The 226,626-nt window shown below is 70.3% G+C and carries 211 protein-coding genes, 4 tRNA genes and 3 pseudogenes (1 of these 218 only partly in view); 73 read left to right on the top strand and 145 right to left on the bottom strand.

What is annotated here, in order from left to right; translation table 11 throughout:
• The 3 genes in view from ACQPXB_RS01090 to ACQPXB_RS01080 are tightly spaced (at most 54 nt apart) and all read right to left on the bottom strand, a layout consistent with a single transcriptional unit that may run on beyond the window.
• Positions 1-47, bottom strand: partial view of a glycosyltransferase family 4 protein gene (locus ACQPXB_RS01090; RefSeq protein WP_432849146.1) — the 5' end (the start) only. Its footprint begins 1,150 nt before the window's first position; only the first 47 of its 1,197 coding nucleotides appear in the window; the start codon lies at positions 45-47; its stop codon lies off the left edge, out of view.
• Positions 48-79: 32 nt separating this feature from the next.
• Positions 80-1,009 (bottom strand): NAD-dependent epimerase/dehydratase family protein, encoded by a 930-nt coding sequence (locus ACQPXB_RS01085; RefSeq protein ID WP_366577163.1) that lies wholly within the window; start codon positions 1,007-1,009, stop codon positions 80-82.
• 54 nt (positions 1,010-1,063) lie between these two features.
• Entirely contained in the window at positions 1,064-2,209 is a 1,146-nt protein-coding gene (locus ACQPXB_RS01080) for a DegT/DnrJ/EryC1/StrS family aminotransferase (protein ID WP_432849145.1), read from the bottom strand.
• Between the two features lie 134 nt (positions 2,210-2,343).
• Between ACQPXB_RS01080 and ACQPXB_RS01075 the strand changes: the two genes are divergently transcribed.
• The 4 genes from ACQPXB_RS01075 (at position 2,344) to ACQPXB_RS01060 (ending at position 10,227) form a co-directional block, all read left to right on the top strand.
• Entirely contained in the window at positions 2,344-5,457 is a 3,114-nt protein-coding gene (locus ACQPXB_RS01075) for a BTAD domain-containing putative transcriptional regulator (protein WP_432849144.1), read from the top strand.
• 103 nt (positions 5,458-5,560) lie between these two features.
• Complete coding sequence (locus tag ACQPXB_RS01070; RefSeq protein ID WP_432849143.1) at positions 5,561-7,087, top strand: MFS transporter; 1,527 nt, start codon at positions 5,561-5,563, stop codon at positions 7,085-7,087.
• Between the two features lie 93 nt (positions 7,088-7,180).
• Positions 7,181-8,410, top strand: coding sequence for an L-2-hydroxyglutarate oxidase (gene lhgO, locus ACQPXB_RS01065; RefSeq protein WP_432849142.1), 1,230 nt, complete (start codon positions 7,181-7,183; stop codon positions 8,408-8,410).
• A 110-nt stretch (positions 8,411-8,520) separates the two neighbouring features.
• Complete coding sequence (locus ACQPXB_RS01060; RefSeq protein WP_432849141.1) at positions 8,521-10,227, top strand: hypothetical protein; 1,707 nt, start codon at positions 8,521-8,523, stop codon at positions 10,225-10,227.
• A gap of 22 nt (positions 10,228-10,249) precedes the next feature.
• Here the strand turns inward: ACQPXB_RS01060 and ACQPXB_RS01055 are convergent, their stop codons facing one another.
• Both ACQPXB_RS01055 and serS read right to left on the bottom strand, forming a co-directional pair.
• Complete coding sequence (locus ACQPXB_RS01055) at positions 10,250-11,257, bottom strand: DUF3558 family protein (RefSeq protein WP_432849140.1); 1,008 nt, start codon at positions 11,255-11,257, stop codon at positions 10,250-10,252.
• A gap of 115 nt (positions 11,258-11,372) precedes the next feature.
• Positions 11,373-12,644, bottom strand: a complete 1,272-nt coding sequence (gene serS / locus ACQPXB_RS01050) for a serine--tRNA ligase (RefSeq protein WP_366577151.1) — start codon at positions 12,642-12,644, stop codon at positions 11,373-11,375.
• 166 nt (positions 12,645-12,810) lie between these two features.
• Between serS and ACQPXB_RS01045 the strand changes: the two genes are divergently transcribed.
• Entirely contained in the window at positions 12,811-14,103 is a 1,293-nt protein-coding gene (locus ACQPXB_RS01045) for an aspartate aminotransferase family protein (protein ID WP_432849139.1), read from the top strand.
• A 96-nt stretch (positions 14,104-14,199) separates the two neighbouring features.
• On the opposite strand, the gene ACQPXB_RS01040 is transcribed toward ACQPXB_RS01045, so the two are convergent.
• The 4 genes from ACQPXB_RS01040 to ACQPXB_RS01025 are packed head-to-tail and all read right to left on the bottom strand — an operon-like array spanning position 14,200 to position 17,379.
• Positions 14,200-15,105 (bottom strand): haloalkane dehalogenase, encoded by a 906-nt coding sequence (locus ACQPXB_RS01040; RefSeq protein WP_432849138.1) that lies wholly within the window; start codon positions 15,103-15,105, stop codon positions 14,200-14,202.
• Positions 15,106-15,143: 38 nt separating this feature from the next.
• Positions 15,144-15,596 (bottom strand): DUF350 domain-containing protein, encoded by a 453-nt coding sequence (locus ACQPXB_RS01035; protein WP_364043855.1) that lies wholly within the window; start codon positions 15,594-15,596, stop codon positions 15,144-15,146.
• 55 nt (positions 15,597-15,651) lie between these two features.
• The gene (locus tag ACQPXB_RS01030) at positions 15,652-16,818 is read right to left on the bottom strand and encodes a glutathionylspermidine synthase family protein (RefSeq protein ID WP_364043852.1); all 1,167 of its coding nucleotides are present in this window, start codon (positions 16,816-16,818) and stop codon (positions 15,652-15,654) included.
• Positions 16,819-17,379 carry a hypothetical protein gene (locus tag ACQPXB_RS01025; RefSeq protein ID WP_366577145.1) on the bottom strand — a complete coding sequence of 187 codons (561 nt, stop codon included), beginning with the start codon at positions 17,377-17,379 and terminating at the stop codon, positions 16,819-16,821. It abuts the gene before it with no gap.
• A 167-nt stretch (positions 17,380-17,546) separates the two neighbouring features.
• On the opposite strand from ACQPXB_RS01025, the gene ACQPXB_RS01020 reads away from it, so the two are divergent.
• The 3 genes from ACQPXB_RS01020 (at position 17,547) to ACQPXB_RS01010 (ending at position 19,900) form a co-directional block, all read left to right on the top strand.
• Entirely contained in the window at positions 17,547-18,551 is a 1,005-nt protein-coding gene (locus ACQPXB_RS01020; protein WP_432849137.1) for a septum formation family protein, read from the top strand.
• A gap of 1 nt (position 18,552) precedes the next feature.
• Positions 18,553-18,903, top strand: coding sequence for a metallopeptidase family protein (locus ACQPXB_RS01015; protein WP_432849136.1), 351 nt, complete (start codon positions 18,553-18,555; stop codon positions 18,901-18,903).
• 502 nt (positions 18,904-19,405) lie between these two features.
• Complete coding sequence (locus ACQPXB_RS01010) at positions 19,406-19,900, top strand: hypothetical protein (RefSeq protein ID WP_432849135.1); 495 nt, start codon at positions 19,406-19,408, stop codon at positions 19,898-19,900.
• Between the two features lie 4 nt (positions 19,901-19,904).
• Here ACQPXB_RS01010 and ACQPXB_RS01005 read toward each other — a convergent pair whose 3' ends face one another.
• Positions 19,905-20,555, bottom strand: coding sequence for a DUF4232 domain-containing protein (locus ACQPXB_RS01005; protein WP_386943644.1), 651 nt, complete (start codon positions 20,553-20,555; stop codon positions 19,905-19,907).
• A 103-nt stretch (positions 20,556-20,658) separates the two neighbouring features.
• Here ACQPXB_RS01005 and tenA point away from each other — a divergent pair, with 103 nt between their 5' ends.
• A complete protein-coding gene (gene tenA, locus ACQPXB_RS01000; protein WP_387082952.1) occupies positions 20,659-21,339 on the top strand; it encodes a thiaminase II in 681 nt (226 codons plus the stop codon).
• Positions 21,340-21,390: 51 nt separating this feature from the next.
• On the opposite strand, the gene ACQPXB_RS00995 is transcribed toward tenA, so the two are convergent.
• Together ACQPXB_RS00995 and pheA are read right to left on the bottom strand one after the other, a co-directional pair.
• Positions 21,391-22,005, bottom strand: coding sequence for a histidine phosphatase family protein (locus tag ACQPXB_RS00995; protein WP_432849134.1), 615 nt, complete (start codon positions 22,003-22,005; stop codon positions 21,391-21,393).
• Complete coding sequence (pheA, locus tag ACQPXB_RS00990; RefSeq protein ID WP_366577131.1) at positions 22,002-22,907, bottom strand: prephenate dehydratase; 906 nt, start codon at positions 22,905-22,907, stop codon at positions 22,002-22,004. The genes ACQPXB_RS00995 and pheA overlap by 4 nt, the downstream gene beginning before the upstream one ends.
• A gap of 98 nt (positions 22,908-23,005) precedes the next feature.
• Here pheA and ACQPXB_RS00985 point away from each other — a divergent pair, with 98 nt between their 5' ends.
• The 3 genes from ACQPXB_RS00985 to ACQPXB_RS00975 all read left to right on the top strand — a co-directional run bounded on the left by ACQPXB_RS00985 (position 23,006) and on the right by ACQPXB_RS00975 (position 25,088).
• Positions 23,006-23,638 carry a macro domain-containing protein gene (locus ACQPXB_RS00985; protein WP_432849133.1) on the top strand — a complete coding sequence of 211 codons (633 nt, stop codon included), beginning with the start codon at positions 23,006-23,008 and terminating at the stop codon, positions 23,636-23,638.
• Positions 23,639-23,777: 139 nt separating this feature from the next.
• A complete protein-coding gene (gene coaA, locus ACQPXB_RS00980; RefSeq protein WP_366577128.1) occupies positions 23,778-24,710 on the top strand; it encodes a type I pantothenate kinase in 933 nt (310 codons plus the stop codon).
• 195 nt (positions 24,711-24,905) lie between these two features.
• Positions 24,906-25,088 (top strand): hypothetical protein, encoded by a 183-nt coding sequence (locus tag ACQPXB_RS00975; protein WP_366577126.1) that lies wholly within the window; start codon positions 24,906-24,908, stop codon positions 25,086-25,088.
• 260 nt (positions 25,089-25,348) lie between these two features.
• Here ACQPXB_RS00975 and ACQPXB_RS00970 read toward each other — a convergent pair whose 3' ends face one another.
• The 3 genes from ACQPXB_RS00970 to ACQPXB_RS00960 form a co-directional block, all read right to left on the bottom strand.
• Positions 25,349-26,920, bottom strand: a complete 1,572-nt coding sequence (locus ACQPXB_RS00970) for a hypothetical protein (RefSeq protein WP_432849132.1) — start codon at positions 26,918-26,920, stop codon at positions 25,349-25,351.
• Between the two features lie 150 nt (positions 26,921-27,070).
• Positions 27,071-28,411 (bottom strand): hypothetical protein, encoded by a 1,341-nt coding sequence (locus ACQPXB_RS00965; RefSeq protein WP_432849131.1) that lies wholly within the window; start codon positions 28,409-28,411, stop codon positions 27,071-27,073.
• A gap of 313 nt (positions 28,412-28,724) precedes the next feature.
• Entirely contained in the window at positions 28,725-29,294 is a 570-nt protein-coding gene (locus tag ACQPXB_RS00960) for a nitrate- and nitrite sensing domain-containing protein (protein WP_432849130.1), read from the bottom strand.
• A gap of 123 nt (positions 29,295-29,417) precedes the next feature.
• On the opposite strand from ACQPXB_RS00960, the gene ACQPXB_RS00955 reads away from it, so the two are divergent.
• On the top strand, positions 29,418-29,738 hold the full coding sequence (locus tag ACQPXB_RS00955; protein WP_432849129.1) for a nucleotide pyrophosphohydrolase: 321 nt from the start codon (positions 29,418-29,420) through the stop codon (positions 29,736-29,738).
• On the opposite strand, the gene ACQPXB_RS00950 is transcribed toward ACQPXB_RS00955, so the two are convergent.
• Positions 29,739-31,304 (bottom strand): 3'-5' exonuclease, encoded by a 1,566-nt coding sequence (locus ACQPXB_RS00950; RefSeq protein WP_432849128.1) that lies wholly within the window; start codon positions 31,302-31,304, stop codon positions 29,739-29,741. It abuts the gene before it with no gap.
• A 220-nt stretch (positions 31,305-31,524) separates the two neighbouring features.
• Here ACQPXB_RS00950 and ACQPXB_RS00945 point away from each other — a divergent pair, with 220 nt between their 5' ends.
• Positions 31,525-32,328, top strand: a complete 804-nt coding sequence (locus ACQPXB_RS00945) for a thermonuclease family protein (RefSeq protein ID WP_432849127.1) — start codon at positions 31,525-31,527, stop codon at positions 32,326-32,328.
• A gap of 53 nt (positions 32,329-32,381) precedes the next feature.
• Here the strand turns inward: ACQPXB_RS00945 and ACQPXB_RS00940 are convergent, their stop codons facing one another.
• The 4 genes from ACQPXB_RS00940 to ACQPXB_RS00925 form a co-directional block, all read right to left on the bottom strand.
• Positions 32,382-33,236: a hypothetical protein gene (locus ACQPXB_RS00940; RefSeq protein ID WP_432849126.1), complete on the bottom strand. Its 855-nt coding sequence runs from the start codon at positions 33,234-33,236 to the stop codon at positions 32,382-32,384.
• On the bottom strand, positions 33,236-37,270 hold the full coding sequence (locus tag ACQPXB_RS00935; RefSeq protein WP_432849125.1) for an AAA domain-containing protein: 4,035 nt from the start codon (positions 37,268-37,270) through the stop codon (positions 33,236-33,238). The genes ACQPXB_RS00940 and ACQPXB_RS00935 overlap by 1 nt, the downstream gene beginning before the upstream one ends.
• Before the next feature lie 247 nt (positions 37,271-37,517).
• Positions 37,518-37,658, bottom strand: coding sequence for a hypothetical protein (locus ACQPXB_RS00930; RefSeq protein WP_432849124.1), 141 nt, complete (start codon positions 37,656-37,658; stop codon positions 37,518-37,520).
• Positions 37,658-37,879: a hypothetical protein gene (locus ACQPXB_RS00925; RefSeq protein ID WP_432849123.1), complete on the bottom strand. Its 222-nt coding sequence runs from the start codon at positions 37,877-37,879 to the stop codon at positions 37,658-37,660. Before ACQPXB_RS00925 ends, ACQPXB_RS00930 begins: the two co-directional genes overlap by 1 nt.
• A gap of 217 nt (positions 37,880-38,096) precedes the next feature.
• Here ACQPXB_RS00925 and ACQPXB_RS00920 point away from each other — a divergent pair, with 217 nt between their 5' ends.
• A complete protein-coding gene (locus ACQPXB_RS00920) occupies positions 38,097-38,723 on the top strand; it encodes a response regulator (RefSeq protein ID WP_285971182.1) in 627 nt (208 codons plus the stop codon).
• Positions 38,724-38,825: 102 nt separating this feature from the next.
• Positions 38,826-40,325 (top strand): hypothetical protein, encoded by a 1,500-nt coding sequence (locus ACQPXB_RS00915; RefSeq protein WP_432849122.1) that lies wholly within the window; start codon positions 38,826-38,828, stop codon positions 40,323-40,325.
• On the opposite strand, the gene ACQPXB_RS00910 is transcribed toward ACQPXB_RS00915, so the two are convergent.
• The 6 genes from ACQPXB_RS00910 to cutA form a co-directional block, all read right to left on the bottom strand.
• Complete coding sequence (locus ACQPXB_RS00910) at positions 40,288-42,486, bottom strand: hypothetical protein (RefSeq protein ID WP_432849121.1); 2,199 nt, start codon at positions 42,484-42,486, stop codon at positions 40,288-40,290. The genes ACQPXB_RS00915 and ACQPXB_RS00910 overlap by 38 nt on opposite strands.
• A 408-nt stretch (positions 42,487-42,894) precedes the next feature.
• Complete coding sequence (locus ACQPXB_RS00905; protein WP_366577102.1) at positions 42,895-44,037, bottom strand: GAF domain-containing sensor histidine kinase; 1,143 nt, start codon at positions 44,035-44,037, stop codon at positions 42,895-42,897.
• Between the two features lie 53 nt (positions 44,038-44,090).
• A complete protein-coding gene (cydC, locus tag ACQPXB_RS00900; RefSeq protein WP_432857208.1) occupies positions 44,091-47,855 on the bottom strand; it encodes a thiol reductant ABC exporter subunit CydC in 3,765 nt (1,254 codons plus the stop codon).
• A 44-nt stretch (positions 47,856-47,899) separates the two neighbouring features.
• Positions 47,900-48,910, bottom strand: a complete 1,011-nt coding sequence (cydB, locus tag ACQPXB_RS00895) for a cytochrome d ubiquinol oxidase subunit II (protein ID WP_366577100.1) — start codon at positions 48,908-48,910, stop codon at positions 47,900-47,902.
• 141 nt (positions 48,911-49,051) lie between these two features.
• Positions 49,052-50,548: a cytochrome ubiquinol oxidase subunit I gene (locus ACQPXB_RS00890; RefSeq protein ID WP_432849120.1), complete on the bottom strand. Its 1,497-nt coding sequence runs from the start codon at positions 50,546-50,548 to the stop codon at positions 49,052-49,054.
• Positions 50,549-50,686: 138 nt separating this feature from the next.
• On the bottom strand, positions 50,687-51,007 hold the full coding sequence (cutA, locus tag ACQPXB_RS00885; RefSeq protein ID WP_366577097.1) for a divalent-cation tolerance protein CutA: 321 nt from the start codon (positions 51,005-51,007) through the stop codon (positions 50,687-50,689).
• Between the two features lie 173 nt (positions 51,008-51,180).
• On the opposite strand from cutA, the gene ACQPXB_RS00880 reads away from it, so the two are divergent.
• Together ACQPXB_RS00880 and ACQPXB_RS00875 are read left to right on the top strand one after the other, a co-directional pair.
• A complete protein-coding gene (locus ACQPXB_RS00880; protein WP_432849119.1) occupies positions 51,181-51,780 on the top strand; it encodes a TMEM165/GDT1 family protein in 600 nt (199 codons plus the stop codon).
• Positions 51,781-51,908: 128 nt separating this feature from the next.
• On the top strand, positions 51,909-52,568 hold the full coding sequence (locus ACQPXB_RS00875) for a DUF998 domain-containing protein (protein WP_432849118.1): 660 nt from the start codon (positions 51,909-51,911) through the stop codon (positions 52,566-52,568).
• On the opposite strand, the gene ACQPXB_RS00870 is transcribed toward ACQPXB_RS00875, so the two are convergent.
• From ACQPXB_RS00870 to ACQPXB_RS00860, 3 genes are all read right to left on the bottom strand, one after another.
• The gene (locus tag ACQPXB_RS00870) at positions 52,565-52,945 is read right to left on the bottom strand and encodes a DUF6188 family protein (RefSeq protein ID WP_366577091.1); all 381 of its coding nucleotides are present in this window, start codon (positions 52,943-52,945) and stop codon (positions 52,565-52,567) included. The genes ACQPXB_RS00875 and ACQPXB_RS00870 overlap by 4 nt on opposite strands.
• A 78-nt stretch (positions 52,946-53,023) precedes the next feature.
• Positions 53,024-53,662 (bottom strand): IclR family transcriptional regulator, encoded by a 639-nt coding sequence (locus ACQPXB_RS00865; RefSeq protein WP_366577090.1) that lies wholly within the window; start codon positions 53,660-53,662, stop codon positions 53,024-53,026.
• Positions 53,659-54,513, bottom strand: a complete 855-nt coding sequence (locus tag ACQPXB_RS00860; protein WP_366577885.1) for a hypothetical protein — start codon at positions 54,511-54,513, stop codon at positions 53,659-53,661. Before ACQPXB_RS00860 ends, ACQPXB_RS00865 begins: the two co-directional genes overlap by 4 nt.
• Positions 54,514-54,598: 85 nt before the next feature.
• Here ACQPXB_RS00860 and ACQPXB_RS00855 point away from each other — a divergent pair, with 85 nt between their 5' ends.
• On the top strand, positions 54,599-55,774 hold the full coding sequence (locus tag ACQPXB_RS00855; protein ID WP_432849117.1) for a homogentisate 1,2-dioxygenase: 1,176 nt from the start codon (positions 54,599-54,601) through the stop codon (positions 55,772-55,774).
• Positions 55,775-56,738: 964 nt separating this feature from the next.
• Here ACQPXB_RS00855 and ACQPXB_RS00850 read toward each other — a convergent pair.
• Together ACQPXB_RS00850 and ACQPXB_RS00845 are read right to left on the bottom strand one after the other, a co-directional pair.
• On the bottom strand, positions 56,739-57,734 hold the full coding sequence (locus tag ACQPXB_RS00850; protein WP_432849116.1) for a hypothetical protein: 996 nt from the start codon (positions 57,732-57,734) through the stop codon (positions 56,739-56,741).
• A 31-nt stretch (positions 57,735-57,765) separates the two neighbouring features.
• Positions 57,766-58,881: a hypothetical protein gene (locus ACQPXB_RS00845; protein ID WP_432849115.1), complete on the bottom strand. Its 1,116-nt coding sequence runs from the start codon at positions 58,879-58,881 to the stop codon at positions 57,766-57,768.
• 121 nt (positions 58,882-59,002) lie between these two features.
• Between ACQPXB_RS00845 and ACQPXB_RS00840 the strand changes: the two genes are divergently transcribed.
• Positions 59,003-59,803, top strand: a complete 801-nt coding sequence (locus ACQPXB_RS00840) for a DUF2470 domain-containing protein (RefSeq protein ID WP_432849114.1) — start codon at positions 59,003-59,005, stop codon at positions 59,801-59,803.
• 665 nt (positions 59,804-60,468) lie between these two features.
• Here ACQPXB_RS00840 and ACQPXB_RS00835 read toward each other — a convergent pair.
• Positions 60,469-60,936, bottom strand: coding sequence for a PPOX class F420-dependent oxidoreductase (locus tag ACQPXB_RS00835; protein ID WP_366577081.1), 468 nt, complete (start codon positions 60,934-60,936; stop codon positions 60,469-60,471).
• Positions 60,937-60,958: 22 nt separating this feature from the next.
• Here ACQPXB_RS00835 and ACQPXB_RS00830 point away from each other — a divergent pair, with 22 nt between their 5' ends.
• From ACQPXB_RS00830 to ACQPXB_RS00820, 3 genes are all read left to right on the top strand, one after another.
• On the top strand, positions 60,959-61,783 hold the full coding sequence (locus tag ACQPXB_RS00830) for a CPBP family intramembrane glutamic endopeptidase (RefSeq protein WP_366577079.1): 825 nt from the start codon (positions 60,959-60,961) through the stop codon (positions 61,781-61,783).
• 51 nt (positions 61,784-61,834) lie between these two features.
• The gene (locus ACQPXB_RS00825; RefSeq protein WP_432857205.1) at positions 61,835-63,019 is read left to right on the top strand and encodes an arginine deiminase; all 1,185 of its coding nucleotides are present in this window, start codon (positions 61,835-61,837) and stop codon (positions 63,017-63,019) included.
• A gap of 150 nt (positions 63,020-63,169) precedes the next feature.
• The gene (locus ACQPXB_RS00820; protein WP_366577078.1) at positions 63,170-63,721 is read left to right on the top strand and encodes a ferritin; all 552 of its coding nucleotides are present in this window, start codon (positions 63,170-63,172) and stop codon (positions 63,719-63,721) included.
• A gap of 864 nt (positions 63,722-64,585) precedes the next feature.
• Here the strand turns inward: ACQPXB_RS00820 and ACQPXB_RS00815 are convergent.
• The 4 genes from ACQPXB_RS00815 to ACQPXB_RS00800 form a co-directional block, all read right to left on the bottom strand.
• Positions 64,586-65,413, bottom strand: a complete 828-nt coding sequence (locus ACQPXB_RS00815) for a hypothetical protein (RefSeq protein WP_432849113.1) — start codon at positions 65,411-65,413, stop codon at positions 64,586-64,588.
• Positions 65,410-65,979: a SigE family RNA polymerase sigma factor gene (locus ACQPXB_RS00810; RefSeq protein WP_386943688.1), complete on the bottom strand. Its 570-nt coding sequence runs from the start codon at positions 65,977-65,979 to the stop codon at positions 65,410-65,412. Before ACQPXB_RS00810 ends, ACQPXB_RS00815 begins: the two co-directional genes overlap by 4 nt.
• A gap of 122 nt (positions 65,980-66,101) precedes the next feature.
• Entirely contained in the window at positions 66,102-66,455 is a 354-nt protein-coding gene (locus ACQPXB_RS00805) for a DUF952 domain-containing protein (protein WP_366577073.1), read from the bottom strand.
• 125 nt (positions 66,456-66,580) lie between these two features.
• Positions 66,581-67,456 (bottom strand): DUF5926 family protein, encoded by an 876-nt coding sequence (locus ACQPXB_RS00800; protein WP_366577071.1) that lies wholly within the window; start codon positions 67,454-67,456, stop codon positions 66,581-66,583.
• A gap of 178 nt (positions 67,457-67,634) precedes the next feature.
• On the opposite strand from ACQPXB_RS00800, the gene ACQPXB_RS00795 reads away from it, so the two are divergent.
• Positions 67,635-68,789, top strand: a complete 1,155-nt coding sequence (locus ACQPXB_RS00795) for a cytochrome P450 (protein ID WP_432849112.1) — start codon at positions 67,635-67,637, stop codon at positions 68,787-68,789.
• Between the two features lie 333 nt (positions 68,790-69,122).
• Here ACQPXB_RS00795 and mca read toward each other — a convergent pair whose 3' ends face one another.
• Positions 69,123-69,920: a mycothiol conjugate amidase Mca gene (gene mca, locus ACQPXB_RS00790; protein ID WP_432849111.1), complete on the bottom strand. Its 798-nt coding sequence runs from the start codon at positions 69,918-69,920 to the stop codon at positions 69,123-69,125.
• A gap of 99 nt (positions 69,921-70,019) precedes the next feature.
• Here mca and ACQPXB_RS00785 point away from each other — a divergent pair, with 99 nt between their 5' ends.
• Positions 70,020-70,604, top strand: coding sequence for a TetR/AcrR family transcriptional regulator (locus ACQPXB_RS00785; RefSeq protein ID WP_432849110.1), 585 nt, complete (start codon positions 70,020-70,022; stop codon positions 70,602-70,604).
• Between the two features lie 74 nt (positions 70,605-70,678).
• Here the strand turns inward: ACQPXB_RS00785 and ACQPXB_RS00780 are convergent, their stop codons facing one another.
• The 11 genes from ACQPXB_RS00780 to ACQPXB_RS00730 all read right to left on the bottom strand — a co-directional run bounded on the left by ACQPXB_RS00780 (position 70,679) and on the right by ACQPXB_RS00730 (position 82,170).
• On the bottom strand, positions 70,679-71,656 hold the full coding sequence (locus tag ACQPXB_RS00780; protein ID WP_432849109.1) for a DUF4328 domain-containing protein: 978 nt from the start codon (positions 71,654-71,656) through the stop codon (positions 70,679-70,681).
• An 855-nt stretch (positions 71,657-72,511) separates the two neighbouring features.
• Positions 72,512-72,862: a rhodanese-like domain-containing protein gene (locus ACQPXB_RS00775; RefSeq protein ID WP_366577063.1), complete on the bottom strand. Its 351-nt coding sequence runs from the start codon at positions 72,860-72,862 to the stop codon at positions 72,512-72,514.
• A gap of 50 nt (positions 72,863-72,912) precedes the next feature.
• Positions 72,913-73,230 carry a DUF485 domain-containing protein gene (locus tag ACQPXB_RS00770; RefSeq protein WP_364043731.1) on the bottom strand — a complete coding sequence of 106 codons (318 nt, stop codon included), beginning with the start codon at positions 73,228-73,230 and terminating at the stop codon, positions 72,913-72,915.
• A 121-nt stretch (positions 73,231-73,351) separates the two neighbouring features.
• Complete coding sequence (locus ACQPXB_RS00765; RefSeq protein WP_432849108.1) at positions 73,352-75,139, bottom strand: cation acetate symporter; 1,788 nt, start codon at positions 75,137-75,139, stop codon at positions 73,352-73,354.
• Between the two features lie 69 nt (positions 75,140-75,208).
• On the bottom strand, positions 75,209-75,715 hold the full coding sequence (locus tag ACQPXB_RS00760; protein WP_364043725.1) for a hypothetical protein: 507 nt from the start codon (positions 75,713-75,715) through the stop codon (positions 75,209-75,211).
• 4 nt (positions 75,716-75,719) lie between these two features.
• Positions 75,720-76,553, bottom strand: a complete 834-nt coding sequence (locus tag ACQPXB_RS00755; protein WP_366577059.1) for a LytR/AlgR family response regulator transcription factor — start codon at positions 76,551-76,553, stop codon at positions 75,720-75,722.
• A gap of 163 nt (positions 76,554-76,716) precedes the next feature.
• On the bottom strand, positions 76,717-77,562 hold the full coding sequence (locus ACQPXB_RS00750; protein ID WP_432849107.1) for a S49 family peptidase: 846 nt from the start codon (positions 77,560-77,562) through the stop codon (positions 76,717-76,719).
• An 18-nt stretch (positions 77,563-77,580) separates the two neighbouring features.
• The gene (locus tag ACQPXB_RS00745; protein ID WP_366577055.1) at positions 77,581-78,882 is read right to left on the bottom strand and encodes a sensor histidine kinase; all 1,302 of its coding nucleotides are present in this window, start codon (positions 78,880-78,882) and stop codon (positions 77,581-77,583) included.
• Positions 78,883-79,096: 214 nt separating this feature from the next.
• A complete protein-coding gene (locus ACQPXB_RS00740) occupies positions 79,097-79,957 on the bottom strand; it encodes an Fpg/Nei family DNA glycosylase (RefSeq protein ID WP_366577053.1) in 861 nt (286 codons plus the stop codon).
• A gap of 68 nt (positions 79,958-80,025) precedes the next feature.
• Complete coding sequence (locus ACQPXB_RS00735; protein ID WP_360598683.1) at positions 80,026-80,466, bottom strand: DUF983 domain-containing protein; 441 nt, start codon at positions 80,464-80,466, stop codon at positions 80,026-80,028.
• Between the two features lie 108 nt (positions 80,467-80,574).
• On the bottom strand, positions 80,575-82,170 hold the full coding sequence (locus tag ACQPXB_RS00730) for a sigma-70 family RNA polymerase sigma factor (RefSeq protein ID WP_432849106.1): 1,596 nt from the start codon (positions 82,168-82,170) through the stop codon (positions 80,575-80,577).
• Between the two features lie 219 nt (positions 82,171-82,389).
• Here ACQPXB_RS00730 and ACQPXB_RS00725 point away from each other — a divergent pair.
• Positions 82,390-82,462 (top strand) — tRNA-Gly (locus ACQPXB_RS00725).
• A gap of 1,330 nt (positions 82,463-83,792) precedes the next feature.
• Positions 83,793-84,971, top strand: a pseudogene (locus ACQPXB_RS00720) (alkaline phosphatase family protein); the annotation flags it as partial.
• Between the two features lie 400 nt (positions 84,972-85,371).
• Here the strand turns inward: ACQPXB_RS00720 and ACQPXB_RS00715 are convergent.
• The 4 genes from ACQPXB_RS00715 to ACQPXB_RS00700 form a co-directional block, all read right to left on the bottom strand.
• Positions 85,372-85,773, bottom strand: coding sequence for an immunity 7 family protein (locus ACQPXB_RS00715; RefSeq protein ID WP_366577047.1), 402 nt, complete (start codon positions 85,771-85,773; stop codon positions 85,372-85,374).
• 85 nt (positions 85,774-85,858) lie between these two features.
• Positions 85,859-86,368, bottom strand: a complete 510-nt coding sequence (locus tag ACQPXB_RS00710; protein WP_366577046.1) for a DUF2716 domain-containing protein — start codon at positions 86,366-86,368, stop codon at positions 85,859-85,861.
• Positions 86,369-86,582: 214 nt separating this feature from the next.
• Positions 86,583-87,188 (bottom strand): hypothetical protein, encoded by a 606-nt coding sequence (locus tag ACQPXB_RS00705; RefSeq protein ID WP_386943709.1) that lies wholly within the window; start codon positions 87,186-87,188, stop codon positions 86,583-86,585.
• A gap of 130 nt (positions 87,189-87,318) precedes the next feature.
• A complete protein-coding gene (locus ACQPXB_RS00700) occupies positions 87,319-87,807 on the bottom strand; it encodes a hypothetical protein (RefSeq protein ID WP_432849105.1) in 489 nt (162 codons plus the stop codon).
• Positions 87,808-87,960: 153 nt separating this feature from the next.
• Here ACQPXB_RS00700 and ACQPXB_RS00695 point away from each other — a divergent pair, with 153 nt between their 5' ends.
• The 4 genes from ACQPXB_RS00695 (at position 87,961) to ACQPXB_RS00680 (ending at position 95,931) form a co-directional block, all read left to right on the top strand.
• Positions 87,961-89,256: a hypothetical protein gene (locus ACQPXB_RS00695; protein WP_432849104.1), complete on the top strand. Its 1,296-nt coding sequence runs from the start codon at positions 87,961-87,963 to the stop codon at positions 89,254-89,256.
• Between the two features lie 135 nt (positions 89,257-89,391).
• Entirely contained in the window at positions 89,392-90,585 is a 1,194-nt protein-coding gene (locus tag ACQPXB_RS00690; protein ID WP_432849103.1) for a hypothetical protein, read from the top strand.
• Positions 90,578-94,291, top strand: a complete 3,714-nt coding sequence (locus tag ACQPXB_RS00685) for an FkbM family methyltransferase (RefSeq protein WP_432849102.1) — start codon at positions 90,578-90,580, stop codon at positions 94,289-94,291. The genes ACQPXB_RS00690 and ACQPXB_RS00685 overlap by 8 nt, the downstream gene beginning before the upstream one ends.
• Before the next feature lie 83 nt (positions 94,292-94,374).
• Positions 94,375-95,931, top strand: a complete 1,557-nt coding sequence (locus tag ACQPXB_RS00680) for an acyltransferase family protein (protein WP_366577035.1) — start codon at positions 94,375-94,377, stop codon at positions 95,929-95,931.
• Positions 95,932-96,008: 77 nt separating this feature from the next.
• On the opposite strand, the gene ACQPXB_RS00675 is transcribed toward ACQPXB_RS00680, so the two are convergent.
• Together ACQPXB_RS00675 and ACQPXB_RS00670 are read right to left on the bottom strand one after the other, a co-directional pair.
• Entirely contained in the window at positions 96,009-96,677 is a 669-nt protein-coding gene (locus ACQPXB_RS00675; protein ID WP_432849101.1) for a response regulator, read from the bottom strand.
• Positions 96,674-97,804, bottom strand: a complete 1,131-nt coding sequence (locus ACQPXB_RS00670) for a sensor histidine kinase (protein WP_432849100.1) — start codon at positions 97,802-97,804, stop codon at positions 96,674-96,676. The genes ACQPXB_RS00675 and ACQPXB_RS00670 overlap by 4 nt, the downstream gene beginning before the upstream one ends.
• Positions 97,805-97,900: 96 nt before the next feature.
• Between ACQPXB_RS00670 and ACQPXB_RS00665 the strand changes: the two genes are divergently transcribed.
• On the top strand, positions 97,901-98,152 hold the full coding sequence (locus tag ACQPXB_RS00665; protein WP_366577030.1) for a Smr/MutS family protein: 252 nt from the start codon (positions 97,901-97,903) through the stop codon (positions 98,150-98,152).
• Here the strand turns inward: ACQPXB_RS00665 and ACQPXB_RS00660 are convergent.
• Positions 98,149-98,982, bottom strand: a complete 834-nt coding sequence (locus ACQPXB_RS00660) for a helix-turn-helix transcriptional regulator (RefSeq protein ID WP_432849099.1) — start codon at positions 98,980-98,982, stop codon at positions 98,149-98,151. The two genes, ACQPXB_RS00665 and ACQPXB_RS00660, sit on opposite strands and share 4 nt — an antisense overlap.
• Positions 98,983-99,084: 102 nt before the next feature.
• Here ACQPXB_RS00660 and ACQPXB_RS00655 point away from each other — a divergent pair, with 102 nt between their 5' ends.
• Positions 99,085-100,512, top strand: coding sequence for an MFS transporter (locus tag ACQPXB_RS00655; RefSeq protein ID WP_432849098.1), 1,428 nt, complete (start codon positions 99,085-99,087; stop codon positions 100,510-100,512).
• Between the two features lie 4 nt (positions 100,513-100,516).
• Here ACQPXB_RS00655 and ACQPXB_RS00650 read toward each other — a convergent pair whose 3' ends face one another.
• The 3 genes from ACQPXB_RS00650 to ACQPXB_RS00640 are packed head-to-tail and all read right to left on the bottom strand — an operon-like array spanning position 100,517 to position 102,362.
• Entirely contained in the window at positions 100,517-100,912 is a 396-nt protein-coding gene (locus tag ACQPXB_RS00650; RefSeq protein WP_366577026.1) for a hypothetical protein, read from the bottom strand.
• A 51-nt stretch (positions 100,913-100,963) separates the two neighbouring features.
• On the bottom strand, positions 100,964-101,851 hold the full coding sequence (locus ACQPXB_RS00645) for a VOC family protein (RefSeq protein WP_432849097.1): 888 nt from the start codon (positions 101,849-101,851) through the stop codon (positions 100,964-100,966).
• Entirely contained in the window at positions 101,844-102,362 is a 519-nt protein-coding gene (locus ACQPXB_RS00640; protein ID WP_366577022.1) for an RNA polymerase sigma factor, read from the bottom strand. The genes ACQPXB_RS00645 and ACQPXB_RS00640 overlap by 8 nt, the downstream gene beginning before the upstream one ends.
• Positions 102,363-102,489: 127 nt before the next feature.
• Between ACQPXB_RS00640 and ACQPXB_RS00635 the strand changes: the two genes are divergently transcribed.
• Positions 102,490-103,404: an EamA family transporter gene (locus ACQPXB_RS00635; protein ID WP_432849096.1), complete on the top strand. Its 915-nt coding sequence runs from the start codon at positions 102,490-102,492 to the stop codon at positions 103,402-103,404.
• Here ACQPXB_RS00635 and ACQPXB_RS00630 read toward each other — a convergent pair.
• Both ACQPXB_RS00630 and ACQPXB_RS00625 read right to left on the bottom strand, forming a co-directional pair.
• A pseudogene (locus ACQPXB_RS00630) lies at positions 103,394-103,513 on the bottom strand (VOC family protein); the annotation flags it as partial. The gene ACQPXB_RS00635 and the pseudogene ACQPXB_RS00630 sit on opposite strands and share 11 nt — an antisense overlap.
• A gap of 383 nt (positions 103,514-103,896) precedes the next feature.
• Positions 103,897-105,207, bottom strand: coding sequence for a UDP-glucose dehydrogenase family protein (locus tag ACQPXB_RS00625; RefSeq protein WP_432849095.1), 1,311 nt, complete (start codon positions 105,205-105,207; stop codon positions 103,897-103,899).
• Positions 105,208-105,387: 180 nt separating this feature from the next.
• On the opposite strand from ACQPXB_RS00625, the gene ACQPXB_RS00620 reads away from it, so the two are divergent.
• Positions 105,388-106,146, top strand: coding sequence for an SDR family NAD(P)-dependent oxidoreductase (locus ACQPXB_RS00620; RefSeq protein ID WP_360598662.1), 759 nt, complete (start codon positions 105,388-105,390; stop codon positions 106,144-106,146).
• Positions 106,147-106,194: 48 nt separating this feature from the next.
• On the opposite strand, the gene ACQPXB_RS00615 is transcribed toward ACQPXB_RS00620, so the two are convergent.
• From ACQPXB_RS00615 to ACQPXB_RS00590, 6 genes are all read right to left on the bottom strand, one after another.
• Entirely contained in the window at positions 106,195-106,872 is a 678-nt protein-coding gene (locus ACQPXB_RS00615) for a class I SAM-dependent methyltransferase (RefSeq protein WP_432849094.1), read from the bottom strand.
• Between the two features lie 161 nt (positions 106,873-107,033).
• Positions 107,034-107,672: a helix-turn-helix transcriptional regulator gene (locus tag ACQPXB_RS00610; protein ID WP_432857200.1), complete on the bottom strand. Its 639-nt coding sequence runs from the start codon at positions 107,670-107,672 to the stop codon at positions 107,034-107,036.
• A 70-nt stretch (positions 107,673-107,742) separates the two neighbouring features.
• Complete coding sequence (locus tag ACQPXB_RS00605; protein WP_432849093.1) at positions 107,743-108,873, bottom strand: hypothetical protein; 1,131 nt, start codon at positions 108,871-108,873, stop codon at positions 107,743-107,745.
• Positions 108,870-109,382 (bottom strand): sigma-70 family RNA polymerase sigma factor, encoded by a 513-nt coding sequence (locus tag ACQPXB_RS00600; RefSeq protein ID WP_432849092.1) that lies wholly within the window; start codon positions 109,380-109,382, stop codon positions 108,870-108,872. The genes ACQPXB_RS00605 and ACQPXB_RS00600 overlap by 4 nt, the downstream gene beginning before the upstream one ends.
• Before the next feature lie 86 nt (positions 109,383-109,468).
• Positions 109,469-110,314: a GNAT family N-acetyltransferase gene (locus ACQPXB_RS00595; protein WP_432849091.1), complete on the bottom strand. Its 846-nt coding sequence runs from the start codon at positions 110,312-110,314 to the stop codon at positions 109,469-109,471.
• A gap of 31 nt (positions 110,315-110,345) precedes the next feature.
• Positions 110,346-112,028 carry a TM0106 family RecB-like putative nuclease gene (locus ACQPXB_RS00590; RefSeq protein WP_432849090.1) on the bottom strand — a complete coding sequence of 561 codons (1,683 nt, stop codon included), beginning with the start codon at positions 112,026-112,028 and terminating at the stop codon, positions 110,346-110,348.
• A 115-nt stretch (positions 112,029-112,143) separates the two neighbouring features.
• Here ACQPXB_RS00590 and ACQPXB_RS00585 point away from each other — a divergent pair, with 115 nt between their 5' ends.
• Positions 112,144-112,608 carry a DUF6474 family protein gene (locus ACQPXB_RS00585; protein ID WP_366586099.1) on the top strand — a complete coding sequence of 155 codons (465 nt, stop codon included), beginning with the start codon at positions 112,144-112,146 and terminating at the stop codon, positions 112,606-112,608.
• A gap of 65 nt (positions 112,609-112,673) precedes the next feature.
• On the opposite strand, the gene ACQPXB_RS00580 is transcribed toward ACQPXB_RS00585, so the two are convergent.
• The 6 genes from ACQPXB_RS00580 to ACQPXB_RS00555 all read right to left on the bottom strand — a co-directional run bounded on the left by ACQPXB_RS00580 (position 112,674) and on the right by ACQPXB_RS00555 (position 117,277).
• Positions 112,674-113,009 carry a winged helix-turn-helix transcriptional regulator gene (locus tag ACQPXB_RS00580; protein ID WP_366586097.1) on the bottom strand — a complete coding sequence of 112 codons (336 nt, stop codon included), beginning with the start codon at positions 113,007-113,009 and terminating at the stop codon, positions 112,674-112,676.
• Between the two features lie 10 nt (positions 113,010-113,019).
• On the bottom strand, positions 113,020-113,589 hold the full coding sequence (locus ACQPXB_RS00575) for an NADPH-dependent FMN reductase (protein WP_366586095.1): 570 nt from the start codon (positions 113,587-113,589) through the stop codon (positions 113,020-113,022).
• 98 nt (positions 113,590-113,687) lie between these two features.
• Positions 113,688-114,659, bottom strand: a complete 972-nt coding sequence (locus tag ACQPXB_RS00570; protein WP_386943742.1) for a glycine betaine ABC transporter substrate-binding protein — start codon at positions 114,657-114,659, stop codon at positions 113,688-113,690.
• A complete protein-coding gene (locus tag ACQPXB_RS00565) occupies positions 114,659-115,438 on the bottom strand; it encodes an ABC transporter permease (RefSeq protein WP_386943744.1) in 780 nt (259 codons plus the stop codon). The genes ACQPXB_RS00570 and ACQPXB_RS00565 overlap by 1 nt, the downstream gene beginning before the upstream one ends.
• Positions 115,435-116,637, bottom strand: a complete 1,203-nt coding sequence (locus tag ACQPXB_RS00560; protein ID WP_432849089.1) for an ABC transporter ATP-binding protein — start codon at positions 116,635-116,637, stop codon at positions 115,435-115,437. The genes ACQPXB_RS00565 and ACQPXB_RS00560 overlap by 4 nt, the downstream gene beginning before the upstream one ends.
• The gene (locus tag ACQPXB_RS00555; RefSeq protein WP_220245499.1) at positions 116,630-117,277 is read right to left on the bottom strand and encodes an ABC transporter permease; all 648 of its coding nucleotides are present in this window, start codon (positions 117,275-117,277) and stop codon (positions 116,630-116,632) included. Before ACQPXB_RS00555 ends, ACQPXB_RS00560 begins: the two co-directional genes overlap by 8 nt.
• Positions 117,278-117,623: 346 nt before the next feature.
• Here ACQPXB_RS00555 and ACQPXB_RS00550 point away from each other — a divergent pair, with 346 nt between their 5' ends.
• From ACQPXB_RS00550 to ACQPXB_RS00535, 4 genes are all read left to right on the top strand, one after another.
• Positions 117,624-118,118, top strand: coding sequence for a hypothetical protein (locus tag ACQPXB_RS00550; protein ID WP_432857197.1), 495 nt, complete (start codon positions 117,624-117,626; stop codon positions 118,116-118,118).
• Between the two features lie 76 nt (positions 118,119-118,194).
• Positions 118,195-118,944: a YcnI family copper-binding membrane protein gene (locus tag ACQPXB_RS00545; RefSeq protein ID WP_432849088.1), complete on the top strand. Its 750-nt coding sequence runs from the start codon at positions 118,195-118,197 to the stop codon at positions 118,942-118,944.
• Positions 118,945-119,514 carry a copper resistance CopC family protein gene (locus ACQPXB_RS00540; protein WP_432849087.1) on the top strand — a complete coding sequence of 190 codons (570 nt, stop codon included), beginning with the start codon at positions 118,945-118,947 and terminating at the stop codon, positions 119,512-119,514. It abuts the gene before it with no gap.
• Complete coding sequence (locus ACQPXB_RS00535; protein ID WP_432849086.1) at positions 119,511-120,539, top strand: copper resistance D family protein; 1,029 nt, start codon at positions 119,511-119,513, stop codon at positions 120,537-120,539. The genes ACQPXB_RS00540 and ACQPXB_RS00535 overlap by 4 nt, the downstream gene beginning before the upstream one ends.
• A gap of 239 nt (positions 120,540-120,778) precedes the next feature.
• On the opposite strand, the gene ACQPXB_RS00530 is transcribed toward ACQPXB_RS00535, so the two are convergent.
• Both ACQPXB_RS00530 and ACQPXB_RS00525 read right to left on the bottom strand, forming a co-directional pair.
• Positions 120,779-121,708 carry a phosphotransferase family protein gene (locus tag ACQPXB_RS00530; RefSeq protein ID WP_432849085.1) on the bottom strand — a complete coding sequence of 310 codons (930 nt, stop codon included), beginning with the start codon at positions 121,706-121,708 and terminating at the stop codon, positions 120,779-120,781.
• Positions 121,668-123,065, bottom strand: coding sequence for a helix-turn-helix transcriptional regulator (locus ACQPXB_RS00525; RefSeq protein WP_366586079.1), 1,398 nt, complete (start codon positions 123,063-123,065; stop codon positions 121,668-121,670). Before ACQPXB_RS00525 ends, ACQPXB_RS00530 begins: the two co-directional genes overlap by 41 nt.
• A gap of 319 nt (positions 123,066-123,384) precedes the next feature.
• Here ACQPXB_RS00525 and ACQPXB_RS00520 point away from each other — a divergent pair, with 319 nt between their 5' ends.
• On the top strand, positions 123,385-123,729 hold the full coding sequence (locus ACQPXB_RS00520) for a hypothetical protein (protein ID WP_366586077.1): 345 nt from the start codon (positions 123,385-123,387) through the stop codon (positions 123,727-123,729).
• Between the two features lie 13 nt (positions 123,730-123,742).
• Positions 123,743-124,147 carry a hypothetical protein gene (locus tag ACQPXB_RS00515; RefSeq protein WP_360598643.1) on the top strand — a complete coding sequence of 135 codons (405 nt, stop codon included), beginning with the start codon at positions 123,743-123,745 and terminating at the stop codon, positions 124,145-124,147.
• A 348-nt stretch (positions 124,148-124,495) separates the two neighbouring features.
• Here ACQPXB_RS00515 and ACQPXB_RS00510 read toward each other — a convergent pair whose 3' ends face one another.
• Positions 124,496-125,761 (bottom strand): MFS transporter, encoded by a 1,266-nt coding sequence (locus tag ACQPXB_RS00510; protein ID WP_432849084.1) that lies wholly within the window; start codon positions 125,759-125,761, stop codon positions 124,496-124,498.
• Positions 125,754-127,076, bottom strand: a complete 1,323-nt coding sequence (locus ACQPXB_RS00505) for a GH1 family beta-glucosidase (protein WP_432849083.1) — start codon at positions 127,074-127,076, stop codon at positions 125,754-125,756. Before ACQPXB_RS00505 ends, ACQPXB_RS00510 begins: the two co-directional genes overlap by 8 nt.
• Positions 127,077-127,252: 176 nt before the next feature.
• Here ACQPXB_RS00505 and ACQPXB_RS00500 point away from each other — a divergent pair, with 176 nt between their 5' ends.
• Entirely contained in the window at positions 127,253-127,879 is a 627-nt protein-coding gene (locus tag ACQPXB_RS00500) for a TetR/AcrR family transcriptional regulator (RefSeq protein ID WP_220245489.1), read from the top strand.
• On the opposite strand, the gene ACQPXB_RS00495 is transcribed toward ACQPXB_RS00500, so the two are convergent.
• Positions 127,852-128,721, bottom strand: coding sequence for a MerR family transcriptional regulator (locus ACQPXB_RS00495; RefSeq protein ID WP_432849082.1), 870 nt, complete (start codon positions 128,719-128,721; stop codon positions 127,852-127,854). The genes ACQPXB_RS00500 and ACQPXB_RS00495 overlap by 28 nt on opposite strands.
• A 691-nt stretch (positions 128,722-129,412) precedes the next feature.
• Complete coding sequence (locus ACQPXB_RS00490) at positions 129,413-130,642, bottom strand: amino acid deaminase/aldolase (RefSeq protein ID WP_432849081.1); 1,230 nt, start codon at positions 130,640-130,642, stop codon at positions 129,413-129,415.
• Positions 130,643-130,703: 61 nt separating this feature from the next.
• Here ACQPXB_RS00490 and ACQPXB_RS00485 point away from each other — a divergent pair, with 61 nt between their 5' ends.
• On the top strand, positions 130,704-132,008 hold the full coding sequence (locus ACQPXB_RS00485; RefSeq protein WP_432849080.1) for a D-arabinono-1,4-lactone oxidase: 1,305 nt from the start codon (positions 130,704-130,706) through the stop codon (positions 132,006-132,008).
• Here ACQPXB_RS00485 and ACQPXB_RS00480 read toward each other — a convergent pair.
• The 3 genes from ACQPXB_RS00480 to ACQPXB_RS00470 are packed head-to-tail and all read right to left on the bottom strand — an operon-like array spanning position 132,005 to position 134,349.
• A complete protein-coding gene (locus tag ACQPXB_RS00480; protein WP_366586064.1) occupies positions 132,005-132,949 on the bottom strand; it encodes a ribose-phosphate diphosphokinase in 945 nt (314 codons plus the stop codon). The genes ACQPXB_RS00485 and ACQPXB_RS00480 overlap by 4 nt on opposite strands.
• A 58-nt stretch (positions 132,950-133,007) precedes the next feature.
• Positions 133,008-133,658 carry an NAD(P)H-binding protein gene (locus ACQPXB_RS00475; protein WP_432849079.1) on the bottom strand — a complete coding sequence of 217 codons (651 nt, stop codon included), beginning with the start codon at positions 133,656-133,658 and terminating at the stop codon, positions 133,008-133,010.
• A gap of 37 nt (positions 133,659-133,695) precedes the next feature.
• The gene (locus tag ACQPXB_RS00470; RefSeq protein WP_366586060.1) at positions 133,696-134,349 is read right to left on the bottom strand and encodes a hypothetical protein; all 654 of its coding nucleotides are present in this window, start codon (positions 134,347-134,349) and stop codon (positions 133,696-133,698) included.
• 434 nt (positions 134,350-134,783) lie between these two features.
• Between ACQPXB_RS00470 and ACQPXB_RS00465 the strand changes: the two genes are divergently transcribed.
• Positions 134,784-135,641, top strand: a complete 858-nt coding sequence (locus tag ACQPXB_RS00465; protein ID WP_432849078.1) for an HpcH/HpaI aldolase/citrate lyase family protein — start codon at positions 134,784-134,786, stop codon at positions 135,639-135,641.
• A 22-nt stretch (positions 135,642-135,663) separates the two neighbouring features.
• Here ACQPXB_RS00465 and ACQPXB_RS00460 read toward each other — a convergent pair whose 3' ends face one another.
• Genes ACQPXB_RS00460 through ACQPXB_RS00425 form a run of 8 tightly spaced genes read right to left on the bottom strand, consistent with a single transcriptional unit; the run spans position 135,664 to position 144,078 of the window.
• Positions 135,664-137,046 carry an amidase gene (locus ACQPXB_RS00460; RefSeq protein ID WP_432849077.1) on the bottom strand — a complete coding sequence of 461 codons (1,383 nt, stop codon included), beginning with the start codon at positions 137,044-137,046 and terminating at the stop codon, positions 135,664-135,666.
• 13 nt (positions 137,047-137,059) lie between these two features.
• Positions 137,060-137,818, bottom strand: a complete 759-nt coding sequence (locus ACQPXB_RS00455; protein WP_366586054.1) for an SDR family NAD(P)-dependent oxidoreductase — start codon at positions 137,816-137,818, stop codon at positions 137,060-137,062.
• A complete protein-coding gene (locus ACQPXB_RS00450) occupies positions 137,815-139,239 on the bottom strand; it encodes an aldehyde dehydrogenase family protein (protein WP_432849076.1) in 1,425 nt (474 codons plus the stop codon). Before ACQPXB_RS00450 ends, ACQPXB_RS00455 begins: the two co-directional genes overlap by 4 nt.
• Positions 139,232-140,023, bottom strand: a complete 792-nt coding sequence (locus ACQPXB_RS00445; RefSeq protein ID WP_366586050.1) for an ABC transporter ATP-binding protein — start codon at positions 140,021-140,023, stop codon at positions 139,232-139,234. The genes ACQPXB_RS00450 and ACQPXB_RS00445 overlap by 8 nt, the downstream gene beginning before the upstream one ends.
• Complete coding sequence (locus ACQPXB_RS00440) at positions 140,020-140,820, bottom strand: ATP-binding cassette domain-containing protein (RefSeq protein ID WP_432849075.1); 801 nt, start codon at positions 140,818-140,820, stop codon at positions 140,020-140,022. Before ACQPXB_RS00440 ends, ACQPXB_RS00445 begins: the two co-directional genes overlap by 4 nt.
• Positions 140,817-141,647 carry an ABC transporter permease gene (locus ACQPXB_RS00435; RefSeq protein WP_386943774.1) on the bottom strand — a complete coding sequence of 277 codons (831 nt, stop codon included), beginning with the start codon at positions 141,645-141,647 and terminating at the stop codon, positions 140,817-140,819. Before ACQPXB_RS00435 ends, ACQPXB_RS00440 begins: the two co-directional genes overlap by 4 nt.
• Complete coding sequence (locus tag ACQPXB_RS00430) at positions 141,647-142,591, bottom strand: ABC transporter permease (protein WP_432849074.1); 945 nt, start codon at positions 142,589-142,591, stop codon at positions 141,647-141,649. Before ACQPXB_RS00430 ends, ACQPXB_RS00435 begins: the two co-directional genes overlap by 1 nt.
• Positions 142,588-144,078 (bottom strand): ABC transporter substrate-binding protein, encoded by a 1,491-nt coding sequence (locus ACQPXB_RS00425; protein ID WP_432849073.1) that lies wholly within the window; start codon positions 144,076-144,078, stop codon positions 142,588-142,590. Before ACQPXB_RS00425 ends, ACQPXB_RS00430 begins: the two co-directional genes overlap by 4 nt.
• Before the next feature lie 98 nt (positions 144,079-144,176).
• On the opposite strand from ACQPXB_RS00425, the gene ACQPXB_RS00420 reads away from it, so the two are divergent.
• Positions 144,177-144,917, top strand: coding sequence for a FadR/GntR family transcriptional regulator (locus tag ACQPXB_RS00420; RefSeq protein WP_432849072.1), 741 nt, complete (start codon positions 144,177-144,179; stop codon positions 144,915-144,917).
• A 4-nt stretch (positions 144,918-144,921) separates the two neighbouring features.
• Here the strand turns inward: ACQPXB_RS00420 and ACQPXB_RS00415 are convergent, their stop codons facing one another.
• Positions 144,922-145,821, bottom strand: coding sequence for a LysR family transcriptional regulator (locus ACQPXB_RS00415; protein ID WP_432849071.1), 900 nt, complete (start codon positions 145,819-145,821; stop codon positions 144,922-144,924).
• A 92-nt stretch (positions 145,822-145,913) separates the two neighbouring features.
• Here ACQPXB_RS00415 and ACQPXB_RS00410 point away from each other — a divergent pair, with 92 nt between their 5' ends.
• Positions 145,914-147,011, top strand: a complete 1,098-nt coding sequence (locus ACQPXB_RS00410) for an alcohol dehydrogenase catalytic domain-containing protein (RefSeq protein WP_432849070.1) — start codon at positions 145,914-145,916, stop codon at positions 147,009-147,011.
• Between the two features lie 46 nt (positions 147,012-147,057).
• Positions 147,058-147,453: a hypothetical protein gene (locus ACQPXB_RS00405; RefSeq protein ID WP_432849069.1), complete on the top strand. Its 396-nt coding sequence runs from the start codon at positions 147,058-147,060 to the stop codon at positions 147,451-147,453.
• A 16-nt stretch (positions 147,454-147,469) separates the two neighbouring features.
• On the opposite strand, the gene ACQPXB_RS00400 is transcribed toward ACQPXB_RS00405, so the two are convergent.
• From ACQPXB_RS00400 to ACQPXB_RS00385, 4 genes are all read right to left on the bottom strand, one after another.
• Positions 147,470-148,066: a class F sortase gene (locus tag ACQPXB_RS00400; RefSeq protein ID WP_432849068.1), complete on the bottom strand. Its 597-nt coding sequence runs from the start codon at positions 148,064-148,066 to the stop codon at positions 147,470-147,472.
• Positions 148,066-148,806 (bottom strand): hypothetical protein, encoded by a 741-nt coding sequence (locus ACQPXB_RS00395; RefSeq protein WP_366586032.1) that lies wholly within the window; start codon positions 148,804-148,806, stop codon positions 148,066-148,068. Before ACQPXB_RS00395 ends, ACQPXB_RS00400 begins: the two co-directional genes overlap by 1 nt.
• A gap of 248 nt (positions 148,807-149,054) precedes the next feature.
• Complete coding sequence (locus ACQPXB_RS00390) at positions 149,055-150,083, bottom strand: trans-sulfuration enzyme family protein (RefSeq protein WP_432849067.1); 1,029 nt, start codon at positions 150,081-150,083, stop codon at positions 149,055-149,057.
• 187 nt (positions 150,084-150,270) lie between these two features.
• The gene (locus tag ACQPXB_RS00385) at positions 150,271-153,492 is read right to left on the bottom strand and encodes a penicillin acylase family protein (RefSeq protein ID WP_432849066.1); all 3,222 of its coding nucleotides are present in this window, start codon (positions 153,490-153,492) and stop codon (positions 150,271-150,273) included.
• 149 nt (positions 153,493-153,641) lie between these two features.
• Between ACQPXB_RS00385 and ACQPXB_RS00380 the strand changes: the two genes are divergently transcribed.
• The 3 genes from ACQPXB_RS00380 (at position 153,642) to ACQPXB_RS00370 (ending at position 155,797) form a co-directional block, all read left to right on the top strand.
• On the top strand, positions 153,642-154,016 hold the full coding sequence (locus ACQPXB_RS00380; protein ID WP_364043517.1) for an FKBP-type peptidyl-prolyl cis-trans isomerase: 375 nt from the start codon (positions 153,642-153,644) through the stop codon (positions 154,014-154,016).
• Positions 154,017-154,147: 131 nt separating this feature from the next.
• Entirely contained in the window at positions 154,148-154,903 is a 756-nt protein-coding gene (locus ACQPXB_RS00375; RefSeq protein ID WP_386943788.1) for a S1 family peptidase, read from the top strand.
• A 147-nt stretch (positions 154,904-155,050) separates the two neighbouring features.
• Positions 155,051-155,797, top strand: coding sequence for a S1 family peptidase (locus ACQPXB_RS00370; protein ID WP_366586023.1), 747 nt, complete (start codon positions 155,051-155,053; stop codon positions 155,795-155,797).
• Between the two features lie 166 nt (positions 155,798-155,963).
• On the opposite strand, the gene ACQPXB_RS00365 is transcribed toward ACQPXB_RS00370, so the two are convergent.
• The 20 genes from ACQPXB_RS00365 to ACQPXB_RS00270 form a co-directional block, all read right to left on the bottom strand.
• On the bottom strand, positions 155,964-156,131 hold the full coding sequence (locus tag ACQPXB_RS00365) for a hypothetical protein (RefSeq protein ID WP_220245467.1): 168 nt from the start codon (positions 156,129-156,131) through the stop codon (positions 155,964-155,966).
• A gap of 39 nt (positions 156,132-156,170) precedes the next feature.
• Positions 156,171-156,974 (bottom strand): thiopeptide-type bacteriocin biosynthesis protein, encoded by an 804-nt coding sequence (locus tag ACQPXB_RS00360; RefSeq protein WP_366586021.1) that lies wholly within the window; start codon positions 156,972-156,974, stop codon positions 156,171-156,173.
• On the bottom strand, positions 156,967-159,204 hold the full coding sequence (locus ACQPXB_RS00355) for a hypothetical protein (RefSeq protein ID WP_432849065.1): 2,238 nt from the start codon (positions 159,202-159,204) through the stop codon (positions 156,967-156,969). The genes ACQPXB_RS00360 and ACQPXB_RS00355 overlap by 8 nt, the downstream gene beginning before the upstream one ends.
• A 4-nt stretch (positions 159,205-159,208) precedes the next feature.
• Entirely contained in the window at positions 159,209-160,693 is a 1,485-nt protein-coding gene (locus ACQPXB_RS00350; protein ID WP_432849064.1) for a SagB family peptide dehydrogenase, read from the bottom strand.
• A complete protein-coding gene (locus ACQPXB_RS00345; protein WP_432849063.1) occupies positions 160,690-163,023 on the bottom strand; it encodes a TOMM precursor leader peptide-binding protein in 2,334 nt (777 codons plus the stop codon). The genes ACQPXB_RS00350 and ACQPXB_RS00345 overlap by 4 nt, the downstream gene beginning before the upstream one ends.
• A 10-nt stretch (positions 163,024-163,033) precedes the next feature.
• Positions 163,034-164,929, bottom strand: coding sequence for an ATP-binding cassette domain-containing protein (locus ACQPXB_RS00340; protein ID WP_432849062.1), 1,896 nt, complete (start codon positions 164,927-164,929; stop codon positions 163,034-163,036).
• Positions 164,926-167,049 carry an ATP-binding cassette domain-containing protein gene (locus ACQPXB_RS00335; RefSeq protein WP_432849061.1) on the bottom strand — a complete coding sequence of 708 codons (2,124 nt, stop codon included), beginning with the start codon at positions 167,047-167,049 and terminating at the stop codon, positions 164,926-164,928. Before ACQPXB_RS00335 ends, ACQPXB_RS00340 begins: the two co-directional genes overlap by 4 nt.
• A complete protein-coding gene (locus tag ACQPXB_RS00330; protein WP_432849060.1) occupies positions 167,046-168,287 on the bottom strand; it encodes a cytochrome P450 in 1,242 nt (413 codons plus the stop codon). The genes ACQPXB_RS00335 and ACQPXB_RS00330 overlap by 4 nt, the downstream gene beginning before the upstream one ends.
• 127 nt (positions 168,288-168,414) lie before the next feature.
• Complete coding sequence (locus ACQPXB_RS00325; protein ID WP_158688140.1) at positions 168,415-168,558, bottom strand: hypothetical protein; 144 nt, start codon at positions 168,556-168,558, stop codon at positions 168,415-168,417.
• A 50-nt stretch (positions 168,559-168,608) separates the two neighbouring features.
• Positions 168,609-168,758, bottom strand: coding sequence for a thiocillin family RiPP (locus ACQPXB_RS00320; protein WP_220245459.1), 150 nt, complete (start codon positions 168,756-168,758; stop codon positions 168,609-168,611).
• A 45-nt stretch (positions 168,759-168,803) separates the two neighbouring features.
• Positions 168,804-168,953, bottom strand: coding sequence for a thiocillin family RiPP (locus ACQPXB_RS00315; RefSeq protein WP_220245458.1), 150 nt, complete (start codon positions 168,951-168,953; stop codon positions 168,804-168,806).
• 13 nt (positions 168,954-168,966) lie between these two features.
• Complete coding sequence (locus tag ACQPXB_RS00310; protein WP_285971290.1) at positions 168,967-169,125, bottom strand: RiPP peptide; 159 nt, start codon at positions 169,123-169,125, stop codon at positions 168,967-168,969.
• A 41-nt stretch (positions 169,126-169,166) separates the two neighbouring features.
• A complete protein-coding gene (locus tag ACQPXB_RS00305; protein ID WP_220245456.1) occupies positions 169,167-169,310 on the bottom strand; it encodes a thiocillin family RiPP in 144 nt (47 codons plus the stop codon).
• A gap of 40 nt (positions 169,311-169,350) precedes the next feature.
• Positions 169,351-169,491 carry a hypothetical protein gene (locus ACQPXB_RS00300; protein ID WP_366586005.1) on the bottom strand — a complete coding sequence of 47 codons (141 nt, stop codon included), beginning with the start codon at positions 169,489-169,491 and terminating at the stop codon, positions 169,351-169,353.
• Between the two features lie 296 nt (positions 169,492-169,787).
• On the bottom strand, positions 169,788-170,939 hold the full coding sequence (locus tag ACQPXB_RS00295) for an amidohydrolase (RefSeq protein WP_432849059.1): 1,152 nt from the start codon (positions 170,937-170,939) through the stop codon (positions 169,788-169,790).
• Entirely contained in the window at positions 170,936-171,544 is a 609-nt protein-coding gene (locus ACQPXB_RS00290; protein ID WP_285971294.1) for a response regulator transcription factor, read from the bottom strand. The genes ACQPXB_RS00295 and ACQPXB_RS00290 overlap by 4 nt, the downstream gene beginning before the upstream one ends.
• Positions 171,541-172,662, bottom strand: coding sequence for a sensor histidine kinase (locus ACQPXB_RS00285; RefSeq protein WP_432849058.1), 1,122 nt, complete (start codon positions 172,660-172,662; stop codon positions 171,541-171,543). Before ACQPXB_RS00285 ends, ACQPXB_RS00290 begins: the two co-directional genes overlap by 4 nt.
• 12 nt (positions 172,663-172,674) lie before the next feature.
• Positions 172,675-173,532 carry an ABC transporter permease gene (locus ACQPXB_RS00280; protein ID WP_366585999.1) on the bottom strand — a complete coding sequence of 286 codons (858 nt, stop codon included), beginning with the start codon at positions 173,530-173,532 and terminating at the stop codon, positions 172,675-172,677.
• A complete protein-coding gene (locus ACQPXB_RS00275) occupies positions 173,532-174,449 on the bottom strand; it encodes an ATP-binding cassette domain-containing protein (protein WP_432849057.1) in 918 nt (305 codons plus the stop codon). The genes ACQPXB_RS00280 and ACQPXB_RS00275 overlap by 1 nt, the downstream gene beginning before the upstream one ends.
• Before the next feature lie 250 nt (positions 174,450-174,699).
• Positions 174,700-174,782: transfer RNA gene (locus ACQPXB_RS00270), tRNA-Leu, on the bottom strand.
• A 130-nt stretch (positions 174,783-174,912) separates the two neighbouring features.
• Between ACQPXB_RS00270 and ACQPXB_RS00265 the strand changes: the two genes are divergently transcribed.
• From ACQPXB_RS00265 to pknB, 7 genes are all read left to right on the top strand, one after another.
• Entirely contained in the window at positions 174,913-176,157 is a 1,245-nt protein-coding gene (locus tag ACQPXB_RS00265; protein WP_366585995.1) for a DUF3662 and FHA domain-containing protein, read from the top strand.
• Between the two features lie 101 nt (positions 176,158-176,258).
• Positions 176,259-176,720 carry an FHA domain-containing protein FhaB/FipA gene (locus tag ACQPXB_RS00260; RefSeq protein WP_037718919.1) on the top strand — a complete coding sequence of 154 codons (462 nt, stop codon included), beginning with the start codon at positions 176,259-176,261 and terminating at the stop codon, positions 176,718-176,720.
• Entirely contained in the window at positions 176,717-178,120 is a 1,404-nt protein-coding gene (locus ACQPXB_RS00255; RefSeq protein ID WP_432849056.1) for a PP2C family protein-serine/threonine phosphatase, read from the top strand. The genes ACQPXB_RS00260 and ACQPXB_RS00255 overlap by 4 nt, the downstream gene beginning before the upstream one ends.
• On the top strand, positions 178,120-179,613 hold the full coding sequence (locus tag ACQPXB_RS00250; protein ID WP_364043449.1) for an FtsW/RodA/SpoVE family cell cycle protein: 1,494 nt from the start codon (positions 178,120-178,122) through the stop codon (positions 179,611-179,613). Before ACQPXB_RS00255 ends, ACQPXB_RS00250 begins: the two co-directional genes overlap by 1 nt.
• The gene (locus tag ACQPXB_RS00245; RefSeq protein ID WP_366585992.1) at positions 179,610-181,073 is read left to right on the top strand and encodes a peptidoglycan D,D-transpeptidase FtsI family protein; all 1,464 of its coding nucleotides are present in this window, start codon (positions 179,610-179,612) and stop codon (positions 181,071-181,073) included. Before ACQPXB_RS00250 ends, ACQPXB_RS00245 begins: the two co-directional genes overlap by 4 nt.
• 3 nt (positions 181,074-181,076) lie before the next feature.
• Complete coding sequence (locus ACQPXB_RS00240) at positions 181,077-182,387, top strand: serine/threonine-protein kinase (RefSeq protein ID WP_432849055.1); 1,311 nt, start codon at positions 181,077-181,079, stop codon at positions 182,385-182,387.
• Positions 182,384-184,393, top strand: a complete 2,010-nt coding sequence (pknB, locus tag ACQPXB_RS00235) for a Stk1 family PASTA domain-containing Ser/Thr kinase (RefSeq protein WP_432849054.1) — start codon at positions 182,384-182,386, stop codon at positions 184,391-184,393. The genes ACQPXB_RS00240 and pknB overlap by 4 nt, the downstream gene beginning before the upstream one ends.
• 95 nt (positions 184,394-184,488) lie before the next feature.
• Here the strand turns inward: pknB and ACQPXB_RS00230 are convergent, their stop codons facing one another.
• From ACQPXB_RS00230 to ACQPXB_RS00215, 4 genes are all read right to left on the bottom strand, one after another.
• Positions 184,489-184,839, bottom strand: coding sequence for an effector-associated constant component EACC1 (locus tag ACQPXB_RS00230; RefSeq protein WP_366585986.1), 351 nt, complete (start codon positions 184,837-184,839; stop codon positions 184,489-184,491).
• A gap of 379 nt (positions 184,840-185,218) precedes the next feature.
• Positions 185,219-185,863 carry a hypothetical protein gene (locus ACQPXB_RS00225; protein ID WP_432849053.1) on the bottom strand — a complete coding sequence of 215 codons (645 nt, stop codon included), beginning with the start codon at positions 185,861-185,863 and terminating at the stop codon, positions 185,219-185,221.
• On the bottom strand, positions 185,851-186,654 hold the full coding sequence (locus ACQPXB_RS00220; RefSeq protein WP_432857194.1) for an ATP-binding cassette domain-containing protein: 804 nt from the start codon (positions 186,652-186,654) through the stop codon (positions 185,851-185,853). The genes ACQPXB_RS00225 and ACQPXB_RS00220 overlap by 13 nt, the downstream gene beginning before the upstream one ends.
• Positions 186,655-186,662: 8 nt before the next feature.
• The gene (locus tag ACQPXB_RS00215; RefSeq protein ID WP_432849052.1) at positions 186,663-187,307 is read right to left on the bottom strand and encodes an aminodeoxychorismate/anthranilate synthase component II; all 645 of its coding nucleotides are present in this window, start codon (positions 187,305-187,307) and stop codon (positions 186,663-186,665) included.
• Positions 187,308-187,522: 215 nt separating this feature from the next.
• Between ACQPXB_RS00215 and ACQPXB_RS00210 the strand changes: the two genes are divergently transcribed.
• On the top strand, positions 187,523-188,842 hold the full coding sequence (locus tag ACQPXB_RS00210) for an FAD-dependent oxidoreductase (RefSeq protein WP_432857191.1): 1,320 nt from the start codon (positions 187,523-187,525) through the stop codon (positions 188,840-188,842).
• A gap of 12 nt (positions 188,843-188,854) precedes the next feature.
• Here ACQPXB_RS00210 and ACQPXB_RS00205 read toward each other — a convergent pair whose 3' ends face one another.
• Together ACQPXB_RS00205 and ACQPXB_RS00200 are read right to left on the bottom strand one after the other, a co-directional pair.
• Entirely contained in the window at positions 188,855-189,454 is a 600-nt protein-coding gene (locus tag ACQPXB_RS00205; RefSeq protein ID WP_386944821.1) for a LuxR C-terminal-related transcriptional regulator, read from the bottom strand.
• Complete coding sequence (locus ACQPXB_RS00200) at positions 189,451-191,313, bottom strand: histidine kinase (protein WP_432849051.1); 1,863 nt, start codon at positions 191,311-191,313, stop codon at positions 189,451-189,453. The genes ACQPXB_RS00205 and ACQPXB_RS00200 overlap by 4 nt, the downstream gene beginning before the upstream one ends.
• 169 nt (positions 191,314-191,482) lie before the next feature.
• On the opposite strand from ACQPXB_RS00200, the gene ACQPXB_RS00195 reads away from it, so the two are divergent.
• The 3 genes from ACQPXB_RS00195 to ACQPXB_RS00185 all read left to right on the top strand — a co-directional run bounded on the left by ACQPXB_RS00195 (position 191,483) and on the right by ACQPXB_RS00185 (position 193,416).
• Positions 191,483-192,193 carry an ABC transporter ATP-binding protein gene (locus ACQPXB_RS00195; protein WP_432849050.1) on the top strand — a complete coding sequence of 237 codons (711 nt, stop codon included), beginning with the start codon at positions 191,483-191,485 and terminating at the stop codon, positions 192,191-192,193.
• Between the two features lie 2 nt (positions 192,194-192,195).
• Positions 192,196-192,930, top strand: a complete 735-nt coding sequence (locus ACQPXB_RS00190; protein WP_432849049.1) for an ABC transporter permease — start codon at positions 192,196-192,198, stop codon at positions 192,928-192,930.
• A 93-nt stretch (positions 192,931-193,023) separates the two neighbouring features.
• Entirely contained in the window at positions 193,024-193,416 is a 393-nt protein-coding gene (locus ACQPXB_RS00185; RefSeq protein ID WP_360598601.1) for an SCO5389 family protein, read from the top strand.
• On the opposite strand, the gene ACQPXB_RS00180 is transcribed toward ACQPXB_RS00185, so the two are convergent.
• The 3 genes from ACQPXB_RS00180 to ACQPXB_RS00170 all read right to left on the bottom strand — a co-directional run bounded on the left by ACQPXB_RS00180 (position 193,413) and on the right by ACQPXB_RS00170 (position 195,552).
• Positions 193,413-194,348 carry an LLM class flavin-dependent oxidoreductase gene (locus tag ACQPXB_RS00180; RefSeq protein ID WP_432849048.1) on the bottom strand — a complete coding sequence of 312 codons (936 nt, stop codon included), beginning with the start codon at positions 194,346-194,348 and terminating at the stop codon, positions 193,413-193,415. The two genes, ACQPXB_RS00185 and ACQPXB_RS00180, sit on opposite strands and share 4 nt — an antisense overlap.
• Before the next feature lie 62 nt (positions 194,349-194,410).
• Positions 194,411-194,569 carry a hypothetical protein gene (locus ACQPXB_RS00175; RefSeq protein ID WP_432849047.1) on the bottom strand — a complete coding sequence of 53 codons (159 nt, stop codon included), beginning with the start codon at positions 194,567-194,569 and terminating at the stop codon, positions 194,411-194,413.
• A complete protein-coding gene (locus tag ACQPXB_RS00170) occupies positions 194,569-195,552 on the bottom strand; it encodes a class E sortase (RefSeq protein WP_386944823.1) in 984 nt (327 codons plus the stop codon). Before ACQPXB_RS00170 ends, ACQPXB_RS00175 begins: the two co-directional genes overlap by 1 nt.
• Positions 195,553-196,351: 799 nt before the next feature.
• Between ACQPXB_RS00170 and crgA the strand changes: the two genes are divergently transcribed.
• The gene (crgA, locus tag ACQPXB_RS00165; RefSeq protein ID WP_220245435.1) at positions 196,352-196,618 is read left to right on the top strand and encodes a cell division protein CrgA; all 267 of its coding nucleotides are present in this window, start codon (positions 196,352-196,354) and stop codon (positions 196,616-196,618) included.
• Positions 196,619-196,736: 118 nt separating this feature from the next.
• On the top strand, positions 196,737-197,108 hold the full coding sequence (locus ACQPXB_RS00160) for a PH domain-containing protein (protein ID WP_366585968.1): 372 nt from the start codon (positions 196,737-196,739) through the stop codon (positions 197,106-197,108).
• Here the strand turns inward: ACQPXB_RS00160 and ACQPXB_RS00155 are convergent.
• A complete protein-coding gene (locus ACQPXB_RS00155; RefSeq protein ID WP_432849046.1) occupies positions 197,105-197,857 on the bottom strand; it encodes a rhomboid family intramembrane serine protease in 753 nt (250 codons plus the stop codon). The genes ACQPXB_RS00160 and ACQPXB_RS00155 overlap by 4 nt on opposite strands.
• A 202-nt stretch (positions 197,858-198,059) precedes the next feature.
• Entirely contained in the window at positions 198,060-198,584 is a 525-nt protein-coding gene (locus ACQPXB_RS00150; RefSeq protein ID WP_285971318.1) for a peptidylprolyl isomerase, read from the bottom strand.
• Between the two features lie 206 nt (positions 198,585-198,790).
• Between ACQPXB_RS00150 and ACQPXB_RS00145 the strand changes: the two genes are divergently transcribed.
• A complete protein-coding gene (locus ACQPXB_RS00145) occupies positions 198,791-199,414 on the top strand; it encodes a hypothetical protein (protein ID WP_366585964.1) in 624 nt (207 codons plus the stop codon).
• A 65-nt stretch (positions 199,415-199,479) separates the two neighbouring features.
• Here the strand turns inward: ACQPXB_RS00145 and ACQPXB_RS00140 are convergent, their stop codons facing one another.
• On the bottom strand, positions 199,480-199,932 hold the full coding sequence (locus ACQPXB_RS00140) for a DUF6918 family protein (protein ID WP_366585962.1): 453 nt from the start codon (positions 199,930-199,932) through the stop codon (positions 199,480-199,482).
• 139 nt (positions 199,933-200,071) lie between these two features.
• The gene (locus ACQPXB_RS00135; protein WP_386943825.1) at positions 200,072-200,608 is read right to left on the bottom strand and encodes a DUF2020 domain-containing protein; all 537 of its coding nucleotides are present in this window, start codon (positions 200,606-200,608) and stop codon (positions 200,072-200,074) included.
• A 159-nt stretch (positions 200,609-200,767) separates the two neighbouring features.
• Between ACQPXB_RS00135 and ACQPXB_RS00130 the strand changes: the two genes are divergently transcribed.
• From ACQPXB_RS00130 to ACQPXB_RS00120, 3 genes are all read left to right on the top strand, one after another.
• Positions 200,768-201,178 (top strand): DoxX family protein, encoded by a 411-nt coding sequence (locus tag ACQPXB_RS00130; protein WP_366585958.1) that lies wholly within the window; start codon positions 200,768-200,770, stop codon positions 201,176-201,178.
• A 66-nt stretch (positions 201,179-201,244) separates the two neighbouring features.
• Positions 201,245-202,186, top strand: a complete 942-nt coding sequence (locus ACQPXB_RS00125; protein WP_432849045.1) for a hypothetical protein — start codon at positions 201,245-201,247, stop codon at positions 202,184-202,186.
• 1 nt (position 202,187) lies between these two features.
• On the top strand, positions 202,188-202,826 hold the full coding sequence (locus tag ACQPXB_RS00120) for a pyridoxine/pyridoxamine 5'-phosphate oxidase (RefSeq protein WP_432849044.1): 639 nt from the start codon (positions 202,188-202,190) through the stop codon (positions 202,824-202,826).
• A gap of 962 nt (positions 202,827-203,788) precedes the next feature.
• Here the strand turns inward: ACQPXB_RS00120 and ACQPXB_RS00115 are convergent.
• Positions 203,789-204,211: a transposase family protein gene (locus ACQPXB_RS00115; RefSeq protein ID WP_432857187.1), complete on the bottom strand. Its 423-nt coding sequence runs from the start codon at positions 204,209-204,211 to the stop codon at positions 203,789-203,791.
• 539 nt (positions 204,212-204,750) lie between these two features.
• Between ACQPXB_RS00115 and ACQPXB_RS00110 the strand changes: the two genes are divergently transcribed.
• Both ACQPXB_RS00110 and ACQPXB_RS00105 read left to right on the top strand, forming a co-directional pair.
• The gene (locus ACQPXB_RS00110) at positions 204,751-205,635 is read left to right on the top strand and encodes a hypothetical protein (protein ID WP_432849043.1); all 885 of its coding nucleotides are present in this window, start codon (positions 204,751-204,753) and stop codon (positions 205,633-205,635) included.
• A 9-nt stretch (positions 205,636-205,644) separates the two neighbouring features.
• A complete protein-coding gene (locus ACQPXB_RS00105) occupies positions 205,645-206,481 on the top strand; it encodes a PHP domain-containing protein (protein ID WP_432849042.1) in 837 nt (278 codons plus the stop codon).
• Here ACQPXB_RS00105 and ACQPXB_RS00100 read toward each other — a convergent pair.
• Complete coding sequence (locus tag ACQPXB_RS00100) at positions 206,478-207,110, bottom strand: TetR/AcrR family transcriptional regulator (protein ID WP_366585948.1); 633 nt, start codon at positions 207,108-207,110, stop codon at positions 206,478-206,480. The genes ACQPXB_RS00105 and ACQPXB_RS00100 overlap by 4 nt on opposite strands.
• A 73-nt stretch (positions 207,111-207,183) precedes the next feature.
• Between ACQPXB_RS00100 and ACQPXB_RS00095 the strand changes: the two genes are divergently transcribed.
• A complete protein-coding gene (locus ACQPXB_RS00095) occupies positions 207,184-208,593 on the top strand; it encodes an FAD-dependent oxidoreductase (RefSeq protein WP_432849041.1) in 1,410 nt (469 codons plus the stop codon).
• Here the strand turns inward: ACQPXB_RS00095 and ACQPXB_RS00090 are convergent.
• Positions 208,572-209,234, bottom strand: coding sequence for a RibD family protein (locus ACQPXB_RS00090; RefSeq protein WP_366585944.1), 663 nt, complete (start codon positions 209,232-209,234; stop codon positions 208,572-208,574). The two genes, ACQPXB_RS00095 and ACQPXB_RS00090, sit on opposite strands and share 22 nt — an antisense overlap.
• 98 nt (positions 209,235-209,332) lie before the next feature.
• Between ACQPXB_RS00090 and ACQPXB_RS00085 the strand changes: the two are divergent.
• Positions 209,333-209,458, top strand: a pseudogene (locus ACQPXB_RS00085) (methyltransferase); the annotation flags it as partial.
• 197 nt (positions 209,459-209,655) lie between these two features.
• Entirely contained in the window at positions 209,656-210,315 is a 660-nt protein-coding gene (locus ACQPXB_RS00080; RefSeq protein WP_432857184.1) for a methyltransferase, read from the top strand.
• 135 nt (positions 210,316-210,450) lie between these two features.
• Here the strand turns inward: ACQPXB_RS00080 and ACQPXB_RS00075 are convergent, their stop codons facing one another.
• From ACQPXB_RS00075 to dnaA, 15 genes are all read right to left on the bottom strand, one after another.
• Positions 210,451-211,041 carry a class I SAM-dependent methyltransferase gene (locus tag ACQPXB_RS00075; RefSeq protein WP_432849040.1) on the bottom strand — a complete coding sequence of 197 codons (591 nt, stop codon included), beginning with the start codon at positions 211,039-211,041 and terminating at the stop codon, positions 210,451-210,453.
• A 318-nt stretch (positions 211,042-211,359) separates the two neighbouring features.
• Positions 211,360-211,432, bottom strand: a tRNA-Ala gene (locus tag ACQPXB_RS00070).
• Between the two features lie 36 nt (positions 211,433-211,468).
• Positions 211,469-211,642, bottom strand: a complete 174-nt coding sequence (locus ACQPXB_RS00065) for a DLW-39 family protein (protein ID WP_386943900.1) — start codon at positions 211,640-211,642, stop codon at positions 211,469-211,471.
• A 283-nt stretch (positions 211,643-211,925) separates the two neighbouring features.
• Entirely contained in the window at positions 211,926-212,693 is a 768-nt protein-coding gene (locus ACQPXB_RS00060; protein ID WP_432849039.1) for a phosphotransferase, read from the bottom strand.
• A gap of 151 nt (positions 212,694-212,844) precedes the next feature.
• Entirely contained in the window at positions 212,845-213,666 is an 822-nt protein-coding gene (locus ACQPXB_RS00055) for a hypothetical protein (protein WP_432849038.1), read from the bottom strand.
• A complete protein-coding gene (locus ACQPXB_RS00050; protein WP_432849037.1) occupies positions 213,606-213,995 on the bottom strand; it encodes a hypothetical protein in 390 nt (129 codons plus the stop codon). The genes ACQPXB_RS00055 and ACQPXB_RS00050 overlap by 61 nt, the downstream gene beginning before the upstream one ends.
• Before the next feature lie 192 nt (positions 213,996-214,187).
• Positions 214,188-214,261 (bottom strand) — tRNA-Ile (locus tag ACQPXB_RS00045).
• A gap of 50 nt (positions 214,262-214,311) precedes the next feature.
• Positions 214,312-214,980: a DUF3566 domain-containing protein gene (locus ACQPXB_RS00040; protein WP_386943907.1), complete on the bottom strand. Its 669-nt coding sequence runs from the start codon at positions 214,978-214,980 to the stop codon at positions 214,312-214,314.
• Between the two features lie 35 nt (positions 214,981-215,015).
• Positions 215,016-217,646 carry a DNA gyrase subunit A gene (gene gyrA / locus ACQPXB_RS00035; RefSeq protein ID WP_432849036.1) on the bottom strand — a complete coding sequence of 877 codons (2,631 nt, stop codon included), beginning with the start codon at positions 217,644-217,646 and terminating at the stop codon, positions 215,016-215,018.
• Between the two features lie 48 nt (positions 217,647-217,694).
• Entirely contained in the window at positions 217,695-219,662 is a 1,968-nt protein-coding gene (gene gyrB / locus ACQPXB_RS00030; RefSeq protein WP_366589861.1) for a DNA topoisomerase (ATP-hydrolyzing) subunit B, read from the bottom strand.
• Between the two features lie 197 nt (positions 219,663-219,859).
• Entirely contained in the window at positions 219,860-220,393 is a 534-nt protein-coding gene (locus ACQPXB_RS00025) for a DciA family protein (protein ID WP_432849035.1), read from the bottom strand.
• 208 nt (positions 220,394-220,601) lie between these two features.
• Entirely contained in the window at positions 220,602-221,756 is a 1,155-nt protein-coding gene (gene recF, locus ACQPXB_RS00020; protein WP_432849034.1) for a DNA replication/repair protein RecF, read from the bottom strand.
• A 12-nt stretch (positions 221,757-221,768) separates the two neighbouring features.
• The gene (gnd, locus tag ACQPXB_RS00015; protein ID WP_366589863.1) at positions 221,769-222,659 is read right to left on the bottom strand and encodes a phosphogluconate dehydrogenase (NAD(+)-dependent, decarboxylating); all 891 of its coding nucleotides are present in this window, start codon (positions 222,657-222,659) and stop codon (positions 221,769-221,771) included.
• Positions 222,660-222,706: 47 nt separating this feature from the next.
• Positions 222,707-223,840, bottom strand: coding sequence for a DNA polymerase III subunit beta (dnaN, locus tag ACQPXB_RS00010; RefSeq protein WP_285971339.1), 1,134 nt, complete (start codon positions 223,838-223,840; stop codon positions 222,707-222,709).
• Between the two features lie 1,067 nt (positions 223,841-224,907).
• Complete coding sequence (gene dnaA / locus ACQPXB_RS00005) at positions 224,908-226,626, bottom strand: chromosomal replication initiator protein DnaA (protein WP_432849033.1); 1,719 nt, start codon at positions 226,624-226,626, stop codon at positions 224,908-224,910.

Genomic DNA, 226,626 nt, shown 5'->3' with positions numbered 1-226,626 from the left:
CCGCCCACGCGGGGCGGGAAGAAGTTGTTCACCACCGCGATGCGCATCGCACGTCCTCGGGCCGGGCCCGCGGTGGCATTCACTCGGAATCCCTGACCAAAGCCCGCATGCCCTCTTCGACGGTGATGGTCGGCTCCCAGCCGAGCATTTCGCGCGCCCGCGTGATGTCCGCGGCGCGGCGGGACACGAGCACGTCGCGCTCGTTGAACTGCGGCTGCACGTCGACGCCCACGGCCTCGATGAGGATCTTCGCCAGCGTGGCGATGGAGGTGTCGACGCCGGTGCCGATGTTGATCGGCAGGTTCGACCGCTCCGACTCCAGCGCGGCGACGACCGAGCGGGCCAGGTCGCTCACGTGCACGAAGTCCATCGACTGGTCGCCGCGGCCGTCGATGATCGGCGGCTGGCCGGCGCGCAGGCGCTGGATGAAGTGGTTGATCACCGACGTGTAGTAGGCCTCGATCTTCTGGCCCGGGCCATACACGTTGAAAAAGCGCAGCGCGTTCCAGGACAGGCCCTTGGTGCGCTCGTAGAAGCCCAGCAGGTCCTCGCCGGCGCGCTTGGAGATGCAGTACGGCGTGAGCGGGCGCAGCTCGTCGTCCTCGTGCATCGGCAGGCGCTTGGGTTCGCCGTAGACCGAGGCGGTGGACGCGAAGACCAGACGCTCGACACCCTCGTCGGCGGCCGCGGCGAAGACGTTGTGGTTGCCGGTCATGTTGATGTCGATCGACTCGTGCGGGTCGGCGATCGACTTGTTGATCGAGACCGTGGCGAAGTGGATCACGTGCGAGCAGCCGCGGATGGCCTCGCGCACCGCGCCGCCGTACCGCACGTCCTTCTCGACCAGCTCGACCTTGCCGGTGGCCACGAAGTCGTTCACGCGAGCCCGGTCGCCGCGGGTCATGTTGTCGAAGATGCGGACGGTGTACCCGCCGTCCAGCAGCAGCGGGATGACGTGCGCGGCGATGAACCCACCGCCGCCGGTGAAGAACACCTTCTTCTCGGACATGGTCGCGGTCTCTCCTCGGTCGGCGGTGTCGTCGGCGGTCACGGTTTTCGGGCTTCAGCTGAGGGCGTTGACGGCTTCGCGCACGGTCGTCACCACACGATCCACCTCGGCTTCGGTCAGCTCCGCATGCATCGGGATCGCCAGCTGCCGGCGGAACGCGTCAGCCGAGACAGGCAGCGGCTGCTGCTCGCCGTATACCGGCTGAAGGTGTGAAGCGTACGTCCCGAAGTTGCACTGCACGCCCTGCTCACGGATGCGCAGCGCCAGCGCGTCGCGGCTGACCTCGGGCGCGACGGTGAGCAGGTAGGCCTGCCACGGGTGTTCTCGGTCGGGCAGCTCGGCGGGCGCGGTCAGCGCGTCGACGTCGGCGAACGCCTCGTGGTAGCGCTTCGCCACGGACCGGCGGGCGGCGAGCAGGTCGGGCAGCCGGTCGAGCTGCACGCCCATGATGGCGGCCTGGATGTCCGACAGGCGGAAGTTCCAGCCCAGCTCGTGGAACTCGGGGACCGGCAGCGTGCCCGAGCCCTCGCGGCTGATGGCCGGCTCGATGCCGTAGGTGTGCATCTTGCGCGCATGGGCGATGAGGTCTTCGCGGTTCGACACGAGCGCGCCGCCCTCGCCCGCGGTGATGCCCTTGCGGCCGTGGAAGGAGAACGCGGCGAGGTCGGCGAGGCTGCCGGCCGGGCGCGTCTTGTAGGTGGCGCCGGCCGAGCAGGCGGCGTCCTCGAACAGCCACAGGCCGTGCTTGTCGGCGATGGCCCGGTACTCGTCGAAGTCGCCCGGCAGACCGGCGACGTCCACGGCGAGGATGCCGACCGTGCGCGGCGTGATCAGGGCTTCGATCGCGGCCGGGTCGGCGCTGAAAATGTCGGGCCGGATGTCGGCGAACACGGGCTTGCCGCCGGCCTGCAGCACGGCGTGGCCGGTGGCGGGGAACGTGTAGTCGCCGACGATGACCTCGTCGCCCGGGTGCACGCCCAGCACCTTGAGGCCGAGGAACAGCGCGGCGCCGCAGCTGCTGGTGGTCAAGGCGTGCGTGGTGCCCGTGACCTGCGCGAACCGCTCCTCGAAGCGGCGGCACGCGGGACCGGCGCCGGCGAGCCACCCCGAGCGGAACACCTCGGCGACCGCCGCCAGCTCCTCCTCGCCGACCGTCGGCCGTCCGAGCAGCACCTGTTGGTCGGCCGGTTGTCCAGACATCCCCACTCCAGTTTGTTCCTCGCGCCACCACGCGTTGCGCAAGCTCGCCCCGAAGTGTAGAGACGCGCTCCGCCGAGCCGGGCGTGGGGACGAAACCTGCCGGTAACGGGCGCGCGAGCGCCTAGTCTTGCCGCATGCGGATCGGGGTTCTGGGGGCGGTCACGGCGTGGGACGCCGCGGGCGAGCCGGTCGTCGTCGGGGGTCCCCGGGTGCGGGCGCTGCTGGCGCAGCTCGCGCTGGAGGCGGGCCGGTTCGTGCCGGCGGAGCGGCTCATCGACGGCCTCTACGGCGAAGAACCGCCGGACGGCGCGGCCAACGCGCTGCAGTCCCAGGTGTCACGGCTGCGCAGCGCGTTGAAGACGGTGGCGCCGGCGGAGTTCACCGGCGCGGGCTACCGGCTCGTGGTGGAACCCGACGAGGTCGACGTCCACCGGTTCGAGCGGTTGGCCGGCGACGGGCGGCGCGAGCTGGCGGCGGCCGACGCCACACGCGCGAGCGACCTGCTCGGTGAAGCGTTGGCGTTGTGGCGCGGGCCGGCGTTCGCCGACGTGACCGAAGCGCCCTTCGCGGCAACGCAGACAACGCGTCTTGAAGAGCTGCGAGCGGACGCGGCGAGCGACCGCGTCGACGCCGAGATCACGCTGGGCCGCGCGGCGGAGGTGCTCGACGAGCTGCGGGCGGCCGTCGTCGCCGCGCCGCTGCGCGAGCGTTCGCGCACCCAGCTCGTGCGGGCGCTGCACGCGGCGGGCCGCTCGGCCGAGGCGCTGGCGGCCTTCGAGGACGCGCGGCGCACGCTGGCCGACGAGCTGGGCGCCGACCCCGGGCCCGAGCTGGCCGAGGCGCACCTGGCTGCGCTGCGCAGTGAACCAGCCGCCGCCTCGTCGCCGTTGCCCGCGCAGCTGACCAGCTTCGTGGGCCGCGACGGCGAGCTGCGGCAGGTCGGCGAGCTGCTGCGGCACGCGCGGCTGGTGACGTTGCTGGGGCCGGGCGGCACCGGGAAGACACGGCTGGCCGTGGAGGTCGCGACGGCGCACGCCGGGTCGGCGGCATTCGTGGAGCTGGCGCCGCACGTCGCGGACGACGTGGGGCAGGCCGTGCTGAGTGCGCTGGGCCTGCGCGAAGGTGCGTCGCCGCTGCGGGGTTCGGGCGGGCAGGACCCGGTGGACCGGCTGGTGTCGGCGTTGCGCGACCAATCGACGTTGCTGGTGCTCGACAACTGCGAGCACGTGGTCGACGCGGCCGCGCGGCTGCTCGCGCGCCTGCTGCCCGCGTGCCCCGGCCTGCGCGTGCTCGCGACGAGCCGGGAGCCACTCGGCATCACCGGTGAGCAGCTGGCGCCTGTGCCGCGGCTCGCGGTTCCGCCGCCGGGCACGCCCGCGGCCGAGGCGCTGGGGTTCCCGGCCGTACGGCTGTTCGCCGATCGCGCCGCCGCGAGCGACCCGGCGTTCCGCGTGGACGAGGACACGATCGGCGACGTCCAGCACATCTGCGCGGCGCTCGACGGCCTGCCGCTCGCACTGGAGCTGGCGGCGGCGCGGGTGCGGACGCTGCCCGTCGGCGAGATCGCCGCCCGGCTGGACAACCGCTTCCACCTGCTCGCGCGGGGCAGCCGCACGGCCGAGACGCGGCACCGTTCGCTGCGGGGCGTCGTCGAGTGGAGCTGGGAGCTGCTGGACGACGACGAACGCCGGCTCGCGCGCCGGCTCACCGTGTTCTCCGGCGGGGCGACGCTGGCGGCGGCCGAGCTCGTCTGCGATGTGCCGGACACCGTCGACCTGTTGCCGGGCCTGGCGGACAAGTCACTGGTCGAGACCACGGGCGACCGCTACCGCATGTTGGAGACGATCCGCGCGTTCTGCGCGGAGAAGCTCGCGGGCGCGGGCGAAACGGCGCGGTTCGAGGCGGCGCACGCGTCGGCCTTCCTGCGGCTGGCCGAGGAAGCCGACCCGTTGCTGCGCACCGCCGACCAGCTGCGCTGGCTCGACCGGCTCGACGCGGAGTACGACAACCTCGTCGCCGCGCTGCGGTGGTCGACGGACGCGGACCTGCCCACGGCGTTGCGGCTGACGGCAGCGCTGGCCACGTACTGGTGGATGCGCGGCCGGCGCTACGAGGGCGCGATGCTGTCGCTGGAGGTCGTGAAGCGCTGTGGCCCGGTGGCTCCCGAGGGGTACGAGGAGCAGTTCCTCATGTGCGTGCTCAACGCGATGTCCGGCGCCCCGGGCCACGACGCGACGCTGCCGTATCAGTCCACAGTGGAGCGTTATGCGCTCGATGTCGCCTGGGCGCCAAGGCATCCGACACTGAGCCTGCTACTGGGCGTGGTGATCGGCCCGCCCGCCGACGAGGAGACGCTCTTCACCCGCAGCAGCATCATGGCCGGTGGCGACCCGTGGAGCAGCGCGCTCGTGCCGATGGGCTCCGGCCTGCGCGCGATGCTCACCGGCGACCTCGACGAGGCCGAGACGAAGCTGCGCGAGGGCGAGTCCCGCTACCGTGCCCTCGGCGAACGCTGGGGCCTGTCGATGTCGCTCGACCACCTGTCGCAGCTGCTCACCTGGCGCGGCCGCTGGGACGAGGCCATGGCCGCCATGACCGAGTCCATGGACCTCATGCAGCAACTCGGCGCGGCCGACGACTACGCCGACCTGCTCTGCCGCCGCGCCGACAGCCGTGCCCTCCGCGGCGACGTCACCGGCGCCCGCGAGGACTACTCGCGCGTGATCTCGCTGGCCCGGCGCTCGGGCATGCCGGAGACGCGCGCTTCGGGCTACGTCGGCCTGGCGGCTCTGGCCCGCCGCGACGGGGACTTGGCGGGGGCCCGTTCGCTGGCCGAACGCGCGTTGGCCGAGTGCACCAGCGGCTCCTTCTCGGTCGCCGCCGTCCGCGGCGCGGCAACCATCGCGCTGGGCTGGGTCTCCGTCGCGTCGGGCCGCGCCTCGGAAGCCCGCGCCCTCATGCGCGAAGCCGTGGAGGCGGCGCACCAGTGGCAGGACAGCACCGTGCTGGCCTCGGCCCTGGAGTGCGTCGCGGGCGCCGCGTTGCTGGACGACCACGCCGAGGAAGCCGCCCTGCTGCTCGGCGCCGCCGTCGCCGCCCGCGGCACGGAAGTCGCGGGCCAACCGGACGTCGCCGAGGTGGCCGACCGGGCCCGCGCATTGCTGGGCGCGGATTACGACCGGTACTACGCCAGCGGCCGGGAGCTTCCGGTGCAGAAAGCATTGACGGCGGCGGGGATCGCTCCTTAACTCCTTGCTGACCTGCACTGTCAGCCATGGTGCGTCGTTCGTGCGTGAGTCGTCAGTGGGGCTCGGCAGCGTGAGGGCCAGGAGCGAACCACGGAGGCCCACCATGACCATCACCGCCGCATCGACCGCGCCGGCGAGAACGCTGACGCCAATGCGCAAAGCCGCCATCATCGGTGTCTGCGTGCTCGTGCAGATACTCACGGCCGTCGACCTGACGGTGCTGCACCTGGCGATCCCGGCGTTGTCCGAGTCGCTGCGGCCGACGACCACGCAGGCGCTCTGGATCGCCGACGGGTACGGGTTCGCGTTGGCCGGGCTGCTGATCACGGCGGGCAACGTCGGGGACCGCATCGGGCGGAAGAAGCTGTTGCTCGCCGGCGCGGCCGTGTTCGGGCTGGTGTCGGTGGCCACGGCGTACGCGCCGAGTGCCGAGTTGCTGATCGGGCTGCGGATTCTGCTCGGGGCGAGCGCGGCGACGCTGATGCCGTCGACGCTGTCGATCCTGCGCAACACCTTCACCGGCAAGGAACGCACGGCGGCGATCGGTGTGTCGAGCGGGCTGACGATCCTCGGGTTCGGCCTCGGCCCGCTCATCGGCGGCGCGCTGCTGAGCCACTTCTGGTGGGGTTCGGTGTTCCTGATCAACGTGCCCGTGGTGATCGTGCTGATCGCGGTCGGGATCTTCGTGCTGCCGGAGTCGCGCAACCCCGCGCCCGGGCGGCTGGACGGCGTCAGTGTCGCGCTGTCGCTCGTGGGCATCCTCGGCGTGGTCTACACCATAAAGGAGATCGCGTACGAAGGCCTGAACCACTGGGACGGCTACGCGGCGGCGATCCTCGGCGTCGGCAGCCTGCTCGTGTTCGTGCTGCGCCAGCCGCGGCTGGCCGAGCCGCTGATGGACCTCCGGCTGTTCCGCAACCGCGCCTTCTCCGCGACGGTCGTGACCACCGTGCTCGCCATGTTCGCGCAGCTGGCGGTGAGCGTGATCTCCACGCAGTACTTCCAGCTCGTCAACGGGTGGTCGCCCCTGAAGTCGGGGCTGGCGGGCCTGCCGGGCATGGGCGGCGCGCTGATCGGCGGCACGCTCGGCGCCGTGCTGATCAAGTCGCTCGGCCGGGCCGGCACGGTCACGCTCGGCTGCCTGGCCTCCGCGATCGGGTTCGCCCTCTACAGCCGCACGGACGTCGGCACGGCGTATCCGTACCTCGTGGTGACGATGGTGGTCTTCGGCATCGGTCTCGCGCTGATCCTCACCGTCGCGACGGACACCGTGCTCGGTGTCGTCCCGAAGCACCGCGCCGGCGCCGCGTCGGCCATCTCCGAGACGGCCACGGAGCTCGGCGGCGCGCTGGGCATCGCGGTGCTCGGCAGCGTGCTCGGCTCGCTGTACCGCCAGGGCCTGCCCGCGGACGTCCCGGCGCCGGCCCGCGAGACGCTGGCCGGCGCGGCGCAGGTGTCCGCGCAGCTCCCGGCCGGTCCCGGGGCGCAGCTGCTGCACACGGCGCGGCACGCGTTCGTCGGCGGCCTGCAGGTCACGATGCTCGGCGCCGCGGGCCTGATGGTGCTGGTCGCGGGCGTGGCGTGGTTCGCGCTGCGCGGGGTGCCGAAGGTGCTGGACGAGGCCGAATAGACCACGCTCCGGTCCGCGGTGGGCGGAGGTCCACTTCGGACCGGAGTTCGTCAACGGGTCACCTGATCCGTGAAAAACCGCACTTCAGACCACTTGGGGCTACGCAAGCGACGCCCAGGTCGCGTAGCCTTTCCGTCCGTGCGTAACGTCGTGGTGATCGGTGGCGGAATCGTCGGCCTGGCCGTGGCCTGGGAGCTCTCCCAGCGGGGGCAGGACGTCACGGTGCTCGAGAAGGAGAGCCGCTGGGCGGCACACCAGACGGGGCACAACTCCAACGTGGTGCACGCCGGCCTCTACTACAAGCCGGGCTCGTTCAAGGCGCGGATGTCCGTGGCCGGCAATCGGTCCATTGTGGACTTCGCCCGGCAGTACGGCGTGCCCGTGGAGGTGTGCGGGAAGCTCGTGGTGGCCACGAGCGAGTCGGAGCTGCCGGCCCTGAACACCCTCGCCGAGCGTGCCGAGGCCAACGGCGTGCCCGCCAAGAAGGTCACCCCCGCCGAGGCGCGCGAGTACGAGCCCGAGGTGGCGTGCGTCGGCGCGCTGCGCGTGGAGTCGACGGGCATCATCGACTTCCCGGCCGTCTGCGCCGCGCTCGTGCGCCTGCTCGACGAGGCCGACGCGGACCTGCGGCTCGACACCGAGGTCCTCGGCATCCGCCCCGGCGCCCACGGCGGGGTGGAGGTCGCCACCGCCACGGAGGTCATCCACGCCGACGCGCTCGTGAACTGCGCGGGCCTGCAGTCCGACCGCGTGGCCGAGCTGGCCGGCGTCACCCCGAGCGCGCGCATCGTGCCCTTCCGCGGCGAGTACTACGAGCTCAAGCCCGAGCGTCGCCACCTCGTGCGCGGCCTCATCTACCCCGTGCCCGACCCGACGCTGCCGTTCCTCGGCGTGCACCTCACGCGGATGCTCGACGGCAGCGTGCACGCCGGTCCCAACGCGGTACTCGCGCTGCGCCGCGAGGGCTACCGCTGGGCCGACGTGTCGGTGAAGGACCTCGCCGACGTCGCCCGCTTCCCCGGCGCGTGGCGGCTGGCGCGCAAGTACGCGTTTCCGACGGGGCTGGAAGAGGTGCTGCGCTCGTTCTCCAAGAAGCGCTTCGCCGCCAGCCTCGCCCGGCTCGTGCCCGCCGTGACGGAGGACGACATCGTCCGCCACGGCTCCGGCGTGCGCGCCCAGGCGCTGCGTCCCGACGGCTCGCTCGTCGACGACTTCCTCATCGAGACCGCACGCGACCAGGTTCACGTGCTCAACGCGCCGAGCCCCGCGGCGACGAGCGCACTGGAGATCGCGAAGCACATCGCCGACCAGGTAGCCGCCTGAGCTGCGCGAACAAGTTCGCGGAAAGTTTTTGGGATTTCCGTGAACCGTCCGGCCCCCTCGTTCCGTGTGTTGGCCGCACGCGGAAGATCACGCTGGAGGTCCCGGAAGCCATGAACCACAACGCCTCGCACTTCGGTGAGCCGGCCACGACGTTCCTGAAGCCGAACAGCGGCCAGGGCCCGGCGGACCTGGGCCGCGTGGTTCAGGCGGTGGCCCGCCCCGGTTCGGCCCGGCCGCTGCGGGTCGACGTGGCCGGCGGTGGCCCGGTCGGGCTGATCTTCGCGTGCACGCTGCGCTCGATGCTGGGCGACAAGGTCAAGATCCGCGTGTTCGACCGCCGCTGGATGCGCCGTGACGGCCGCATCGCCTGGCAGGGCACGGCGGAGGGCAACAACCGTCGCGAGCAGGTCGTCACGCTGCAGAGCAACGTGTGGGGCCAGCTGCCGATGCTCGTGCGGCGCCGCCTGTTCACCCCCGGCAACTACTCGGAGATGTGGCCGCTGGGCCCCGACTCCCCCACGCACCGCGGCCGCCCGCGCAACATCAAGGTCCGCTGGATCGAAGACTGCCTGCTGGAGATGGCGCAGGACTTCTACGGCATCGAGCTCATCCCCGAGCCGTACGCGCAGCCGAAGACCTGGGACGGCCTCGACGTGCTCGCCATCTGCGACGGCGCCCGCTCGAAGACGCGCGAAGACCTCAAGGACGCGTTCGGCCCGTCGAGCCGCGACCTCTACTCCGTGGGCGGGGAGCCACTCGACGAGACCGTGCTCGGCATCCGCATCAAGGGGAAGGTGCCCGACGAGCACACCGTGCCGCTCACCGTGTGCCAGAACCGCTTCCTGTTCAACTCGCTCGGCGGCGGCTTCATCAACATGCGCCTCACCGCCGAGGAGGCCTCGGAAGTCCTGGCCTACGGCGAAAACGGCCCGGTTCCGTGCATCGGCAAGTTCGGCTGCACCATGCGCCCGGACGGCGACAAGTTCGTGTGCGACCGCCACCGCTCGGTGTTCAAGCCGTCGGTGGACAAGCTGTCGTTCCTGTGGCCGCGCATCGCCGACGGGGTGAAGTTCTTCGGCGCGACGATGGCCGACATCGTGGGCATCACGTCGTTCAAGCTGGGCATGAAGCAGAACCCGAAGTTCACCGCGCAGCTCGCGCCGTCCACGTACGCGTTCCTGCTCGGCGACGCGGCCAACTCGCTGCACTTCTGGCCGGGCCGCGGCCTCAACACCGGCGTGAAGAGCGTGCAGTCGCTCGCCGCGAACCTCGCGTCGCGCTGGGCCGGGCGGGCGTTCCGCGCCGCGGACTTCGCGCCGCACGAGGGCCTGATGCAGCAGCTGCAGTACCGCGAGAAGTCGCGCGCCTGGACGACGATGCTGATCCCCGACGAGAACGGCCTGCCGCGCGGCATCGAGGACCGGATCCGCGCCGGCCTGACCAGCAAGGAAGACCGCCAGGCGCTGGCCGACACGCTGTACAAGCGGCTGCTGGCCGTGAAGTCCCGGCTGGAGGGCCGCATGGGCGCCCTGGCCGACGACGCCTGGTACCGCTCGCGCATCAACTCGCTCGACGTGAAGACGCTGGGCGTGATGGTCGAGTCCGGCGCCTGGATCACCCGCGAGATCGGCGGCGACGAAGTGGCGGTGAACATCGAGGTGGCGCCCACCGACACCAACGCCTCGGAGCCGACGCGCCGCGCCCCGTCTCCCCAGCGGCCGGCCCGCCCCGCGTCGCGCAACATCCCCGCGTCACGCAACATCCCGGTGGCGCGCACCGCCCCGGCCGGGCCGCGCCGCCCCGCCGGTGTGTCCTGACGCGACAGTCCACTCAGGACGATCAGGCCGGGAGGTTCCCCGACACCAGGGGAACTCCCGCCTTGACCGCGTCGCACGCCTTCGAGGGGTCGTCGAGGTACCCGGACACGATCTGGATCGACGACGTCGGCGTGACGGCCAGCCCGGCGCCGCAGTTGACGCCGCCGGAGTCGTTGAAGTTGGCGAAGATCGACCAGTGGTGACCGTTGGCGTCGATGGTCGAGACCGGCGGCACGTCCATGCCGGGCCACTGCGTCATCGGCAGGTCGGGGCCGAGCCACACCTCGAAGGCCTTCTGGCCGCGTTCGCCGTCGGTGTCGTCCCACAGGCAGAACACCGCGTTGGGCACGACGCTGGAGCTCTGCTTCTCGCCCTGCGGCGCCACGTGCAGCGACGCGGCCTGATCGGGCTTCAGCAGCGTGCACGGGTCCAGGCCCACCAGCGGCCCACTCGGCGGCGCCGCGCTGCTCGGCGCCGTCGGCGTGATCTGCGGCGCGGGCTGCCCACCCGGCAGGTGTGCGGCGACCTGCGGCACCGCCTGCTTCGCCGCGTCACACGCCTTGGTCTCGTCCGGGTTGGACACGCTCACGAACGCATACGACTTCGGGCCGAGCGTGGTGTAGAGGTCGCAGCTGCCGGGGATGAACGAGCCGTAGCGCGTCCACTGGAACCCACCGGACGCGAAGGGCGGCGCCTTCACGACGGCACCCTGGAGGTAGTCGTCCAGCGGCTGGTCCACCGACCAGCCGACGGTGAGGATGGTCAGCGCCGCACTGTCGTCCTTGCTGTTCCACAGGCACATCGCGGGCGTGCGCAGCTTCTCGCTCGCCGCCTGCCCCTTGCCGGGCCCCCGATAGCCCAGCGCGTCGACCTGCTGCTGGTCGACCAGCGAACACGCGTCCACGACCTGCTGCACCGGCCCCTGCCCCGGGACCGGCCCCGCGACGCCCCCGACCCGCACCGTGCACCCGGCCACCACCACGGCCACCCCGGCCACGGCGACGGCCGCCCGGACTCCCCTGAACCCCATCGGCGTTTCCTCCTCGCGCCCGAACCCTAGCGGCCGCACCGGGCTCGCACCGGCTATCCGGAGAAACGGCAACGGCCGGGACCCCGCAGGGTCCCGGCCGCGTAAAACACGCCGATCAGCGCTTCTTCAGCGGCTCCAGCACCTCGCGCCCGCCGACGAAGGGGCGCAGGGCTTCGGGCACGCGCACCGAGCCGTCGGCCTGCTGGTGGTTCTCCATGATCGCGACGATCCAGCGCGTGGTGGCCAGCGTGCCGTTGAGGGTGGCGGCGATCTGGGGCTTGCCGTTGTCGTCGCGGTAGCGCACGGACAGGCGGCGGGCCTGGAAGGTGGTGCAGTTGGACGTGGACGTCAGCTCGCGGTAGGTCTCCTGCGTGGGCACCCAGGCCTCGCAGTCGAACTTGCGGTGGGCGGACGTGCCGAGGTCGCCCGTGGCCGTGTCGATGACGCGGTAGGGCACCTCGATCTTGGCGAGCATCTGCTCTTCCCAGCCGAGCAGGCGCTCGTGTTCGGCCTCGGCCTCGGCGGGCGTCGTGTAGACGAACATCTCGACCTTGTCGAACTGGTGCACGCGGATGATGCCGCGGGTGTCCTTGCCGTACGAGCCGGCCTCGCGGCGGTAGCACGACGACCAGCCGGCGTAGCGGCGCGCGCCGTCACCGAGCTCGAGGATCTCGTCGGCGTGGAAGCCCGCCAGCGGGACCTCGGAGGTGCCCACCAAGTACAGATCGTCGTCGCGCAGGCGGTAGACCTCCGACGCGTGGGCGCCGAGGAAACCGGTACCGGCCATGATCTCCGGACGCACGAGCGAGGGCGTGATCATCGGCGTGAAGCCGTTTTCCAGCGCCTGCGCGATGGCCATGTTGAGCAGCCCGAGCTGCAGCTGCGCGCCGACGCCGGACAGGAAGTAGAACCGCGAGCCCGACACCTTGGCGCCGCGCTCCATGTCGACGGCGCCGAGGCCCTCCATGAGGTCCAGGTGGTCGCGCGGCTCGAAGTCGAACTTCGTGGGTTCGCCGACGGTCTTGAGCACGGTGAAGTCGTCTTCGCCGCCGACGGGCGCGTCGGGGTGCACCAGGTTCGGCACGGTGCGGAAGAGCTGGTCGAACTCCTCCGACGCCTCCGTCTGCTCGACCTCGGCGGCCTTGACCTGCGCGGACAGCTCCTTGGCGCGCGCGAGCAACGAGGCCTTCTCCTCGGGAGCGGCCTTCGGGACGAGCTTGCTCACGGACTTCTGCTCGGCCCGCAGCTTGTCGGCGTTGGCGATCGCGGAGCGGCGGCGGGAGTCGAAGCCGAGCAGCTTGTCGACCACTCCTTCGTCCTCACCACGGGCACGCTGCGACGCGCGCACGGCTTCCGGGTCTTCGCGCAGAGTCCTGGGGTCAATCACGGAAGAAAGGGTAGTCGCAGGCCAGCAGGCCCCTCGACGCGGTTTGCCCTTCGTCGTCCACGGACAAACTGTGCGGCCCTCGTCGCAGGACGGAGCAGTCTGATCGTTGTCGCCCGTTTCCGGCGCTGCCCATACTCCGAAGAGGCCGAGACGGATGGAGAACGACATGACCGACGAGCTGCTCGCCCGGCACCGGGCGGTGTTGCCGTCCTGGATGGCGCTGTTCTACGACGAGCCGATCGAGATCGTCCACGCGCAGGACCGGCGCGTGACCGACTCCAACGGGCGCACGTACCTCGACTTCTTCGCCGGCGTGCTCACCAACTCCATGGGCTACGACGTCGCCGAGATCAGCGACGCCGTGCGCAAGCAGCTCGACACCGGCGTGCTGCACACGTCCACGCTGTACCTGATCCGTGCGCAGGTGGAGCTCGCCGAGCGGATCGCCGCGCTGTCGGGCATCCCGGACGCGAAGGTCTTCTTCACCAACTCCGGCAGCGAAGCCAACGACACCGCGCTGATGCTCGCCACGCAGTTCCGCGGCAGCAACCAGGTCCTGGCGATGCGCAACTCCTACCACGGCCGTTCCTTCGGCACGATCGCCATCACCGGCAACCGCGGCTGGTCCGCTTCGTCGCTTTCGCCGGTGAAGGTCAACTACGTGCACGGCGGCTACCGCTACCGCAGCCCGTTCCGCGACCTGTCGGACGCGGCCTACATCGACGCCTGCGTGGCCGACCTCGTCGACATCCTCGAGACGGCCACCTCCGGCGACGTCGCCTGCCTGGTCGCCGAGCCCATTCAGGGCGTCGGCGGCTTCTCGCTGCCCCCGGACGGCCTGTTCAAGGCCATGAAGGAGGTGCTGGATTCCTACGGGATCCTGTTCGTCTCCGACGAGGTCCAGACCGGCTGGGGCCGCACGGGCTCGCACTTCTGGGGCATCCAGGCCCACGACGTCGTGCCCGACCTCATGACCTTCGCGAAGGGCCTCGGCAACGGCCTGGCCATCGGCGGCGTCGTCGGCCGCGGCGACGTCGTGGACGCCATCAACGCCCAGTCCATCTCGACCTTCGGCGGCAACCCCGTCGCCATGGCCGGCGCGACGGCCGTGCTGGACTACATCAAGGACCACGACCTGCAGGCCAACTGCGCGGCCCGCGGCTCCCAGCTGCTGTCCGGCCTGCGCGCCACCTCGAACCCGCTGATCGGCGAGGTCCGCGGCAAGGGCCTGATGGTCGGCATCGAACTCGTCCAGCCCGGCACCACCGCCCCACACCCGGCGGCCGCCAAGCAGATGCTGGAGGAAACCCGCGCCCGCGGCCTCCTCATCGGCAAGGGCGGCCTGCACAACAACGTCCTGCGCCTGGGCCCCCCGATGACCCTGACGGAAGCCGAGGCCCAGGAAGGCCTGGGCATCCTGGTGGACGCACTGGCGGCCACCCACGCCGCTCTTTCCTGACCCAAGCACCCCAATGTGGCGTTCGTTGCGCTCAACGCACCGAACGCCACATTGGGTGCGCTCAACGCAACCAACGCCGCATTGGGGTGTTCCGGCTCAGCCGCGGACGAAGCGCGCGACCTGTTCCGCCAGTTCCTCACCCGCGTCTTCCTGCAGGAAGTGCCCTGCTCCCGCGATCACCGGGTGCGTGCGGCCGGCCGCGCCCGGCATCGTGCGCTGCAGGATCGGTCCCATCGCGCCCGTGATCGGGTCGCCGTCGGAGAACGCGACGAGGAACGGCAAGTCCAGCGAGGACAACGTCTTCCACGCCGCCCGGTTGGCGTCCGAAGCCGGGTTGTCCGGCCGGTACGGCACCAGGCCCGGCATGGCCCGCGGGCCGGCCTTGTACATCTCGTTCGGGAACGGCGCGTCGTAAGCCGCGCGCACCGAATCGGGCAACACAGACCGGCAACCGGACTGGATGAACCGCCCGATGTCCAGCACCTGCGCGTTCTCCACGGCCGCACGGAACTGGTGCCACACCTCAGGCATGTCCTGATCACCCGTCGGCAGCCCGGTGTTCGCCGCGACAACGCCGGCGAACCGCGAAGGGTTCTCCGCCACCAGGCGCAGCCCGATCAGCCCGCCCCAGTCCTGGCCGACCAAGGTCACGTCACGCAGGTCCAGCGCGTCGAAGGCGAAGCCCCGCATCCACGACACGTGCCGCGCATACGTGTGGTCCACGATGTCGCCCGGCTTGTCCGACCGGCCGAACCCCACAAGATCCGGCGCGATCGCGCGCAGGCCTGCGGAAGCGAGCACCGGCAGCATCTTGCGGTACAGGTACGACCAGCTCGGCTCGCCGTGCAGGAGCAGCACGGGCGGTCCGTCGGCGGGGCCGGCCTCGACGTAGCCGACTCTGATCAGGCCGCCGTCGGGGTCGGCGAGCTCCGCGTACTGCGGCTCGTAGGGGAACTCGGGCAGGTCCGCGAACCGGTCTTCCGGCGTCCTGAGCAGTCGCACGGTTCCACGCTAGTGGGAACGGGACCGCAAAGCAGCACTCAGGAAATGCCGACCGCGACCACGAGGCCCAGCGCCAGGTGCGCGGCGGCGACGACGATGCTCGCCGGCGCGAACTTCTCGCTCTCGATCGTGGAGCCGACGTCGATGCGGGTGGCCCACTCGAGCAGCCGCACGGCGATCACCTGGACGATGATGCCGAGCAGACCGTAGACCAGCGACGTGATCAGGCCCTCGGTGAGGTCGCTCGCCGAGTTGAAGATCGCGACGACCACGATGAACGCCATCGACAGCAGCCCGGACGCGGTCACGATCACCGCGTTGGGCAGGCCGCGGTGCACGAGCTGTGAGAGCTTGCCCGGGGTCGTCCAGTCGATCGCCCAGAAGCCGGCGAACATCAAAAGCAGGCCGACGACGCCGTACAACAGGATCGCGCCGATCCCGCGCAGCAGGTCGGAGCCGAACGTGTCGGACAGCGCAAGGGTCGTGGTCACAGCGGTCTCCCAGAACGATCAGTGCTAACCGTGCAGATCAGGCGGGGAGGTTGTATCACGACTCGGGGATGCGGTGCGGGACGAACGCGGCACCGTCGTCGGTGACCAGCCCGCTCGTCTCGCGGATCCCCAGCCCGGCGGACGAGTCGCCGACGATCCACGCGCCGAGCGCCGGCCGGTAGCCGTCGAACTCGGGCAGCGGGTCGAACGCCTGGTAGACGTAGCCCTCGGCGCCGTAGACGCCGTCGGTCTGGGTCTCGTAGCCGGTGGCCACGATCTGCACGTTGGCGCCCTCGCGGCCCAGCTTCGGCTTGCGCACGTACTCCGTGAGCAGGCCCGGGTCGTCGGTGAACGCGGGCAGCAGGTTCGGGTGCCCGGGGTAGTTCTCCCACAGCACGGCCAGCAGCGCCTTGTTCGACAGCAGCATCTTCCACAGCGGCTCGACCCACAGCGTGCGCGGCATCGTCTCCACGGCGAAGCGGCCGAACTCCTCGTCGACCACCCATTCCCACGGGTAGAGCTTCACGACCGTGGACATCTGCGCTTCTTCGAGGTCCACGAACCGCTTGAGCACCGGGTCCCAGCCGATCTCCTCGATCGAGAGCCCCACGGTGTCGAGCCCGGCCTCCGCGGCCGTCTCCTGCAGGTACGCGGTGGTCACGTGGTCCTCACCGGAAGGATCGGCCGAGGACCAGGTGAAGTGCAGCTCGTTGGACGGCAGCTTGTCGCCGATCTCGCGCCAGCGCTCGACGAGCTTCTCGTGGATGGAGTTCCACTGGTCGTCGTTCTCGAAGACGGTCGTCTTCCAGTGCCACTGCAGCACCGACGCCTCGAGCAGCGTCGTGGGCGTGTCCGCGTTGTACTCCAGCAGCTTGGCCGGCGACTTGCCGTCGTAGCGCAGGTCGAAGCGCCCGTAGACGTGCGGGTCCTGCCGCTTCCACGACTCGGCGATGTGCGGCCAGACCCACTCCGGGATGCCGAACCGCCGATAGCCCTCTGTGGTCACGACGTTGTCCACGGCCTCCAGGCACATGGAGTGCAGCAGCTCGACGTCGGCTTCGAGCGAGAGGACCTCGTCCATGTCGAAGACGTAGTGCACCGACTCGTCCCAGTACGGGCGGGCCTTGCCGGCGCCGTCGCGCGCCGGGGTGCCGTAGACGAGGCCCTGTTCCTCGACGATCCGCTGCCAGTCGCGCCGCGGCTCGCTCCGGTCGCGATACACCTATGAGCCCCCGCTCTTGCCGGTGCCGCCCGTGCCGCCGGACGTGCCCGTCTTGCCACTGATGCCAAAACCACCGCGTTGCACCGTTTTGCCCGACTTCGTCGAGACGTTCGTGTTCCCCGACGGCGCGGTGAAGGTGCCGCCGGCTACGCGCTGGCCGATGGTGCCGGTGCCGCCGTAGTTGTAGCGATAGCTGTTGAAGCCACCGCCCACGAGCGGGATGATCCAGAAGCCGCCGCTCTGGTAGCCGTGCTGGCTGGTGACGTAGCTCTCGTCGCAGAACTGGTCGTTCTGGATCACGCCGTTGGCGTCCGTGCACACGGCGGTCTCGTTGGTCGGCTTGGCGACCGTGTAGAACGTCGCGACCAGGCCGGCCAGGCCGACGGTGACACCGCTGCCGATGAGGATCTTGCGCTTGGTCGCGGCCTTCTGGTCGGCCTTGCGCGCGGCTTCGGCGGCCTCGGCCTCCTCGCGTTCCTGGTCCGCGATCGCCTGCCGGCGGGCGCGCTGCTCGGCGAGCGAGGGCTCCCTCGGCGTGGTGCTCTCGTTCTGGAACCGCATGGATCCGCGCGGAGTCGGCTCCGTTGGCGGCTCTTGGGGTGGCTGGGCCCCATTGCTGTCGTCCTGCGTCATCTGCGCTCCGTAATCCCCCGGCACCGCGAAGTCTCTTCCCACACTAACGACCCGGGACGCGCACGGCTCGTGCGGCGCGGGCATCATGGGTATCGATGTCTCCCGACGCCGAGCGGTTCCACTCGCCACTGCAGACCCTGACCACCCGCGTGGTGATGGCCGGGGTGTTCCTGGGTGCCGTGATCGCACTGGGGCTGTCCGTCGCGTTCTCGTGGACGGACTCCTTCGCGGGTGGCGCCGGTGGCGGTGAAGGCAAGCTGTCGGCCGCGGCCCAGGAGGCGTTCCAGTCTCCGCCGGGCAGCTGCCTGACCTGGAACGCACCGGACGCGTCCGACGTGCGCAAGGTCCCCTGCACCCAGTCGCACCTGTTCGAGGTGACGGGCCTGGCCGACGTCGGCGCGCAGTACAACGCCGAGGCGCCGTTCCCGAACCTCGACCAGTGGCAGCAGATCGCGCAGACGAAGTGCAACGCCGACGTGACGCCGTACCTCGGGCACCCGCTCGACCCGTACGGCAAGCTCACGACCAACCTGCTGCGCCCCAGCGCCGACCAGTGGGCCGACGGCGACCGCCAGCTCCGCTGCGGCCTGCAGTGGGCCGGCCCCGGCGGCGCCCTGCAGCCCACCACCGGCCCGGCGAAGACGCAGGACCAGTCGGCCGTGTGGGCGCCCGGCACCTGCCTCGCTCTCGTGGGCAAGGGCGTGGGCGACCCGATCGACTGCAGCCGCCCCCACTCGTACGAGATCATCGCGACGCTCGACCTGGCCACCCAGTTCAAGGACGGCTACCCGGACCAGGACAAGCAGGACAAGTGGCTCGACACCGAGTGCCACAAGGCCGCCGACGACTACACCGGCAAGGCCGACCTCAGCGCCAAGAAACTCATCCTCGGCTGGGACCTGCGCGAGCAGGAAAGCTGGGACGCCGGCTCCACCAAGGTCAACTGCAAGGTCGCCGCCCCCCTCGGCGACAACAGCGGCTTCGTCGCCGTCACCGGCAGCGTCAAGGACAACGCCGGCCAGCCCGACGCCGCCGGCCCACCCTCCGACAACGGCGGCGGCCAGAGCAGCGCCCCACCCACCAGCACCGGGTCCCGCTGACATGCCGGTCGAAATGACCCGCGCGCGCTTCGAGGAGCTCGTGTCCGAGGCCCTGGACCAGGTCCCACCCCAGTTCGCCGAGGCGGTGGACAACGTGGGCGTCCTGGTCGAAGAGTTCAACGACGAGTCCCCCACCATCCTGGGCCTCTACCACGGCGTCGCCCTCACCCGCCGCACCACGAACTACGCCGGCGTCCTGCCCGACCGCATCTCCATCTACCGCCGCCCCATCCTGTGGATGTGCTCCACCGAGGCCGAGGTCGTCGACCAGGTCCTCATCACCGTCATGCACGAACTGGGCCACTACTTCGGCCTGGACGACGACCGCCTCCACGAACTCGGCTGGGGCTGACCCCCGCACCCAACGCGGCATTCGTTGCGCTCAACGCACCCAACGCCACATTGGGGCGCTCCTTGCCCCACTCACCCCCGGCCGCCCACAGACCTCGCCGCCCCACCCACCTCCGGCGGCCCTTGCCCCCACTCACCCGCCAGCCGGGCACCCCAACCCAACCCCCAACACACCCCTCCCCGAACCCTTCCCCCACCCAGCCCCCCGATTCTTTTCCCACAACACGGTAGGGATCGGCTTGTCAAGGCACGCTTTCCCGCCTTGACAAGCCGATCCCTACCGTCGTGACAATCAAAAATCGGGGTTCCCGCCACCCCCACCCCCGGCAATGGTGCGCTCCGCGCGCCGAGCCGACAGCAACCCGACAGCAACCCACCAGCACCCGCCACCCACCCCCAGATGACGAATCAGCTTCAACCCCCGAACTACTCCATCGAGAGCAGTGCCCACCGACGATTTTGGTGCTGAAATAGCACATCACCCGGCCGGCGGGAGGACGTGAATGACCGCACTCGACACCCCACCCCTGCCGGACGACGACCGCCGGACTCCCCAAGTCGACAAAGCCGAGACCGCCGACCCCCAGGACACCCCGGCACCACTCGGAAACTCCCGAAGACCCCTAGTCCTGGCCGCCACCGCAGGATTCACCATCGGAATCCTGATCACCGGCCTCCTCTGGGGCCTCTCCGGCCAACGTGGCGGCGCCAACGTCGACGCAGCAGCCGCCTGCGACGCCTTCGCCCGCGCCGGCCACCTCCCCGACACGACGAGCGGCTACGACCCCGCCGCCTTCACCCGCCTGTCCGACGACTCCGCCCACCGCATCACCGCGGCCTACGAACTCGCCCAGGCCGCAGCCGCCTTCGACGGCCAATACCAGCCCCTGGCCCAAAGCCTCGCCGGCGTCAACGGAATGGTCCTGTCCGGCCGCTTCGACAGCCGATCCGGACAGGACGACATCATCCGCATCCAGCAACTCTGCGCGAGAGGCTAGGAACTCAGGCCCGCCGCACCGTCTTCACCGCGAGCTGGTTGCCGGGCAGCTTGTCTCCGGCACACCCCGTCCCCGGGTCGGGCAGGAACTTCGACGCCGTCTCCTGCGGCAGGTACACCCGCAGGCCCTTCACCGCCGTCGGCTTGCACACCGCCGGGTCGAAGTTCGCGACCTGCGCGAACTGCACGTCCGCGGCGGCCGACTGACCAGGCTGCAGCTTGATCGCGTCACCCTTCGTTCCCTCGCGGAAAGCGGACAGGCCGACCTGGTGCCCGTCGTCGCCGGTCACGTAGGAGACGCCGGGGAAGCCCTGGATCGTGCAGGACTTGCCGCTGGAGTTCTTGATCAGGATCGGCCGGTAGACCGAGCCCGCGCCCGCGTCGCCCTGGCCGAGGGAGAGCGTGACGTCGCCGGCCTTGCACAGGCCGTTGTCCACCGGCCGGCCGGACGCCGGCGTGCTGTCCGAAGAGGACTCGGACGAGCTGGCCGTGGGCGCCGGTGACGTGTCGGACGTGCTGGCCGAGGTGTCGGAACTCGGCGTGTTGCTCGCGGTCGGCGTGGTTCCGCTACCACAAGCCGACAACAGCAGGGCGCCGGACGCGCCCAACGCAGCAAGAAAGACCAAGGGAATCCGTGGTTTTGTCGTGCTTACCATTTCACTTGCCTCCCCGTGCTGGGTAACCACCGTTCAGTGGACGTGCGACCTCCGCACCGGGTTGCGCCGGCATCGTGAACTCTTCACCAGACGGAAGGCGATCATGACGGGCTTTTCTCACCAGGCATGGCAACACACGGTGAAACTACAACACGCCATGTCGGTCCACCCGTTCAACGAAGAGCTCGCGACCGGCACTTTGTCGCGCGAGCGATTCCAGTTCTACCTGGTCCAGGACGCGCGTTACCTCGTCGGCTTCGGCCGCGCGCTGGCGGCCGCGGCGGCCAAGGCACCGGAGGTCGACGACGTCGCCTTCCTCGCCGGAGCCGCGCGCGACGCCATCGTGATCGAGCGCGAGATGCACGAGAGCTACTTCAAGTGGTTCCGGCTCTCGGAGACCGATCTGGCCGACATCGAGACGTCGCCGACGTGTGTCGCGTACTCGTCGTTCCTGCTGGCCACGGCCCACACGGGCAGCTACGGCGAGCTCCTCGCGGCGCTGCTGCCGTGCTTCTGGGTCTACCAGAGTGTGGGCGCCGGGATCCTCGCGCGACAGTCGCCCGAAACCGACAATCCGTACCGGCCGTGGATCGACACGTATGCGGGCGACGAGTTCGAAGCGACCGTCCGCACGGGCCGCGACGCCCTCGACCGCGCCGCCGACGCCGCGGGCGAGGCGACGCGCGAAAAAATGCTCGCCGCATTCACCCGGGCGTGTGAGTACGAGTGGATGTTCTGGGACAGCGCCTACCGCCAGGAAGGCTGGCCTGTGTTTTCTGCCTAGGCTCCGCCTAGGCGCGCGAGATCGCCTCAAGCCGATCTCGCCTCGTGGTTGCTATAGGGGCGTATCGACCCACGTCAGGCAGCGCCAGCCGTCAGGCCGGGCCTCCAGCTCGACGACGCCCGTGTTCGGGATCAACGCGCTGCTCGCCAGGTCGGCGGGGACGTTCGGCGCCAGGAACTCCGCGCCGAGCCGGATCGCGCCACCGTGGCTGACCAGGACGACGATGCCGTCCGGGTCGGTCTGTTCGTGCTTCGCTCGCAGGTCGTCAGCGGCACCGACCATGCGGGCCCGCACCTGGGCGCCCGACTCGCCGCCGGGGATGGCGGCGTCGAGGTCGCCCTCGGTCCAGCGCTTGGCCGTCTCGAGGTAGGTCCGGATCGACTCGGCGTCGGTGGCGCCTTCGAGGTCGCCCGCGTCCACCTCCTTCACGCCCTCGATCACCTGCACCTCGAGGCCGAGCACCTCGGCCAGCGGCGCGGCCGTCTGCTGCGCGCGCGTGGCCTGCGACGCGTACACGGCCACGATCGGCTCCGCGGCGAGCCGGCCCGCGAGCGCCTTCGCCTGCTCCTGCCCCAGCTCGGTGAGCGGCGGGCCGGGCAGCGCGGTGTCGAGCGCGCCCCTCACGTTGCCGTCGGTCTGGCCGTGGCGGACGAGGAACAGTCTCACGCACCTTCTCCCTTCAACACGGCGTCGACCCAGGCTTGGGCGTCGACGAAGTCCTGGTTGCCCGCGCCGGGCTCGACCGTGGCGGCGACGTCGTCGGCCCGCGGGTGCGAGCCGAGGAACCGCAGGTGACAACGGCGGCGCAGCGCGGCCATCGCGGAAACGATCCGCGGCTCGGCGACGTGGCCCTCGAAGTCGATGAAGAAGCGGTACTCGCCGAAGTTGTTGCGGGTCGGGCGCGCGTCGAGACGCGTGAGGTTGATGCCGCGGCTCGCGAGCTCGGCGAGCAGCTCGGCCAGCGTCCCGGTGCGGTTCACCGCCGCCGCGACGATCGACGTGCGGTCGGCGCCCGTCGGCTCGGGCAGTTCACCGGGGCGGCGGACCAGCAGGAAGCGCGTCTGCGCGTCGGGCACGTCGGCGACGCCCGTGGCCAGCTCCTCCAGCGCGTAGTGCTCGATGGCGACCGGGGCGGACACGGCGGCGTCGTAGGTGCCCTCGACCACGCCGACGGCGGCCGACGCCGTGGACGAGGACGCCACCACGGTCGCGCCGGGCAAGTTCGCCTCGAGCCACTCCCGCACCTGTGCGAGCGCGTGCGGGTGGCTCGCGACGGTGCGGATCTCGCCGCCGCCAGGACGCGTCAGGACGCTGAAGTGGATGGGCAAGATGGTCTCCGCGACGGCGACCAGGGGGTCTCCGTCGCTGAGGCCGTCGAGCGTCGTCGGCACGACGCCCTCCACAGAGTTCTCGATCGGTACGCACGCCGCGTCGGCCGCGCCTTCGCGCACGGCCGTGAGCGCCAGCCGGACGGTCTCGTAGGGGGTCAGGTCCTCGCCCGGCGCGAGCGCACGGGCGGCCTGTTCGGTGAACGTGCCCTGAGGGCCGAAATACGCGATCCGCAACACGACCGCCAGGCTACTTACAACACACGTGTCGGTTTTCACTCGGACAGCCGGTACGCCAACCGGTTACGCCGGGTGGCTTTTTTTGCCATGCTTGAACCGTGACCGCCGAATCGGGCACACACACCGGGCGCGAGGACATCGGCCCGCCGGTTTCGTCCCGGACGCCGGAACTCGTGTTGTGCGCCGTCGATGAACCGCTCGCCGCCGCGTGGACCCACGCCCTCGGCCGCCTCGAAACCGAGGCCGCCGCGGTCCGGGTGCACCGTGGTTCGGTGCTGGACGTCGTCGCCCAGGCCGTGGTGAGCCCCGCCAACTCCTACGGCTGGATGCGCGGCGGGATCGACGCCGTCTACGCGCGCGCGTTCCCGGGTGTGGAGCAGAGCGTGCGCAGCGCGGTCTTGGCTTCGTACGGCGGAGAGCTGCCCATCGGCGAGGCCGTGATCGTGCCCACGGGCGAGGCCGAGCCGGCGTGGTTGATCAGCTCGCCGACCATGCGCGAGCCCGGCGAACTGCTGCCCGCGGACACCGTGCACCCGTACCTCGCGGCGCGCGCGGTGTTCCTGCAGTGGCAGCACGGGATGCTCGAGGAAGGGCCGGTGCGCGAGGTCGTGGACACCATCGCGATGCCCGGCTTGGGCACCGGCGTCGGCGGCGTCGACCCGGCCACGTGCGCGCGCCAGGTGACCGCGGCGTGGGAGGAAGTTTTCGGCCGCCGCCGTAACCCTCGGTGATCGCGCTGGGCAACGGTTCAGACCGCGTGCAGCACATCACAGCGCGTTCACGCGCGGTAGGCCCTACCGTTGATGGAGCGTTACTCGCAAGGTAGTGCCCAGTACGGAGCCAGCGCAGGCGACGGCCGAGGAGTGTGCGATGCCACGGGTCCGTGAACTCAGTCCCTACGTCGAGCTTCACCGGGAACAGTGGCGGGAGCTGCGCAGCTCGACCCCACTGCCCCTCACCGCCGACGAGCTGGTCCGGCTGCGGGGTCTCGGCGAGCAGATCGACCTGGCCGAGGTGGCCGACGTCTACCTGCCGCTGTCGAGGCTCATCAACCTGCAGGTCAAAGCGCGGCAACAGCTGTACGAGGCCACGACCACGTTCCTCGGCGAAGAGTGCGTGAGCACGAAGGTGCCGTACGTGATCGGCGTCGCCGGCAGCGTCGCGGTCGGCAAGTCGACCACGGCCCGCATCCTGCGCACGCTGCTCGCCCGCTGGCCCGACCACCCGCGCGTGGACCTCGTGACCACCGACGGGTTCCTGTACTCCCGCGACGAGCTCACCCGCCGCGGCATCATGCACCGCAAGGGCTTCCCGGAGAGCTACGACCGGCGCGCCCTGCTGCGCTTCGTCACCGAGGTGAAGTCCGGCGCCGAACGCGTGTCCGCGCCCGTGTACTCGCACCTCGCGTACGACATCCTGCCCGGCCAGGAACAGGTCGTGGAGCGCCCGGACATCCTCATCATCGAGGGCCTGAACGTCCTGCAGCCCGGCCCGCGCCTGACCGTCTCGGACCTCTTCGACTTCTCCATCTACGTCGACGCGCACACCGACGACATCGAACGCTGGTACGTCGAGCGCTTCCTGAAGCTCCGCCACACCGCCTTCTCCGACCCGGCTTCGCACTTCCACCACTTCGCCGGCCTGGACGACGACGAAGCCCGCGAGGAAGCGCGCCACCTGTGGAGCACCATCAACGAACCGAACCTCATGGAGAACATCAAACCGACCCGCCCGCGCGCCACCCTCGTGCTGCGCAAGGACGCCGACCACTCCATCAACCGCGTGCGCCTGCGCAAGCTCTGACAGCGTTGTTCGACCGCTCTGTCACCCACATAGCCCTCTCCAGCCCCACTTCCTCACCCTCCGCCCTCCGACCTCGGCCGATCGGCCAGTTCGGAGGGCGGCTTCGTAACCAGTTGGCCGATACCGGGCGAGCGTCGTGAAAGCGACCCTGAACAGAAGGGAAATTCGCATCCTGACCTGGGAAGGAGGCCCCCGGTGTTCTCAATCGTCCTCACGTGGGTCGGCGCAGTACTCGGACTGGCCCTCTTCGTCGCCATGGCCGCCAGCACCTTCCTGGTCGACCTGGACGAAGCCATGCGCGAACGCCGCCGCAAGGCCGCCACCGCAGCCGCCGCCGTCCCCGTACCCGCAGTCCCAGGCCAAACCCCAACGGCATAAACGACAAAGCCCCAGCCACACCGGCCGGGGCTTTCTTTTTTTTAGCCACCCACACAACCGCACCAGTTCACACACTCACCAGTGCACCCAGACCCACCCCTGCACCTCGATCCCCGCCTTCCACGCGGTCTGGACTATTTGTCAAGGCACGCTTTCCCGCCTTGACAAATAGTCCAGACCGTAGTGACACTAAAAAATCGGGGTGCCGCTCCGCCATTCCCAGCGCAATGATCCGCGCCAGCGGATCGAGCCACCTGCGATCACTCCACCGCAGTCAACGCCTCCCGATACCCTTCCAAATCATAATCCAACCGATCCTCATCATCCTCAGCCTCTTCCAGCTGCCCCTCCAGCACAGCCACCAACTCCCCCAAAACCTCTTCCCTCGTCAACCCCTTCTCGATCAGCTTCTGAGCCGCCACCCAAACCTCTTCAGGCGAGTCCTCCCAAAGCTGATCCACCACCGACGTCTCCAACGCCAGCCTCAACCCATCCGCGCCATCGAACTCATCATTGGCCAGCGATTCGTGATACTCCGGATGCCCACCAATAACCAGCATCCGCCTCTGCTCCGGATCCGACGGATCCAAATCCGTCAACTCCTCATCCCCGATCACCGTGGACAACTCCGGCACCGCGAACCGTCGCCGCTCCACAACCCCCAAAACCTCTTCAGCGGATTCCGTCCCATCCAGATAATCCGAAACATCATCCTCTTCGGATTCATCTTCATCGGACAAATACTCCGCCAAGTACTCCTTCACGTCCTCCACGAGAGCAGCCGAAGCAACCTCCGACAACCCATTCCGCGCCGCCGCCCACGAAGCCCACGCCAACACCACCGGCGGGACGAGATCCTCATCCTCGACCTCGTAGTCCCCACCCAGCAACGACTCCAGGAACCGCGCCAGCTTCTCCGGCCCGACCCGCAACGGATCCGCCGGCTCCGTCCGGCACCCGTGGTCCACCAGCAGCCGCGCCACCGACCGCGCCGCCTCGACGTCCGCGAACGACACCTCCCCGAGGAACTCGTCCACCACCGCGTCGCGTCGCGAATCCGGCCATTCCTCCACCCCACGAGCAGCCGAGGGCTCCGGCAACGCCCGCAACCACGCCATCGCCACCGCGTGGAACCGCGTGTAGTCCTCACCGACGTCGGGCTCGTCCATGCCATCCGTCGCGGCGATGCCGTCGAGCAGCAGGCGGTGCGCGTCGGCCGGGTCGACCTTCTCGAGGACCACGAGCTCACCGTCGTCCGCGATCTGCGTGCGCATCTCCGCGAGGACCTCGTGCGGCTCGTCGATCACCACGAGGTCGCGGACGCGGCCGAGCTCGGTGAAGTCGAGCAGCGCCAGCAGGCCGAGCGTCGCGTCGCCGCGGGAGAACGTGCAGAGCAGCGAGGACTCGTCGCCGTAGACGTCGCCGGTCCGCCAGATCTCACCGACCGTGACGCGGCCGACCTCACCGGCCCACTCGGGCTCGGGGATGCCGCGCGAGAGCACGACGGCGAGGGCGTCGGCGGCCGCCGTGCGCTCCTCGTCGGTCTCGGCCAGCACCTTCAGCGCGGCCAGCAGCGCCGCGGCGCCGGGCGTGATCTTGCGCTGCGCGAACGCGATGAGCTCCAGGCCCAGCTGCTCGCCGCCCTCGGGCTCACCCTCGATCGTGAGGTCCCACCACTGCCCGAGCACCTCGGAGGCGAGGAGCTCGACGTCGAACGGACCGGGCTCCACCGCGACGGTGGAGAAGTCCCGGAGGACGTCCTTGAACAGGCCGTTCACGCTCGGCGTGGCGGGCTGGGGGGTCTTCTTGCGGGCGCGGCTCACCGGACTCATGCGGAACATCGTTGCATCGCTGGTGCGCGCGCGGATCCGCGGGACGCGCGGCCGCGGTGGCCCCGGGCGCGGTATCCGCCGCCGGCCAGGGAGCCGGCTGCGAAGAGGGACCACCGCGACGTCGCGGAAAAGAGCTACGTGCGAGGTGTTTCAGCTGGTCAACGAGCCAGACGCCGGAAGGTTACGCGGTTTCGGCAACGCGATCCGCGCCGCGCGCACTTCCGCGATCAGGCGCGTCTTCCGCCGGTGAACACTCACCAGGTCGGCCAGGTACCCGGTGAACTCTTCCGCCGTGCCGGCTCGTTTGTGCAGCGTGCGCAGCTTCTTCAGATGCTTCGCCGCTTCACGGTAGGCCTGCGGGTCCTTCTGCTCGATGAGCTGCTCGATCTGGCTGCGGTAGACCGGGATCGTCTCGGCCGGGTGCGCGACCTCGCGCGTCGCCGCCAGCTCCACGCGCAACGCCAGCGACCCACCGAACCGCACGCACGCGCGCCACGCCTCGTCGGGCCGATCCTCGGCGAGCAGCGCCCGCGCGAGCTCTTCGGCGCCTTCTCCGCTGTCGGCCGCGCGCTCCCTCAGCCGCGCAAGCGCCGCGACGCGCTGCACCGACCACACGCCCGCTTCGACGGCCGCCTCGCGCAACGCCGTGTACGTGACGTTGCCCGGCGCCTCGTCGAACTCCTTGCGCCGCAAGGCGACCGTCTCGTCTTCGGCCTCGGGCCTCGGGGCCTGTGTCTTGTGCGGCGTGAGCGCACGAGCCGCGTGCGCGATGGCCTCGCTGTGCCGCCCGGCCGCCCGCAGCACCCGCACGATCTTCAGGCTCACATCCACCCGCGGCGGCTTGGCGGACAGGATCGCGACCAGCGCGTCCACATCTCCGCGGACCTCGGCGAGCTCCTCCAGCAGCCGCTCCGCGACGTCCCGGCGATACCCCGTCGGTCCGGCCGTCAGGATCTCGTCCACAGTGGACTTGACTCGCTCGAGCCCCTTTTCCCCCAACGCCTCGGCAAAATCCGCCAGCGCGATCGTCGGCCGTCCCGGCCCGTCGAACTCCACTTCCAGCAGCCATTCCGCCAGCTGCTCCGGATCGGGCGGCCGCGCGACACACGCCCGCGCATACAGCTCGACCGCGAAATCCAGCTTGTCCCCGAGGTCCCCGGACGGATCCCCGGACTGCTCCAGCACCTCGCCGATGTCGTCCACCGTCCGGCGCGCGAGCGGCGCCAGATCCGCCGGGCTGCCCGCATCGAGCAACCGCTCCAGCGTGTCCAGCACCGCACCCACCTTGGCCGTGTACTCGACGTTGCCATCCTGCACGGCGGTGTCCAACAACCGATGCGCCTCCGCCACCTCACCCGATTGAGTGGCGCACCGCAATTCCAGCGAATGCCGTAACTCAGGGTCACGCCGCGCCTGGGCGTACAGCAGGTCCACCAGCGTTTCCGCGTCCAACGTACGCAGGTAGGGCCGCAGATCCGGGGGAGCACTCACGCGCACCAGTCTGCCCCATGCCGTTCGCCGCGCGTGTGGGCCAACTGCGTGCTCTTTCCGTCCCACCCACACACCCGGGGTGACCTGTGGTTATGGCCGGTTGGGGTTGTGGTGACCGGTCTTTGGAGGACTCCTCGAGCTCAGCGGGTCGCCGAACCGCTGCGTGCTGTCCCCGCCCGGTGGCGCGGTGCTGAGCGTTGCCGCAGGTCCGTTCCAGACCCCTGCTCCGGCCCGGGCGACCGCGGCGATGCATCCATTCGAGCCAGCCGCCGCGGGTCCGTGAGGCGGTCGGCGAGCCGGATCGCCACCGCCATCACCACGCCGGCGAAGACCACGATCGCGACGCCGCCGGCGCCGTCAGCGTGCTCCAGTCCTCGCCGCGAACGAGCGCTTCGTACCGGTCCCGGCCACTCTGCGTGAGCCGGCCCGCGGCGCTCGACAGTGTCGTCCGGTATCCGCCCACCGCGTCCGTGAAGAGCCGCCGAGTGGTCCCGTCGAGGCCCGCCAGCGCGAGGGAATCCGCGCGGTACAAGCCTTCCGTCGCCACCAGCAGGTCCACGGCCGTGTTCTGCTGGTAGGCCGTCTCCGCGTCCGGCGCCGCCCGGGTGAGCTCGCGCAGGCCGGCGATGGCGTCGTCGATACGCTGCGTATAACCGGTGTACTCAGCCAGCCGGTCGCCCGCGAGCAGCGCGTGGCCCCGCCGCTCCTGCAGCCCGACCACGGTCCGCGTCACGTCGTTCGACGCCCGCGCCGTCTCGTCCGCCAGCCCGCGCACGTGATTCGCTTGCTGCACCAGGAAAATCCCGATCACCAACGCCACCAGCACCAGCGCCGCACCGGGCACGAACGCGATCAGGACCACGCGCCTGCGCAGGTACTCCACGGCCCTTCCTTCCGCTTTTCCCCGACCCGGCCAACCACGCTAGGGAAACCGCCGAGCGACGGTCAACGAAAGTCCGCCATACGGCCGTTAGCCCACCGTGACCGCCGTGGTACGCAATCTCCCGTGACTCTCGACGCGCTCACCCAACGCCTCCGCGACTTCGCCGCCGCCCGCGACTGGGAACCGTTCCACCACCCGAAGAACCTCGTCATGGCCCTCTCCGGCGAAGTCGGCGAACTCATCTCCCTCTTCCAGTGGCTCACGCCCGAAGGAGCCCGCGCATACCGCTCCGACCCCACCCTGACCACCAACGTCCGCGACGAAATCGCCGACGTCCTCCTCTACCTGATCCAACTGGCCGACTCCCTGGACATCGACCTCCTCGAAGTGGGCAACGCCAAGGTCGACCGCAACGAGACCCGCTTCCCACCCGTGCAGCGCTGATCAGCCCGCCGCAGGGGCTCGGCCGGTTTCGCTGACGTACCAGCCACCCACAAGAAGGCCAACGCCGAGCACGCCGAAGAAGAACCCGCCGCCCAGGGCGAGGCCGCCGAACAGGCTGATCACGGTGATGAGCATGAGCAGGAAGCCGACGGCCATCATTGCGCGGCCGCCGACGACGGCGGGCAGGCGTCCGGCAGACTTCGGCGCGGAGTGTGCTGGAACCGGCGCGAACTGCTGAGTCGGCTGCGGCGGTGCGGCGGCCGTGGCTTCCTCGACAGGCCAGTCCGGAACCGGCTCGTACCGCGCAGCAGGCGGCGCCGGCAGCTCGTAAGCAGGAGACGGCGACGCAGGGGGCAGGTCGAAGCCAAGGGCCACCGGAGCCGTGGCGACGTCGACGACATCGGCACCCAGGTCCGCCGCTCGGGTCAGGCGGGGCTCCGTCGGCGGGACGCTCGCGTCGTACGCGAGGTGGGTGACGGTGGCCGTGAGCTTCTTGGCGAGTTGCACGCCCTCGTCGAGAACGCGGGCGCGGAGCTGGTCGGCCTCAGCGGTAGTGCCGAGTACCAGCACGCGCGTGGCTTTGCGGTCGGTGGTGGTCGGGCGAAGGTCGGCGACGACGTTGGGAACATCGAGCGCCGCGGCGACCTGACGAAGGGCGCGGTCCTCGTCAGCGGTCACCACGCCGTCGGCCTCCGCGACGGCGCGCAGCGCAGAGACGAACTCGGCGTGGAGGTGCCGGACGTCAGGCTCCGGCAGGCCCGCTTCGGCGGCCAGCCCGGCGAGCGCCCACACTTCTTCGCCGGACAGGTACTCGTCGGCGACGGCCTCGGCCAGCAAGTCCAGGTACGCCGCGCCGGCGGAGTCGGCAGTCGACGGCGAGGTCACGACCCGGTCGACGACGCCGGACATCCAGCCGCGCTCGGCCACCTCGACGTCAGGGCGGCGGAGGATGCGCCCGCCGGGGGCGTAGCGCGGGAGCTCGGGATACCGCGGCGGCGCGGCGAACCGCAGCCCGTGCGTGCCGACGAGCGCCGTCACCACCTGGGCGCACGCGCGAGCCGACGCCGACGCTAGGTGCGGCGGGAAGTCACGGATACCGAGCGCCCGCGCGATCGTGGCCAGCCGATAGTTCGGCAGCCGCAGCGCCTCCTGCGCCGCGATCGCCGTCGAGACGCCCGGGAGCGCAGGCAGCCGCACGCCCACGCGAGCCACCTCTTCGGCGAGAAACCCTTGGACCAGCGGCAAGTCGTGCGCCACCACCACCGCGCCACGGCACAGGTCCAGCAACGGCCCGAGGACGTCCGCGAACGACGGCGCGCCGACCAGGTCTCCGGCGGTGATCCGGTGCGGACCGCTCCAACTCGCCGGTAGCGACCGGCCGGGGTCGATCAACGTCGCCAGTTCTCCCAGCACGGCGCCGTCACCCCGCACTCGCACCGCTCCCAGCTCAACGATCCGACCCGAACGCAGGCCGGTGCTCTTCACGTCGATCGCCGTGAAGTCGACCCCGCGACCGGACAGCCGTCCACTGCGAGTGAGCGGCAGGAATTCGATCAAGTCGGCCATCGAGTCCGCACTTTCTTCTGAGAGGGTTCCGCGGAGGATCGCTCACGCGCAGTTGATCGTGACAGCCTTTTCCCGAATTCCCGAATCCGTGACAATTTCGTGATATCAACTCGGGGCTGTTCAGGTGATGATGGTCAGTTGCGCGTCATGGGCGTAACGCCGACGGGTTTTCCAACGAGAACCAGTCAGCACATCGCAGCCAGGATCGAGGAATTCCCGAATGCATCCCACCCCGGCGCCCGCCGCGCGACCCCGGAAGCGTTTTCCGAAGTGGCTGATGGTCACGCTCGGCGTTTTCGTTGTTCTGTTCGTCCTGGGTGCCATTTTCGGCAAGGCCCCCGAAACGCCGACGCAGCCTGTCGCCGCACCCGCGGCCCCCACCACGACCACCCCCACCACCACTTCGGCACCGCCACCCGTCACGTACACCGTGGACAAGGTCGTGGACGGCGCCACCGTCGAGCTCGCGGGCAGCGATGGCACCCACCGGACCGTGCACGTCCTCGGCGTCACCGTGGCGACCGGGAGCAACTGCTACGCAACGGAAACGCTGGCCTGGGCGACCAGCAAGCTCGCCGGTTCCGCCGTCAAGCTCACCACGGACACGACGACCGGCGTCGCGCTCGCCCTCGCGGACGGCACCGACTACGCGACGACCGCGCTGCAGAACGGCTACGCCAAGTTCGCCGTCGACGCGACGTCAACAGCCCTGCAAGCTGCGGAAACGACGGCCCGCGAGGCGGCCACGGGCCTGTGGGCGGCGCCGTGCAAGGGCGCGATCGACGGCCCGACGCCGCAAGCTCCCGCCCCGCCGGCGCCTCCGGTTACCAAGAAGAAGGAAGCTCCGGCGCCGCCGCAAACGCACGAAGAGCCGCCGCCCGTCGAAGAGCCGGATACTTCGTCGGTCTACTACAAGAACTGCACCGCGGCCAAAGCCGCTGGCGCCGCACCGCTGCACGCCGGTGAGCCCGGTTACCGGTCCGCGCTGGATCGCGATCACGACGGCGTAGCCTGCGAAGACTAGCAACGACGAAACGCGGCCGGCGGGGAAGAATCCCGCCGGCCGCTATCGCTATCTCATGAAATCGCGGGAACGTTTTCCTCAAGATCATTGAGCAAAGCGTGCACCGGCGCCCAGCACAACATGACACTGTCCTGATCGAACCTCGGCTGCTCTGCCAATTCCTTACGCGGGTGCACGAAGTTCCGAAAATCGCGGACGGTGTGCACAAACTTCGTCGCGTCGAGTTGAATCCAGTCCTTGCCGTGGGCGATGTCGATCATCTGCTGCAGCGTGACTCGATCCGGTTTGTTTCGCCGACCCGGATCACGAGGGTTCGGGAACCCCTTCTCCCGCAGCTCCTCATCACGCTCCAACAGCAACTGCAGCAACAGCCCCTCGACGATGCTCCCGATCCCGATCACCGCCATCGTGTAAGCCCCACCGCTCTCGCAGATCCGGGTCTCCTCCAGCCGACCCATCAGCATGTCGATGGTCACCGGATCAGCCAGCAGCTTCTCCAGCCGGCGGCGGAAGTCGGCGGGCTCGGAGAAGGTCGGCTGCTTCCCGTCGGGGCCCAGGCGCCCGACCACGGGACGGCCGGACACCACCGTCACGACCAGGCCCTCCGGCGCCAGCTTCTCGTTGACGATCGCGCGGAACTCGTCCGCGATCACCGCACCCTCGTCGTATTCAATCGGGTCACACACGCGGCAGAGGAACCGCTCGACGTCCGCGCGGTTCTCCCGACGCTCCTCGAGCTGCTCGGTCAGCCACGGGATGCGCGGCGAGCCGTCGTACTCCGGCGGATCGGCCCAGCCCGCGGCAGCCAGCAGCTCGGTGAGCTGGTAACCCTTGCGTTCGTACGGGCCGCCCATGTCCACGACCACCTCGGCGAGCCGTTCGACGGTCTTGGAGTCCAGCGGGAACATCAGTTCTCCTCCTTGTCGGCGAGCTGCTGGGCGATCTCGATCGCCCGGCTCAAGCGCTCGACGATGAGGGAGCCACGTCGGCGGAAACCGAGCTCGGTCATCACCTGCTGAAGCCGGTCGTCGTGATCGAGCAGGAGCCCGTCGCTCATCAGCCAGCGGCAGATCCCGATGAGCTGCCGTTGGGTGTACTCCTGGATCTTCAACCCGGCGGGCACATCAGGCCTCGGTCCCCGCGCCACCGGAACCGCGGCGACAACCGGCGCCGCCGGGACGATCTGCTCAACGACCGCGGGCTCGGCATCAGCGTCGGCCATCGCCTTCTCCCACGCCGCCACGATCCGGTCCGTCTCCCCGACGGGGTCCGCGAACCACGCCGACGACCAAAGCCGGTGAAACCGCCAGCCGAGCGTCTCGAGGTGCGTCTGCCGAAGCCGGTCGCGGTCCCGCGCGCTGTGCGAGCTGTGGTACTTGTGCCCGTCGGCCTCGACGGCGAGCACCATGCGGCCTGGATCGTCGCGATGCGCGAGCGCGAAGTCGATCCGGTAGTCGGAGAAACCCCACTGCGCGTGCACAGGCACGCCGCGGCCCTTCAGTGCGACGTCGATAGCTCGCTCGAAGCCGTTCAGCTCGCCGGCGACGTGCCGGCCGACCACGTCGATCGAGCCCCGCCGCTCGGCGAAGTCGAGGTAGCGGCGCAACAACTCCGTGCCGGTCACGCGTTCGGACGGCCGCAGATCGGCGGCGGTGAACGACGCCACCACCGTCATCCGCCGCTTCGCACGTGTGACTGCGACATTCAACCGTCGCTCGCTGCCCTGCTGGTTGAGGATGCCGAACGCCGTGTAGTTGATCTTCCCCGCGGCGTCGCGGGCCACGCCCACGCTGAGGATGATCGCGTCGCGCTCGTCGCCCTGTACGTTTTCCAGGTTCTTCACGAAGAACCGCCGGCCGAGCTCGACCTCGCCAGAGAAGAATTCCTCCAGTTCAGGGTGGTCCCGCCGGGCTTCGCGCAGCGCCCGCTCGACCCGCGCCTGGTGCTTCATGCCGGGCGTGATCACGCCGAGGCTCTCGTCGGGGCGGAGCCGTGCGTGCTCCAGCACCAGCTCGACAACGCGGGCGACCTCGGCCGGCGCGGAGCCGTTCTGCCCCGGCGACGCTTCGCCGTGCACGACCTCCAGCGTCACCGGGCTTTCCTGGTGAGCACCGGGGAAAGTGACCAGGCCGTTGCGGTAGATCTCCCGGTTGGAGAATGCGATCAGCCGCTCATCGGCACTGCGGTAGTGCCAGCTCAGCATCTCGGTGTTGGGCACCACCGGTCGCAGCGCCGTCAGGATGGATTCGAAGTCCGAGAGCTCGCCCGAGAAGTCCTCATCCTCTTCGTCGTCGGTCACGGCGCGGTCGAAGAACGCAGACGGCGGTAGCTGCTTCTCGTCGCCGGCGACCACCAAGCGGTGGCCACGCATGATCGACGTGATGGCGTCGTGCGGGCGGATCTGGCTCGCCTCGTCGAACACGACCAGGTCGAACAGCCTCGCGGCCGGCAACATCCGGCTCACCACCAGCGGCGACATCGCCCAGCACGGCCGCAGCGCGAGCAACACGTCCGACGCCTGCTCCACCAGCTTGCGGGTCGGCATGTGCCGGGTCTTCAGGCTCGCCTGCTTCTTCAGCACACTCGCCTGCTCCGGGTGCTGCTCCTTCGCCTCCTTGACCTGGCGGGCCACCGCCCGGCGCACCCGCGCGGCGGAGGTCACGCGGTGTTCGACGTCCTGGCTGCGGAACTCCTCGGCCGCGCGCGTCTGCCGATCGGCGACGAACTGAGCGAGTTCCGGCACGGTCAGCTTCAGCTCGTCTTCGATGGAAGCCAACCAGATGCGGGTGAACGCGGCCCAAGCGCCGTCGGCGTCCAGCTTCCGGGCCGCGATCCCCTCCACGAGGGGACCCAGCCCGAGCTGCCGGAACCGGTCCTGCAGTGCGATCAACGTCGGCATCCTGAACAACGTGTCCTGGTCGGCGCGCAGCTCACCCAGGCGCTGCTCGATCTGCGGCGCCGGCCCGTTCTCCAAGTCCGGTCGCCGGGCCGAGAGCGCCACCGCGGCGAGCTGACGACGCAACTCGGCGTAGTCCTTCATCATCTGGTCCAGGCCCGTGACATGCGCGGGCTGCGTGTGCCGGCCGCCGAGAGCCTGCCACTGGTCGCGTTGCCCGGCGATGCGCATGAGCTGCGCGTGCAGCTCGGGCCTCTTCGTGACGTGCTGCGTGGACATCGCGCGGATCTGCTTGACGAGCGCGCGCCGCTGCTTCCACGGCAGCTGCTGCGGGTAGCGGGCACGGGTGGCGCGATCGGCCGTCGCGTAGCAGAACGCGTCGAGGTGGGTGCCGAAGATGTCCGGACCGAAGGCGTGCACGCTTGACGAAACCTGGTCCAGCAGCTCCAGCACGTCCTGCCAGCCCGCGATGTCACGTGGCGGCATGAGCCCGGTCTGGCTCAGCAGCGCGTGCATGCCGTCCTGGCCGCGCTTGAGCGTCTTGTCAGCCAGCTGGTCGAGCTCGGCCAGCACCCGCCGAGCGTCGTCCGTCGTCCGGACTTCGGCGTTGCACCACGGGGTTTCCCTGCGCACCAGGCGCGGGCCACCCAGCTCGACGAAGTCGCGCAGCTCCTGTTCGAGCTTCCGGACCACGGTGGCGTTCAGGGCCTGCAGCTGAGCGCCGCGAAACGCGCCGGGCAGCCGGTCTCCGGGTGGAAGCGACAGCAGCCGGTCGCGGACCTCGTACGCGCTCAGCCCCCACGGCTCGCGCACCGCGTGCAGTTCGCGCGACTGGTCCAGCAACCGCTGTCGCGCGCCGGAAAGGCGGCCGTGCAGTGGCTCGGCGTCGACCGGCGGCTGCTTCGTGACGGCTTCGAGGCTGTCCGAAAGCTGCTTGGCGACGTCGCGCTTGCTGATCTTCTGCTGGTGCAGGTCGAGGACGAGGCCGCCGAGCTGCACGTCGGCCAGGCGGTTGAGCACCGCCTCGATCGCCGCGCGCTTCTCGGCGACGAATAGCACCTTCTTCCCGATCGCTGCCGCCCCGGCGATGATGTTGGCGATCGTCTGGCTCTTGCCGGTGCCAGGCGGGCCTTCGATGAACAGGTGCTGCCCGGCCAGCGCGGTCATGATCGCCCGGTGCTGCGACGAGTCCGCGTCCTGCACCAGGAACTCGTCGGCGGGCTGGAGCTGGTCCACGGACTGTGGCGCGAACCCGGACGCCGCGCCGGCGAGCTCGGCCGCGGCCGGCTGGTAACCGGCGATCGCGGCGACGAGGTCGTGGCTCGCCAGCAGCTCGGTGGCGTTCGCGAGATCCTCGACCATGGGGAGCTTGACGTAGTTGAACGTGCCGAGCACGACGTCGTTCTGCAGCGTGAGCTTCACGTTCTGCGCGGCGGCCACGGCGGCGAGCTCGCCGAACACGGCTTCGACCTGCTCCCCGTGCCCGGCACCCGAGGTGAGCACGTTCTCCACGTGCGCCGCGAAGTTCTCAGGGATGGTGATGCCGTAGTGCTCGTCGAGGACGTACAGCAGCACCGGATTGATCTCGACGTCCTCACCCGGCTCCACGGTGAAGTCGCTCTCCGCCGAGGTGCGTGGCTTCAGCGTCATCGGCCGCAACAACAGCGGCGCGCGCAGCGTCGGCACGGGCTTGGACCCCTTGTGCTGCTGGGGATCCGTGACCACGAAGCCCATCGCGATCCGGCCGACCTCCACACCCTGCTCTTCCTCGAATAGCAGGATACGGCGGGCCAGGCTCTGGGCGCTGGTGCAGGCGGCCCGGTGGCGCTCGGGTTCGGGGAACAGCGCCCGCAACGTGAGCTTGCTGCCGCCGGTCACAGTGGCGAGGGCGTCCGGCTCGGCGGTCGTCAGGTCAAGGCTGCCCGTCTTCGTGTTCTTGAAGACGACCATCGTGTTGTTGTGGCTGACGTCGGTCAGCCGGTTTCGCCACTTGTCGGCCTGCGCCGCGACCAGCTCAAGCCGTTGCGGGTCGATCTGCGCGGTCATACCGCTTCGTCTCCTCGGCAGAACGGTTCTTCGGACCTGTTGTGGCACAGGGCCCGCCGTTCTGCGACGAGCCGTACAGAATGGCAGAAGATCAGGCCCGGCGGAAGAGGCCCGTAGGCGCGCCATCGTCCGTCACCGGAGAGGAAGATCGCGACGGCTCGAGGTTTCGTGTCGGGTGCCGGCGCTGAACCACCCGTTCGGCCGCTTTTCGTCTCGATCAGGCAACTTTTGCCTGCGGGACAACGAGTTATGTGGACTCGCTGCTCGTCGACGGCTTGCTCGTCGTCACCACCTGTTGGGTCGGCATCGGGTCCGGTGGGCGCAGGAACGCGACCAGCAGCAGAGCCGCGACGGCCACCGCCAGGGCCGCGACCACGGCGATGCGCATCAGGCCGGCCGGCGGCGCAGGTGGAGGACCATGCCGGCGGACGCGGCGGCCGCGAGCAAAGCGCCCGACGCCACCAGGAACGGATCACCGAATGGGGATATCGACGTTTCCGGAATTGCGCCGGCCGGATTTTCCGGTTCCGCCTGTGCTGCGGCTGACCAGACCACGGTAATCCCTGCGACCAGGGCGAACGTACCGAAGACACAGCGAAAGAGAGGCAACAGGAAAACCTTCCGAAGAGTCCGGCGAAGCGTTGTCGGGCATATCGCCGTGCCAACGGAACCGTTACGGATCAATTCCGTGCGATTTCCCGCGGCAACCTGATCGGGTGCATCCGGTGATTTTTCGCCACACCTTCACAGAGCCCACGCCACGCCACCGACGTGTCCTCCGGCACCAGCACCAGCGACAGACCGCGCGACGCCGTAACCTCGGGGTATGCCGATCCAGGTGCTGCTCGTCGACGACCACGAACTGGTCCGCCGCGGCCTGCGCGACCTGCTGGGCGACGAGGCGGACATCGAGGTGGTCGCCGAGGCCGGGGGCGTCGAGGAGGCGCTGGCCGTCGCGATGCACGTGGAGCCGGACGTCGCGGTGGTCGACGTCCGCCTTGGAGACGGCGACGGCATCACCCTGTGCCGCGAGCTGCGGTCCAAGCCCAACCCGCCGGCCTGCCTGATGCTGACCGCGTTCGACGACGAGGAAGCCATGGTCGGCGCGATCATGGCGGGCGCGTCGGGCTACTTGCTCAAGCAGGTGCGTGGCCAGGACGTGGTCAACGCCGTGCGCGAGGTCGCCGCCGGCCACTCCCTGCTCGACCCCGTCTCCACGGCCCGCGTGCTCGACAAACTGCGCCACCCGCCCACCGACGACCTCGCCGCTCTCACCGACCGCGAGCGCGACGTCCTGGAGCTCATCGGCCAGGGCATGTCCAACCGCGAGATCGCCGAGCGCCTCTTCCTGGCCGAAAAGACGGTCAAGAACTACGTCACCTCGGTCCTCGCCAAGCTCGGCATGCAACGCCGCACCCAAGCCGCCGCCTGGATCGCCCGCCGCGGCAAGTGATGCCCGAAAACGCATACCCCCCCCCCGTCGTTTTGGCCCAAGGTCCCGGTCGATCCGGCGTATGACCGCTGGCTGACCACGGCGTTCGACCGCAAGGTGCTCGTGGTCGTCCGCACCCTGACCACGCTCACGCGCCTGCTCGACGTCGTCTCGTTGTTCGGCGGCGACCGGCGGATCCAGCTCGTCTTCACCCACGACGAGCGCCGGCCGGGCATCCTCTCCGCCGGCGTGGCGGAAGCCCTGCGCCGGCTTGGGCCGCCCGTCATCGGCTGGGACCAGGCCGCGGCGACCCGATTCGACCTCGCGATCGCGGCGAGCGAGAACGACGTGCTGGCGGAGCTCGACGCCCCGATTTTGCTGGTGCCCCACGGAATCGGCTACCAGAAGTACTATCCCGGCAGCCGCGTCACGTCCGGCTTCAACCCGGAAAAGCTGGTCCACGACGGTGAAGTGGTGCCGGCGGCCATCGCGCTGTCGCACGAAAGCCAGCGCGCGCAGCTGACCCGTTCGTGCCCGCCCGCCGCCGAACGGGCCGTGGTCATCGGCGACCCCTGCCTCGACCGCATGCTGGTGAGCCGGCACCGCACTCCCCGCTACCGCAAGGCGCTCGACGCGGGCGGCCGCACGGTCGTGACGCTCGCGTCGACCTGGGGCAAGCACTCCCTGTTCGGCCGCCGTCCCGAGTTGCCCGTGGAACTGCTGGGATGTCTGCCGTTCGACGACTACCGCGTCGCGCTGACGCTGCACCCGGGCGTCTGGGCGGCGCACGGGCCGTGGCAAGTGCGGGCGTGGCTGCGGCCGGCCATCGCGGCGGGGCTTGCGCTCGTCCCGCCCGACCACGGCTGGCAGGCGGCCGTGCTCGCCGCGGATTGTGTGTTGTCGGACGAAGGATCCGCCGCGCTGTACGCGGCCGCCGTCGACAAACCGGTGCTGCTCACGACACCGGGATCACCGACGACGGTCGCGGACTCGCCACTCGCCGCCCTCGCGCGGAGCGTGCCGAAGCTCGTGACGGGGCTCGGCCTGCGCGATCAGATCGACGGCGCGATCACTCGCCATCGGCTCGGCTCGCACGCGCCGATCATCGAGGAAGCCGTCGAAGACTCCCGCGCGCCGCTGCTCGCCGGCCTGCTCTATTCACTGCTCGACCTGAACCCGCCCGACGACCCGATTTTCCCGCCCGTCGCCGATCCCGAGCCGCTGACCTCGCCCGCTGCCGCGTTCGTGGCCGGCGTCGACGGATCGGGTGAACTCGTGCGGTTCCCGCTGGTCGCGGAGAAGTCGCCGGACCTCGAGTACCGGCACGTGCTCGCCCAAGCCGACAACGCCGAGCTGCGGGAACTCGACGCCGCCACTGTCGTCTACGCGGACGAGCCCGGACGACTCGCCGGCCTGCTCACCCACTGGCCGGCCGCTCGGCTGGCGGCCGCGCCGATCGACGGCGGCTGCGTCGTGCGCGACTCGACCGGCGCGATGCACGAGCTGACGGCTGATGCGGATCCCGTGCTGCTGGCCGCTTTCGCCTACGTGCAGCTGACGACAGGCCGGCCGTTCACCGGTCACCTCAACGGCGCCCCCGTATCCGCTCTTCGACAGCACTGAACTTGGCCGCGAACTCCGCCTGTCGCGGATGCCCAGCGGTGAAGTAGACCTGCCACGCCCGTCGCCACGCGTCGAGCGCGGCCGGCAGGTCGCCGCGAGCCTCGGCGAGGGTGGCGAACGCGGCGTCGAACTCGGCCGCGTATTGCGTCGCGCCCGAGGTGTTCGCGAGCTGCCACGCCTGGCCCAGGGTGTCGGCGGCGGCGTCGAAAGAGCCGAGGCCGGTCTCGGCCTTTGCCTTGACCAGCAGGATCCGCGAGCGGTTGCGGTCGTCGGCGGTGTGCTGCTCCGATTCGCCGAGCAGCGCGAAGACCTGGTCCCATCGCCCGAGCCCGACGAGGACGTTGGCGAGCATCCGGGTGTGGATGCCGAGACTTCGCGCGGCTTCCGGTCCCGCGGCGCGGTCGATGCGGACCGCTTCGTCCAGCAGCGTCACCGCCTCGGCCATCAGTCCCGGCGCCTGCTGCGGGTGCTGCCGGGCTTCTTCCTCACGGAACCGGCCGCAGAACTCCAGCACCGACGACAGCAGACCCGGCAACGTCAGCTCGCGCGCCAACGTCAGCGCCTCGTCCAGGAACGGCTTAGCCGTCGTGAACTCGTGCATCAGCAGGTGAGTGCGGCCCTGCTGGCTCAGCACACGCGTGAGCAACGGCCGGTCGCCGAGGCGGCGCGCGCCGCTGATGCCCCAATTGTTGATTTCGGCGAAGAGCCGGTGGTACCCGCGGTTGAGCATGAGCACTTCGAGCGACCCGCAGATCTGGCCCAGCTCGACATCGCGCTCACGCAGGTAGGCCTCCCGGGCGAGAGCGCCATAAGTCTCGCGGGCGGCTTCGACCCAGTCGAGTGGCTTGCGGCCTTCGAAGTTCGCCCTCGACTCGGCACCGGGCCGCGGTGTGTACAGGCGGAGGCGATCCGTGCCGTTGTGGAGATCCGCGGCCACGGCTTGGTCGCAGTGGAACTCGAGCGCTCGTTCGACCGCCACCTCGGCCGAGCCGCGGCGGCGGGCACCTTCGCGGATCAGGTTGTACAGCCGCTGCCGCGAAGTGTCTGTGTGCGCGACGAAGCCGGCGTCGACCAGCTCGTCGAGGGCGTCATCCGGTGAGCGGCCGAAGACCGCGGTCGCGCCGGCCGTCGTGAAGTCAGGTCCGGGGTGCGCGGCGAGGAGGCGGCACAGCTCCGCCGCGTCGGGAGTCAGCTCCGCGAAGGACTCCTCGAAGGCCGCCGCGATCACGTCTTCGCCGCCGAGCTTGCCCGTGGCCCGGAAACCTTCCAGCACCGACGCGACGGCGCCGGGACCGCGCTGCATGCGCCGCGCGACGCGGACCGCGGCGAGCCGGACCGCGAAGGGCATGTGGTCGCACAGGTCCACGAGTTCTTGGGCCGCAACGGGTTCGGCCGCTACCACGTTCGGGTGGGAGAGGTGGCTCAGCAGGGCGAGCGCGTCCTGTGGAGCGAGCCGGCCGACCTCGATCGGCGGCGCCGGGAACTCCATGCGGAGATCGTCGCCGGCCTTGATCGCGGTCACGAGAACGACGCTGTGCGGCGACGGCGGGATGAGGCCGTGCAGGTCGGTGGCCGCTTCCGCGTTGTCGAGTGCCAGCAGGAAACGGTGGCGCGCGGTGACCGAGCGATATTGCTCCCAGAGCTGAGGCGTTCCGGTGGCGGTCAGATCGTTGCAGACGTCGAGCGCTCGCACCACTCGCGCGGCCACCTCGGTGCGGCGCACCAGCGAACCGGACCGGTAGTCGGCGAGGTCGACGTAGATCTGTTTCGGGAGGTGCGGGCGCAGATCGGTGGCAAGACGGCTCAGCAGCGCCGTTTTGCCCGCGCCGCGCGGCCCGGTGACGAGGCGGGCACCGGGGCCGGCGACGAGCGCGCGTTCGGTTTCGCGGTCGACAAACGGTGCGGCCGACGCGGGAAAGTCGCTGCTGCTCCCGGTTCCCGTCGACTGGGGCAGCAGTGATTCGATCTGGTCGGCGAACTCTCGGTCGGTCGCGAGCAGCTCGGCGATCGCCGTCACGGCGCGCGCCTTGTCGCCCAGGATCGCCACCACGTCGGTGGCGGTCCGGCGTTGTTCGAGTTTGCGTGACACCAGCTGTTTCACCCCGCCGACCGCGGCCACAGCCATCGCTTTGACGACTTCCGCCGCCACGGCTTCCCACATGAAGCGACCCCCTCGTAACTGATCATGGCGACCCTAACAGCCACCTCCGACAGAACTGGTGACGTCGATTTTCGAGTGATCGCCCGGTACCGCCGCTCGGAAAGCGCTTAGGCCGTTAGGAGGTTTCTCGCGCGCGTGAGCTCACGGTCGGCCACGGGGGATTCGGCAAGGACCTTTCGGATTCACCCCATCGTGAGTCGAATGGGTGTTCGATTTCCCGGTAGACTCGCCACCAGGTGAAAGCGAGCCGCGACTCGCGGTGCTGGGGTGTTGGTCGATGTCGTACGGGAAGTCGCACGCTGCGCGTACACGCGTTGCGTGCCCGTCGGAGAGGAAGGAGCGGCTCACATGACGCGTGAAGGCTGAAGCCGGATCAGCGCGCTGTGGGTGATGGTCGCGAACGTGCGACTAGTCCAGAGGGAGATCGAAGGCGACGAGTGTGCCGAGGCTCGGTGAGGAGTTGATGAAGAACTTCCCGCCGGCGGCGTCGGCGCGTTCGGCGAGGTGACGCAGGCCCCGGGTGGCGACGCCTTGGGGTACACCGGATCCGTTGTCGCGCACGCGGAGTTTCACGCCGTCGCGGTCGCGGGTCAGGGACACGCGTGTCTCGCTCGCGCCGGAGTGGCGGACCACATTGGACAGTGCTTCGCGCAGTGCCGCGCGGATGTGGTCGGCGCGTTCGGCGGGGATGTCGGCGAACTCGCCGGAGAGCTCGAGGGTCGGCGGGTAGCCGAGGAGCTCGCCGGCGATGCGGACTTCGCCGCGGGCTGACTCGGCGAGGTCGGTCGGCGTGCCGGTGTCGTGGCGTGGTTCCGGTGAGCGCAGGGCTCGCACGGTGCCTCGGATTTCCTCGATGGTCTGGTCGAGCTGGTCGATGGCGTCGGACAACCGCGCGCCGTCGGCTTGGGCGAAGCGCTTGCGCATGTTGCGGCGCACGCGGTCGAGCTGCATGCCGGCGCCGTAGAGGCGCTGCACGATCACGTCGTGCAGTTCGCGGGCGATGCGTTCGCGCTCTTGGTAGAGCGTCACGCGGTGGCGGGCGTTGGCGCCCTCGGCGAGCGCGAGCACGACGCCCGCCTGCGCGGCGAACGCCACGAGCATCTCGACGGTCCCCGCGGAGAACGGCTCGCGGCCCTGCAGGCGGTAGACCGTGAGCGCGCCGAGGACCCGCCCGCCGGAGCCGAACGGCGCGGCGGCGAAGGGGCCGAAGCCGCGGAGTTCGTCGGGCACGAAGGGGGCGGTGCGCGGGTCGACGACGAAGTTGTCGCTGACCACCGGCTCGCCACCGCGCGCGACGCGGCCGGCAGCGGAGTGGGCGGGCAAGGTCAGGCCCTGCAGCGCGCGGTCGGCACCACTGAGGTCGACGGCGGCCTCGACCACGACGTGCCCGTCGTCGGCGCTGACCATGGCCAGCCCGAGGTCGGCGTCGGCCAGCTCGGCGGCGCGGATCACGACGGTGTCCAGCACGGCCTCCGGGTCGTCGCCGGACAACGCGGTGCTGGTGATCTCGGTGGCAGCGGACAACGCCCGCGCGGCAAGTGTCGGGTCCATGAGCAACACCGACCCTAGCGTGTGCTTGCGGCCTGGACCCGGAATCGTGACCGTCACCAATCACCCCTCGCGGCCGGTACCGCTTGCCGTTCGAGTACCTGGCCGCCGCGGACCTCCAGCACGACGTCGGCGTCGAGCTGCTCGTCGAGGCTGTGGGTGACGTGCACGACCGTGCGGCCGGCGAGCTCGGTACGCAGCGTGGCGCGCAGGGCGCGAGCGGTCCGTTCGTCGAGGTGCGCGGTGGGCTCGTCGAGCAGCACGAGGCCGGCCGTCGGCGCGGCCAGCAACGCCCGTGCCAGTGCGACGCGCTGGGCTTGACCACCGGAAAGCCCGCTGCCGGCGCTGTCGAGAACGGTCGCCGCGTCGAGCTCCGGCAGCTGCGCGAGGTCGAGTACCCGGCGGACGTCGTCGTCGGTCGCCCGGGGATCCGCGAGGCGCAGGTTCTCCGCCACGCTCGTCGACACCAGCATCGCCTCCTGCGGTGCCCACGCCACCCGCTCGGGCACCGCGACCTCCCCCGCGCGCGGCTCCAGGAACCCCAGCAACGCCGCCACCAGCGTCGACTTCCCCGCTCCGCTCGGGCCCACGACGGCGACGTAGGTTCCGGGCTCGATGTCGAGCGTGACGTCGGTGAGCACGGTCTCGCCGCCGGGCCAGCCGAGGTCGGCGCCACGAAGCCGCACGGCGCTCGGTGCCGGTTCGGCCGGATCGTTGAGGTCCGCGCTCGGCGTCGGCTCAGGCTGCGCAGCGTCGAGGTCACCCAGGCGAACCCGGGCCGCGCGCAGCGTGTCCCAGTGCATAGCCGCTGGTGGCAGCAACGAGAGAACCTCGGCAAGAGCCAACGGAACCAGCGCCAGCAACGGCGCCATGACCCCTGCCAACTGGCCGGACGCGACAGCCGGTGCAGCGAGAAGCGTGCTCCCCACGGCGGCGGCCCCGGTGGCCAGGACGATCAGGGCATCCGCCGCACCGGCACCGAACGCTTGACGGCGGGTGGCGGCGGTCAGCTGAGCATCGGTCGCGAGCAGCGAACGACGACGCGACGCCGCCGTGCCGTAAGCAATCAGCTCCGCCGCCGACGCGAAGAGCACGAGAACCCGCGCAGCGACGTCACGGCGCCCGGCGGCAAGGGCAGCCGTCGCGTGCCGCTCGGTCAGAAGGGCAAGCCGGGGCGCCGCGAGACTGACCACCACGGCGGCGGCAAGAAGCAGGCCGGCCGACGGAAGCACAACCGTCTGCACCGCAATCGCGCCCGCCGCAACAAGCCCGGCGACAACCGGCGGCGACACCACCCGCGGCAGCAGGTCGCGGACGGTGTCGACATCGGTGACCAGCCGACGCTGCCCCTCGCCGGCCGCCAACGCCCGCGCCGGACCGAGGCGGACCAGCGAATCCCACAGCCGAACCCGCAGCCGCCCAGCGATGCGGAACGCGGCGTCGTGCGTGACGAGACGTTCGGCGTAACGCAGCCCCGCACGCCCGAGCCCGAACGCGCGCACACCCACCACCGCGACGGTCAACGTCAGGATCGGCGGCTGCAACGACGCCTTCGCGATCAGCCATCCCGACGTCGCCGTCAGCGCAACGCCCGCCAACAGCGCCACCGCACCCAGCACGGCTCCGGAAAACAGCCGCCGGTCAAGCAAAAACCGCCACGGCAACGCCCGCCCGGCCCGCGTGGTGTCGGCAGAAGCATTGCCGGACAACGGCTTCTCGTCGGCCACCACCACCGCCGCCGACCGCTCGTGCGCCGCGATGACCGCCGCCGCCCCACCCGCCACGGCCCGCTCGACGGCGCCCATCACCCGCCGGGCGTTGACCTCGTCGAGGTGGGCCGTCGGCTCGTCGAGCAACAGCAGCCACGCCCCCGCCCGCACCCTCACCAACGCCCGCGCGACCGCCACCCGCTGCCGCTGCCCCAGCGACAACTGCCCGACGGGCCGCTCCCCCAACCCCGACAACCCCAGCTCCGCCAGCACCTCCTCGACCACATCACCCTCGCCGGCGCCAGCGCCAACGGCGCCAGAGCCAACCGGGGTCACTCCGAAACCACCCGCCACCCGCAGCGCCGAGCCAACCGCCCCCGAGCCGACAACGGGACCACCCGCAGGCGAATCCGCGACGACCGAGCCCGAGCCGAGCGCGGAGCCGTCGCCAGCCGAGCCGACGCCCTCGGCGTCCGACGAGACGCCCGCGGACGAGTCGGAGACGTCGAAAGCCCCCACCGGGCGAAGCACCGCGCCGACTGCTCCCGAGCCCAAAACGGAGTCACCCGCAGGCAGGTCGAAGACAGCCGAGTCGGGCCCGATCACGTCGGTCGCATCGACACCATCGGAGCCGGCCGAGGCCAGGTCGGAAACACCGGCCGCAGAGCCAGCCGCGTCCGAGCCACCAGTGCCGACTGCGGCCGACCCACTCTCGGGCGAGTCGGAATGAATCGAGTAAGGACCGTCCACGTCGGCGCCTTCGGCGGCGACCGGCGCCGAGCCGAGAGCCGAGCCCGCGACGGAGCCGGCGGCAACCGTGCCCGTCACCTCCTCGCGGACGGTCCCGCCGCTGAACACCGGTGACTGCGGCACCCACGCCACGTCCGCGCGCCAGAGGTTGATGTCCACCGAGGCCAGGGGGACGTCGCCGAGGGTGATGGTGCCGTCGGGGGTGGGGAGGAAGCCGAGGAGGGCGGAGAGGGTGGTGGATTTGCCGCCGCCGCTGGGGGCGCGCAGCCAGGTCGTTTGGCCGCGGCGGGCGGAGAACGAGGCGCCGTCGGGGGCGAAGCCGCCGCGGCGGGCGATGCTTAGGTTGGACACAGTGAGTTGTCCACGGGGCGGGACGCGGGTGCCGAAGTGCGGGGCCGGTTCGGCGAGGACGTCGGTGACGCGGCGGACCGCCTCGACGCCGTCTTCGCTGGCGTGGAAGGCCGCGCCCACCGCGCGCAGCGGCTGGTAGCACTCGGGGACCAGGATCAGGACGCCGAGCCCGATGGCCAGGGGCAGCGAGCCCGACACCAGCCGCACGCCGATCACGACGGCGACCAGGGCCACGGACAAAGTGGCGACCAATTCGAGCACGAAAGCCGAAGAGAACGCGACCCGCAAAGTCTTCAACGTCGCGCGGCGGTGGCGGTCCGATACACGCGCCACCGTGGCCCCCTGCGCGTCCGCGCGGCGGAACGCCGTGAGCACCGGCAGAGCGCGCACCAGCTCCAGCAACAACCCCGACATGCGGTGCACGGCGTCCGTCGCGCCGGCCACGCGGTCGGCCGTGAACTTGCCGACCAGCACCGCGAAAAGCGGCAGCAACGGCACCGTCACCAGCACGATCACCGCCGACGGCCAATCCATCCACAGGATCGCCGCGCCCGCCGCGAGGGGGACCACCGCGGCCGTCACCAGGGCGGGCAGGTATTCGCGGAAGTACGCGTCGAGCGCGTCCAAGCCGCGGGTGACCAGCTCCGTCAACGAGCCGTCGCCGCGGCGGGCCAGCCACTCCGGGCCGAGCCGCAGGCTGTGGGAGACGACGCGAGCGCGCAGGTCCTGCTGGGCCGTCGCCGCGGCGCGCGCGGAGACCACCCGCACCGCCCAGCCGGTGAGCGCCCGGCCCGCGACGAGCGCGAACAGAGCGGCCAGCTGGGCGGTGCGGCCCCCGATCCCAGTGGAGACGATGGAAGCCAGCACGTCGGCCAGAAGAAACGCCTGTGCCACAAGGAAAACCGCGTTGACGAACGAGAGCGCCGCCACGAGGAGCAGCGCCCGGCGCGCGGCCGGCCCGAGAGCCGAGAGCGCGCCGAGCGGCCCCTTGCCCGGCCGCACCTGGTCCACTGTGGACCTCGGGGCGGAAAGGGTGGTGCGGCCGGGAAGCGTGATCACGGTGCGTGCACCGCCGGGATGTGCTGAACGCCGATGCGCTTGCGGAAAACCCAGTAGGTCCAACCTTGGTAGATGAGCACGGCCGGCGCACCGAACGCGGCGACCCAGGTGATCACCTTCAGCGCGTACGGGCTAGCGGCGGCCTGCGCAATCGTCAGCGAATTCGCCGGATCACCCGTCGACGGCAGCACGTTCGGGTACAGCGCCCCGAACATCGTCACGGCGGCGGCCGCGATCACCACGCCCAGCGCGGCGAACGCCTGCCCGTCGCGGTCCGCGCGCAGCCGCAGCCACGCGACGATTGCGGCAACCACGCTGACCACAAGCGCGACCAACGTCCACGCCTGCCCCGCGCGCACCTGCACGACGATGAGGAACGCGACCATCGGCAGCAACGCCACCGGCAGCAGCCGCAACGCCAGCACCCGCGCCCGCTCGCGCAGCGAGCCCGACGTCTTCAGCGCCAGGAACGCCGCCCCGTGCACCAGCGAGAACCCGACCACGGCGAGCGCGCCCAGCAGCGTGTCCCACCGCACCGCCTCGAACGGCGAGCCGACGCGGTTGCCGGCGGCGTCGAGCGGCAGGCCGAGCACGGTCGTCGCGAGCAGCAGCCCGACGCCCAGCGGCGGGATCCACGAGCCGACCATGATCGCGCGGTCCCACGTGCGCCGCCAGCGCTCGGAGTCGACCTTGCCGCGGTACTCGAACGCGACCCCGCGCCCGATCAGCGCCAGGAGCACGAGCAGCAACGGCAGGTAGGCGCCCGAGAACAGCGTCGCGTACCAGTCGGGGAACGCCGCGAACGTGGCGCCTGCCGCGACGATCAGCCACACCTCGTTGCCGTCCCACACCGGCCCGATGGTGTTGACCATGACGCGCCGCTCGGTGTTGTCGCGCCCGAGCACGGGCAGCAGCATCCCGACGCCGAAGTCGAAGCCCTCGAGGAACAGGTACCCGAGCCAGAACAGCGCGATGATCCCGAACCACACCAGCTGCAGTGTCGTCATGACTCATCCCCAAGATCGCCCTGAGTTATCCACAACCCATCGAGTTGTCCACAGATCAGCTGTGGGTAACTCTCGTGGGTGACCGACCCACCACGCTGGGTCGAACCCACCGAACAACCCGACGAAGCACCCACCGGAGGCTCAGTAAGCGAACGACAACGTGTCATCCGAACCCGCCTCCCCACCGTGTGCCGGCGGCGGCAGAACCCCTTCGATCCCACCCCGCACGTACTTGCGCATCAGGAACAGCTCCACCACGCCCAACCCCAGGTAGAGCACCGTGAGCGAGATCAGCGACGTCCACACCTCACCGACCGTCAGCTGCGACACCGCCTGCGCGGTGAACATCCACATGCCCTCGACGCCCGTCGGGTTCGGCGCGACCACGAACGGCTGACGCCCCATCTCCGTGAAGATCCAGCCGGCGCTGTTGCCGATGAACGGCGTCGCGATGCCCGCGACCAGCAGCAACGGGAACCAGCGCCCGCCCGGGATCCGGCCGCGGCGCGTGAGCCACAGGGCCAGCAGGCCGATCCCCGCCCCGATCGCGCCGAAGCCGATCATGGCCCGGAATCCCCAGTAGGTCACCGGCAGGTTGGGCACGTAGTCGATCGGCTTGCCCGCCAGCGGCCCCAGGTCGGGGTCGTTCGGGTAGTTGGTGCCGTACTTCGCCTGGTACTGGCCGATCAGGTTTTCCACACCCGGCACCTCGGTGGAAAAGTCGTTGTGCGCGAGGAACGACAGCAGCGCCGGCACGGTGAACGTCTTCACGTCCTCGCAGTTGGCCCCCGCGACGTCGCCGATCGCCAGGATCGAGAAGCTCGCCGGCTTCTCCGTGTGGCACAACGCTTCCGCCGACGCCATCTTCATCGGCTGCTGCTGGAACATCAGCTTGCCCTGCGTGTCACCCGTGATGGCCAGCACCGCGAACGCGGCGATCCCGACCCAGGCACCGAGCCGCAGCGACGCGCGCCAGACGTCGCGGTGCACGCCGGCGTCCGAGTCCGAAGCCGAACGCCGCCGCCACAGGTGCCAGCCCGCCACCCCGACGAGGAACGCCGCCGCCACCGAGAACGACCCGGCCAGCGTGTGCGGGATGGCCGCCAGCGCCGTGTTGTTGGCCAGCACCGCGAAGATCGAGTTCATCGTCGGCTTGCCGTTCACGAACTCCACACCCACCGGGTGCTGCATCCACGAGTTCGCGGCCAGGATGAAGTAGGCCGAGGCCATCGTCGCCAGCGCGAACGCCCACGCGCACGCCAGGTGCACACGTTTCGGCAGCCGGTCCCAGCCGAAGATCCACAGGCCGAGGAAGGTCGACTCCACGAAGAACGCGACGAGCCCCTCCATCGCCAGCGGCGCGCCGAACACGTCGCCGACGAAGCGGGAGTAGGCGCTCCAGGTCATCCCGAACTGGAACTCCTGCACGATCCCGGTCACCACGCCCATGGCGAAGTTGACCAAGAGGAGCTTCCCCCAGAACTTGGTCATCTTGAAGTAGCGCTCATTGCCCGTACGCACCCAGGCGGTCTGCATCCCCGCGACGAGCACCGAAAGTCCGATGGTCAGCGGGACCATCAAGAAGTGGTACACGGTGGTGATGCCGAACTGCCACCGCGCGAGCTCAAGGACATCCACGTACCCGAGCTAACTCCGCCGGCGCGGCGCCAACCAGTTCAACACGTCCCGAAAAACGAGGGACCAACGTCCTGAACCCGGGAAACGCCCACGTCAGGCGTCCCGAGCCCATCCGTCCATTGTGTACCCGAAAGGGATCTACCGGGTCTGCTCCACCACCCACGACAGGTACCGCGGGCTCCCGCCGACGATCGGCGTCGCCACGATCTCGGGCAGGGCGTACGTGTGGCGCACGTTCAGGAACTCCTCCAGCGCGCCCGCGCGGTCGGCCGCCGTCTTGCACTCGACGCGCCACTCGGAGTCGGTGCGCACCTTGCCCTCCCAGCGGTACACGCTCGTGATCGGCCCCACAATCTGGGCGCAGGCGGCGAGCCGCGCCTCGACGGCGCTCGTGGCGATGTTCCGAGCGGTCGCTTCTTGGTCGACAGTGGTGGACACAACCACGTGGTCAGCAGGCATGACCCGCACCGTACCGCATCCGCAAAACAGAATTCGGCGCACCGAAAACTATATTCAGGGAACCCGGCGAATGCTATTCAACAAACCTCATGGGGCAATTCGCAAACCCGATCAACTTGCCGCGTTCTGAACACCTCCTTTATCGTTGAAGTGAAAGGGGTGTCCACCAGCTCATGTCTCCCGCACTCATCGCTCTCATCAGCGCGTTCGGCCTGGTCCTGGCAGTGGAACTGCCCGACAAGACCCTGGTCGCAACACTGGTGCTGACCACGCGTTTCCGCGCGTGGCCGGTATTCGCCGGGGTGTGCGTGGCATTCGCTATCCAGTGTGTTATAGCCGTCGCGTTCGGCAGCGTACTCACCCTTCTTCCGGAAACCGCGGTTTCCCTGGTCGTGGCCGCGATGTTCGGTATCGGCGCCTTCATGCTCCTGCGCGAAGGATTCAGCGAAGCCGACGAAGCGGCCGACGACGCCGCACGCCTCGGCGCGGCGCCGAAGTCCTTCCTGCGCTCCGCGCTGACGTCGTTCGGCGTGCTCTTCGCCGCCGAGTGGGGCGACGCGTCGCAGCTGGCGACGGCAGGGCTCGTCGCGCGGCTCGGCAACCCGTTCGCGGTCGGGCTCGGCGCGTTCGTGGCGCTGGTCTCCGTCGCGGGGCTCGCGGTGTTCATCGGCGCGAAGATCCGCAGCCGCATCCGGCCGAAGCTCATCCAGTGCACGGCGGGGTTCCTGTTCGCCGGATTCGCCGCGTTCGCGCTGGTCCAGCTCGCCTTCTGAGCGAGTTGACCACAGAGACTTCACAGGAACACCGGGTAGCCTCTTCGAATCCAGTGGATGAGGGCAAGGTGAACCCGCGATGACGCGGGAAGCCTTGCCCTTCGCCATGACCACCGAGGAGTGCCCCCATGCCGAAGGCCGCGCCCGCCGCCGTGTCCCCCGTGCACGGCCGGCTCGCGCTGGCCGGCATGGCGCTCGCGGTGGCCATCGCGGCTGACCTGCACCTGCGGCTGTCGGCGCAGGTCAGCCCGGTGTGGCAGACGCTCTCGGAGTACGTCTACGGCCACCTCGGCAGCCGCTCGGCCGCGCCGCTGTTCAGCGCGATGTGCCTGGCGCTGGCGCTCGGTTCCGTCGCGCTGCTGGCCGGGCTGGTGAAGGCCCGCCGCTCGCCCGCGGTCGTCGTGCTGCTCGGCGTGTGGTGCGCGGGCCTCACGATCTGCGCGACCGTCCCCGTCGACCCCGACGGCCAGGCCCGCACGTTCGACGGCCAGCTCCACAACGCCGCCGCCATCACCGCGTTCCTCGCCCTGCCGGCCGCCGCTTGGCTGCTCACACGCCGCGGCACGCCGAAGTGCCCGTGGGAACCGCGCCGGACCGCCATCCGCGGCCTGGCCGTCGCGAGCCTGGCGAGCGTGCTGATCGTGCTCGGCGGGTTCGTCTTCGAGCTGATCACCGGCCCCGCGCAGCAGGAAGTGACGCTGGGGTTGTTCGAGCGGCTGCTGTTCTGCGTCGACCTGGCGCTGCTGCTCACCATGGTGCGACCGCTGCTGGCGGCCGCGCGCCGCTAGGCGTCCGGGCCCACCAGGATCGGCTCGACGCCGTGGCCGGTGAGCCACCACGACTCGTACTGCCGGTCCGGCCCCACGCGCAGCTCGGCGCCGCCGTCGAAGACCACCGTCAGCGTGCCCTGTTCGGGCACCGCCACCTCGGTGACACGTTGCCCGAACAGCGCCAGTACCGGCGCCAGGGCCGCGCCGCTGCCGGGCTCCAGCTCGTGGCTCACGCCCTCGACGTCACGCAGCACGAACGACGTCTCGAGCACCAGCTCGGCGTCCACCCGCGGCTCGTCGGCCGGGTCCGGCTGATCGACCAGCGCGAGGCGCACCTGGTAGTCGAACGACGTCCGGCGCACCTCGCAACCGACGAGCTCACTCGGAACGTTCACCTGGGCACCTCCGCGACGGCTCCTCGGCAAGCCGTCCCCTTTGTTCCACGAGACCATATTCCAGCACGCCACGCCGCACTACGCGTCGGTTCTGAGCACCTCGGTCAGCTTTCCGGCCGCCGCGATGACCTGGGGACCGACCGCGGCCGCGTCCAACGGCTCCAGCGACACCACGCCGACGCTCGCCCGCAGCCCCGGCACCCCGCGCACCGGCGCGGCCACACCGGACGCACCGGCCTCCAGCTCGCCCGTGGACGCGACCCAGCCGTCGCCCCCGGGCCGCAGCGCCATCGCCCGGCCCGCCGCGCCCGCGCTCAGCGGATGACGGCTGCCCACGCGGTACGCGACGTGGTAGCTCGTCCACGACGGCTCCACCACCGCCACGGCCTGCGCCTGATCGCCCTGCGCCACGGTGAGGTGCGCCGTGGCGCCGACCTTCTCCGCCAGCTCTCGCAGGACCGGCCGCGCCGCTTCGCGCAGCTGCGGCAGCACCTGCCCGGCCAGCCGGAGCAGGCCGACGCCGAGGCGCACCTTCGTGCCGTCGCGCCAGATCAGGCCGCGCTCCGACAACGGCACCAGCAGCCGGTAGACGGCCGCGCGGCTCGCGCCGATCGTCACGGCCAGCTCGGAGATGGTCGCCGCCTCCTCGCCCGCGTCGGCCACCGCCTGCAGCAGCGCCAGGCCGCGGTCGAGGGTCAGCGACCCCTCCCTGCTCACAGCAGCTCGAGCTCACCCAGGTCGGCCACCGGCTCGGCGAACGACGCCGCCGCGTACGACGCGAAGAGCTCCCGCACGGCCTTCGCGGCCGGCTCCGACAACGCGCGGGCCTCGTCGGCCAGCGCCTTGCCGTCGGTGGACTCCAGCGCCTCGCGGACGTCGCCGCCCGAGAGGCAGCGGGCCGACGCGACGATCAGGTTCAGGAAACCGTGGTGCGTGAAGCCCGTCTCCGCATCGGTGTGGCGGACGGCGCGGTGCAGGCTGTTGGTGGCCTTGAACGACGCGCCGGGCGCGCCGCTGACCACCGACATGAAGTCGGCGACCTCGTCGACGCTGGGGAAGTTCTCCCCCGCCGGGCCGCCGCAGCGGATCTTCGGCCAGCTGCCGTGCTCGATCACTTTGCGCACGCCGTCGAGCCAGCCGACTCCGCGGCGCGGCTCGACCACGCGGATCACGTCCTCGGGCACGAACTCCGAGACGCGCTCCAGCCACACCTCGTCGACGTCCGACGGCGCCGGCATCTCGACCATCCGCAGCGACAGCAGCTCGCTGCGCGACTCGACGATCGAGATGGCCTTGGGCACGCCGCCGAGCCCGGTGTCGATGATCAGTGACAGGGGCAGCGGCTCCTTCGGCTTGATCTTGATCAACTCGGTGATCAGCTCCGGCAGCCGCGAGGCCTGGCAGAGAAAAACACCCAGTACACCGGCGTGTTCACCCGCCCGCGACTCGTAGTGCGCTCGCAGCGCTTCGGGCATGGCCGCGTCCGCGGGCGGAAAGAGCGCCGAGTCGTCGACGAGCCGCGCGAACAGGGGAGGAATTCCACGGGGGCCGGGGGGCGTGAGTTCCACAGCGCTTGACACGAATGACACGCTAGTAGCGTACGACAACAGGACAAAATCGTTCGTTCTGCGGACACTTCCGGAGGAGTCAGCCATGCCCTTCTACCGGCGAGTAGGCGAGGTCCCCCACAAGCGGCACACCGCCTTCCGCAAGCCCGACGGCGGCCTCTACGCCGAGGAGCTGATGGGCGTCGAGGGCTTCTCCGCCGACTCGGCGCTGCTGTACCACCGCGGCCTGCCGACGGCGATCGTCGACGCCGTGGCCGTGCCCGACGACCGCGGCACCCTCGTGCCCAACCACCCGCTGAAGCCGCGGCACTTCAAGACGCCGGAACTGAAGTTCGGCGCCTCCGCCGACGCCGTGACCGACCGGCGCCGCCTGTTCGGCAACGCCGACGTGACCATCGGCTTCGTCGTCGCCACCACTCCTTCGCCCCTGTACCGCAACGCGGCGGGCGACGAGCTGCTCTACGTCCAGGGCGGTTCGGCTGTCTTCGAGACGATCTACGGCACGCTGGAGGCCTCGGACGGCGACTACGTGGTGATCCCGACGTCGTGCACCTACCGCGTCGTGCCGCAGGGCGAGGTGCGCCTGTACGTGCTGGAGGCGCGCGGGCACATCGGCCCGCCGAAGCGGTACCTGTCGGCGAAGGGGCAGTTCCTGGAGCACTCGCCGTACTGCGAGCGTGACCTCCGGGGACCGGTCGAGCCGCTGCTGGTGGACGGTTCCGATGTCGACGTGCTCGTGCGCCACCGCGCCGGCCTGACCCGCTACACCTACGCGACCCACCCGTTCGACGTCGTCGGCTGGGACGGCTGCCTGTACCCCTGGGCGTTCAACATCGACGACTTCGAGCCCATCACCGGCCGCGTGCACCAGCCACCGCCCGTGCACCAGACGTTCGAGGGGCCGAACTTCGTCGTGTGCTCGTTCTGCCCCCGCAAGGTCGACTACCACGAGGACTCGATCCCCGTGCCGTACAACCACGCGAACGTCGACTCCGACGAGCTCATGTTCTACGTCCGCGGCAACTACGAAGCCCGCCGCGGCTCGGGCATCGCCATCGGCTCCCTGTCCCTGCACCCGTCGGGCTTCACCCACGGCCCCCAGCCGGGCGCCGCGGAGGCGTCCATCGGCGCGGAGTTCTTCGACGAGACAGCGGTGATGGTGGACACCTTCGCGCCCCTGGAACTCGGGGAGGCGGCTTCGGCATCGGAGGATCCGGGCTACGCGTGGTCGTGGTCGGGGAGGGGTCCGACGGGATCCTGAAACCGGACGGTGCCGATCCAGGCGTGGCCGGGCAGGCCGGCTCGTGAGCCGGTGATCCAGAGCTTCCTGGAGGCAGCGATGTCGAGGGCCGCGGCGAGGAAACTCCGCGGAGCCGGAAGGCGGCCGTGGTGCTGTCCGGCCGGACAGCACGGCTCTCGACGGTCAGCCGGTCGTGGGTGACCGCGATCGCCGGTTCGGCCACGAGCTCCAGCTCGGTCCACTCCGCGGCTCGGGAGGGCCGTAGGCACAGGACCACGGCGAGTGCGGTCGACAGGACTGTGAGCGCCGCCAGAACGACCGTCAACGGGGAGCACAACCGGTCTCCCTGCTGAAAAATGAGCCACGCTGACACGTAGAGCGCCGAGAGGAGCGCCACCGCAGCGATTTCGACCCACTCCCGGCGCTTGCGCAGCGCTCGGAGGGGCTCGGCGTCAGGTGTCGTCGTGGGCTGGGCCGGAGCCACTTCGCGGCTACCGCCGGGCGACTCGGCGCGAATCCGCGCCGGGACGAGGCCGGCTTCGGCGGTCAGCACCGCGGCGCGGTCGCCGTCACGGAGCAGCCACAGCCGTCGGCGCCGTGCGAGCACCTCCGCCGCGTACCGCGAGGCCCTGAACCGCACCCAGCGCCCGTCGGCCAGCTGCACACCGATCACCCGTCCGGCCACGACGGCGCGGACTTCGGCCTGCTCGAAGGCCTTGCCCAGCAACGGCTTCACCCGCTGCTGTCGAACCACGGCCAGCCCGCGCACCACCGCGCTCCCGACGAAGACGTAGCCGAGCAGCACCGCCTCGGCGACCGTCATCGTCGCGCCGGCCACGAACCCCGCCGCGACCGCCACGAGCACGATGGCCAACGCCAACTGTCGCCCTTCCGCTCGCCTGGCTGCTTTGGTCAGCTCGCAGAACAACGGCAAACGTTCCGCTGTGACGGTGGGATCGGGCTCCCAGAAGTGCATCGGTGCTCCTCAGGCTTCGTCGAGGCGCTGAACGTGGATCCGGCGGCCGCCGATCTGAGCCCGGACGAGTTTGCCGCTGAACCAGAGCTGTCCCGCCGACGCGAACTCGAGAGCGAGGAAGAGGTCGGCACCGGGGACGACGAACGAGACACGCGTGCCGTCAGCAAGCACGCCGCGACCCTCGACCCGCAGCAGGCGCAGCTGCCGCTGCCGCATCCGCACGGAGGAGATGGCCGGGCCTGGGTCGACGGCGAACTCGGACCACCGTCGGGAGCCACCCCCGGCGATCGCGCCGATGACGTACTGCAGCGTCAGTACCGCCGTTACCACCGGTCCGATCGTCAGCACGATGGCGAAGAAGGAGCGGTCGTCCTGCGGATAACCCAGCCGCGCCCAGACCAGGAGTGCCGTCGTCACCCCGGACACCACCATCCTGTGCCGGATCAGGCGGAGGTTCCCCGACTTCCGGGCGGCTTCCCAGGCGTCGGCCGGCGGTGGGGGTGGCTGGGCGCCGTTGCGGAGCGGTTCGGTGCGGATCCGGGCCTTGAGCAGTCCGGCGCCAGGCAACAGGACCCGCGCCCGGTCGCCGTACCGCAGCACCCAGAGCCGCCGTTGCGCGATCAGCGGGGGCTGCGTGGTCCTGGAGGTGATCGTGAGCCAGCCGCCGTCCGGCAGGCGCACCGCGACCAGGCGGCGGCTCACCTCGATCCCGCCAGGGTCGACGTCCACCAGCACGAAGGCCTCCGCGAGCAGTGGTTTGAGCTGCCAGTGGGCGAGAACCGACCGCGCGTGCAGCAGCAGGTAGCCACCGAGCAGGTACGCCAACAGCACGACGTCCGCGACGGAGAGGTGGTAGTCGACCACGACGACCGCGACGACGAACGCCACCAGGACAACGGCGGCGATCGAGCGACCGGTCGCCTGGCGCGGTGACGCGGCAAAGATCTTGTCGAACAACGGCAGCTCCCCGGCCGGGACGGTCGGATCGGGCTCCCACGTGGGCATCGTCGTCACTCCGCTCGGTGGCGTTCGTGGTTCACTGGCCGGCCGGCTGGGCGGCGGGTTCCGCCGGCGCCCGGTCCGGGGCCGGTCGGAACCGCGCCACGCCGATCACGGGATAGCCGGGCACGCCGATGGTCACGACGCCGAGCCGAGCGGCACCGAGCGTCCACAGGCGATCGGAGGCGGCGACGTCAAGCGCGAGGGAGGCGAAGACCTTCGACGTACGGAAGCCGGCCACGCTGCCGTCGGGAAGCCGGACATGCCCCTTCAGCACCGCGCGGAAGCTGCCGCTGAACGTGATCTGCCGGTCCAGCACGGGCAATTCGGTCCACGAGCTCTCCGAGCGCGGCCTGAGCAGCTTCCACAGAGTGACGACGCCGACCAGCGTGTGCATGGCGGTCAACAAACCCAGGACGGCGATCACGGCGGCGGTCGCCGCGGCGAAGTCCACGTCGACCGTCCGGGCGACCACGTCCGCCTTGAGGCCCACCACGGCCCACATCGCCAAGCCGACGGAGATCACGTTCAGCAGGACCACGATCAGCATCGTCGGGACCTTGGCGCGACGGTCCGTGTTGAGCACACGGTCCTCGCGCGGTGGGACCACGTCACGCGGTATCACCGGCAGCTGCTTTGCCCCTCTCACCGGCGCGGCGGCCAGCCGGCCCTTCCAGACCAGTACGATCCCGGGCACCACCACGGAAACGCGGTCGCCGCGCCTGAGCAGCCACAACCGACGTTGCCCGGCTAGCTGCAGGCGGACGCCGGCGGGCAGCCTGGTGTTCAGCCAGCGGCCGTCGGGCAACCGCACACCGACGCGGCCGCGCCGTGCGACCAGACCGTCGGGATCCACCAGCACCAGCTCGAACATGGCGGCCGGGCCCGGCTTCGTCCCGATCCCCGAGACGACGGCCGGCACCCAGCTGAGCAGGATCCGGCAGCCGAGGAAGGCGACGAAGATCGACGCAGGTGCGTTGGCGCCGGCGAACAGCAGGGCAAGGCCGGCCGCCGTGATCACGGACCCGATCGCCACCTGGGTCGCCGCAGTGCGGCGGGCCTTCGCGTAGACGACGCCGAATGGCGGCAGTGCAGCAGCCGGCACCCCCGGTTGCGGTTCCCAGACGGGGATTGTGGTCGTTTTGTCGGTCATGTTCTCCCCAGGTGGCGGTATGGATCACCGGCTATTCGCCACTCGTGCGGGGTGCGTTACGGATCGGGTCTTCCTTTCTTGGCCAGACTCAGGTTAGCCTCACCTAAGTAGGAGGTGACCCGTGACCGAGGCCCCGACATCCGTCCGACGCCCGCCCGCGCCGAACCCCGCCGAGCGGGCCAAGACGATCGCGACGCGCAACGAACCGGCGACGATCATGCCGACCGTCGAGCGCGCCGATTGCGAGGCCGAGCGCGTGGTGCCCGTGCTGCACCACGTGCACCACAGCGGCAGCGTCAGCATCCTTCTGCCCGACGAGCACCCGATGGTGCGCACGTCGCGGCAGACTCAGCGCGGCGAGCTCGCCGTCATGGTCGAGCTCGCCGACCACGCCCCGGTGGAGCTGCGGGAACCCATCCGCGGCCTGCTGTGGATAACCGGGTGGCTCCGGCCGCTCTCGGCGGTCTCGGCGCGCGCCCGCGCCGTGTCCATCGCCGAGCAGCGGCCGGACGAGCGGCTCCTGGACGTCGGCCACGGCCTGACGCTCCTGCGCCTCACCCCCGCGTCCCTCGTCCTGGCCGACGCGGAGGGCACCCACTCGCTGCGTCCGCACATGTTCAGTGCGGCGCCGCCGGACCCGTTCCACAGCTACGAGGCCGAGTGGCTGCGGCACCTGGAGAGCGACCACTCCGACGTCGTCGAGCAGCTCGCGCAGCACCTGCCGCCGAGCCTGCAGCACGGGCGCATCCGCCCGCTCGGCCTCGACCGCTACGGCCTGCGCCTGCGCGTCGAATCCGACACCGGCGACCACGACGTGCGGCTGGCGTTCTCCCAGTCGATCGACAGCCCGCCCAAGCTGGCCGCCGAGCTTCGCCGGCTGGTCGGCTGCCCGTTCCTTCGCCGGCAGCACCGGTCCGACTGACGTGCTTTCCCGGCTGGGGATGATTCGTCGGCCATCCACGGGCGGGGGCATGTCGAGTGATCCACCTGTGGACAACTCGCGGCCATCCCCATGGGGACAGCCCGGCACCTGTCCCCATGGGGATGAGTTGTCCCTGGGGACAAGGACGCGGGCACCTTTGCTAGGTCCGACCCAGCTGGCCATTCACAGCATGCCGAGCTGACCGGCTAAAGGTGGTCGGACCCAATCAGCCGCGCATTGAGCGCCGCCCGGCACAGACAGGCCCGACCGAAGTCCGAGCCAGGTCCGAGCCGGTCCGAGTCAGGTCCGAGCCGGTCCGAGTCAGGTACGACCGAGACGCCGGGACCGGGGGTGTGACCCGCCGAACCTCGTTGGGTTCAACCCAACTGCACGGCGAAGCACGCTCAGTGCAGGCCACCGCTAGGAAGTTAGGTCCGACCCAACAAACCGTTGCCCAGGCTCAGCGCCGGCCGGCGCGGTCGTTAGGCCAAACCCAACGACTCAGGCCCGGGCACGGCGTCGAGCGCTCGAAGTTGGGTCGCGCCCACCGAACCTTCCACAGCCCCCACAGATCCCAGTCGTCGAGCGCTCTGACCCGGCCCCGTACACGACAAAGGCCGGCCCCACCTCAGTGGAGCCGGCCCGTTCGCCAGAGGGGCAGACGCTCAGTCGTCCGCCAGTTCCGGCGGGAAGCCGCCCGTGGCGATGGGGCCCCAGCGGTCGATGGTGATGCGGATGAGGCTCTTGCCCTGCTTGCGCATGGCTTCGCGGTACTCGTCCCAGTCGGGGTGTTCGCCGGAGATGCTGCGGAAGTAGTCGACGAGCGGTTCGACGGAGTCGGGCAGGTCGATGACCTCGGCGGTGCCGTCGACCTGGACCCAGGGGCCGTTCCACTCGTCGGACAGGACGCAAACCGAAACGGCGGAAGAGCGCCGCAGATTGGCGACCTTCGCCCGCTTCGGGTAGGTCGCGATCACGATCCGGCCCTCCGCGTCGACGCCGCATGTGTTGGGCGAGAGCTGGGGCCGCCCGTCGGCGCGGGTGGTGACCAGGATCGCGTGGTGGCGGGGCTTGAGGAACTCGACCAGCGCGTCGCGGTCGACCTTCGTGTTGGTGGCGATAGTCCGAGGCATACCCCGAAGGTAGCGTGCGCTCATGAGCACGACAGAGCGATCGGGCATCAGGTCCTGGCTGCTGCCCCTTCCGCCCGATTCGCCCGCCCCGATCGTGGACGAGAAGGAGCGCCGGGCCGTCAAGTTCGAGCTGGTGCTCGTCTTCGGCATCACGCTCGGCCTCTCCGGCGCGCGCAGCCTGCTGTCCCTTGTGGACTCGCTCTTGCGTCCGGTCCCGCTGGCGCAGCAACAGGTGCAGCTCAACGTCCCGCAGGCCGCCGCCAGCCTGCTCGACCTGCTGCAGCAGCTGCTCAACGCCCTGCAGCTCGTCAGCTGGGGCGGGCTCGGCCTGTACCTGCTGTGGCGCGCCGGCCTCAAGATCCGTGACATCGGCCTCGACCGCCGTTCCCCCGGGTCCGACGCACTGATCACCGTGGGCCTCGCCGCCGTGATCGGGATTCCGGGGCTGGGCCTGTACTTCCTCTCCTACCACCTCGGCTTCAGCCTCGCGGTGCAACCGTCCACATTGGGCGACACGTGGTGGCGGCCGATCGCGCTCACGCTCTCGGCGTTCGGCAACGCGTTCGCCGAAGAAGTGCTCGTGATCGGTTACCTGCTCACGCGGCTGCGCCAGCTCGGCGTGCGCGAGAACAATTCGCTCGTGGGCGCCGCGGCGCTGCGCGGCTCGTACCACCTGTACCAGGGGTTCGGCGGGTTCGTCGGCAACTTCGTGATGGGCCTGGTGTTCGGCCGCGTCTGGCAGCGCACCAACCGGCTGTGGCCGCTGGTCGCCGCGCACACCCTTTTCGACGTGGTGTCTTTCGTCGGTTATTCACTCCTGAAAGGCCATCTTTCCTGGCTCCCCTGACGCGCGCTCATTAGGCTCGACCTCGTGAACGACGTGACGGCACCGCCCAGGGTGGACAGCGAAGTCGGACCCCTTCGTGCAGTTCTCCTGCACCGGCCGGGAAACGAGCTCAAAAGGCTGACGCCCCGCAACAACGACCAGCTCCTCTTCGACTCCATCCCGTGGGTGGACCGGGCCCAGCAAGAGCACGACGCATTCGCGGAAGTGCTTCGCGGCCGCGGCGTCGAAGTACTCTTGCTGGCGGACACCTTGCGCACGGCGCTGGTGGATCCGCGCGCGCACACGGCGGGCGTCCACGCGGCTGTGGATGAACTGCGCCTCGGCGCCGACCTCGCCGATTCGCTGCGTTCGCACCTGAGCGGCGTCGACGCGAACACGCTCGCCGAGGTCCTCATGGCGGGCATGACGTTCGAAGAGCTGCCGACGTCGGAGGGCTCTTCGCTGGTGCGGATGATGCGTGACCCGCACGAGTTCGCCGTCGACCCGCTGCCGAATCTACTGTTCACGCGCGACTCGTCGGCGTGGATCGGCGACCGCGTGGCGATCTCGTCGCTGACCATGCCCGCGCGCCGGCGCGAAACGGCTGTGCTCGACCTCGTCTACGCGTACCACCCGCGCTTCCGCCACGCGGCACGCGCGTACGGCGCGCACTCCGCGCCGATCGAGGGCGGCGACGTGATGCTGCTGGCCCCGGGCGTGCTGGCCATCGGCGTCGGCGAGCGCACCACGCCGGCGGGCGCGGAGTCGCTCGCGCGCTCGGTGTTCGCCGACGGTCTCGCGCACACCGTGCTCGCCGTGCCCATCGAGCAGTCCCGCGCGACGATGCACCTGGACACGGTGTGCACGATGGTCGCGGTCGACGCCGTCGTGATGTACCCGCTCGCGCGCGATTCGCTCACCGCGTTCACCGTGCGTCCCACCGGCGACGGCGGGGTGAAAGTCGCGGGGCCGGCACCGTTCTTGAGCGCCGCCGCCGAGGCAATGGGCATCGACCGCCTGCGCGTGATCGACACGGGACTCGATCCGGTGACCGCCGAACGCGAGCAATGGGACGATGGCAACAACACCCTCGCGCTGGCCCCCGGAGTCGTCGTCGGGTACGAGCGCAACTTCGAGACCAACGAACGCCTGGCCGAAGCCGGGATCGAGGTCCTGGCCATCGCCGGATCCGAGCTGGGCTCAGGTCGCGGCGGCCCACGCTGCATGTCGTGTCCGATCGTCCGGGACACGATATAAAGCGAAGTTAGCCTTCCCTAAATGGTGGAATTAATTAAGGGAAGGCTAACCAAAATAAGGGATGATTTCTTTAGGAATGGTAACCCTAATAGGGTGGATATCACCAGCTAAAAGTGGAAATTAATCGAGAGTTGTCGTACCGTCATTGGCATGGCCCTCACGAAGAAAGAACCGCGCTCGAAGTTCTACGAACTGCTGCAGGCGCAGATCCACAACGAGTTCCACGCGTCCCAGCAGTACATCGCGCTGGCGGTCTGGTTCGACAACGAGGACCTGCCGCAGCTCGCTAAGCACTTCTACAAGCAGTCGGTGGAAGAGCGGAACCACGCGATGGCGCTCGTGCAGTACATGCTCGACCGCGATCACCACGTGGAGGTGCCGGGCGTGAAGGACGTCCGCAACGAGTTCTCCGCCCCGCTGGAGCTCCTCGAGCTCGCGCTGGAGCAGGAGAAGGAGGTCGCCGCCGACGTCTCCGCGCTGGCGAAGGCCGCGCGCGCCGAAGAGGACTACATCAGCGAGCAGTTCACGCAGTGGTTCCTCAAGGAGCAGGTCGAGGAGATCTCCCAGATGTCCACGCTGGTCACCGTCGCGCGCCGCGCAGGTGACAACGTGTACGAGATCGAGAAGTTCCTCCACCGCGAGTCCGTCGGCACGTCCCCCTCCGACGCCGCCATGCCCCCCGTCGCGGGCGGCGCCCTGTAAGGCTGCCGGCTCAACCGGCCCAGCCAACGGGCGCTTGTCACGACCAGACGAGCCATCGCGGAGCCCGGGTTGTCCCCACGTGGACAACCCGGGCTCCGTCGTTTGTAGGGTTCGCGGCCGCGCGGCGCCGGCTCGTGCCGCTCGCAGTCAGCCCGCGCGGTTGATTCGCTAGGTCCGGCCCACTCAATCATCCACAACGCCAGCCCCAACCAGCACCAGTAGCGCTGCCCGCAGCCAAGCTGAAGCTCGCTAGGTCCGACCTGCTCGGCCACCCACAACACCAGACCCACGCCAGCGCAAGCGCTGTGCACAGCCGAGCTGCAGATCGTTGGGCCCGCCCCATCCAGTTATCCACAACGCTGGGCCCATGCCAGCACCAGGAGCCCCGTGCACAGCCGCGCTGGAGTTCATTGGGTCCGACCTACCCGACTGCCCATAGCGCCTCCCACGCGACAGCCGCCGCGCAAACTCCGCGGCGCCGCGCCCAGGACGCATTAGGTTGGCCCCAGCCAACTCCATCCGCAACGTCCGAGCCCCAAGAGCCCGCGCCAGAGGTACGTGCGAGCGACTGGTGGTTAGTTGGGTCAGTCATAGCCAGTCATCAACAACAGCCCGAGCCGCAGCATCTCTTCGAGTCGCGAGCTAAGGGTCGGTAGGTCCGACCCACCCGGCTGTCCGCAGGTGCAGCGGCCCGTTGCGAACTCACTGGGTTCGACCTACCCAGGCCGCCCACGAACGCAGTTGGCCGGCAGCTCACTAGGTCGAGCCCACCCAGTCGGGTCCGCTCATCCACAAGGCCCCGAACAGAGAGGAACCCGGGCTCTCCCCCTGTGGATAGCCCGGGTTCCTCGGTCGGCGCCGGGCTCAGCCGGCGCAGGTTTGGTTGGCGGAGCGGACGTCGAGGCTCGAGACGGAGCCGTCGTCGGCGAGGGTGAAGTGGTAGGCGCCCTCGTCGCCGGTCGGTGCTACCAACTCGTCGGAGGCCTGCGATGTTCCCGGGTACGCGGCGGTCACGTCTTCCTTCGCCGAGCCCTCGCCGACGCCCTCCGGTGTGTGGGCAGCGCCGTCCGGCTTCACGACCACCACGCCGGCGTCCGGCGAAACCACGGCTGTCGCGGCGGGGACGCCTTCGCCGGCGACGTCGTAGTACGTGCAGCCGGCCGATTCCTTGACCGCCGTCAACGTCAGACCCGACGAGGCGAGCTGCTCCTCGGTCATCCCGAGCTTCAAGGCTCCGAGACCGTCCGCCGTCAGCAACGGTCCCTTCGTCACCTTCGTCGGTGCGTCACCTCGCGTCGACGCCGGCGGTGAATGCCGCTTCGGCGGAGCGGTGGACACGTGCGACGGCGCGGCAGGCGGGTCCACGGGCGGATCTTCAGCCGCCGGCGGCGAGGCCGAGGCCACCGGCGCGACTGGCGGCGGAGCGGACACGTTCGGCACTGTCAGTCGCGAAGCCGTCAGGTCGGCCGCGCCCGTCGTGGCCTGGAACTTGAACACCACGAGCCCGCCCGACACCAGCGCGAGCGCGCACACCGCCCCGGACGCCGACACCAGCACCTTGCGCCGCTGCCGACGTCGCCGCGCGCCGGCCATGATCGCCGGGGCCGCGTCGGCCTGCGGTGCGACGCCTAGCCGGTCGTCGGAAAAGAGCGCGCGCAGCCGCTGTTCGAGCTCGTCTTCGGAGACGTTCAACCCGCTTCGCTCCCTTCTCCGTGCTTCAGCTTCGTCCGCAACGAAGCGATGGCCTTGCTGGCCTGGCTCTTCACCGTCCCCTGGCTGACGCCGAGCGCTTCCGCGATCTCGGCCTCGGACAGTCCTTCGTAGTAACGCAGCACCACCACCGCACGTTGCCTCGGCGGCAGATTTCGCAGCGCCTGCCACAGCGGCTCGTGCTCGAACGGGTCGTCCGGCGCGCACGGGCTCGTGTCCGGCAGGTCCGCGACGAGGTTCTCCCGACGCGTGCGTCTCCACCGGCTGACGTGCGCGTTGGCCATCGAGCGCCGCACGTACGCGAGCGGGTCTCCCGTCTTCTGCTGGACATAGGACCAGCGCGAACCGATCTTCTCGAGCACGGTCTGCACCAGGTCCGCGGCGTCGTGCGGGTTGCCGGTGAGCGCGTGGCCGTAGCGCAGCAAGCCGGGCAGGCTGGCTTCGACGAAGTCGCCGAACTCGGCGAATACCCTGGGCTCGGCCGCCGCCCGCGCGCCCGCGACCCACGTCGGTTCTCCCCCCGAGATGACCGGTGCCGCTGCCGTCACCAAATCGCCCCCTCCCCGGATGAGATCGCCGCGCACCGCGTCCTCGTCATCCCCCACACGCATGGCAGCCCCCGCAGGTTGTCCAGCTCTCGCGACTACTTTCCGTGAACGTTCACGCGATTTCAGCGCACGGAGAGCGACTCGGGCAGCTTCAACGAACCGTCCGCGCCTGATGGGAAATCGTGTACCGCGACCACAGCGTTTCGCGGGATGGGGCCGTAGATGTGCGGAAAGAGGATCCCGTCGGGGTGCGGCGGGGCGCCCTCCTCCCAGACCACGCGCGCGTCGACCCGCGTGGGGTCGATCTCGAGCAGCAGGAGGTCGGTGCGGCCGCGGTAGATCGCGTTCGCGGGCAGGCTGACGGTGCCGGGGTCGGAGCAGTGGATGAACCCGATTTCGGCGAGCGAAGGTGCGGTGTATCCGCCGGCCTCGGGCACGGCGGCCCACTCGTCGCGGGAACAGATGTGCAGGATCACCCCGACGATCGTGCCACCGCAGGGGCGTGTCGAGGTATGGGTTTACCCGGTGAGCGGGTGTGACTTCGGCGCTGCGATCAACGCTGTGGAAGTTCGGCGTCGAACTTCCACAGCGTCCGGTCGAATCAGCGAATCGTGAGCTGGCGGCCGATGAGGCCGTCGCGTGCGCGGCGCTCGGTGGCGTTGAGCGGCTCTGCTTCGAGCGACTTCAGCGCCTCCTCGAGCCGGGCGCCGAGCTGGTCCTTGGGTTCGGCCCATTCCCGCGCGTGCGCCTCGGGGTCGAGGTCCCACACCGGGACGAGCAGGCCGTGGGCGCGGAACGAACCCGCGTACCGCGTGCCCTCGCCGAGGCCCAACGTGCCCGCCGCGGACAGGCGCGCAAGCGCTTGCAGCAGCAGGTTCTCCGGTTCGGGACGGACCCAGCGCAGGTGCGCCTTCTCGCCGGCGAGCACCCAGTACGCACCGGCGCCGAGGCGTTCGGTGGGCATGATGGCGGCGTTGGCGCGCTCGAGGGACACCGCGACGTCGCCGCTCGCGTCCGCGTCCTCGGGCAGCCACCAGCCGAAGTCGCTGTGGAGCGTGAGCTCGAGCTCGGCGGCGGGCGCGAGCAGGTCCTGCAGGCGGTTGTGCTCGTCCGGGTCGGTCGGGGTGGTCGTGTCGGGGACGGACAGGACGTCACCCGGCTTCGCGTCGAGCACCCAGCGGAGTGACCGGCCGAGGTCGCGGCTGATGTCCGACGACCGCGTCTGCACCTGCAGCCCGAGGTAGCGCTGCCCGTCGGACCGGACGAACGCCGCGGCCGCCATGGGCAGCACGGTGCCGAGGGTGACGTCGCCGCCTTCGGCGAGCGTGAGCTTCGCCGTGGCCGACGGCACGAACTCGCGCAACGCGATCAGCTCCGGCTCCGCGGCCAGACCTTCGAAGGGCTGCCCGACGAAAACGTCGCGCACCTTCGGTTTGCGGTCCGGCTTGGGACCCTTCTTCCGCGCGCCTTTACCCACTTCAGCCTCCTCAAAGCTCGACGCCAGACGCTATCGAAGCGGGGGCCGTGAGGGGCGCCCGGGTTACTGATCCGGCCAAAAGCACGCCGCCCCCTACGCGGCGCGTAACTGTTGTTACGAAGCCATTCGGCCGTGGCTGTGGTCGGATTGGTAACGATCGGCGCAGTAGAGTCGGCTCGTGTTCGACGCTTCCGATCCCGCCTTCCTCGCCGACCCGTACCCCGCGTTCGCCGCGCTGCGCGCCGAGGGCGAGGTGCACCACCACGATGGGCTCGACCTGGCGATCACCGTTTCGCACGCCGCTTCGGCCGCCGTGTTGCGCCACCGCGGGCTGGGCCGGATCTGGACGGACGCGCAGCCGCTGGAGCGGTTCGCGTCGTTCAACCTGCTGCACCGCAACTCGTTGCTGGAGAACGAACCGCCGGCCCACACGCGGCTGCGGCGCGTGATCGCGGGCGAGTTCGGGCGGGGCCACGTGCAGCGGTTGCGGCCGATGGTCGCGCGGCTCGCTTCGTCCATGGTGGACACACTGGCGGGCAAGATCGAGGCCGACGGTAGCGCTGACCTGCTGGAACACCTCGCGCAGCCGTTGCCGGTGGCCGTGATCGCGGAGCTGCTCGGCATCCCCGTCGAGGACGGGCCGCGGCTGGTGGCGTGGAGCAACGCGATCGTGAAGATGTACGAGTTCGGCCTGCCCGAAGCCGGCCGCGACGCCGCCGAGCAGGCCGCGGCCGACTTCGTCGCATACCTGCGCTCGGTGGTCAGCGGGACGCCGGGCGGGATCGTCGCCGACCTGGTGGCCAGCGAGCTCACGCCGGACGAGGTCGTGGCCACGGCCGTGCTCCTGCTGATGGCGGGCCACGAGGCGACGGTGAACGTGATCGGCAACGGGGTGCTCGCGCTGCTGACCCACCGGTCGGAGTGGGAACGACTTGGGTCGGACCCAAGTTTGCTCGACTCGGCTGTGGAAGAACTGATCCGGTTCGACGCACCGCTGCAGCTGTTCGAGCGCACGGCCACGGAGGATGTGGACATCGCCGGGTACCGGGTGGCGCGCGGCACGAAGATCGGCGCGCTGCTGGGTGCCGCGGCGCGGGATCCTCGGGTGTTCGATTTGCCGGACGTGCTGGACATCGGGCGCTCGCCGAACGCGCATCTCGGTTTCGGGATGGGGATCCACTACTGCGTGGGCGCGCCGCTCGCGCGGGTGGAGATCGCGGCGGCGCTGTCAGCACTGTCCACCCGACTGCCGGGGCTGCGTCTGGCGGCCGAGCCGGAGCGGCGGCCGGAGTTCGTGATCAGGGGGTTGAGGACGTTGCCGGTGACGGTTTGATCGGTTCTTGGCTGGCCGGGCGCTGGCTAGGTCGTGCTGGTCGGGCGGGTCAGGATGATTCGGCGGGTCGGATCGGGTCCTGCTGGTCGGGCGGGTCGGGTCCGGCTGGCCAGGTGCTCCGGTCGAGCCGGGTGGTCTGATTTCCCCGGCCGGATCGGCCGGCTCGGCAGGCCAGCCAGGCGCGTGGACCTGGTCGCTCGAATCGGTCGGCCGGGCTGGTCGGCCGGGCTAGTCGGTCGGCCGGGCTAGTCGGTCGGCCGGGTTGGTCGGCCGGGTTGGTCGGTCAGGTCGGCCAGCCGGCTGGTCGGGGTCAGGCGGGGCTGGTCGGCCGGGTCAGCGGAGGCCGGCGAAGAGATCGTCTTCGTGGGTGTCCGGGGTGCTGCCGACGAGGTGGTACTCCTCCCAGGGCCAGGCGGCGCGTTCGACGTCGCGGGAGTGGTGGAAGAACGGGTGGGCCGGGTCGGCCTGGGTGGCGTGGGCTTTGAGGGCGCGGTCGCGGGTGTCGAAGTACTGCTCGCAGCGGATTCTGGTGGTGGCATGGAGGCGGTCCGGCTGAAGCTCGTCGAGGACCGGGCCCATTTGTGACTCGAGGCCGGCGGCGAGGGTGGCGTCGTGCATGGCCTGGAACCACGCGCGGCTGAGGGTGGCTTGGTAGTAGAGCTTGCGTGGGGTGCCGTCGTCGGTGGCGGCGAAGGCCGCGCGGGTGACTTCGTGGGTCCGGATGTGGTCGAGGTGTGGATAACCGCCGGTCTCGTCGTAGGTGATCACGACCTGTGGACGGAATTCGCGGAGCAGGTCTTCGAGGGGCTTCGCGGCGTCCTCAATGGACAGTTTCGCGAAGCAGCCTTCGGGTAGCGGCTGGTCGAGGCCTGAGTCAACGTGGCCCAGGAACTGTTGACGCACACCGAGAATCTCCGCAGCGGCGGCCATTTCGCGGCGACGGACGGCGGGTAGGTCCCTGTGGATGGCCGGGGTGTCCAAGGCTGGGTTGAGCACATCGCCGCGCTCGCCGCCGGTGCAGGTGGCCACGAGGACGTCGACGCCTTCCGCGGCGTAGCGGGCGAGGGTGGCGGCGCCCTTGCTGGATTCGTCGTCGGGATGGGCGTGGACGGCGAGCAAGCGCAGGGTCATAAGTGTCCCTTCGGCGTTAGTTAGGTCGGACCTAAGATTAGGTTGGGCCACTTTACTGGGTCAAGCACAAATTTAGGTCGGCCCTAGTATGCTGACCGGGTGAGCCTCAGGGAGCAGAAGAAACTCGAGACCAGGCAGAACATCTCGCACGCGGCGACGCGGCTGTTCATCGCGCGGGGATTCGAGGGGGTGACGATCGCCGACGTCGCGGAGGCGGCGCGCGTCGCGAAGATGACCGTGACCAACCACTTCGGGCGCAAGGAGGACCTGGTCTTCGACATCCGCAACGACTTCGTCGACTGGCCGGCGAAGCTGGTGCAGCAGGCGCCGTCGCGCACGCCGTTCGCGGCAGTGCGCGACGGGTATTTCGCGGCGCTCGACGAGCGGAGTGCGCTGCTGGGGTTCGCGGGGATCGAGTTCGTCGGGATGGTGCGCGGAAGCGTGACGCTGATGGCCGCGCTCGCGCAGATGCACCTCGACCGGGAACAGCAGCTCGCCGCCGTCCTGCCGGAGCCCGAGTCCCCCATCCTCGCGCGCACGACGGCGGCCCACCTGACCTCGGTGCTGCGGCTGCTCTTCGACGAGACCTGGGACCTCACCTACGCCGGCGACAACAACCTGGTCCCCAAACTGCGCGACGCGGCGACGAAGGCATTCGGACAGCTCGAACCAGCGCTCGGCTGAGGCTCAACGAGTGCCGTCGGCCTGACAACAGATGCAGCACCGAACCCCGCGCCGAGACCAAGGCCCAGCGACGCTCAGCGAGCAGCCCCGACTGGGCGGGCGTTGTGCAGCTCCGGTTCGGGGGCGCCGTCGATCTTGAGGACGCGGAGGGTGCGCAGGCGGCCGGGGGCGATGGGCATCAGGAGATCGGAGAAACGGCGGATGACGAGGGCCGTGGTGATCGCCAGCGCGGCGGCCGTGAGGTCGGTGAGGGCGACGAGGACGACGCTGTCGGCCATCGCCTGGACGCCCGGGCGCAGGCGCCAGATGATCGTGACCGCGAGGAGCACCCAGTTGGCGAGCCAGGTGGCCCACCAGACCAGGACGAGGCGGGAGGGCTTGGGGCGTTCGTCGCGGGGGCGGCGGAGGACTGCGTGTTCCAGTTCGCTCACCACGGACAGCGCCATGGGCAGGTTTGCGATCGGCACGAGCACGCCGACGAGCACCTGCCACACGGGACGCGCGGGCTCGACGCCGGCCTCGTCAGCGGCGGCGTGGCGGGCGACGAGCAGCCACCACACCGCCAGTCCGGCCGGGAGCAGCGAAAGAATGGTGGTCAGCAGGCCGGCGGTGACGACGAACGCGTCGGAGAAGCCGACCACCGACGTGCTCAGCGCGGAGTCGCGGCTCTGCACCAGCAGGGCGTAGCGCCAGATCTCCGAGCCCGCCGCGGCGAGCGCGAGGACCACGAACGTCCACAGGATGGTGTTCAGGCTCTGCGCCAGGACGGGGATGCGGTCGATCGCGCGCACAGCGCCGGACGCGGTGCCGGGCACGGTCGTCGGGCGGCGCCAGACGAGGTTCGGGAAGCCCCAGCGCGGCGGGGTCGGGTAGGACGGCGGGCCGGTGTACGGCGTGGCCGCCACCGCGCGCCGGCGCGTGACCGAGCCGGGTGGGGGCGAGGCGACCCACTTCAGGCGCGGACGTTGCCGCGGGTGCGCCGGATGCTCCGGCCCGGTGCGGTGCACCTGGCCCTGCGGGGCCGCGGTGAACGGGCGGGCCGCGGCAGACAACGGCGGGTACTGGGGCTGCTGCGCGGGGGCTGCGAATCCCGGGTGATGGCCGGCGTCGGCCGGGTAGGCGCCTGCGCCGGGCGCCGGGTAGCTGCCAGCCTGCGAGTACCCGCCGGCATGGCTCGGGCCAGCCGGCCCAGCGCCGCTCGCGGAGTGAGGCGCCCTGGGGTACGGATCCGAGGCTCCCGCGGGCGAGCCGGCACCACCAGCCGACTGCGCACCAAAACCCGGCGCAGAGTGAGGCACCCCGGCGTACGCATCCGAAGCGCCCGCGGGTGAGTTAGGGCCACCAGCCGACATACCAAAACCCGGCACGGCGGCCTGGCCCGATGCGCCCGGTGAACCAGGACCACCGACCGGCGGCGGACCAAAACCCTCCCCGGGCTTAGGCACCGCGGCGTACGCATCCGAAGCGCCCGCGGCCGAGCCAGCACCATCGACCGGCGCGCCGCATGGCGCCCCAGACGGCGAGTCCGAGACGCCAGCAGGTGAACCAGGACCACCAGCCGCCTGCGCACCAAAACCCTGCCCGGACTGAGGCACCCCGGCGTACGGATCCGAAGCGCCCGCGGGTGAGTTGGGGCCATCAGCCGGCCCACCAAAGCCCGGCACGGTGGCCTGGCCCGAGGCGCCCGGCGAGCCAGCGCCATCAGCCGGCCCACCAAAGTCCTGCCCGGACTGTGGCACCCCCGCCTGCGGGTCTGAGCCGCCGGCCGGGGCACCGAACCCCGGCACCCAGCCGTCAGGAGAAGACTCGCCCTGCCAAGGCGGGTACTGCGGCCAGCCCGCGCCGCCCTGAGGGCCCGCGGGGTGGGCGGGTCCCGGGGGGACGGGGGGCTGGGCCGGTGGCATCCGTCAGATGACCTCGGGTTCGGCGCCCGCGGTTTCGCTCACCATGGGGCGGCCCTCGCGGGCCCAGGAGCCCATGCCGCCGGCGACGTTGACGGCGTCCCAGCCGCTGGCGTTGAGCCAGGCGGTGGCGCGGGCCGAGCGGCCGCCGCTGCGGCAGATGACGTAGACGGGCTGGTCGTCAGGGAGCTCGGAGAGCTCGTCGACGCGCGCGGGCAGCTCGCCGAGGGGGATGTGGACGGCGCCGGGCGCGTGGCCGGCGGCCCACTCGTCGTCCTCGCGGACGTCCAGCAGGGCGACGCCGTCCGTCGGCAGGTCACGGACCTCGGCGGTCGGCAGTTCAGCGGGGCTCACCACAGTTCCATGCTCCCATGTCCAGGCGTTGTACGCGTGTGAGGAACCAGACGCTAGCCCCCGTACTCGGCGCGCAGCTCCGCGGCCAGGGGATCCAGCTTGCGGTTCGCGAAGCGCACGTACAACGCGGTGATGACGAACGTCGTCAGGAACTGCGCCAAGCCCAGCACCAGACCCACGGTGATGTTGCCCCACAGGCGCGCGCTCATGAACGCGTGCGCGTAGTCCGCGAGGAGCACGTAGAGCAGGTACCAGGCCAGGAACGCCGCCGACATCGGGAACACGAACCCGCGCCGACGCCGGCGCAGCTGCTGGAACTCGGGCGTCGCCTGCACGTGCTCCCAGTCGACGTCCGCTTCGGTGCGTTCCACGGCGCCCCTCCCGACAACGACACCACCACGACCAATTACGAAGATCTTGCGCCCCGGAAAGGCTGACGCGACCTCGTCGAATCGGGTGATTGAGGAGCAACTCCGAGTGACCCCGAGTGACCTACTTGCGGTGCCGGCCCCGCCCGGCGCGTGCCTTGTCCTCCGCCTGGCCGAACCGCGCGACGGCCCGGTCCCGCATGAGGCCGAGCGGGTCGGGGGCGTGCAGGCGCAGCATGATGTCGTTGACCAGCTCCGGCCGCCCGTAGCGGGTCAGGCGGCTGACCACGTACGTCGTGATGAACGCCGCCGGCACCGAGATCAGGCCCGGCTGGCTCGTGTACCAAGGCGCTTCGAAGCTCGCGTAGCCGGCCGCGATGTCGACGCCCAGCGCGGCCAGCACCAGCCCGCCGCCGACGAGCATGCCCGCCAGCGCGCCGGGCCAGCTGAGCTTGCGCCACCAGATGCCGAGCAGCAGCAGCGGGCTGAACGTCGAGGCCGCCAACGCGAACGTCAGGCCGATCGACAGCGAGATGTCTTCCGTGCGCAACAGGAACGCCAGGCCGAGGGGACACAGCGCGACGATGGCCGTGCCCACCTTGAAGTCCTTGACGCGCCCCGGAAGCAGGTCCGTGGACACCACGCCGGCCACGCTCACCAGCAGCCCCGACGAGCTCGACAGGAACGCCGCGAACGCGCCCGCCGCCACGATCGCCGCGAGGATCTGGCCCGCCACGCCCGGCACCATCGCCGACGGCAGCATCAGCACGGCCGCGTCGGTGTTGCCCGTGACGAGCAGCTGCGGCACGTACATCCGCGACAGCGCGCCCAGCATCGTCGGGAACAGGTAGAACAGCCCGAGCAGCAGCAGCACGTGGACGGTCGTGCGGCGCGCGGCCTTGCCGTCGGGATTGGTGTAGAAGCGCACCAGCACGTGGGGCAGGCCCATGGTGCCGAGGAACAGCGCGAAGATCAGCGAGTACGTCTGGAGCAGGTCGGTGATCTTGCCGGACGCTGGGTGCAGCCACGCGTCGTTGGACGCCGGCGCGTCGCTGATCACCGGCACCGGCGTGCCCGCGGCGAACTTGAGTGTGGTGCCCTTCTCGACCGTGTGCGGGACCAGCGGCGACCAGCGCGCCACGCCGCGCGCGGGGCCGTCGTCGATGCGGCCGTCGGCGTAGAAGTAGGTCTCGGTCGAGACCTTCACCGTCACGTCGGTCTGCACCGAAACCGTGGTGTCCTGGGTGAACACGGGCGGGGCCGGCGAGCCGAGCGAGCGCACGCCGCCGGGGCCGCCGCCGCTGAAGAACACCATCCACAGCACGAAAGTCGGCACGGAGATCGCGAACAGCTTGAGCCAGTACTGGAAGGCCTGGACCACCGTGATCGCGCGCATGCCGCCGGCGATCACGTTGATCCCCACCAGAATCGTGACCACGACCGCGCCCACCCACGCGGGCACGGGCAGGATCGACGCGAGCGTGAGCCCCGCGCCCTGCAGCTGCGGGACCATGTAGAGGATGCCGATGAACACGACGAACGCCGTCGCGAAGCGGCGCAGCCCCAGCGAACCGAGGCGCATCTCCACGAAGTCCGGCAGCGTGTACGCGCCCGAGCGGCGCAGCGGCGCGGCGACGAAGAGCATCAGCGCGAGGTAGCCGGCGGTGAAACCGATCGGATACCAGGTGGCGTCGGCGCCTTCCTTGAGCACGATGCCCGCGACGCCCAGGAACGACGCCGCCGACAGGTACTCACCCGAGATCGCCGCGGCGTTGCGGCGCGAACGGACCGTTCGCCTGGCGACGAGGAAATCGTGTGTGCTGGTGGCCGAACGCGACGAGCGGTACCCGAGGTAGTACGTCGCGAGGGCGACCAGCACGACGCCGGTCAACGCCCACGGGTTCAGCTGCACGGCTGGAATCCTCGCACGAGCCCGCGGGCCGGTGATGCCCCGCCACCGGGGCTTTCCCGTCCGCGGCGGTCAGTTTTCGATCATGTCCACGAAGTCGCGCTCGTGGCGCTCGGCGAGCCGGTTGTACCAAAGGCCCACCGCGAACAGGAACGGGAACGGCAGCAGCCCGAGCACGAGCCACGGGATCGGGATGCCGATCACCGTGAACCGCGCGACGGCGGGCAGCAGGTAGAACAGCACCGGCATCGCGCCGAGCACCAGCAGCACCAGCAACGCGAGCAGCACGGCCGTGCGCAGCTGCACCTTCACCAGGTCGCGGACCAGCAGCTTTCCCCAGCTGGTCTGCTCCTCCAGCTCCACGCGCGCCCGCATCCGGCCCGCCGACTGGCGCGGGTCGGCCAGCACCACGCGCTGGCGCTTCGGCTTCTCGTGCGCGGGCTCGGCCGGGCGCAGCGGCTCGGGCGCCGGTGGCACCGGCTCCACGACCGCGCTGTCCTCGGGCACGCGACCCAGCGTGGGGTCCGGTTCGCGGACCCCGTTGGCCAGGCGGTGGTACGGGTCGTCGGGCGCGGACACGGGCTCAGCCGCCGCGGCCGGAGCCGACGAGCCGGTCCTTCAGCGCTCGCGTGTGCCGACGGCTGACCGGCAGCACCTTCTCCTCGTTGCCGATCACGACCTGGTAGCCGCCCTGGCCCATCCGCAGCTCCGTGATCAGCGGCAACGCGACCAGGAACGACCGGTGGATGCGCACGAACCCGGCCTTCTCCCAGCGTTCCTCGAGCTGGGCCAGCGGGATGCGCACCAGGTGGCTGCCTTCGGTGGTGAACAGCCGGGCGTAGTCGCCCTGGGCCTCCACCCACCGCACCGACGAACGCGGGATGAGCTTGGTGGTGCCGGCGAGCTCGACGGGGATGACCTCGTCGTCGTTCTTCACCGGCTCCCCCGCGCGCTGCCCGGGCGGCGGCGACGCGGCCGCGGCCAGCTTCTCGCGCACGCGCGAGACGGACCGGTCGAGGCGGTCCTGCTGGAACGGCTTGAGCACGTAGTCGACGGCACCGAGGTCGAACGCGTTCACGGCTTCCTCGGCGTGGCCCGTGACGAACACCAGGATCGGCGACGGGTTCATCGCCGCGATCACGCGCGACATCTCCATGCCGGACAGGCCGGGCATGTCGATGTCGGCGAACACGGCGTCAACCGTCGGCAGGCCCTGCGCGCGCCGGGCGACGAGCTCGGGGTCGTCGTGGGAGAACAACCGCAGCGCGTCGGAGGCGTCCGACGCCTTGAAGACGCGGTGGATGTGCGGGTTGTTCCTCAGGCCGTGGGTCAGTTCGTCAAGCCCGTTGAGCTCGTCGTCCACCGCCAGGACGATGAGCTTCCGGGTGTCTTCATGAGCACTCACAGTGAGTCGCATCCTGCCCATTGCCGAGTGCAATGTCCAGCCCCGTCCGGCTCATCCGCCCGTCGGGGAAAGCCGACGCCCCCTTTGCCCCATTCCTGGTCACGGGCGCGGCACAGTGCCGTGCGACGGGTGCGGCCAACCGGGCTAGTACCGGACGCGCACGGGTGTCCGGAGGTCACAAACCGAAGCGGGCCCACGCCGCCTTGGTGGTCACCGCGTCGAGCACCGCGCTCGCCGCCGCGGGCGCGCCGATGCCGAGGCGCGCGAGCAATGGCTTCTTCGGCTCGGCGACGGAGATCTCCGCGTCCGGGTACCGCTCGGTGACGATCTGGCGCAGCGAGCCGAGGCCGTCGATCAAGCCGAGGTCGAGCGCCTTCTGCCCGAGCCAGACGTCACCGGTGAACAGATCCTCGGTGTCGGTGAGCCGACCGCCGCGGCGCTCCTTGACCCAGTCGACGAACAGCTCGTGGAGCTGGGTGTGCATCTTCTTCAGCCACTCGACGTCCTCGGGCTTCTCCGGGCTGAACGGGTCGAGCCGCGACTTGTTCGCGCCCGCCGTGTGCAGCCGGCGCTCGATACCGAAGCGCTCCAGCAGGCCCGTGAACCCGAAGCCGCCGCTGATCACGCCGATGGAACCGACCATCGACGTGCGGTGGGCGAAGATCTCGTCGGCGGCGCACGCGAGCCAGTAGCCGCCGGACGCCGCGACGTCCTCGGCGAAGGCCAGCACAGGCACCTTCTTCTCGTCGGCCAGCTGGCGGATGCGCTCCGCGACCAGGCCCGACTGCGTCGGCGCGCCGCCCGGCGAGTTGATCAGCAGCGCCACCGCCTTGAGCCGGTCGTGGCCGAACGCCCTGGTCAGCGCCGACTCGACGGTCGCCAGGTTGATCGAGCCACGCGCCAGCGGCGAAGGCGAAGGCGTGATCACGCCGTGCAGCTTCACCACCGCGACCACGTCCTTGCGCTCGACACGGTCGCCGAGCACGGGCAGGCGGGACGTCAGCTTCTCGGTAACGCTCATGCCGCCAGGCTAGCCATGTCAGAGGGCAGGCAGCATTCCCGAACGCGATCCGTTCACACCGTTGTGCTCGACCTCGTCGTCCTCGGGCCCGCCCTGGGCCGGCACGTCGGCCGAGTAGTCGGGCATGTTCGGGCGCACGCCGAGCTTGAACTTCGGCACGCGCAGCGTCACCTTCATGCCGGCGCCGGGCGCGGTGTCGACGGTGAGCGCGTAGTCCTCGCCGAACACCTGGCGCATGCGCTGGTTGATGTTGCCGAGGCCGACGTGGGCGCCGGTGCGGTGCGCGTTCTTCAGGTCGGTGAGCGCGCGCGGGTCCATGCCGATGCCGTCGTCCTCGACGCTGATCAGGGCCTCGGTGCCGTAGTCCTGCGCGATCACGGTGACGCAGCCGCCGCTGGGCTTGCTGGCCAGGCCGTGTTTCACCGCGTTCTCCACCAGCGGCTGGATGATCAGGAACGGCACGACCACGCTCAGCACCTCGGGCGCGATCTTCATGCGCACCTCGAGGCGGCCGCCGAAGCGCGCGTTCTCGATCGTGAGGTAGCGGTCGATGTTGCGCAGCTCCTCGGCCAGCGTGGTGTACATGCCGGAGGTGCGGAACGAGTAGCGCGTGAAGTCCGCGAAGTCCTGAAGCAGCTCGCGCGCCTCTTCGGGGTCCGTGCGGATGAGCGCGGAGATCGTGTTCAGCGCGTTGTAGACGAAGTGCGGCGAGATCTGCGCGCGCAGGGCCTTGATCTCGGCCTGCTGCAGCTGGTTGCGCGACTCTTCCAGCCGGGCCAGCTCGAACTGCGTGCAGACGAACTGCGCCACGGCTTCGGCCATCTGCACGAGCTTGCCGCGCGTGCGCCCGACGACGATCAGCGTCGCCTCCGCCGTGCCCTCGACCAGGATCGGCACGATGGCGGCGGTCTTCATCTTGCAGGTACCGCGGTGGTTGCACGGCATCCGGTTGTGGTCGGCGACGGCGCGGCGGTGCTTGCGCAGCGCGGTGCCGATGTCGTCGACGAGGTCGAGGTAGTGGTCGGTGGCCTCGCCGGCCCAGGACAGGAGCGTGCCCTCACTGTCGGTGATCCCCACGGCGAGGCAGTCGAGCACTTCGAGCAGCTCGGCTGTCATGCGGTTGGCGGCCTCTTCGTCGAGCCCGGCCCGCAGGTTCGGCGTGGCCTTCGACATCCGGTGCACGGCCTGCAGCACGGCGTCCTGGATCACGCCCTTGGGCCGGCGCACCTTGAAGAGCAGCACGAGCACGATGACCGCGAGCACACCGGCCAGCGCCCACGGAACGACCTGCGCGAGGGGGAAGGCGGACACGACGTCCATGCTCTGCGCTCGACCGACCGGGTGCAAGGCTTGCTCCCCACTTTCTGTCCAGTTGTGACGACCGAGGGTGGCTGAACCCTACCGAGCGGCGGGCCAGGGCCGCACGGTCACTCCCTGCGACGGCCATCGGGCCGGCTTTCGTCCGTTTGGCCCAGCGCTCCCACGGCGCGAACGGACCCGTCGTGCGGACGGTTCGCGGAGCCCGGGCCCGGCGTTACTTGAGCAGGCGCGACATCCGGCGGTCGGCCAGGGGTTTGCCGCCCGTCTGGCAGGTCGGGCAGTACTGGAACGACTTGTCGGCGAAGGAGATCTCGCGGATGGTGTCGCCGCAGACCGGGCAGGGCAGGCCGGTGCGGGCGTGCACGCGCAGGCCCGAGCGCTTCTCGCCCTTGAGCATCGCGGCTTTCTGGCCGACGGAGCGCTGCACGGCGTCGCTCTCGATGTCGTGGATGGCGGCGGCCAGCGTCTCCAGCGCGCCCTCGTCGAGCTTGCCGACGGTGGCGTACGGGGAGAGCTTGGCCTTGTGCATGATCTCGTCGGAGTAGGCGTTGCCGATGCCGGCGATGAGCGACTGGTCGGTGAGCGCCCACTTCAGCCGCGTGCCCTTGCCGGCGAACAGCTCGCGCAGCTGCGACGCGTCGAGCGACAACGCGTCGGGTCCCAGGCGCGCGACGCTCGGGATCTCGTTCGGGTCGTGGACGATCCAGACGGCGAGGCCCTTCTTCGTGCCGGCCTCGGTCAGGTCGAAGCCGGGGCCGGCCGCCGCGTTGAGGTGCACGCGCAGCGAGATCGGGCCCTTGCCGGGCTTCAACGGGGTGGGCGAAAGCTGGTCGGACCAGCGCAGCCAGCCGGCGCGCGCGAGGTGCACGACGAGGTGCAGGTCGCCGAGGACCACGTCGAGGTGCTTGCCGTGGCGCGTGGCACCGGTGATTTCGCGACCGTGCAGCTCGGTGTAGGGCGGCACGGCCGTCTTCAGGACGCTGAGCGAGGCGACGTCGATCCGGAACACCGTGGAGCCCACGGCGTGTTCGCGCAGGTGGTGGGCCAGTGCTTCGACCTCGGGCAGCTCGGGCATGGCACCAGTCTTGCTCGTGATGCCCGAATCGGCCAGGTGCCGTTGTCCGGCAGCCTTGTTCGACAGCCCTATTCGACCGGGTGCAGAGGTCCGTCGAAATCAGGCAGCGAGTGCTTCTGGATCGTCTTCGTGATCCGCTTGACCTCGCCCGACACCGTGAACATGCCCCGGATCGTGCCGACCCAGCGCTCCGACGGCCGGTCGCCCGTGACGTCGCCCTCGGTCTCGGCGACGACCGTCCACGGCCGGCGCAGGATCCAGCGCAACGGGAAGAACAGCAGCACCAGCAGGATCGCGAGGAACACCCACGCCGGCACGCGCACCTGGTCCGGTGTCCAGATCACGAGCACCACGGCCAGGAACGCCGTGACCAGGAGCATGGCGATGCCCGGCGTGTAGCTGCCGGCCACGTCGTGTTCGAAATCGTCCGCGGTGGCGGGCGCACGCCACTCCATCTGGGCTCGGACCACCCAGTCGCGGCCGTCTTCGCCGCGCACCAGCCGGTTCATCCTGTTGCCTCCCGGGCGACGCTCGAGTCGCTCAACGCTACCGTGACGGCGCCCGTCAGCGCGAGGTGGTCACGGAGCGTGGCGCGAGGTTTGCCCGGTTTTCGCTGCTCAGGGAGCCGACGGTGAATCGGGTTCGGCCGAACCGGTGACATCCGAGGGGGTCACGTCTCCCGAGTCCTGGGACGTCGTGTCCGTCTCGGACCGGGTCTCGGACTGCGTGGATTTGGTCGGAGCGGACTTCGAGGATGATCCGGGCTTCTCCGGGACGGTGTCGCCCGGCGTCGGCGTGGTCGTGACCGTCGGCGGAAGGTAGGTCTCCGGCGGGGGCACGTACGTGAACGACGGCGGCGGCACGAACGACGGCGGGTACGAGGTCCGCGTGGTGCTGTAGGGGCCGTCGATCGTCGGGTCGTCGCACGGGTCGCCCGACGTCAGGTCCGGCTCGGTGTCGGCGCGGGAGTCCGTGGAGTTCTCGCTCGACATCGGGGAGTGCGACGGGCTGCCGCCGGGGAGGTCGTCGCGGGGCGAACTGTCGGACGGCTGCCCGGCACCGGTTCCGGCGACGGGCCGGCCCGGGATCTTCGGCACGTCGTTGACGCCCAGGTGCGAGGCGATGGTGTGGGCCGACGAGCGCTGCGGCCGCGCGGCGCCGTGCAACTGGCCGGTCGCCACACGCGGACCGTGCTGCACCTGCGGCGGCGGCTGCTGAGCCGGCGGCGCGGGCGGCTGCAACGCCAGCTCCGGCGCGCCGCCCTGGAGCCCGACGTCCTGCATCGGGTGCGTACCGAACATGAGCGGACCGGTCGTGAACCCGGCGACACCCGCGGCGGCCGTCGACGCGAGCGCGAGGCCCACCTTGACCTTCGAGCCGAACAGCACGCTCTTCACCGTGGTGACGACGCCCGTCGCCTTGCCGATGCCCACGAGCGCGGGCACTGCGACCACGATCACCTCGGCGTGCGCCCGCAGCGAGGAACACACGTCGCGCAGCTCGTCCTGCTTCGCGCGGCACGAGGCGCACCCCAGCAGGTGCGCCTTGATCCGCTCGGCTTCGGCACCCGTGACGCTGCCGGCGGTGAAGCCGCCCATCTTCTCGACGACCGAACGGCACGTCTCGGGTCCGCGGTTCACCGAAAGGTGCGCCTGCAGATACGCCGCCCGCAGGCCCTGACGCGCGCGGCGGGCGAGCGCCGCCGTCGCGTTGGCCGAAAGCCCGAAGTGCGGCGCGACCATGGCGGGCTGCTCACCCTCGACCTCGGTCTGCCACAACACCGTGCGCCAGCGCTCGGGCAAGCTCGTGAACGCCGTGGTGATCAACGTGTGCTCGGCGGTGCGCGCATTGGTGTCGGCACCGGCGCCGGCGCGGAACGTCAGCTCGTCATCGGTCACCGGCACATCGCGGCGCGCCCCGTGCCACTCCCACGACACCCGGCGCGCGACCGTCAGCAGATACGCGCGGACGTAGTCACGCGGGCCCGAGCCGCGCCGCAGCGCCTGCAGCACCCGGAAGAACGTCTCGGCCGTGATGTCCTCGGCCTCGGAACTGTCCGACGCCAGGCTCTGCGCCAATCTCCGCACCGCCGCCGCGTGGAGCTCGAACAGCTGCCCGAACGCCGCGTCTTCCCCATTGCGGAGCCGCTGAAGAAGTGCCTGCTCGTCGGATTCCGAGGCCGCTGGTGGCGGCGCCGTGCCCAGCTCGGTCATCCGGCAAGGCACCTCCTCCCCCGAAGGACTCACCACTCGGTCGAATGGGGACACCATACGGAGCGAAAAGCCCGTCGTCACCCCTTGTACGCCCGATGTGACACCGAAGCACCGAGTCGAAGCACGTCACAGGGCGCGAAGGCCCAAGGCGGACCCCCCGAAAGTGGCTCTCACCCCTCGGTATAGAGTTACCTCAACACCGAGCAACAAGCGGTCAACGCGGATGTAGCGCAGCTGGTAGCGCATCACCTTGCCAAGGTGAGGGTCGCGGGTTCGAATCCCGTCATCCGCTCGGTCCAGGGGCCACTGTGTCTGCGGAAAGCGCAGACCCGGTGGCCCTCGCCATGTCTCCCGGGGGCCGAGCCCCCGGACCCCCGCGGTGCCATCGGTGACGAATCCTGCATGGCTGGGTGGGGGGAGCTACTGCGCGGAGCGCAGTGCTCGTGGTGGGACGGACGCGTTGTTGAGGTGCGGCCGGGAGGCGCTGCGCGGCCGAGGTGGGTGGTGAGAGACCTGCGTTGGGGAGTTGCGGGTCGGAGGCGCTGCGCGGTTGAGGCGAGCGGTGAGACGAGCGCGCGGGCCGAGGTGCGGGGTGACCGTTGTTCGCGCGGCCGACGTGAGTGGTGAGACGGCTGCGTTGGTGCGGTGCGGGTGAGATGCGTGCGGCAGTTGCGGAGTGACCGTTCCCCTGCGCGGCCGAGTGGAGTGGTGAGAGACCTGCGCTGGCAAGTTGCGGGTGAGGCGCTGCGCGGTTGAGGTGCGCTGGTGAGACGAGCACCCGGAGCAAGTTGCGGGTGGCTGACCTTCGCGCAGTGGCCGGGTTGAGTGGTGAGAGACCTGCGCTGGCGAGTTGCGGGTGAGGCGCTGCGCGGTTGAGGTGCGCTGGTGAGACGAGCACCCGGAGCAAGTTGCGGGTGGCTGACCTTCGCGCAGTGGCCGGGTTGAGTGGTGAGAGACCTGCGCTGGCGAGTTGCGGGTGAGGCGCTGCGCGGTTGAGGTGCGCTGGTGAGACGAGCACCCGGAGCAAGTTGCGGGTGGCTGACCTTCGCGCAGTGGCCGGGTTGAGTGGTGAGACGGCTGCGTTGGTGCGGTGCGGGGCAGGGGCGCTGAGGGAGCGCGGGGCCGGCGGGCCAGGCGCTCGGGCTGAGCGCGGTGGCCGAGCGTGCTCCCAACCGGCGGCGGCTGCCATGCACCCAACCGCAGGGCGGCAGCGCGGCAGCGGGAACACCCAGACCCCTCCCTGCGCCTCGATCCGCAGCCCCCACACGGTCTGAATCGGCTTGTCAAGGCACGCTTTCCCGCCTTGACAAGGTGATTCAGACCGTCGTGACAATCGATGATCGGGGTGCGTCCAGCGGCACCCGGAAACCACCTGCAGAGGTGACCCGACGACGGCCAAGGCACCAGAGCAGAATGCAAGCGGACGGTTAGAGGACCACCAGCGCAAGGCAAGGCGGAGCAATGGCCCGAAGGGAACCGCCGAGTGGCGTAATGCCTCTACCTGCGGGAACAGGGTGGTTCGGGGTTGTTGGGTAGTTCGGCAGTTGTTTTCATCATGTGTTAGTCACTCGTTCCGAGATAACCACCTTTTTGGGTGACGGCGTGGCTGCAGGGTGTCAGCCATGACCGAACTGACTCGTCGCCGTCTTCTCGGATCCACCGCCGGGGCCGCCGCTGCCGCCGCCGCGGCCACGCTCCTTCCGCCGAGCGTGCAGAAGGCGCTCGCCCAGGGCGCGCCCAAGCACGGCTCGATCAAGGACATCGAGCACGTCGTGCTGCTGATGCAGGAAAACCGGTCGTTCGACCACTACTTCGGCACCATGCGCGGCGTCCGCGGGTTCGGCGACCCGCACGCCAAGAAGCTGCCGAACGGCAAGTCCGTGTTCTACCAGCCCGACGCCGAGAACCCCGCCGGCTACGCGCTGCCGTTCCACCTCGACACGCACGCCACCAACGCCCAGAAGATCCCCTCGACGTCCCACGCCTGGCAGGTCCAGCACGACGCCCTCAACGGCGGCAAGATGGACAGCTGGCTGCCGGCCCACCGCAAGGCCGACGGCAAGAACGGCCCGTACGTGATGGGTTACCACACGCGCGCCGACCTGCCGTTCCAGTTCGCGCTGGCCGAGTCGTTCACCGTGTGCGACTCCTACTTCTGCTCGGTGCTCGGCCCGACGTGGCCCAACCGCATGATGTGGATGACCGGCACCGTCGACCCCGACGGCGAGAACGGCGGCCCCATCCTCGACAACAACGCCCCCGCCGGCGGCTACACCTGGACCACGTACGCGGAGCGCCTCCAGGCCGCGGGCGTGAGCTGGAAGGTCTACGAGCAGAGCGACACCTACGGCTGCAACATGCTCGAGAACTTCGCCAACTTCAAGAACGCGCCGGCCGACTCGCCGCTCGCCGTCAACGGCCTGACCCACCGCCCCGAGGGCCAGTTCGAGTACGACGCGCGCAACGACAAGCTGCCCACCGTCTCGTGGATCATCTGCACCTCCACGGCTTCGGAGCACCCGAACTACACCCCCGCCGAGGGCGCGGCGTTCGTCGCCTCGAAGATCGACGCCATCGCGTCCAACCCGGACGTGTGGGCCAAGACCGTGTTCATCCTCAACTACGACGAGAACGACGGCCTGTTCGACCACGTCGTCCCGCCGATGCCGCCCGCCGGCACCCCGCACGAGTTCGTCACCAAGACCTCGCCGGGCGGCACCAAGGGCAACGGCCTCTCGGTCGGCGCGGGCTACCGCGTGCCGGCGATCATCATCTCGCCGTGGACCGCGGGTGGCTGGGTGTGCAGCGAGCCGTTCGACCACACGTCGACGTTGCAGTTCCTCGAGCAGGTCACCGGTGTGCGCGAGACGAACATCTCCGACTGGCGCCGCAAGACCTTCGGTGACATGACCTCGGCCTTCCGCTTCAACGACCACAAGGCTCAGCCGCCGACGCTGCCCGACACCTCCGGCCCGCTCACGCTGTCGCGCTACGAGGCCGCGAACCTGCCCGCCCCCGTGTTCCCCGGGCACGGACCAGAAGCCGCCGCGCCAGGAGCCGGGCAGCCGCCCGCAGACGCCGAACCACCACCACTGACGGCGTCCCACCCAGAACGCCCTCCCGCGGGCAGAAAAAGCGAACGGCCCCTTCGTGCCACAAGCGCGAAGGGGCCGTTCGTGCCGTTTTGGCTACCGCACGGTCCTACAGCTCGTAGACGTCCAGCACGGTCGGGGCGACGGGCGTCAAGTGTTCGTCGCGGTGCTCGCAGACGACCCCGCGCGCCATGCGGAACACGCGGAACTCGTTGTCGTGATCGGGATCCTGGTCGTCCCAGACGTGCAGCAGCCCGTAGGAACCCGGCGCCAGCTCGCCGACGCGCGTGAACGTCTCGAGCAGCTCGGGCGCGATCGCGCCGCCGTGCTTGTCGAGGCCGCCGAGGTGCAGCATCGGCATGCCCGCGCTCCAGCGGAGGTCGACGAGGTCCAGCGTGCCGGCGTCCCGCACGGCTCGGTGGACGCGATCGACCAGGCGCTCCAGCAGAGCAGCGTTGTCGTCGCCGCTCGTGGTCGCCGCGATGGTCACCCAGCCGTGGTATTCGTACACGTCGCGAACGGTAGCAGCGCCACAAGCTGCACCGATGCGCCGGTCGGCCCGCCGCGACGGGCGGTTCTCCAGGCGGGACGGGCGGTCAGCGAGCCAGGGCGCTGGGGCGGCCGTCGCGGCGCAGGACCTTGGTCAGCACGCCCTCGCCGTGCTTCTCCACGGCGGGCAGCAGCCGCTCGCCGAACGCGCACAGCGTGCGCTCCCACGGGTGCCCGAGCGTGCCGAAGCTGAAGTCCTCGGCGAGGAACAGGTGGTAGTCGCCGCGCGGGAACACGGGCACCGGCCACGCCGCGCCCTCGGCCATGCGGTGCGGCCAGAACTTGAACGACTGGTGCTGCCAGTGCAGCACCCACAGCCACTCGTCCTCGCGCACGCTCTCCTTCAGCGCCGCCAGCACGATCCGCGCGACGTCGGGCTCCTCCACCGCGTACGGCCCGAGCCGGAACTCCGCCGACGCGCGGTCGAAGTCACCCGCCGACAGGTCCCACGTCCGCGACGGCGTGGGCTCGCGGAAGCCGGGCCAGTCGTGCGCGAAAGTGCTCGGCCAGAAGCCGAGCTTGTTGTAGACCCAGTACCAAGCGGGCTCGTCGGCCACTCTTGAGAGCGGTTCCCAGGCTGCTGCGTTCACTTATCGACCTCGAAGTCATCGGCCGGCTCAAAACTGTCGAAAGCTTCGTGTCCGGGGGCGAGATTGTCCAGTCCACAGCCGCCCAGTGCAAAAAGCGTCACCCGAGTGGGTGCGTCTCGTGTCCGTGGCCTGGGGTTCGGTGACCGAGCGCAGCCGGGGCGCCCGGTCACCGAACGTCACCTCACGCAGCATCCCACAGGGTCATGAACGCTGACGCCTCGCTGAACGCCCACGGCCGCAGCCGCTCGCGGTCGCGCGCCGTGAGCGTGAACTCCTTCGCGCGCCGCACGTCGACGACCAGCGCCTCGCCGCCCGGCAGGATGTCGGACATGCCCTGGGTGAGCAGCCACAGCGCGAGCTGCGCGGCGTCACGCGTGAGCGGTTCCTCCTTGAAGTAGAGCCAAGTCGCGTAGCGGCCGCCGTTGCTCTTGCGCAGGCCGAGCTGCGGGCTGAGGCCCACCTCAAGCTCCCCCAGCGGCACGCGCGCCCGGCCGACCTCGATCAGCTTCGGGTCGCGCCGGCCCAGGTAGCGCAGCCAGCCCTCCGCGATGGCCGAGTAGTGCGGCCGCGTCCGGTCGTCCGCGTGGTGGACGAGCGACCGCATCGCCACCTCGTCCTGCCGAGCCGCGCGCCCGGCCCGCACCGCGTTGGCCGCCCGCCGGTAGTAGTTGAACGCCGCCCGCGCCGGGTCCTCGTACAGCCGCCGCTGGCGCCGCACGAACGACGACCGCGTGGGACCCGTGCTCGCGCTGTAGCCGACGAACGTGGGCAGGGTGATGTAGGCCATGGGACAGCCGCCTTCCGGTCCGAACTCTTCGCCGATGCCGCCCGCGCTGCACACTTGGTGAACAGTGTGCGAGCGGCATCTCCCCTGGACACGGCCAATTTTAGAACATGTGTACGACAGTTTTTGCCGCTCAACGGGTGATCGGCGGCCAGGTTCCGGCGAGAAGTTCACGGGCCTGCTGGAGGATCTGGTCCTCGCAGAAGCTGACGGGCGTGACGTCGGTGGGGATCCAGGAGCCGAGCATCGCGATCCACCGCCGCATCTCGGCAAGCGCGCCGGGGTGGTCGAGCCGCGAATCGAGCTCCCAGACGGCAGTGGCACCCTCCTTCACCGACACGTCGCCACGTGCCAGGACGGCCAGCGCTTCGCCGAGCAGCTGCCAGCGGGCCGCCGCCGCGTCGGCGGGCACCTCGATGCCCAGCTCGGCCACGACCTGCGCGAACAGGTCGGGCGCGGTCGCGTCGTCGTGCCCGAGCCCAGCGAGTTCTGGCAGCGTCGGCGAGTCGAGCCCCGCGACGACCGCCCGCACCGCCGCGGCGACCAGGTCATCGGGAAGAACGGTTCGGCCGGCGAGCCGGTCCACGGCCAGGGCGGCCAGTTCACCGCGGGCGGAGGACATACACCGATCCTACGGACGGCCCTGGACCCTGGACGCCACGCGACTGGCGCGGAATGATCTCGCCGACGAATCGATCACGAGTCGACAAACCGGTACCCCCGCAGGTCCGGGTGCATGAAAAACTACGGCCCAGACCAGTGGCAGAGGATGGCGATGAGCTGGCAGGAAGAGCTTCGGCGGCTGGACTCCGATCTGGCCGCGGGCCGGATCGGGCACGCCGAGCACCGGCACAAGCGCGAGGAGCTGCTCGCGGAAGCGTCGGGCGCGGCTGCGGCCTCGCCGGTGGCTTCGCCGTTGCGGGCGGGTGCGAGCGAGCTCCCGGCCCAGGTGACCGAGCCGAGCCCGGCCGCGGGGACGTGGAACGCCGAGCCGGTGTCGTGGAACCAGTCGCAGCAGGGCTGGGCGCCGACCATGCCGACCACGCAGACCACGCCGATGGCGCCGGCCGCTCCGAGCACCGCGAACACCTGGGCCAGCACCAACCCGGCGAGCCAGCCGCAACAAGCCCAGCCCCAGCCGGTGTGGCACCCCGTCCAGCAGCAGGTCACCGAGCCCGTCCCCGCAGAGCCGCAGCCCGAGCCGGACAAGCAGGACAAGAAGAAGGCCAAGCCGCCGCGGCCGCCGCGGTCGTCGCTGACCCGGAAGCCGCGGTGGAGCCCGAAGGACGGTGAGCCGTCGTTCGCGACCGCGCCGAGCCCGGCCGACACGAGGCCGACCGGCTACCTGCCCGTCACCGGCGACACGGGTGACCTGGGCCGGCAGCAAACGCCCGAGCTGCGCCGCCTCTGGGAGGAAGCACCGCCGCGCAAGAAGAAGCCGACGTGGCTGTTCCTGTCGCTGGGGGTGCTGGTCGTGCTGGCGCTGGTCGTCGGCGGGATCTGGTACATCGGCAACCGGCCGAACCAGAGCGACAACGCCGACACGGTCTCGCCGCCGCCGGTGCCCACGGCCTCCGGCGGCCAGGAGGCCTCGCTCGAGGACAAGCTCCCGGAGCTGGCGGGCACGCCCAACCCCGACAACTCGACGATGTCGCTCGACAAGGCCGTGCAGCTCAAGGTCGTGTCGCAGGCCGACGCGGACCTGATGAAGGCCGCCACCGCGTCCGAGCTCGTCTACCACGCCTACGCCGACACCACGCACACCGACAACGGCACGATCCTGCTGGCCGTGCCGACGCCCTCGCCCGCGCAGGCCGCGCAGCTCGTGAAGGGGCTGAAGCAGAACCTCACGGCGGGCGGCTTCGGCAGCACCCCGCTCGGACCGGCGCCGACGGACCTCCTCTACTCGGGCAGCAGCCCGGCCGGGCGCGTGCTCGCGTTCTGGTACACCTCCGGTCCGGTGGCCATCGGCATCGGCGTGTCGCAGCCGCTCACGGACGACGCGGTGGTGCTCCGGTCGCGGATCGAACAGATCCGCACGAAGGTCGCGGCGGCCCTGCCCGCCCGCTGACGCGAGCCCCGGCCACGGAAGTCGACCCGCGGGGTCGCGCGGGGTCACAGCCGTGCACAATGTCCACGTCGTCACACACATCGGGTCGCGGTGGCGCACTGATCGTCGCCATGCCGACAGATAAGGGGGGCCCTGGTGTCCTGGCAGGAGGAGCTGCGGCGGCTGGACGAGGAGCTCGCGTCAGGGCGGCTGTCCGCGGACGACTACCGGATCCGGCGCGACCAGGTGCTGTCCTCGGCCGTCGGCCAGCAGGACCAGCCGGCGCCGCAGCAGGCCGCCCCGAGCGCGGACTCGACGCAGATCATCACGCCGGTCAGCCCGCCGCAGGGGATGCCCCAGCAGCAGCCGGCGCCGCAGCAGCAGCCGGTCCAGCAGCAGGCGCCGCAGCAGCCCGCCGGTGACCCGAGCGCCGAGCGCACCCAGGCCGTGCAGTCCTGGCAGATGCAGCAGGCCGACCCCGCACGCACCGAGTACGTGCAGCCGTCGCAGCAGCCGCCGCAGGCGCAGTACTCCCCGCCCGGCGGGTTCCAGCAGCCCGCCTCCCCGGCCGGCGGTTTCCCGCAGCAGCAGCCGTGGAACGCGCCCGAGGGCGACCAGAGCCCGCCGTGGGGTGGTGGCGAGCTGCCTCCGCTCGGCCCCACCGGCAACGACTCCTTCCGCCAGGGCCCCGAGTTCTTCGCCGAGAAGCCCAAGTCGGGCAACGGCAAGAAGATCGGCGCGATCGTCGGCGCCGTGGTCGTGCTGGCCGCGATCGCCTTCGGCGCCTACTGGCTCTGGGGCCGCGACAGGGGCGGCGGCAACGAGCAGCCCACCGCCCAGCCGACGCAGCAGGCGTCGTCGAGCGCGCCGAAGCCGCCGGACGGGATGGCGGTCGCCGACATTCCGGGCTCCGCGGAGAAGTACGACACCATCAAGAACTTCTCGCAGATCCCGGCGCTGAATTACCTCACCTCCGACGAGCTGTCAACGTACGAGGCCGCACAGGCCGGCGACGTGAAGTTCGTGGTGCACGACCTCGGCGGCGGGGCCCGGGCGATCCTCATGTTGACCAAGGTGAGCAGCCCGGCCGCGGCGCAGAACGCAGCGAGCAAGCTGCTGGCCACGCAGATCCGCAACGACGCCACCCGCGTCACCGACGCCCCGGACGGCGTGTTCGTCACCTCGGTCGACGCGAAGGACAGCTCCCCCGCGCAGATCCGTGGCCACTACTCGCACGGCAACGTGGTGATCCGGATCGAGGTGACCGCTCCGGGGAGCCTGCAGACCGCGAGGACGAACTTCGACACGATCCTCGCCGCTCAGCTGAAGGTGCTGCCGAGCAATGGGTGACGCGCGCACAGTCACCGCGTGCACGATCGTCGCGCGCAACTACCTGCCCGCGGCCCGCGTCCTGGCCAGGTCCTACCTGGCGCAGCACCCCGAAAACGACTTCGTCATCGCGGTCATCGACGGCCACGAGGACGAGCGCGACGGGTACCGGGTCGTGGGGCAGGACGCGTTCGGCATCGACCGGGACGACTACCTGCGCATGGCCACGGCGTACTCGGTCACCGAGCTGGCCACCTCGGTCAAGCCCTACCTGCTGCGCGAGCTGCGCCGCGAGTACGACGTGGCGATCTACCTCGATCCGGACATCAGGGTCTTCGCGCCGATGCCGGAGATCGCGGAGCTCGCGATGGAGCACGGCATCGTGCTTACCCCGCACGTGCTGTCCCCGCTGCCACGCGATGGGATGGAGCCCGACGAGGCCGTCATCATGGGCGCCGGGATCTTCAACCTGGGCTTCATCGGGGTCGGTCCCGGCTCCGGTGACTTCCTCGATTTCTGGGCACAGCGGCTGCGGCACGACGCGATCGTGGCGCCGGAGCAGCAGCTGTTCACCGACCAGCGCTGGGTGGACAACGTGCCTGCGCTCTTCGGCCACCACGTGCTCGTCGACCCTGGTTTCAACGTCGCGTACTGGAACCTGCACGACCGCCCGGTCAACCGTGAGGAGAACGGCGAGCTGACCGCGGGCGGAGCGAAACTGCGGTTCTTCCACTTCAGCGGTTACCGGCCGGAGACACCGTGGCTGCTGACCTACTACTGCGCACGCGAACCGCGCGTGCTGCTCTCGGCCAACCCTGAACTGCGCGAACTGTGCGACGCCTACGGTGCGGCGCTGCGCGACGCGGGTTACGCCGAGACGCTGGAAGTGGTGCCCTACGGTTTCGCCGGTTTCGGTGACGGCACGCCGCTGCCCAGGCTGGCCCGGCGCGTGTTCCGCGAGGCCTGGATCAAGGCCGAGCGCAAGAACAAGCGCCTCCCACCGCACGCCTACGGCGAAGACGGCGGCCGCGCCCTGCGCGAGTGGCTGGCCGGCGCGGAGGACTCGGCGCAAGCGGCGTCCGGGCTGAACCGGGCGGCGCTCGCCGTCTGGGATTCCCGTGTCGATCTTCGAATCGCCTTCCCGCATCCGACCGGTGAAGACTCCGAGCAGTTCCGTGCGTGGTGCGTGACCTCCGGCATCAGCGAGGGCGAACTCGCCGAGTGGGCGCTGCCCGGTCATCCGGTGGCCGCCCGCGCGCCGGTGGACGAGTTCGGCGTCAACCTGCTCGGCTATCTGACCGCCGAGCTGGGTGTCGGCGAGATGGGCCGGATCGTGCACGAGGCGATCGAGGTCGCCGAAGTGCCGATCGCGTCGGTGGTCGAGGAACGCATCCTCAACCGTACCGGTCTCGATCAACCCGAGAGCCTCGGTGACCCGCGGTTCCCGGTGAGCGTGCTCGCCGTCAACGCCGACCAGACGAGGGTGCTGCTCGGCACGCATCCCGAGGTCGGGCACGACCGCTACCGGATCGGCCTGTGGGCGTGGGAGACCGAGGATTTCCCCGCCTCGATGCACGAGGCGTTCGGTCTGGTCGACGAGGTGTGGACGGTCAGCGACTTCTGCCGCACCGCGATCGCCAAGCACTCTCCGATCCCGGTCAAGACCGTGCCGGTTCCGGTGCGCGATCCCGGTGAACCCTCTCGCCCCGCCCGCGAGGCCGGTGAGCCGGTCCGGTTCCTGTTCGCGTTCGACTTCAACAGCATCGCGCAGCGCAAGAACCCGTGGGGCACGATCAAGGCGTTCCAGCAAGCCTTCCCCGGCCGCGACGACGTGCGGCTGACCATCAAGACGATCAACGCCAAGCAGCGCCCGTTCGAGGCGGAACGGCTGCGCGCGGCAGCTGTGGGCGATCCGAGGATCGAGCTGATCGAGCGTTACCTGTCGGTGGCCGAACTGCACGACCTCTACGACCGCAGCACGTGCTACGTGTCGCTGCACCGGGGCGAGGGCTTCGGGCTGACGGTGGCCGAGGCGATGGCGCGCGCCATGCCGGTCATCTCGACGGACTACTCCAGCACCACCGAGTTCCTCGACTCGACCACCGGCTGGCCGGTGGCCTACCGGCTGGTCCCGGTGGGCAAGGGCAACGACCCGTACGAGCCGGGCACCCTGTGGGCGGATCCGGACGTCGAGGCGGCCGCGGCCGCCATGCGCGAGGTCGCCGACAATCCGGACGAGGCCGAGCGGCGCGGCCGGAAGGCGCGCCAGCAGGTGCTGCGCACGCGGTCCATGGCGGCCGCCGCCGAGTGGATGCACCGCGAGCTGCGCGGCGCCTACGAAATCTGGCGTTCGCGCCAGGCGTACCGGCCGCAGGAGCCCGAGCACCCGCTGACCCCGGTGCGCAAGGCCGCAGAGGCGCTGCACTGGCGGCCGGAGCCGGCCGCGCCCTCGAGGACGCCGCTCGCGCCCGCGATGCGCAAGGCCGTGCTGCGTGCCATCGACCACTACGACGTGCATCAACGCCGGGTCATGGGCGAGCTCCGCGACGCCACGGAGGAGACCACCAGCAGGTTGCTGGCCCGCTTGGAGTCCGTGGAGGCGCGCCTCGACGACGCGCAGCGAGCCGCAGAGCTGAGCCGCCGTTTCGACGACAAGCTGGAAACCGTCAAGACCTCGGTCGAGGGCCGGCTGCGGGCGCTGGAGACGTTCGTCGAGGAGCTGCGCGACCAGACGCCGGGCCTCGATCTGGCCGTGCGCAACATCGAGGCCGACGTCAGCAAGATGTCGGAGAGCTTCACCGGCGAGCTGGAGTCGGTCACGGCGAGCGTGCACGCCGACTTCTCGGCCCGCGACCAACGGCTCGACCAGGACGAAGAGGCAATTCAGCGCGTTTCGGTCGACCTGGGTGCGCTGCGCGACGCCGCCCGGCTCTCGCATGTTCCGATCCCGCGCGGCGCCGAGGTCGTGGTCAGCGACGTGGGCGCGCTGCTGATGCCGATCGACGAGGTCATGCTCCCGTGGATCCAGTTCCACCGGTCCTGGGAGAACAGCGAGGCCGAGCTCATGTGCGAGTTGGTGACCCGGCATCCCGGCGCCATCCTCGACATCGGCGCGCACGTCGGCTACCACACGCTGCGGCTGATGCGATCCTGCCCGGACGTCGCCCGGGTGATCGCCGTCGAGGCCGATCCCCTCAACGCCCAATACCTGCGCCGCAACCTCGCGGTGAACCTGCCCGCCGCCGCGGTAGAGCTGACCACGGTCCTGCCGGTGGCCGCCTGGGACCACGCCGGCACCGTGCGACTCACCCATCCGGAAGCCGACAACAGCGGCGACAACCGGGTCAGCGAGGACGGGCCGGGCATCGAGGTGCCCGCGGTCCGGCTCGGCGAGGTGCCCGAGGTGCGCGAGCAGCAGATCACCCTGATCAAGGTCGACCTGCAGGGCCGCGATCACCGGGCGCTGGCCGGGCTGGACGACGTGCTGCGCCGCGACCGCCCGCACATCGTGTGCGAGTTCTGCCCGGGCGCCATCGAGGAACTCGGGGACGATCCGCATGCGGTGCTCGCCCGCTACCGCGAGCTGGGCTACCAGCCGATCGAGGTCGGCGACGAAGGGCCCGTCACCTACCCACAGGGTGACCGGGAGCTGATTCGCACCGCCCGGCGTAACGAAAAGGAATTCGTGACGCTGTGGCTCCGACCCGAACCCGCCTCAGCTGGGTAAATTTCCATCCGTGGAAACCACTCGGTGCTTCTTAGTTACACTCCTTACGGACTAAGTCGGTTCGACCAGCTGGGGGGTGGGCGTTGACCGCAGTCACGCCCACCGAACCGGCGAAGAAAACCCGGATCGTCTTCATCGACATCGGCCGCGGGCTCGGTGCGCTGCTGGTCTTCTACAGCCACATCGCGCATCCTTGGGTGAAGGCCAAGGGCGAGCACGCGCCGTACATCGACTTCATCGAGGCGCTCACCAGCGACCCGATGCACATGTCGACACAGGGCATCGGGGAGATCGCGGTTCCGTTCTTCTTCCTGGTCAGCGGTTTCGTGGTCACCCCGATCGCGCTGCGGCAGGGCAGCCGGCGGTTCGCCGTGAACCGGCTGATCCGGGTGTACGCGCCGATGGTGTTCGTGGTGCTGCTGACCGCGCTGCTGATCTTGGTACACCTGCATCCGCCCGCGACGCCGGGACAGTCGCAGCAGCTGACGCCGCTGACGGTGCTCACCAACTCCCTGCTGGTCAACTACCTGATCAACCCGCAGGTCGTCCTGGTGCCGGTGGCGTGGACGATGATCGTCGAGGTCCTGTTCTACGTCATCCTGATGCTGTTGCTCCCGGTGCTGCGCCGGTGGGTGTGGCTGGCCATCGCCATCGAGATCACGTTCATCTTCGTGGTGATGCTGAGCGGCAGGCAGCTCACCGCCGAGTACTTCCTGTTCGCGGTGAACGTGTCCTACCTGCCGATCATGATCATCGGCCAGGTCATCTGGGCCACCACGTCGAAGAAGATTCCGCTGTGGGCCGGTGGCGTGTTCGGTGGTCTGGCGTGGAGCCTGTACGTGCTCGGCGACATCATCAACGTCGGCCGGGTGGACACGGCCTACAACCTGTCGATGGCGTTCGCAGTGGTGCTGTTCCTGCTGGGCATGATGGCGGAACCGAAGCTCAAGCAGCGGAAGTTCTGGACGATCGTGTCCGAGCGCAGCTACTCGATCTACCTGTTGCACATGCTGGTCTCGTTCGTGCTGCTGCAGCTGCTGCGCCCGGCGGTGCCGCTGCCGATCGCGTTGCTGATCGTGATCCCGGCGGTGTTCGGCGTGGTCGAGGTGAGCTACCGGTTCGTCGAGCGGCCGAGCCACGCGCTGGCGCGCAAGCTCTCGTACCGGCGTGAGAAGCCGACGCCGATCCAGGTCACCAGCGAGATCACGATCGAGATCCCGAAGGTGGACCGTCCTCGGCACCGGGCGGGTGACGCGCCGGTGGGCTCCGTCTCCGGCTCGTTGAACGGCAGCTTGCCGCCCCTGCCGACCAGGGGCGTGCCCAAGCCGCCGCCGACTCCGCCGCAACGTGCTCCGAAGCCGCCTCCGCCGACCGACGCGGAGCAGACCGTGATCACGCCGCGGGCGGCCCCGGCTCGCCGGCCGCAGCCCCAACCGCAGCCGCAGCCTCGGCCCCCGCTCGCGCAGGAGTCGGGCTCCGACCGCACGGCCGAGCCCCGCGCCCGCCACAGCACGCCGCGGCGGCGGCCCTCAGCCCCGCTTGAGCTGCAGCACCAGTCTGACCAGGAAGACCACGGCCAGCGCGGCGACCACGACGATCTCCCACGCCATGGGAGCTCCTTCCGCCGAACACATCGCTGAGTGAGGCGATGCTCTGCCGGTAAGGCGTCCGAACGTGGGACGACGTTCACCGACACGGCGTAACTCACACCTTCGGGCTAGTTGCGTCGCGGGGTCACGAGGCCGGATTCGTAGGCCAGGACCACCAGCTGCGCCCGGTCCCGGGCACCGATCTTCGTCATGATCCGGCTGACGTGGGTGCGGGCCGTGGCGGTGGAAATGACCAGGTGAGCGGCGATTTCGTCGTTGGACAGGCCGCCGGCGACGAGGCCGAGCACCTCGCGTTCGCGGTCGGTGATCTCCTTGACCGCGGCCGTGTCGATACGGCGGTGCTCGGGGCGGCCGACGAACTCCGAGATCAGCCGGCGCGTCACGGTCGGGGCCAACAGCGCCTCGCCGGCGGCGACCACGCGCAACGCGCGCAGCAGCTCCACCGGCTCGGTGTCCTTGAGCAGGAAGCCGCTCGCCCCCGAGCGCAGGGCCTCGTAGACGTACTCGTCGACGTCGAACGTGGTCAGGACCAGCACCTTCACGCCGGCCAGCGCCGGGTCGGCGGTGATGCGGCGGGTGGCTTCGAGACCGTCGGTGCCGGGCATGCGGACGTCCATCACCACGACGTCCGGTTTGTGCTCGGCCGCGAGCGCCACAGCTTGCGCGCCGTCGCCTGCTTCGCCGACGACGTCGAAGCCGTCTTCGGTCTCCAGCAGTACGCGGAACCCCGCGCGGACCAGGGCCTGGTCGTCGGCCAGCACCACCGTGATCGTCATGTTTCCCCCTTCACGGGCAGTTCGGCCCGGACTTCGAAACCGCCCTCGGCGGCACTGACCAAGCCGGCCTGGACCGTCCCACCGAGGGCGGCCGCGCGTTCGTTCATGCCCCGCAGCCCGTGGCCGGGTGTGGGGGCGGTGGTGGCGCGACCGTCGTCGCGGACGGTGAGCGTGAGGGCTCCCGGGCGCCGTTCGAGGTGGACGTCGACGTGCTGCGCCCCGTCGGCGTGACGGACGACGTTGGTGAGCGACTCCTGCAGGATCCGGTAGGCCGCCCCGGCCACGGGCGCCGGCACGTCGCCCGCGTCGCCGTGCAGCCGCACTTCGAGGCCGGCGGACCGAGCGTGGTCGAGTAGCTCGCCCAGTTGCGAGAGGCTCGGCGCGGGTGCCTTGTCCTCGCCCGAACGCAGCACGGCGAGGGTCGCGCGCAGATCGTTGAGCGCCGACGCGCTGGCCGCCTTGATGTTCAGCAACGCCTCTTTCGCCTGCTCAGGCCGCCGATCGGCGACGTGCGCGGCGACGCCGGCCTGCACGTTGATCATCGCCAGGCTGTGCGCCACGACGTCGTGCACCTCGCGCGCGATCTGCAGCCGCTCCTGCTCGGCCAGGCGGTGGCGGTGCTCCACCGCCTGCTCACGCCGCGCCGCCAGGGCCGCGAACTGGTAGCGCACGGCGGTGCCGATGCCGATCACCGCCGCCAGCCACACCACGAACACCCCGGCCGAAGGCGCGATCGCGAACGACCGCGTGGTGATCACGTGTGCCGCGTACCCGGCGACGAGCACTCCGGCGCCGGTCCAGCCCGCGACCACCGGGCCGCTGCGCCGGGTGAGCATGAACAACGCGATCGTCGGCACCAGGATGATCGGTCCGCCGGGCTCGGCTGAAGCGTAGAACGCATACGCCGACGCGGCCGTGACCACGAATACCGGCAGCGGGTAACGGTGGACGACGAGCAGCGTCAGCACGGTCGCGACCAGCCAAGCGGCGCCCGCCGCGGTCAGCAGGTGAGCGCCCGGCTGCCAGCGGCCGGCCGCGCTCGTGGCTCCGAGCGTGAACACGAGCACCACGACGGTCCGGAACACGCGTCCGAACCACGGGTTCCGCGCCCGCCACCAGTCCTGCATGGTGCAGAAAACTACCGCTCACGGCGCCTTCGCGCGTCCGTCCGGAAGCGGCACCCCGGCTACGTTTGGTGCCGTACGACGCCCCGAGGAGCTGACATGCCGGACATGCTGACCGTCGACCTGCACCCGATCTTTCGGAGTGACCGCGACATCGACGCGGCCGTGCGAACCGCGATCTTCCGCGCGGCGCGGGAAAAGGTCGAGGTCGTGGAAATCATCACCGGAAAAGGCTCCGGCAAGCTGAAGAAGCGCGTACTCGCCACGCTGAACCAGCCGCACCTCAAGAAGCTCTACCGCCGGGTGGAAACCGACAAGGACAACGACGGACGGGTGCTGGTCCGCTTCTAGTCGAACGAAGTCGGCAGCTTTGCGGCCGTCTGCTCGTCGGCCGGGGTGTAGGTGGACACGGTGATCTCGGAGCGGCGGCCCGAGTACAGGTACGTGAAGTTGAACTTGAGCAGCCCGACGTCGGGGTGGTCGTAGCACTTCGTGCGGATCGGCTCCGGGTTCACGTCGTGGCGGTTCCACAGCTGCTCGAACAGCGGCGACTCCGCCTTCAGCCGCTTGACCAGCGCTTTCCACGACGGTTCGGCCACGTGCTCGGCCATCGCCGCGCGGAACGACGCGACCACGCGCGGGGTGTTCTGCTCCCAGTCGAGCATCCGGCTGCGCCAGTCCGGGTTGAGGAGGCACTGGACGAGCGTGTTGCGGTCTTCGAACGGGATCGAGTCGACGTCGCCCATGAGCCACGCGTACGCGCGGTTGTAGCCGAGCAGGTCGCAGCGCGCGTTGCGGACCGCGACGGGGAAGGGCTCGAGCTGCGTCATCATCTTGCGCATCGAGGCCGTGATGGCGTTGCACTCGTTGGCGGCCGGCGGTTCGGGCGCGCCCGCGAGGGTGAACAGATGCGAGTGCTCGTGCGGATCGAGGCGCAGCGTCCGCGAAATCGCGCCGAGCACCTGCTCTGACGCGTTGATGTCGCGGCCCTGCTCCAGCCACGTGTACCAGGTGACCCCGACACCGGCGAGCTGCGCGACCTCTTCGCGCCGCAGGCCAGGCGTGCGACGGCGGCCGCCGAGGGGCAGGCCGACCTGCTCGGGCGTGATGCGGGCGCGGCGGCTGCGCAGGAACGCGCCGAGCTCGCCGCGGCGGAGGCGTTCTTCGACAGCGGTGGTCATGCTCCCAGTTCAGCACAGCGCGTTGCCTGGTACCAGGTAGTCCCACTACCAGGATAAGAGCGCACCTGGTACCAGTTTCAAAAGCGTCGGAGCGTGGTAGTCATGACGACAACCACCACGCCGGTGCACACCACCGGCGTGCCGACGAGACCGGCACTCACCTCCGCCGGCCTGGTCACCGTGCTGCTGGGGGCGGCACTGCCGATCATCGACTTCTTCATCGTCAACGTCGCCCTCCCCACCATCGATGCCGACCTGCACGCCTCGACCGCGACCCTGGAACTGGTGGTGGCCGCGTACGGCATCGCCTACGCCGTGCTGCTGGTCCTCGGCGGCCGGCTCGGCGACGCGTTCGGCCGCCGCCGGCTGTTCCTGCTGGGGCTCACGCTGTTCACGCTGACGTCGCTGGTCTGCGGCCTCGCCCCGAACGCGACGACGCTCGTGCTGGCGCGCGCGGCGCAGGGCGCGGCGTCCGCGATGCTGCTGCCGCAGGTGCTCTCGATCATCCAGGCCGGCACGACCGGCGAACACCGCTCCCGCGCGCTCGGCTTCTACGGCGCGACGGGCGGCATCGCCACCGTCGTCGGCCAGCTGCTGGGCGGCGCTTTGGTGGCCGCCGACCTGTGGGGCACGAGCTGGCGGCCGATCTTCCTGGTCAACGTGCCGATCGGCCTCATCGGGCTGGTGGTCGCGCGCCGCACGGTGCCCGACAGCCGCGCGGAGAACCCGCTCGGCGTCGACCGCTGGGGCACGGCCCTGCTCGCCGCGTCGCTCCTTACGCTGCTCGTGCCGCTGATGGAAGGCGGCGCGCTCGGCTGGCCGTGGTGGACGATCGTGCTGCTGGTGCTGTTCCCGTTCGCCGTGCTGGCCTTCGCCCGCGTCGAGACCCGGCTGGAGTCGCGCGGCGGGATGCCGCTGCTGCCACCGGCGCTGCTGCGCACGGCCAACGTGCGCCACGGCCTGGTTGTGGCGGTGCCGTTCTTCTGCGGCTTCGGGTCCTTCATGTTCGTCTACGCCGTGACCCTGCAGGACGGCCTGCACCTCGGCCCGCTCGGCTCGGGGCTCGTGCTGACGCCGATGGCCGTGGCGTACTTCGTGACGTCGCTGGTCAGCAGCCACCTCGTCGCGCGCTTCGGTCAGAAGGTGGTACTCGCCGGTGGCGTGATCGCGGCGTTCGGCCTGCTCGTGCTCGCGGGCTCGGCGCTGTGGGCGTGGCCGGACCTCACGCTGTGGGAGCTGGCGCCCGCCATGGTCCTCATCGGGATCGGCAACGGCCTGGCGATGACCACGCTGTTCCGCATCGTCCTGTCCCGCGTGCCCCACGACCTCGCCGGCATCGGTGGCGGCGTCATGACCACGACCCAGCAGACGTCGCTGGCCCTCGGGGTGGCCGTGTTCGGCAGCCTGTTCGCGGGCCTGAGCACGGGGTCGATGGGCTACGAGGGGGCGTTCGTGCTGGTCATGGCGCTGCTGGCCGCGGTCGCGTTGCTCGTGGTGGTGCTGGCGCGGAAGCTGCCGGACCCGCGGTGAACGCTCAGCCCGGGAGCGACGACCAACCGCCGCCCCGGGCGAGCAGCGTTCGGACCGCCTCGGCGTGTTCGGCGAAGCTCGCGAGGTCGCCGTGGAGCAACGCGGCGCGCTCGGCGTCCAGCGGGACCGTGTCGTCGCGCCAGAGTTCGAGGGTCCAGTTGGCGGCGAGGAACATCGAGCGCACCAGGCCGATGATCCCGGCGCTGTCGGGGCCGCCGCTGCGGCGATAGGCCTCGAGGATCTCGTTGCAAGTGGCGAACAGCCGCGTCAGCCCGGTGACGGCCTCGGCGGGCGTGCCGTCCCAGTCCGGCCCTGGCCACGTGCAGGAGCCCAGCTCCAGCCACAGCCGCCAGCCCGCGGTCAGCTCAGCTTCGTTGCACGGAGTCCAGTGCCCGGCCATGGTTCGAGTGTGCGCCCGGGGGCGCGGGAGCCGCCGGGGTCATGGGGTTTCTCACTCGGCCGGCTGTTCCCAGAGCCAGAACTCGATGCCCTGGTCGTCGACGCAGTCGGCGGTCGTGCCGTACGGGTGGTGCTCCACCTCACCGGCCGTGCCGCCGTGGTCGCGGACGCGGGCCAGGGCCGCTTCGAGGTCGTCCACGGCGTACATCAGCTTCCAGCCGACCTGCCGGCCCGGGCCGCCCCACAGCCCACCTTCGAGGCCGGGCCCTTCGAAGCGCCAGGCACCCGGCACGGAGCCGGGCGCGAACTGCCAGCCGACGACGCCGCCGTAGAACGCCTTCGCCCGTTCGTCGTCGGGCACCTGGAACGTGAAGTACATGGCCGCACCGTGGCGGGTGGGCTTCGCGGCGTGCTTGGTCGTCTGCCCGGCCTGCGCGACGAGCCAGCGCTGGCCGTACGGGTCCTTGATCGTGCCGGCGAGCCCGTAGCCGCGGTCCTCGACCGGACGAAGCAGCTCACCGCCCAGCTCCACGGCGCGGCGGGCCGACGCGCGGACGTCGGGCACCTCCACGCGGATCAACGGCCCGCCCTCGGGCGCGACGACGTTGCCCAGCTCGGGGAACTCCTCCGCGAGCATCAGCACGCTGTCGCCGATGGCCAGCTCGGCGTGCCCGACGCGGCCGTCGTCCATCACGATCGGATCGGAGCGTCGCCGCGCGCCGAAGACCTCGACGTAGAAGTCCAGCGCGGCCCGGGCATCGGTGACGACGAGGTAGGGCGCGAGCGCGCGCACGGCGGCGTCGGCAGGGGTTTCGGTGGTGGTCATCTCGGCTCCGTTCAGAATGAGGCGCCGCAGGTTGTCCCGCAGCTCCCTGGCGAACGCCGGGTCCGGGTCGACCGGCGTCGGGGGCAGGCGAAGCGCGTCGAACGGTTCAGTCATCGCGGCCCCCTTTCTCCTCATAGCTGTGGCGGAACGCGGCCTTGGCGCGAGTCAGCAACGCTTCGGTGGCGTTGAGCGTGCGGCCGAGGCAGGCGGCGACGTCGCCGACCGGCAGGCCGTCGACGTACCGCAGCGTGAGCACGGCCCGGTGGTGCGCGCCGAGCGACTCGAGCACCTGGCGTGCGCGCAACGCGTCGAGCTCGGTGTCCCACGGATCGTGGGTGTCGGGCTCGTGCACCAGCCGCAGCCCGCGTTCCTCCCGGGCCTTGCGGCGCCAGTGGTCGGCCAGCTTGTGCCGCGCCACCCCGATCAGCCACCCGGTGCTCACCGGCGGCGCGCCCCCTTTGCGGCACGCGGCCACGGCCCCCAGGAACGTCTCCGACGTCAGCTCCTCGGCCAGCACGCGGTCGCCGCAGCGCGCGAGCAGGTACCCATAGACCTCCGGCAGCGCGGACTCGTACAGCCCGAGCAGCGCGAAAGCCGGGTCCGGTCTCACCCGCGGTTCCGTCACACCCACATCGTCGTCCGGCGGCGGCGTTTTCCGTCGGGTGAATTTCGGGCCGCCGGAAAATCGTTGGTCGGCTGGCGCGGCGGGCGGCGACACTGCGGTCATGACCGGGCGAGGAAGAGCGACAGGGTTGAGTCTCACTTCGTGGGTGCTGTTCGCCGGGTCCGGGCCGGTGGCGAAGGCCGTGATGGGCACAGGCTGGTCACCGGCCGCGGTCACGGCGGTGCGCATCGCGCTGGCGGCTGTGGTGCTCGTGCCCGGCGTCGCACTGGTACGGCCGCGGGCGTTGCGCTTCCGCGGGTCCGACGTGTGGCTGGTGCTCGGCTACGGCGTGCTCGGCGTGGCCGGGGTGCAGCTGTGTTTCTTCGTGGCCGTGGACCGTGTGCCGGTCGGGGTGGCGATGGTGCTGGTGAACCTCGCGCCCGCGTTGGTCGCCCTGTGGGTCCGCGTGGTGCGGCGCGAACGGCTGCCGGCGCTGGTGTGGGTCGGGACCGCGCTCGGCGTGGCCGGGCTCGCGCTCGTCGCGCAGATCTGGCAGGGCGGCCGGCTCGACACACTCGGCATCGCCGCCGGCGTGGGCGCGGCCGTGTGCTCGGCGGGCTACTTCCTCCTCGGCGAACGCGGCGCCGGCCGCCACGACTCGGTGGGCCTCACCGCGGTCGGGCTGGCGATCGGCGCCGTGGTGGTCGGCGCCGTCAGTCCACCTTGGACGGTCGCGCCGGCGGCGGTCACCCGGACGGCCACGCTCGGCAGCCTGCACGTGCCCGTGTGGCTGGCGCTGCTGGTGCTGGCCGTGGCCGGCACGGTGCTGCCCTACCTGGCCGGGCTGCGCGCGTTGCGCGATCTGCCCCCGGCCCTGGCAAGCGTGCTGGCCCTGGTGGAACCCCTCGTCGTCGCGGGCCTGGCCTGGCTGTGGCTCGGTGAAACCCTCGGCGCGACCCAACTGGCGGGCGCGGTGGTGTTGCTCGCGGGGGCGGTGCTGGTGCAGGTGGCCGGATCCCGCAGCCCGGAAGACGTACGGGATCCGGCGACCGTCACCAGCTAGCGGGGCGGCGGCGGTCCGGCTCGTAGGGCTGCGTGATCACTTCCATGCCGTTGCCGCCCGGGTCGAGGAAGTAGACGCCGCGGCCGCCGTGGTTGTGGTTGATCTCGCCGGCCGGACCGACGTGGTCGCGGTTTTTCCTTGAGGTGTGGGGAAAACGCACCGAACGCGGTCTCGGGGAACGGAAGCAGCAGTGCTGCCGCCGAATGACGGCTGGGGGCACGGGACTCTTCCGCCAGTGACCTGTGCCCAGCCCGGCGGGGAGCGACAAAACCCCCGCCCTCCCTAGGGATGCGTCCCTTTTCCAGTCTACTCGAGGGCATGGGCTGAAAACTTGTGTCGAGAAATCTGTGGACAACTGCAAGTGGGCAGGCCGGGATGTGGATAACTAGTGGATCGAGCCAACGGAAGCCGCGGAGAAGTGCTAGTCCGGACTGTGCGTCGGCAAGTGCCGGCGCACAGTCCGGCGAATGGCGAGGATGAGTAAGGCAGGGGCTAGGAAACCGTCACGCGCTTTCGGCCCGCCGCGCGCGGGCGGCCGACGCCCTGCCACGACAGGCCCGCGTCGATGACCGTGCGCGGGTCGAGGAGGTTGCGGGTGTCGACGACGTCGTCGCCCTCCATGGCGTCGGCCATGATGGTCCAGTCGAGGTGCTTGAACTCGCCCCACTCGGTGAGGACGACGATCACGTCGGCGTCCTTCGCGACCTGGTACGGGTCGTCGACCACGGTCATGCCGTCGATGGCGCCGTCGACGGCCGGGTCGTAGGCGGTGATCTCCGCGCCCAGCGCGCCGAGCACCGAGGAGACGGCGAGGGCGGGCGAGTCTCGCAGGTCGTTGGTGCCGGCCTTGAACGCCAGGCCCAGCACGCCGATCCGCGCGCCGGCGAGGGTGCCGCCGCAGGCGCCGGCGATCTTCGCGACGATGCGGTCGCGCTGGGCGATGTTCTCGTCGATGGCCGAGGTGAGCATGCGGAAGTCGTAGTTCACCGACTCCGCGACCTTCACCAGCGCGCTGGTGTCCTTGGGCAGGCACGAGCCGCCCCAGCCCGGGCCGGGCTTGAGGAACGTGCGGCCGATGCGCCGGTCGTAGCCCATTCCTTCGGTCACCAAGTCGATGTCGGCGCCGAGGCGCTCGCACAGCTCGGCGATCGAGTTCACATAGGACAGTTTCAGCGCCAGGAAGCAGTTGGCCGCGTACTTCACGAGCTCCGCGCTCGCCGCGTCGGCGACGACGACCGGGGCGCCGAGGTCCGCGTAGAGGTCACCGACCCAGCGCGCCGCGCCGGGGGTGTCGGAGCCGACCACGATGCGGTCGGGGTTGAGGAAGTCCGAAACCGCCGTGCCTTCCCGCAGGAACTCCGGATTGGACACGATCGGGACGTCTTCGCGGCCGAGCATCGCGCGGATGCGCCGCGACGTGCCCACGGGCACGGTCGACTTGGTGATCAGCGCGCAGCCGGCGGGCAGCACGTCGCCGATCTCGGCGGTCACCGCCTCCACCGCGCGCAGGTCCGCGGAACCGCCGGCGCCCATCGGCGTCGGCACGCACAGGAAGACACCGTCCGCCTCCTGCACGGCTTTGCGCGCGCCGACGACGAACGACAGCCGCCCGCCCGCGATGCCACCGGTGACCAGTTCGGCCAGCCCCGGTTCGAGAATGTCCACTCTGCCGGCGGTGAGGCGAGAGACCTTCGCCTCGTCCACGTCCACGCAGGTGACGCGATGCCCCAGGCTCGCGAGACATGCCCCCGTGGTCAATCCGACGTACCCCGTCCCCACCACCACGATCCGAGCTGCGCTCATGATGCCGAAGGTGACATTCGGAGTTGAAGCGGGCGCTAACGGAAAACGGCGGGGCCGAATACTCCACGCGAGAAGTGAAGAACGGCCTCGCGTGAGGCAGCACACCCGGCGCCGGTGCGAACGAGCGTTAACCTGTCGCTACGGTGCAGGGCCGCACCACGAGCAGCAGAAAGGCTGAAGATGCAGATCACCGACACCGCAGCGCTCGTCACGGGTGGTGCTTCCGGCCTCGGCGGCGCCACCGCCAAGGCGCTGGCCGCCAAGGGCGCGCGCGTCTTCGCGCTCGACCTCGCCGCGTCGATCGAGAAGGCGGAACAGGTCGACGGCGTCACCTACGTCGAGGCCGACGTCACCGACCCCGACCAGGTCCAGGCCGCCGTCGACACCGCGGCCGGCTCGGGCGTGCCGCTGCGCACGGTCGTGAACTGCGCCGGCATCGGCCCCTCGGCCCGCATCCTGTCGAAGAAGGGCCGCCACGACCTCGCGCTCTACGCGAAGGTCGTGCAGATCAACCTCATCGGCACCTTCAACGTGCTCACCATCGCCGCCGAGGCCATCGCCAAGACCGAGCCGCTGACCGACGACGCCCGCGGCGTCATCATCAACACCGCCTCCGTCGCGGCCTACGACGGCCAGATCGGCCAGGTCGCCTACTCGTCGTCGAAGGGCGGCGTCGTCGGCCTCACGCTGCCGGCCGCGCGCGACCTCGCGTCGCAGGGCATCCGCGTGCTGACGATCGCGCCGGGCATCGTCGACACCCCGATGCTGGCGACGGTCAGCGACGAGTTCCGCGCGGGCCTCGCCGCCGGCGTGCCGTTCCCGAAGCGCCTGGCGCGCCCGGACGAGTACGCGCAGCTCGCCCTCTCCCTGATCGACCACGACTACCTCAACGGCGAAGTCGTCCGCATGGACGGCGCGCTGCGCATGGCCCCGCGCTGATGCTCCCCGGCGGTCTGGACCACGCGCGTGGTCCAGACCGCCCCGGCGTCACCCCTTCGTCAGCCGCGCTTCGAGCCCGATGCCGTCGGTGGTGATGCGGCAGGAACCGAAGCGACTCTCGCGCGCCAGCGTCTCGAACTGCTCCGGCGTGTACGCGCGCTTGCGCAGCTGCCCGAGTGTCCACTTTGTCGTGAGCGCACCCACGGGCCCCAGGTTCATCCCAGCCACCTCGGCGGCAATGTCCTCCGAGGTGGCCGTCTTGCGCAGGTCCTGCACCAGCGCCACCCCGCCCGGCCGCAGCACGCGCCACATCTCGTCGAGCGCGTCGACCGGGTCGGCGAAGTTCTTGAACGCCGCCTGCGTGATCAGGAAATCGAACGACTCCGCCGCGAACGGCATCGCCGCGACGTCGCCGTGCACGAACTCCGCCGCGACCCCCTGCTCACGCGCGTACTGGCTCGCCAGGGACACGAACGTGCGGCTCACGTCCAGCCCCGTGACCGCGAAGCCGAGCCGCGCCAGCTCGACCGCGTGGAAGCCGGGCCCGGGTGCCACCTCCAGAACGTCGGCGCCACCGGGCAGCTGCTTGGCCAGCTCCGCCGCCGACGAGCGGTAGAACGCCAGCTGCGGCGCCGTTCCGCGACCGCGCGCGTACGCCCGCGCAACCGGCCCTTCCATCTCCGGCACGAGCTTGGTCCGGTGCCGTTTGACCTCGGTGTTCGTCATGATCGCACTCCAGTTCGGTGAGTCGGCCGAACCGCTCCGGGGAGTGCGGGCCCGTATCCTGTGATCGCAGCCTGAAGATCGGGTCCGCTGCCGCGGAACCGGTTCGAGGGTTTCCCCGGCCCCGGTGGCGGTGTGCCAGCACTGCCTCCGGGGCCGGCTTTCTACTCCTGGCCGCCTTCGACGAAAGCGGTCAAGTCTTCCGGCAGTTCGCCGGTCTCGCGGTAGTGCCGCCACTCGGCGACGCCCGGCAGCGCACTCGTGGCCAGGTCGTCACGCAGTCCGCGCACCCAGTCGATCTCGGCGCGCAGCAGCACCAGCTCGTATTCGCCTTCGACGAGGAACAGCCGCGGCACCTCGGTGCGCAACGCGTCGAGCGCCGCCACCCGCTCGGCGAGGCGCTTTTCCAGCGCGGTGAGCCGTTTCGTCAGCAGGTCCGCCACCTCGTCCGGGCCGAGCGAAGCCATGATCGACAGCCCGGCCTGGAACTTCGTCGGTTCGAGGTCCGGCTCGCCGAGCAGCTCGGCCACCCAGTCCTCCAGCTCGGCGCGGCCGGCGTCGGTGAGGCGGTAGATCGTGCGCTCGGGCCGCGCGCCGTCGCGGACGCTCTCCACGGTGGCGACGAAGCCGTGCTTCTCCAGGTTGCCGACGACCGTGTAGAGCGAGCCCCACTTGATCTTCATGTCGGCGTCCTTGCCGCGTTCGCGCAGCACGGAGGCCATTTCGTAGGGGTGCATCGGCCGCTCGACCAGGGCCGACAGCACGGCCAGCCCCAGCATGTTCCCGACCTTGCGCCGCTTCACGGTCACCACTTCCTCGTCTACGAGTATTCGCAGACGAGTATAGGCACAGCCGGCCGGTGATCGCCAGGGTTCAGCGGTGGATCAGCAGCACCGAGGACTGATCGGGCGGCAGGGGGACGGCGCGCTGCAGCAGCCAAGACCCGTCTCTGCCGGCATGGACCGTGCCCAGCGCGACCACGGCGGCCGAGCGGCCGAACCCGGTCAGCACGATCCGATCGCCTTCGTGCAGCGCGCCCGCAGCGGCCGGGATGACGGTCGTCGGGCCACCGGTGCCGATCACCGTCACGGACTCGCCGGACGCCGCCACCGTGCGCAGACCCCAGGGTCCCGACAGCTCGTCCGGGTTCGACTTCAAGAGCGCGAAGTCGTCGAGCCCGGTGGTGATCACGCCGACGAACCCGGCCTGCGTCGCGACCACGTCGCCGGGCTTCGCATCGACACCGGAGATGCCGAACTGTGCCGCGGCCCCTGCGCGCACGACGGTCCCCGTCGAGACCGCCGGGTCGTGCGCCGAGCTGGTGAGCGTGCCGAAGACGGGGTGCTGCGGGTTTCCGGTGGCCAGCGAGGTGTTCCACGCGGCCGCGGTGGGTGGGAGCTTCGCGGTCGCGAGGCCGTCGGCCACCTGGGTCTCGCCGGAGGTGAACCTCGCCGTGTCCACTTGCGGAGCCGTCACCGCGACGCCCGTGGCCGGGCCGCCGTCCGGCGCCGAAGCGACAAAGCCGTACGCCGGAGCCGTGAGCTGTGCCGAAGGGACGGTCAGCTGCGCCTGAACCCGCAGCTCAGGCCCAGTGAGGAACGCCAGCCGGACGCCGCCGTCGCGCTCCTGGCTGCGGAGCACGACGATCGGGCCCACCTCCGGCCGGCTCCCCGCGAACACCACCTGCGCCGCCGGCCCACCCCAGCCCCACCGCGCGCGCTCGATCAAGTCCACGTTCCCGGCCAGCGACCCCCGCGCGGGCCACTGCGTCACCGGCACGGCCTGGACCTGCGACGACGTGGTCTGCGTGGTGACGACCGTCGCCGCACCCAGGGCGAGCATCACCGCGGCGGCCGCGGCGCCGACGAGTGTCCACTGCCGTCGCCGTGACCGCGTCCTCAGCACCCGCCGTGCCATCCGAGCCGCGTCCCCGGGCTCCGGCGCCGTCAGCGCGGTCTCGCCGAGCTCCCGGCGAACGGTGTCGGTGAATTCCTGCTGCCTCAACGCGGTCCCCTCCCGCTCGCCGCCGGACTCGGCTCGTGCGTGGTCTCCCACAGCTCCCGCAGCCGGGCCAGCCCGCGCGCCGTCGACGACTTCACCGTCCCGACGCCGCAACCCAGCAGCCGAGCGGTCTCCGCCTCGCCGAGGTCCAGGTAGAACCGCGCCGCCAGCACCGCCCGCATCCGCGGCGGCAGCTGCCACAGCAGCGCGACCATCTCCGACCGGCCCGCCGACACCGCGAATGCGTCTCCCCCGGCCTCGACGTCTGCCCCGGCGATCGGCATCAGCCGCTCGCGTCGGCGACGGTCGCGGCGAGCGAGGAAAACACGGAACAACGCCTGCCGCGCGTAGGCGCGTTCGTGCTCGATGTCCGCGCGGCCGACGTGCTTGACCAGCCGCAGCAGCGCGTCGTGCACCACGTCCTCGGCCTCGCCGCGGTCGCCGGTCAGCACGAGCGCGTAGCGAAACAGCTCGTCGTAGTGCTGCTCGACGAAAACCTCGAACCCGCGCACGCCCACCGCCCTCCGCTACCTGACGCCCCCTTGGATCACGGAGGACACCGGAAAGTTGCCTGGGCGGCCGAACTCGGGCCGGCGAGTCACTCGGCGGGCTGCCACACCCAGTTCTGCCGCTCGTAGGCCACCTGGAAGCCCAGGTCGAGCATGTTGTGCAGCGACGAATTGTGCTCACCCTCGGCCTCGGCACCGGTTTCGGCGACGAGCAGGCTGCAGCCCAGCTCGGCCGCGAGCCGGGCGCGGGCGGCGAGGAGCTCCGTCTGCCCGCCGCGGTTGCGGGCGTGCTCGGCGACCGCGCCGCCGAACATCTGGCCGATCTCGCCCTGCCGATACATCATCGCGGTGCCGACCATCTCGTCCTCGAGCCACACGGCGAACGGGTGGCAGTTCGGCTCGGCGGCCGACGCGGCGAACATCTCCGCGAAGTGCTCTTCGGGCATGCCGAAGACGCTCAGCATCAGCGCCGCCCACCGGTACAGGTCACCGCGTCCGACCGGCGCGATCCGGATGCCGTCGGCCGGCCTGCGCTCGTCGTCGTCGGCACGGGCCACGACCTCGTCGACGGGGGCGACGAGCTTGGCCCACGACGACGTGGTCGTCAGCCCCTCGCGCGCGCAGATCTCGGCCCAGTCGTCCGGAATCACCGACGGCGCTAGCTGCAACGTGGCGCGACGCGTGCCTGCCGCGCGGTAGAACGCGCACACCTCGGCGATCAGCTCCGCGGTGATGGGCTCCGTGCGGCCGAAGCCGAGCGCCTTGCTCCAGTAGTCCGTCGGGTCGTTGCGCACCGCCAGCACCACCGCACCGCCGAGGCGGGTGGCCGTCATGCCGAGCGCGGAACGCACCGTCTCGGGACCGCCGGTCTCGAGCTGGAACAGCGCTTCCGCCTCGGAATCCTCGATCGCCAGCGGCGGGTCGACCTTGATCACCAGGTCACCCTACTGCGCGCCGGACCGCGGATCAGATGTCGAGCATGAAAGGCACCTCGACTTGTGCCCGATCGGACATCCACTCGCGCAACGCCTTGGTGGCCAGCACGTCGTCCTCGTTGTACTGCAGGAGACGCTCGCGCTGGGTGTCGTCGGGGGTTTCGCCGTCCATGCCCACGGCGTCGCGGTACCAGCGCATCGACGCTTCGCCGCCGGCCTCCGCGTCGCGCCACTGGAAGCCCGCGACGGGGGCGATCACCTTGAGGCCCTTGCCGCGCGAGCACAGGAACTGGTCGGTGACGCTACGGAAGAGATCCACCCACTCGTCGGAGTCCACAAAGGACTGCACGTCCTTCTTCGCCGGGATCCCCGGGTGGTCGCCGAAGCGCTCGACGGAGCCGAACAGCCAGCGGTTCTCCGCCAGCGCGTTGTAGCAGTAGGCGCGGAACGTGAGCCCGGCCGCCAGCGTGCGGTCACGCACGTCGGTGAACCACGCCCAGAACTCCGCGAACGAACGCGCTTCGTCCGTGGTCGGTAAGGGCTCCCAGGTGGCGAAGGCGCGGTAGCCCTGCTCGACGCCGATGTCGGCACCCGAGAGCAGCGTGCCCCACAGGTACGCGCCGGCGTCGCCGAAGCTCTCCATGTCGACGTCGACCTCGACGTCGCCGCGCGGCACCTCGACCAGCGGCGTGCGGCGCACCACCGTGAGGTCGGCCAGCCACGCGCGCGCGAGCATGATCGCGTCGGCGAACGTGCCGCCGGTCCAGTTCATCGGCGGCACCTCGGCGGCCGGATCGAGCGCGGCCAGTTTGTCCACAGTGGACACTCCGGCGCGGCGCAGCTCGCCGGCGTCCTCGCCGCGCACGACGAGGCTGACGTCGCGGGTCTCGGTGAGCTGCGCCTCGCACGTGGGCCAGAACGGGCAGCGCCGGCACTCCAGCACGCGCGAGGGTTGAGCCAGCGGTTCGCCTTCGGTCGCGGCCGCGGTGGCGACGGCGAGCCGGTCGGCGAAGCGCGCGTCGTACTCCGCCAGCGCGCTGCGGCCGCCGGGCCAGGTGCCGGCGGTGAGGTCGTGCCAGACCACCACGTCGGCGTCGAGCCCGATGACCCCGCCGACGGCGCGGCCGGTCTCGGCGCGCCCGTACGTCTGCAGCATCCGCCGCAGGTGCGCGAGCCGAAGCTGGTCGCGCGGCTGCGAACGGACCTTGCGCGTCTCGTCCGGCGTGCGGTGCGCCGGGTCGAGGTCGGTCAGCCCGGTGGTCGGCGCACCCTGGCCGCGGTCGGTGATGCGGTGGCGCACCACGAGCACCGGCACGTATCCGGTTGCGGTGCGCACGAGCAGGTCGACGCCGCCGCGCCGGTGCCCGACCGGGTCGGCCCGCAGCAGCGGGCCCCAGATGAACCGCGCGCCCTCGGCGAAGGCCTCCTCCGTGAGCCGCACGCGGTCGGCCGAGGGCAGGTCACGCGGGATGCGCACCCAGGTCGCGCCGGCCGCCTGATGGTTCTCGGCATCAGAGCCCTCGACGTCGGTGGTCGCGTCGATGAGGCGCTGCAGGATCGCCTCGCGGTGCGCCGTCGCGTCGGCGATCCGCTGCTGCGCCGTCGGATCCGGCGGCGGCAGCGGGACGTCGCGCATCGCGGGGTCGTGCTCCAGATGCACACGACGACGGCAGCGACTGACCGCTCCGGCGTCGAGCAGCACCTCGTTACCCATGACGATCACCTTATCCGCCCCCACCGACAGAACTGCCTTTCCGTGCTGCGAGCCGACATGCCCGGCCCTGCTCGGACCAGTAAGTTCGACCCCGACGAGTAGCAGGAGGTGGGCCATGGCGCGCAAGGCCAAGCAGGACGCGGGTGAAGCTCGGATCACCCCGAAGAAGGCGAAGAACGCGATCGCGGTGGCCAAGGTGCTCGGCCCGGCCGTGATCCCGGTCGTCGCGCCGTACGCGGTGCGCGCGGCGGGCGCGGCCCGGGAGATGTACGACCGCTACCAGGCGCGCAAGCTCGGCGTCGCCGTCGACCAGCTCGGCGAGTTCTCCGGCCGCGGTGCCGCGCTGCACGCGCGGATCGCCGGTCTCGTGCAGGGGCTGGGCGAGCTCAGGAAGTCGAGCAAGGCCACCGACGCCGACGCGAAGTTCGCGACCGACACCCAGGGCACCCTCGAACAGCTGTCGGCCACGGTCCGCGCGGCCGAGCGGATGCCCGCCGCCCGGCGCAAGGCCGCGCACCGCGCGGTCGCGAGCGAGCTCGACTCCCTGGAGGAACAGCTGCTGCACCGGCTCGGCGTCTGAGCGCGAGCCGGGCCGCTCACCCGAAGTGGTGAACGGCCCGGCTTCGGCCGTTTCGACAAGCAGACTCAAGACGGCAGCGGAATCCACTTGTGCGACCACGCGACCACGGCGTCGAGGACCGGCTCCAGGTCCTGGCTCTTCGCCGTGAGGTGGTACTCGACCTGCAGCGGCGTGGCGGTGAGGACGCGCTTCTCCAGCAGGCCGTCCTCCTCCAGCTTCCGCAGCCGCTGCGTCAGCATCGTGTCGCTGATGCCGGGCACCGCGGCCTTGATCAGGGCGTAGCGGTGGTGACCGGTGAAGACCGCCCGCAGGATCGCGCCCGTCCAGCGCGTGCCGATCAGCTCGATCGCCGCGTGGAAGCGCGTGCACACGCGGTGGGCTTCCTCCGCCTGCCGGTCCACGGCCATTCCCTCAGTCGCCCGAGCGAAGCGGCGCCAGCGACGCGGTGACCCGCACCAGCTCGTCGAACATGGCCTTGGCCGAGGTCTTCACGATCTCGTTGGGCACGAACTCGCCCTCGTCGCTGATGAACTGCTGCACGAACGGCACCGACACCGCGTCGAAGACCGGGGTCATGCGCAGCGTCGTCACGACCTGCTTGATCTGCTGCACCGCGCGCGTGCCGGCCGCGACGCCGCCGTAGCTGACCAGGCCGACGGCCTTGTACTTCCACTCGTTGTGCAGGTAGTCGATGGCGTTCTTCAGCTCGGCGTTGTAGCCGTAGTTGTACTCCGGCATCACGAAGACGAACGCGTCCGCTTCGGACACCTTCGCGCTCCAGTCCTTCGTGTGCTGGTGCTCGTACTGACCGAGGCGCGGGTGCTTCGGCTCGTTGAAGAACGGCAGGTTGACCACGGCGAGGTCCACGAGCTCGACGTCGAAGCCGCCGTGCTCGATCGCCGCGGCCTCCGTCCACTTCGCCACCGGCAGGCCCACCCGGCCCGGTCGCGTGCTCGCCAGGATGATCTCAAGCTTCGGCAACGCCGTCGCCTCCTCCCGGCCCGGCAGAACGCGGGCCGCTCGACTAAGGAATCCTGAGCAACTTAGCATTCCTTAGTGAACGACCCGCGTCCGACCGGTTACTTGATGAACCCCTTGTCGAGCATCCACTGGTGCGCGACCACGCCGGCGTCCTTGCCGTCGACGTCGACCTGCTTGCACAGCTGCACCATCTGCTCGTTGTCGATCGCCGCGGTCACCTTCTCGAGCGGGCCCCGCAGCGCGGGGTGCTGGTTCAGGAAGTCCGTGCGCATCGTCACCGCGGCGTTGTACTGCGGGAACGCCTTCTTGTCGTCCTCCAGCACGCGCAGGTTGAGCCCCGAGATCCGGCCGTCGGTGGTGAACACCTCGCCGACCGGGCACGTGCCGTTGGCCACGGCTGAGTAGATCGTGCCGATGCCGAAGTTCTCGATCTTCGGGTTCTGGAAGCCGTACGCCTTGACCGCCGCCGGGAAGCCGTCCTGGCGGCTGGTGAACTCCGTCTCCAGGCAGAACCGCGCCTGGTCGGGCTTCTGCTTGAGGAAGTTCGCCAGGTCGGTGGTGGTCTTGAGGTTGTTCTGCTTGGCGTACGCCTCCGTCGTGGCGAACGCGTACTGGTCGTTGAGCGGCGAGTACTTGAGCCAGGTGATGCCGTTCTTCTCGGCGTCGGCCTTCGCGGTCGCGTCGTACTGCGCCTGCTCGCCGCCCGGCACCGGCAGCTCGTTGCCCTGGTAGTTGATCCAGCCGGTGCCGGTGTACTCCCACGTGACGTCGGTCTGGCCGTTGAGCAGCGCCTGGCGCGACGAGTTGGACCCCTTGATGTCGGTGAGGTCCACGACGTCGGCGCCGGCGGCACTCAGCGCCATCTCCGCCATGTAGCCCAGGATGATGTTCTCGGTGAAGTCCTTCGACCCCACCACCACGCGCACACCCTGCACGCCGGGGATCGGCTGGATGGAACCGGGCTGGATCGAGTACGGCACGGACGTGTTGAGGTCGAGCCCGCACGCCGAGAGCGTCCCGGCGAGCAGCGCCGCCCCCGCGAGGACGCCCGCCTTCTTGAGGACGTTCATCAGCGCAGCCCCTTCGGCCCGAAGTACTGTTCCGCGACCGCGCCCAGCCAGTCGACCAGCAGCGCCAGCGCGACGGCCAGCACTGAGCCGGTGATCAGCACCTTGGTGAGGTTGAGCTTGTAGCCGGTGTCGATCAGCAGGCCGAACCCACCGGCGTTGACGAACATCCCGAACGTCGCGGTCCCCACAGCCAGCACGAGCGACGTGCGCAGACCGGCCAGGATCAGCGGGATCGCCAGCGGGAACTCCACGCGCCACAACACGGCCGACGAGGACATCCCGATGCCGCGCCCGGCGTCGATCAGCGCCGGGTCCACCTGCTGCAGGCCCACCATCGTGTTCCGCAGCACCGGCAGCAGCGAGTAGAACGCCAGCGGCAGCGCCGCGACCCACAGCCCGCCGACGGCGCCGGTGACGATGAACCACAGCACCAGCACACCCAGCGCGGGCGCGGCCTGGCCGATGTTGGCGACTGCGAGGAAAACGGGCGCGAGGAACCGCGCCCACCGCCGCGTGACCATGACCCCGAGCGGCACGGCCACGAGCACCACGAGCACCACCACGACCAGCGTCATCGCGACGTGGTCGCGCAGCGCGGTGAGCAGCGAAGTGGCATTTAGCGTGGTCGCCTCGGTGGCGGTGACGCCGGTGCCGAACACCCAGCCGAGCGTGACCGCGACCAGCACGACCACGGCGATGGGCTGCGCGAACAGGCGGAAGCGCTCCGCGCCGCGGGAGCCGGATTCGGTGGAGAAGCCCGCTTCGACGACTGCTGTCACTGCGTCACACCCCCGACCGTCTCGTGATCGTCGGCGTGCTCGTCGCGCAGCTGCTGGATCGTGTTGATCACGGTGTCCAGCTCGATCGTGCCGGCGAACTCGCCGCGCGCGCCGGTGACCGGCACCGAGCCACCCTCGGCGAGCATGGCCTCCAGCGCGTCCTGCAGCGTCGACTGCAGGCTCACGATGTCGCGCAACGGCTTGCCCGCGTCGGCGAGCGAGGTCGCCGCGGTGAGCTGGCGCCGGTGCACCCAGCGCGTGGGACGGCGGCGCCGGTCGAGGACGAGCACGAAGTGCTTGCGCTGGTCGTCGAGCTTGCGCGCGATGTCGGCCGGGTCTTCGTCTTCGGCCGCGGTGAGCGCATCCTGCTTCAGCTCGACGTCGCGTACGCGCAGCAGGGTCAGCTGCTTGAGCGAAGCGCCGGCGCCGACGAAGCCGGCGACGGTGTCGTCGGCCGGGTTGGCGAGGATCGCGTCGGGGGTGTCGTACTGCAGGATCTTCGACCCGTTGCCGAGGACCGCGATCTTGTCGCCGAGCTTCACGGCCTCGTCGAAGTCGTGCGTGACGAACACGATCGTCTTCTTGAGTTCGGTCTGCAGCCGCAGCAGCTCGTCCTGCAGATTGCCGCGCGTGATGGGGTCCACGGCGCCGAACGGCTCGTCCATCAGCAGCACCGGCGGGTCGGCCGCGAGCGCGCGGGCCACGCCGACGCGCTGCTGCTGGCCACCGGAGAGCTGGCGCGGGAAGCGGTCGCGGAAGTCGGCCGGGTCAAGGCCGACCAGGTCCATCATCTCCTCGACGCGCGAGGAGACCTTCTTCTTGTCCCAGCCGAGCAGCCCCGGCACCACGCCGATGTTCTGCGCCACGGTGAAGTGCGGGAACAGCCCGGCCTGCTGGATCGCGTAGCCGATGCGGCGGCGCAGGGTGTCGACGTCGAGCTTCAGCGCGTCCTCGCCGCCGATCGTGATGCGCCCGGAGGTGGGCTCGATCAGCCGGTTGATCATCCGCATCGTGGTCGTCTTGCCACAGCCGGACGGGCCGACCAGGACGACGATCTTGCCGGCGGGCACCACCATCGAGAAGTCGTCGACGGCCGGCGCGCGCGTGCCCGGATAGCGTTTGGTGACGTGTTCCAGTTCGATTTCGGCGCCGGAGACATGGTCGTCGGCAGCGTGGTCTTCGAAAGCGTGCTCAGCCACGGAGCCCCCTCGGTACGGTCAATCGTTTGATCAGGACGTAGATGGCGTCGAGCACGAGCGCGAGGATCACGACGCCGACGGTGCCCGTGAGGGCCTGGTTGAGCGAGTTGGCGCTGCCCGCGTTGGTGAGGCCCGAGAAGACCTCGGATCCGAGGCCGGGGCCCTTCGCGTAGGCCGCGATCACCGCGATGCCCATCAGCATCTGCGTCGCGACGCGCATGCCGGTGAGGATCGCGGGCCACGCCAGCCGCAGCTCGACGCGGGTGAGCACGGAGAACCGGCCCATCCCGATGCCGCGCGCGGCATCCGTCACCGCTGGGTCGACGCCCGCGAGGCCGACGATCGTGTTCCGCACGATCGGGAGCAGGCCGTAGAGCACCAGCGCGATGACCGCGGTGGTGGAGCCGAGCCCCGAGAGCGGGATCAGCAGCCCGAGGAGGGCGAAGGAGGGAACGGTCAGGATCGTGCTGGCCAGCGCCGTGGCGACAGCCGAGCCGATGGGACTGCGGTACACCGCGATGCCGATCGCCACACCCAGTACGGCGGCGAGGATCGTGCACTGCACGACCATGCTCGTGTGCAGGTACGCCTGCAGCCACAACCGGTCCCACCGGTCCGAGATGTACTCGAAGAGGTTCATGCGTATTCGTTCTCCTGCCGCTAGTGAGGAGCCCCAGACGTCACCCGTTCGGAGTAGCTCATCAACCGGGAGGGTGACTACCCAGAACGACCGCGGACCAAACCTCCTGTCTCACCGTTGGTCAGACCACCGTTTCGCATCCTGAGACGATCGGCAACCGAAGCGAGCGGCCTGGCCGGGCGGTCGTCACCTGATCGCAACGCTGCGACCAGCATTTACTTGAACGTTCACCGAGACCGTGCTCACAGGCCGGGAGCGCTCGATCACCCGCCGGAGTGCCGATAAACTGCTGTCCGTGAGCACCCGGACCCGGCACCGCGGCGCGTTGGCCGCTGCGCGCGGCGGGCTGCTCGCGGCCAGTTCGGCGTCACTCGCGGTGACCGCCCACGGCGTCGCCGACGGCGGGCTGCCCGACCCGGCGCTCACGGTCCTGCTCACCGGCCTGCTCGGCTGGACGGGCACCGCGCTCGCGGGCAAGGCCCGCGGCCGCCTCGCGACCATCGCCGTGCTCGGCGCCGGCCAGCTGGTGATGCACCTGGTGCTGACCACGCTCGCGGGCCACGACGGCCACCCGGCCGCAGGCTGGGCGAGCGGCTGGACGATGACGGCTTCACACGCCGTCGCCACGCTCATCACCGCCCTGCTGCTGGCCCGCGCCGACGCGCTGCTGCTGGCCGTGCTCCACGTGGTGCGAGCGGTCCTGCCGCTCCTCACGCCGCCGCTGCCCGTGCCCGCCGGCGCGGCCGTGGCACTCCCGCCGCGACCCGTGCGGTCCGTGGCGATCCTCGACGTCGAGCTGCGGCGCGTCCGCGGCCGGCGCGGGCCTCCTGCACTGTCCTGAACCCGATTTCCCTTTTCCCTCACCGGTGGAGCCCCCGAAGGCTCTCCACCGGATCACCCCCTGTTCAGGAGCAGTTGTGTCCCATCACGTCTTCAAGCGCGCCGGTGTGCTGGCCGCCACCGTCGGCATCACCGGCCTGCTCGGCGCCGGCATCGCGTCGGCCCACGTCACCGCCAACGTCTACGGCGCCCCGGCGACCCAGGGCGGGTACGGCGCGATCTTCTTCCGTGTTCCCAACGAGGACGCGAAGCTCGGCACCATCGGGCTCGAAGTGGACTTCAAGCCGGAGTACGGCATCGGCAGCGTGAGCACCAAGCCGATCCCGGGCTGGACCGCGCAGGTCACCAAGTCGACGCTCCCCCAGCCGGTGACCACCGCGTCGGGCACGAAGATCACCGAAGCCGTCACCAAGGTCGTCTGGACCGCCGACACCGGCACCAAGATCGGGCAGAACCAGTTCCAGGAGTTCGAGGTCAGCGCCGGCCCGCTGCCGGCGAATGTGGACCAGCTCGAGTTCCCAACCATCCAGACGTACGAGGCCGGCAAGGTGGTGTCCTGGAACGAAACCGCGACCGCCGGCGGTGAGGAGCCGGAACACCCGGCGCCCACCATCAAGCTCGCCGCCAAGAGTGGCGGGGATGAGCACGCCGGCATGACCGCGTCGACCACGAACGCCGAAACGCAGGCAGCCGCGGTCGATTCCTCCGACAGCACCGCCCGTTGGCTCGGCGGCGCCGGCCTCGTCGTCGGCGCGCTCGGGCTCGGCTTCGGCGTCGGAGCCATCACGCGCTCGCGGCGCACCGGAAACACCGAAGGAACCAAGTAAATGCGGAAAGCGCTCCTCGCGCTGGCGATGACCGGGGTGGCCCTGCTGGGCACGGCCACCCCGGCGCTGGCGCACAACGTGCTGATCAGTTCCGACCCGGCCGACGGCGCATCGCTGGCCACCGGTCCGGCGAAGGTCACGCTGACGTTCGACCAGTACGTGCAGAACGCCGACGTGAACCAGATCGCGGTGACCGGACCCGACGGGAACCAGTGGGCCGAAGGCCCGGTGACCGTGGAGAACAACGTGATCAGCGCACCGCTTCGGCCGCTCGGCCCGGCGGGCAAGTACACGGTCGGCTACCGGATCCTGTCGGCCGACGGGCACCCAGTGTCGGGCGAGATCCCGTTCACCCTCACCAAGGCGGGCTCGGGTACGCCGGCGAAGGTCGACGCGGCCAAGGCGTCCGGGGCACCGGCCGCCGGTACGTCGGCGACGTCCTCGACGTCCAGCTCGACCGGGATTCCCATCTGGGTCTGGATCGCGGGCGCGGTGGTGCTGCTCGCGATCGGGCTCACCGTCGCGCTGCGCACCGGGCGTGAGCCGAGCCAGGAGAAGACGAAGCAGTGACGAGAGCCGAGACCACCTCGACCGTCCGCTGGTCCACGCTGCTCTGCGTGGTCACGGCGGGCCTGCTGGGCGCGCTGATCGGCGTCGCGCTCACGGCGTCGGCACCCATCCCGGGTGTGGTGGAGCCCAGCGAGGTGGTCTCGGCCGCCATCCCGATCGTGCGCGTACTGATGGATCTGGCCGCGGTCGCCACGATCGGGCTTGGCCTGCTTTCGGTGATGGTCGGCTACGACCGGCCGAAGCTCACCGAGCCGATCATGCGTCGGGCGCGGCCGGCCGCCGTCGCCGCCGCGCTCATCTGGTCGGCGAGCTCGGTGGTCGCGCTGATCCTGCAGACCGCGGAGTACAAGCCGGGCAAGTCGACGCTGACCGCGAGCGACATCGGCGCGTACATCGCCGAAGTCGGCGCGGGCAAGGCGCTGGTGATCGTCGCGGTGCTGGCGCTGCTGCACGCCGGGCTCGGGTTCCTCGCGCTGCGCCAGGGCGAGAAGGTGCCGGCCGAGGTGCGCGTGGGTGTCGGCATGTTCGCGCTGCTGCCGCTGCCGGTGACCGGCCACGCGTCCAACTCGTCGTGGCACGACTACACGATGATCTCGATGGAGCTGCACGTAATGAGCGCCGTCGCCTGGTGCGGCGGCCTCGGCGCGATGATCGTGCTGCTCGCGACGAACCGCACGCTGCTGGCCCACGCGCTGCCGCGGTTCTCCAAGCTGGCGACGCTGTGCCTGGCCGTCTCGGCGGTGACCGGCGTGTTCAACGGCGCGGTCGAGATCCTGGCCAACCCGACCATCAGCTTCTGGGCGGGTGTGTTCACGACGCCGTACGGGCAGCTGGTGCTGCTGAAGATCGCGTGCACCGGGGTGATCGCGCTGCTCGCGGCCAACCTGCGCTGGCGGCTGATGCCTCAGATCGTGCGCCACAACCGCACGGCGATCGCGTCGTGGGCGACGCTCGAGCTCACGGTGATGGGGTTGGCGTTCGGCTTCGCCGTCGTGCTGACACGGGCGCCGGTCGCGGTCTCCTGAAGCCGATTTCCTCGAAATCCCACTGTTTCCCAGCCCGCTACCCGTTGGTTCTCACCGCACGTAGCTGCAAGTTGCACCACGGGAGTAGCAGTCCTCCGTTAGAGGCGATCGGCCGCACCGAATTTTCTACTGGCGCGGAGACCCCGCAAGCGATCTTCGGGGAAGCGACGAGTGGTCCTCTTCAGGCGTCGAATGCACGTGCAGCGGCTCATGAATGTGGCGCGGGCCACTCGTACCGGTCAGCGGTAGCGCGTCCAGCCGGTGGCCGTGCGGCCGTGGCGGAGGTCGTCGAGACGGCGGTGCAGCTCGGGGCGCACCTGCGGGTGGCTGCGCAGGATCGGCAGCACGCTGGTGGTGAGCTTCAGCTCGCGCACGGCGCGCAGCACCGCGAAGCCCGACCAGGCCGTGACGTCGAAGCCGTACGCGCGGGAAAACTCCTCGTAGCGGCCCGGCGGGTCCCCGAATCGCTCACGGCCCACGGCCAGCGGCGTGAGATCCCACTCCGGCGGGCCGACGCAGGACGAGTCGAAGTCGCACAGCACGGGGCCGTCCGGGCCGGGAATCACGTTGCCGGGGTAGGCGTCGCCGTGGACGAAGCCTCTGGCCAGCGGGAAGTCCAGCTCGGCCAGCTGCGCCTCGACCTCGGCGCAGCGCTCCAGCAGGAACCGGCGGTCGTCGTCGGCGAGCTCCTCGGCGTCGGACACCCGGGCGCGCACCGCGTCGAACGGCGCCCACTCGGCGAGGCCGGCGGGCGGCGGCAGCGCGTGGACCCGGCGCAGCAGCCCGGCCAGGTCGGCAGGCGTGGGCGGGCGCCCGACGGACGGGACCTCGTGCCACGCCGTGACCAGGTGCGCCCCGGCGTGCATGGGCTGGCCGATGCCTTCCAGCAGGCGGATCGCGGGAATGTCATGGCGCGCGAAGTGCTCCGCGACGCACACGACCGTGCCGACGCGGTGCCGAAGCCTGGTCGAGCCGACGATCCGGACCACGACCGGGGCCGTGGCCAGCACGTACACCGCGTTGTTGGTGAACCGCAGCAGCCGCGCGCCGGCCGGGTCCAGGCCCAGCAACGCGCACGTTTCGGTCAGCGCTTCCCGCAGCTTCGCGGGCGTGAACCGGCCGCCGACGTCAGGCGGCGTAGAAGATCTTGAGCCGGTCGGCGAGATCACGGGCGTCACCGTTGTTGCGTCGACGCTCGGCCTCCACCTGCAGCGGGCGCAGGCGGTCCTTCACGCGCTCCGACTTGATGCTCTCGGCGTAGTCGATGGCCTTGCTGCCCACCTTGGCGCCGTGGTCGAGGTCGCCGTCGAGCAGGTGGTTGGTGGCCAGCGCGCTGAGCATGAACGTCTTGCTGCGCGCCATGTCGTCGGTGTAGGAGTCGACGGCCCTGGTCAGGGCCGGGATGGCGTACTTGGTGTGCTCGGGGTTCTTCTGCGCCAGCACGGTGTGCACGGTGCCGGTCATCGCGTAGACGTCGGTCTCGTTGAAGAACTTCACCCACGACTCGGCGTTGGCGATGTCGGCGCGCGCGAACTCGTCCTTGCTGCGGCCGAGCAGCTTCGTGGCCTGCTCCTCGTTGCCCATCATCGCGTAGGCCCAGGCCTCGTTGGCGCAGAGCACCGCGACGGCGAGCTCGGAACCCGACTCCTGGGCGGCGATCTGGCCGAGCTGGAAGAGCTTCAGCGCGTCGTTGGGGGCGTCGTTGTGCAGGTAGACGCGGCCCATGCGGTAGAGGACGTTGGCGACGAGCGGGTGGCTGTCACCCTGCTTGGCCAGGTCGAGCGCGTTGGCGAAGTGGCCGCGGGCGGAGTCCATCAGGCCGGTGTCGAACGAGGTCCAGCCGGCGAGGCTGTGCAGGTCGGCGAGCGCGACGAACAGGCGCTGCTTCACCGCTTCGGTCGCGGTGGACTCGAGCATCTGCTGGCCCCAGGACAGCTGCGCCACCACGGCGTCGCGGCAGAACCCGCCGCCGTACTGGTAGTCGAGCGCGCGAAGCGCCCTCGTCGCCGCCTCCACCTGGCGGACGTCGGTCGTGCCGATGCGCCCGGGTGCGGGCGTTCGCGCGGGGGCCGCGGACCACGTCCCCGATTCCTGACCGAACACCGCCGCGCCCATCGTGACCTGGGCGGCGTGCGCGAGGAACCTCCGTCGCTTCACGGACTCGTCCTCCTCAGCCTGCCGGCCATCGGACGAACCGACGACCCGTATCGCCGTGGTCTCGTCGTACGCGAGACCCATGTATCCACGGGGGACACCCAGGCCGTCGGCGATTCTCGTGAGCACGTCGTAGGCCATGACCTGGCGACCCTTGAGGATCTCCGACACCTCGGACTGCGACTGGCCGGTCATCGCGGCGATCTGGCGCTGCGAGACACCGTGCTTGCGCAACAGGCGGTACACCGCGCTGACCTCCCGGGCCGCCAGCGCCGAGCGCATCTCCGGCTGTTCCCAGGCATCGGGCGGAACCGGGCTGCCCTGCCGGGCATCGGTGCCACCGGAAACACTGTCGCCAGCACTGGCGTCCATAACGACCCCTCACCGTCCGTTGGGCGTCGGAAGCAGACTAAGCACACCTCGAGAAGCATGTGAATCGAGCAGACAGTGTGTCTGATCGGCCCGGCCGAACTCCACTGACCGCTTACCGTGGAACCCCGCCCGGTCACCGCTATGACGCGGTTTCGACCTTCTATCGCACTCGGTTTCACTTCACTGTAGTTGTCAGATCTCCGTCACCGCCCGGACACCGGTAGCGATCACGGAGAGCGACGAAGACCGGGAGACCGGCGACGACGCGGATGTGCATCTCGCAAGGTGCACACAGGGACGAGAGAGCGGTGGAGGGCCAGTGGAGTTCGTTGACTCGCTCGCAGGAGGACATGCCGGGACCGCGATGCGGCCCTTGCGGCCCGCCCCGGGCGTGCCGGGAATCGCGACCGCGACCCGGCCGGTCACCCCCTCCGCCGCGGCCGACCCCCGCACCGCGGGTGTCCGTCACTACGAAGGCGGACAGCTGGTGTGGCGCGTGCAGTGCGGCGACCTCATCAGCCGCGAGCGCGCGGTGACGGTGTTCGTGGAGAACGACCAGGTCGTCGTCGTTTCGCCTCCCGGTGAGACCGCTCGCCTGACATCCGGTCAGCTCGGCCAGCTCAGGGCCGCTCTCAACGAAGCCGCCAAAATGGCGGAAAGGTAACGGTGAGCTCTCCATGGATCAGGTACTCGGGCAGGTCCTCCGCAACGCGGTCTGGGAACGCCTCGACATGCTGTCCGACCTGGCGACCCGCGCCGACGCCCAGTCGCTCGTTTCGGTGGCCCGCTCCGAACTGCCGCGCCTGACCGAAGGCTGGCGGGCGATGCTGCAGGCCCACGAGCCCGACGAGCGTGGTGACTGCCCCACGTGCTCGACCCGGTGGCACCGCTGCAAGGCGCCGTGCTCGGTGTGGCAGGTGGCGCACGAGCACCTCGTCGCCGGCGGCCTCGCTCCGCAGGCCCGCACGCAGGACGAGGGCCGTGCGAGCCGTCGCCGCGTCCCGAACCAGGCGCGGCGCGCGACGCCCGCCGAAACCACCGGCCGCCACGCGCTGGTGAACCCCCGGGCCGTCACGGCCTGATCCCGATCAGGCGAGCGAGCGCCGGACCCGACTGCCCCGGTCGGACCGGCACCGGCACTCTCGCCGTGGCCGCGGGCTGGTTCGTCCGTCCCCCCGAGCGAGGCGAACCAGCCCCGGTTACCCCAGTCCCCATCGCGATTAATCGAAAATTATCACGGCAAGCTCTAGCGGACGGCGAAATCCGCCGCTAGGTTGAAGATCATCGCAGCCGGGCCAACTCCCTGGCTACGACCACAAACTCCGCGGGCCGGTGCCGTTGCACTCCCCTCCCCCGACCGGCACCGGCCCGCGGTTCCACTTCCCGGAGTTATCGGGTTTGCCCGATTACCACTCTGGTTACCGGACTGATCACCGCACGGCTTTCACTCGCGTGACGAGCACACCCGCGAGGACCGTCGCCAGCGCCGCCGCCCCGAACAGCGCCGGGTAGCCGCCGAGGAACTTGAGGATCAGCGTCGTCAGCAGCGGTGCCACGACCTGGGGCAGCGAACCGGCGATGTTCACCACGCCGAGGTCCTTCGCCCGGTTCTGCGCGACCGGCAGCACCTGCGTGAGCATCGCCAGCGCCACGGCCATGTACACGCCGAACCCGATGCCCAGCAGCGGCGACGCGATCAGCGCCGCCGGCCACGTCTGCCACACCACCAGCAGCAGCGCGGCGATCGCCATCACGGCCGAGGACGCCAGGACGTACGGCTTGCGGCGGCCCGACTTGTCGGAGAAGTGCCCGGCCAGCACGGCGCCGATCACCAGCGCCACGCCGTAGAGGCCCATCATGATGAGCAGCCCGTCTTCCGGCGACGGGTAGTGCACCGCGTCCTTGAGGAAGAACAGCAGGAACAGCGTGCCGAACGCGTTGCCCAGGTTGATCATGAAGTGACAGCCCCAGGCCCACGCGAAGTCCGGGTGCTTGCTCGGCGACACCCACAGGTCGTTGAGGAACCGCCGGAACCGCGTGCTGGACCGGAACTCCCGGGGCAGGCGCGCGTCGGGCGTGCGGAACACGAACGCGCCGGCCCCGCCGAGCACGATCACCGCGCACACCGCGTACCCCAGCGGCAGGCCCGCCACGTCGAGCATCACCACGACCACCACGGCGCCGAGCACCGTGCCGAGCATCTGCGCGATGCCGACGAGCCCACCGACCTGCGCGCGCTGCCCGACCGGGACGCGGTCGGCGATGCCGCACATGAGCGTGGCGCCCAGCATGCCGTTGAGCCCGGCCTGCACGAGGCACCAGCCGATGGTCATCACGACGACGTTGGGCGCCTCGGCCAGCACCAGCAGCCCGGCCGCGCCGAGGACGGCACCCAGGACGGTCCACGGGTGGCGGCGGCCGAAGCGCGAGACCGTGCGGTCGGACAGCAGGCCGACCAGCGGGTTCGCGACGAGCGCCACCGCCGCGCCGACGCCCGTGACCACGCCGAACACCGTTTCCTTGTTCGCGGCGTCGAGCAGCTCGGCCTGCTGCGGCAGCAGGACCTGGATCGGCGCGTAGATCCCCAGCCACATCGCGATGTTCGCGAAGAACAGCAGACTCATCCAGCCCGGCCGCACCCGCGCGACGGGTTCGGCCAGCGCCGCCGGAAGCCGGTTGGTGGTCGTGTCACTCATGGCGGACCAGCTTTCGATACCAGGCGAAGGAGTCCTTCGGTGTGCGGCGCTGAGTCTCGTAGTCCACGTGCACGAGCCCGAAGCGGGGTGCGTAGCCCTTGGACCACTCGAAGTTGTCGAGCAGGGACCAGACGAAGTAGCCGCGCACGTCGACGCCGACGTCCATCGCTTCGCGCAGGGCCCGGAGGTGGCCGTCGAGGAAGTCGATGCGTTCGGGGTCGTGGACCTGGCCGTGTTCGTCGGGTGCGTCGGCGAAGCTGCAGCCGTTTTCGGTGATGTAGACGGGCGGGAGGTGCTCTCGGTAGCGGTCTTGGAACGACACCAGCAGCTCGTGCAGGCCCTGGGGCACGATCGGCGAGTCGTTGGTGGTCACCGGGTAACCCTCGACCGGGCGCAGCTCGAACGGAAGGGGATTCCCCTCGCCGGGTGCCGCGACGCCTTGGGGCTCGTAGTAGTTGACGCCGTAGAAGTCGAGCGGCTGGTGGATCGTGGTCAGGTCTTTTTCGAAGCCGCCGGGCAGGTGGGGGTGGATCTGCTCGGGATAGCTGCCGAGCAGGACCGGGTCGGCGAAGGTGCGGTTGAGGAGGGCGTCGAGCCAGGTTTTGGCGGCTTCGGTTTCGTCGTCTTCGTCGGCGGGCCAGATGGGTGAGTGGTTGTTGGCCGTGCCGACGCTCTCGGCACCGGCGGCCCGCAGCGCCTGGGTGGCGAGGCCGTGGGCGAGGTTCTGGTGGTGGGCCGTCGGGAGGGCGTCGAGCAGGAGGAACCGGCCGGGCGCGTACTCGCCGATGCCGTAGCCGTAGATCGACATGACCATGGGCTCGTTGAGCGGGATCCACAGCTTCACCCGGTCGGCGAAGCGTTCGCCGAGGATGGCGGCGTATTCGGCGAAGTGTTGGGCGGTGTCGCGGTTGAGCCAGCCGCCGTCGTCTTCGAGTGCCTGGGGCGTGTCCCAGTGGTACAGCGTGACGGCGGGCGCGATGCCGGCGGCGCAGACGTCGTCGATGAGCTTGTCGTAGAAGGCGAGGCCTTCGGCGCATGCTTTGCCGGTGCCGGTCGGCTGGATGCGCGGCCAGGCGATGGACATCCGGTAGGCGCCCACCCCGAGTTCCGCCATCAGGGCGATGTCTTCGGAGTAGCGGTGGTAGTGGTCCGCCGCTACCTTGGCGTCCTCACCGCGGGCGATCTTGCCGTCGGTCGCGGTGAAGGTGTCCCAGATGGACGGTCCGCGGCCGGCTTCGGCCGTGGCGCCTTCGATCTGGAACGCCGAGGTCGAGACACCCCACAGGAATTCGGGCGGGAAGGTCGGATAGTCCACCGGCGGAACACACCTTTCTCATCCGGCCACCCGGTCGGGTGAACGTGAAAATTTCTCATATGCTAGGTCGTCACTCGTCCAGGGGGAAGCCCACAAGGGCGCTAAAGTCCCAGATCAGACGAGTGGTTCCGCCGGCACCGGCGGAACAGGGAAGCGAGAAGGACCGAGGAACGACAGTGTCGGAGACCCAGGCGGAGACCACTCCGCTGCGGCGCAAGCCCGTGCAGCAGCGCAGCGCCAAGCGCGTGGAGCAGATGCTCGACGCCAGCGCGCAGCTCATCGACGAGCTCGGCTACGACGCGCTGACGACCACGCTGATCGCCAAACGCGCGAACGTCGCGGTGGGCTCGCTGTACCAGTTCTTCCCCGACAAGCGGGCCGTCGTCCAGGCGCTGACGCAGCGCAACCTGGAGCGCTTCGTGGCCGCCGTGAACGAGCGGCTGAAGGAGCTCAACCCCGAGCACTGGTGGAACATCGTCGACTCAGTGCTCGACATCTACCTGCGGATGCACCGCGAGGTCCCGGGCTTCTCCAAGGTCCACTTCGGTGACGTCATCGACGTCCAGCTCCTCGACGAGGAGCGCGACAACAACTCCGTGATCGTCGACTCGCTGGTGGACATCCTGCGCGTGCAGGTCGACCGCCCGGCGGACGAGCTCCGGTTCGCCATCGCCATCGCCAACGAGACCGCCGACGCACTGCTGAAGCTGGCCTTCCGCCGCGACCCGCAGGGCGACGAGCGGATCGTGGCGGAGGCCAAGCACGTGGTGAAGGGCTACTTGGCGAGCAAGTTCGGCGAGTGATGGCGGGTGGCCCTTTCGAACCACTCGAGGGCCGGCGTGAGTGGCGTTGGTGCGGCCCAGCCGTTGACGGTGGCGAGTAGCCGGAGGTAGCGGTCACGGCGGGGGTCTTGGGCTTGTCTGATGCGCGCCAGGTCTTGCCGGGTCGGGTTGATGCGCCGGAGGGCTTGGGCGCCTTCCGGTCCCCTGGGATCTGCTTCTTGGTTGATCCCGGCCACTTCGGCGATGACGTCTTTGGCCGGGATCCGCGTGCGGGGCTGGGCGGCGGCCAGGTCGTGGAGTGCGGCGCGGAAGTCCGGGTCCTGGGTAAGCTCGGCCAGCTCGACCCAGGCGTCGACTTGGTCGGGGGTGGGCTCGTCGGGCAGCTCCGGGGTGAGGGTGCGTTTGATGCCCGCTTGTGGCGCGTCGAGGCCACCGAAGACCTCGTCGAGGAACTCACCGATCAGCTTCCGCCGCTCTTGCACCGACATTGCCGCCAGCTCATGCACCATCTCGACTTCCTCCCAGCCGACCCCGTTGCGCGCGACGGCCAGGAGAACCGCGCGCCGCAACTGGAGCACTTTGATCGTTTCGCCGATCGCCTGAGCCTCTCCGGCCGCGACCTCGCTCAGCTCGGCTTCGTGTCCGACGACGGCTCGGATGGTCTTCAGCCCCACGCCGAGCGCTCTCAAAGTCCGGATCACGCCGAGCCTTTTCACGGCGTCCGGGCTGTACCGCCGACGTCCGGCCGAATCCCGACCGTTGGTGGGGACCAGCCCGAGGTCGGAGTAGTAGCGGACCGCCTTGACGGACAGCTTGGTTCGCCGGGCCAGCTCGCCGATGGAGAGAAGTTCGTCGTCTTCCACGGGGACAAGCGTGCCTGCTCCTCCGGTGGGAGGCGCAAGGGTTTCGGTTTGTCCACAGGAGTTGTCCACAACTTGTGTCCGCTGTGGACAACTCGGCTTTTGCGGCCTTGGCGCGACTTCCGGCCGGTAGAATGGGATCGGGGCGTCCCCCGTGGTGGGCGGGGGTTTGTCTCCGCCGGGGTGGGCGGGCAACAGGGTTGTTGCTGGGGGGTTGGCCGGCGGCGCTGCGGGGCGGAGGGCTGGTACATCGGCGCGACGGAGCGACGGCCAGTGGAGGTGTAGCCGGCGCGGAGCCAGGCGACTTTTCGGCGGCGCGGAGCGGGGGGCGGTTGTGGTGTTCGTGAGGTTTCAGAGCACGACCCGCAACGGGCGGGATGGGTTCACCGGCGTGTTCGGCTTGGTGAATGGGCTCGCGAAGGCGGGGCGGCTGTCCGAGGAGCAGGAGGCGTTCCGGCGGGCCTCGAATGATTGGTACGACGCCAATTTCCCCAATCCCGCCAAGGCGGATCCCGGGGTGTACGAGCGGCCCGGTGCGGCGGCGTGGTTCAAGGTGGGGGCGGAGGAGTTCGTCGCGCGGGTGCGGGGGTACCTGGAGATCCTCGACGCGCACGGGGTCGGGTGTGAGCGCGTTGAGTCGCCCGCGCCGGGGCGGGTGGTGTACGAGGACGAGCTCCAGGTCGTGGTGGTGCCGTCAGCCGAAGTTTTTGTGTTCCCCGCGGTAGGTCGGGACGGTGCGGTCGAGTTGGTCGCCTCGCAGGAGGTGGTAGGTGTCGAAGCGTTCGGCGAGTTCGCCGGCCTTGGCGTGGCGCAGCCAGACGCGGTCGCCGAGGCGCAGGGTGCGGGCGGCGGGGCCAGTGACCGGGGTTTGGACCTCACCGGCGCCTTCGAAGCCCAGGAGTTTCAGGCCGGCCGGGAGGTAGGGCGAGGGGACGCGCGAGGCGCCCGCGGGGCCCGAGGCGACGTAGCCGCCGGCGAAGAGCGTGGCGACGTCGCGGGCCGGGCGGCGGACGACGGGCAGGGCGAAGAGCGCGGCGGGGCGCGGGTGGAAGCGGGAGTAGCCGTCGAACAGCGTCGGCGCGACGAGGCCTGAGCCGGCGGCGATTTCGGTGACGGCGGGTTCCGCGCCGGTCGTTTCGATGCTGCCGGTGCCGCCGCCGTTGACGAACTCGAGGTCGGCGATGTCGCGCACGGCGCGGACGACGGCGCCGCGGCGGCGCGAGATCTCGGCGGCCGAGCGGCGCTGCATCCAGCCGATCACGGAGTTGGACACGCCGCTGCCGGCCGCGTCGCCGAGGCCGGCGATCTGGCCTTCATAGGCCATCAGGCCCTTGAGCACGAAGCCCGGCCGCGCGGCGATTTCGCGGGCGAAGGACACGGCTTGTTTCACGGTGAACACCGGCGAACGCCGCGTGCCGACGTGGACGCCGGGCAGCGGACGCCACGACGCGTCCAGTTCGAGGCACACGCGGATGTCCGGGTGGCCGTGGCCGAGGGCGGCGTCGACGAGGTCCAGGTGCTCCGCGGAATCCACCATGATCGTGATGGCCGCGCGTGCTTCGTCCGACGCGGCGAGGCGGCGCAGCGCCTCGTGGTCGGCCGTCGGGTAGGCCACGACGATGTCGCGCGAGGTGCCCTGCTCCACGTGCCACACGGCTTCGGCGAGCGAGTAGCACATCAGGCCCTCGAAGCCGTCGCGCGCGAGGACGCGTTCCAGCAGGTAGCGGCACCGGACCGACTTGCTGACCACCCGGATCGGCTTGCCGGCGGCACGGCGCAGCAGGTCGTCCGCGTTCGCGTCGAACGCGTCGAGGTCGACGATCGCGAAGGGCGGATCGAGGTCCTTCGTCGCGAGGTCGTAGCCGTTCGGAGAGGTGGTCACGGACTTACGGTACGACAACAACGCTTGAAACGCGAATCTCATTCACTTACTGTTCCACCAGCTACCTTCAACGACACTCAGCTCAGCGACGACAAGGTGCGCGATGACTCCGTGGAGCAACTGGGCCGGCACCGCCAAGGCCTCCCCGCAACGGGTGCACCGGCCCCGCAGCACGGCGGAGGTCGCCGAAGTCGTGAGCGGCATCGCCGACGCCGGGCGCCGCGTGCGGCCGTGGGGCAGCGGCCACTCCTTCACGGCCATCGCCGTCGCCCACAGCGACGCGCTCGACCTCACGCGCTGGACCGGCATCGAGACAGCCGACCTCGAAACGCACCGCGTGACCGTGCGCGCCGGAACCACGATCAAGCAGCTCAACGCCGAGCTCGACGGCCTCGGCCTGGCCATGACGAACCTCGGTGACATCGACGCACAGACCATCGCCGGAGCGATTTCCACCGGCACCCACGGCACCGGCGCGCGCTTCGGCGGCATCTCCGCGCAGATCGTCGGGCTGCAGCTCGTGCTCGCCGACGGCTCGGTCGTCACCTGCTCCGCCGACGAACGCCCAGACCTGTTCAACGCCGCCCGCGTCGGCCTCGGGGCCCTCGGCGTGATCACCACCGTCACCCTGCAGTGTGAACCCTCGTTCGTGTTGACCGCGCAGGAACGGCCCGAGCCGCTGGAGCAGGTGCTCGAAGGCTTCGACGAGTTCGCCGCCGCGTGCGACCACTTCGAGTTCTACTGGTTCCCCTACGGCAAGAACGCCCTGGTCAAGCGCAACAACCGGCAGTCGCTCGGCACCGAGCGCAAGCCCCTGTCGAAGGTGCGCCAGTTCGTGGACTACGAGCTCACGGAGAACGTTGCCTTCGGCGGCATCTGCCGGCTCGGCCGCGCCGTGCCGAAGCTCGTGCAGCCGCTCGGCGGGTTCGCCGCACAGGTGCTTTCGGCGCGCGAGTACAGCGACCTCTCGCACCGCGTGTTCGTGACGCACCGCGGCGTGCGGTTCGTGGAGTCGGAATACGCGGTTCCACGTGAATCACTGCTCGACGTGCTCGCCGAGCTGCGCGCGCTCGTGCCGCGGCTCGAGAACCCGGTGATGTTCCCCGTCGAGGTGCGCGTGGCCGCGGCCGACGACATCTGGCTGTCCACCGCGAACGGCCGCGACTCGGCCTACATCGCCATCCACCAGTTCGTCGGCATGCCCTACCGCGAGTACTTCGCGGGCTTCGAGGCGATCGTCGCCCAGGTCGGCGGCCGCCCGCACTGGGGCAAGATGCACGACCTCGACTCCCACACCCTGCGCACGCGCTACCCGCACTTCGACGATTTCCTGCGCGTGCGCAAGGAGTGCGACCCGGCCGGCACGTTCACCAACACGTACCTGGACCGGGTGCTCGGGCCGGCCTAGATCGGCTCGAACAGCGAGCTGACCGATTCGCCGTTGTGGATCCGCCGCATCGCCTCGGCCATCGCCGGCGCGATCGACAGGATCTTCAGCTTCTCGCTGCGCTCCTCGACCGCGACCGGCACCGTGTTGGTGCAGACGATCTCCAGCACGTCTTCCTGGCTGCCGATCCGGTCGATCGCCTTGTCGGCGAACAACCCGTGGGTACAGGCGACGCGGATCGTGCGCGGCTTCAGCTCCCGCAGGCGGTCGAGCAGCTCCAGCACGGTGCTGCCGCGCGCGATCTCGTCGTCGAGCACGATCACGTCGCGGCCGGTGATGTCGCCGATCACCGACGTGATCTCCACGCGGTCGTCGGCGTAGCGCTGCTTGGTGCCCGACGCGACGCGCGCGCCGAGCAGCCGCGCGAAGTGCGCCGCCTCCTTCGCGTTGCCCAGGTCGGGCGAGACGACGGTGGCGTTGGACAGGTCGTACTGCCGGAAGTGGCGCGCCAGCTCGTGCAGCGCGTGCAGGTGGTCGACGGGCACCGAGAAGAAGCCGTGGACCTGCGGCGAGTGCAGCGTCATCGCGAGCACGCGGTCGGCGCCGGCGGTGACCATGAGGTCGGCCACGAGCCGGCCGCCGATGGAGATGCGCGGCGCGTCCTTCTTGTCCGAGCGCGCGTACGCGTAGTGCGGCATCACCACGGAGATGCGGGCCGCCGACGCGCCGCGCGCCGCGTCGAGCATCAGCAGCAGCTCCACCAGGTGCTCCTGCACCGGCTTCACCAGCGGCTGGATGATGAACACGTCGCGTTCGCGGCAGTTTGCCTGCAGCTGCACCTGGAGGCAGTCGTTGGCGAAACGTTCGACTTGCACCGGGAGCAGCGGCACACCGAGGTGGGTGCAGATCTCCGCCGCGAGTTCGGGATGAGCGCTACCGCTGAAAACCGCGATGTCCCGCAAGGAAGGATTCCCCGTTCGACTGGTCCGGTGGGTACGGATCCAATCCTAGAGGTGCAGGTCAGAGGGCCGAGATCGCGTCCGGGATCGTGTCCTCACCGGAGATCAGCTCAAGGGTGCGGCGCGCGGTCGACGGCGCGTCAAGCAGGGCGACGACCACCGCGGCCACGTCTTCCCGCGGCACGGCGGCGCGGCCCGTCTTGGGGGCGATCTTGACGTTGCCGGTGCCGGACTCGTTGGTCAGCGCGCCGGGACGCAGGATCGTCCAGTCGAGATCGCGGGCCTTCAGGTCTTCCTCCGCCGCCGCCTTCGCGTGCAGGTACGCGCGGAAAACCGGGTCGAGGCCCGGTGCGTCAGGAGTGTCGGCGCCCATCGAACCGATCTGGATGAACCGCCGGACGCCCGCGCTCTGGGCCGCCTCGGCGAACAGCGCCGCGGCCGCGCGGTCGACGGTGTCCTTGCGCGCCTCGCCACTGCCCGGCCCGGCGCCCGCGGCGAACACCGCCGCGTCGGCCCCGCGGAGGACCTCGGCGACCGCGTCCACATCGGACTGCTCCAGATCGAGCACCACGGTCTCGGCGCCGGCCGCGAGCAGGTCGCCCTCGTGATCGGGGTTGCGCACGATCCCGACGGGCTGATCACCCCGCTCGGACAGCAGCTTCTCGAGACGAAGGGCGATCTGGCCGTGTCCACCGGCAATGACGACTCGCATGATCCCGACGGTAGTCCGGTCCGGGGCCCGATGCAGGTCAGTCGACGTCGGCGGGGACTTCGGCGGTGCGCAGCAGCAGGTCGTACGCCATTTCGTTGACCCAGCGCGACACGGGGTCCTCGGCGAGGAGGATGCGCTCGGTGCGGCCCTCGAGGTCGAGGTCGACCTGGGCGTGGGGGTCGGCGGTGGCGATGCCGAGCCCGTACGCGCGAGCGCGCGGCAGGCAGTTCGCCACGTAGTCTTCCGTCAGTACGGCAGGCGATGGGAGAACCATCGCGGCCTCGCCGTAACGTGCGAACGGAACCGCGGAGGCCATCGCGGTCCGCCAGTGCCGTGCGACCGCGAGGACGCCGATGATCTCGGCGGCCGGCGCGGGTGCGGTCGCAGCCAGCTCTGGCCAGGTCCAGCAGTCGACGGTGGCGCGATCGGCGACGGGACCGACACCCATCGCGATCCGCTCCGCGTGCACGTCGGTACGAAGCCGGGCGACGATGCTGACCTTGCGGCCGAGCAGGGTCGCCTCGGGCAGCACAACGCCGTTCCAGCCCAGAAGGGCCGCGGCCTTGCGCGCCAGCTCGTCGACGCTCGCGGGGAGCTCGATCGGCGGCACCACCCGGCTCGGCATCGACCGGCTGCGCTTCGCGCCGCCGGCGACCGTCGAGCGCTCGGTGTTCTGAGGTGTAGCCGCCACGAGTCCGCCTCCTTCAACAACCTGTACCCCTGTGTGCCTTGTGAAACGGGCACATGACTTGAGTACCAGTGCGACGGCACGGGGTCTTCACGTTGCGCGAGTGGCTGCGATCGGCGGCGCTCAGCGGTCGGTGACCGGTCGGTAGGCGGTCGGTGGACTTCGGCCCGACGGTGCCGCCAAGCGAGTGAGCCGGGGATGAGTGGCGTTACGGACCGCCTACGAACGGCTACCCACGGACCGGAACGCCCGCGTGGCAAAGAGTCCAATGCGTTACGCCGTTTGGTGCAACCGGACGGTGTTCCACTGTGGACGTCGCAGGTGGGAGGGGGTCACCCGGTTGGCGGTGACCTTCGCCGCAGCGGTGTCACACGGGCCCGGATTAGGGTTTGACGACTCGTCGAGTCCCCTCGAGTCCAGTCGCGTGAGGAGCGAGCATGACGCAGATCCGGCCCCGCCGATCGGTGCTCTACATGCCGGGCGCCAACGAACGCGCGCTCGAGAAGGCCAAGACCCTGCCGGCCGACGCGCTCGTCCTCGACCTCGAGGACGCCGTCGCGCCGGACGCGAAGGAAGCCGCGCGCGAGCGGGTGTGTGCCGCGCTCGGGAACTACGGGACGCGCGAGGTGGCCATCCGCGTCAACGGTCTCGACACCGAGTGGCACGACGCCGACCTGCGCGCCGCCTCGTCCGCCGGCCCCGCCGCCGTGGTCGTGCCGAAGGTGAACTCGGCGGGCGAGGTGCACAACATCGAGCGCGCCCTGGAGCTCGGCGGCGCGCCCGAGACGACGAAGATCTGGGCGATGCTGGAAACGCCCGTCGCGATCCTGCACGCGGAGGAGATCGCCGCCGCGTCGCCCCGGCTCACCGTGCTCGTGATGGGCACGAACGACCTGACGAAGGAGCTGCACGCCGCCTTCATCCCGGGCCGCTGGCCGCTGCTTTCCGCGTTGTCGGCCGCCGTCCTCGCCGCCCGCGCGACCGGCAAGGTCATCCTCGACGGCGTGTACAACGACGTGAAGGACGCTTCGGGTTTCGAGACCGAATGCCGCCAGGGCCGCGACTTCGGCTTCGACGGCAAGACGCTGATCCACCCGTCGCAGCTGGAGCCGTGCAACCGGATCTTCTCCCCGTCCGCCGCGGACGTCGACCACGCGCGCCGCGTGATCGCGGCCTTCGACGAGGCCCGCGCGGCCGGCCGCGGCGTGGTGACGGTGGACGGGCGGATGATCGAGAACCTCCACGTGGAGGAAGCGCAGCGGGTGCTGGCGCTGGCCGAGGCGGTCGGCAGCTGAGTCCCAGGTGGACGGTCGGTCGTCAGCCGACCGGCCAGGGTCGTTGCTCCGGCCGCAGCTCTTCGTACGCCGCGGCCGCGCGCAGGACGGCCAGGTCCGCGAAGCGGGGCCCCGCGATCTGCAGGCCGATCGGGATGCCGTCCGACGTGTAGCCGCAGTTCAGGGCGATAGCCGGCTGGCCGGACATGTTGTAGGGCATCGTGAAGGGGATGTGCTCGAAGGGGCGCGCCGGGTCGTTGGTGGGGGAAGCGGCGTCGAAGGCGGGGGCGGAGACGGCGCACACCGGCGAGAGGACGACGTCGTAGAGCGAGGTGGCGTGCAGTGCCGCGGTGCTGATGCGGTCGATGCAGGCGAAGCCGCGGTAGGTGTCGAGGGCTGAGACCGAGGCGGCGGACCCGGCCCAGGTGGCGATGTAGGGCAGGACGCGGGCGCGGCGGTCTTCCGGCAGCGCCAGCAGGTCGGACCAGGCGCGGACGCGCCAGAAGACGTCGAGGCCGTCGAGGAGTTCGCGGGTGAGGAAGGGGTCGACCGGGGAGATCTCGGCGCCCGCGGATTCGAAGAGGGTGGCGGCCGCGGTGACGGCGGCGGTGATCTGCGGGTCGACGGGCAGGCCGACGCCGGGGTCGAGGTGGAGGCCGACACGCAGGCCGCGCAGCGAACCGGCCGGTGTGGCCCAGTCGAGGGTGGCCGGCGGGAGGCTGAGGTGGTCGCGGGGGTCGGGGGCGGACAGGACGCCCATCAGCAGCGCGGTGTCGGCGACGGTCCTGGTCAGCGGGCCGGCGACGCGGCCGAGGAACGGCGGGTCCACCGGCACGCGGCCGAAGCTCGGCTTCAGGCCGACGAGGCCGCACCAGCCGGCGGGCAGGCGGATGGAGCCGCCGATGTCGGTGCCGACGTGGAGGGGACCGTAGCCGGACGCGGCGGCCGCGGCGGCGCCGGCGCTGGAGCCGCCGGGCGTGCGCGAGAGGTCCCACGGGTTGCGGGTGGCGGTGTGGAAGCTGGAGAGGCCGGAGGTGAGCATGCCGTAATCGGGCATGGTCGTTTTGGCCAGCAGCACGGCGCCGGACTCGCGGACGCGCGCGGCGGCGGGGGCGTCGGCGGCGGCCGGGGTGAGGGCCGTGGCGGCGGTGCCGAGCGGGACGGGCGTGCCGCGGGTGGCGATGTTTTCCTTCAGCGTCAAGGGAACGCCGTCGATCGGGCCCAGTGGTTCGCCGGCGTGCCAGCGGGCTTCGGACTGCTTCGCGGCGGAGCGCGCTGAAGCCGCGTCGTACGCGTACAGGGCGTGCAGCTGCGGCTCGCGCGCCTCGATGCGAGCGAGGACGGACTCGGTCGCCTCGACGGGCGACACCGTGCCCGCGCGGTAGCCCGCGACCAGGTCCACCGCGGTCAGATCGGCCAGCTCCATCGTTACCTCCGATTCACGAAGCGGGTGGTTCGAAACGCCCGTCGACGGCGGTCCAGCCCCCGTCGACGGCGAGCACGGAGCCCGTGACGAACGTCGAAGCGTCCGAAGCGAGGTACACCACGGCGCCGGCCAGCTCGTCGGCGCGCGCCCAGCGGCCGAGGGCGCCCTTGGTGGCGTAGGCGTCGTACCAACCGGGATTTTGCTTGATCTGCGCGGTGAGCGGGGTTTCGACGACACCCGGCGCGATGGCGTTCACGCGGACGCCGCTCGGTCCGAACTCCGCGGCGGCCGTGCGGAAGAGCTGCACGAGGCCGGCTTTCGTCGCCGCGTACGGGCCTTGGCCCGGCTCGACGGTCGTGCCGCGAATCGAGGAGAACCCGATGATGCTGCCGCGGCCGCGCGCGACCATCGGCCCGCCGAACGCGCGCACCACCTCGAACGCGACCCCGAGGTTGAGCTCCACGACCCGGTCGAACTCCTCGCGGGTGTAGTCGAGGAGGCGCTTGCGGACGTTGACGCCGGCGGTGAGAACGACGACGTCGAGCTCACCCAGCTCCGCGGCCGCCTTCTCGACGGCGCCCGGTTCGAGGAGATCGATCTCGTACGCCTCGGCCACGCCCGTCTCGCGCGCGGCGGCGACATCACGGTCCGCGCAGATCACGTGGGCACCGTGCGCGGCCAACGCGCGGGCGGCTTCGCGGCCGATGCCGCTGCCGCCACCCAGGACGACGGCGCGGCGGCCGTCGAGGCGGAAGAGGTTTTCGTAGCTCACGGGCGCAGCACCGCCATCCTGGTCACGGTCAGTTCTTCCACGGCGAAGCGGGGGCCTTCGCGGCCGATGCCGGAGTCCTTGACGCCGCCGTACGGCATGGTGTCGGAGCGGAAGCCGGGCACCTCGTTCACGACGACGCCGCCGACGTCCAGCTCGTCGAGCGCGCGGAAGGCGGTGCTGAGGGACCGGCTGTAGACGCTGGCGTGGAGGCCGTAGCGGGAGGCGTTGACGGCCGCGAAGGCAGCGTCCACATCGGACACCGTGCGGAGGCAGACGACGGGGCCGAAGATCTCCTCGTCCCAGCATTCGACGCCGTCGGGGACGTCGGCCAGCACCGTCGGTTCCAGGGCGCCGTCGACCAGCGAGCCGCCGGCCAGCACGCGGGCACCGGCGACGGTCGCTTTGTCGACCCACTCGACGACGCGGTCCGTGGAGCGGGAGTCGATCAGCTTGGACACGCGGGTGGTCTCCGCGCGCGGGTCGCCGACGACGACTTCACCGAGGCGAGCCAGGACGCGAGCGGTGAAGTCCGAAGCCACCGACGAAACGACCAGCACCCGCTGCACCGAGATGCACGCCTGGCCGGACGCGTAGAACCCTCCGCGCAACACGGCGTCCGCGGCGGCTTCGAGGTCGGCGTCTTCAGCAACCACCAGAGCCGCGTTCGAGCCCAGCTCCAGCAGGGCCTTGGTCGGAGCGGCGTCGCGGGCGATCTGGTGACCCACCGCGGCCGAGCCGGTGAACGACACCGCGCCGACGCGGCGGTCGGTGACCAGCGCGGACCCGACCGCGGCGTCGCCCGTGACCAGCTGCACCATGGCCGGGATGGGCGCCACCGAGCGGACGAGGTGGACCAGCCACAACGTGGCCAACGGCGTCTGCGGAGCGGGCTTCACCACCACCGGGCAGCCGGCCGCGATGGCCGGCGCGATCTTGTGCGAAGCCAGCAGCACTGGGTAGTTGAAGCCCGCGATCCCGACGACAACGCCGATCGGCTTGCGCTTCCAGAAGCCGACGAGGCCGTCGCCCGAAGGGAGCAGGTCCAGGGGCACGGTTTCGCCGTGCAGGCGCGACACCTCCTCGGCCGCCACTTCCCACGTGACGATCGTGCGCGCGACCTCGACCCGGCAGTCGACCAGTGGTTTTCCGGTTTCCAGGACCAGAAGCTGTTCGAACTCCTCCCGATGCGACCGCAGCGCAGCGGCCACGTCGTTCAGCAGCTGCCGCCGCGTCCGCGAAGGAAGAGCCGCGACCTCGTGTGCGACAGCCACGGCCTCGTCGATCGCCCGGGTCGCCAGGTCGGGAGTGCCAACCGGCGCAGACCCGATCACACTGCCGTCGTAGGGAAAAACCACGTCCGAAGTGTCCGAAACAGACACCCAGCCGGCGCCGATCGGCAGTCCTTCAGGGTATTCAGGCATCCGCACTCCCTCCGCTCGGCCTTCCACTCAGCCGGGCCAGCTCGGCGCGCAGGTTGGGCGCGGCCGCCAGCAGTTCCCGGGTGTACTCGTGCTGCGGTGTTCCGTAGACCTCCTCGACGGCGCCGATCTCCACGATCTCCCCGCGCCGCATCACAGCGACGCGGTCGCACACGTGCCGCACCACGCCGAGGTCGTGGGAGACGAACACGAGCGTCAACGAGAACTCCGCCACCAGGCGCGCCAGCAGCTCGAGGATCTGGGCGCGCACGGAGACGTCGAGGGCGCTCACCGGCTCGTCGGCCAGCAGCACTTTCGGGTTCGGCGCCAGGGCGCGGGCGATGGAGATGCGCTGGCGCTGACCGCCGGAGAACTGGTGCGGGTAACGCGAAGCGGCATCGGCGGGCAGGCCGACGGCTTCCAGCAGCTCGGCCACCCGCAGCGGCGAACGCCGCCCCAGCGGCTCGGAAATGATGTCCCGCACGCGCATCCGCGGGTCGAGCGAACCCATCGGGTCCTGGAAGACGATCTGCAGCGACGACCGCAGGAACCCCAGCCTCCGCTCCGGCAGGGTGTCGATCCGCTGCCCGGCGAAGGAAACCGTGCCCGACGTCGGCCGGTCCAGCGCGGCGAGCAGCCGCACCAAAGTCGACTTCCCGGACCCCGACTCACCGACGATGCCGAACCGCTGACCGGCCTCGACGTCGAAGCTCACGCCCCGCAACGCCTGGACATCGCGGCGCTTGTACACGCGCGTCAGGTCGCGGACCTCGATCACGGGACTCATCGCAACGCCCCATCCTCCGGGGCCGAGCCCCAGACCCCAGCCGGGGGGCGAGCCCCCCTGGACCCCCCAACCGCGTCGAGATCCGAAGCAGCCAGCAAGGCCTTCGTGTACTCATGCTGCGGTGCTGTCAGCACCGATGGCGTCGAGCCACGCTCCACGATCTCCCCGTCCAGCATCACCAGCACCCGCTCGCACACCGCCGCCACCACCGCCAGGTCGTGCGTAATGAACAGCAACGCGGCCTCAGCAGACAACGAACCCTTGATCAACGACAGGATCTGCGCCTGCACCGTCACGTCGAGCGCCGTCGTCGGCTCGTCGCAGATCAGCAGCGACGGCTCGTTGGCCAGCGCCATCGCCAGCACCACCCGCTGCCGCTGTCCGCCCGAAAGCTGGTGCGGGTACGCCCGAGCGGTGCCCGGCAGCCCGACCGCCGCCAGCAGTTCCTCCGCCGGACGCCCGCGCCGGCCGTGCACGCGGAACGGCTCCGTCACCTGCCGGCCCACGCGCATCGCCGGGTTCAGCGCCGTCATCGGCTCCTGGAACACCATCGACAACCCGTTGCCGCGCAAGCGAGACAGCTCGCGTTCGGACGCGCCCAGCAGCTCGCGATCGTTCAACCGCACCGAACCCGTCGCGCGCAGCTCGTCCGGCAGCAGCCCCATGATCGACAACGCCGTGAGCGACTTCCCCGACCCCGACTCGCCGATCAGCCCGACGCGTTCGCCCGCGCCGATCGAGAACGACACGTCCCGCACCAGGTCAGCGACCCGCAGGTCTTGCACCGTGAGAGTCATGCGCGGGCCGCCAATCGCGGGTCGAGCCGGTCGCGCAAGCCGTCGCCCAGCAGGTTGAACCCGAGCACCGCCACCGCGATCGCGACGCCCGGCACCAGCGCGAGCCGCGGGTGGCTGGTCAACAGCTCCTGCGACTCCTGGAGCATCCGGCCCCACGACGGCGTCGGCGGCCGCGTGCCGAAGCCGAGGAACGACAGCGCCGCCTCCGCCAGCACGGCGATCGCGAACGACACCGACGACTGCACGATCAGCAGGCCCGAGATGTTCGGCAGCACGTGGCGCACGGCGATGTTCCCGCGCGAGCGCCCGGCCGCGCGCGCTGCGAGCACGAACTCGCTGCTGCCCACCTGCAATGTGCCCGACCGCGCGATCCGCGCGAACGACGGGATGGTCGCGATGCCGATGGCGATCATCGCCGTGAGCGTGTCGGCGCCGAACACCGCGCCGAACATGATCGCCAGCAGCAGCGCGGGAAACGCCAGCACCAGGTCGTTCACGCGCATCACGAACTCGCCCAGCCACCGCGGCGCCAGCCCCGCCAGCACACCCAGCGGCGTGCCGATCACCGCGGCGATGCCGACGGCCACCACACCGACGTACAACGTGGTGCGCGCGCCGACCATGATCTGGCTGAACACGTCACGGCCGAACTTGTCGGTGCCGAACAGGTGCTCGGCCGAGAAGCCCAGCAGCTTGTCGGCCGCGTTGACCTGCACCGGGTCGTACGGCGTCCACACGAACGACACCAGCGCGGCCAGCACGACGAGCGCCACCAGCACCGCGCCGAGCACGAGGCTGCGGTTGCGCACCGGGGTGAGCGTGGTCATCACGAACCCCGCAATCTCGGGTCGAGCACCGTGTAGAGCACGTCCACGACGAAGTTCACCAACAGCACTCCCGCCACGAGCACCAACACGATCCCCTGCACCGTCAGCAGATCGCGCGACGACACGGCGTCGAGCAGCATGCTGCCCAGGCCGGGCAGCACGAACACGCGCTCCACCACCACCGCGCCGATCAGCAGCGTCGCGAGCTGCAGCCCCAGCACCGTGACCACGGGCACCGACGCGTTGCGCAACCCGTGCCGCCGCAACGCCTGCGCCGGCAACAGGCCTTTCGACCGCGCCGTGCGCAAGTAGTCCTGTCCGAGCGTGTCGAGCACGGCCGAGCGGACGTAACGCGTGAGCACCGCGCCGTGCACCAACCCGAGCGACAACGCGGGCAGGATCAACCCGCGCACGAACTGCCCCGCATCCTGGTCCGGCGGCGTCCACCCGCCGCTCGGCAGCCAGCGCAGCTGCACCGCGAAGATCTGCACCAGGATGATCCCGGCGAGGAACGCGGGGATCGCCACGCCGATCTGCGACAGCCCGGAAACCGTGACCCCGCTGGGCTTGCGGTGCCGCACGGCCGCGAACATCCCCACCGGCACCGCGATCACGAGCGCCACCACCATGCCGGCGCCGACCAGCCACAACGTCACGCCGAGCCGGTCGAGCAGCTGCGGCCCGATGGCTTCGCGAGTGACGTAGGAGCGACCGAAGTCTGCGTGCAGCACCCCGCCGATCCAGCTGAAGTACTGCGTCACCAGCGAGCGGTCGATGCCGAACTCCGCGCGCGTCTTCGCCAGCAGCTCCGGAGTCGCGTTGACGCCGAGCGCGACCTGCGCCGGATCGCCCGGCAGCACGGCCATGAACAGGAACACCACGATCGACGCCACGAACAGGCTGACCACGAGGATCGCCACGCGGCGGAGCACCTTCACCGTCATGCCGGCCTCAACCCCGTGAGGTCGAACGACTCGCTGACCTGGTTCTTCGCGAATCCCGTGACCTTGTTCTTCGCCACGATCACGTTGGGGTAGAGGAACAACCAGTCGGCCGCGGCGTCGGTGTTGAGCTGCCGCGCCACCTGCTTCATGTCGGTGACCTGCTGCTGCGGCGTGCCGCTGTCGGCCTCGGCGAGCAGCTGCTGCACGCGCGGGCTGTCGTAACCCCAGTAGTACGTGGGTTTCCCGAACGTCGTGATGTCGCGGGCCTCCACGTGCTGGATGATCGACAGGTCGTAGTCGTGGTCGGTGAACACCTGCTTGAGCCACACGGCCGGGAAGTCGAGCGGCTCGATCGTCGTCCGCACGCCGACGTCGGCCAGCTGCGACTGCACCACCTGCGCGGCCGACACGGCGTAGGGCAGGTTCGGGATCCGCAACCGCAGGTTGAGGTTCTTCACACCGGCTTCGGCGAGCAGCTGCTTCGCCTTCGCCGGGTCGTACGGGTAGACGCCGGAAAGGTCCTCGTACCACGGGTCCGTGGGCGGGACCATGCTGCCGATCAGGGTGCCGCGGCCGTTGAAGACGAGGTCCAGCACGGCTTTCCGGTCGATCGCGTACGTCAGGGCCTGACGCACGCGTGGGTCGTCGAGCGGCGCTTTTCGATTGTTGAACGCGAGCGTGACCTCGCTGTTGGTGGTGCCCTGCAGCACGGTGAAGCGGTCGTCGCCCTGGAACTGCGGGATCGAGTCGGCCGAGGTGAGTGAGGAGATCACGTCGATGCCGTTGCTGAGCAGGGCGTTGTTGAGCGCGGTCGGGTCGGCGATGTACTTGAGCACCACCGTGGAGTACGCGGGTTTGCGGCCCCAGTAGGCCGGGTTCTCCTTGAGCACGATCGAATCCCCGCGCCGGCGCGAGGCCACTTCGTACGGCCCGGTGCCCACGGGTTTGTTCGCCAGGTCGGCCACCCCGGTCGGGCTGAACATCGCGCCGAGGCGGCTGGTGAGGCTGAACAGCCAGCCGTTGCTGGGTTTCGACAGCACCACGCGTGCGTGGTCGGGCGAGACGACGTCGACGTGGTCGACCACGTCCATGGCCGACTTGATCGAGATCGTCCAGTCGGTCTTCACGCGCAGCAGCGAGAACTTCACGTCCGACGCGGTGAACGGCGCGCCGTTGCTGAACTTCACGCCCGGCTGCAGCTGGAAGTCGTAGGTCTTGCGGTCGGGGCTCACGGTCCACGACTTGGCGAGCAGCGGCACGATCCGGCCCTGCGCGTCGAGCTTCACCAGACCCTCGTAGACGTTGTACAGCAAGGCCTGCGGGATGGCGGCGCCGTCGGCGTGGGTGAAGTCGAAGTTCGCGGGCTCGGCCGTGAAACCCACCGACAGCGTGTCGGGACCGCTCGACACGCTCGCGCTGGAGCCGGCCGAGCAGGCCGACGCCGCGAGCAGCACCGCCAGCGCCGCGAGGTGGAGCCGGGCTCTCATTCAGCCTCCTGTGACGGGCCCTCGGCCGCTACACTGAGCAAGTACACTGGTCAGACCAGTAGCCTGAGGTTCGCACCGCACGACGCTGAGGTCAAGGGATGAAGTTCGAGCCGGTGGCCCCGGTCCGCGCGTACGAGCGGATCGTGGAGCAGATCGAGGAGGCCGTGGTCAGCGGCCGCCTCAAACCCGGCGAGCGCCTGCCCGGCGAACGCGAGCTCATGACCCAGTTCGGCGTCGGCCGCTCGACGGTGCGGGAAGCGTTGCGCGTGCTGCAGGCCGCCGAGCTGATCCGGTCGCGGCCCGGTGACCCGCGCGGGCCCGAGGTGCTGGCCGCGTCACCAGCGGCGTTGCACCGCTCGATGCACCGGCTCGCCCGCGCCGACCACGTGGGGCTGGCGGAGCTGCTGCAGTTCCGGATGGTGCTCGACGGTTCAGCCCACCTGCTGGCCGCACAGCTGCGCACCGACGACGATCTGTCCGCTTTGGACACCGCACTCGCGGCCATGCGCGCCGGCGCCGAGGAGGGCTTCGCGCAGTTCAGCCACGCCGACGTCGCGTTCCACGAGACGATCGCCCGCGCGTCGCGCAACCCGCTGCTGGTGGTGAGCGCCGAGGTCGTGCGCGGCGTGGTGCTGGAGCTGATCGAGGACAAGCTCTCGCACGCCCGCGACCGTTCGGCGTTGATGCAGTCGTGGCTGCGCCACCACGCCGAGGTGCTCGAAGCCGTGCGCGCGGCCGACGGCGAGCTGGCGGCGCGGCTGGCACGGAGAGCGTTGTACGACAACTACGCGGAGTACGTACCGGAAGGGCAGCGCGCGTTGCTCACGCCGTTGCTGTGAATCGTCACGGCCGGCCGGTGGCGGCGATCGCCTGGGTGACCGCGGTCATCGCCGACGTGGAAGGGCCGGGGAGCCGGGCCACGAAAACCCTGCGGATCTCGGCCGGCGCGCCCTCGACGCGCAGGGAAATCACCCCGGCCGGGGCAACCGGCGCCAAGCCTTCCGGAACGGTGGTGACGCCGAACCCTCCGGCGACCAGGTGCAGTTTCGTCAGCCAGTCCCGTGCACTGTGGACGATGCGTGCTCGCCCTGGCAGACCGGGCCAGACCCCGAGCAGCGGCTCCGCGCTCGACGAGGGGCTGGCGATCCACGGTACGTCGACCAGTTCGTCGACGTGCACGGACGTGCGGCCGGCGAACGGGCCGGTGGCCGAGGCCGCCACGAGGAGCTCGGTGTCCTGAACGGCCGTGAGGTGCAGGCGAGGTGACTCGCCGTCAGGTGGCCGGTGCGGTGGGCGCGAGGTGAGCACGGCGAGATCGATCGAACCGGTGCGCAACGCCCGGGCCAAGCCGGGCGTGGTGCCCTCGCGGGTGGAAACCCGGACGCCGGGCGCGGTCCTGGCGAGCCGGGCGAGCGCGGCGGGCAGGATCACCGGGCCTGCGCTGAAGACCGACCCGAGCCGCACCAGTTCCGTGCGAGGAGCCTCGTCGGTCAGGTCGCGCTCAGCCGCGTCGACCGACGCCAAGATCGTTCGCGCGTAGCGCAGCAACGTCAGTCCGCGCGGCGTGAGCCGCACCCCGTCGGTCCGCCGCTCGAACAAGGTGGCTCCGACGCTTCGTTCGAGGGCGATCGCCTGGCGCGAGACCGCGGACTGCGTGTAGCCCAGCTCCGCGGCGGCCGCGGTGAAGCTTCCCGACTCGGCGATCTGGCACAGCACGCGCAGCGTCGCGCTCGAAACGTCCATGCCGACTACGCATAGCACAGATACCGGATCATCGCTTCCGGCATGCGCCTGATGTACCTAGCGTGGCGAAGGACGAAACAGAAAGGCGTTCCATGCGTGCAGCGACACTCACCGCGTTCGGTTCCCCGCTCCAGGTGCACCACGTACCCGACCCGCGCACCGGCAACGGCGAGGTACTGGTCGAGGTCCTGGCGACCTGCGTGCCGCCGTATGCGGCCGAGGTGTTCAGCGGTGAACGGCGCTATCCGCTCGAACCACCGGTCGTGCCCGGTGTCGGCGGGATCGGCCGGGTGGTGAGTGTGGGACCGGACGCGACCAAGCTGAAGACGGGTGACCTGGTGTGGTGCGACTCGACGGTCCGCGCTCGCGACGACGCCCTGACCCCGGACATCACGCTGCAGGGCTGGAGCTCCCGCGGCGAGGGCGGCGCCAAGCTGGCCCGCTACCTTCACGACGGACCGTTCGCCGAGCTCATGCGGGTTCCGACCGAGAACGTGCACCCCCTGCCCGACTCGGCCGCAGCCGATCCCGCCCGCTGGTCCGCGCTGGGTGTGCACACCATTCCCTACGGCGGGCTGGTGGCCGGCCGGCTCGCGGCCGGTGAGACGGTGCTGGTCAGCGGCGCGACCGGCAATCTCGGCAGCAGCGCGGTCGCTGTCGCGCTCGCCATGGGTGCCGGGCACGTGGTGGCCCCGGGCCGCAACCGCGCCGTCCTCGACCTGCTCGCCGACCGGTTCGGCGCGCGGGTGAGCCCGGTCGAGCTCAGTGGAGACGAAGACACCGACCGCACGAGAATGGCCGCGGCCGGCCCGATCGACCTCGTGGTGGATCTACTGCCACCCCAGGCACCCAGCTCGGTGACCCGGGCGACGGTCATGACCGTGCGCGAGTACGGGCGGGTCGTGCTGATGGGTGGCGTCGGCATGCTCGGCGGTGCGGATCTCGCCCTGCCCTACCCGTGGATCATGCGCAACTCGGTGACCGTCCGAGGCCAGTGGATGTACCCGCGGACAGCGAACGTCGCCATGATCCGGCTCATCGCGACGGGGGCACTGGACCTCGCCCCCGAACGCGTCACCCGGTTCGACCTCGACCAGGTCAACGACGCTGTCGCCCACGCAGCCATGCACGGCGGGCCGTTCGACCGCACCGTCCTCACGCCGGGAGCGACGCAACTCGGCGACGGGTGAACCGCCGATGCCACCCCGCCCGTGTCAGGAGGTGAGGAGGTGGGTGATGGAACCCGCGAGTTTCCCGGTCGGCAACGCCACGATCATGTACTTCGGCGAGCACATCAGCGATAGGGCATGGCTGCTGAGCCGCGCGGTTGCGGCGGAGGCCGAGCGGACGGTGGTGCTGGACGTGCCACCGCGCCTGCCTGCGGACGTGTGGAACGAAGTCTTGAAGTACTTCCCACGCAAGCCGGTGCGAGTGGTCGCGGCGCACGTCGGGGCGGAGGAGGTGCAGCGGATGGGACGTTGGCTCGCCACGCGGCTCGGGTATGCCGTGCTGATTTCCACGGGGATGCCGGAGCTCTCCGGGCGCATCGGGTGGTTCCGGGTCGAGCCCGCGCCGGCCGAACCGGTCCGCAAACGACCGCAGCCCGGCCGCTGGTGGCGCCGGGCTGCGTGATCGTGCGGGGGAACGCTCAGGAGACGAGGTTCGCGTACACGATGATGTTGTCCTTGTAGCTGTGCTCGGCGTGGTCGAACACGCCACCGCACGTGATCAGGCGCAGTTGGGGCTTGTCGGTGTTGCCGAAGACCGCCTGCGTGGGGAAGGTGTCCTTGGGGACCTCGTCCTTGTGGTCCACCACGAACTTCAGCTTCTTGCCGTCGCTGCGCTCGATGTCGACCTCGTCGCCGGGGTTGACGTCCTTGAGCTTGTAGAAGATGCCCGGCTGGTGGTTGCCGTCGACGTGGCCCAGCACGATCGCCGGGCCGACCTCACCCGGCACGGGCGAGAGGCGGTACCACGCGGCCTGCATCGGCGTCTTCACCGACGGCACCGAGATCTGCCCGTCCTTGTTGGGCAGCACGGTGATCAGCGACGACTTCGCGCCGATCTTCGGGATCTCCACCGACGTCGGCCGCAGGCCGGTGAACGGCTTGGTCACCGGCACCGGCTTGCTCGCCGGGGCGGGCTTCGCGGCGGTCGCCGGGGCGTCCGAACCGCAGCCGCTCAGCGTCAGGGAAAGGAGCAGGGCGCCTGCGATCGCGACGCCCTGCCCGTACTTCTTCGCCATCAAGCGGCCATGCCGCCGAAGCCGGTCTCGACGCCACCCTTGGGCGCGTACTTGACCTGCGAGGTGCCGTCACCGTTGGTCGTGCCCGCGGAACCCGCGCCCGCGCCACCGGCCGGCGGCACCGGCTGGTCGCCGGTCTGGTCGCCACCGCAGGTCCAGGTCGCGGTCACGTTGCCGGCGTCGAAGGACACGCCGTCGTGGCGCTGCACGAGCCAGCCCCAGTAGCGGCCGTCGGTCTCGTCCTGGTGCGGACCTTCGAGCAGGTCGAAGTCGCTCGAGGACACGTTGGTCGGCTCGCCCGCGGCGCACGCGATCACGAACAGGCCCTGGCCACCGTCGAAGTCGATGCCGTAGGCGCTGTCGTCGACGTACGGCGGCTCCTCCGGGGTCGAGGTCTCTTCGGAGCCCGACGTGGTCGGGGTCGAGGAGTCGCTCGGCTCACCGGTGTTGCCCGGGTTGCCCGGGTCGCCCGGCTGGCTGGTTTCGGTCGGCTGACCGCTGGTCGCCGGCGGGTTGTCCGAAGAGGACGGTGCCTGCGAGGACGCCGGAGCGTCCGAAGACGGCGTGTCCGACGCGGGCGCGTCGGTGACCGGAGTGTCCGAAGTGGGCGGAGTGGCGACCTCGGACGTGGTCGGCGTGCCGCCGTTGTCCTCCTGCGCGAACGCGGAGGGCGTGACGGCAAGGCTGATCAGGGCGCCCGCGAGCACGGCGCCCGCGAGTCTGCCCAGGGTCTTCTTCACGTGTTGTTCTCCCCTGGAAGAAAGCGCGGTGGCCCCCACCGCGTTCGCTGATCCTGCCGGACCAAAGGGGTAAACACGAAACGATTTCGACGGTGATTAAAAGCACCGTAAATAGAGGTAACGAACCCGCGGGGCCCGGCGATGATCTGGCTCGACACCCGCGCCCACACACGAAAGCCGGCGGAACCGTGGCTTTACTGTAACAGTTTCCGGCCCACCGGCGAATCTCCGTGAATTGTTGACCGGATTCAGCCCAGCGCGGTGACGAGGTCGCGCCAGAGGTCTTCCGGATCCTCCAGTCCGACGCTGAACCGCAGCAACCCGGCGGGCACGCGCTCCTCCCCCGGCAGCCACGCACGCCGTTCCACCAGGCTTTCCACGCCGCCGAGGCTCGTCGCCGCGCGGATCAGCCGGACGGCGGAACACACCTTGTCGGCGGCTTCGGCCGTGGCCAGCTCGAACGACACCATCATCCCGAAACCGGGGTAACGCACCTTCGTGACGGCCGGGTGTTCCGCCAGGCGGGAAGCCAGCAGCGTCGCCGTTTTCGACTGCTCCGCAAGCCGCACCGGCATCGTGCGCAGGCCACGCAACGCGAGCCACGCTTCGAGCGCGCCGGGCGTCGAGCCGATCCGCGTACGCGCCCCGCGCAGCTCGGCCGCGACGGTCTCGTCGGCCGCGACGGTGATGCCCAGCAACAGGTCGCTGTGCCCGCCGATGAGCTTTGTCGCGCTGTGCACCACGATGTCCGCGCCCAGCTTCAGCGGCTGCTGGTGCAACGGCGTCGCGAAGGTGTTGTCCACGACCACCCGGCCGCGGGTGCCGCGCGCGATGGTCTCGATCTCCATCACTTCGAGCGTCGGGTTCGTCGGCGACTCGAGCCACAGCAGGTCGGCGTCGCAGTCGAGCCACGCCTGCGTGTCGGTGGGTTCGAGCTCGGTGACGGTGATGCGGCCCATCTTCTCGGCGTGGTGCATCGCGCCGCGCGTCACCGCGTAGCTGAACGTCGGGACCGCCACGGACGAGCCGACCGGCAGCGTGTCCAGCACGGCCGACAGGGTCGCGACGCCGGAGCCGAAGCTGGTGGCGTGGCCGCCTTCCAGGGCACCGACGGCTTCTTCGAGCGCGTGCCAGGTCTCCGTGCCGTCGGAGCGCGCGTAGACGGAATCACCGCCGGCTTCGAACGTGCTCGTGGCCACGATCGGGGTGTTCAGGGGCTCGCCGGGGCCGTGCGGCCGCCCGGCCGCGATCGCGATCGTGCGCGGTGTCCAATCCATACCGAACACCGTACTGCGCCTTTGTTGCCAATCCGGCCACAGCCACGGCGCTATGACCTGCGTCGCAGGCTTGCGGTTCGTGCCGGGGGTGCGCCTGCTTTTGGCCGGATCGGCAATGGCGCTATCGCGGCCGGGCAGCCGTGATGTGGCGGTCGGCTCACCCGCGCCGGCGAGCCGACCACGCCTTTCAGTGCGCGTACACCTCGAACTCGTACAGCGAGTAGCCGTAACCGGTCCCCCGCTGCACGCCCTGCATCCGGACGAACCGGGCGTCCGACGGCGTGAACGACACGTTGTCCGCGCCGCCGTTGCCGTCGGTCACCACGGCCGCGTCACGCCAGTTCTCGCCGTCCGCCGAGAGCTGCACCTTGTAGCCCTTCGCGTACGCGGCTTCCCACGAGAGCACCACCCGCGCGACCTGCTGCACCGAACCGAGGTCGACGGTGATCGACTGGTTGTCGCTCCAGTCGCTGGCCCACCGCGTCTTCGCGTTGGCGTCCACGGCGTTCGACGCGGGCGAGTTGTAGAAGCCCGTCTCGGCGCTCGTGGCGCTCACCGGTTTACCCGCCGCGAGGTTGCTGACGTTGTCGCCACGGTGGGCCGGGTACTCGACGACCTGCTGGAACGTCGGCCGGTTCTGCGTGCTGATCTTGTTGTGCGTGATGCCGCCGAGCGGCCGCTGGATCACGGTGTCGGCGCACCACTGGTCGCCGGCGGAGCAGTCGGCGTCACCCGGGTACACGGTGGTGGCGGGCTGCGCCGCGGCCGCCGTGAGCGAGTCGACCAGCGCGGTGCGGCAGGCGGTGAGGTCGCCGCCACCGCAGAACGTCGCGCCCAGCGGGCCGGCGACCGGCTGGCCCAGCACCGTGCGGATGTCCTTGCTGACGTAACCCCACCAGCCGTGCTGGTACGACGAACCCTGGTGCGGCTGGCCGACGTGCTTGCCCGGCAGCTCGTTCTGGAAGCCGGACGGGCTTTCGTTGATCTGCAGCACGTTCGTCATCGCGGTGAAGGCGTCGTCGCCCAGGGCCGGCTTGAACTCCGCGGTGACGAGCAGCGGCCACCACGCGTCCATGATCCGGATCGCGTCGGCGTCGTTGTACATCTTGCTGCCCGGAGAAGACTCCACGCGCTGGTGCCCGTGTTGCAGCCACGTCTTCAGTTTGGCCTCGGCGTCGGCCGCCGCGCCGGTGAGCGGCGTCTTGTCGAGCACCTGCAGCAGCAACGGCAAGACCTCCTCGGCCCGCAGGTCTGCGAGCGCCGCGTCTTCCATGGCCTGCGCGAGGTTCACGCGCGTCACCTTGGTGCCGCTGGTAATCAGTGCCTTCACACGCGTGTCGAGCAGGTCGGCGCGGTGCACGGCCGACTTGTCGGCGCCGCCCGAGGCGTAGCCTTTGGCCTGGGCGTTGTTCCAGCTGACGTAGTAGTCCTGGTTCACCGACTGCGGGTGCTGGGAGGCCGGGGTGTAGTTCGCCTTGTTGCCGTCCGGGTTCCAGCCTTGCCAGTCGTAACCCTCGTCGCCCCACACCGGCATCATCGGGTCCACAGTGGAATTGCGGACGGGGTTGGCGCCGGAGTTGAAGTAGGCGACGTCCTTGGAGTCGGCGTAGAACCAGTTGAAGGTGAAGTTCACGTCGCTCGCGGCCCGCTGGAAGTCGGCCGCGGAGTGGATGAAGTCGGGGTCGTTGAACTCCTGGAAGCCGATGAGCGAATCGACCTCGTGGAAGTACGACGACCGCAGCGACGCGTACGCCACGGGCTTGCCGCCGATCGTCGCGCGGCTGGTCACCGGGCCGTACTTCGTGCGGTAGCTGCGCAGCGTGTACGAACCGGCGGCGGTGCCGTCGGCCACCGTCGGCGACCAGGAGTCCTTGCGCTCCACGGTGTCCATCGGCAGGCATTGGCCCTGGTAGACGTAGTAGTTCGAGTCCTTCGTGGCCGGCTTGCCGCTCGGGTCGCACAGCGGCAGCGCGAACGTGTCGATGATGTCCTGCGCCGACGTCGTGGCGCTCCACGAGTAGTCCTGGCCGCGGCCGAGCAGCACGTACATCGAGATGCCGGCGAACGACGCGCCGCGCGCGCTGATGCCCGGGCCCTGAAGTTCCTGCAGCAGGAGCAGCTGCGGCGCGAAGTACCCGGTCTGCGGGCCGAACACGGCGACCGGGTGACCGCTGGCGGTCTTGCTGCCCGAGACCACGAGCGCGTTGGACATGCCGTGCTTGTCGCTCAGCATGTCGCCGGGCAGCACGCCGTTGTCGAACATGCCTTTCGCGGCCTGCTGGTCCGCCGGCGCCTTGACGTCGACCTTCGCCGGTGTGTTGGTCGCCGCCGACCCGGACTGGTCGTACACGAGCTGCTGCGGCGTGACGGAACCCTTGTCCGGCATGGCGAGGCCCTGCGGGTTGGCCGGGGTCATGCCGTAGTCGAAGGTCTGGCCGTCGTGGAGTGTCTTCACGGCTTCGGGGTCGTCGGCCGAACGCAGGCTCTGCCACACCTGCTCACCCTTCGCCACACCGTACTTCTCCTGCAACGCGAGCTTCGCGATCGCGTTCTGCACCTCACCGCCGCCACCGGCGCCGAACTGCGCGCCGACCACGGAGGCGAGCACCACGAGGTCGGTGAGCTTGAACGGTTCGATGGTCCCCGCGTTGGTGATCGCGTCGACGTGGCCGGTGAGCACGTACTCGCCCGGGAAGTAGCGGCCGTTGTGGGAGTCGGTGATGTAGGAGTTGATGCCGTCGAGGTACGACTGCGCGTCGGCGAGGCCCTGCTTGCCGCGCGGGCCGCTGGCGGCCGTCGCCTCGATCTGCTGCTGCAGCTCGTCCTCGGTGTAGGGCGCGGCGGCGAAGAACGACTGCTCCAGCTCGCGGTTGGCGGGCGCGCCACCGGCGTACGAGGTCAGCTGGCCGCGGCCGACGCGGCGCATGATGTCCATGAGCCACAAGCGGTCCTGCGCCGCCGCGTAGCCGGCGCCGAACTCCGTGCCGGAACGCGTGGTGCCCTGGATGTGCGGGACACCGGTGGCCTTGTCGCGCGTGATCGTGACATCGGAGCGGGGCTGCAGCGTGCTCGCGACCTGGTCGGCGGGGACACCGAAGGAGGAGTCGTTGAAGAACTTGCCGATGGTGTCCGTCGTCAGCGTCTTGTAGCCACCGGCGAGGTCGGCGTACTTGCCGAGCTGGTCGTCGGCGTGCGCGGGCTGCGTGCCGAACGCCTTGTTGCCGAGGATCTCCGCGAGCGTCGCGCTGCCGTTCTCCCCCGGCGGGAGGATGTCGTTGCACTGGCCGGCGCAATAGTCGTTGCCGGGCAAGGCCGCCGAGGCCGGTGGCGCGCCGCCGACCGCTGTCACGAGTCCCGCCGCGACAACGGCCAGGGCCGAAACAGCCAGGGTGCGGATGCGTCGTCGCATGCCGGAGCTCCCGTCCACGAGGTTCCCCCAGGGGTGACCCAGCGCACGCTACCGACGGGTAGATGAAGTGTGAAGACTATTCGCGTTTAACCCCTCTTTGGGCCTAGTCCGATCGGCGCAGCCTGCCGCCGCTAGGTACGGTGAGCGCCATGACCTTGGAAAAGCCCGAAATCGACCGCCCGGACGGACCCCCTCCCGCCGAACTGGAGATCACCGACCTCACCGTCGGTGACGGCGCGGAGGCCCAGCCGGGCAACGCAGTGACGGTCCACTACGTCGGCGTCTCGCACTCCACCGGAGCGCAGTTCGACGCGTCCTGGGATCGCGGCGAGCCCCTGCGCTTCGCGCTCGGCGCCGGCCAGGTCATCCCCGGCTGGGACCAGGGAGTGGCCGGCATGAAGATCGGTGGCCGTCGCCAGCTGGTGATCCCGCCGCACCTCGCGTACGGCGAGCGCGGCGCGGGCGGCGTGATCAAGCCCAACGAGACGCTGATCTTCGTCGTCGACCTCGTCGGCGTGAACTGATCGACGTCCGGGCAACCGGGTCGGCCCCGTGGCAGCCCGGTTGCCCGAACACTTTCGAGTGAACCCCGGTGCTGGCTAGGCTCTGGCCGATCACCGGTTCGACCGGTGCCATCTGACCAGGGGGAACTGACATGCGCGTTCGCGCGATCCTTTCCGCGGCTCTGCTCACGCTTTCAGCCGCGCTCGCCACCGCCGTACCCGCGTCGGCCGTCGCCAACGGATCCGACGTGCCGCAGGGCCGGTTCGAGTTCGCCGCGAAGCTCACGATGACGAACATCCCGCGGCCCGACGGCACGCACTACGACAGCGGCTGCTCCGGCGCCCTCGTCGCGCCGCAGTGGATCCTCACCGCCGGGCACTGCTTCCACGACGTGAACCGCAACCCGATCTCCGGCCCGGTGCCCTACCCGACTTCGGTGCTGCTCGGCACGACCGTGCAGCGCGGCAAGCTCGGCGTGACGCGCCAGGTCACCGACGTGGTCCAGGCCGACGCAGGCGACATCGCACTCGCCAAGCTCGACAAGCCGGTCCGCGGGATCACGCCGCTCAAGGTGAGCCGCTCCGAGCCGACGGTCGGGCAGAAGCTGACGCTCGCCGGCTGGGGCGCGCTGAGCTCGGTGGACGCGGCACCGTCGATGAAGCTGCAGCAGGGCACCGTGGCGGTCGGCGAGGTCGCGGCCACCACCCTCGGCGTGCACGGCGTCGCGCCGGCCGCGGACACCAGCGCCTGCCTCTACGACTCGGGTGCGCCGTACTTCGTGGCTTCCGGCCGCGGCGGCCGGATCGTGGCCGTCGAGTCGGAAGGCCCCGACTGCCCCCACGACCAGCTGGAGACGACCTCGCGCGTCGACGTCGTCGCCGACTGGGTGCTGGCGCAGACCCACTGACACCCGGATACCAGAAGACGGGCTCCGCGCACAGGCCGCGGGGCCCGTTTTCTTTCGCCCGACAAGGGAATTCCTGACCCGGAAGTAGCTGGATAGCGTTGAGGGTCGATCATCGGCGCCCTGCCGGTGGCCCGACGAAGGGAAAGAATGCGCGTCCGCGCCGCACTCACCGCAGCTGCCCTCCTGCCCCTCCTCACCGCCGGCCCGGCCCTGGCCGTCGCCGACGGGTCCGACGTGGCCCCGGGCCAGTACGGCTTCACGGCCAAGCTGACCATGGCGAGCATCCCGCGCCCGGACGGGAGCACGTACACGAGCTTCTGCTCGGGCTCCCTCGTCGCGCCCACGTGGATCATCACGACCGGCCACTGCTTCCACGACGCGCAGCGCAACCGCGTGTCCGGCCCGGTGCCGTACCCGACCACCGTCACGCTCGGCCTGGTGGACGAAGCGAAGGAAGCGGGCGTCACCCGCAAGGCGACGCAGGTGCTGCAGTCCGCGGAGAACGACGTCGCGCTCGTGCAACTCGACAGCGCGGTCCCGGACATCACGCCGCTGACCGTGAACCGCCTGATCCCGGCCGCCGGCCAGCGCCTCACCCTCGCGGGCTGGGGCAGCCACACGGCGAAGAACCCCGTGCCGTCCTCGAAGCTGCAGCAGGGCACCGTGCAGATCGCCTCCGTGGGCAGCACCACCGTCGGCGTCCGCGGTGTCGCGCCTTCCCCGACCACCAGCGCGTGCGTCTACGACTCGGGCGCGCCCTACTTCGTACCCTCCGGCAGCGGCGGCCAGCTCATCTCCGTGGAGACGACCGGTCCGGACTGCCCCCACGCGACCGTCGAAACGACGTCGCGGGTGGACGTGATCGCGGATTGGATCGCGGCCCGGACGAAATAGGGCGGACAAATAGGTTCGGCCCGAAACAACCGCCCGGCCGGCGCGGAGAGCGACAGTCAGGATCGCTCTCCGCGCCCCTGCCGGTGGCGGGTCAGTGCGTGACCGCATTGTTCACGCGTAATTTCCCTCGCGGCGCGCGGTCACGTTCGCCGGAATAATCGCGGCTTTACTTGTCCTTTTTCTTCGGCAGCTGGTCGGCGGCTTTCTTGCCCGCCGGGCCGAGTTTGTCGAGGACGGAGCGCACGCCGCTGACCACGGCGTCACCGACGGGGTTCGGGTGGTCGTCGTCCGGGTCGCCGATGCCGCCGGCAACGCCGCTGGAGCCTGAGTCCATGATATTTCTCCCCAACTGTTGTTTTATCGGATTACCCGATCAATTACCGATGCTACGCAATCGCTGCACCCACAACAACCGCGCGATTTGGGCCTCCTCTCCGGGAACTGCGCCGAGCCGGTTGTTCATGAGGTGAACGTGCTGGAACGCCGCCCGGTACGGCGAAACTCGCCGGGCCGATTCGCGGTACTCGGTCCAAAAGCGCTCGGCGTAGCGGCGCAGGGGTTTGCCGACGCGGTCGGTGGCCAGTTCGCGCGTCACGTTCTCGAACAGCCTGCCCGCTTGGCGCACGGCGGCCGGGTCGTCCGGGCGGGCGGTGGCGGCCGCGGGGCGCCAGGCGACGGTGCGGGCGCCGCGGCCCGACCAGTACCACGCGTACTGGTGCAGGAAGCTGATCTGCTGGTCGGCGGGCAGGCCCTCGACGATCGCGGCCGTGTGGGCCGCGGCCTGCGTGATGCGGTGGGCGGAAGCGCGGCCGGGCAGCAGTTCCAGCGCGGTGTCGCTGCCCAGGTGGGCCACGCGCTCGGCGAACTCCACGCCGTCGGGGCCGCGGAACTTCGCCAGCTCCGGCTCGTACCAGCGCTTCACGACTTCGGTGCCGCGTTCGGCGAAGCGGCGGTCCAGGTCGGCTTCGACCACGGCGGCCGAGCAAGGCTCAGGCTGAAGCCGAACGCGCAGCTGGAGGCCCGACATGTCCATGTACTGCAGGAAAAACCAGCGCCGCAACGAGTGTTCACCGACCACCGGCCGCACCACCTCGGTCAGCAGCCGCGTCACGGACGGCAAGTCCGGGACGTACACGCGCCAGTAACGCCAGTCGGGCCGCAGCAGGGTCTCAAGCATGGGTCACCACCGTCAGGAACTCGGTCACGCGCCGGGAGCCGGCGTCGGAAACAGCCGGCAGGGCCTCCGTGAGTTCGAGCTCCTCCGCGCCGGCCAGGCCTTTCAGCGCCGTCCACGCCGCGAGCGGGTGGGCGAAGCTGAGCCACTGCGGTTTGCCCTGCGGCACCCCGCCCGCACCGAGACCGCGGACGAACACCTGCTCGGGCAACCCGTGCTCGGCCAGGAACATCCGGCCGGCGCGGAGGAAGTCCACATCGGGTCCGCCGGCGACATCGGGCAGCGCCGACGCCGGCAGCGTCCAGCGGGCCCGGCGCAGCACCAGTCGTCCGTCCGTCACGCGCTCGCGAAACCCCGCTCCCGGCATCGGCGCCCACGGGCCCAGCGACAGCCACGGATCCGACAGCAGCTGCAGCACACGCGGCACCCCGCGCAGCAGGTGCGCGGGCACGGCGCCGAGGTAGCTCAACGCGGCGGCCCGCCCGGCGGGGTCGAGCACCTCCAACGTCCCCGTGGCCAGGTCGTGGCGCACGCGAAACCCGTCGATCGGCACGCCACCGGGCCCGGCCGAGGGCCGTTCGGCACCCCACGACAGCCACGGCGCCGAACGCACGGCCGGCCGCTGCGTGTCCGTCCAGTCGGCGTGCGCGGTCACCTGGTACACCGCGCAACCGGGGAAACGCTTCTCGTGCAACGAAGTCACGGCCGCCTCGACCCGCGCGGCCAGGCCCGGCACGCCGGCCCAGCGCGAGACGGCGCCGAGGTACCCCGGGTGCACCTGGTTGACCACCAGCTTTTCGCCCGCGACCTGCCAGAACACCGAGTGCGCCGGACGGCCGATGCTCGGCCCGGCGAGGTCGCGCACGTCGGGCTCGGGCACCGCGCAGCGGGAAAGCCACAGCATCGGGTCCAGGTCGCGCACCGCGCGGAACGCGAACTCGGCCAGGTCGGCGACGCCGCCGTTGCCGTAGTGGTGCAGGAAAAACCGGACCAGGTCGTAGTACCCGGCCCGCGGCCGCGCGGTCGCGCCCAGCAGGCCGTCGAGCCGGTCCAGCGCCCCCGCCACCCACGCGGGCGGCGCGGTCTCCGGTTCCGGGCCGTGCGCGACGGTTTCGTGCACCAGCCCGAGCCCGTCGAGCCAGCCGACGCGCGCCGGATCGCGTTCCGCCAGCACGGTTCGCAGCCGGCCGCGCAACGCGAGCACGGCGTCGGCCCGGCGCCGGCCGTCCGCGCTGCCGGCCACGACCTTCTCGGCTTCGGCCAGCGAAGGACGGCCCCACGCGGTGAAATGCCGCGGCTCGTCGAGGCGCCACGGCGGGCTCACCAGCAGCAACCCCTGGTCCACGAGCCGGCGCACGTCGTCGACGGCGCAACCCAGCTCCGCGGCCAGCTCACGCAGGCGCCGCGGCCGAGCGTCGAGGGGCACTGGCCCGGCCAGCGCAGTGACCTCGTCCTCGCGGAAGTACACGCCGTGGCGCATCAGGTGCACGGGCAGCGCGGCCAGCCACTCCGCGCCGACGAGGCGAGTGTCCACATTGGGCACCACCACCGGGTCGTCTTCCAGGGCCGCATACGCGAGCCGCGCCGCGACGCGCGAGGAGCTCACCAGCCGGCAGCCCGCGCCCGGGTCGACCGCGCCGCCGAAGTCTCCGACGCCGACGGTCGTCAACGCGCCGAACGGGCTCGGCTTCACCGTGGTCCGCACCAGGTACGACACGGCGCTGCGGCTGAGCCGGCCACCGGGTTTGCCCAGCTCGGCGCGGCCGGTCAACGCCGTGACGAACTCCGGGCTCGCCAGCGCCAGCCCGGCCAGTACGTGCGGGCTGCGCAGGGCCGAAGCCACGGCGTGCTGCGCCGAAGCCAGCTCCGCGCCGAGCGCCCGCGCCGCCTTTTCCAGCAGCTCACGCTCGCGCACCAGCAGCTGGTGCCACTCACCGAGCCGGTCCGCCTCCCCCGCGGCCAGCACTTCCCGCGCGAGCCTGACGCCGGCTTCGTCGGAGCGGTCGTTGAACACGCTCCGACGAAGCCGGATCAGCCCGCGCCGCTGCTCGCGCGACAGCTCGTCGCGGCCGATCACGGCGTGCAACGCATCGCAAACCGGTTCCGCCAACGCGGTTTTGCGCGCGGCGGCGGACTCGGCCTCCTCCAGCAGGGCGACGGTCTCCGGGGCACGCAGACCGTCGAGCACGCTGGCGGGCAGGCCGCAGATCCGGGAGACGAGCAGCTCGGACACGACCTCACCGCCTCCGCGCGGCGAGAGCTTCGGCCTGCCAGCCCGGGTCGAGCTCGCCCCGCCAGTCCTGCGCGCCGTCACCGCTCACCGCGGCGGGCAGCTCGGCCGGGGCACTGCCCAGGATGAACTCGCCGACCGACGACTCCTTCAGGTAGTCCAGCCCGAACGCACTCGCCGCCGCGTCGGCGTCACCGCTGCCCAGACCGCAGCCGGCCAGGCCCATCGCGGTCGCCACCAGGTACATCGTCTGGTACAGCGCGCCGGCGTGCTTGAGCGTCACCGCGTACGCGATCGACTGGTATTTCCACGACAGCCGCTGGAACCGCGAGGTCATGGTCACCAGCACGTCGGGCACGGCCTGGCCGCCGGTCGACAGCGTCGCCACGCGCAGCAGCTCGTCACGCGCTTGCGACTCGGTGTTGATCAGCCGCAGCACGTGCTCGCCGGCGTCGTAGTGGTAGATGCCTGGCTCGAGCCCCGTGCACCGGCGGACGGTGACGTACAGCTCCAGCTCGTACCCCGCACCACCGCAGGGGTACGGCCGGCTCGAACCTTCGTACGGCATCCGCGCCTCGGGCCGCGGGCCGTAGGTGCCGCGCACGCGCGCCGTGCGGTAGAGGAACTCGCCCAGCTGCTCGACGGTGATGGGATCTTCGCCGTACGTGCGGATCGACTGGCGCGCCTCGATCGTCTCCTGCAGCCCATGGTCAGCGGCGCGCACGGCGTCGAACGACGGGCGGAACAGCTCCGTGCGCGGTCCTTCCGGCGCGGGCGCCACCGCAGGCAGCGGCTCGATGTCGCCGACGTACGGGAAGCGGCCGCCGAACGCCTCGTCGGTGCGGCCGATCCGGCTGCGGCTGTGGAAGTACAGGTCGTGCACATCCCACTGGCGCAGCACGTCGTCGGAGTCGACGGGGAACTCACCGTCGGCGCCGACGTCGAGGAAGCCAGCGCCCGCCAGCGCGGCCAGCACCGGCCACCACTCGGTGTCCACTTCCGACGTCGGCCGTGCCACGGCGAGGGCGGCCACGGCGCCGGCCAGCGCCGCGTCGAGCAGCACCGCGCGGTACTTGCTCAGCGGCGACTCCACCACCAGCTCGCCGCCGCGACGGCGCAGCAGGCTGAACTTGCCCAGCCGCAGCCACGTGCCGGCCAGCTCCGGCAGCTCGGGCCGCAGCCCGGTCACGCCGGTGCGCTCCAGCACGGCCACGCGCTCGCCGCGAAGCCGAAAACCCGTGGCCAGGAACGGTTCCACCTTCGTCAGCACGGTCGCGACCGGCGACTGCGGGTGCTCGGCGGCGAGCTCTTCTTCGGTGTGCAGCCCGGCGCGGACCTGCTCCAGAGCCGCCAGCATCGGGGCGCCGACGCCGCGCAGGCGGTAACCCGCGCGATCGGCCAGGCCGAGCAGGACCTGGTCGTCCTTGGTCAGCACGGCGACGTCGCGGCGGAAGGTGACGGTGTACTCGGCGGTGCGTTCGAGCGTGGTCATAGGAACATCGCAATCGGGTTGAGGTCGGCTTCGGACGGCGTTTCATCGATCCAGCCCAGTTCGCGCGGCACGTCGAAGAGCCGGCCGGGCGCGAAGCGGGGCCAGAAGTGCCGCATCCCCGGCACCAGCACACGCACCACGGGCAGGCCGATGTCCACCCGCGTCTGGTCGAGCACCAGCATTTCCATCCCGCGCTCGGCGACGGCCCGCTCGGCGCGCAGCACGTCTTCGCGCACGTCGGTGCTTTGGTAGCGCTCGAAGTCGGCCCGGGTGCGCCGGGCGCCTTCGGCCGGGAGCACGTACGGCTGGTTCTCCACGGTCGCGTTGCGCCACCAGTGCAGCTGGTCGGGGTCGTTGTAGGCATAGGAACCAGAACCGTCGGCCTTCATCCCGATCACCGCCGGCAGGAACTGGTTCATCTCCGACAGCGCCCGCCCGATCGCCACCTCCACGTCGAAGTGCGCGCCGAGCGCGAAGAGGATGTCCTGCGCGGGCTTGTCGCGGCGCACGGAAACCGCGGCCACGGACGGAATGCCCAGGTCGTTGGTCAGGTCCAGCACCCAGGTGTCGCGCTCCAGCTCGTCGTAGCGCTGCTGCCACTGCGCGAAGTACGGCACGTCGAACGTCGACAGGTCGATCGCCGGCCGGCGCAGGCGGTGGTACCACCACATCGCCACGGTGTCGCGTTCCACCAGTTCCATGAAGCCCTGCAGGATCGCGTCCTCGAGGCTCGTGCCCGCCGCGCAGCCGTTGGAGTTCGCGCCGGCCTGGAACGGGGTTTTCGGGTTGTGGTAAGCGAAATACAGGCCTGAGGTGGGGAACAGCTTGGTGCGCTGCTCGGTCAGCGACCACACCGGCGACCACTCGATCTCGGCCTGCGGGTCGAGATCGTCGGCGACCCAGTGGAAGTGCGACGGGCGCGAGTTCCACTCCTTGCGGTCGCGGAACTGCGCGTCGCTGTAGAGGTGCAGCGCGTTGGGGTGGATCACCTCGGCCGGGTCCAGATCGGCCAGCCGAGCGGTGCGGCGAGCCTCGTCGCCGTGGAACAGCCCGGAGTAGCGCTCGATCGCCTCGCCGACCGCCGACGCCTTGGCCTGCGCGTCGCTCATCCCCTTGCCCGCGCTGCAGCTGCGCAGGCCGGCGCGCAGGTCGTTGGCGTTGGCCATGGGGATCGCGAAGTTCTGGCCCGCGGTGTAGGTGTGCAGGCCCTCGACCTCCAACGGCACCTTCACAAGGTTGCTGATCGGTCCCGTGACAGGGCTGATCAGGTGCTCGTAGCGCGCCACGAACTGCTCCGGCGGGCTCGACCGGTAACCACCGTCGCTGCTCGCCATGCGCGGGCGCGGCTCGAGCTGCACGGGCGCCGCCATGCGGTCGGCCTGCAGCTCGGGCTCACCGCACAGCGGGCACTGCGGCCGGCGCTGGAACGGGTGGTGCTCCTGCGTGAGGCTGACCGTGTCGAGCGTGATGACCTCCGACTGCCACGGCGTGCCGTACTGCGCGGCCACCCCGCCCGGCGGCTGCGGCATCGCGACCCGGCCCGCGGCGAACGCGCCGGTGAGCCACTTGCCGACGTGCAGCGCGGCGAGGCGGTGGGCCAGGTCCTGCGTGACGCCGGTGCCGGTCACGGAGTTGACCAGCGCCGGGCTGTCGAGCACTCCGCGCTGGCGCAGGTAGCTGGCCAGCACGTTCTTGTTGGACAGCCGCACCCGCAGGCACTCGTAGCAACCCGTCACGCCGGGTTCGAAGACCGGGCCGACCCAGATCATGCTGCCGACCGGCTTCACCGGCAGCCACGGCGTGCCCGCCGCGTGGAACTTCGTGCCCCACTCGGCGAGTTCGGGACGCAGGTAGTCGTCGGTGAGCACGACGGTGAAGCCGGCCGGCGCGTCGGGATCCGTGGTGACGCCGGTACCGAGCGCCGCCAGCGCCTCGGTGAACCCGGCCGCGTCGACGTCGCCGGCGGTGAGCACCCGCACGTCCGCACCGGCCAGGCGCCGCACGGCGTCGTCACCGTCCACACCGGACGCTTCCCAGTAGCCGCCGACGCGCGGGTCGACCTCGGGGTCCACCTCGACGACGTACCCGCTGCGGCGCAACCGGTCCAGCGCCACGTCGATGCGCGCCGGATCGGCCTCCGCCAGCGCCTGCTTGATGCTTTCGCGGCTGTGCTGCCCGTCGACCAGCAGCGGGGCCAGCTGCTCGACCAACGCACCGGCGAGGCGGGTCTGCGTGGTGCGCTCGCTCGTGAGGTACACCGCGTCGCCGGGCACGGTCAGCACCCGCAACGACCGGTTGAACCTCGTGATCCGATTGATGCTCTTCGTCATGGTTGTCCCCTCAGTCGAGCCGGCGGGCGTTGCCCACCAGCCGGGCGAAAGCCGTCGAATGGCCGGACAGCTCGGCGAACGTGCCGAGGTCGGCGATGCGTCCGTGCTCCAGCACGGCGATCCGGTCGGCCGAGCGGATGGTGGAGAGCCGGTGGGCCACCACCACCCGGGTCAGGCGGAGGTCGTCGACCGCGTGCCGTACCCGCTCCTGCGCGGCGGCGTCGAGTGCGCTCGTGGCCTCGTCGAGCAGCAGCACGGAAGGTCGTTTGGCCAGGGCGCGGGCCAGCAGCAGGCGTTGCACCTGGCCGCCGGACAAGCCGCTTTCCCCGTCGGTGACCTGCGTGTGCAGGCCCATCGGCAAGGCGTCGACGACGTCTCCGAGCTGCGCCTGCTCGGCCGCCCGCTGCGCGAGGTCGAGGTCCACCTCGTCCGCCGCGCCGCAGATGACCTCGGCCAGCGTGCCGCGCATGAGCGTCGCGTCCTGGGCGACGTACCCGATCCGCGTGCGCAGGTCGTCGACGTCGCAGGTGTTCACGTCCACGCCGTCGACCAGCACGACACCGCGCTCGGTCCGGTCGAGGCCCAGCATCAGGCGCAGCAACGTCGACTTGCCCGCGCCCGACGCACCGATCAGCGCCACGAACTCGCCCGGCTCGATGCGCAGGGAGACGTCCGTGAGCAGGTCACGGGTCTGGCCGGGGTAGCGGAAGCTCACGTCGCACAGCTCGACCGCACCGCGCGCGGCCGGCAGCGGGGTCGGGCGCGCCGGCGTCTCCGGCCGGGTCGTGAGCACCGGCGCGAGACGGGCGTGCACCGGGCCGATGGCGAACAGGCCGACGAGCGCGCTCTGCAGCCGGGTGGCGGTGAGGTTGAGCGTCATCGCGACCATCACCACCGTCCACTGCCCGGTGAACCCCAGGCCGGACGCCATGGGCAGCAGCACCGCGAGCAGCGCCGGGTAGCAGGCCACGGCCAGCGCACTCGCGATCTCCGCGTAGCGCAGGCCGGCGTCGTCGGACCGCTTCTGCGCGCGGAACGCCTTGCTCCAGCGACCGACCACATAGGACTGCGCGCCGAACGCCCGTACGTCGTCGATGCCGAGCATCGCGGGATACACGGCCGCCTGCACGTCGTCCACGGCGGACAGCACCTCGGTGTCGTGCCGCTGCTGGCGCACGGAAAGCCACAGCATCGCCCCGAGCACGAGCCCGAAGATCCCGACCGCCGCCACGGCCAGCCACGGATCCAGCAGCGCCAGCAACGCGATCGCGACCAGCGCGAACACCGCGTGCAACGCCGCCGTGAGGCCGCCGCTGCCGAGCAACCCGCGCAGCTGGCCGACCCCGCCGGAGAAGCCCATCAGGCGGCGCAGCGGGTAGTCGCGGAAGAACGTCGCGGGCAGGCTCAGCAGGCGCTGCCAGATCGCCGACTCGAGGCGGTCCTGCGCCCCGTCGGTCAGGGTCAGCAGCCCGCGCTCGACCACGGCGGTGGTCAGCAGCTGCAACGCGAGCAGCCCGACCAGCGCGCCGGCCAGGTACGGCAGGGCGTCGCGGTTGTCCGCGGCGATCGCGATCGCCAGCACCATCCCGGCCAGCGGCACGACGAACCCGAACACGGTCGCCAGCAACCCGACCACGGCACTCACCACGAGCCGGGCCCGCTGGCCGCGCACGGCGAAGGACAGCAGGTGCCGGCCGGTGCTGCCTTCGTGGGGCAGAACGGCTTTGCGCGGCTCCGGTACAGGCTTCTGGACAACGGTCGGCGCAAGACATGCGTCGTCGATCGGCTGCGGCTCAGCCGTTTCGGGCTTGGTCCGACCGGCGACGGCCTGCCGCAGCGACGCTGCCGTCGCACCCGTTTCCTCGAACCACGAGCGGGTTTTCTCCGTGGGCACCGTCGTGGTCATCCGGCCACCTCCGCGATGTCGCGGTAGCCGCGGGAGTGGGCCAGCAGGTCGTCGTGGGTGCCGTAGACGCGCACGGCGCCGTGGTCGAGCAACACGACCGTGTCGTCGCCGCGGACCTCGGAAAGCCGGTGGGCCACGACGACCGTGGTGGTGCCGCGGGTGCGCAGGGCGGCGTCGATGCGGGCGGCCAATGCGGTTTCGACCGCGCTGGTCGCCTCGTCGAGCACGAGGACACGCGGGTTGCGGGCGAGCGCGCGGGCCAGGGCCAGCCGCTGGCGTTCGCCGCCGGAGAAGTTGCGGGCCTGCTGGCTGACCTGCGCCGCGTCGATCCCGCCGCGCAGCTCGATCGTCTCGGTGAGCTGGGCGTCGTCGAGGGCGGCGGCGATGGCGCTGTCCGGCAGCGCGGTGCCGAGTTCCAAGTTCTCGCGCACGGTGCCCTCGAAGAACGCCGGCCGCTGCGGCACGTACCCGACCAGGAACGGCCGCACCGAAGGCGGCAGATCCGCGCTGCGCCGCCCGTCGACCAGCGCGACGCCCGACCACGGCCGCACGAGCCCGGCCAGCAGCTTCGCCAGCGTCGACTTGCCGCAGCCACTCGGGCCGACCAGCGTCATCCGGCCGCCGGGCGGCACGTCGAGGTCGAGCGAAACCAGCAGCGGCTCGGTGTTGGTGTCGTAGCCGTAACGCAGTCCGCGCACGGTGACGCGCCCCGGCCCGACGGCGACGGGTTCGTCCACATCGGACGGATCGGTCTCGGCGCCGGCCACGTCGTCGTACGCGGCGAAGCTGCTGCGCAGGCCGCCGATCCGGTGCAGCCCCGTGACGAGGCCGCCGGCGTGCAGCTGCCACACGCCGGCCAGCACGGCCACGGTGATCACCTCGCCGGGCGCGACCAGCGCGGTCAGCGCAAGGCAAGCGGCGTAGCCCAAGGCGTGCAACGCCGTGACGGCCAGGCCGATCCCGTGCTCACCCAGCGCCGCCCGCCGTTGCGCGGCCAGCACCTTGCGCTGCGCCGAAGACCAGCGCCCGAACGCCTGGCGTCCGCTGCCCTCCGCCTTCACCGTGTCGATGGCCGACAGCACGTTGAGCGAAAGTCCGTCGCGCGCCGACTGTTCGACCATCAACGCCGACTGCCGCTCGGTCCCGGACCGCCGCCCGAACCGCACGACCAACGCGGTCAGCAGCGTGCTCCCGGCCAGCAGCGCGGCGGCCGGCGGAGCGAGCACGACCAGCACCGTGAGCAGGCCGACGACGGCGGCCAGGCTCACCGCGACCGGCAGCACCACCGTGGTCAGCTGCTGCGCGATCGTGTCGGCGATCTGCACCCGCGCCGCGACGCCGCCGGTGAAGCGGCGGTGGAAGTAGCTGCCGGGCAACCGAAGCAGGTGCTCGACGAGTTCGGTGGAGCGCCGCAGCGAGGTGCGCAGCAAAGCGGCCGAAACCAGCCGCTGCTGCGCCCAGCCCGCGAGCGCGACACCCACGGCCACCGCGGCCAGCCACCACGTCGCCCCGGGCCCGGCGGTCGCCGTGACCAGCGAGCGGGCCAGCAGCGCGGCCACCACGGTCAGCCCGGCCGTGACCACGCCGGCCACCACCGCACCGAGCACCACCGGCAGCCCCGCACCCAGCCAGCGCAGCGCACGCGGCAGCACCCGCTGCGGCGCACCGCTCGGCTCGAAGCCGGCACCCGGCCGGAAACCCAGGTACAGCCCCGAAAACCGCTCGCGGAACTCGACGATCGACAGCGTGTGCCGCCCGGCCGCGGGATCGTGCAGCCGCACCTTGCCGCCGCGACCGACGCGTTCCAGCACCGCGAAGTGCCGGTTGTCCACGAAGACCACGCCGGGCGCGGCCAGCCCGCGCAGGGTGGCGACGTCGGCCTCGGCGCCGGACAGCCGGACGCGCTTGGCGCTCACCGTCAGGCCGAACTGCTGGCCGCGCCGGGCGAGTGTCGCGGCGCTGATGCCGTCGCGGCCGCCACCGCAGGCCTGCGAAAGGACCGGCCACGACAGGTACTTGCCGAACCCGGCGAGCAGGATGCCGAGGCAGGCCGCACCGCAGTCGGACTCCTCGACCTGGCGGAACTCGGCTCCGGCGCGAGACCGGTAGCGCGTGCTCACCGGGCACCGCTTTCCGCCGGCGCGGGCGCGAACGTCACCGGCAGCTCGCGCGGCGTCGGGAAAGCCAGCGACGCACGCCAGGGCAGCTCGGCCGGCGGACGGGTCGGGGTCGGCAGCCGGTCGTGCACCGCGGTCAGCAGCGACTGCGCGGTCATCGCGGCCAGCGCGCTGCCGAGGCAGTAGTAACTGCCGTGGCCGAACGCGACGTTGCCGGTCATCGGCCGGTCCCAGCGGAACTCGAGCGGCGCGTCGAACTTGCGCGGGTCGAGGTTGGCGGCGGCGAAGGCGAGGATAACGGTGTCGCCGGCCTTGAAGTCCAGCTTGCCGACGGACAGGTCGTGCGCGACCTGGCGCGATCCGAACGCGACCGGCGTGCGCAGGCGGATGGCCTCGGCGAACACGCGATCGCCGCACCGCGGATCGGCGGCCAGCGCCGCGGCGACGTCGGGCTGCTCGGACAGCACGACGAGCGTGTTGGCCAGCGCGGCCGTCACGGTGTCGAGGCCGGTCATGAACAGCAGCAGCACCATGTCCACGGCTTCGTCGGCGGTGAGCTTGCCCGCCTCCTGCGCCTGGGCGAGGTGCCCGATCAGGTCTTCGGCCGGCTCGGCGCGGCGCTTGGCCAGCAGGCCGGCGACATAGTCGCGCAGCTCGGCGAACTCGGCGGCGGTGATCGAAGTCCCCGCCTCGGGGTGCGACTCGGTGAGGAAACCGGCCGCGAGCTGGCTCATCATGCCGGTGGCCCGCGCGGTGACGAAGTCGCGGTCGGCGGGCGGCACGCCCAACAGCACGGCGGTGACGGCGGCCGGCAGCGGCGTCGCCAGCTCGGAGACGAACTCCGCCTCGCCGCGACGCAGCGGTTCGGCCAGCAGATCGGCCACCACGTCGTCGATGCGGTCGCGCAGGCCGGCCAGCCGACGGCCGGAAAACGCCCCGGTGAGCACACCGCGTAGCCGCGAGTGCTCCTCGGCGGCCCGCACCGACATGGTGCTGCCGAAGAAGCGAACAAACTGTGGGTTATCTCGGCGGACCACGTCGGTGAAGACGGGGGCCGCCATGGGGAAGCCGGGGTGGGTACACAGGCGGGTCACCAGCTCGTAGCCGGAAATGACCCACATTCCGTCGAAGCGCACCACCGGCGCCTGTTCCACCAGCTCCGCGAAGAAATCCGGAGCCTGCATTCCGAACGGCTCCAGGCGGGCGAAGTGCCGCCACAACCGCTGGACGATTTCCGACATCCCCCGGCCCTTTCAGAACGCGTGTTTTCCCGCACCGCGTGGTCGCCGCCATTCATGAATCATTTTTCGACGGCGACCACGCGGCGTGGGTGGAATAGCCGACCTGCCTCACCTGGAATCAGGTGGCTCAGGTGGCACAGCCGTACGTGCCGAAGCACACCGGGCAGCCGATGCTGCCCGCCGTTCCGAAGCAATTGCTCGCACCGGCCTCGGTGAGCTCCTCGATCACGAGCTCCTCGACCTGCGGGGCCTGCGTGGTAACGTTCTCCATGACAACCTCCCTTCAGAGGTTCGTTTCGCCGCGGATGTCCTGGGGGATTGTCAGCTCGAGCTCGCGGTGCCGACCGTGCCCGCCGAGCTCGGGCACCCCGCGGTGCCCACGCTGCCGAGGCAGAAGCTGCCGGCCTGCGCGTCGGAAAGCTGCTCGATCGTGAGCTCGGTCGTGGCCGGCTCGAAGATTTCCTCGTTCATTGCTTTTCCTCCCAACTCAGTGCGTCAGTGGTTCGGATCAGTGCGTCAGTGCGAGCTGACGGTGCCGTAGCTGCCGGCGCTCGACGGGCAGCCGAACGTGCCGGCCGACCCGACGCACCAGCCGGCGCCCGTGGCGTCGGACAGCTCTTCGACGGTCAGTTCCTCGGTGAAGTCCTGCGTTTCCTGCGTCTCCATGACCGTTTTCCTCTCAGGACCAGCTGAAGGCGGTGCCGATGCACGCCGGGCAGGTGGTGGAACTGATGGTGCCGCCGGTGTTGGTGGTACCGGCGCCGGCGACCTCGCCGAGCTCCTCCACCGTGATGTCCTCGGCGAACGCCTGCTCGACCTGGTTGTCGAACTCGTTCATCTCGATCTCCTCAGGTTCGTGGATCAGTGGTGTGGGACTGCTCAGCCGAAGCTGGACGCCGTGCCGGCGCTGGACGGGCAGCCCGCGCTGCCGATGCAGAAGGCGGTGCCGGCCGCGGTGGTTTCCACCAGCTCCTCGACCTGCAGCTCCTCCACCGCGTCCACGGCGGTCGTGTTTTCCTGCATTCCCTTCACCTCCCTTCAGAAGGTTGAAAGCGAATGGAATTCACGCCTCGGGTTTGCAGGTGACGGTGCCTTGATTCCAGCCGTTGAAGCTGTACCGGTACAGGTATTCCCCGCCGTCGACACCGACGTAATCCCATTTCGCCAGCTCGAAGCCGACGTACGCGTACTGCGTGCTGGGCACGCATCTCGGGGGCGCCGGGACACTGGCCTCAGCAGCGGAAACACCGGATAAAACGGACACAACGACTAACGCGGCAACCAAAACAGTTCTCATCACGCAAGCCCCCCAGGCTTTTGATTCCCCAGTTTCGTGCTATTCGCTCTGAGCGATTCGCACAGGGTGAACGCTAAACCCAACTCGGTAGGCAAGAGGAGGGTAAATCACACATGTCACCCGTCTGGAGTAGTTAGCTGACAGCTATCTTAGGTTTCTCCTAGGGTTCCCTTAAGGTAGATCAACTATGGGTGCCGGAGCGACTACTCCTCGGTTACAGCGAGTACGGCCCGGGCGGCGAGGACAAGAGCCCGCCACCCGTCGGTGAGCGCGGCCGGCTCCGGAGCGAAGTCGGGTGAGTGGTTGGTGCCGCGCGTGCCGACGCCGAGCGTCCAGTAGCACAGCGGCACGGTCGTGCCGTCCGGCAGAGCGGCCAGGTGGCCGAAGTCCTCGGCCGCGGCCACGGGCGGCGTCCAGCCGACGCGGTCCGCCCCCAGCCCCGCCAGGTGCGCCGCTCGCACGGCCAGCACGAGCTGCCGGTCGTTGGTGGTCGCCGGCGCCGAGCGCACCGTCACGACCTCCGGCTCCACGGGCGCGCCGGACGCGGCGGCCTCGGTCCGGCACACGCGCTCGATCGCGGCCAGCGCCCGGGCCAGCGCGCCGTCGCTCGCCGCGCGCACGCTCACGCCGAGCTCCACGTGGTCCGGGATCACGTTTGCCACGTCGCCCGCGTGCACGGAGCCGACCGTGACCACCACGGGATCGGCCGGGTTCGTCTCCCGCGCCACCACCGACTGCAGCCGCACCACGAGGTGCGCGGCCAGCACGACGGGGTCCACGGCGAGGTGCGGCACCGCCGCGTGCCCGCCCCGGCCGTGCACGGTGATCGCCAGCTCGGCACACGGCGCGGTGATCTGCCCCGGCGAATGGCCCACCCGACCGACCGGCCCGGGCACGGCGTGCTGGGCCAGCAACGCGTCGGGCGGGCCGAATACGTCGTGCACCCTGTCGGCCACCATGGCCAGCGCGCCCTCGAGCGTCTCCTCGGCCGGCTGCCCGAGCACCACGACCCGGCCGCGCCACTCCGCGCGCGCCGCCACGAGCTCGCGAGCGGCGCCGACCACGGCGGCCAGGTGCAGGTCGTGGCCGCAGGCGTGCATGGCGGAACCGCCGGCCGCGTACGGCAGACCGGTGCGCTCGGCGAGCGGCAACGCGTCCAGCTCGGTCCGCACCGCGACCGTCGGCCCGGCGCCGTTTTCGAACGCGGCGGCCAGGCCGTGGCCACCGATTCCGCTACGCACGGTGAACCCCAGCGCGGTCAGCTCGCGAGCGAGCACGTCCGCCGTCCGCTTCTCCTCACCGGCCAGCTCGGGGTGTGCGTGCAGGTCCTGGTACAGCTCCAGCAGGTCGGTCACAGCCAGCCCGCCTCCTCGGCCACGCGGTACGCGGCCACGCGGTTGTCCACCTGCAGCTTGGTCAGCGCACTCGACAGGTAGTTGCGCACCGTGCCCTCGGCCAGCGACAGCCGCGCGCCGATCTCGGCGGGCCGCAGCCCCGCGCCGGACAGCCGCAGCACGTCCAGCTCCCGCTCGGTCAGAGGCGTCTCCCCGACGGCCAGCGCATCGGCGGCGATCTCCGGGTCGACATGTCGACCGCCGGTACAGACCTTCCGCACGGCCGTGATCAGGTCGTCCGGCGAGATGTTCTTGGTGACGAACCCGCGCACCCCGGCCCGCATCGCGCGGTGCAGGTAGCCGGGTTTGCCGTAGCTGGTGACCACGAGCAGCCCGCAGTCCAGACCCTCGGCGCGCACGGCCTCGGCCACCTCCAGCCCGGACATCCGCGGCATGTCGATGTCGACCATGGCGCCGTCCGGGCGCTCGCGGCGAATGGCTTCCAGCGCGTCGGCGCCGTTGTCCACAGCCGCCACCACGTCGATGTCGTCGGCGAGGCTGAACACCGTGCGCAGCGATTCGCGCAGCAGGGCGTGGTCCTCGGCCAGCACGATCCGCAAGGTCATGAGCTCTTCCTCGGCAGGTCAAGGGGCACGCGGGCGGTGAGCACGAAATCGCCGTCGACCTCGCCGTGCTCCAGCGTGCCGCGCACGGCGGCGAGCCGCTCGGCCAGGCCGGTGAGGCCGTGGCCGGCGCGGGTGCCGCCGGCGTGCGGGCGGTCGTTGCGGATCCGGACCAGGACGCACGAGGGGTCCCGCACGAACTCGACGCGGCAGTTCTCGGCGGCGCTGTGCCGCAGGATGTTGGTGCCGCCCTCGCGGATGGCCGAACCGATCGCCTCCGCGACCGGCCCGGGCAATCCTTCGGGAACGGTATCGGCGACCACCCGGACCCCGGCGAGGCTGAGGATCGACGACGTGCCGCGCAGCTCCTCGGCCAGGCTCGGCTGGCGGTAGCCGGCGATCACCTTGCGCAGCTCGGTCACGGACCCACCGGCCAGCTCCGCGATCTGCACCAGCTGCGCGCGGGCGGCTTCGCGGTCGGTGTCCATCAGCCGCACGCCCAGCTCGGCCTTCAGCCGCACCACCGACAGCCCGCGGCCGAGCACGTCGTGCAGGTCACGGGCGAACCGCAGCCGCTCCTCGACCACCGCCATGCGGGCCAGCTCGTCGCGGTTGGCGTGGACTTCGGCCGCGTAGGTGACGAGCAGCCCCATCCCCGCCAGCACCACGATCGTCACCAGCGATCGCAGCAGTACCTCGGCCACCGCGTACGCCGGCACCTGCATCAACAGGGCCAGAGCGGCGGTGACGAGGAGCACGACCAGCGGGAAGATCCAGCGCTTGAGCCCGGTGAGGCTGATCGCGGAGACACCGGCGACCAGCGACGGCAGCGCCAGCCACGCCGGCCCGAAGGCCAGCAGCAGCGCGAACGCCAGGCTCGTGGCGATCGCCACGTCGACCAGGTGCTCGCCGCGGGCGGCGGAGCGGCGCACGACCGCCCACACGATGCGTCCGGTGCCGGCCAGCACACCCGCACCGGCCAGCACCGCGAAGAGCACGTCGAGCACCGGGGGGTGGGTGCTCAGCCACAGGAAGAACGCCTCGACGGTGAACGCGGCGGTGGTCCCGAGGATCAGCAGCGCGACGACGCGGCCCAGTGTCCCGGGGTTCCACCGGTCCACGTCTCCTCCTGCTCAGCTCGACCGCTTCGGGTCCCATTTGAAGAAGCGCTTGCCCAGGCCGAGGGAAACGCCGATCCAGGCACACAGTAGTCCCAGCGGCATAACGCACGCCCTGAACGACTCCAGGAATCCGACCTGGTGCGGCAGCTGCGCCGTCGCCGGATTCGACGCGAAGTCCCGGCCGAGATACGCGGTGCGCACGATTTCCACGACCGAGCTCGACGGCAGGTACTGCACCGGCACCTGCAGGAAGTGCGGCATTTCGGACAGCGGGAAAACGATCCCGGACGCGAACATCATGAGGAACAGGAATGGCGTCACGATCCACGTGGACACCTCACTGGTGGGCAGCAGACCCGACACCCCGATCGCCAGCACCGCGAACGTGAACGCCCCCAGCACCACGCCGACCAGCAGCAACAGCGGGTTGGCCGGCGCAGGCGCACCCAGGTACGTCAGCCCGAAAACGAGCAGGACGACCACCTGCGCGATGCTCGTGACCGATCCGCTCATCGCTTCTCCGGTCATGATGGCGGTGTCCGGCAACGGTGTGCCGCGAAGACGTTTGTAAATCAGTTTTCCGCGCCGGCTGGTCGCGGAGTTCACCACGTTGTAGACGATCCAGACGAGGACGAATCCCATCATCCCGGGCAGCAGGTACACGCCGCCGTCGACGCCGGCGATCTCGCCCTTGCCGTGCTGGCTGGCCGGCAATCCGATGCCGAGGCCGAGCGGAATGAGCACACCGGTGAGCGCGAATCCGAGATCGCGCCAGTGCACCTTCTGCGACAACAGGAATTGCGACCAGGTGTAGCGCCAGAAGCCGAGTGAACGACGAGGTCCGGCGTACGCGGGGGCGATGGCGGTCATCAGCGCTCCTTCGCGGTGGTGGCGAGGGCGGCCTCGTCGGCCACCTTGAGGAAAACGTCTTCGAGCGAGTTGCGCCGCACCTCGAGGTCCGAGATCCGCGCCCCGGCGCGAACAGCCCAGTCGAACAGCCGGTGCAGATCCGCCTGGGGGTCCGTGCTGCTCAGCTCGTAGTGGCGCCCGTCCTCCGACACCCCGGCCAGCTCGACCGGCACCACCACCTCGCTGACGAACGTGACCGTCGACCCGTGGTCCGCGCCGATCACCTCGTCCACGGACCCGTGCCGCATGATCCGCCCGCGATCCATGATCGCCACGCGGTTCGCGAGGTACTGCGCTTCCTCCATGTAGTGCGTGGTCAACAGAATCGCCATCCCCCCGGCGACCATGTTCTCCAGCACGTGCCACGTCCGCCGCCGCGCCTGCGGGTCCAACCCGGTCGTCGGCTCGTCCAGGAACAACAGCTCCGGCCGCCCCAACACCGCCAACGCCAGATCCAGCCGCCGCCTCTCGCCCCCGGACAGCTTCCCGACGCGCGTACCCGCGACCTTCCCCAGATCCACCAGCTCGACGGCCTCGTCGACCGACATCGCATCCGCCGTGAACCTCCGCCACGCCCGAATGGACTCGACCACCGTCAGGTCGTCGAAGAACCCGGCCTCCTGCAACATGATCCCGACACGAGGAGCAACCTTCTCCCTCTCCGTCGCCGGATCCACCCCGAACACCCGCACACTGCCGGCACTCGGCCTCCGATACCCCTCCAGCACATCCATCGTCGACGTCTTGCCCGCGCCGTTCGTCCCCAGCAACCCGAAGACCTCACCGGCCCGCACCGTGAAACTCAACCCGTGCACCGCGACGAAGGCCCCGTACTCGACCCTCAGCCCGTCCACCTCGACAACCACTTCCCTACCCATGCCCCCACCCTGCGGCTCACCCGCCGCAGGCCATAGACGCACGCCTCACCACCCCAACGTGAATCCCCCACACCCAACGCATGACAAACCTCATAACCCCAGCTCAACACAACCACTACAGGTCTGAACCACGCTGGGTCAGCACCAAAGGCACCGTGGGGGGTCCGGGGGGCTCGGCCCCCCGGGAGCAATGACGACCGACAAACGGGAGGAGCCCCAGTCGCGCTAGCGACTGGGGCTCCGACCAAGGTGGGCGAGGAGGGAGTTGAACCCTCACGTCCTTTCGGACACACGGACCTGAACCGTGCGCGTCTGCCATTCCGCCACTCGCCCGAGTTGCTTCTCTCTGACAGCCAGCAAAGCGTAGCAGGGGGTTTTCACGGGTTTCAGCGGGGGTCGTGTCGAGGCTTCCTCTCCCGGATAGGATCGGTGCGGAAGCACACGTGCGAGGAGGTCACCCCAGGTGGGTCGGGTAGAGCGCTTCGACAGGCGTCTCGAGAACCTCGTGGGGAACACCTTCGCGCGCATGTTCGGTGGCAACGTCGTCACGCAGGAAGTGGCGGTGGCGCTCGAGCGGGAAGGCGAGGAAAACGTTCGTGAGCTGGCAGGAGGTCGGCAGCTCGCCCCGAATCACTACATCGTGTCCTTGGGGCAGGCTGACCACGATCGGATGGCCGGTGACGAGCAGCGGGTCACTGCGGTTCTCGCACAAGCTGTGGGCGAACACCTCGCCGAGCACGGCTGGGAGACCTATGGTGACGTCGTCGTATCACTCGAGCGCAACGAGGCGCTGCATACTGGACAGTTCAAGACCCGTTCGTCCGTCGATCCCGACGCCCACGCGAGTGGACCCGGTGGCTCGTCACGGTCGGCACGACCCAGCAACGCAGGAGACCCAGCAATGAGCCAGCCCCCCGGATACGGCCAATACGACCAGGGTGACCCGTACGGCCAGCAGGGCCAGTACGGCTACGGACAGCAGGGTGGCCAGCAGCCCGGGTACGACCAGGGCTATGGCCAGCAGGGCGGTTACGAGCAGCAGGGTTACGGCCAGCAGCCCGGCTATGACCAGTACGGCCAGCCCCAGCAGGGCGGTGCCGCTCAGCCCGGTTACGACCAGGGCTACCAGCAGGGTGGTTACGACCAGGGTTACGGCCAGCCCCAGCAGGGCGGCTACGACCAGTACGGCCAGCCGCAGCAGGGTGGTGGCTACGGCCAGCAGGGCGGTTACGACCAGGGTTACGGCCAGCCCCAGCAGGGCGGCTACGACCAGTACGGCCAGCCCCAGCAGGGCGGCGGCTACGGCCAGCCCGCGGCCGACCCGTACGGCCAGCAGCCCGGCTACGGCCAGCCGGCGGCCGACCCGTACGCCCAGCAGCAGCCCGGCTACGGCCAGCCCGCCCCCGCGGCCGGTCGCGCGCTCGCCGCGAGCCTGCAGTTGGACGACGGCTCGAACCGCACGTACTCGCTGAAGCAGGGCGGGAACGTCGTGGGCCGCGGCCAGGACGCCGACTTCCGCCTGCCCGACACCGGGGTGTCGCGCCGGCACCTGGAGATCACCTGGGACGGCCAGAGCGCCACGCTCGCCGACATCGGGTCCACGAACGGCACGACCGTGAACGGGACTCCGGTGCAGACGTGGCAGCTGGCCGACGGGGACGTCATCCGGGTGGGTCACTCTTCGTTGGTGTTCCGAACCCAGGGCTGACCAGAGGCCGGTGACGGGGTTCCCGCAGAATTGTCGTGCGGGGGGATCCGCGGTGCGCGCGCGCCGCGGCTTGCAGGCAGAGTCGGGAGCGGACACAACAAGTGCCAGAGCTGGTCGTTCAACTCACCAGAGTGGGCTTTCTCGTGCTGCTCTGGCTCTTCGTGTTCGCCGCCCTGCGGGTCGTCCGTTCGGATCTCTACGCCGCGTCCGGCCTGCGGGTGCAGGTGCCCTCGTTCCGGCGGAACAAGGAGAAGAAGCCGCGGGGCAGCAAGGCCCCGCAGCAGCTCCTGGTGACCCACGGGGCACTGGCGGGCACCCGTATCGCGCTCGACGGCCGGCCGATCCTGATCGGCCGTGCCGACGACTCGACGCTGGTGCTCGACGACGACTACGCGTCGACCCGGCACGCCCGCATCGCCCTGCGCGGGGAGGACTGGTACGTGGAAGATCTGGGCTCGACGAACGGGACCTACCTCGACCGGGCTAAGGTCACTGCACCCCTCCGGGTCCCGCTCGGAGTCCCCATCCGGATCGGCAAGACGGTGATCGAGCTTCGCCCATGACTCTCGTCCTCCGCTACGCGGCCCGCAGCGACCGGGGCCTGGTTCGTTCGAACAACCAGGACTCCGTGTACGCCGGCCCTCGCCTCCTCGCGCTCGCCGACGGTATGGGCGGCCACGCGGCCGGTGAGGTGGCCAGCAAGGTCGTCATCGCCTCACTCGCCCCCCTCGACGACGACGAGCCGGGCGACGACCTGCTCGGTCAGCTCCGCGAGGCCGTGACCAACGGCAACGCGGCCATCGCCGAGCTCGTCTCCCAGGATCCCGACCTCGACGGCATGGGCACCACGCTCACCGCCGTGCTCTTCGCGGGCAACCGCCTGGGGCTCGTGCACGTCGGCGACTCCCGCGCGTACCTGCTGCGCGGCGGCCAGTTCGCGCAGATCACCCGCGACGACAGCTTCGTCAACGAGCTGCTGGAGCAGGGCCGTATCACGGCCGAGGAGGCCGCGGTGCACCCGCAGCGTTCGCTGCTGCTCAAGGCGCTCACGGGGCACGAGGTCGAGCCGAGTCTCACCGTGCGCGAGGCGCGTCCCGGTGACCGGTACCTCATCTGTTCCGACGGTCTGTCCGGCATGGTCTCCGACGAGACGATGTCCGAGGCCATCCGCATCCCGGACCCGCAGGACTGCGCGGACCGGATGATCGAGCTGGCCCTCAAGGGCGGTGGTACGGACAACGTCACCGTGATCATCGCCGACGTGGTCGACGTCGACTTCGGTGACGACGCGCCGATCGTGGGCGGCGCCGCCGGCGACGGCAGCGACGAGCAGCACCAGGGCGACTCGCCGGCCGCGCGGGCCCGGGCGCTCACGCAGCCGCCCCCTCAGCCGCGGCCCGAGCCGCAGGCGTTCGAGGAGGACCCGAAGGCCAAGCGCCGCAAGCGGTTCCGCTGGCTCGTCGGCGCCGTCGTGGTGCTGATCGTGCTGGCCGCGGCCGCCATCGCCACGCGCTACTTCGTGCTCAGCCAGTACTACGTGGGCGAGGGTCCCGACCAGGAGGTCGTGATCTACCGCGGGGTGCCGGGCAGCATCCTCGGCATCCAGCTGCACTCCTTCGAGCAGGGCTCGTGCCCGCCGGGGACGCTGTGCACCGACAAGCTGCGCGTGCCGGCCCTGCAGGAGGACGCGCGCATCGCCGTGCAGAACGGCGTGAAGCGCGACAGCCTCGACGACGCCCGCACGTACATCGACGACTTCCTGCGCCTGCGCAAGCAGCTGTCCGACTGCCCGCCGGCGCCCCCCGGCACCACTTCCGGCGTGCCGACGGCTCCCGGCGGTCCGCCGGCGTCGTCGAGCAGCGCTGTTCCGCCGCCTTCGAGCGGCGCGTCTTCGTCGGCGAACCAGCCTGCGGGGAGGGACTGCTCGACGTCGAGTACGGCGCCGACAGGAGGCGGTAACTGATGGGTCAGCCCCTGGCCGACCCGTTGTCGGCCCAGTTCGCGACCAATCCGCCCCGGGAGCTGCCCAAGCGCCGGGGCACCGAGCTGTTGCTGCTGGCGTTCGCCGCGTTCATCGTCACCCTCGCGCTCGTGCTCGTGGAGGCCAACCAGGAGCAGGAGCTCACGCTCTCGATCCTGTGGCTGGGCCTCGCCTACCTTGGTGTCCTGACCGCTGCGCACCTCGCCGTGCGCCGCTGGGCGCCGTACGCCGACCCGGTGCTGCTGCCGTGTGTCGCGCTGCTCAACGGCATCGGGCTGGTGATGATCCACCGGCTCGACCTGGCCGAAGCCGAGCAGGCCGCGCAGAAGGGCAGCGAGTACAGCCCCGAAGTGACCAAGCAGGTGCTGTTCACGGTCATCTCGCTGGCGCTGTTCGTGGTCGTGCTGGTCGTGGTCAACGACCACCGCACTCTCACGCGCTACGGCTACACCTTCGGCCTGATCGGCATCGCCGCGCTGGCGCTGCCCGCGGTGCTGCCGTCGAGCCTGTCCGAGGTCAACGGCGCGAAGGTCTGGCTGAAGCTGCCGTTCTTCTCGATCCAGCCCGGTGAGTTCGCGAAGATCCTGCTGATGATCTTCTTCGCGTCGTTCCTGGTGTCCAAACGCGACTTGTTCATGGTGGCGGGCAAGAAGGTCCTCGGCGTGGAGCTGCCGCGCGCCCGTGACCTGGGCCCGATCCTCATCGCCGCCGCGGCGAGCATCGGCATCCTCGTGTTCGAGAAGGACCTCGGCACGTCGCTGCTGTACTTCAGCATCATCCTGGTGATGCTCTACGTCGCGACCGAGCGCGTGATCTGGGTCGTCGTCGGGCTGACGTTCTTCATCGGCGGCTGCATCATCGCCTACAACCTGTTCACGCACGTCCAGCAGCGCGTGGAGAACTGGCTCAACCCGCTGGGCCCGCGCTACGACGAGCTCGGCGGCTCCTACCAGCTCGCGCAGGGCCTGTTCGGTCTCGGCACGGGCGGGGTCGGCGGAACCGGTCTCGGCGCGGGCCGGCCGGACATCGTCCCGGCGGCGAGCACTGACTTCATCACCGCGTCGATCGGCGAGGAGCTGGGCTTCATCGGCCTGGCCGCCGTGCTGATGCTGTACCTGCTGATCGCGATGCGCGGCATGCGCAGCGCGCTGGCCGTGCGCGACACGTTCGGCAAGCTGCTCGGCGGCGGGCTCGCGTTCACGATGGTGATGCAGATCTTCGTGGTCGTCGGCGGCGTCACGGCGCTGATCCCGGAAACCGGGATCACGGCGCCGTTCCTGTCCCAGGGTGGTTCGTCGCTGCTCGCGAACTACATCCTCGTCGCCCTGTTGCTGCGCATCTCCGACGCCGCGCGCAAGCCGGCCAAGCGCGCCAAGCCGCAGCAGCCCCAGGCCCCGATCGCCGAGGCGCACACCGTGCTGGTGCAGCGCCCGCCGGCCGGGGGCAGCCCGAACGGTGACGGGAGGACCGCGTGAACACTCCCCTGCGCAAGGTCGGCATGGCGATGCTCGTCATGATCGTCCTGCTGCTCGCGAACGACACCTACATCCAGGTCGTCAAAGCCGACGACTACCGCACCGACTCGCGCAACCAGCGCGTGCTCTACGACGAGTACTCGCGCCAGCGCGGGCAGATCGTCACGCCCGACGGCGTGGTGCTGGCCGGGGTGAAGGCCTCCAGCGACAAGTTCAAGTTCACGCGCACCTACACCGACGGCCCGATGTACGCGCCGGTGACCGGGTTCTACTCGATCAACTACGGCGCCGGCGGCCTCGAGCGCGCCGAGGACGACGTGCTCAACGGCTCCGACCCGCGGCTGTTCGTGCGCCGCCTGTCGGACATGGTCACCGGGCGCGACCCGCGCGGCGGCAACGTGAAGCTCACGATCGACCCGAAGGTGCAGAAGGCCGCGTACGACCTGATGACCCAGCACGGCTACACCGGCGCCGTGGTGGCGATGGAGCCGAAGACGGGCCGCATCCTCGCGATGGTGTCCACGCCGTCGTACGACCCGAACACGCTGGCGTCGCACGGCAAGGACCAGAACACCGCCTGGGCGAACTACTCCAAGGACCCGAAGAACCCGATGCTGAACCGGGCGATCTCGGAGACCTACCCGCCCGGGTCCACGTTCAAGCTGGTCACCGCGTCGGCCGCGCTCGAGGCCGGTATCGGCCCCGACACCGTGATCAACACCGCGCCCAACGTGAAGCTGCCGGGCACCAACACCACGCTCGAGAACTACGCCGGCGAGACCTGCCCCGGCAACACGTTCAAGGACGCGCTGGCGCACTCGTGCAACGTGCCGTTCGCGACCTTCGCGGGCCAGCTCGGCCCCGACAAGATGAAGGCGACGGCCGCCAACTTCGGCATCGGCCAGACCGACCTGACCGTGCCGATGAAGGTGGCGCCGTCCACCGTCGGCGCGCTCGACTCGCAGGGCGCGCTCTACCAGAGCGGCATCGGCCAGCGCGACGTGCGCCTCACGCCGCTGCAGGACTGCCTGCTCGCCGCGACCGTCGCCAACGGCGGCATGGCGATGAAGCCGCAGCTCGTGCAGTCGATCCTGGCGCCCGACCTCTCGACGATCGAGGACACCGACCCGGAGCAGCTCACCGGCACGCCGGCGCTGTCACCGGAGAACGACCAGATCCTCACGCAGATGATGATCGCGTCGGAAGGCTTCACCGCGGGCAAGGGCAAGGACCCGGCGCTGAAGATCGCGTCGAAGACCGGCACCGCCGAGCATGGCACCGACTCGAAGAACACCCCGCCGCACGCGTGGTACACCGCGTTCGCGCCCTCGGACAACCCGCAGATCGCGGTGTCGGTCATCGTCGAGAACGGCGGCAACCGCGGGCTCGCCGCGACCGGTGGCTCCGTCGCCGCCGAGATCGGCCGGGCCGCCATCGCCGCGCGCCTCGGGGGTGGGTGACCCATGCTGTCCTCGGGTCAGCTGCTGGCCGAGCGCTACAAGCTGACGAACCGGATCGCCGTCGGCGGGATGGGCGAGGTCTGGCAGGCGAGTGACACCCGGCTCGACCGGGTCGTTGCGGTGAAGGTGCTGAAGGCCGAGCTCTCCGGCGACGCCGAGTTCCTGCACCGGTTCCGGACCGAGGCGCGGATGACGGCGTCGCTCAACCACGCCGGGATCGCGGCGGTGCACGACTACGGCGAGACCTTCGCCGGAACCGAGGGTGGCAAAGAGGAAGACGCGCTGCCCATCGCGTACCTGGTCATGGAGTTCGTGGAGGGCGACCCGCTCGCGGGCATCCTCGCCAAGCACGGGCGCCTCTCGGCCGACTACACGCTCGACCTGCTGGAGCAGGCCGGCACCGCGTTGCAGGCCGCGCACGAACAGGGCCTGGTGCACCGCGACGTGAAGCCGGGCAACATCCTCGTCACGCCGGCGGGCCAGGTGAAGATCACCGACTTCGGCGTGGCCAAGGCCGCGCACGCCGCGCCGGTCACGCGGTCGGGCATGGTCATGGGCACGGCCCACTACATCGCGCCCGAACAGGCGCTGGGCCACGACGCCGAGCCGGCCAGCGACGTGTACTCGCTGGCCGTGTGCGGCTACGAATGCCTTGCCGGCCACCGGCCGTTCCTCTCGGAGAACGCGGTGAGCGTCGCCATGATGCACATCCGCGACCTCCCGCCGCCGCTGCCACCCGACGTGCCACCGGGTGCGCGCGCGGTCATCGAGGCCACGCTGGTCAAGGACCCCCGGCAGCGCTACGCGAGCGGTGGCGAGTTCGCTGCCGCCGTCGCGGCCGTTCGCGCCGGGCACCCCCTGCCGACGCCGCTCGGCCTGGTCAACGCCGCCTACGCGGCGGGCCAGGTCCCGCCGTCGCCGCCCCCCGGGATGCCGCAGGCCGGCGAGCTCCCCCACGTGCCCATCGGTCCTGGTTCCAACCCCGGGTTCCCGCCGCTGTCGCCGGGTTCGGTGCACCCCGTGCACCCGCCCGTGCCGCGGCGGAAGAGCCAGTGGGGCTGGTGGGTGCTGCTCGCGGTGATCGTGGTCGCCGTGATCGTGGCAGCGGCGTTCGTCGTGGCCAAAGTCGTGGGCACCGGCAACGGACAGACACCGAGAAGCGTGGACACAGGCAGACCGGCGCCAGTCGAGCCGACCGGCCGCGCTGGAGGACCGACCGCAGGCGGACCCGCCGAACCGGGTGCGAGCGGGAAGCAGGGCCTGCAAGGCATCATGACCACACCTTGGACGGAATGGAACGGCACACAGAGATGAGCACACCCAGACTGCTCTCCAATCGGTACGAGCTGGGCGAGACGCTCGGCTACGGAGGTATGTCCGAGGTCCATCATGGACACGACGTGCGTCTGGGCCGGGAAGTCGCGATCAAGGTCCTGCGCGCGGACCTCGCCCGCGACCCCCAGTTCCAGGAACGCTTCCGCCGCGAGGCGCAGAACGCGGCCGCCCTCAACCACCCCGCGATCGTGGCGGTCTACGACACCGGTGAAGCCAACACCGACTTCGGGAACCTGCCCTACATCGTCATGGAGTACGTCGAGGGCCGGACGCTTCGCGACATCGTGAAGACCGAGGGCCCGATGTCGCAGAAGCGGGCCATGGAGGTCATGGCCGACGTCTGCGCGGCACTGGACTTCTCCCACCGCCACGGCATCGTGCACCGCGACGTGAAGCCCGCCAACGTGATGATCACGAAGAACGGCGCCGTCAAGGTGATGGACTTCGGCATCGCCCGCGCGATGCACGACGGCCAGTCGGCGATGACGCAGACGGCCGCCGTGATCGGCACCGCGCAGTACCTCTCGCCGGAGCAGGCGCGCGGTGAAGCCGTCGACGCGCGTTCCGACGTGTACGCGGCCGGCTGTGTGCTCTACGAGCTCATCACCGGAGAGCCCCCGTTCACGGGTGACTCGCCGGTGGCCGTGGCCTACCAGCACGTGCGGGAGGACCCGAACCCGCCGTCGTCGGTGAACCCGGCGGTGACGCCCGAGCTCGACGCCGTGGTGCTCAAGGCGCTGGCGAAGGGCCCGGCCAACCGCTACCAGTCGGCCGCCGAGATGCGCTCGGACCTCGTGCGCACTCTCTCGGGCCAGCGCCCGTCCGCTCCGATGGTGATGTCGGAGGACGAGCGCACCCAGGTGATGAACCAGGACCGCCGGCAGCCCCAGCGCTACGAGGAGTACGCCGACGAGCCGGACGAGGACCCGCGCGTCAAGCGCCGCAACCGCACGATCCTCGCGATTGTCGCGGTTCTGCTCGTGGCCGGCGTAGTGCTGCTGATCTTCTGGCTCAGCGGTGCCTTCCGGGCCGAGACCACCAGCGCGCAGATTCCGAACGTGGTGGGCCACCAAGCGGGTGTCGCCAAGTCGGAGCTGCAAACCGCGGGCTTCTCGTCGTTCGCGCCGAACAAGAGCGTGATCTGCGGGGCTTCGGACCCCAGCACCAACCCCAAAGCGCTGACCTGTACCGACGACTTCATCGACAAGGTCGTCGCGATCGATCCGAGCCCCGGCCAGAACGTCTCGACGACCACGCAGATCCAGCTGTACGTGGGCGCACGGCCGAACACGTCCCAGGTGCCGGACCTGACCGGGAAGACGGCGGAAGACGCGGGCAAGGCGCTGACAGACGCCCACCTGAAGCTGGGCAACACCACGAGCGAGAACGTCGACAACCCGGACGATGTCGGCAAGGTCATCCGGCAGGACCCGACACCGAACTCGTCGGCACCGCAGGACTCCGCGGTGAACATCGTCGTCGGCGGCAGCGTGAACCTCAAGTCGGTTCCCGACACCACCGGCAAGGACTACAACACCGCGAAGAAGCAGCTCGAAGGCCTCGGCTTCACGGTCAGCCGCACCGATGTGGACTCGACCCAGCCGAAGGACCAGGTCGTCAACCAGCAGCCGAACGGCGGTCAGGTCGCACCGGGTTCGAAGATCACGCTGTCGGTCTCCAAGGGCCCGCAGCAGATCACGATGCCGGACCTGACCGGGCAGACCGAGGACCAGGCAACGCAGACGCTGCAAGGCATGGGCTGGTCGGGCCAGATCCAGACCGAGTCGGTGCACTTCGCCACGGTTCCGCCGAACACCGTGGCGAAGACCAACCCGAAGGCCGGTCAGACGATCTCGCCGACCCAGACGGTCGTGCTGACGATCTTCGAAACCGACAGCGGCGGTGACACCACCACGCCGACCAATCCCGGCAACGGCGGTTCCGGCGGTCTGCCGCCCGGCTTCCCGCCGGTGCGGCATCCATAGCCGGTGAAACGCGACAGGGCCCGCACGGTTTCCGTGCGGGCCCTGTGCTTTCTGCCCTGTGCTTTCTGCGGAAGTTTCCCGATCCTGGCCGAGACTCAGTCCTGGTCCAAGAACCCGCGGACGCTGGCGAGCACCGCGTCCACGTCGCTGGTCGAACCGCAGTCGACGTCGAGCTCCTCCACCGCCCCGGAGCGCTTCAGCTTGAGCAGCACGCGTTCGTCGCCGCGGCCCTTGCGCAGCCAGCCGAACAACGAGCGGCACAGCGTGCCCACGGAGCGGCTGCTCACCATGACGACCACGGCGTCACCCGCCGCGTCGTCCGACACGGGTCTCTCGGCCAGCCGGACGCGGTCGCGGAGCTCGTCCTCGGAACGCAGCCAGGAGGCGAGCTGATGCAGCTCATCACCCGAGCCGGCCACGGTGATCGCGGCGATCCCAGCCGTCACGACTCTCCCCTCACGGGTGAACAGACGGCGCGAGGGTAACCGACGCGCCGGCGCGGAGGAAGACCGCCTTCCTGAATTGCGTACTGCAATTTGCATATCACTCCGAGCGATCATTCCGGCCGGGCACCGGCATCCGCCGTCGGCACGGGCGCGTCGTGCAGCCGACGAATGCCGGTGGACCGGTAGACCCACCCGCGGCGCCGGAGCGTTTCCCGACGCCGCGGGCTCTCTCCGCAGCAGTTTTTGCTGCTGGCCGGTGCCACCCGCGTGGGTGAAGGCAAAACATTAGCGTGCTCGGGTGATCTCCGGAAGATCCGAACCGGAAATTGCCATGTGCAATTTGCAGATTCACTCGGAGCACGTTCGAACCGCTCCGAGCTCAGGCCCGCCGGCCCGCCAGCCACCCGACGACGCCGGCGCTCACGCCCAGCGCGACCACCGACGTGACCACGGCGAGGACGAGCGCGCCGCCGTAGGGCGCACCGTTGGTGAGCGCCGTGATCAGCGGGTGGACCAGCGGCACCCACTTGCCCAGCAGGACCAGGCCGAGGACGAGCACGGCCGCGAGCACCGTCCACCCGATGCGCCCGACGAGCAGGCGCGAGCACGGCAGGCCGATCGCGATCCCGAGCAGGCCGCTCGCCAGCAGGCTCACGAGGCCGACGCCGAACGCCGCCCAGTTCAGCTGCCACGTCCTGATCCCCGACCACACGATCGTGATCACTGTCAGTACCACCAGGCAGCCGAACACCGCGCATACCGCACCGCCGATGGTGCGCCGGCGGCTGCGCGCGTGGCTGAGCGTGACGAGCCGCTGCACCGGATCTTCGATGTCGAGCACGGCGATCGTGAGCCAGCAGCCGAGGACGACCAGCGCACCGCTGCTCACGCCGTAGAGCGGCAGCACCGGCGAGTGCGGGTCGGAGTAGAGGATCACCGAAAGCGCGAGGTAGGCCAGCACCGCCGGCAGGTAACGCTGGGAATGGCCCAGCAGCGCGAGGTAGTAGCGGCTCACGGCGAGCACGGCGCCACCTCCCGCACGGACCAGCCGCCCGACAGCGCCCGCAGGAGCACGGCGTCGGCGCTCGTCGCGTCGACGGTCAGGACCACGTGCGGACCCTCGGCGATCGCGTGGCGCACGCCGGGTTCGGCGGTCCAGTCGGTGCCGGTGCCCGCGAGGACGATGCGGGTGGCGGGCCCGGTTTCCGCGCGGACGCCCACGGCCGTGAGCCGGCCGGCTTCGATGCGGTAGACGGCGTCGGCGTTCTCCCGCACGACGGCCGGCCGGTGGTCGGTGAACACCACACTCGCGCCACGCGCCCGCGTCTCGGCCACCAGCTCGCCGAGCACGGCGTGGGTGCCGACGTCGAGACCCGACCACGGCTCGTCGAGGATCAGCAGATCGGGCCGAGGCAGCACGGCCTGCGCGAGGCCGACCTTCTGCGCGTTGCCCTTCGAGAGTGTGCGCAGCTGGGCGTCGGGCCCGCCGACGAGCGCGAGCCGCTCCAGCAGCGGGTCGATCGTCGACGAGTCGGCAAGGCCGCGCATGCGCGCCATGTGCCGCAGGTACGACCGCGCGCTGAGCCGCTGCCCGCCGGGGAACCGGTCGGGCAGGTAGCCGATCGACGGCGTGCCCTCGACCGTGCCGAGGCTCGCCCGCGAAACACCCGCCAGGATCCGCAGCAGCGTGGACTTCCCGGAGCCGTTGGCGCCGAGGATCCCGACCACGCACGCGGCGGGTACAGCCAGGTCGACGCCGTCGAGCACCAGCTCGCCGCCGCCGTACCGCTTACCGACTCCGACGAGCCGGATCAGCGGGGTGGTCACGCAGCGGCGGCCTTCTGCAGCGCCTTCGTGGCGCGTTCCAGCTCGTCGACCTTCTTCGGGTCGACGGCGTAGCCGGCCGAGGCCATCCACGTGGCCAGCATCCGGTGCCCGCCCTCGGTGAGCACCGACTCGGGGTGGAACTGCACACCCTCCAGCGGCAGCTCGCGGTGACGCATGCCCATCACCACACCGGACTCGGTACGGCCGGTGACCTCGAAGATCTCGTCGCGGATCGTCTCGGGCAGCACGGTCAGCGAGTGGTAGCGGGTGGCGGTGAACCCGTCGGGCAGGCCGGCGAGCACGCCCTTGCCCTCGTGGCGGACCTGGCTGGTCTTGCCGTGCAGCAGCTCGGGGGCGCGGTCCACGGTCGCACCGAAGTGCACGCCCAGGGCCTGGTGGCCGAGGCAGACGCCCAGCATCGGCGTGCGCGTCTCGGCGCACTTCGCGATGACCTCGATGCTCTGGCCGGCGCGCTCGGGCGTGCCCGGGCCGGGCGAGACGAGCACGGCGTCGAACTCGGGCACCCGCTCGAGGTCGACCACGTCGTTGCGCCACACCGTGCACTCGGCGCCGAGCTGCGCCAGGTACTGCACCAGGTTGTAGACGAAGCTGTCGTAGTTGTCGACGACGAGTACGCGCATGCGGCCACTTTACTGATCCGGCCAAAAGTAGGCCGCTCCCCCGAGCGAGACGTAGCCGTCGCTGCCCAAGCCATGCGGCCGTGGCTGTGGTCGGATTAGTAAACAACCGGCACAGTGCCGCTCCCACCTGCTGGACCGTACGCCAGATCACAGTGAAAGTTAGGTAGCCCTAACTTACCGTGGGTGCCGTGAGCCGATTCCTTCGCGTAGCGGTCGTGGGCGCCGGCCCTGCCGGTATCTACGCCGCCGACCTCCTGGACAAGTCCGACGCCGACGTGCAGGTCGACCTGTTCGAGCGCATGCCCGCGCCGTTCGGGTTGATCCGCTACGGCGTCGCGCCCGACCACCCGCGGATCAAGGGCATCGTGACCGCCTTGCACAAGGTGCTCGACCGCCCGAACATCCGGCTGCTCGGCAACGTCGACTACGGCACCGACCTGAAGCTCGACGAGCTGCGCGAGTTCTACGACGCCGTGATCTTCTCCACCGGCGCGATGGCCGACCGGCCGCTCGGCATCCCGGGCGCCGACCTCGACGGCAGCCACGGCGCCGCTGACTTCGTGAGCTGGTACGACGGCCACCCCGACGTGCCGCGCACCTGGCCCCTGAACGCCACCTCGGTCGCCGTGCTCGGCGTCGGCAACGTGGCGCTCGACGTCGCCCGCATCCTCGCGAAGACGGCCGACGAGCTGCTCACCACCGACATCCCGGCCAACGTCTACGAAGGCCTGAAGGCCAGCCCCGTCACCGACGTGCACGTGTTCGGCCGCCGCGGCCCGGCGCAGGCGAAGTTCACGCCGCTGGAGCTGCGCGAACTCGACCACTCGCCCAACGTCGAGGTGATCGTGCACCCCGAGGACATGGAGTTCGACGAGGCCAGCATCACGGCGCTGCGGGCGTCGAAGCAGATCGACATGGTCGTGAAGACGTTGCAGGAGTGGGCGATCCGCGACGAGGGCACCCGTCCGAAACGGCTGCACCTGCACTTCTTCCACGCGCCGGCCGAGGTCCTCGGCGAGGACGGCCGCGTGACCGGACTGCGCACCGAGCGGACCGAGTACGACGGTGAAGGCGGCGTGCGCGGCACGGGCGAGTTCCACGACTGGGACGTGCAGGCCGTGTACCGCGCGGTCGGCTACCTGTCGTCGCACCTGCCGGAGATCCCGTTCGACCACACCGCGGGCGTCGTGCCGAACCAGGCCGGCCGCGTGCTGGACCTCGACGAGAACCAGCTGCCCGGCGTCTACGTCACCGGCTGGATCAAGCGCGGCCCGATCGGCCTGATCGGCCACACGAAGGGCGACGCGGCGGAGACCGTCGCGAGCCTGCTGGCCGACGCGGACACGCTCGCGTCGCCGAAGCACGACTCGCCCGACGCGATCCTCGACTTCCTCACCGGGCGCGGGATTCCGTTCACCACGTGGGAAGGCTGGGGCAAGCTCGACGCGCACGAGAAGTCGCTGGGCGAGCCGCACGGCCGGGAGCGGATCAAGGTCGTGGAGCGCGACGAGATGGTGCGGGTTTCGCGAGACTAGCGCGTCAAGGGATCAACTGGCGCCGAGGTAGGCGAGCACGGCCAGCACGCGGCGGTTGGTGTCGTCGGAAGCGGCGATGCCGAGCTTCGCGAAGAGGTTGGCCGTGTGCTTGCCGACGGCGCCCTCGCTGAAGTGCAGGCGCGCGGCGATCGCGGCGTTGGAGCAGCCCTCGGCCATGAGCTCCAGCACCTCGCGTTCGCGCGGGGTCAAGGCCGCGAGCGGGTCGGAAGCGTTGCCCGCCACCAGTTTCGCGATCACCTCGGGGTCCATGGCCGTGCCGCCGGCGGCGACGCGGCGCACGGCGTCCACGAACTGCTCGGCGTTGAACACACGGTCCTTGAGCAGGTAACCGATGGCGCCGGTTCCGTCGGCGAGCAGCTCGCGCGCGTAGAGCTGCTCGACGTGCTGCGACAGCACGAGAATCGGCAGGCCGGGCATCTCCCGGCGGGCGGCGAGCGCCACCTGCAGGCCCTCGTCGGTGTTGGTCGGGGGCATGCGAACGTCCACAACGGACACGTCCGGTCGGTGTTCCCGCAGCGCGACGGCGAGTTCCGGGCCTGAGCCGACCGCGGCGACGACGTCGAAGCCGTGCGCGGCGAGCAGGTGGGTCAGGCCGTCTCGGAGGAGGTACTGGTCCTCGGCGATGACGGTTCGGGGGCGGCCGGCGCCGCTTCCTGGCCCGCCGGTTCCGGGACTGTCTGGCACGGCACCTCCAGGATCGCCTCGGTCGGTCCGCCCGGTGGGCTGGTGAGGCTCAACGTACCGTCGAAAGCCCCCAGCCTGCGCTCGATTCCGCGAAGTCCCGATCCGCGCGCGGCTTCGGCACCGCCGCTGCCGTCGTCGGTCACGACCACGCGCAACACACCGTCGGAGTGCGTCAGCGAGACCAAAACCCGTTTCGCACCACCGTGTTTCGCCGCGTTGCCCAGCAGCTCGCACACGGCGAAGTACGCGCACGCCTCCACCGGCTGCTCGAGGCGGCCGGGCACGTCGGCCGTCACCTCGACCTTGAGCGGGCTGTCGAGCGCGACCGCGCGCACGGCGTCGACGAGGCCGCGTTCGGACAGCACCGGCGGGTGGATGCCGCGCACGAGCAGCCGCAGCTCGGTCAACGCGTCGGCCGACGCGGTGCGCAGCTCGGCCGCCAGCCGTTTGGCCGCTTCGGGATCGCTGTCGATCAGCGCCTCGACCGCGCCGAGCTTCAGGCCCATCGCCACGAGCCGCGACTGGACGCCGTCGTGCAGGTCGCGTTCGATGCGCCGCAGCTCCGCGGCCTGGGCCACGGTGACGTCGGTGCGCGACTGGTCCAGTCGCGCCACGCGCTGCGCCAGCCGCGTCGCCTCCGTCGGACCGAGCCACACGCGGGCGAAGCGGGCCTGCTGGCGGGCCAGCCACGGCGCCGGCGCCAGTCCGGCGACCAGCAGCACGAGCGCGAGCGTCGTCTGCGCGAGCGCGCCGAGGTGCGTCGACACCTCGGGCAGCGGGTACCACTGCACCGGCTGGTCCGGCGCCGTCACGAACGGCCGCCACACCCACAGCGTCGCCAGGCCGGTCAGGCCCCAGCCGAGCAACGCGACCGTCGGCAACGTCAGCAGCAGGCAGACCACGGGGATCAGCGCGCCGCCGGCGAGGTCGCGCCAGGTGGCCCGGTCGCGCAGGACCCACTGCGTGCGGGCGCGCTGCAGGGGCCAGAACGGCTCGTCGTACAGCTGCTTGCCGAACTGGTAGAGCCCGTCGGCGCGCGGCACCGGCAGCCCGGGCGGGGGCAGGTACGGCCGGTCGATGCGCACGCCGGTCCAGTTCCCGGCCTCGCGCCGCAGCGTGTCCGTGATGGTCCGGCTGCCCACCACGAGCGACGCGGTCATCGGGGCCGCGCCGACGATCAGCACCAGCTGCCAGACCGAGAAGACCAGGTGCACGCAGGCCAGGGCGAGAAGGCCGAACTGGTGGCCAGCCGCCTCGAGGTGGCGGTGCAGCCACCACTTGCGGGCGGGGTCGGCGGCCGGGTGCGGCCCCAGCCAGTGGCGGGTCCAGCGGCCGTACCAGCGCAGTGCGTGGCGTCCGGCCACCACCGACAGCACCGCCGTGACCAGCGCGAACGGCGGGTTGAGCACCTGCCAGCCGAGCTCGCGGCTCGTCGCCGGATCCTCCATGATCCACGTGAAACGTCGGTTCCAGCGGATCCACCACGCCCGTTTGTAGAGCTGGTTGCCGTCGCGGTACCAGCCGTCGCGCTCGCGTTCCGGCTCCGCCGGGGCCGGCCGGTACGGCGTCGCGACCTCGATCCCGCACCACCGGCCGACGAGCTCCCGCGTGCGCGCCGAGCGCCCGCGGGCCCGGTCGATGGCTGGGGTGAAGAAGAAGACCAGTCCGACGCAGAGCAGCAGGAAAGCGAGCAGCTCCACGAGCGCGTCGACCCAGCTCAGCAGCGCGAGGCCGGCGAGGACGAACGCTCGCCGCACGGATTCCATTCGCCGCACCCCCTTTTCCGCAGTCTGACCGAGCCGGGCACTCGGGCGCACTGGCCGAAGCTCCCGTACCGGGGTGGGCCCAGCCCCACCCCCACGTCAGCGAAACCCCACCTGAGCTGGGGTTTCACCGTCATTCTGCCGGACGCCTCGCGCTTCTAGCGTTTGTCGCATGCCACTCATCGAAGTCACCGAGCTCCGCAAAACCTACGGCAAGCGGGTCGCGGTCGACGGCGTTTCGTTCACCGTCGAGCGCGGCGAGATCTTCGGCATCCTCGGCACCAACGGCGCCGGCAAGACCACCACCGTCGAATGCCTCCAGGGCCTGCGCCGGCCCGACAGCGGTGCGATTTCCGTGCTGGGACTGGATCCCGCGACGGACGCCGCCCGGCTGCACCAGCGCGTCGGCGTGCAGCTGCAGGACGCGCGGCTGCCCGACAAGCTGCGGGTGGCCGAGGCGCTGGAGCTGTTCGCCGCGTTCTACCCGCACCCGGCCGACGTCGGGGTGCTGCTGCGGCAGCTGCGGTTGGAAGAGCACCGGGCCACGGCGTTCGGCAAGCTCTCCGGCGGCCTGCGGCAGCGGCTGTCGATCGCGCTCGCGCTGGTCGGCGACCCCGAGATCGCGATCCTCGACGAGCTCACCACCGGTCTCGACCCGCATTCGCGCCGCGACACCTGGCAGCTCGTGACCGGGGTGCGCGACGCCGGCGTGACCGTCGTGCTCGTCACCCACTTCATGGACGAGGCCGAACGCCTCTGCGACCGCGTCGCCGTGTTCGACGCCGGCCGGATCGTCGCCACCGGCACCCCGGCCGAACTCCGTGCCACCACGGGGAAATCCACTTTGGACGACGCGTTCGTCACCCTCACCGGACGGAGCTGACCGTGCACACCTTCACCAAACTCCTCGCCACCGAAGCGAAACTCTTCGCACGCACGCCGATGTGGGCGATCTTCGGCGTCCTGCTGCCGACCGCGGTGCTGGTCGGCGTCGGTTCCATCCCCGGCATGCGCGAACCGAGCGAGGTGACCGGTGGTCACCGCTTCATCGACCTGTGGGTGCCCTCGCTCGTGGTCGTCGCGCTCGCGATGCTGGGCCTGCAGTCGATCCCCGCGGCTGTCGCGAGCTATCGCGAGCAGGGCGTGCTGCGCCGGCTCGCGACCACGCCCGTGCCACCCGCGTTCCTGCTGCTGGCACAGCTGGTGCTGCACGCCGTCGTGGCGCTCGCGGGCGTGGCGCTCATGCTGGTGACCGCGCGCGTCGTGTTCGACGTGCCGCTGCCGCGCCACCCGCTGACCTACGTCGTGACGCTGCTGCTGGGCCTGGTGTCGGTGTTCGCGCTCGGCCTCATCGCGGCTTCGATCGCCCGCACGGCGAAAGCCGCGGCCGCGATCGCGATGATCGCGTTCTTCCCGATCATGTTCCTCGGCGGCGTGTACCTGCCGCGGCCGCTGCTGCCCGAGGTGATCCAGCGGATCGGCGCGTACGTGCCGCCGGGCACCCAGCCGTTGCAGGACGCGTGGGTGGGCGCGGGCGTTCAGCCGCTGCAGTTCGTCGCTCTGGCCGCGTTCGCGCTGGGCGGGACGGCGCTGGCCGTGCGGCTGTTCCGGTGGGAGTGATCCACCGAAGTGGTGATGAATACCGTTTTCTCTTGTGGCGTGCTCGGCCGGGCGAGTAGCCAGGAAGGGGAACCACTCACCATGGAGGTTGTCTTGTCTCTGGACGTATCGCCCGCGCTGCTGGAAAAGGCCGAGCGCGGGGAGGTCTCCGACGCCGAGTTCGTCGCCTGCGTGCGGGAGTCGCTGCCGTACGCGTGGGAAGTGATCACGGGCGTGATCGCCGAGGCCGACGGCGCGCCGGACGGCTTCGCCGACAACGAGACGCCGCCGCCGAGCGAGGCCGCCCGCGGGCAGCTGCTGCGCGCACTGGCCTCCGACGCCATCCGCGGCGGGCTCGAGCGCCACTTCGGCGTGAAGCTCGCTTTCCAGAACTGCCACCGGGTCGCGGTGTTTCGGACGTCCGAAGTGGACGGTGACCGCTACCGGGCGTTCGTGTCGGTGCGCGGGCAGCTGCTCAACCAGAGCCCGGAGCTGCGCGACTGTTAAGCGCCGGCTTTTGAATCCCTGAGCGCGGGTAGCACTTCGGCGCCGATCCGCGCGATGTTCTCCGCCGTGCCCTCCGGCGTACCGGACGCTTCCACGAACATGATCACGTGGGCGGCCCCGGTGCGCCGGAGGCTCGTTTCCAACGTCGCCACGCAGTAGTCCGGATCGCCGACGGGGTGGATCTCGCACAGGTGCTCGGTGTACTCGTGCGGATCACGCGACGGACCGGGCCGGCCGTCCACCGTCACGTGCGCGCCGAGCCCGTCGGAAAGCCAGCCGGGCAACGACTTCCGCACCACGTCGACCGCCGCGGCACGGCTGTCGCCGACCTGGCAGAGGACAGTGGACACGTGGTTGTTGTGCCCGCCGTACGCCTCGACCGTCGCGGCCTTCTCGTCGTCACCGGCGTGCAGCCCGAGCAGCATCGGCAACCCACGCTCGGCGGCCACCCGCACGGCGTCGGACTTCGGGCCGCCGGCCGCCACGACCACCTCCGGCCGCCGCCGCGGTGTCGGCACCAGCGGCACCTCGCAGAAGTTGAAGTGCTCACCAGCCGCCGACGCGGTGCCGTTCGCAGCGGTGAGCAGCACGTCGAGTGATTCCGCAAAGCCGCTTTCGTAGCGTTCGAGCCCGGTGCCGAACACCTCCAGGTCCCGCCACGGCCCGCCGCGCCCGACGCCGAGGCGCAGGCGGCCGCCGGACACCGCGTCGAGCATCGACCACTGCTCCGCGAGCGCCACCGGGTGCGTCGTCGACAACACGCTCACCGCCGTGCCGACGGCGATCCGCGACGTGCGCCCGAGCACGTGCGCGGCGAGCGTGATCGCCGACGGGCACACGCCGTAGGGCAGGAAGTGGTGCTCGGCGAGCCAGACGTCGTCGAAGCCCGCCGCCTCCGCGGCCTCGGCCGCGCGCACGGTCCTGAGCAGCACTTCGGCGTCCTCCTGCCCCGGGAACCGCCCGGAGACGAGGAAGACGCCGAAGCGGGTGTGCCTCAGTTGTCCACCGACACTTCGTTGAACGGCAGCAGCGGGTCGAGCCACGGGAACACCACGAACATCAGCAGGGCGATGATGCCGAGCACCAGCACGACGGCGATCGTCAGCTTCACCGCGAACGGTCCCGGCAGGCGCCGCCAGATCCACGCGTACATCAGGAAGCACCGCCGATCTCGGTCAGCAGCTTCCCGTAGTCCGCCACCTGCGACTTCGGCACCTGCTGCGTGAGCACGGACGTGATGATCAGCCGCTGTTTCGCGGAGAACTGCGGATGGCACGTGGTGAGCGTGAGCAGCGAGGCCTCCTGCGCCTTGGGCAGCGTGTCGGCCGGCTTGTACGGCACCGGGTTCACGGCGTCGCCCTGGCTCGGGAGCACCACCTTGCGGCCGAACGTCTGGTCGTAGGCGCCGCCGCCCGGAATGCTCGGGTTGCGCAGCGTCGACACGCCCTTGCACTCCGGCTGCGCGCCCTTGCCGCTGCTCCAGCCGGAGATTTCGTCGTCGTAGGGCAGGACCTTGTAGATGTAGAAGTCGGTCTGCGTCTCGATCACGATCTGGTCACACGAGCTGAGGTTGTCCAGGTCGTTGAACGGCGCACCCTTGCCCACGCGGTGACCGGCGACGCCGAAGTTGCCGGGCTCGCCGGGCAGCGCCGTGCCCTTGTAGTGGCCGGGCCCGATCGCGAGCGAGTCCTCGCCGGTGCCCTCCTGGATCGTGAAGTTGAAGTCCGCACCGAACGACGGGATGTGGATGCGCGCGAACGCCTTGCCGTCGACGAGGCCGGGGTGCAGCGTGCGGTCCTTGGCCCAGTCGCCCTCGAGCTGGTCGCTCGCCGCCGACTGCTTCTCGGCCGAGAACAGGTCGGTCACGTAGACCTCGTAGACCATGAACAGCAGCACGACCAGGCCGAGCGTGATGAGGATTTCCCCGGCCGTCCGAATCGCGACGCCCCCCTTGCCCAACGGCGCGGGCTCGGGCTTCTCCTTCACCGCGGTGGCGGTTCCCCCCGCCTCGACGGCCGCGAACACCTCGGTGGGCTGATCGGCCACGACGGGCCGCGGCCTGCGCCTGGGGTCCGGCCCAGCTCCGCCGCGTGGCGGCTGCGTCGGCCGCCCAGTCCCGCGCGGCGGGGTGCCCATGCGTTCGGTGGGCGGATTCCCGGCCCGCTGGGTGCCCCGGGGCGGAGTGCCCATGCGCTCGGTCGGCGGGTCCCCGGCCGACTCGATCCCGCGGGGTGGCGTGCCGGGTCCCTCGGCCCGCGCGCGCCGGCCCGGCTCGCTTGGCGGCCCGCCGGCGTCGGGTCCGGCGGCCATCGGTCCCCCCGCGCCCGGCGCGGCGCCTCGGCGGCCGGCGCCTCCTGGCCCGCTGCCTGCCTGCCCACCTGCGTCGTGGCCACGGGCGTCGGCGCCTCGCGCGCCGTAGGCCGGTTCACCGGCGCCCCGTCGGGCGCCACCGGCGTCCGCACCCGGCGTGCGCCCCGGCTCGGTGCCGTTCTGCTGAGTGGGACGCGGCTGCCGCTGTTCGGGTGATCTGCGCTGGTCGGCCTGCCTGCGTGCCGGGTCGCCCGCGACGCGGCGCGCGGGCGGGGGCACTCTCCGGGTGGGGTCCTCCGGGGGCTGCCTGCGTGGTCTCGCGGCGCCGTCGGCACCGGGCGGCGGCTGGTGTCGCCGCTGGCCGTCGGGCCCTGGTGCGGGGCGGCGGCGGTCGTCTTCACCCGGCCAATCCTGCGTCGTCACGCAAGCTCCTCTCACACCGCCGGTGGAACTGCCGGTGGCGCTATTGTCACAGTCCGGAAATCCGACCGCTCCCGCCCAGTGCTCTGGAGCCGTCGTTTACGTTAACGTGTTCACGTGGCGCTGGTTGCGCAACCCGACGAGCGGGACGCCCGCGAACAGGCACCGCCACCAGGCAGAGCCAGAACAGCACGCGAGGAACACGATGCCGAAGTCCAAGGTCCGCAAGAAGACCGCGTACACCCCGCCCGTTGATCGCCGGACGCCGGTGAAGGTCAAGGCCGCGGGCCCGTCGAACCTGTTCTACAAGATCGTCATGTTCGGCCTCATGCTCCTCGGGCTGCTGTGGCTCATCGTGAACTACATCGCCGGCGACAAGATTTCGTTCCTGACGTCTCTCGGGAACTGGAACTTCGGCATCGGTTTCGCGGCGATGATCGTCGGCCTGCTCATGACCATGCGCTGGCGCTGATCATTACTCCGGATGGCGGCTTGACACCGAATTACATCGGTGTGACTCATCCCCAGTGTGGATAACCTCTGTGGATAACTACCCCACCTCGTGGGCACCCCGTTCGGCCCTTGTGGTAGTGGCCTGGCTGGTCACAGTCCTGCTGCTCGCCGGCGCGGTGCTCGACGGGCTCTTCGGCGACGGCAAGGGCGCGGTGCTCATGGGGCTCGCCACCGTCGCGATCGGGGCGTTCGCGGTGCACTGGAGCGTGGTGCGCCCACGGCTGTCCGTCGACGCGGACGGCCTGGTCACCCGCACGCTCGGCGGCACGCACCGCCTGCCGTGGGACCGGACGAGCATCCAGCTGCGCACCACCCGCCGGCTGGGCCGCGACGGCGTGACACTGGAGCTCGAACACGACGACGAGCTCTACATCTTCGGCCGCGTCGACCTCGGCGAAGACCCGCGCGACGTCCTCGACGCGATCACCGCCCTGCGCGGCGCGTTCTAGCCGGCCAGCGCCGAGAGCTCAACGCCGCGGTAGACGACCAGGCCCAGCAGCGCCACCACGATGATCGCCACGCCGATCGCCTGCCACCGCACGCGGTTGCGCTCCGGCGCGTAGAGCAGGGCCACGGCGACGAGCGCACCCGTGATGAGCCCACCGACGTGGGCGAGGATCGAGATGCCGGGGATCGAGAACGTGATGTACGCGTTGATCGCCAGTGTGACCAGCAAGCCGGCCGGGTTGAGCTTCAGCTTGACGACGATCACCGCGTAGCAGCCCAGCAGCCCGAACAGTGCGCCTGAGGCGCCGCCGGAGACCTGGAGCGGGTTGTCGAAAAGCAGCACCGCGACGGACGCGCCGAACATCGACACGAAGTAGAGCGCCGTGTACCGGGCTTTCCCGAAGACCTGCTCCAGCGCGCGGCCGATCATCGACAGCGAGAACATGTTCGCGGCGATGTGGATGATCCCGAAGTGCACGAAGCCCGATGTGAAGATCCGCCACCACTCGCCGCCGACGAGTGTGGTGGCGGGCTGCATCCAGCCGAACTGCTCCAGAGGCGCATTGCCGTTGTCGAAAAGACTCTTCGTCTGCAACGCCGTGATCAGGTAGATCAGCACGTTGACGGCGAGCAGCGTCGTCGTGATCACGACGGAGTCCGTCGGCCGGGCTCCCGCGATCGTGCGCGTGCCCATGCCGGAGTTCTGGTACTCGCGGTGCTGCTGCCGCGTCTGCTGCGAGCCGGCGTGCACGCAGTCGGTGCACTGGAAGCCGACGGGGGCTTCGCGAAGACAGTCCGGGCACGCCGGACGTCCGCAGCGCGCACAGCTCAGGCCGGTCGGGCGGTTGGGGTGCCACCAGCAACCGGGGAGCGCAGCCTGCGGAGGGTACGCGGGGGGATTCGGCGGTTGGTTCACGATGACTCCAACCTACCGAAATCCCCCCGAGACGGCCTCAGGCCTCGATGGTGACCTTCTCGATGACGACGTCGGACAGCGGCTTGTCCGCCGGGCCGGTCGCCGCGCGCGCGATCGCGTCGACGACGTTGCGGGACTCCTGGTCCGCCACCTCGCCGAAGATCGTGTGCTTGAAGTTCAGGTGGGTCGTCGGCGAGACGGTGATGAAGAACTGCGAGCCGTTGGTGCCGGGCCCGGCGTTCGCCATCGCCAGCAGGTAGGGCTTGTTGAACTGCAGCTCGGGGTGGAACTCGTCGCCGAACTTGTAGCCGGGGCCGCCACGACCGGTGCCGGTCGGGTCGCCGCCCTGGATCATGAAGCCGTCGATGACCCGGTGGAAGATCGAGCCGTCGTAGAACGGGCCGGAGTTCGTGCCCTGCGCGTTCGGCTGCGTGTACTCCTTGGAGCCGTCGGCCAGCCCCACGAAGTTCGCGACCGTCTTCGGCGCGTGGTCGGGGAGCAGGTTCACGTGGATGTCACCCTGATTGGTGTGCAGGGTGGCCTTGCGGGCGCTTTCAGTCACGCCGCCATCGTGCCATCCCTTCCCACATTTGGGGGGTTCAGGGGGCTCGGCACGGGGGAACCCCGCGGCAGGACCGCAGGAAGATGGGCATTTCCCGAGGTTTCACCGGTTCCCGATGGGGGAAGACACAGCGTCACGCCGGGAAAAAGGGCACGATAGGTTACGGGCAACAGAGCGATATCAAAACGATTGGTGAGGTGAAGGCCATGACCCGGGCCGCAGATTCGGTGAGCGAGTCGGTGAAGGCCGGCGCGGTCGGCCTGCGCAAGCGAGCCACCGAAGCGGGCAAGGCGGGGGCAGCTTCAGCGGCGAAGGCCGCGGAAGCCGGCGCCGAAGAGTTCGCCAAGCAGAGCCGCCGGGCACGCAAGAAGCTCGCGAAGAAGACCGAGTTGACGCGCAAGGAGCTCAAGAAGAGCTCGGCCGCGGCTCGCAAGGAGGCCCTCGCCCGCGTCGCCGAGCTGAAGAAGCCCGGCCGCAAGGCGAAGAAGGCCGCCATCAAGGCCGCGAAGTCCGCCGGTGAGTCGAAGCGCCGGGGCAAGAAGGACTTCAAGGCCGCGAAGAAGGACTTCCGCGCCGCGCTGGTCGAGGCGAAGTCTGCGGCCAAGGGCACGCGCAAGCGCCGCCGCTGGCCGTGGCTGCTCGGCCTGGGTGCCGTCGCCGTCGGCACGGCCGTGGTGCTGAAGTCGCGCCAGCAGGAGCCGCCGGTCGCCCCGGCGCCGCCGAAGGCGACCCCGCCGGCTCCTCCGGCGAAGCCCGCTTCGGAGACCAAGCCGTCTCCGGCGAGCAACGGCAAGGCCCCCAGCACGTCGGCCGCCGAGAAGAAGAACTGAACCACACGCGAAGAGGGCCCCGGGATCGCCGTCCCGGGGCCCTCTTCCGTTGTTACTGAGGCAGATCAGGCCATCGCGGCGTGCTTGTCGATGAGCTGGCCGAGGCGGGGCAGGGCCTCCTCGACGTTCTTCTTGCCGTTCGGGCGCAGCTTCGAGTAGACCTTCTTGATGCTGTCGCGGCTGCTGCGGTCGGCGCGCGAGTCGGTGACACTCAGCAGCGCGTCGGCGGCCGCGTCGGAACGGCTGGTCAGGTAGGCACCGAAGTCGTTGCCGCCCTGGGCGCGGTAGTCGCCGTAGAACGGCTCGAGGGCCACGGCGAAGTCGTCCAGCAGGGTGTCGACGGCCGAGGGGATGATGCCCGGCTTGATCTTCTTGACGGCGGCGAAGCCGGTCTTGACAACGGCGCCGGAGACCCCGCCCTTGTCGGACACCTCGGCGTCCACGAGGCCCTCGAGGTCGGTGACGACCGACGGGCGACGGCTGGAGTCGAGCAGGATTTCCTTGAGGGTGTCAGCCACGAATCTTGTCCTTGTCGTAGAGATGGCGAAGTGCTTGTGGTGCCGGACGGGCACCCGCCCGCGCGAGTGCTCCAGGGCCTGCGCGTGCCGCACAGGGTAATACAAGATCAACTTCACTCACCCGTGTGGAGGCCACTACTCAGAGCTTCAGGGCCGCGATAGCCTTCTTGGCCACTGTGCGTGCTTTGATGCTCTGCTGTTGGTTACTCGTCACGATGACCGCAGCTCCCCCCTTCGAGACCGCGTACACCACTCCGTCACCAGCCGGCTGGTAGCCGCCCTTCCACCCGGCGGGGTCGGAAGCGGGGTTCGAGGTGTCGACGGGCGCGGCGCGGTTGACCAGTTTCGTCGCGACGTCCTTCGTGCCCACGTACACCTGCACGGTCACCTGGAGCCCGCCGTCGGGGCGGTAGAAGAAGCACGACGGGTGCGGCTTGTCGTCGGACACGCGTACGGTCGTCACGTGCTGGCCGTTCGCGTCCTGCACCGTCTCGGCCGAGAGGTATGGGCACTTCGCTTCCCGGGCCGGCTGCGGATCGGGCGGCAGGCCGGGCTCAGCCGCGTGCTTGGTGGTCGTCGGCGGCGGCGCGGGCTGCGCGGTGCCCGCGATGGGGGTCGACACGCTGCAGCCGGCGAGCAACGCCAGGGCGGGCGCGAGAGCGAGGATTCGTCGCATAGCGCGCACAGTCAATCATGTCCAGTCACACGAGAGTGAAGAGCGAAAGGTTCAAGTTCCAGCGAGTAAGGGATCTTTCACTCACTGTGGTGATAGTTGAGGCTTGGCTTACCTACCCTGGCAGTCACGTATTTTCCGACTGCCAGGGAGACGACAGCCGTGAAACTCTTCGACAGAGGCCGTGACCACGTCCTCGCGCTCTTCCGCATCGTCCTCGGTTTCCTCTTCTTCTGCCACGGGGCCTCGACCGTGTTCGGCCTGTGGGGGCACCACGCCACGGCCGTCGGCACGTGGCCCGGCTGGTGGGCCGCGCTGATCCAGCTCGTCGGCGGCGCGGCCGTGACGCTCGGCATCGGCACGCGCGTCGCCGCCGTGATCTGCTCCGGTTCCATGGCCTTCGCGTACTTCACCGTGCACTTCGGCAAAGCCGTGCTCCCCATCGAGAACGGCGGCGAGCAGGCCGCCATCTTCGCCTGGGCCTTCCTCCTGCTCGCCTTCACCGGCGGCGGCCACTGGGCCCTGACCGACCTGTTCCGCCGCACCCGCGGAGTCCCTGTCCCCGCCGCTTGACACCCCCGGCCGCCCGGCGTGCGACGATGGGCGCCGGGCGGTCGTTGTCGCGGTCAGGGGGTTCGAGTGTTCACGCCGGATCAGTACCTGCACGTGGTGGCCGAGCGCGTCCAACGCAGCGGCGGACGGCTCAGCACCGTCCAGATCGGACCCGTGACCGCGGCCGTCGGCCTGTTCACCGAGTCGATCATGTTGTCCACCATGAACTACTGCGTCGTCGCGGCCGCGTACCCGGAGATCGACGCGCAGACGTTGTTCCAGTTCACCGGCCTCGCCACCCAGCACGCGCGCGCCAACGTCCAGGGCACCGTCGGCTGGACCGCCGCCTCCGTCGTGATCGCGGGCCTGGTGGGCCGCGTCCACCCCGACGCCGCCACGGCCGCCTCGGCCAAAACCGCCAACCAGTTCGGCGGCGAGACGCGCATGGTCGCCGTCGACCCGTACGCCGGCATGACGTACGCCTGGGTCGGCGGCAAGTTCTGGGGCGCGGCGGTGCAGGGCTCGGTGAACGCGAAGCTACTGTTCTGCTTTCCCCAGCCGACGGAGGCTTACCAGCAGCTGCAGTGGCAAGCGCAGTGGCAGGCTCAGCAGGCCGGGTACAACGCCGGTCCCGGCGTGGCCGGGTACGGCGCGGCTGGTTACGTTGCACCTGGCCCGGCTGGTTACGTTGCCCCGGCCCCTGGCTCGAACAGCCCTGGCGCGGCTGGTTACGGCACGGCCGGCTACGGCGACAACACCCCTGGCGCGGCTGGCTACGGCGCCCCCGGCCTTGCCGCGAACAGCCCTGCCACCCCCGGCGACGGCGCCCCGGACTCCGCACCGAACAACCCCGGTTCAGCCTCTGGCACGACCGGGGCCACCGCCGGCGGCCCCGGCCCCGGCGGCTCCCCCGGCCAACAAATCCCACCCGGCTGGCAACCGCAACTCCCGCCGCCCCCGGCCGCCGGCCCACCCGGCCCGCAGCCACCGCTCTACCCACCACCAGGCCGCCCACCGTACGGTCAGTGACATGGTTTCCCTACGCGGCTGGCAATCCTTCCCCGAACAACTCCCGCCCTTCGACCCGGACACCGCCCCGGAAACCCCCGAAGAGCTGTTCCTCGAGTGGCTCACGGAAGCCGGCGAACACGTCCTCGCGCCCCACGCGGTGACCCTGTCCACAGTGGACTCCGACGGCTTCCCCGACGCCCGCGTCGTGATCCTCAAGGACGTCGCCCCGTCGGCCTGGGCCATCGCCACCAGCTCGGAAAGCCCCAAGGGCCACCAGCTGGACGCCAACCGACACGCCGCCCTCACCTTCTTCTGGCCCGCCCGCGGCCGCCAGGTCCGCGTCCGCGGCACCGTCGCCCCGGCCGCCCCGGAGATCTCCGCGGCAGACTTCCTGGCCCGCCCGCCGGCTTCCCGCGTCGAGGCGTTCATCGGCCACCAGTCCGAACCCCTCCCAGACCCCGCCAAACTCACCGAAGCCGCCGACGCCGCCGCCCAATGGGTCGCCGACAACCCCGATGCCGCCCCCAAAACCTGGACGCGCTACCTCGTCACCCCCACGACAGTCGAATTCTGGCAAGCCTCACACGACCGCCGCCACCTCCGCCTCCGCTACCTCCGCGACGCCAACACCTGGACCCGCGAACGCCTCTGGCCCTAACCCGACGCCTGCCAGGACGGCCACCCCTCCCCGGCCAGCTCACCGTGCCTTCCCACCTGGCGACCAAACTTCGGCTCTCACCGTCAACCAACTTCGATTGACACCAACCCCGCTCGCTCCGGATCCCCACGACCACAGACCGCTCCGCACACCGGCCGCGACAGCCCCCTGACCCGAACGCCACCTCACGCCCACGCCGCCACTCGCTCCACTCCCCGGACCGCCGCACAGCCCCGCGCACCCCTCGGCCCCGCACGACACGCCCCCGCCCTCCTCGGCAGGGTTCCGGCAAAGTCGTTGTGGTGTTTAGGGCTGGATGCCGAGCAGGGTGAGTGGGCGAGTGGTGTCTCGGGTCATGTGGCGTATTCCGGCGGCGATGTCGGTCCAGCCTGTGTGGCGGAGTGCGCTGGTGGCGAGGTTGCGCAGGGTCGCCATGACACGTGGTCCGGCACCGGTGCGAGTGCGGGAGTGGCCTTCGGTGTAGGTGACGTCGCGGATCCAGTGGAGTTTGTTTTCGATGTGCCAGTGACTGCGGACGTATCCGCTGATGTGGGCGAGGTGGGCCCACTGGCCGGTGATGTTGGTGAAGCCGAGCGCGGTGTGGGCGGTGTGTTTCCGTTGCTGTGGTGGGTGGTGTGGCGCTCGATGAGGAACGCGTGGGTGGCGTGGGGAACTCGATCGCGGGGTGGCCGAGGAAATCCCCGAGTGGTGCGGGCCGGATGGTGCGGTGTTCGGTGCGGCCGTGCCCGCGGTCGGTGGTGATGTGGGTGGGGATCTCGTGCCAGGGCAGCGTCTGGAGCAGGCCGCGGAGGCAGTGCTGGTTCTCTTTCACGGTGAACACGTGCTAGGCGCCGCGGGCATGCCGGCAGCGGGCGTGGGCGGCGGTGGTGTGCAGGGCATCGGTGGTGACCACCCGCCCGGTCAGTTCGAGGGTGTCGAGCAGGGGCGGAAACCAGGTGATCTCACCACTGCCCCGGGGGGACCTGGCGTTGCCCGAGCACGATGGCGTCCACGTGGGTGATGGCGGCGAGCAGGTGCACACCGGCGCCGCCGGCGCGGGCGAAGGTGCCGCGCAGGGACTTCCCGTCCACCGCGATCGCGGCGGGCGGTGTGTCGGGATCTGGGGATGTGGGGTGTCGCGCGGTGAGCCAGGCACTGATCAGGTCGCCGAGGATGTCGCCGTCGAGGCGGCTGGTGACTCGGCGCACGATGGCTTCGTCGGGGGCAATGCAACGGCCCTGACCCGGGTCGAGCCTGGTGTCGAGCAGGGCCAGTACGTGTTGCGGGGCGTCGGCGGCCCATTCGCCGATCGCGGCGAACGAGCGTGCTCCGGCAACGACTGCCACTGCGGCCAGGGCCAGGATCGAGGCCACTGAATGGCGTATACGCGCCGGTCTTGTGGATCTGGTACGTGCCGCAGGAGTTCGCGCAGGTCCGTGGCCCGTTCCAGATCGGTGTCCGAGGTGATGAGCGCGGTCAGGCGATCAACGATGGTGGGATCAGGCACGATTGCGCAGCGGAACGGCTCTCTCAGACGATCACGGGACTTAGACACTCACATGATCAACCTGAGCCGCGCCGCCCTGCAACCAGCCCACAAGACTTTGCCGGAACCCCCGCCCTCCTCGGGGGGCGTCCCCAGTCCCATTCTATCGAGGTGAGGGGCCAAAAATCGGCCCAGCGGGAATCTGTGGACTACTTCAGCGCAGAGGGGTCGATTGTGGATAAGTCGGCCGAGCAGCCGGCCGGGGAGCGTGAAAGGTGCTAGCCGAAGGCGAGGCCAGCGGGCGTCGACACCAGCCCGCCAGCGCGCCTCAGGGGGTTGGTCGCGCAGGAGGGCGCGGGCCAGTGCTTCGGTCATGAGCGGTCCCCCGGTGTCCGAACTGTTCAAGACGCGCGCGCGGGAGCGTGCGACGGTGGTCGTATGACTGTGAACCTCGCTGCTGCCGCGTCCTTCCTCGCCGCGCACGGGCGGCTGCTCGACCGCCGGCGGTTCGAGCTGCTGTTCGGCGGAGGAGACGGTGATGCGGAGGCCGTGCTCTCGGCCGTCGCGGCGTACCGCAATGCCGACGGTGGTTACGGCTGGGGCCTGGAGCCCGACCTGCGCGCGCCGGAGAGCCAGCCGGGCGGGGCGCTGCACGCGTTCGAGGTGTTCGAGGACATCGCGCCGAAAACCACGCCGCTGGCGCGGGAGCTGTGCGACTGGCTGGAGTCCGTGTCGCTGCCGGGTGGCGGGTTGCCGTTCGCGTTCCCCGTCGCGGACCGCGCCGGGAGCGCTCCATTTTGGACGGACGCCGACCCGACGAAGTTCTCGCTCCAGAGCACGGCTTTCGTCGCGTCGACGGCGTTACGCGTCGCGGCGCACGACAAGGCCGTGGCGGAACACCCGTGGCTCACCGCGGCCGTGTCGACCTGCCTGGAGGCCATCGCCCGGGTCGAAGAGCAGCCGCACGCGATCGAGCTGTCGTTCGCCATCCGGTTCCTCGACGCCGCGCACGCGACCCGCCCCGAGGCCGACGAACTCCTCGGCCACCTCGGCAAGTTCCTGCCGCCCGACGGCATCCTCCACGTCGCCGGCGGCGGCGAGGACGAGGTCCTGCGGCCTCTGGACTTCTCGCCGATCCCGGGCCCGTCGCGCAAGGTGCTCGACCCCGCCGCGATCGCCGCCGAGCTCGAGCGCCTCGAGTCCCAGCAGCTCGAAGACGGCGGCTGGACGGTCGACTTCGCCAGCTTCTCGCCGGCGGCGTCGCTCGAATGGCGCGGCTACGCCACCGTTCGCGCGATTTCGGTGCTGCGGGCCAACTCGTAGTGTGAGGGCGTGCTGCCGCAGGACAGCCACGTCCACACCGAGTGGTCGTGGGACACCGTCACCGGGTCGATGGTCCAGTCGTGCCAACGCGCACTCGCGCTCGGGCTGCCGTCGGTGGCGTTCACGGAGCACGCCGACCTCACGCCGTGGCTCATCCCCGAGCCGATCCGGCCGCACCTGCCCGACCACTTCCGCGTGCGGCTGCGGACCGACGGCGTGCTGGAGCCGCCGGCCCTCGACGTCGAGGGTTACCTCGCGTGCGTGCAGGAGTGCCGCGAGCGGTTCCCGGACCTGCGGATCCTGTCGGGCGTCGAGCTGAGTGAACCGCACTGGCACCGGCCGGAAGCGGACGCGTTGCTGGCCGCGCACCGCTTCGAGCGGGTGCTGGGCTCGGTGCACTCGCTGCCGGAAGGGTCGCACCACTACGAGCTGAGCGTGATCGCGGACCGGCCGGCCGACGCGACGCTGCGCGCGTACCTGGGCGAGGTCCTGGGGCTGGTGGAGTCGACGGCCGATTTCGAGGTCCTGGCCCACATCGACTACGCGCTGCGCACCTGGCCTTCGTCGAAACCCTTCGTCGCCGCGGACTTCGAGGAGGAGTTCCGCACGGTCCTGCGCGCGCTGGCCGGCAGCGGGCGCGCCCTGGAGCTCAACACGAAAGTGCCCCTGCCGCGCGACGTTCTCCTGTGGTGGGCCGCCGAAGGTGGCCGGATCCTCTCCTTCGGCAGCGACGCCCACGCACCCGAGCTCGTCGGCCACGCGTTCGCCGAGGCCGCCGCGTTGGCGGCTTCGTGCGGTTTCCAGCCCGGCCGCACTCCGCACGACTTGTGGATCCGCCGCGGCTAACTCTTGCCGAGCGTCCCGAGGCCGTTCATCAGCAGGTCGAAGCCCAGTTCGGCCGCCGCGACCGCCTCGGGGTAGGCGTCGGTCGCGGTGACGCCCTTCGCCATCCGGTGGTGGTTCTCCAACGACAGCCGCCACTGCACGGCCGCGATCTGCGCGGCCGCCAGGCGCGCCGTCAGCGGCGACAGGTCCGGTGAGTCGCCGAGCTCGGCCGCCAGCGCCAGCTCCCCGCTTTCCCGGAACCGCAACAGGCTCGGCAGCAGGGTCGGCGTGCCCATGATCAGCCGGTACAGCGCCAGCACCTGCGGAAGGTCGCAGAGCCCAGTGATCGGGTCGTGGCGGCGCAGGCCGTCGAGGAAGTGCGCGCGCAACGCGGGAAGCGGTGCGTCGCGGTGCGCGCGGACCACGCGCGCACTTTCGTGCTCGTGGTCCGCCATGCGGTGCAGGACGAGGTCGTCCTTCCCCTGGAAGTAGGCGAACAACGTCCGCCGCGACACCTCAGCGGCCTCCGCGACCTGCGAGATCGACACCTGGTCGAAGCCGTGCTCGAAGAACAGCTTAAGCGCGGCGTTCGAGATCGCCTCGCGCGTGCGCTGCTTCTTCCGCTCCCGCAGGCCGGTCCGCTCGTCCACGAAAACAGGCTACCGCCTTGGTGCACTCAGGGCTATATTGCACTCAGTCTACTTATGCACTGAGGAGCACTTCATGGACGTGATAGTGGTCGGGGCGGGCCCGGCCGGGTTGACGCTGGCGCACGAGCTCGCCCTCGGCGGCGCCGAGGTCGTGGTGCTGGAGAAGCTGACCGAACGCATCGAGCAGACGAAGGGCGGCACGATCCAGCCGCGCACCGCCGAGCTGCTCGACGCGCGAGGCCTGCTCGACGCGATCCGCGAGCGGCAGTTCGAGCGCGCCGCCGTCGGCGGGCACTTCGCCGGGCTGCCGGTGCCGCTCGACTGCACGCCTTGGCAGACCAGGCATCCCCATACGATCGGCATTCCACAGTGGAAGGTCGAGGAGGTGCTGGAGGCGGCGGCGACCGCCCGTGGCGCTCGCGTGCTGCGGGGTCAGGAGGTCACCGCGGTCCGCGCCGACGACACCGGCGTCACCGTGACCACCGACCGGGACCTGCGCGCCCGGTACGTCGTCGCCTGCGACGGCGCGCACAGCACCGTGCGCAAGCTGCTGGACCTGCCGTTCCCCGGCCGTCCCGGCACGTACCGGGCGGTGCTCGCCGACGTGCGCCTATCGGCCGTCTCCGAACTGGTGCCCGCGCAGGCCGGCCACATGAGCACGATGACCAGGACCACCGCCGACCACTGGGGCATGCTCGTGCCGACCGGCGGCGACCACTACCGCTTCACCTACGGCAAGCGCGACGAAGCCGAGCCGCCGATGACCGCGGAAGCCGTGCAGCAGGCACTCACCGCGATCTACGGCGAACCCACCACCTTGGCCGAGGTCCGCACGATCTCCCGCTTCAGCGATGCCACGCGCCAGCTCGAAAACTACCGTCACGGCCGCGTTTTCTTCGCCGGCGACGCCGCCCACATCCACGGGCCGCTTGGCGGGCAGGGCCTCAACCTCGGTGTGCAGGACGCGTTCAACCTCGGCTGGAAGCTCGTCGCGACGCTGCGAGGAGCCGCGGACAGCCTCCTCGACACCTACCACGCCGAACGCCACCCGAAGGCCGCCCGCGTGCTGCACCACACGTCGGCCCAACGCGTTCTCGCCGTGCCGAACCCGGACCCGGATTTGCGTGCGCTGAGCGAAATCTTCACTGATCTCATGCGCCTGCCCGACACCAACCGCTACCTCGCCGGGATGATGTCCGGTTTGGACGATCCCACTCGGCTCCCCGACCTGGACCTCGTGACCGCCGACGGACCGACCCGCGTGGCCGAGGTCCTACGCGACGGGCGCGCCGTCCTCCTCGATTTCACCGGCGACGTCGAGCTCCCCGTCGGCTGGGCCGAGCGCGTGAACCTGGTGCGCGCCAAGGCAGACACCGCGTTGCCGGCCGTGCTGCTTCGCCCCGACGCCGCCGTCGCATGGCGCGGTGACACCCCACTCGAAGACGCTCTGCGCGCGGCCTTTCAGCCGGCCTTGGGTGCGTAGCGGATCAGCACGACGTCGCCGATCGCCCGCGTGTCCAGCAGTTTCATCCGCCCGCCCGGGTACAACGCGGGCAGCAGGAACCGCGGCGCGGCGGCGGCGCCGACCACGAGCGGCGCGATGGCGAGGTGAATCTCGTCGGCCAGGCTCTGCGAGAGGAACGCGGTGTGGATCTGCCCGCCGCCTTCAACCATGAGCCGCCGGACGCCGCGCCGGCCGAGGTCGTCGAGCAGCGCGCCGAAGTCGACTTGTGGTCCGAGCGCGACGACTTCGGCGAGCTGACCGAGCCGTTCGCGAGCGGTCGGGGCGCCCGTTTCAGTGGTGTAGACGAGCTTTTCCGCGCCGTGGTGCCAAAACTTCCACTGCGGATCGACGTCGCCCGACGCCGTCACGGTCACCTTCAACGGGTACGCGGGCTTGCCGGCGCGCACGCGTTCGGCTCGACGTTCTTCGCTGTTGACCAGCAGCCTCGGGTTGTCGGCGCGGATCGTGCCCGCGCCGATCAGGATGGCGTCGGACTCCGCGCGCACCTGGTCGACGCGGTCGAAGTCCTCGGCATTGGACAGCAGCAGCCGTTCGGGGGTCGTGTCGTCGATCGCCCCGTCGACACTCGTCGCGACGCTCAGCAGCACGTGGGGACGCATCGGCTCTCCTTTTTCGGTTGACCGGCCCGGCACAGTAGATCTTCGTGACCCACGACGATACGAACTCCCTGCGCCGCCTCGCCGGACTCGCGACGCCGATGGCGCTGCGCGTCGCCGTGACTCTCGGCCTGCCCGCGCGCCTGCTCTCCGCCGCGGGACCGGCCGAACTGGCCGCCGAGCTCGGGGTGAACCCCGTCGCGCTCGGCCTCCTGCTCGACCACCTCACGACGCTCGGCGTCCTCGAGCACACCCCCACCGGCTACCGCACCACCGCGTACGGCGACCACCTCCGCGACGACTTCACCGCGACGCTCCTCGACTTGAACACCGCCGGCGGGCGCGCCGAGCTGGCGTTCGTCGAGCTCGCCCACAGCATCACTACGGGCGAAGCCGCCTACCCGCGTCGTTACGGCCAGGACTTCTGGGCGGATCTCGCCGAGAACGAGGATCTTCGCGAATCCTTCGACCGCCAGATGACTTTCCGCATCGGGAGCAAATCCCGCAACTCGTCGCCGGCTACGACTGGGCACGGTTCTCCACGATCGTCGACGTCGGCGGCGGCCGCGGCGACATCCTCGCCGCCATCCTCACCGCGAACCCCGGCCTGCGCGGCCACCTGCTCGACCTCGCCCCGACCGCCGCCGACGCCCGCCGCACCTTCGCCGCCCACGCCCTGGACGCCCAGGTCACCGCCGGCAGCTTCTTCGACCCGCTCCCGCCCAGCGCCGACGCTTACCTGCTCGTCGACATCCTCCACGACTGGGACGACACCCACGCCCACCGAATCCTCGAGCGCTGCGCCGAGGCCGCCGGCTCGACGGGCCGCATCCTCGTCGTCGAACCCGTCGCCGGCCACCAGGCGGACACCGCAAGCGCCCTCGCCATGCTCACCATCTTCGGCGGCCGCGAACGCCGCCTCGACGAGTTCCGCACGCTCGCCTCGGCCCACGGCTTGAGGCTGGACGCCGTCACGGACCTGCCTTCGCAACGCTGCCTGCTCGAATTCCACCAAGAGGGTGCGCGCGCGATCGTCGCCCATCACCACGACCGGCAGCCGAGCAAAGGGGAATCGAACCCCTGACCCCGCCTGCAAATGCCCGTCCGCAGATCCCGGACGACCTGCCGAGATCTCATGGCGCGTCTACCAGCGGTTTTGCGAGACCGTCCCCGCGAGTCCACGCGTGCACCCCGTTGATCGGGCACACACGAGTCCGCGCTACTCGCCGCTGGCCTCCGGCATTGCCGGGCGTCGCGCGGCGAGCAGCACCTGGGGGCGCGGTTGCGGCGGCTGCGCAGGGATCCGCAGGTCGGCGATCAGCTCCAGACCGGCGTCGGCCAGCATTCCGGCCAGCTCTTCGGGGCGGTACAGGTGAGTCGTCCAGGACACCGGCAGGCCGCCGTAGCCCTTGGTCCGCGGCACGTCGCCGTCGCCGACGTGCGTGCCAACAAGAGCCTGACCACCGGGCACGAGCGCCTCAGCGAAGGTCTTCAGCACACCGGGCAGCTCCTCACGCGGAAGGTTGAACAGCGACCACCAGCCGAGCACGCCGCCGAGCGATGCCGGCGCGAGGTCGAGTTCGGTCGCCGAAGCGACGGAAAACCGCAGGTCGGGGTAAAGCCGCCGGGCGTGCTCGACCATGCGCGGCGACAGGTCGACGCCCGCAGCGTCCAGCCCGAGCTCGGTGAGGTGCGCAGTGATGGTGCCCGGGCCGCAGCCGACGTCCAGGACCGGGCCGAGCCCGCGGACGGACTCGGCGAAGGCGGCAAGCGCGGCCCGTAGCCACGGCTCCTCCTCCAACCGACCCACTCCAAGCTCCACATAGAGGTCGGCGACCCGGTCATAGGACTCACGGACCCGCAGAAGATCGGATGGCTGCACGGAGGGCACCGTATCGAGGCATGACGAACGCGACCAGAGACGCTTGCCAGCTCTGAAGGGCGCAGAGATTGAAGGCCGCACTCGGCGCGAGCGCGACCACACGATCGCGGACTCGATGAGCCGCAACATCGAGGCCGCGCGTGAGCGCCCGCAGGGGCACGGCGGGAGGTACGGCCGCCGGATACTACGAAGGCCAGGTCAAAGGAGATCCCCTCTGAACTGGCCTTCGTCGTGTTTCTTGAGCTGTGGAGCTGAGGGGAATCGAACCCCTGACCCCCGCCTTGCAAAGGCGGTGCTCTACCAATTGAGCTACAGCCCCGGGCGCGGGTGCCCGTGGGTCACCCGCGCGGTGAAGTCAGTTGTGGGAAGCGTCCGCGGCCTTGGCCGGGGTGCTGCCGTTCGCGGAGACCGGGCCCGTGGGGGCGGTCGCCTGGCGCCAGAGGTCCGCCTCGGCCTTGGCAGCCTTGTTGCGCTTCACGACGAACAGAACGCCGCCCGCGACGACTGCGAGTGCCAACAGCTTCTTCATCCGAAGCCCCCTTTTCCAGCTTGCTTCCGTACTCCACGATGCTACTGCACGCGCTGAGCGCCGGATCCGGCGGTTCCAGGGCTTGGTTCCACGTGGAACCACCGGCGACCCGCGTCACAGGCCGAACGGAATACCTCCGGTGGGTGCGCCGTTGAACGAACTGGTCGGTGCGCCCAACGTGTCCCCCGGGCTCACACCTTTGCCTTCGCGGAATACCGTTCGGCTGGAGCCGCGTCGTGCCTTTCGCCGAGAGGCGACCGTGCGCGCGCCGATCGCAGACATGTCAGCCCTGCCGGCCTTCTCTTCCCGGCAGGGCTGACTTGCGTCCGGCGAGCCTCGCGCGCACACCGGCCAGACCCGACTCCACCAGGTCCGGCTGCCCCATCGCGACGCCGTGGGTCACCTCGAACCACGGCCCCAGCCGGTGCCACGCCCACGCGCGCCGATGCAGCTCCTCGGTCACGCCGTAGGCCTCGGCCACCCCCAGCGCGAACGCCGGCGACGCCCCGAACAGCGCCCACGCCAAGTCCCGCGCGCGGTCGTCCACACACAGGTCCGACCAGTCGATCACGCCGCTGACCTGCCCTTTGTCAACCAGCACGTGCTCGGGTCCGAGGTCCGCGTGCACCACCGCATCGACAGGGAACGCCCTGATCTCGTCGAGCACGGCCGCACCTCCGACCAACGGCACCACGACGTCGGCGAACTCCGCCAGCACTTCGGCCCGATCCGTGGCCACCACACCCCGCGCGGCCGCCTCGCCGACGTCCACCGCGTGCAGCACCCGCAGGAACTCCCCGATCACCCGGCCGTGGCCCGTCGTGAGCACGTCGGCCTGCCCGCCGGACACAAGTTCGTGCCGCACCACCAGCGGCTCCTCCCGCCACACGACCGGTACCGGCACCCGCACCGGCAGTCGCTGCGAGAGCCACGGCATCACCCGCGTCTCACGCAGCAGCAGCTCACGCACCTCGGCCCGCCGGGGCCGCCGCTCGACCCACCGCGCGTCGACAAGCGTCGCGACGCTGTCCCATCCTTCGCCCAGCCACACGAACTCAGTGTGTCGACGTTGCAGGAATCGTGCTGTGCCAACCATTCGGCGAACCGACCGACCGCATTTCACCAACTGCGCCGGCGAAACAGTCCACACCGGACAGATCCAGCACCGCGGCACGTCCGGTCGACGCGGTTCTCAAGGGACGTCAGGGAGTTGTGGTGTGGCCGAGGGGGTGTAGCGCGCCGGTGGCCAGGGCGTGGGCGGCGCGGAGGGCGGCGGTGGTGTTGGGGGCGTGGAGCCAGTCTTGGTCGAGGTCGTCTTCCCAGGTGGCGATCTGGTGAGCGAGGGCCAGGGCCTGATCGTCGTCAGTGCGGTGGAGAGCTGCCGCGAGTTCGACGAAGACGCCGGGTTGAGTGCCCGCGTAGGTAGCTGCGAGGGCGGCCGTTTGGTGCGTCAGGTGCCGGCTGTGCTGTGGGTAGAGCGCCGCAAGGCAGGCCAGAGCGAATTGGATTGCAGGGGGCTCGGCCGACCAGCGACCCAGCAGTGCGGACACTTGGTCGCCGACTGCGAGGTGGACCTCCTGCGTCCACGGCGCCGCGGTCGGGAAACGTCTCTGTGCGGCGGCCCGGTCGGCGTCGGCGAGGAGACTGGCCGCCCAGCAGTCGGCTGCGCTGAGAAGCCACACGTGGAGGTCCAGGCGGCGTGCCGGCGGCAAGGCATCCGATATCGCGAGTTGGGCGACGAACGGAAGCGCCGGGGCAGTCGCGGAGTAACAGTCGCCTTGGTGGAGGAGGTCGTCACCGAAGAGCTCGCCGAGGGTCGCGTCCCAAGTGCTGGTGTTCAGAGCGAGGGCGCGAATGAGGCCCGGAATGTTCTCCGCGGACCCGTGGGCATGGTTGAGCGCTGACCACTCGATGTCGTCGAGCCCGACCAGCGTGCCGGCGCCGGCGGCGGCGCTGTGCGGGCCTAGCTCCAGGGCACGGACCGGGGCGCCGGCGTGATGACCACATCGGGGATTGGCGGACACGCGCCAGGGTTGCTGTGGACGATCGGCCCATCCGCGAACAGGTGCAGCATGTCCGACTCACACTGCCCGCCGCCCTGGCTGTAGCCGCCGAAGTCGCGCGCGACGAGCGCCGCGGCACGTCCGACCGCGTCAAAGGTGCGGAACCCCAACGGGCTGACCGGGCAGGGCCCTTCGTCCAACGCATCGACAGACCACCCGGCATGGCCCACGGGCCGCGCGACCACCCGCGCGAACCCATGGGCCGCCAAGGCTCTGGCCAATCCGTCAGCACCGGCGCGATCGCCGACAACGAAACTGTGCGTGCCCTCGATCGCCGACCAGCCGCTCATCCGCGCCGTCTCCCCCACACAGCCGGCCACGCCAACTCACCAACGCAAGATCACTCACCACAGCATCACCAAAACGCACCAACGCTGGGTCAGTCACATTCCGCACCGTGGGGGTCTGGGGGGTCGCCCCCCCAGAAACAAAAACACCCAGTCATACGAGCGCTTTCCGCGAGTATGACCGGGCGAACTGGGTGGGCCCACCAGGACTTGAACCTGGGACCTCTTCGTTATCAGCGAAGCGCTCTAACCGCCTGAGCTATGGGCCCGTCGAACGAGGAGAACTTTACAGGACCCCCGGAGGGGCCCTGCAACCGGGTTACTCCCTTTCCGACAGGGTGACTTCGAGGCCGCCCGCGAGGTCGGCGGACACGTTGTAGATGAAGGCGCTCACCGTGGCCAGGGCGGAGACCAGCACGATGTTGATCGCGCCCAGGATGGCGGCGATGCCGAAAACGCGGCCGGCGCTGATGAGGGGTTCGGTGGAGGCGTTGGCGCCCTCGCCGCCGACCAGGGAGGAGTAGGTGCCGTTCAGTTTGTCCCAGACGCCCATGCCGTCGAGGACCGTGTAGAGCACGCCGACGGCGACCAGCCACACGAAGAACATCGCGACGCCCAGGACGAGCGACAGCTTCAGCACCGACCAGGGGTCGAAGCGCTTGATCTGCAGCGACGCGCGACGCGGGCCGCGGCCCGGGCGGCGCAGGGCGCTCGGGGTGGGGCGGGTGCGGCCGGCCGGGGGCACGTCGGCGGCCGGGGCGGGCGGCGCGCCCTCGGCTCCGAAGAGCCGGGGCGCGGCCGTGCCGCTCACCGCGGGGTAGTCGCTCTCGCTCACGCGCGGTCCGTCCTGCTCATGATCCGAGTAGACCACATCGTCGGTGGCGATTCCGGTCGAGACCGTGGCCTCCGAATCGCCGCCGCCGTCCTTGGCGGTGCGCTGCCAGGGTGGGCTCGACGACGTGCCGTCTGCCTTCTCGGATGGTGTCACGAAGAGTCAGTCCTTACCCGTGCGTGGGGCGCCGCTCACTGCTCCGGCGCCGTGCCGTCTTCTTCCGTGCTGTCCTCGGGCGCGGTGGTCGCCTCGCCGTCGGCGGCGGGGGTCTCCACAGCCTCGTCCACCGAAGCTTCAGAAGCCTCCGAACCTTCCGAAACCTCGGAAGCATCCGCGGAGTCCTCGCCACCATTGGCGACGTCCGACCCCTCGTCCGCGTTGCGTGCGACCGCGAGAAGAGTCGTACCTTCCGCCAGATTCATCAGCCGCACGCCCTTGGTCTGGCGACCGGCCTTGCGCACGTCGCGCGCCGGCGTGCGGATGACCCCACCGCTCGAGGTGATGGCGAACAGCTCGTCGTCCTCGTCGACGATGAGTGCACCCACCAGCCTCCCACGTTTGGTGTCGTGCTGGATGGTCAGCACACCCTTGCCGCCGCGGCCCTGCACCGGGTAGTCCTCGATCGGCGTGCGCTTGGCGTACGCGCCGTCGGTCGCGACCAGCAGGAACTTGTCGGGCTTGACCACGCTGATGCCGAGCAGCTCGTCGCCGTCGTTGAACCGCATGCCGAGCACGCCGGACGTCGCGCGGCCCATCGGGCGCAGCGCCTCGTCGGTCGCGTGGAAGCGGATCGACTGGCCGCCGGCCGACACGAGCAGCAGGTCGTCCTCCGCCGCCGCCAGCACGGCGCCCACCAGCTCGTCGCCTTCCCGCAGGTTGACGGCGATGAGGCCGCCCGCGCGGTTGGAGTCGAAGTCGGTGAGCTTGGTCTTCTTCACGAGCCCCTTCTGCGTGGCCAGCACCAGGTACGGCGCCACCTCGTAGTTCGGGATCTCGATGACCTGGGCGATCTGCTCGTCCGGCTGGAACGCCATCAGGTTGGCCACGTGCTGGCCGCGCGCATTGCGGTTGGCCTCGGGCAGGTCGTACGCCTTCGTGCGGTAGACGCGGCCCTTGTTCGTGAAGAACAGGATCCAGTCGTGCGTGGAGCACACGAAGAAGTGCTGCACGATGTCGTCCTGCTTCAGCGTGGCGCCCTGCACGCCCTTGCCGCCGCGCTTCTGCGAGCGGTACAGGTCGGTCTTCGTGCGCTTCGCGTAGCCGGTGCGCGTGATGGTGACCACCACGTCCTCGACCGCGATCAGGTCCTCGACCGACACCTCGCCGTCGAACGGGATGATCTTCGTGCGCCGGTCGTCGCCGTACTTGTCGACGATCTCCATGAGCTCGTCGCGGATGATCGCGCGCTGGCGCTCCGGCTTCTCGAGGATGTCCTTGAGGTCCGCGATCTCCAGCTCGATCTCGGCCAGCGTGTCGATGATGCGCTGACGCTCGAGGGCGGCCAGCCGGCGCAGCTGCATGTCGAGGATCGCCGTGGCCTGGATCTCGTCGATGTCGAGGAGCTCCATCAGGCCCGGCCGCGCCTCGTCGGCCGACGGCGAGCGCCGGATCAGGGCGATGACCTCGTCCAGCATGTCCAGGGCCTTGACCAGACCGCGCAAGATGTGCGCGCGCTCCTCGGCCTTCTGCAGGCGGAACTTGGTCCGCCGGACGATGACCTCGACCTGGTGCTTCACGTAGTGCCGGATCATCTGGTCGAGCCGCAGCGTGCGCGGCACGTCGTCGACGATCGCCAGCATGTTCACGCCGAAGTTCTGCTGCAGCTGGGTGTGCTTGAACAGGTTGTTCAGCACCACCTTCGCGACGGCGTCGCGCTTGAGCGTGATCACGATCCGCATGCCGGAACGGCTGTTGGACTCGTCGGCGATGTCGGCGATGCCCGTGAGCTTGCCGTCGCGCACGAGGTGCGCGATGTTCTCGACGAGGTTGTCCGGGTTCACCTGGTACGGCAGCTCGGACACGACGAGCGTGGTGCGCCCCTTCGCGTCCTCCTCCACCTCGACGACCGCACGCATGCGCACGGACCCGCGGCCGGTGCGGTACGCGTCCTCGATCCCGGAGGTGCCGAGGATCATCGCCTTGGTCGGGAAGTCCGGACCCTTGATGCGCGTGAGCAGCGCCGCAAGCAGCTCGTCGTCGGACGCCTCGTAGTTCTCCAGCGCCCACACGACGCCGTCAGCGACCTCGCGCAGGTTGTGCGGCGGGATGTTGGTCGCCATGCCGACCGCGATGCCGGAACTGCCGTTGACCAGCAGGTTCGGGAACCGCGCCGGCAGCACGTTGGGCTCTTGCGTGCGGCCGTCGTAGTTGTCGCGGAAGTCGACGGTGTCCTCTTCGATGTCCGCCAGCATCTGCATCGCCAGCGGCGCGAGGCGCGACTCCGTGTACCGCATGGCGGCGGCGGGGTCGTTACCCGGCGAACCGAAGTTGCCCTGCCCGTCGATGAGCGGGTAGCGCATCGACCACGGCTGGGCCAGGCGCACGAGGGCGTCGTAGATCGCCGAGTCACCGTGCGGGTGGTAGTTGCCCATGACGTCGCCGACGACGCGGGAGCACTTGTTGTACCCGCGGTCCGGCCGGAAACCGGAGTCGAACATCGAGTAGAGCACGCGCCGGTGCACCGGCTTGAGACCGTCGCGCACATCCGGCAGCGCCCGCGCCACGATCACGCTCATGGCGTAGTCGATGTAGGAACGCTGCATCTCCTGCTGGATGTCGACCGGCTCGATGCGGTCGTGCTCCGGCGGCAAGGTTTCCGTCATGGGTTCCTTCTCGGGGAAAGGTCTGGGCAGTCAGGGGGCAGCGGACGGCTACACGTCCAGGAAGCGCACGTCCTTGGCGTTGCGCGTGATGAACGAGCGCCGGGCCTCCACGTCCTCGCCCATGAGGACGGAGAACAGGTCGTCGGCCTGCGCGGCGTCGTCGAGGGTGACCTGGCCCAGCAGGCGGTTGGCCGGGTCCATCGTGGTCTCCCACAGCTCCTCGGCGTTCATCTCGCCGAGACCCTTGTAGCGCTGGATCGCGTCGTCCTTCGGCAGCCGGCGGCCGGCCTCGACACCCGCCTGGATCACGGCGTCGCGCTCCTTGTCGGAGTACGCGTACTCCGGGTCCTGGCGCGGCCACTTGATCTTGTACAGCGGCGGCCGCGAAAGGAACACGTGGCCGTGTTCGATCAGCGGGCTCATGAAGCGGAACAGCAGGGTGAGCAGCAGCGTGGTGATGTGCTGGCCGTCGACGTCGGCGTCGGCCATCAGCACGATCTTGTGGTAGCGCAGCTTCGAGAGGTCGAAGTCGTCGTGGATGCCGGTGCCCAGCGCCGTGATCAGCGACTGGACCTCGGTGTTCTTGAGGACGCGATCGATGCGCGCCTTCTCCACATTGATGATCTTGCCCCGGATGGGCAAGATCGCTTGGTACATCGAGTCGCGGCCTTCCTTGGCCGAGCCGCCGGCCGAGTCGCCCTCCACGATGTAGAGCTCGCACTCGCCCGGGTCGTTGGAACGGCAGTCCTTGAGCTTGCCCGGCAGGCCGCCGATCTCCAGCGCGCCCTTGCGGCGCACCAGGTCCCGCGCCTTGCGGGCGGCCATGCGCGCCTGCGCCGAGGAGATCGACTTGTTGATGATCGTCTTCGCCTCGGTGGGGTTGCGCTCGAACCAGTCGGCCAGCCACTCGTTCGACTGCTGCTGCACGAACGTCTTGGCCTCGCTGTTGCCCAGCTTCGTCTTCGTCTGGCCCTCGAACTGCGGCTCGGAGAGCTTGATGGACACGATCGCGGCGAGACCCTCGCGCACGTCGTCACCCGTGAGGTTGGCGTCCTTCTCCTTGAGCAGCTTCTTGTCGCGCGCGTACGCGTTGACCACGCGCGTGAGCGCCGCGCGGAAGCCCTCTTCGTGGGTGCCGCCCTCGTGGGTGTTGATCGTGTTGGCGAACGTGTACACCGACGGCGTGAACCCGTTGTTCCACTGCATCGCGACCTCGACCTCGAGGCCGGGGCCCTTCGCGTCGAACGAGATCACGCTCTCGTGGATCGGGTCCTTGCTGCCGTTGATGTGCTTGACGAAGTCCTCGAGCCCGCCGGGGTAGCAGTAGACCTTCTCCTTGACGCGGGCCTGCTTGCCCTCCGCGTCTTCCTCGGTCTCCTCGTCGGCCACGCGCTCGTCGCGCAGCGACAGGGTGAGGCCCTTGTTGAGGAACGCCATCTCCTGCAGCCGACGCGAGATCGTCTCGAAGTTGTACGTGGTGGTCTCGAAGATGTTCGAGTCGGCCCAGAAGGTGATCGTGGTGCCGGTGCCGTCGGCCGGGCCGAGGTCCTCCAGCGGTCCGGGGATCTGGTTGGTGTACTCCTGGCGCCAGCTGCGGCCGCCGACCTTGATCTCCGCGAGCAGCTTCGTCGACAGCGCGTTCACCACCGAGACGCCGACGCCGTGCAGGCCGCCGGACACCGCGTAGGAGTCGCTGTCGAACTTGCCGCCCGCGTGCAGGATGGTGAGCACGACCTCGAGGGTCGGCTTCTGCTCCTTGGGGTGCATGTCCACCGGAATGCCGCGGCCGTCGTCGACGACCCGGACGCCACCGTCGGCGAGGAGAGTAACCTCGACCTTGGTCGCGTAGCCGGCCATCGCCTCGTCCACGGAGTTGTCCACCACCTCCTGAACCAGGTGGTGGAGACCGCGCTCACCGGTGGAACCGATGTACATACCGGGGCGCTTGCGGACCGCTTCGAGGCCTTCGAGCACGGTGATGGACGACGCGTTGTACTCGCTCTTGTTCTCGGTCACCGGCGTTGTTTCTCCTCGTCTCGCCCGAGCAGACGCTCGCTACTCCTCCAGTGTACTTGCCCGCGCGCGCTGACATGCGGCAAGGACACCCCTCACTGCGTCACAGAGCCGCGAAATCGCTCGAAGGCGAGTCATCTCGTAGCTCGCGGGTTGTCAAGCGGTTCTCGGGGAACTCACCCGCCGCCGCGCAACCGGAGTCAGCCGTACGTGTCACGCGGCCCGCGGCCCGGCACGACCCGCGGTCCTTTCCGCCAGCTCGGTGCCGTCGGACCCTGGATCCGCATGCGCTTCACGACGCCGTTGCCGACCCCCGCGGCGATCTTCGCGATGAGCTTGCTCTGCAGCAGCCGCAGCTGCGTGGCCCACGCCGTGGAGCTCGCGCGGACGGTCAGCTCGCCATCCTTGAGTGCCACCGGCTGGGCGTGTTCGGCGACGTCCTCGCCCACCAGCCGGGCCCACTGCCCGAACACACGCGCGTTGGTCATCGTGTCCTGCCAGCCGCTGTCGGAGACCAGCCGCGAGACGAGCCGGCCGAGCGGCTGCGGGTCGCGTGCGTCGGCTCCGGGCCCTGACCAGCGACGACGCCGCGGGTTCTGGCCCCCGCCGCCCGTGATCCGGCCGCGGCGCAGGTTCGGCGGCGCACCGCGCTCCTTCGCCTTGGCCTTGGCGGCCTCCAACGCGGCGTGCGCCAGGTCCCGCCCGGAGGGCTTCCCGTTCGGCCCAGCAGACACGTCACCCTCGGTGCCGGAACCGGCTTGCCCACGTGGGTGATTCCCCGCTTGGGCGATGTCAAGGCCCTCATCAGGCCGTTTCGTCACGCGCGGCGATAACCGGTTCACGGGTTTATCCACACTGTCCACAGGTTTGTCCCCAGATCGGTGGGTAACTTCTGTGACCGCGGTCACCCGCCGTGGCCGACTTGATCTTGGGGCCGAGAACTCAGGCACGGTTGACCTCGCCATCAGCCACCACGAACCGGCTCCCGGCCAGCTCCGACGGCACGTCCTCGTCCACCGCCGCCGTGATGAGCACCTGCTCGGCACCCGCGGCGACCTCCGCGAGCCGCGCCCGCCGTTTGCGGTCGAGCTCGGCGAACACATCATCCAGCAGCAGCACCGGTTCGCCCGCTTCGCCACGCAGGAGCTCGTAACTGCCGAGCCGAAGGGCCAGCGCGAACGACCACGACTCGCCGTGGCTCGCGTACCCCTTCGCCGGCGCCTCGCCCAGGATCAGCTCCAGCTCGTCGCGGTGCGGGCCGACGAGGCTGATGCCGCGCTCCAGCTCGTTGCGCCGAACGTCGGCCAGCGCCTTGAGCAGCAGCTCACGCAGCACTTCCGCGTCCGCCGGCTCGCCGCCGGCCACGCCGTAGCCCGGTGGCAGCGCTTCGCCGAGCGACGACTTGTACGCGATCGACGCCGGCCGCGAGTCCGGCGCGACCCCCATGTACGCCTCCGCCGCATACGGCCCGAGGTCGGCGATGAGGTTCAGCCGCGCCGCCAGCAGCTGGGCGCCGGCCACCGACAGGTGGTCGTCCCAGACGTCGAGCGTCGAGAGCGCGTACGGGTCCTCCTTGCCGGTGCGGCGCTTGCCTGCGGTCTTGAGCAGGGCGTTGCGCTGCTTCAACACCTTCTCGTAGTCCGCGCGCACGCCCGCGTACCTGGGCGCGCGAAGCACGAGCAGCTCGTCCATGAACCGGCGGCGCTCGCTCGGGTCCCCGCGCACGAGCGCCAGGTCCTCCGGGGAGAACAGCACCGTGCGCAGGATCCCGAGCACGTCGCGCGGCTTGCCGACCGCGCCCCGGTTCACGCGGGCGCGGTTGGCCCGGCCGGCCGTGATCTCGAGCTCGACGGTGAGCTCGCGGTCGTCGTTGACCACGGCGACGCGCACGAGCGCGCGCTCGCACCCGTGCCGGATCAGCGGGGCGTCCGTCGCGACCCGGTGGGAACCCAGGGTCGCGACGTAGCCGATCGCCTCGAGCAGGTTCGTCTTCCCCCGGCCGTTCTGGCCGACGAGCACGACCGGCCCCGGTTCGAGGGCGAGGTCGGCTTGCGGCCAGGACCGGAAGTCGGTGACCTGGAGATGTCGCAGATACACGGGGTGGGGAGGCTAGCTCCCGGCCTTCTTCACAGCGTGGCCACCGAACTGGTTGCGCAGCGCGGCGACGGCGCGCATCGCGGCGGAGTCCTTCTGCCGCGAAGAGAACCGGGCGAACAGCGCGGCCGACAGCACCGGCGCGGGCACCGCGTTGTTCACGGCTTCCTCCAGCGTCCAGCGGCCCTCGCCCGAGTCTTCGACGTAACCCTCGAGGTCGTCGAGCTCCGGGTCCTCTTCCAGCGCGCGCACCAGCAGGTCGAGCAGCCAGGACCGCACGACGGTGCCGCGCTGCCAGCCCTTGATCACGGCGGGCACGTCCTTGACCACGTGCGCGGCCTCGAGCAGTTCGAAGCCCTCCGCGTAGGCCTGCATGATGCCGTACTCGATGCCGTTGTGGATCATCTTCGCGTAGTGGCCGGCGCCCACCGAGCCGGCGTGCGAGAAGCCTTCTTCACGCGGGCCTTCCGGACGCAGCGTGTCGAAGATCGGCATCGCGCGGGCGACGTCGGACTCGGCGCCGCCGACCATGAGGCCGTAACCGTTGTCCTTGCCCCACACACCACCGGACACACCGCAGTCGAGGTAGCCGATGCCCTTGGCCGCCAGCAGGTCCGCGTTCAGCTTGTCGTCGGTGAACTTCGAGTTGCCGCCGTCGATCACGAGATCGCCCTCGGACAGCGACTGGCTGAGCTCCACCACGGTCGCCCGCGTCGGGTCTCCGGCGGGGACCATGATCCAGACGATGCGCGGACCCTCCAGTTTGGACACCAGGTCGGCGAGCGACTCGGAGTCGCTGACGGCCGGGTTGCGGTCGTAGCCCACGACCTCGTGCCCGGCGGCACGCAGCCGCTCGCGCATGTTGAAGCCCATCTTGCCCAGGCCCACGAGACCGAGCTGAACCATGAGATCCCCTTAGGTAGGAACGAAAATCCGCGGTTGTGACGCGCCGGTCAGCCCGGGAGCCGGACCGGCATCAGCAGGTAGAGGTAACCGGGGACGACGTTGCCCTCGGCGTCGGCGGGCTTGATGAGCGCCGGCCGGTTGGGGGTGGTGAAGGTGAGCTCCGCGCGGTCGCTGTGCAGCGCGCCGAGCCCGTCGACGAGGTAGCCGGGGTTGAAGGCGATGGTGACCGGTTCGCCTTCGTAGTCGACCTGCAGCTCTTCTTCGGCGCTGCCCTCGTCGTCGCCGCCGGCGGAAAGCCGCAGCGACCCGTCGGCGAACTCCAGCCGCACCTGCGTGCCGCGTTCGGCGACCAGCGACACGCGCTTGATCGACTCGGCGAGCGCCGACACCTCGATCACGGCACGCGACGTGTGCGTCGCCGGCAGCAGCTGGCGGTAGGGCGGGAACTCCGCGTCGAGGAGGCGGGTGGTGGTGTAGCGGCCGTTGCCCGAGAGGCCGAGGAGGCCTTCGCCGCTGGCGAGCGCGAGGCGCACGGTGCTGCCGGCGCCGCCGAGCGTCTTCGCGGCCTCGGCGAGCGTGCGCGCGGGGACGAGCACCGCGGCGTCGGGCAGGCCTTCGGCCGGCTTCCAGGTGAACTCGCGCATGGCGAGGCGGAAGCGGTCGGTGGCGACGAGCGTGAGGGTCTCGCCCGAGATCTCCAGGCGCATGCCGGTGAGCATCGGGAGCGTGTCGTCCTTGCCGGCGGCCGTGACGACCTGGGTCACGGCCTGGCCGAACGTGTCGCCGGTGAGCTCACCCGCGAAGGCGGGCTGCGACGGCAGCTGCGGGTAGTCCTCGACGGGCATGGTCGGCAGGGAGAAGCGCGCGCTGCCGCACGTGATGGTGGCGCGGGCGCCATCGACGGAGATCTCCACCGGCTGCGCGGGCAGCGCCTTCGTGATGTCGGCGAGGAGACGGCCGGAGACGAGGAGGCGGCCGCCGTCGGCGATCGTCGCGGGGACGCCCACCGTGGCGGAGACCTCGTAGTCGAAGCCGGACACCGTGAGGGCGTCGGACTCGCCGTCCGCACCCGCGTCGAGCAGCACACCGCCCAGCACCGGCACCGGAGGCCGGGACGGGAGGCTCCTGGCCACCCAGGCGACGGCGTCGGCAAGCCCGTCGCGCTCGACGCGGATCTTCATGCGCGCATCCTTTCGACAGCCGAGCCCCTCGGCTCGTGAAGGGTCGGTGGCTGGCGGTCCACGAGTACTGCGCCGAGTACGCCGCGACCGAGTCCCCACCGGGCCGGCCCGTTTCGGCGTGCCGGGATCGGCGCACAGGAACGGACCAGGTGCAGGCATCCACGTTAGGCCGTCGCCAGGGGTCCCGTCACCTCGGCCTCCCCTTGACTTTGTCGACAAGGAGACAGGCTCGGCGGCTTGTCCCCAACTTCGTCCATCGCCTGTTTTTGTTTTGTTCTTTCTTTCAAAAGATCTAAGAGCAGTAGCAGTAATAGGGGCTGTGGGTTGTGTGGACAGAGCTCGTTCGCGCAGGTCGGCGGGTGCGTCGACGTGTGGAGAGTCCTGGTGGCGGATCGGTGGATGGTTCGGGCGGTCCGTGGATGGTTTCGGGCCGCCCGCGATCCATCCACATCTCGGGCCGGTTGTCCCCATGGTTGTCCCCAGGTGTGAGGGGAGTTGTACCCAGGTTCTGTGGGTGCGGAAACGGGTTCGAATCGCCCTGGAGAGTGACGGGCTCCCGATGTGGATCACGTGTGGACAACCTGTGGAATCCCCGTGGACAGCCCTGTGGAAAGTCTGTGGATTCCGTGTGGGCGGGATGTGGACCGTTTCGGCGTCGGTGCAGCTGACGGATCCGCTGGAGTTGTGCACAAACTGCGCACAGGGTGGGGAAAACTGCTTGTGTATCAATGGGTTTGGGGATGGCTGCGTACGCGCACGTACGTGGGCGACGGCACACGCCGCTTGCTTCGCTGCTTCGCCTGTGTACGGATGCTTCGTCCACGTTGGACCCGTGGCGTTGTGGAAGGCATTGTGTGGTAAGAGAAATCGGGCTCGCGGTGGGTGATGGGGCGAGCGCGTGGGGTGCGGTGTGGATGTCGCTGTGGACGGATGGCGGCCTCGGTGCCGAGCCTCAGCGTCGGACTGCGAGCGTCGGACTGAGAGCGTCACCGGGGGGCCTGTCGCGGCCGCCTATATAAAAGGAGGGCGCCGCCCGTAGGCGACGCCCTCCTGGTGAAGCTCCGAAGCTACTGCCGAGCCCGCTGCTTGATCCGCGACGTGAGCTCCTGCACCTGGTCGTAGATGCGCCGGCGCTCGGCCATCTCCTTGCGGATCTTCTTGTCCGCGTGCATCACGGTCGTGTGGTCGCGGCCGCCGAACGTCTGCCCGATCTTCGGCAGCGACATGTCGGTGAGCTCGCGGCACAGGTACATCGCGATCTGGCGCGCCGTGGCGAGCGCCTTCGTCTTGCCCGGCCCGCAGAGGTCGTCGAGCGTGACGTCGAAGAACTCCGCGGTGACGCCCATGATCGTCGGCGCGGTGATCTCCGGCGCGTGCGAGTCGGGGATCAGGTCGCGCAGCACGATCTCGGCGAGCCCGACGTCCACGGCCTGCTGGTTGAGCGACGCGAACGCGGTCACGCGGATCAGCGCACCCTCGAGCTCGCGGATGTTCGCCTCCACGCGGGAGGCGATGAACTCCAGCACCTCACCCGGCACCGCCAGCCGGTCCTGCGCGGCCTTCTTGCGAAGGATGGCGATGCGGGTTTCGAGCTCGGGCGGCTGGATGTCGGTGATCAGGCCCCACTCGAACCGCGTCCGCAGCCGGTCCTCCAGCGTTTCGAGGCGCTTGGGCGGGCGGTCGGAGCTGACGACGATCTGCTTGTTCGCGTTGTGGAGGGTGTTGAAGGTGTGGAAGAACTCCTCCTGCGTACCTTCTTTGCCTTCCAGGAACTGGATGTCGTCGACGAGCAGGATGTCGATGTCGCGGTAACGCCGCTGGAAGGCGACCTTGCGGTCGTCTCGCAGCGAGTTGATGAAGTCGTTGGTGAACTCTTCGGTCGAGACGTAGCGCACGCGCATGCCGGGGAACAGCCGTTGCGCGTAGTGGCCCACGGCGTGCAGCAGGTGCGTCTTGCCGAGCCCGGACTCACCCCAGATGAACAGCGGGTTGTACGCGCGGGCCGGCGCCTCGGCCACGGCCACCGCGGCCGCGTGGGCGAACCGGTTGGAAGCGCCGATCACGAACGTGTCGAACGTGTACTTCTCGTTGAGCTTCGTCTTCGACGTCTGCGGCTGCGCGGGCGCGGTGTAGGGCTGCCCGGCGATCGGCTGGCCGGAGAACGTCGGCCAGATCTCGTGGACGGCGGCGAGAGCTTCGCCTTCCTCGTCCACTTCTTCGTTCGGGTCGTCGGACTCCTCGAGCGGGGCCGGCTGCGGCACCGGGCGCTGGCGCGGCGGCTCGGGCCGGGCGGCGCGCGCGGCGGCCATGGAGGCGCCGTCGATCGGCGGGCGTTGCTGCGCGACGGAACCGTTGTCGAGGCGACCGTTCTCGAGCCGGCCGTTGTCCGGCCGGCCGTTCTCGACGTGCGTGGGGTCGAGGTGCCCGGATTCCAGGTGCCCGTTGTCGGCGCGGCCGTTGTCGGGGTGCCCGTTTTCCACCCGAGGGGGTGAGGGCACGTATCGCGGCGCGGGCGCGATGGCCTCGGCGCTGTCGACCTTCACGGCGAGCGACACGGCGCGGCCGAGCCGGCGCGAGAGGGCGTCGGTGATCGCGCCCCGCAGCGCGCGTTCGATCGCTTCCTTCGCGAAGTCGCTGGGGGCAGCCAGCAAGGCGGTGCCGTCGAGCAGGCCGATGGGCCTCGTCACCCGCATCCAGGCTCGTTGCTGCGGCGAGAGGGTGCCGTCGGACAGCTCCCGCACCACCTGCTCCCAGATGACGCCCAGATTGTGCTGGTGCTCGGACAC

Origin of the sequence: Amycolatopsis sp. CA-161197 (assembly GCF_050942255.1) — a bacterium.
In the GTDB taxonomy this organism is placed as follows: Bacteria; Actinomycetota; Actinomycetes; order Mycobacteriales; family Pseudonocardiaceae; genus Amycolatopsis.
The sequence above is the reverse complement of the archived record's forward strand: the minus strand, read 5'-3'. Positions and strand labels throughout refer to the sequence as shown.

What these genes read in the sequence shown, in the direction of transcription:
- ACQPXB_RS00465 (WP_432849078.1), top strand. Translation starts at nt 134,784, where the DNA reads ATGACGCAGATCCGGCCCCGCCGATCGGTGCTCTACATGCCGGGCGCC.
- ACQPXB_RS00435 (WP_386943774.1), bottom strand. Translation starts at nt 141,647, where the DNA reads ATGACCACGCTCACCCCGGTGCGCAACCGCAGCCTCGTGCTCGGCGCG.
- ACQPXB_RS01045 (WP_432849139.1), top strand. Translation starts at nt 12,811, where the DNA reads ATGACCGACGAGCTGCTCGCCCGGCACCGGGCGGTGTTGCCGTCCTGG.
- ACQPXB_RS00620 (WP_360598662.1), top strand. Translation starts at nt 105,388, where the DNA reads ATGCAGATCACCGACACCGCAGCGCTCGTCACGGGTGGTGCTTCCGGC.
- ACQPXB_RS00945 (WP_432849127.1), top strand. Translation starts at nt 31,525, where the DNA reads ATGCATCCCACCCCGGCGCCCGCCGCGCGACCCCGGAAGCGTTTTCCG.
- tenA (WP_387082952.1), top strand. Translation starts at nt 20,659, where the DNA reads ATGACGGGCTTTTCTCACCAGGCATGGCAACACACGGTGAAACTACAA.
- ACQPXB_RS01025 (WP_366577145.1), bottom strand. Translation starts at nt 17,379, where the DNA reads ATGCGGTTCCAGAACGAGAGCACCACGCCGAGGGAGCCCTCGCTCGCC.
- ACQPXB_RS00095 (WP_432849041.1), top strand. Translation starts at nt 207,184, where the DNA reads ATGGACGTGATAGTGGTCGGGGCGGGCCCGGCCGGGTTGACGCTGGCG.
- ACQPXB_RS00735 (WP_360598683.1), bottom strand. Translation starts at nt 80,466, where the DNA reads ATGAACCGGCTGGTGCGCGGCGAAGACGGCCGCGACTGGGTGGTCCGA.
- ACQPXB_RS00745 (WP_366577055.1), bottom strand. Translation starts at nt 78,882, where the DNA reads ATGGACGTCGTGTCCGCCTTCCCCCTCGCGCAGGTCGTTCCGTGGGCG.
- ACQPXB_RS00695 (WP_432849104.1), top strand. Translation starts at nt 87,961, where the DNA reads ATGAGCTGGCAGGAAGAGCTTCGGCGGCTGGACTCCGATCTGGCCGCG.
- ACQPXB_RS00555 (WP_220245499.1), bottom strand. Translation starts at nt 117,277, where the DNA reads ATGAACCTCTTCGAGTACATCTCGGACCGGTGGGACCGGTTGTGGCTG.
- ACQPXB_RS00845 (WP_432849115.1), bottom strand. Translation starts at nt 58,881, where the DNA reads ATGACCGACAAAACGACCACAATCCCCGTCTGGGAACCGCAACCGGGG.
- ACQPXB_RS00275 (WP_432849057.1), bottom strand. Translation starts at nt 174,449, where the DNA reads ATGGGTAGGGAAGTGGTTGTCGAGGTGGACGGGCTGAGGGTCGAGTAC.
- ACQPXB_RS01010 (WP_432849135.1), top strand. Translation starts at nt 19,406, where the DNA reads ATGACCGCACTCGACACCCCACCCCTGCCGGACGACGACCGCCGGACT.
- ACQPXB_RS00170 (WP_386944823.1), bottom strand. Translation starts at nt 195,552, where the DNA reads ATGGGCACCCCGCCGCGCGGGACTGGGCGGCCGACGCAGCCGCCACGC.
- ACQPXB_RS00350 (WP_432849064.1), bottom strand. Translation starts at nt 160,693, where the DNA reads ATGACCACGCTCGAACGCACCGCCGAGTACACCGTCACCTTCCGCCGC.
- coaA (WP_366577128.1), top strand. Translation starts at nt 23,778, where the DNA reads ATGCCACGGGTCCGTGAACTCAGTCCCTACGTCGAGCTTCACCGGGAA.
- ACQPXB_RS00200 (WP_432849051.1), bottom strand. Translation starts at nt 191,313, where the DNA reads ATGGAATCCGTGCGGCGAGCGTTCGTCCTCGCCGGCCTCGCGCTGCTG.
- cydB (WP_366577100.1), bottom strand. Translation starts at nt 48,910, where the DNA reads ATGACGACACTGCAGCTGGTGTGGTTCGGGATCATCGCGCTGTTCTGG.
- ACQPXB_RS00590 (WP_432849090.1), bottom strand. Translation starts at nt 112,028, where the DNA reads ATGGGTAACGAGGTGCTGCTCGACGCCGGAGCGGTCAGTCGCTGCCGT.
- ACQPXB_RS00320 (WP_220245459.1), bottom strand. Translation starts at nt 168,758, where the DNA reads ATGAACGAGGAAATCTTCGAGCCGGCCACGACCGAGCTCACGATCGAG.
- ACQPXB_RS00625 (WP_432849095.1), bottom strand. Translation starts at nt 105,207, where the DNA reads ATGAGCGCAGCTCGGATCGTGGTGGTGGGGACGGGGTACGTCGGATTG.
- ACQPXB_RS00935 (WP_432849125.1), bottom strand. Translation starts at nt 37,270, where the DNA reads ATGACCGCGCAGATCGACCCGCAACGGCTTGAGCTGGTCGCGGCGCAG.
- ACQPXB_RS00340 (WP_432849062.1), bottom strand. Translation starts at nt 164,929, where the DNA reads ATGACCACGACGGTGCCCACGGAGAAAACCCGCTCGTGGTTCGAGGAA.
- ACQPXB_RS00405 (WP_432849069.1), top strand. Translation starts at nt 147,058, where the DNA reads ATGGAACCCGCGAGTTTCCCGGTCGGCAACGCCACGATCATGTACTTC.
- ACQPXB_RS00255 (WP_432849056.1), top strand. Translation starts at nt 176,717, where the DNA reads ATGACTCTCGTCCTCCGCTACGCGGCCCGCAGCGACCGGGGCCTGGTT.
- ACQPXB_RS00445 (WP_366586050.1), bottom strand. Translation starts at nt 140,023, where the DNA reads ATGAGTCCCGTGATCGAGGTCCGCGACCTGACGCGCGTGTACAAGCGC.
- ACQPXB_RS01075 (WP_432849144.1), top strand. Translation starts at nt 2,344, where the DNA reads ATGCGGATCGGGGTTCTGGGGGCGGTCACGGCGTGGGACGCCGCGGGC.
- ACQPXB_RS00430 (WP_432849074.1), bottom strand. Translation starts at nt 142,591, where the DNA reads ATGACGGTGAAGGTGCTCCGCCGCGTGGCGATCCTCGTGGTCAGCCTG.
- gyrA (WP_432849036.1), bottom strand. Translation starts at nt 217,646, where the DNA reads ATGACGGAAACCTTGCCGCCGGAGCACGACCGCATCGAGCCGGTCGAC.
- ACQPXB_RS00325 (WP_158688140.1), bottom strand. Translation starts at nt 168,558, where the DNA reads ATGGAGAACGTTACCACGCAGGCCCCGCAGGTCGAGGAGCTCGTGATC.
- ACQPXB_RS00410 (WP_432849070.1), top strand. Translation starts at nt 145,914, where the DNA reads ATGCGTGCAGCGACACTCACCGCGTTCGGTTCCCCGCTCCAGGTGCAC.
- ACQPXB_RS00175 (WP_432849047.1), bottom strand. Translation starts at nt 194,569, where the DNA reads ATGTACGCGTGGATCTGGCGGCGCCTGCCGGGACCGTTCGCGGTGAAG.
- ACQPXB_RS00390 (WP_432849067.1), bottom strand. Translation starts at nt 150,083, where the DNA reads ATGGATTGGACACCGCGCACGATCGCGATCGCGGCCGGGCGGCCGCAC.
- ACQPXB_RS00570 (WP_386943742.1), bottom strand. Translation starts at nt 114,659, where the DNA reads ATGAACGTCCTCAAGAAGGCGGGCGTCCTCGCGGGGGCGGCGCTGCTC.
- ACQPXB_RS00755 (WP_366577059.1), bottom strand. Translation starts at nt 76,553, where the DNA reads ATGCGACTCACTGTGAGTGCTCATGAAGACACCCGGAAGCTCATCGTC.
- ACQPXB_RS00970 (WP_432849132.1), bottom strand. Translation starts at nt 26,920, where the DNA reads ATGAGTCCGGTGAGCCGCGCCCGCAAGAAGACCCCCCAGCCCGCCACG.
- ACQPXB_RS01085 (WP_366577163.1), bottom strand. Translation starts at nt 1,009, where the DNA reads ATGTCCGAGAAGAAGGTGTTCTTCACCGGCGGCGGTGGGTTCATCGCC.
- ACQPXB_RS00215 (WP_432849052.1), bottom strand. Translation starts at nt 187,307, where the DNA reads ATGCGCGTACTCGTCGTCGACAACTACGACAGCTTCGTCTACAACCTG.
- ACQPXB_RS00315 (WP_220245458.1), bottom strand. Translation starts at nt 168,953, where the DNA reads ATGGAGACGCAGGAAACGCAGGACTTCACCGAGGAACTGACCGTCGAA.
- ACQPXB_RS00460 (WP_432849077.1), bottom strand. Translation starts at nt 137,046, where the DNA reads ATGGAGCTGGCCGATCTGACCGCGGTGGACCTGGTCGCGGGCTACCGC.
- ACQPXB_RS00950 (WP_432849128.1), bottom strand. Translation starts at nt 31,304, where the DNA reads ATGGCCGACTTGATCGAATTCCTGCCGCTCACTCGCAGTGGACGGCTG.
- ACQPXB_RS00830 (WP_366577079.1), top strand. Translation starts at nt 60,959, where the DNA reads ATGAGCACGACAGAGCGATCGGGCATCAGGTCCTGGCTGCTGCCCCTT.
- ACQPXB_RS00540 (WP_432849087.1), top strand. Translation starts at nt 118,945, where the DNA reads ATGCGGAAAGCGCTCCTCGCGCTGGCGATGACCGGGGTGGCCCTGCTG.
- ACQPXB_RS00330 (WP_432849060.1), bottom strand. Translation starts at nt 168,287, where the DNA reads ATGTCGGAAATCGTCCAGCGGTTGTGGCGGCACTTCGCCCGCCTGGAG.
- ACQPXB_RS00450 (WP_432849076.1), bottom strand. Translation starts at nt 139,239, where the DNA reads ATGCCTGAATACCCTGAAGGACTGCCGATCGGCGCCGGCTGGGTGTCT.
- ACQPXB_RS00415 (WP_432849071.1), bottom strand. Translation starts at nt 145,821, where the DNA reads ATGGACGTTTCGAGCGCGACGCTGCGCGTGCTGTGCCAGATCGCCGAG.
- ACQPXB_RS00510 (WP_432849084.1), bottom strand. Translation starts at nt 125,761, where the DNA reads ATGAGTGACACGACCACCAACCGGCTTCCGGCGGCGCTGGCCGAACCC.
- ACQPXB_RS00420 (WP_432849072.1), top strand. Translation starts at nt 144,177, where the DNA reads ATGAAGTTCGAGCCGGTGGCCCCGGTCCGCGCGTACGAGCGGATCGTG.
- pknB (WP_432849054.1), top strand. Translation starts at nt 182,384, where the DNA reads ATGAGCACACCCAGACTGCTCTCCAATCGGTACGAGCTGGGCGAGACG.
- ACQPXB_RS00485 (WP_432849080.1), top strand. Translation starts at nt 130,704, where the DNA reads ATGACTCCGTGGAGCAACTGGGCCGGCACCGCCAAGGCCTCCCCGCAA.
- ACQPXB_RS00685 (WP_432849102.1), top strand. Translation starts at nt 90,578, where the DNA reads ATGGGTGACGCGCGCACAGTCACCGCGTGCACGATCGTCGCGCGCAAC.
- ACQPXB_RS00345 (WP_432849063.1), bottom strand. Translation starts at nt 163,023, where the DNA reads ATGACGAAGAGCATCAATCGGATCACGAGGTTCAACCGGTCGTTGCGG.
- ACQPXB_RS00110 (WP_432849043.1), top strand. Translation starts at nt 204,751, where the DNA reads ATGACTGTGAACCTCGCTGCTGCCGCGTCCTTCCTCGCCGCGCACGGG.
- mca (WP_432849111.1), bottom strand. Translation starts at nt 69,920, where the DNA reads ATGACCCTGCGCTTGCTCGCCGTCCACGCCCATCCCGACGACGAATCC.
- ACQPXB_RS00490 (WP_432849081.1), bottom strand. Translation starts at nt 130,642, where the DNA reads ATGAGATTCGCGTTTCAAGCGTTGTTGTCGTACCGTAAGTCCGTGACC.
- ACQPXB_RS01080 (WP_432849145.1), bottom strand. Translation starts at nt 2,209, where the DNA reads ATGTCTGGACAACCGGCCGACCAACAGGTGCTGCTCGGACGGCCGACG.
- cutA (WP_366577097.1), bottom strand. Translation starts at nt 51,007, where the DNA reads ATGCCTGCTGACCACGTGGTTGTGTCCACCACTGTCGACCAAGAAGCG.
- ACQPXB_RS00370 (WP_366586023.1), top strand. Translation starts at nt 155,051, where the DNA reads ATGCGCGTCCGCGCCGCACTCACCGCAGCTGCCCTCCTGCCCCTCCTC.
- ACQPXB_RS00290 (WP_285971294.1), bottom strand. Translation starts at nt 171,544, where the DNA reads ATGACCTTGCGGATCGTGCTGGCCGAGGACCACGCCCTGCTGCGCGAA.
- ACQPXB_RS00145 (WP_366585964.1), top strand. Translation starts at nt 198,791, where the DNA reads ATGACCCGGGCCGCAGATTCGGTGAGCGAGTCGGTGAAGGCCGGCGCG.
- ACQPXB_RS00310 (WP_285971290.1), bottom strand. Translation starts at nt 169,125, where the DNA reads ATGAACGAGTTCGACAACCAGGTCGAGCAGGCGTTCGCCGAGGACATC.
- ACQPXB_RS00525 (WP_366586079.1), bottom strand. Translation starts at nt 123,065, where the DNA reads ATGGACGCCAGTGCTGGCGACAGTGTTTCCGGTGGCACCGATGCCCGG.
- ACQPXB_RS00065 (WP_386943900.1), bottom strand. Translation starts at nt 211,642, where the DNA reads ATGAAGAAGCTGTTGGCACTCGCAGTCGTCGCGGGCGGCGTTCTGTTC.
- ACQPXB_RS01060 (WP_432849141.1), top strand. Translation starts at nt 8,521, where the DNA reads ATGAACCACAACGCCTCGCACTTCGGTGAGCCGGCCACGACGTTCCTG.
- ACQPXB_RS00195 (WP_432849050.1), top strand. Translation starts at nt 191,483, where the DNA reads ATGCCACTCATCGAAGTCACCGAGCTCCGCAAAACCTACGGCAAGCGG.
- dnaN (WP_285971339.1), bottom strand. Translation starts at nt 223,840, where the DNA reads ATGAAGATCCGCGTCGAGCGCGACGGGCTTGCCGACGCCGTCGCCTGG.
- ACQPXB_RS00650 (WP_366577026.1), bottom strand. Translation starts at nt 100,912, where the DNA reads ATGGCCGGGCACTGGACTCCGTGCAACGAAGCTGAGCTGACCGCGGGC.
- ACQPXB_RS00375 (WP_386943788.1), top strand. Translation starts at nt 154,148, where the DNA reads ATGCGCGTTCGCGCGATCCTTTCCGCGGCTCTGCTCACGCTTTCAGCC.
- ACQPXB_RS00670 (WP_432849100.1), bottom strand. Translation starts at nt 97,804, where the DNA reads ATGCAGGACTGGTGGCGGGCGCGGAACCCGTGGTTCGGACGCGTGTTC.
- ACQPXB_RS00050 (WP_432849037.1), bottom strand. Translation starts at nt 213,995, where the DNA reads ATGAGCGGCTGGTCGGCGATCGAGGGCACGCACAGTTTCGTTGTCGGC.
- ACQPXB_RS01020 (WP_432849137.1), top strand. Translation starts at nt 17,547, where the DNA reads ATGTCTCCCGACGCCGAGCGGTTCCACTCGCCACTGCAGACCCTGACC.
- ACQPXB_RS00660 (WP_432849099.1), bottom strand. Translation starts at nt 98,982, where the DNA reads ATGACCACCGCTGTCGAAGAACGCCTCCGCCGCGGCGAGCTCGGCGCG.
- ACQPXB_RS00940 (WP_432849126.1), bottom strand. Translation starts at nt 33,236, where the DNA reads ATGTTCCCGCTGGACTCCAAGACCGTCGAACGGCTCGCCGAGGTGGTC.
- ACQPXB_RS00280 (WP_366585999.1), bottom strand. Translation starts at nt 173,532, where the DNA reads ATGACCGCCATCGCCCCCGCGTACGCCGGACCTCGTCGTTCACTCGGC.
- ACQPXB_RS00700 (WP_432849105.1), bottom strand. Translation starts at nt 87,807, where the DNA reads ATGTCCTCCGCCCGCGGTGAACTGGCCGCCCTGGCCGTGGACCGGCTC.
- ACQPXB_RS00665 (WP_366577030.1), top strand. Translation starts at nt 97,901, where the DNA reads ATGCCGGACATGCTGACCGTCGACCTGCACCCGATCTTTCGGAGTGAC.
- ACQPXB_RS00645 (WP_432849097.1), bottom strand. Translation starts at nt 101,851, where the DNA reads ATGACTGAACCGTTCGACGCGCTTCGCCTGCCCCCGACGCCGGTCGAC.
- ACQPXB_RS00365 (WP_220245467.1), bottom strand. Translation starts at nt 156,131, where the DNA reads ATGGACTCAGGCTCCAGCGGCGTTGCCGGCGGCATCGGCGACCCGGAC.
- gnd (WP_366589863.1), bottom strand. Translation starts at nt 222,659, where the DNA reads ATGGTTCAGCTCGGTCTCGTGGGCCTGGGCAAGATGGGCTTCAACATG.
- ACQPXB_RS00120 (WP_432849044.1), top strand. Translation starts at nt 202,188, where the DNA reads ATGGTTTCCCTACGCGGCTGGCAATCCTTCCCCGAACAACTCCCGCCC.
- ACQPXB_RS00440 (WP_432849075.1), bottom strand. Translation starts at nt 140,820, where the DNA reads ATGACTCTCACGGTGCAAGACCTGCGGGTCGCTGACCTGGTGCGGGAC.
- ACQPXB_RS00090 (WP_366585944.1), bottom strand. Translation starts at nt 209,234, where the DNA reads ATGCGTCCCCACGTGCTGCTGAGCGTCGCGACGAGTGTCGACGGGGCG.
- ACQPXB_RS00835 (WP_366577081.1), bottom strand. Translation starts at nt 60,936, where the DNA reads ATGCCTCGGACTATCGCCACCAACACGAAGGTCGACCGCGACGCGCTG.
- ACQPXB_RS00875 (WP_432849118.1), top strand. Translation starts at nt 51,909, where the DNA reads ATGCCGAAGGCCGCGCCCGCCGCCGTGTCCCCCGTGCACGGCCGGCTC.
- ACQPXB_RS00250 (WP_364043449.1), top strand. Translation starts at nt 178,120, where the DNA reads ATGGGTCAGCCCCTGGCCGACCCGTTGTCGGCCCAGTTCGCGACCAAT.
- ACQPXB_RS00655 (WP_432849098.1), top strand. Translation starts at nt 99,085, where the DNA reads ATGACGACAACCACCACGCCGGTGCACACCACCGGCGTGCCGACGAGA.
- ACQPXB_RS00850 (WP_432849116.1), bottom strand. Translation starts at nt 57,734, where the DNA reads ATGCCCACGTGGGAGCCCGATCCGACCGTCCCGGCCGGGGAGCTGCCG.
- ACQPXB_RS00425 (WP_432849073.1), bottom strand. Translation starts at nt 144,078, where the DNA reads ATGAGAGCCCGGCTCCACCTCGCGGCGCTGGCGGTGCTGCTCGCGGCG.
- ACQPXB_RS00740 (WP_366577053.1), bottom strand. Translation starts at nt 79,957, where the DNA reads ATGCCCGAGCTGCCCGAGGTCGAAGCACTGGCCCACCACCTGCGCGAA.
- crgA (WP_220245435.1), top strand. Translation starts at nt 196,352, where the DNA reads ATGCCGAAGTCCAAGGTCCGCAAGAAGACCGCGTACACCCCGCCCGTT.
- ACQPXB_RS00305 (WP_220245456.1), bottom strand. Translation starts at nt 169,310, where the DNA reads ATGCAGGAAAACACGACCGCCGTGGACGCGGTGGAGGAGCTGCAGGTC.
- ACQPXB_RS00750 (WP_432849107.1), bottom strand. Translation starts at nt 77,562, where the DNA reads ATGAGCGTTACCGAGAAGCTGACGTCCCGCCTGCCCGTGCTCGGCGAC.
- ACQPXB_RS00515 (WP_360598643.1), top strand. Translation starts at nt 123,743, where the DNA reads ATGGATCAGGTACTCGGGCAGGTCCTCCGCAACGCGGTCTGGGAACGC.
- ACQPXB_RS00905 (WP_366577102.1), bottom strand. Translation starts at nt 44,037, where the DNA reads ATGGACCCGACACTTGCCGCGCGGGCGTTGTCCGCTGCCACCGAGATC.
- ACQPXB_RS00920 (WP_285971182.1), top strand. Translation starts at nt 38,097, where the DNA reads ATGCCGATCCAGGTGCTGCTCGTCGACGACCACGAACTGGTCCGCCGC.
- ACQPXB_RS00730 (WP_432849106.1), bottom strand. Translation starts at nt 82,170, where the DNA reads ATGACCGAGCTGGGCACGGCGCCGCCACCAGCGGCCTCGGAATCCGAC.
- ACQPXB_RS01055 (WP_432849140.1), bottom strand. Translation starts at nt 11,257, where the DNA reads ATGGGGTTCAGGGGAGTCCGGGCGGCCGTCGCCGTGGCCGGGGTGGCC.
- ACQPXB_RS00880 (WP_432849119.1), top strand. Translation starts at nt 51,181, where the DNA reads ATGTCTCCCGCACTCATCGCTCTCATCAGCGCGTTCGGCCTGGTCCTG.
- ACQPXB_RS00675 (WP_432849101.1), bottom strand. Translation starts at nt 96,677, where the DNA reads ATGACGATCACGGTGGTGCTGGCCGACGACCAGGCCCTGGTCCGCGCG.
- ACQPXB_RS00910 (WP_432849121.1), bottom strand. Translation starts at nt 42,486, where the DNA reads ATGTGGGAAGCCGTGGCGGCGGAAGTCGTCAAAGCGATGGCTGTGGCC.
- ACQPXB_RS00400 (WP_432849068.1), bottom strand. Translation starts at nt 148,066, where the DNA reads ATGGCGAAGAAGTACGGGCAGGGCGTCGCGATCGCAGGCGCCCTGCTC.
- ACQPXB_RS00360 (WP_366586021.1), bottom strand. Translation starts at nt 156,974, where the DNA reads ATGCTTGAGACCCTGCTGCGGCCCGACTGGCGTTACTGGCGCGTGTAC.
- ACQPXB_RS00475 (WP_432849079.1), bottom strand. Translation starts at nt 133,658, where the DNA reads ATGCGAGTCGTCATTGCCGGTGGACACGGCCAGATCGCCCTTCGTCTC.
- ACQPXB_RS00380 (WP_364043517.1), top strand. Translation starts at nt 153,642, where the DNA reads ATGACCTTGGAAAAGCCCGAAATCGACCGCCCGGACGGACCCCCTCCC.
- ACQPXB_RS01015 (WP_432849136.1), top strand. Translation starts at nt 18,553, where the DNA reads ATGCCGGTCGAAATGACCCGCGCGCGCTTCGAGGAGCTCGTGTCCGAG.
- ACQPXB_RS01005 (WP_386943644.1), bottom strand. Translation starts at nt 20,555, where the DNA reads ATGGTAAGCACGACAAAACCACGGATTCCCTTGGTCTTTCTTGCTGCG.
- ACQPXB_RS00240 (WP_432849055.1), top strand. Translation starts at nt 181,077, where the DNA reads ATGCTGTCCTCGGGTCAGCTGCTGGCCGAGCGCTACAAGCTGACGAAC.
- ACQPXB_RS00930 (WP_432849124.1), bottom strand. Translation starts at nt 37,658, where the DNA reads ATGCGCATCGCCGTGGTCGCGGCCCTGGCGGTGGCCGTCGCGGCTCTG.
- ACQPXB_RS00585 (WP_366586099.1), top strand. Translation starts at nt 112,144, where the DNA reads ATGGCGCGCAAGGCCAAGCAGGACGCGGGTGAAGCTCGGATCACCCCG.
- ACQPXB_RS00615 (WP_432849094.1), bottom strand. Translation starts at nt 106,872, where the DNA reads ATGACGAACACCGAGGTCAAACGGCACCGGACCAAGCTCGTGCCGGAG.
- ACQPXB_RS00705 (WP_386943709.1), bottom strand. Translation starts at nt 87,188, where the DNA reads ATGGCCTACATCACCCTGCCCACGTTCGTCGGCTACAGCGCGAGCACG.
- ACQPXB_RS00820 (WP_366577078.1), top strand. Translation starts at nt 63,170, where the DNA reads ATGGCCCTCACGAAGAAAGAACCGCGCTCGAAGTTCTACGAACTGCTG.
- ACQPXB_RS00385 (WP_432849066.1), bottom strand. Translation starts at nt 153,492, where the DNA reads ATGCGACGACGCATCCGCACCCTGGCTGTTTCGGCCCTGGCCGTTGTC.
- ACQPXB_RS00135 (WP_386943825.1), bottom strand. Translation starts at nt 200,608, where the DNA reads ATGCGACGAATCCTCGCTCTCGCGCCCGCCCTGGCGTTGCTCGCCGGC.
- ACQPXB_RS00855 (WP_432849117.1), top strand. Translation starts at nt 54,599, where the DNA reads ATGCCCTTCTACCGGCGAGTAGGCGAGGTCCCCCACAAGCGGCACACC.
- ACQPXB_RS01070 (WP_432849143.1), top strand. Translation starts at nt 5,561, where the DNA reads ATGACCATCACCGCCGCATCGACCGCGCCGGCGAGAACGCTGACGCCA.